Source organism: Micromonospora sp. NPDC049240 (assembly GCF_040647835.1).
Classification (GTDB): Bacteria; Actinomycetota; Actinomycetes; order Mycobacteriales; family Micromonosporaceae; genus Micromonospora.
Genome location: NZ_JBEZCX010000003.1, coordinates 1 through 225,455, shown reverse-complemented (window position 1 = coordinate 225,455; position 225,455 = coordinate 1). Strand labels below are relative to the sequence as shown.

Annotated in this window: 208 protein-coding genes, 1 tRNA gene and 1 riboswitch (1 of these 210 running past the window's edge); of the genes, 114 read left to right on the top strand and 95 right to left on the bottom strand. The window is 74.8% G+C overall.

Features of this window, described 5'->3' with window-relative positions; all coding sequences use genetic code 11:
* Positions 1-1,154, bottom strand: the 5' portion of a protein-coding gene (locus tag AB0B02_RS06325) for a sulfite oxidase (protein WP_357297329.1). Its footprint begins 118 nt before the window's first position; the window shows 1,154 of its 1,272 coding nt (coding positions 1-1,154); its start codon is at positions 1,152-1,154; its stop codon lies off the left edge, out of view.
* A gap of 216 nt (positions 1,155-1,370) precedes the next feature.
* Here AB0B02_RS06325 and AB0B02_RS06320 point away from each other — a divergent pair, with 216 nt between their 5' ends.
* Both AB0B02_RS06320 and AB0B02_RS06315 read left to right on the top strand, forming a co-directional pair.
* Entirely contained in the window at positions 1,371-2,186 is an 816-nt protein-coding gene (locus AB0B02_RS06320) for a helix-turn-helix transcriptional regulator (RefSeq protein ID WP_357297326.1), read from the top strand.
* A gap of 99 nt (positions 2,187-2,285) precedes the next feature.
* The gene (locus tag AB0B02_RS06315; RefSeq protein ID WP_357297323.1) at positions 2,286-3,290 is read left to right on the top strand and encodes a hypothetical protein; all 1,005 of its coding nucleotides are present in this window, start codon (positions 2,286-2,288) and stop codon (positions 3,288-3,290) included.
* A 108-nt stretch (positions 3,291-3,398) separates the two neighbouring features.
* On the opposite strand, the gene AB0B02_RS06310 is transcribed toward AB0B02_RS06315, so the two are convergent.
* Genes AB0B02_RS06310 through AB0B02_RS06290 form a run of 5 tightly spaced genes read right to left on the bottom strand, consistent with a single transcriptional unit; the run spans position 3,399 to position 7,956 of the window.
* Positions 3,399-4,037 carry a hypothetical protein gene (locus AB0B02_RS06310; RefSeq protein WP_281941926.1) on the bottom strand — a complete coding sequence of 213 codons (639 nt, stop codon included), beginning with the start codon at positions 4,035-4,037 and terminating at the stop codon, positions 3,399-3,401.
* A complete protein-coding gene (locus AB0B02_RS06305) occupies positions 4,034-5,440 on the bottom strand; it encodes a selenium-binding protein SBP56-related protein (RefSeq protein WP_281941924.1) in 1,407 nt (468 codons plus the stop codon). Before AB0B02_RS06305 ends, AB0B02_RS06310 begins: the two co-directional genes overlap by 4 nt.
* 16 nt (positions 5,441-5,456) lie before the next feature.
* Positions 5,457-6,182, bottom strand: coding sequence for an ABC transporter ATP-binding protein (locus AB0B02_RS06300; RefSeq protein WP_357297317.1), 726 nt, complete (start codon positions 6,180-6,182; stop codon positions 5,457-5,459).
* Positions 6,155-6,988, bottom strand: a complete 834-nt coding sequence (locus AB0B02_RS06295; protein WP_281941921.1) for an ABC transporter permease — start codon at positions 6,986-6,988, stop codon at positions 6,155-6,157. Before AB0B02_RS06295 ends, AB0B02_RS06300 begins: the two co-directional genes overlap by 28 nt.
* Positions 6,985-7,956: a sulfonate ABC transporter substrate-binding protein gene (locus AB0B02_RS06290; RefSeq protein ID WP_357297313.1), complete on the bottom strand. Its 972-nt coding sequence runs from the start codon at positions 7,954-7,956 to the stop codon at positions 6,985-6,987. Before AB0B02_RS06290 ends, AB0B02_RS06295 begins: the two co-directional genes overlap by 4 nt.
* 142 nt (positions 7,957-8,098) lie before the next feature.
* Between AB0B02_RS06290 and AB0B02_RS06285 the strand changes: the two genes are divergently transcribed.
* Positions 8,099-9,265, top strand: coding sequence for an LLM class flavin-dependent oxidoreductase (locus AB0B02_RS06285; RefSeq protein ID WP_281941918.1), 1,167 nt, complete (start codon positions 8,099-8,101; stop codon positions 9,263-9,265).
* Positions 9,266-9,278: 13 nt separating this feature from the next.
* On the opposite strand, the gene AB0B02_RS06280 is transcribed toward AB0B02_RS06285, so the two are convergent.
* From AB0B02_RS06280 to AB0B02_RS06260, 5 genes are all read right to left on the bottom strand, one after another.
* Positions 9,279-9,788 (bottom strand): NUDIX domain-containing protein, encoded by a 510-nt coding sequence (locus AB0B02_RS06280; RefSeq protein ID WP_281941916.1) that lies wholly within the window; start codon positions 9,786-9,788, stop codon positions 9,279-9,281.
* A gap of 94 nt (positions 9,789-9,882) precedes the next feature.
* Positions 9,883-10,440 carry an NADAR family protein gene (locus AB0B02_RS06275; protein WP_357297308.1) on the bottom strand — a complete coding sequence of 186 codons (558 nt, stop codon included), beginning with the start codon at positions 10,438-10,440 and terminating at the stop codon, positions 9,883-9,885.
* 174 nt (positions 10,441-10,614) lie between these two features.
* On the bottom strand, positions 10,615-11,289 hold the full coding sequence (locus AB0B02_RS06270; protein ID WP_357297305.1) for a peptidoglycan recognition family protein: 675 nt from the start codon (positions 11,287-11,289) through the stop codon (positions 10,615-10,617).
* 67 nt (positions 11,290-11,356) lie between these two features.
* Positions 11,357-12,103: a lysozyme gene (locus AB0B02_RS06265; RefSeq protein ID WP_281941912.1), complete on the bottom strand. Its 747-nt coding sequence runs from the start codon at positions 12,101-12,103 to the stop codon at positions 11,357-11,359.
* A 121-nt stretch (positions 12,104-12,224) separates the two neighbouring features.
* Positions 12,225-13,550, bottom strand: coding sequence for an FAD-dependent oxidoreductase (locus AB0B02_RS06260; protein ID WP_357297302.1), 1,326 nt, complete (start codon positions 13,548-13,550; stop codon positions 12,225-12,227).
* Positions 13,551-13,670: 120 nt separating this feature from the next.
* Between AB0B02_RS06260 and AB0B02_RS06255 the strand changes: the two genes are divergently transcribed.
* A complete protein-coding gene (locus AB0B02_RS06255) occupies positions 13,671-14,024 on the top strand; it encodes a YciI family protein (protein WP_357297298.1) in 354 nt (117 codons plus the stop codon).
* Positions 14,021-15,226: an RNA polymerase sigma factor gene (locus tag AB0B02_RS06250; RefSeq protein ID WP_357297295.1), complete on the top strand. Its 1,206-nt coding sequence runs from the start codon at positions 14,021-14,023 to the stop codon at positions 15,224-15,226. Before AB0B02_RS06255 ends, AB0B02_RS06250 begins: the two co-directional genes overlap by 4 nt.
* 30 nt (positions 15,227-15,256) lie before the next feature.
* Here the strand turns inward: AB0B02_RS06250 and AB0B02_RS06245 are convergent, their stop codons facing one another.
* On the bottom strand, positions 15,257-15,676 hold the full coding sequence (locus AB0B02_RS06245; protein ID WP_281941906.1) for a MarR family transcriptional regulator: 420 nt from the start codon (positions 15,674-15,676) through the stop codon (positions 15,257-15,259).
* Between the two features lie 119 nt (positions 15,677-15,795).
* Between AB0B02_RS06245 and AB0B02_RS06240 the strand changes: the two genes are divergently transcribed.
* Entirely contained in the window at positions 15,796-17,547 is a 1,752-nt protein-coding gene (locus AB0B02_RS06240; RefSeq protein ID WP_357297290.1) for an ABC transporter ATP-binding protein, read from the top strand.
* 177 nt (positions 17,548-17,724) lie between these two features.
* On the opposite strand, the gene AB0B02_RS06235 is transcribed toward AB0B02_RS06240, so the two are convergent.
* On the bottom strand, positions 17,725-18,621 hold the full coding sequence (locus AB0B02_RS06235) for a hypothetical protein (RefSeq protein ID WP_357297286.1): 897 nt from the start codon (positions 18,619-18,621) through the stop codon (positions 17,725-17,727).
* 472 nt (positions 18,622-19,093) lie between these two features.
* Here AB0B02_RS06235 and AB0B02_RS06230 point away from each other — a divergent pair, with 472 nt between their 5' ends.
* Entirely contained in the window at positions 19,094-19,642 is a 549-nt protein-coding gene (locus AB0B02_RS06230; RefSeq protein ID WP_281941899.1) for a hypothetical protein, read from the top strand.
* Positions 19,643-19,694: 52 nt separating this feature from the next.
* On the opposite strand, the gene AB0B02_RS06225 is transcribed toward AB0B02_RS06230, so the two are convergent.
* Positions 19,695-20,753: a cobalamin-independent methionine synthase II family protein gene (locus AB0B02_RS06225; RefSeq protein ID WP_357297281.1), complete on the bottom strand. Its 1,059-nt coding sequence runs from the start codon at positions 20,751-20,753 to the stop codon at positions 19,695-19,697.
* Positions 20,754-20,935: 182 nt separating this feature from the next.
* Between AB0B02_RS06225 and AB0B02_RS06220 the strand changes: the two genes are divergently transcribed.
* The 5 genes from AB0B02_RS06220 to AB0B02_RS06200 all read left to right on the top strand — a co-directional run bounded on the left by AB0B02_RS06220 (position 20,936) and on the right by AB0B02_RS06200 (position 26,447).
* Entirely contained in the window at positions 20,936-21,574 is a 639-nt protein-coding gene (locus AB0B02_RS06220) for a hypothetical protein (RefSeq protein WP_281941849.1), read from the top strand.
* A gap of 207 nt (positions 21,575-21,781) precedes the next feature.
* Positions 21,782-22,309 carry a hypothetical protein gene (locus AB0B02_RS06215; protein WP_357297276.1) on the top strand — a complete coding sequence of 176 codons (528 nt, stop codon included), beginning with the start codon at positions 21,782-21,784 and terminating at the stop codon, positions 22,307-22,309.
* A gap of 140 nt (positions 22,310-22,449) precedes the next feature.
* Complete coding sequence (locus AB0B02_RS06210; RefSeq protein WP_357297274.1) at positions 22,450-25,359, top strand: M36 family metallopeptidase; 2,910 nt, start codon at positions 22,450-22,452, stop codon at positions 25,357-25,359.
* A gap of 177 nt (positions 25,360-25,536) precedes the next feature.
* Complete coding sequence (locus tag AB0B02_RS06205) at positions 25,537-25,977, top strand: ribonuclease domain-containing protein (RefSeq protein ID WP_281941844.1); 441 nt, start codon at positions 25,537-25,539, stop codon at positions 25,975-25,977.
* 56 nt (positions 25,978-26,033) lie between these two features.
* Entirely contained in the window at positions 26,034-26,447 is a 414-nt protein-coding gene (locus AB0B02_RS06200) for a barstar family protein (protein WP_281941842.1), read from the top strand.
* Between the two features lie 87 nt (positions 26,448-26,534).
* Here AB0B02_RS06200 and AB0B02_RS06195 read toward each other — a convergent pair whose 3' ends face one another.
* The 8 genes from AB0B02_RS06195 to AB0B02_RS06160 form a co-directional block, all read right to left on the bottom strand.
* On the bottom strand, positions 26,535-27,260 hold the full coding sequence (locus tag AB0B02_RS06195) for an HD domain-containing protein (RefSeq protein ID WP_357297268.1): 726 nt from the start codon (positions 27,258-27,260) through the stop codon (positions 26,535-26,537).
* Between the two features lie 59 nt (positions 27,261-27,319).
* On the bottom strand, positions 27,320-27,730 hold the full coding sequence (locus AB0B02_RS06190) for an ATP-binding protein (protein ID WP_281941837.1): 411 nt from the start codon (positions 27,728-27,730) through the stop codon (positions 27,320-27,322).
* A 235-nt stretch (positions 27,731-27,965) separates the two neighbouring features.
* Entirely contained in the window at positions 27,966-29,345 is a 1,380-nt protein-coding gene (locus tag AB0B02_RS06185) for a polysaccharide lyase family 1 protein (protein ID WP_357297261.1), read from the bottom strand.
* Positions 29,338-30,543: a Gfo/Idh/MocA family oxidoreductase gene (locus AB0B02_RS06180; protein WP_357297256.1), complete on the bottom strand. Its 1,206-nt coding sequence runs from the start codon at positions 30,541-30,543 to the stop codon at positions 29,338-29,340. Before AB0B02_RS06180 ends, AB0B02_RS06185 begins: the two co-directional genes overlap by 8 nt.
* A complete protein-coding gene (locus AB0B02_RS06175; protein WP_357297252.1) occupies positions 30,540-32,030 on the bottom strand; it encodes a mannitol dehydrogenase family protein in 1,491 nt (496 codons plus the stop codon). Before AB0B02_RS06175 ends, AB0B02_RS06180 begins: the two co-directional genes overlap by 4 nt.
* Positions 32,021-33,322 carry an enolase C-terminal domain-like protein gene (locus tag AB0B02_RS06170; protein ID WP_357297249.1) on the bottom strand — a complete coding sequence of 434 codons (1,302 nt, stop codon included), beginning with the start codon at positions 33,320-33,322 and terminating at the stop codon, positions 32,021-32,023. Before AB0B02_RS06170 ends, AB0B02_RS06175 begins: the two co-directional genes overlap by 10 nt.
* Positions 33,319-34,752, bottom strand: coding sequence for a glucuronate isomerase (gene uxaC / locus AB0B02_RS06165; protein WP_281941830.1), 1,434 nt, complete (start codon positions 34,750-34,752; stop codon positions 33,319-33,321). Before uxaC ends, AB0B02_RS06170 begins: the two co-directional genes overlap by 4 nt.
* 17 nt (positions 34,753-34,769) lie before the next feature.
* Entirely contained in the window at positions 34,770-36,098 is a 1,329-nt protein-coding gene (locus AB0B02_RS06160; RefSeq protein ID WP_357297245.1) for a Gfo/Idh/MocA family oxidoreductase, read from the bottom strand.
* A 238-nt stretch (positions 36,099-36,336) separates the two neighbouring features.
* On the opposite strand from AB0B02_RS06160, the gene AB0B02_RS06155 reads away from it, so the two are divergent.
* From AB0B02_RS06155 to AB0B02_RS06120, 8 genes are all read left to right on the top strand, one after another.
* Complete coding sequence (locus AB0B02_RS06155) at positions 36,337-37,377, top strand: LacI family DNA-binding transcriptional regulator (protein ID WP_281941826.1); 1,041 nt, start codon at positions 36,337-36,339, stop codon at positions 37,375-37,377.
* 97 nt (positions 37,378-37,474) lie between these two features.
* Positions 37,475-38,818, top strand: a complete 1,344-nt coding sequence (locus tag AB0B02_RS06150) for an extracellular solute-binding protein (protein ID WP_281941824.1) — start codon at positions 37,475-37,477, stop codon at positions 38,816-38,818.
* Positions 38,819-38,844: 26 nt separating this feature from the next.
* Entirely contained in the window at positions 38,845-39,828 is a 984-nt protein-coding gene (locus tag AB0B02_RS06145; protein WP_281941823.1) for a sugar ABC transporter permease, read from the top strand.
* Complete coding sequence (locus tag AB0B02_RS06140) at positions 39,825-40,697, top strand: carbohydrate ABC transporter permease (RefSeq protein WP_357297237.1); 873 nt, start codon at positions 39,825-39,827, stop codon at positions 40,695-40,697. The genes AB0B02_RS06145 and AB0B02_RS06140 overlap by 4 nt, the downstream gene beginning before the upstream one ends.
* Positions 40,694-41,320 carry a hypothetical protein gene (locus tag AB0B02_RS06135; RefSeq protein WP_281941820.1) on the top strand — a complete coding sequence of 209 codons (627 nt, stop codon included), beginning with the start codon at positions 40,694-40,696 and terminating at the stop codon, positions 41,318-41,320. Before AB0B02_RS06140 ends, AB0B02_RS06135 begins: the two co-directional genes overlap by 4 nt.
* Positions 41,317-42,225: a PmoA family protein gene (locus AB0B02_RS06130; RefSeq protein ID WP_281941818.1), complete on the top strand. Its 909-nt coding sequence runs from the start codon at positions 41,317-41,319 to the stop codon at positions 42,223-42,225. Before AB0B02_RS06135 ends, AB0B02_RS06130 begins: the two co-directional genes overlap by 4 nt.
* The gene (locus AB0B02_RS06125) at positions 42,222-43,205 is read left to right on the top strand and encodes a sugar kinase (RefSeq protein WP_357297232.1); all 984 of its coding nucleotides are present in this window, start codon (positions 42,222-42,224) and stop codon (positions 43,203-43,205) included. The genes AB0B02_RS06130 and AB0B02_RS06125 overlap by 4 nt, the downstream gene beginning before the upstream one ends.
* The gene (locus AB0B02_RS06120) at positions 43,202-43,816 is read left to right on the top strand and encodes a bifunctional 4-hydroxy-2-oxoglutarate aldolase/2-dehydro-3-deoxy-phosphogluconate aldolase (protein WP_357297228.1); all 615 of its coding nucleotides are present in this window, start codon (positions 43,202-43,204) and stop codon (positions 43,814-43,816) included. The genes AB0B02_RS06125 and AB0B02_RS06120 overlap by 4 nt, the downstream gene beginning before the upstream one ends.
* Here AB0B02_RS06120 and AB0B02_RS06115 read toward each other — a convergent pair.
* From AB0B02_RS06115 to AB0B02_RS06045, 15 genes are all read right to left on the bottom strand, one after another.
* Positions 43,809-44,573 (bottom strand): hypothetical protein, encoded by a 765-nt coding sequence (locus tag AB0B02_RS06115; protein ID WP_281941812.1) that lies wholly within the window; start codon positions 44,571-44,573, stop codon positions 43,809-43,811. The two genes, AB0B02_RS06120 and AB0B02_RS06115, sit on opposite strands and share 8 nt — an antisense overlap.
* 27 nt (positions 44,574-44,600) lie before the next feature.
* Positions 44,601-45,077 carry a hypothetical protein gene (locus AB0B02_RS06110; RefSeq protein ID WP_357297225.1) on the bottom strand — a complete coding sequence of 159 codons (477 nt, stop codon included), beginning with the start codon at positions 45,075-45,077 and terminating at the stop codon, positions 44,601-44,603.
* Entirely contained in the window at positions 45,074-45,991 is a 918-nt protein-coding gene (locus AB0B02_RS06105) for a hypothetical protein (RefSeq protein WP_357297223.1), read from the bottom strand. Before AB0B02_RS06105 ends, AB0B02_RS06110 begins: the two co-directional genes overlap by 4 nt.
* On the bottom strand, positions 45,988-46,620 hold the full coding sequence (locus AB0B02_RS06100) for a phage tail protein (RefSeq protein WP_281941808.1): 633 nt from the start codon (positions 46,618-46,620) through the stop codon (positions 45,988-45,990). Before AB0B02_RS06100 ends, AB0B02_RS06105 begins: the two co-directional genes overlap by 4 nt.
* Positions 46,601-49,279: a putative baseplate assembly protein gene (locus AB0B02_RS06095; protein WP_357297221.1), complete on the bottom strand. Its 2,679-nt coding sequence runs from the start codon at positions 49,277-49,279 to the stop codon at positions 46,601-46,603. Before AB0B02_RS06095 ends, AB0B02_RS06100 begins: the two co-directional genes overlap by 20 nt.
* Positions 49,276-49,770 (bottom strand): GPW/gp25 family protein, encoded by a 495-nt coding sequence (locus tag AB0B02_RS06090; protein WP_281941804.1) that lies wholly within the window; start codon positions 49,768-49,770, stop codon positions 49,276-49,278. Before AB0B02_RS06090 ends, AB0B02_RS06095 begins: the two co-directional genes overlap by 4 nt.
* Positions 49,767-50,105: a hypothetical protein gene (locus tag AB0B02_RS06085; RefSeq protein ID WP_281941801.1), complete on the bottom strand. Its 339-nt coding sequence runs from the start codon at positions 50,103-50,105 to the stop codon at positions 49,767-49,769. The genes AB0B02_RS06090 and AB0B02_RS06085 overlap by 4 nt, the downstream gene beginning before the upstream one ends.
* Entirely contained in the window at positions 50,105-51,676 is a 1,572-nt protein-coding gene (locus AB0B02_RS06080; protein ID WP_357297219.1) for a phage baseplate assembly protein V, read from the bottom strand. Before AB0B02_RS06080 ends, AB0B02_RS06085 begins: the two co-directional genes overlap by 1 nt.
* 91 nt (positions 51,677-51,767) lie before the next feature.
* Complete coding sequence (locus AB0B02_RS06075; protein ID WP_357297217.1) at positions 51,768-52,529, bottom strand: hypothetical protein; 762 nt, start codon at positions 52,527-52,529, stop codon at positions 51,768-51,770.
* Between the two features lie 1,548 nt (positions 52,530-54,077).
* Complete coding sequence (locus AB0B02_RS06070; protein WP_281941795.1) at positions 54,078-54,560, bottom strand: phage tail protein; 483 nt, start codon at positions 54,558-54,560, stop codon at positions 54,078-54,080.
* Between the two features lies 1 nt (position 54,561).
* The gene (locus tag AB0B02_RS06065; RefSeq protein WP_107159804.1) at positions 54,562-55,788 is read right to left on the bottom strand and encodes a phage tail sheath subtilisin-like domain-containing protein; all 1,227 of its coding nucleotides are present in this window, start codon (positions 55,786-55,788) and stop codon (positions 54,562-54,564) included.
* Positions 55,789-55,805: 17 nt separating this feature from the next.
* Complete coding sequence (locus tag AB0B02_RS06060) at positions 55,806-56,489, bottom strand: carboxypeptidase-like regulatory domain-containing protein (RefSeq protein WP_281941790.1); 684 nt, start codon at positions 56,487-56,489, stop codon at positions 55,806-55,808.
* The gene (locus AB0B02_RS06055; RefSeq protein ID WP_357297214.1) at positions 56,486-57,094 is read right to left on the bottom strand and encodes a glycine zipper family protein; all 609 of its coding nucleotides are present in this window, start codon (positions 57,092-57,094) and stop codon (positions 56,486-56,488) included. Before AB0B02_RS06055 ends, AB0B02_RS06060 begins: the two co-directional genes overlap by 4 nt.
* Before the next feature lie 14 nt (positions 57,095-57,108).
* The gene (locus AB0B02_RS06050; protein ID WP_107159812.1) at positions 57,109-57,453 is read right to left on the bottom strand and encodes a hypothetical protein; all 345 of its coding nucleotides are present in this window, start codon (positions 57,451-57,453) and stop codon (positions 57,109-57,111) included.
* Between the two features lie 265 nt (positions 57,454-57,718).
* Complete coding sequence (locus AB0B02_RS06045) at positions 57,719-58,525, bottom strand: DUF3153 domain-containing protein (RefSeq protein WP_281941785.1); 807 nt, start codon at positions 58,523-58,525, stop codon at positions 57,719-57,721.
* Positions 58,526-59,054: 529 nt separating this feature from the next.
* Here AB0B02_RS06045 and AB0B02_RS06040 point away from each other — a divergent pair.
* Positions 59,055-60,203, top strand: a complete 1,149-nt coding sequence (locus AB0B02_RS06040) for an FUSC family protein (protein ID WP_281941783.1) — start codon at positions 59,055-59,057, stop codon at positions 60,201-60,203.
* Between the two features lie 58 nt (positions 60,204-60,261).
* Here the strand turns inward: AB0B02_RS06040 and AB0B02_RS06035 are convergent, their stop codons facing one another.
* Positions 60,262-61,251: a LacI family DNA-binding transcriptional regulator gene (locus AB0B02_RS06035; protein ID WP_357297211.1), complete on the bottom strand. Its 990-nt coding sequence runs from the start codon at positions 61,249-61,251 to the stop codon at positions 60,262-60,264.
* Between the two features lie 117 nt (positions 61,252-61,368).
* Between AB0B02_RS06035 and AB0B02_RS06030 the strand changes: the two genes are divergently transcribed.
* Together AB0B02_RS06030 and AB0B02_RS06025 are read left to right on the top strand one after the other, a co-directional pair.
* A complete protein-coding gene (locus AB0B02_RS06030; protein WP_281941779.1) occupies positions 61,369-62,604 on the top strand; it encodes an MFS transporter in 1,236 nt (411 codons plus the stop codon).
* Between the two features lie 88 nt (positions 62,605-62,692).
* Positions 62,693-63,025: a hypothetical protein gene (locus AB0B02_RS06025; RefSeq protein WP_281941778.1), complete on the top strand. Its 333-nt coding sequence runs from the start codon at positions 62,693-62,695 to the stop codon at positions 63,023-63,025.
* 169 nt (positions 63,026-63,194) lie between these two features.
* On the opposite strand, the gene AB0B02_RS06020 is transcribed toward AB0B02_RS06025, so the two are convergent.
* From AB0B02_RS06020 to AB0B02_RS06010, 3 genes are read right to left on the bottom strand one after another with little or no spacing between them, the layout of a single operon-like run.
* On the bottom strand, positions 63,195-63,899 hold the full coding sequence (locus tag AB0B02_RS06020; RefSeq protein ID WP_281941777.1) for an MBL fold metallo-hydrolase: 705 nt from the start codon (positions 63,897-63,899) through the stop codon (positions 63,195-63,197).
* A 40-nt stretch (positions 63,900-63,939) separates the two neighbouring features.
* On the bottom strand, positions 63,940-64,302 hold the full coding sequence (gene crcB / locus AB0B02_RS06015) for a fluoride efflux transporter CrcB (protein WP_281941776.1): 363 nt from the start codon (positions 64,300-64,302) through the stop codon (positions 63,940-63,942).
* The gene (locus AB0B02_RS06010; protein ID WP_281941775.1) at positions 64,299-64,802 is read right to left on the bottom strand and encodes a CrcB family protein; all 504 of its coding nucleotides are present in this window, start codon (positions 64,800-64,802) and stop codon (positions 64,299-64,301) included. The genes crcB and AB0B02_RS06010 overlap by 4 nt, the downstream gene beginning before the upstream one ends.
* Positions 64,803-65,099: 297 nt before the next feature.
* On the opposite strand from AB0B02_RS06010, the gene paaK reads away from it, so the two are divergent.
* A complete protein-coding gene (gene paaK, locus AB0B02_RS06005; RefSeq protein WP_281941774.1) occupies positions 65,100-66,407 on the top strand; it encodes a phenylacetate--CoA ligase PaaK in 1,308 nt (435 codons plus the stop codon).
* A 1-nt stretch (position 66,408) separates the two neighbouring features.
* Positions 66,409-66,816, top strand: a complete 408-nt coding sequence (gene paaI, locus AB0B02_RS06000) for a hydroxyphenylacetyl-CoA thioesterase PaaI (RefSeq protein WP_281941773.1) — start codon at positions 66,409-66,411, stop codon at positions 66,814-66,816.
* A 210-nt stretch (positions 66,817-67,026) separates the two neighbouring features.
* On the opposite strand, the gene AB0B02_RS05995 is transcribed toward paaI, so the two are convergent.
* Entirely contained in the window at positions 67,027-69,852 is a 2,826-nt protein-coding gene (locus tag AB0B02_RS05995) for an adenylate/guanylate cyclase domain-containing protein (protein WP_357297205.1), read from the bottom strand.
* A gap of 189 nt (positions 69,853-70,041) precedes the next feature.
* Here AB0B02_RS05995 and AB0B02_RS05990 point away from each other — a divergent pair, with 189 nt between their 5' ends.
* From AB0B02_RS05990 to AB0B02_RS05975, 4 genes are all read left to right on the top strand, one after another.
* Complete coding sequence (locus tag AB0B02_RS05990; RefSeq protein ID WP_357297203.1) at positions 70,042-72,972, top strand: AAA family ATPase; 2,931 nt, start codon at positions 70,042-70,044, stop codon at positions 72,970-72,972.
* 110 nt (positions 72,973-73,082) lie between these two features.
* Positions 73,083-73,853, top strand: coding sequence for a DUF5995 family protein (locus tag AB0B02_RS05985; RefSeq protein ID WP_107160365.1), 771 nt, complete (start codon positions 73,083-73,085; stop codon positions 73,851-73,853).
* A gap of 97 nt (positions 73,854-73,950) precedes the next feature.
* Positions 73,951-74,382, top strand: coding sequence for a hypothetical protein (locus tag AB0B02_RS05980; RefSeq protein WP_281941770.1), 432 nt, complete (start codon positions 73,951-73,953; stop codon positions 74,380-74,382).
* A gap of 63 nt (positions 74,383-74,445) precedes the next feature.
* Positions 74,446-76,542, top strand: coding sequence for an amino acid transporter (locus AB0B02_RS05975; protein WP_357297201.1), 2,097 nt, complete (start codon positions 74,446-74,448; stop codon positions 76,540-76,542).
* A gap of 187 nt (positions 76,543-76,729) precedes the next feature.
* Here the strand turns inward: AB0B02_RS05975 and AB0B02_RS05970 are convergent, their stop codons facing one another.
* The 5 genes from AB0B02_RS05970 to AB0B02_RS05950 all read right to left on the bottom strand — a co-directional run bounded on the left by AB0B02_RS05970 (position 76,730) and on the right by AB0B02_RS05950 (position 81,313).
* Positions 76,730-76,936 (bottom strand): hypothetical protein, encoded by a 207-nt coding sequence (locus AB0B02_RS05970; protein WP_091574126.1) that lies wholly within the window; start codon positions 76,934-76,936, stop codon positions 76,730-76,732.
* Positions 76,937-77,054: 118 nt separating this feature from the next.
* Positions 77,055-78,257, bottom strand: a complete 1,203-nt coding sequence (locus tag AB0B02_RS05965) for a low temperature requirement protein A (RefSeq protein WP_357297198.1) — start codon at positions 78,255-78,257, stop codon at positions 77,055-77,057.
* A 306-nt stretch (positions 78,258-78,563) separates the two neighbouring features.
* Positions 78,564-79,793 carry a hypothetical protein gene (locus AB0B02_RS05960; RefSeq protein WP_357297196.1) on the bottom strand — a complete coding sequence of 410 codons (1,230 nt, stop codon included), beginning with the start codon at positions 79,791-79,793 and terminating at the stop codon, positions 78,564-78,566.
* A gap of 218 nt (positions 79,794-80,011) precedes the next feature.
* Positions 80,012-80,359, bottom strand: a complete 348-nt coding sequence (locus AB0B02_RS05955; RefSeq protein ID WP_357297193.1) for a TcmI family type II polyketide cyclase — start codon at positions 80,357-80,359, stop codon at positions 80,012-80,014.
* Positions 80,360-80,455: 96 nt separating this feature from the next.
* Complete coding sequence (locus tag AB0B02_RS05950; protein WP_281941765.1) at positions 80,456-81,313, bottom strand: BTAD domain-containing putative transcriptional regulator; 858 nt, start codon at positions 81,311-81,313, stop codon at positions 80,456-80,458.
* Positions 81,314-81,729: 416 nt separating this feature from the next.
* Here AB0B02_RS05950 and AB0B02_RS05945 point away from each other — a divergent pair, with 416 nt between their 5' ends.
* The 21 genes from AB0B02_RS05945 to AB0B02_RS05845 all read left to right on the top strand — a co-directional run bounded on the left by AB0B02_RS05945 (position 81,730) and on the right by AB0B02_RS05845 (position 102,596).
* A complete protein-coding gene (locus tag AB0B02_RS05945) occupies positions 81,730-82,059 on the top strand; it encodes a TcmI family type II polyketide cyclase (RefSeq protein ID WP_107160353.1) in 330 nt (109 codons plus the stop codon).
* Positions 82,056-83,789 carry an acetyl-CoA carboxylase carboxyltransferase subunit alpha gene (locus AB0B02_RS05940; RefSeq protein WP_357297190.1) on the top strand — a complete coding sequence of 578 codons (1,734 nt, stop codon included), beginning with the start codon at positions 82,056-82,058 and terminating at the stop codon, positions 83,787-83,789. Before AB0B02_RS05945 ends, AB0B02_RS05940 begins: the two co-directional genes overlap by 4 nt.
* A complete protein-coding gene (gene accB, locus AB0B02_RS05935) occupies positions 83,789-84,268 on the top strand; it encodes an acetyl-CoA carboxylase biotin carboxyl carrier protein (RefSeq protein WP_281941761.1) in 480 nt (159 codons plus the stop codon). The genes AB0B02_RS05940 and accB overlap by 1 nt, the downstream gene beginning before the upstream one ends.
* Positions 84,268-85,749 carry an acetyl-CoA carboxylase biotin carboxylase subunit gene (locus AB0B02_RS05930; protein WP_281941759.1) on the top strand — a complete coding sequence of 494 codons (1,482 nt, stop codon included), beginning with the start codon at positions 84,268-84,270 and terminating at the stop codon, positions 85,747-85,749. Before accB ends, AB0B02_RS05930 begins: the two co-directional genes overlap by 1 nt.
* Complete coding sequence (locus AB0B02_RS05925; protein ID WP_357297188.1) at positions 85,746-86,453, top strand: SRPBCC family protein; 708 nt, start codon at positions 85,746-85,748, stop codon at positions 86,451-86,453. Before AB0B02_RS05930 ends, AB0B02_RS05925 begins: the two co-directional genes overlap by 4 nt.
* Entirely contained in the window at positions 86,450-86,860 is a 411-nt protein-coding gene (locus tag AB0B02_RS05920; protein ID WP_107160343.1) for a cupin domain-containing protein, read from the top strand. Before AB0B02_RS05925 ends, AB0B02_RS05920 begins: the two co-directional genes overlap by 4 nt.
* Complete coding sequence (locus AB0B02_RS05915; RefSeq protein ID WP_357297186.1) at positions 86,857-88,128, top strand: beta-ketoacyl-[acyl-carrier-protein] synthase family protein; 1,272 nt, start codon at positions 86,857-86,859, stop codon at positions 88,126-88,128. The genes AB0B02_RS05920 and AB0B02_RS05915 overlap by 4 nt, the downstream gene beginning before the upstream one ends.
* A 115-nt stretch (positions 88,129-88,243) precedes the next feature.
* Complete coding sequence (locus AB0B02_RS05910; RefSeq protein WP_357297184.1) at positions 88,244-89,491, top strand: beta-ketoacyl synthase N-terminal-like domain-containing protein; 1,248 nt, start codon at positions 88,244-88,246, stop codon at positions 89,489-89,491.
* 283 nt (positions 89,492-89,774) lie between these two features.
* Positions 89,775-91,121, top strand: coding sequence for an AMP-binding protein (locus AB0B02_RS05905; RefSeq protein ID WP_281941750.1), 1,347 nt, complete (start codon positions 89,775-89,777; stop codon positions 91,119-91,121).
* Between the two features lie 206 nt (positions 91,122-91,327).
* Positions 91,328-91,591 (top strand): acyl carrier protein, encoded by a 264-nt coding sequence (locus AB0B02_RS05900; RefSeq protein WP_107160335.1) that lies wholly within the window; start codon positions 91,328-91,330, stop codon positions 91,589-91,591.
* Positions 91,591-91,836, top strand: a complete 246-nt coding sequence (locus tag AB0B02_RS05895) for a hypothetical protein (protein WP_107160333.1) — start codon at positions 91,591-91,593, stop codon at positions 91,834-91,836. The genes AB0B02_RS05900 and AB0B02_RS05895 overlap by 1 nt, the downstream gene beginning before the upstream one ends.
* Positions 91,829-93,001, top strand: a complete 1,173-nt coding sequence (locus tag AB0B02_RS05890; RefSeq protein ID WP_357297180.1) for a beta-ketoacyl synthase N-terminal-like domain-containing protein — start codon at positions 91,829-91,831, stop codon at positions 92,999-93,001. Before AB0B02_RS05895 ends, AB0B02_RS05890 begins: the two co-directional genes overlap by 8 nt.
* Positions 92,998-93,516, top strand: coding sequence for a beta-ketoacyl synthase chain length factor (locus AB0B02_RS05885; RefSeq protein ID WP_357297178.1), 519 nt, complete (start codon positions 92,998-93,000; stop codon positions 93,514-93,516). Before AB0B02_RS05890 ends, AB0B02_RS05885 begins: the two co-directional genes overlap by 4 nt.
* Complete coding sequence (locus tag AB0B02_RS05880) at positions 93,513-95,132, top strand: class I adenylate-forming enzyme family protein (protein WP_357297175.1); 1,620 nt, start codon at positions 93,513-93,515, stop codon at positions 95,130-95,132. Before AB0B02_RS05885 ends, AB0B02_RS05880 begins: the two co-directional genes overlap by 4 nt.
* Positions 95,129-96,370, top strand: coding sequence for a beta-ketoacyl-[acyl-carrier-protein] synthase family protein (locus tag AB0B02_RS05875; RefSeq protein ID WP_357297173.1), 1,242 nt, complete (start codon positions 95,129-95,131; stop codon positions 96,368-96,370). The genes AB0B02_RS05880 and AB0B02_RS05875 overlap by 4 nt, the downstream gene beginning before the upstream one ends.
* A gap of 62 nt (positions 96,371-96,432) precedes the next feature.
* Positions 96,433-97,533 (top strand): 4-hydroxyphenylpyruvate dioxygenase, encoded by a 1,101-nt coding sequence (hppD, locus tag AB0B02_RS05870; RefSeq protein ID WP_357297171.1) that lies wholly within the window; start codon positions 96,433-96,435, stop codon positions 97,531-97,533.
* Between the two features lie 53 nt (positions 97,534-97,586).
* Positions 97,587-98,510, top strand: a complete 924-nt coding sequence (locus AB0B02_RS05865; RefSeq protein WP_357297634.1) for a phytanoyl-CoA dioxygenase family protein — start codon at positions 97,587-97,589, stop codon at positions 98,508-98,510.
* Between the two features lie 2 nt (positions 98,511-98,512).
* Positions 98,513-99,310, top strand: coding sequence for a DUF3050 domain-containing protein (locus tag AB0B02_RS05860; RefSeq protein WP_281941737.1), 798 nt, complete (start codon positions 98,513-98,515; stop codon positions 99,308-99,310).
* The gene (locus AB0B02_RS05855; RefSeq protein ID WP_357297168.1) at positions 99,307-100,278 is read left to right on the top strand and encodes a thiamine pyrophosphate-dependent dehydrogenase E1 component subunit alpha; all 972 of its coding nucleotides are present in this window, start codon (positions 99,307-99,309) and stop codon (positions 100,276-100,278) included. The genes AB0B02_RS05860 and AB0B02_RS05855 overlap by 4 nt, the downstream gene beginning before the upstream one ends.
* Positions 100,278-101,243: a transketolase C-terminal domain-containing protein gene (locus tag AB0B02_RS05850; protein WP_107160317.1), complete on the top strand. Its 966-nt coding sequence runs from the start codon at positions 100,278-100,280 to the stop codon at positions 101,241-101,243. The genes AB0B02_RS05855 and AB0B02_RS05850 overlap by 1 nt, the downstream gene beginning before the upstream one ends.
* A 3-nt stretch (positions 101,244-101,246) precedes the next feature.
* Positions 101,247-102,596 carry a hypothetical protein gene (locus AB0B02_RS05845; RefSeq protein WP_357297166.1) on the top strand — a complete coding sequence of 450 codons (1,350 nt, stop codon included), beginning with the start codon at positions 101,247-101,249 and terminating at the stop codon, positions 102,594-102,596.
* On the opposite strand, the gene AB0B02_RS05840 is transcribed toward AB0B02_RS05845, so the two are convergent.
* Positions 102,586-103,419, bottom strand: coding sequence for an alpha/beta fold hydrolase (locus AB0B02_RS05840; protein ID WP_357297163.1), 834 nt, complete (start codon positions 103,417-103,419; stop codon positions 102,586-102,588). The two genes, AB0B02_RS05845 and AB0B02_RS05840, sit on opposite strands and share 11 nt — an antisense overlap.
* A gap of 58 nt (positions 103,420-103,477) precedes the next feature.
* On the opposite strand from AB0B02_RS05840, the gene AB0B02_RS05835 reads away from it, so the two are divergent.
* A complete protein-coding gene (locus AB0B02_RS05835; protein WP_281941730.1) occupies positions 103,478-104,194 on the top strand; it encodes a TetR/AcrR family transcriptional regulator in 717 nt (238 codons plus the stop codon).
* A 343-nt stretch (positions 104,195-104,537) separates the two neighbouring features.
* Here the strand turns inward: AB0B02_RS05835 and AB0B02_RS05830 are convergent, their stop codons facing one another.
* The 4 genes from AB0B02_RS05830 to AB0B02_RS05815 all read right to left on the bottom strand — a co-directional run bounded on the left by AB0B02_RS05830 (position 104,538) and on the right by AB0B02_RS05815 (position 110,305).
* Entirely contained in the window at positions 104,538-105,221 is a 684-nt protein-coding gene (locus AB0B02_RS05830; RefSeq protein WP_281941728.1) for an SGNH/GDSL hydrolase family protein, read from the bottom strand.
* Positions 105,222-105,317: 96 nt separating this feature from the next.
* Complete coding sequence (locus tag AB0B02_RS05825) at positions 105,318-107,234, bottom strand: trypsin-like serine protease (RefSeq protein ID WP_357297161.1); 1,917 nt, start codon at positions 107,232-107,234, stop codon at positions 105,318-105,320.
* A 285-nt stretch (positions 107,235-107,519) separates the two neighbouring features.
* Positions 107,520-108,743 carry an MFS transporter gene (locus AB0B02_RS05820; protein ID WP_281941724.1) on the bottom strand — a complete coding sequence of 408 codons (1,224 nt, stop codon included), beginning with the start codon at positions 108,741-108,743 and terminating at the stop codon, positions 107,520-107,522.
* Positions 108,740-110,305, bottom strand: a complete 1,566-nt coding sequence (locus AB0B02_RS05815) for an AMP-binding protein (RefSeq protein WP_357297160.1) — start codon at positions 110,303-110,305, stop codon at positions 108,740-108,742. The genes AB0B02_RS05820 and AB0B02_RS05815 overlap by 4 nt, the downstream gene beginning before the upstream one ends.
* A 314-nt stretch (positions 110,306-110,619) precedes the next feature.
* Here AB0B02_RS05815 and AB0B02_RS05810 point away from each other — a divergent pair, with 314 nt between their 5' ends.
* From AB0B02_RS05810 to AB0B02_RS05785, 6 genes are all read left to right on the top strand, one after another.
* On the top strand, positions 110,620-111,903 hold the full coding sequence (locus tag AB0B02_RS05810; protein WP_281942690.1) for an SGNH/GDSL hydrolase family protein: 1,284 nt from the start codon (positions 110,620-110,622) through the stop codon (positions 111,901-111,903).
* Between the two features lie 67 nt (positions 111,904-111,970).
* Positions 111,971-113,194, top strand: coding sequence for a cytochrome P450 (locus AB0B02_RS05805; protein WP_357297158.1), 1,224 nt, complete (start codon positions 111,971-111,973; stop codon positions 113,192-113,194).
* The gene (locus tag AB0B02_RS05800) at positions 113,191-114,165 is read left to right on the top strand and encodes an alpha/beta hydrolase (protein WP_357297155.1); all 975 of its coding nucleotides are present in this window, start codon (positions 113,191-113,193) and stop codon (positions 114,163-114,165) included. The genes AB0B02_RS05805 and AB0B02_RS05800 overlap by 4 nt, the downstream gene beginning before the upstream one ends.
* The gene (locus AB0B02_RS05795) at positions 114,158-115,261 is read left to right on the top strand and encodes an alpha-hydroxy acid oxidase (RefSeq protein ID WP_357297153.1); all 1,104 of its coding nucleotides are present in this window, start codon (positions 114,158-114,160) and stop codon (positions 115,259-115,261) included. Before AB0B02_RS05800 ends, AB0B02_RS05795 begins: the two co-directional genes overlap by 8 nt.
* Position 115,262: 1 nt before the next feature.
* Entirely contained in the window at positions 115,263-116,576 is a 1,314-nt protein-coding gene (locus AB0B02_RS05790) for a PLP-dependent aminotransferase family protein (RefSeq protein ID WP_357297151.1), read from the top strand.
* A 69-nt stretch (positions 116,577-116,645) separates the two neighbouring features.
* The gene (locus AB0B02_RS05785; RefSeq protein WP_107160278.1) at positions 116,646-116,897 is read left to right on the top strand and encodes a hypothetical protein; all 252 of its coding nucleotides are present in this window, start codon (positions 116,646-116,648) and stop codon (positions 116,895-116,897) included.
* Positions 116,898-116,996: 99 nt separating this feature from the next.
* Here AB0B02_RS05785 and AB0B02_RS05780 read toward each other — a convergent pair whose 3' ends face one another.
* The 3 genes from AB0B02_RS05780 to AB0B02_RS05770 form a co-directional block, all read right to left on the bottom strand.
* Positions 116,997-118,433: a glycine hydroxymethyltransferase gene (locus tag AB0B02_RS05780; protein WP_357297150.1), complete on the bottom strand. Its 1,437-nt coding sequence runs from the start codon at positions 118,431-118,433 to the stop codon at positions 116,997-116,999.
* A gap of 18 nt (positions 118,434-118,451) precedes the next feature.
* A riboswitch (ZMP/ZTP riboswitch) is annotated at positions 118,452-118,542 on the bottom strand.
* A 111-nt stretch (positions 118,543-118,653) separates the two neighbouring features.
* Positions 118,654-118,977, bottom strand: a complete 324-nt coding sequence (locus tag AB0B02_RS05775; protein WP_357297147.1) for a hypothetical protein — start codon at positions 118,975-118,977, stop codon at positions 118,654-118,656.
* A gap of 98 nt (positions 118,978-119,075) precedes the next feature.
* Positions 119,076-120,560 carry a S8 family serine peptidase gene (locus AB0B02_RS05770; RefSeq protein WP_357297145.1) on the bottom strand — a complete coding sequence of 495 codons (1,485 nt, stop codon included), beginning with the start codon at positions 120,558-120,560 and terminating at the stop codon, positions 119,076-119,078.
* A 442-nt stretch (positions 120,561-121,002) separates the two neighbouring features.
* Between AB0B02_RS05770 and AB0B02_RS05765 the strand changes: the two genes are divergently transcribed.
* The gene (locus tag AB0B02_RS05765) at positions 121,003-121,332 is read left to right on the top strand and encodes a hypothetical protein (protein ID WP_281941712.1); all 330 of its coding nucleotides are present in this window, start codon (positions 121,003-121,005) and stop codon (positions 121,330-121,332) included.
* Positions 121,333-121,375: 43 nt separating this feature from the next.
* Positions 121,376-122,350 (top strand): DNA primase small subunit domain-containing protein, encoded by a 975-nt coding sequence (locus tag AB0B02_RS05760; RefSeq protein ID WP_357297143.1) that lies wholly within the window; start codon positions 121,376-121,378, stop codon positions 122,348-122,350.
* A gap of 4 nt (positions 122,351-122,354) precedes the next feature.
* On the opposite strand, the gene AB0B02_RS05755 is transcribed toward AB0B02_RS05760, so the two are convergent.
* The gene (locus AB0B02_RS05755) at positions 122,355-122,861 is read right to left on the bottom strand and encodes an Lrp/AsnC family transcriptional regulator (protein ID WP_281941708.1); all 507 of its coding nucleotides are present in this window, start codon (positions 122,859-122,861) and stop codon (positions 122,355-122,357) included.
* Positions 122,862-122,933: 72 nt separating this feature from the next.
* On the opposite strand from AB0B02_RS05755, the gene pdhA reads away from it, so the two are divergent.
* The 4 genes from pdhA (at position 122,934) to AB0B02_RS05735 (ending at position 128,140) form a co-directional block, all read left to right on the top strand.
* Positions 122,934-124,139 (top strand): pyruvate dehydrogenase (acetyl-transferring) E1 component subunit alpha, encoded by a 1,206-nt coding sequence (gene pdhA, locus AB0B02_RS05750; RefSeq protein WP_281942685.1) that lies wholly within the window; start codon positions 122,934-122,936, stop codon positions 124,137-124,139.
* Positions 124,139-125,143 carry an alpha-ketoacid dehydrogenase subunit beta gene (locus tag AB0B02_RS05745; protein WP_281941706.1) on the top strand — a complete coding sequence of 335 codons (1,005 nt, stop codon included), beginning with the start codon at positions 124,139-124,141 and terminating at the stop codon, positions 125,141-125,143. Before pdhA ends, AB0B02_RS05745 begins: the two co-directional genes overlap by 1 nt.
* Before the next feature lie 53 nt (positions 125,144-125,196).
* Entirely contained in the window at positions 125,197-126,648 is a 1,452-nt protein-coding gene (locus tag AB0B02_RS05740; RefSeq protein ID WP_281942683.1) for a dihydrolipoamide acetyltransferase family protein, read from the top strand.
* A gap of 220 nt (positions 126,649-126,868) precedes the next feature.
* The gene (locus AB0B02_RS05735; protein WP_357297139.1) at positions 126,869-128,140 is read left to right on the top strand and encodes an Ig-like domain-containing protein; all 1,272 of its coding nucleotides are present in this window, start codon (positions 126,869-126,871) and stop codon (positions 128,138-128,140) included.
* Positions 128,141-128,199: 59 nt separating this feature from the next.
* Here AB0B02_RS05735 and AB0B02_RS05730 read toward each other — a convergent pair whose 3' ends face one another.
* Complete coding sequence (locus tag AB0B02_RS05730) at positions 128,200-129,219, bottom strand: SMP-30/gluconolactonase/LRE family protein (protein WP_357297137.1); 1,020 nt, start codon at positions 129,217-129,219, stop codon at positions 128,200-128,202.
* Between the two features lie 224 nt (positions 129,220-129,443).
* On the opposite strand from AB0B02_RS05730, the gene AB0B02_RS05725 reads away from it, so the two are divergent.
* On the top strand, positions 129,444-129,797 hold the full coding sequence (locus tag AB0B02_RS05725; protein WP_357297135.1) for an anti-sigma factor antagonist: 354 nt from the start codon (positions 129,444-129,446) through the stop codon (positions 129,795-129,797).
* Positions 129,798-129,852: 55 nt separating this feature from the next.
* Here AB0B02_RS05725 and AB0B02_RS05720 read toward each other — a convergent pair whose 3' ends face one another.
* Entirely contained in the window at positions 129,853-130,221 is a 369-nt protein-coding gene (locus tag AB0B02_RS05720; RefSeq protein WP_107160247.1) for an FKBP-type peptidyl-prolyl cis-trans isomerase, read from the bottom strand.
* A gap of 167 nt (positions 130,222-130,388) precedes the next feature.
* The gene (locus AB0B02_RS05715; protein WP_357297132.1) at positions 130,389-130,946 is read right to left on the bottom strand and encodes a hypothetical protein; all 558 of its coding nucleotides are present in this window, start codon (positions 130,944-130,946) and stop codon (positions 130,389-130,391) included.
* Between the two features lie 215 nt (positions 130,947-131,161).
* On the opposite strand from AB0B02_RS05715, the gene AB0B02_RS05710 reads away from it, so the two are divergent.
* Positions 131,162-131,905, top strand: coding sequence for a CBS domain-containing protein (locus AB0B02_RS05710; RefSeq protein WP_357297130.1), 744 nt, complete (start codon positions 131,162-131,164; stop codon positions 131,903-131,905).
* Here the strand turns inward: AB0B02_RS05710 and AB0B02_RS05705 are convergent.
* Positions 131,873-132,589 carry a helical backbone metal receptor gene (locus AB0B02_RS05705; RefSeq protein ID WP_357297127.1) on the bottom strand — a complete coding sequence of 239 codons (717 nt, stop codon included), beginning with the start codon at positions 132,587-132,589 and terminating at the stop codon, positions 131,873-131,875. The two genes, AB0B02_RS05710 and AB0B02_RS05705, sit on opposite strands and share 33 nt — an antisense overlap.
* A 56-nt stretch (positions 132,590-132,645) precedes the next feature.
* Positions 132,646-133,728 (bottom strand): DICT sensory domain-containing protein, encoded by a 1,083-nt coding sequence (locus tag AB0B02_RS05700; RefSeq protein ID WP_357297125.1) that lies wholly within the window; start codon positions 133,726-133,728, stop codon positions 132,646-132,648.
* A gap of 135 nt (positions 133,729-133,863) precedes the next feature.
* On the opposite strand from AB0B02_RS05700, the gene AB0B02_RS05695 reads away from it, so the two are divergent.
* Together AB0B02_RS05695 and AB0B02_RS05690 are read left to right on the top strand one after the other, a co-directional pair.
* On the top strand, positions 133,864-134,727 hold the full coding sequence (locus AB0B02_RS05695) for a DUF2726 domain-containing protein (protein ID WP_281941688.1): 864 nt from the start codon (positions 133,864-133,866) through the stop codon (positions 134,725-134,727).
* A gap of 249 nt (positions 134,728-134,976) precedes the next feature.
* The gene (locus AB0B02_RS05690; protein ID WP_281941687.1) at positions 134,977-136,275 is read left to right on the top strand and encodes a hypothetical protein; all 1,299 of its coding nucleotides are present in this window, start codon (positions 134,977-134,979) and stop codon (positions 136,273-136,275) included.
* Positions 136,276-136,704: 429 nt separating this feature from the next.
* Here AB0B02_RS05690 and AB0B02_RS05685 read toward each other — a convergent pair whose 3' ends face one another.
* A complete protein-coding gene (locus AB0B02_RS05685) occupies positions 136,705-137,052 on the bottom strand; it encodes an Lsr2 family protein (protein WP_357297122.1) in 348 nt (115 codons plus the stop codon).
* Between the two features lie 222 nt (positions 137,053-137,274).
* Here AB0B02_RS05685 and lon point away from each other — a divergent pair, with 222 nt between their 5' ends.
* Positions 137,275-139,611: an endopeptidase La gene (gene lon / locus AB0B02_RS05680; protein WP_357297120.1), complete on the top strand. Its 2,337-nt coding sequence runs from the start codon at positions 137,275-137,277 to the stop codon at positions 139,609-139,611.
* Between the two features lie 123 nt (positions 139,612-139,734).
* Here the strand turns inward: lon and AB0B02_RS05675 are convergent, their stop codons facing one another.
* The 3 genes from AB0B02_RS05675 to AB0B02_RS05665 form a co-directional block, all read right to left on the bottom strand.
* Positions 139,735-141,501, bottom strand: a complete 1,767-nt coding sequence (locus tag AB0B02_RS05675; protein ID WP_357297118.1) for a DEAD/DEAH box helicase — start codon at positions 141,499-141,501, stop codon at positions 139,735-139,737.
* Positions 141,502-141,602: 101 nt separating this feature from the next.
* On the bottom strand, positions 141,603-141,989 hold the full coding sequence (locus AB0B02_RS05670; RefSeq protein ID WP_357297116.1) for a hypothetical protein: 387 nt from the start codon (positions 141,987-141,989) through the stop codon (positions 141,603-141,605).
* Between the two features lie 596 nt (positions 141,990-142,585).
* A complete protein-coding gene (locus AB0B02_RS05665) occupies positions 142,586-143,191 on the bottom strand; it encodes a hypothetical protein (RefSeq protein ID WP_357297115.1) in 606 nt (201 codons plus the stop codon).
* A gap of 373 nt (positions 143,192-143,564) precedes the next feature.
* Between AB0B02_RS05665 and AB0B02_RS05660 the strand changes: the two genes are divergently transcribed.
* Together AB0B02_RS05660 and AB0B02_RS05655 are read left to right on the top strand one after the other, a co-directional pair.
* Positions 143,565-143,933 carry a hypothetical protein gene (locus AB0B02_RS05660; protein ID WP_357297112.1) on the top strand — a complete coding sequence of 123 codons (369 nt, stop codon included), beginning with the start codon at positions 143,565-143,567 and terminating at the stop codon, positions 143,931-143,933.
* A 4-nt stretch (positions 143,934-143,937) separates the two neighbouring features.
* Complete coding sequence (locus AB0B02_RS05655; RefSeq protein WP_357297110.1) at positions 143,938-144,471, top strand: 2'-5' RNA ligase family protein; 534 nt, start codon at positions 143,938-143,940, stop codon at positions 144,469-144,471.
* Between the two features lie 39 nt (positions 144,472-144,510).
* Here AB0B02_RS05655 and AB0B02_RS05650 read toward each other — a convergent pair whose 3' ends face one another.
* On the bottom strand, positions 144,511-146,706 hold the full coding sequence (locus AB0B02_RS05650; protein WP_357297108.1) for a family 43 glycosylhydrolase: 2,196 nt from the start codon (positions 146,704-146,706) through the stop codon (positions 144,511-144,513).
* 182 nt (positions 146,707-146,888) lie between these two features.
* Here AB0B02_RS05650 and AB0B02_RS05645 point away from each other — a divergent pair, with 182 nt between their 5' ends.
* From AB0B02_RS05645 to AB0B02_RS05635, 3 genes are read left to right on the top strand one after another with little or no spacing between them, the layout of a single operon-like run.
* Complete coding sequence (locus tag AB0B02_RS05645) at positions 146,889-147,845, top strand: hypothetical protein (RefSeq protein WP_357297103.1); 957 nt, start codon at positions 146,889-146,891, stop codon at positions 147,843-147,845.
* 4 nt (positions 147,846-147,849) lie between these two features.
* Positions 147,850-149,463 (top strand): asparagine synthase-related protein, encoded by a 1,614-nt coding sequence (locus AB0B02_RS05640; RefSeq protein WP_357297101.1) that lies wholly within the window; start codon positions 147,850-147,852, stop codon positions 149,461-149,463.
* Between the two features lie 47 nt (positions 149,464-149,510).
* A complete protein-coding gene (locus tag AB0B02_RS05635; protein WP_281941668.1) occupies positions 149,511-150,503 on the top strand; it encodes a linear amide C-N hydrolase in 993 nt (330 codons plus the stop codon).
* Here AB0B02_RS05635 and AB0B02_RS05630 read toward each other — a convergent pair.
* Positions 150,500-151,114 carry an HDIG domain-containing metalloprotein gene (locus AB0B02_RS05630; protein ID WP_281941666.1) on the bottom strand — a complete coding sequence of 205 codons (615 nt, stop codon included), beginning with the start codon at positions 151,112-151,114 and terminating at the stop codon, positions 150,500-150,502. The two genes, AB0B02_RS05635 and AB0B02_RS05630, sit on opposite strands and share 4 nt — an antisense overlap.
* Before the next feature lie 74 nt (positions 151,115-151,188).
* Positions 151,189-152,640, bottom strand: a complete 1,452-nt coding sequence (locus tag AB0B02_RS05625; RefSeq protein ID WP_357297098.1) for a hypothetical protein — start codon at positions 152,638-152,640, stop codon at positions 151,189-151,191.
* A 139-nt stretch (positions 152,641-152,779) separates the two neighbouring features.
* Here AB0B02_RS05625 and AB0B02_RS05620 point away from each other — a divergent pair, with 139 nt between their 5' ends.
* The 5 genes from AB0B02_RS05620 (at position 152,780) to AB0B02_RS05600 (ending at position 158,787) form a co-directional block, all read left to right on the top strand.
* Positions 152,780-153,475, top strand: coding sequence for a DUF305 domain-containing protein (locus tag AB0B02_RS05620; RefSeq protein WP_281941662.1), 696 nt, complete (start codon positions 152,780-152,782; stop codon positions 153,473-153,475).
* A 40-nt stretch (positions 153,476-153,515) separates the two neighbouring features.
* Positions 153,516-154,727 carry a histidine kinase gene (locus tag AB0B02_RS05615; protein WP_281941660.1) on the top strand — a complete coding sequence of 404 codons (1,212 nt, stop codon included), beginning with the start codon at positions 153,516-153,518 and terminating at the stop codon, positions 154,725-154,727.
* Positions 154,724-155,389 carry a response regulator transcription factor gene (locus AB0B02_RS05610; RefSeq protein ID WP_281941658.1) on the top strand — a complete coding sequence of 222 codons (666 nt, stop codon included), beginning with the start codon at positions 154,724-154,726 and terminating at the stop codon, positions 155,387-155,389. Before AB0B02_RS05615 ends, AB0B02_RS05610 begins: the two co-directional genes overlap by 4 nt.
* Positions 155,390-155,536: 147 nt before the next feature.
* Positions 155,537-156,301 carry an ABC transporter ATP-binding protein gene (locus AB0B02_RS05605; protein WP_357297094.1) on the top strand — a complete coding sequence of 255 codons (765 nt, stop codon included), beginning with the start codon at positions 155,537-155,539 and terminating at the stop codon, positions 156,299-156,301.
* A gap of 5 nt (positions 156,302-156,306) precedes the next feature.
* On the top strand, positions 156,307-158,787 hold the full coding sequence (locus tag AB0B02_RS05600; protein ID WP_357297092.1) for an FtsX-like permease family protein: 2,481 nt from the start codon (positions 156,307-156,309) through the stop codon (positions 158,785-158,787).
* A gap of 63 nt (positions 158,788-158,850) precedes the next feature.
* On the opposite strand, the gene AB0B02_RS05595 is transcribed toward AB0B02_RS05600, so the two are convergent.
* The gene (locus AB0B02_RS05595) at positions 158,851-160,245 is read right to left on the bottom strand and encodes a serine/threonine-protein kinase (RefSeq protein ID WP_357297089.1); all 1,395 of its coding nucleotides are present in this window, start codon (positions 160,243-160,245) and stop codon (positions 158,851-158,853) included.
* Positions 160,246-160,745: 500 nt separating this feature from the next.
* On the opposite strand from AB0B02_RS05595, the gene AB0B02_RS05590 reads away from it, so the two are divergent.
* The 8 genes from AB0B02_RS05590 (at position 160,746) to AB0B02_RS05555 (ending at position 167,744) form a co-directional block, all read left to right on the top strand.
* A complete protein-coding gene (locus AB0B02_RS05590; RefSeq protein WP_281941650.1) occupies positions 160,746-161,363 on the top strand; it encodes an RNA polymerase sigma factor in 618 nt (205 codons plus the stop codon).
* A gap of 16 nt (positions 161,364-161,379) precedes the next feature.
* Positions 161,380-162,150, top strand: coding sequence for a hypothetical protein (locus AB0B02_RS05585; protein WP_357297086.1), 771 nt, complete (start codon positions 161,380-161,382; stop codon positions 162,148-162,150).
* 159 nt (positions 162,151-162,309) lie between these two features.
* A complete protein-coding gene (egtA, locus tag AB0B02_RS05580) occupies positions 162,310-163,545 on the top strand; it encodes an ergothioneine biosynthesis glutamate--cysteine ligase EgtA (RefSeq protein ID WP_281941646.1) in 1,236 nt (411 codons plus the stop codon).
* The gene (gene egtB, locus AB0B02_RS05575) at positions 163,542-164,870 is read left to right on the top strand and encodes an ergothioneine biosynthesis protein EgtB (RefSeq protein WP_281941644.1); all 1,329 of its coding nucleotides are present in this window, start codon (positions 163,542-163,544) and stop codon (positions 164,868-164,870) included. The genes egtA and egtB overlap by 4 nt, the downstream gene beginning before the upstream one ends.
* 9 nt (positions 164,871-164,879) lie before the next feature.
* Positions 164,880-165,662: an ergothioneine biosynthesis protein EgtC gene (egtC, locus tag AB0B02_RS05570; RefSeq protein WP_357297083.1), complete on the top strand. Its 783-nt coding sequence runs from the start codon at positions 164,880-164,882 to the stop codon at positions 165,660-165,662.
* A complete protein-coding gene (egtD, locus tag AB0B02_RS05565; RefSeq protein ID WP_357297081.1) occupies positions 165,662-166,627 on the top strand; it encodes an L-histidine N(alpha)-methyltransferase in 966 nt (321 codons plus the stop codon). Before egtC ends, egtD begins: the two co-directional genes overlap by 1 nt.
* Positions 166,628-166,855: 228 nt before the next feature.
* A complete protein-coding gene (locus AB0B02_RS05560) occupies positions 166,856-167,443 on the top strand; it encodes a TMEM165/GDT1 family protein (protein ID WP_107162705.1) in 588 nt (195 codons plus the stop codon).
* 100 nt (positions 167,444-167,543) lie between these two features.
* Positions 167,544-167,744, top strand: a complete 201-nt coding sequence (locus AB0B02_RS05555; RefSeq protein ID WP_357297078.1) for a hypothetical protein — start codon at positions 167,544-167,546, stop codon at positions 167,742-167,744.
* 57 nt (positions 167,745-167,801) lie between these two features.
* Here the strand turns inward: AB0B02_RS05555 and nhaA are convergent, their stop codons facing one another.
* Positions 167,802-169,100, bottom strand: a complete 1,299-nt coding sequence (gene nhaA / locus AB0B02_RS05550; RefSeq protein WP_281941634.1) for a Na+/H+ antiporter NhaA — start codon at positions 169,098-169,100, stop codon at positions 167,802-167,804.
* A gap of 141 nt (positions 169,101-169,241) precedes the next feature.
* Complete coding sequence (locus AB0B02_RS05545; protein WP_357297076.1) at positions 169,242-171,098, bottom strand: polysaccharide biosynthesis protein; 1,857 nt, start codon at positions 171,096-171,098, stop codon at positions 169,242-169,244.
* Positions 171,099-171,283: 185 nt separating this feature from the next.
* Here AB0B02_RS05545 and AB0B02_RS05540 point away from each other — a divergent pair, with 185 nt between their 5' ends.
* Positions 171,284-172,738, top strand: a complete 1,455-nt coding sequence (locus AB0B02_RS05540) for a polysaccharide biosynthesis tyrosine autokinase (protein ID WP_357297074.1) — start codon at positions 171,284-171,286, stop codon at positions 172,736-172,738.
* On the opposite strand, the gene AB0B02_RS05535 is transcribed toward AB0B02_RS05540, so the two are convergent.
* Complete coding sequence (locus tag AB0B02_RS05535; RefSeq protein WP_357297072.1) at positions 172,719-173,273, bottom strand: low molecular weight phosphatase family protein; 555 nt, start codon at positions 173,271-173,273, stop codon at positions 172,719-172,721. The two genes, AB0B02_RS05540 and AB0B02_RS05535, sit on opposite strands and share 20 nt — an antisense overlap.
* Positions 173,274-173,417: 144 nt before the next feature.
* On the opposite strand from AB0B02_RS05535, the gene AB0B02_RS05530 reads away from it, so the two are divergent.
* The 8 genes from AB0B02_RS05530 (at position 173,418) to AB0B02_RS05495 (ending at position 182,593) form a co-directional block, all read left to right on the top strand.
* Positions 173,418-174,653: a glycosyltransferase family 4 protein gene (locus AB0B02_RS05530; RefSeq protein ID WP_281941625.1), complete on the top strand. Its 1,236-nt coding sequence runs from the start codon at positions 173,418-173,420 to the stop codon at positions 174,651-174,653.
* Positions 174,654-174,737: 84 nt separating this feature from the next.
* The gene (locus AB0B02_RS05525) at positions 174,738-176,522 is read left to right on the top strand and encodes a DUF4012 domain-containing protein (RefSeq protein ID WP_357297069.1); all 1,785 of its coding nucleotides are present in this window, start codon (positions 174,738-174,740) and stop codon (positions 176,520-176,522) included.
* A gap of 13 nt (positions 176,523-176,535) precedes the next feature.
* The gene (locus AB0B02_RS05520) at positions 176,536-177,165 is read left to right on the top strand and encodes a hypothetical protein (RefSeq protein WP_281941621.1); all 630 of its coding nucleotides are present in this window, start codon (positions 176,536-176,538) and stop codon (positions 177,163-177,165) included.
* 100 nt (positions 177,166-177,265) lie between these two features.
* Positions 177,266-177,685, top strand: coding sequence for a protein-tyrosine phosphatase family protein (locus AB0B02_RS05515; RefSeq protein WP_281941619.1), 420 nt, complete (start codon positions 177,266-177,268; stop codon positions 177,683-177,685).
* A gap of 142 nt (positions 177,686-177,827) precedes the next feature.
* Positions 177,828-179,102: a serine hydrolase gene (locus AB0B02_RS05510; RefSeq protein ID WP_281941617.1), complete on the top strand. Its 1,275-nt coding sequence runs from the start codon at positions 177,828-177,830 to the stop codon at positions 179,100-179,102.
* 142 nt (positions 179,103-179,244) lie between these two features.
* Entirely contained in the window at positions 179,245-180,486 is a 1,242-nt protein-coding gene (locus AB0B02_RS05505) for a glycosyltransferase (protein ID WP_281941615.1), read from the top strand.
* Complete coding sequence (locus tag AB0B02_RS05500; RefSeq protein WP_281941613.1) at positions 180,483-181,199, top strand: polysaccharide deacetylase family protein; 717 nt, start codon at positions 180,483-180,485, stop codon at positions 181,197-181,199. The genes AB0B02_RS05505 and AB0B02_RS05500 overlap by 4 nt, the downstream gene beginning before the upstream one ends.
* A gap of 95 nt (positions 181,200-181,294) precedes the next feature.
* A complete protein-coding gene (locus AB0B02_RS05495; protein WP_281941611.1) occupies positions 181,295-182,593 on the top strand; it encodes a serine hydrolase in 1,299 nt (432 codons plus the stop codon).
* A gap of 13 nt (positions 182,594-182,606) precedes the next feature.
* On the opposite strand, the gene AB0B02_RS05490 is transcribed toward AB0B02_RS05495, so the two are convergent.
* Complete coding sequence (locus AB0B02_RS05490) at positions 182,607-183,632, bottom strand: substrate-binding domain-containing protein (protein ID WP_281941608.1); 1,026 nt, start codon at positions 183,630-183,632, stop codon at positions 182,607-182,609.
* Between the two features lie 191 nt (positions 183,633-183,823).
* On the opposite strand from AB0B02_RS05490, the gene AB0B02_RS05485 reads away from it, so the two are divergent.
* From AB0B02_RS05485 to AB0B02_RS05475, 3 genes are all read left to right on the top strand, one after another.
* Complete coding sequence (locus AB0B02_RS05485) at positions 183,824-184,786, top strand: acetylxylan esterase (RefSeq protein ID WP_281941606.1); 963 nt, start codon at positions 183,824-183,826, stop codon at positions 184,784-184,786.
* Between the two features lie 88 nt (positions 184,787-184,874).
* Complete coding sequence (locus tag AB0B02_RS05480; RefSeq protein ID WP_281942681.1) at positions 184,875-185,663, top strand: M15 family metallopeptidase; 789 nt, start codon at positions 184,875-184,877, stop codon at positions 185,661-185,663.
* 69 nt (positions 185,664-185,732) lie between these two features.
* A complete protein-coding gene (locus AB0B02_RS05475) occupies positions 185,733-186,239 on the top strand; it encodes a DinB family protein (protein ID WP_281941603.1) in 507 nt (168 codons plus the stop codon).
* Between the two features lie 9 nt (positions 186,240-186,248).
* Here AB0B02_RS05475 and AB0B02_RS05470 read toward each other — a convergent pair whose 3' ends face one another.
* Positions 186,249-187,022 (bottom strand): alpha/beta hydrolase family protein, encoded by a 774-nt coding sequence (locus AB0B02_RS05470; protein WP_357297062.1) that lies wholly within the window; start codon positions 187,020-187,022, stop codon positions 186,249-186,251.
* A 151-nt stretch (positions 187,023-187,173) separates the two neighbouring features.
* On the opposite strand from AB0B02_RS05470, the gene AB0B02_RS05465 reads away from it, so the two are divergent.
* Positions 187,174-187,566 (top strand): hypothetical protein, encoded by a 393-nt coding sequence (locus AB0B02_RS05465; RefSeq protein WP_281941598.1) that lies wholly within the window; start codon positions 187,174-187,176, stop codon positions 187,564-187,566.
* Between the two features lie 20 nt (positions 187,567-187,586).
* Here AB0B02_RS05465 and AB0B02_RS05460 read toward each other — a convergent pair whose 3' ends face one another.
* From AB0B02_RS05460 to AB0B02_RS05450, 3 genes are all read right to left on the bottom strand, one after another.
* Positions 187,587-188,780 carry a helix-turn-helix transcriptional regulator gene (locus AB0B02_RS05460; protein WP_357297059.1) on the bottom strand — a complete coding sequence of 398 codons (1,194 nt, stop codon included), beginning with the start codon at positions 188,778-188,780 and terminating at the stop codon, positions 187,587-187,589.
* On the bottom strand, positions 188,767-188,931 hold the full coding sequence (locus AB0B02_RS05455) for a hypothetical protein (protein WP_357297057.1): 165 nt from the start codon (positions 188,929-188,931) through the stop codon (positions 188,767-188,769). The genes AB0B02_RS05460 and AB0B02_RS05455 overlap by 14 nt, the downstream gene beginning before the upstream one ends.
* Positions 188,932-189,062: 131 nt before the next feature.
* A complete protein-coding gene (locus tag AB0B02_RS05450; RefSeq protein ID WP_357297055.1) occupies positions 189,063-190,301 on the bottom strand; it encodes a helix-turn-helix transcriptional regulator in 1,239 nt (412 codons plus the stop codon).
* 250 nt (positions 190,302-190,551) lie between these two features.
* Between AB0B02_RS05450 and AB0B02_RS05445 the strand changes: the two genes are divergently transcribed.
* The 4 genes from AB0B02_RS05445 (at position 190,552) to AB0B02_RS05430 (ending at position 194,801) form a co-directional block, all read left to right on the top strand.
* Entirely contained in the window at positions 190,552-191,577 is a 1,026-nt protein-coding gene (locus AB0B02_RS05445) for a LacI family DNA-binding transcriptional regulator (RefSeq protein ID WP_357297053.1), read from the top strand.
* 202 nt (positions 191,578-191,779) lie between these two features.
* Positions 191,780-193,150, top strand: a complete 1,371-nt coding sequence (locus tag AB0B02_RS05440; protein ID WP_357297051.1) for a cellulase family glycosylhydrolase — start codon at positions 191,780-191,782, stop codon at positions 193,148-193,150.
* Between the two features lie 353 nt (positions 193,151-193,503).
* Positions 193,504-193,577 (top strand) — tRNA-Glu (locus AB0B02_RS05435).
* 24 nt (positions 193,578-193,601) lie between these two features.
* Positions 193,602-194,801, top strand: coding sequence for an RtcB family protein (locus tag AB0B02_RS05430; RefSeq protein ID WP_281941586.1), 1,200 nt, complete (start codon positions 193,602-193,604; stop codon positions 194,799-194,801).
* Between the two features lie 32 nt (positions 194,802-194,833).
* Here AB0B02_RS05430 and AB0B02_RS05425 read toward each other — a convergent pair whose 3' ends face one another.
* The 4 genes from AB0B02_RS05425 to AB0B02_RS05410 form a co-directional block, all read right to left on the bottom strand.
* On the bottom strand, positions 194,834-194,998 hold the full coding sequence (locus tag AB0B02_RS05425) for a hypothetical protein (RefSeq protein ID WP_357297049.1): 165 nt from the start codon (positions 194,996-194,998) through the stop codon (positions 194,834-194,836).
* Positions 194,995-195,213 (bottom strand): helix-turn-helix transcriptional regulator, encoded by a 219-nt coding sequence (locus AB0B02_RS05420; protein WP_357297047.1) that lies wholly within the window; start codon positions 195,211-195,213, stop codon positions 194,995-194,997. Before AB0B02_RS05420 ends, AB0B02_RS05425 begins: the two co-directional genes overlap by 4 nt.
* Entirely contained in the window at positions 195,213-195,671 is a 459-nt protein-coding gene (locus AB0B02_RS05415; protein ID WP_357297045.1) for a DUF2975 domain-containing protein, read from the bottom strand. Before AB0B02_RS05415 ends, AB0B02_RS05420 begins: the two co-directional genes overlap by 1 nt.
* 67 nt (positions 195,672-195,738) lie before the next feature.
* Positions 195,739-196,332 carry an HD domain-containing protein gene (locus AB0B02_RS05410; RefSeq protein ID WP_281941581.1) on the bottom strand — a complete coding sequence of 198 codons (594 nt, stop codon included), beginning with the start codon at positions 196,330-196,332 and terminating at the stop codon, positions 195,739-195,741.
* 139 nt (positions 196,333-196,471) lie between these two features.
* Here AB0B02_RS05410 and AB0B02_RS05405 point away from each other — a divergent pair, with 139 nt between their 5' ends.
* The 5 genes from AB0B02_RS05405 to AB0B02_RS05385 all read left to right on the top strand — a co-directional run bounded on the left by AB0B02_RS05405 (position 196,472) and on the right by AB0B02_RS05385 (position 200,978).
* Positions 196,472-197,428 (top strand): hypothetical protein, encoded by a 957-nt coding sequence (locus AB0B02_RS05405; RefSeq protein ID WP_357297043.1) that lies wholly within the window; start codon positions 196,472-196,474, stop codon positions 197,426-197,428.
* Positions 197,429-197,567: 139 nt separating this feature from the next.
* Entirely contained in the window at positions 197,568-198,356 is a 789-nt protein-coding gene (locus AB0B02_RS05400; protein ID WP_281941577.1) for a class I SAM-dependent methyltransferase, read from the top strand.
* A 43-nt stretch (positions 198,357-198,399) separates the two neighbouring features.
* On the top strand, positions 198,400-199,410 hold the full coding sequence (locus AB0B02_RS05395) for a hypothetical protein (protein ID WP_281941575.1): 1,011 nt from the start codon (positions 198,400-198,402) through the stop codon (positions 199,408-199,410).
* Complete coding sequence (locus AB0B02_RS05390) at positions 199,407-200,060, top strand: hypothetical protein (protein WP_281941573.1); 654 nt, start codon at positions 199,407-199,409, stop codon at positions 200,058-200,060. The genes AB0B02_RS05395 and AB0B02_RS05390 overlap by 4 nt, the downstream gene beginning before the upstream one ends.
* 15 nt (positions 200,061-200,075) lie before the next feature.
* Positions 200,076-200,978 carry an inositol monophosphatase family protein gene (locus AB0B02_RS05385; RefSeq protein ID WP_281941571.1) on the top strand — a complete coding sequence of 301 codons (903 nt, stop codon included), beginning with the start codon at positions 200,076-200,078 and terminating at the stop codon, positions 200,976-200,978.
* Between the two features lie 85 nt (positions 200,979-201,063).
* Here AB0B02_RS05385 and AB0B02_RS05380 read toward each other — a convergent pair whose 3' ends face one another.
* The 3 genes from AB0B02_RS05380 to AB0B02_RS05370 are packed head-to-tail and all read right to left on the bottom strand — an operon-like array spanning position 201,064 to position 203,161.
* Positions 201,064-201,786 (bottom strand): methyltransferase domain-containing protein, encoded by a 723-nt coding sequence (locus AB0B02_RS05380; RefSeq protein WP_357297039.1) that lies wholly within the window; start codon positions 201,784-201,786, stop codon positions 201,064-201,066.
* Complete coding sequence (locus AB0B02_RS05375) at positions 201,783-202,490, bottom strand: DUF2064 domain-containing protein (protein WP_357297037.1); 708 nt, start codon at positions 202,488-202,490, stop codon at positions 201,783-201,785. Before AB0B02_RS05375 ends, AB0B02_RS05380 begins: the two co-directional genes overlap by 4 nt.
* The gene (locus tag AB0B02_RS05370) at positions 202,487-203,161 is read right to left on the bottom strand and encodes a glycosyltransferase family 2 protein (RefSeq protein ID WP_281941557.1); all 675 of its coding nucleotides are present in this window, start codon (positions 203,159-203,161) and stop codon (positions 202,487-202,489) included. The genes AB0B02_RS05375 and AB0B02_RS05370 overlap by 4 nt, the downstream gene beginning before the upstream one ends.
* A 145-nt stretch (positions 203,162-203,306) precedes the next feature.
* Here AB0B02_RS05370 and AB0B02_RS05365 point away from each other — a divergent pair, with 145 nt between their 5' ends.
* Positions 203,307-204,728 (top strand): hypothetical protein, encoded by a 1,422-nt coding sequence (locus AB0B02_RS05365; RefSeq protein WP_357297035.1) that lies wholly within the window; start codon positions 203,307-203,309, stop codon positions 204,726-204,728.
* A gap of 111 nt (positions 204,729-204,839) precedes the next feature.
* Here the strand turns inward: AB0B02_RS05365 and AB0B02_RS05360 are convergent, their stop codons facing one another.
* Positions 204,840-205,910 carry an NAD-dependent epimerase/dehydratase family protein gene (locus AB0B02_RS05360; RefSeq protein ID WP_357297032.1) on the bottom strand — a complete coding sequence of 357 codons (1,071 nt, stop codon included), beginning with the start codon at positions 205,908-205,910 and terminating at the stop codon, positions 204,840-204,842.
* A 194-nt stretch (positions 205,911-206,104) separates the two neighbouring features.
* Between AB0B02_RS05360 and AB0B02_RS05355 the strand changes: the two genes are divergently transcribed.
* Both AB0B02_RS05355 and AB0B02_RS05350 read left to right on the top strand, forming a co-directional pair.
* A complete protein-coding gene (locus tag AB0B02_RS05355) occupies positions 206,105-207,445 on the top strand; it encodes a molybdopterin-dependent oxidoreductase (RefSeq protein ID WP_357297030.1) in 1,341 nt (446 codons plus the stop codon).
* Positions 207,438-207,872 (top strand): hypothetical protein, encoded by a 435-nt coding sequence (locus AB0B02_RS05350; RefSeq protein ID WP_281941552.1) that lies wholly within the window; start codon positions 207,438-207,440, stop codon positions 207,870-207,872. Before AB0B02_RS05355 ends, AB0B02_RS05350 begins: the two co-directional genes overlap by 8 nt.
* A gap of 21 nt (positions 207,873-207,893) precedes the next feature.
* Here the strand turns inward: AB0B02_RS05350 and AB0B02_RS05345 are convergent, their stop codons facing one another.
* Positions 207,894-209,126, bottom strand: a complete 1,233-nt coding sequence (locus tag AB0B02_RS05345) for an SLC13 family permease (protein ID WP_281941550.1) — start codon at positions 209,124-209,126, stop codon at positions 207,894-207,896.
* Positions 209,127-209,235: 109 nt separating this feature from the next.
* Between AB0B02_RS05345 and AB0B02_RS05340 the strand changes: the two genes are divergently transcribed.
* Positions 209,236-215,016: a TIR domain-containing protein gene (locus AB0B02_RS05340; RefSeq protein ID WP_357297029.1), complete on the top strand. Its 5,781-nt coding sequence runs from the start codon at positions 209,236-209,238 to the stop codon at positions 215,014-215,016.
* On the opposite strand, the gene AB0B02_RS05335 is transcribed toward AB0B02_RS05340, so the two are convergent.
* The 6 genes from AB0B02_RS05335 to smpB form a co-directional block, all read right to left on the bottom strand.
* Positions 214,976-215,611 carry a GNAT family N-acetyltransferase gene (locus tag AB0B02_RS05335; RefSeq protein WP_357297027.1) on the bottom strand — a complete coding sequence of 212 codons (636 nt, stop codon included), beginning with the start codon at positions 215,609-215,611 and terminating at the stop codon, positions 214,976-214,978. The genes AB0B02_RS05340 and AB0B02_RS05335 overlap by 41 nt on opposite strands.
* 95 nt (positions 215,612-215,706) lie before the next feature.
* The gene (locus tag AB0B02_RS05330; protein WP_357297024.1) at positions 215,707-216,942 is read right to left on the bottom strand and encodes a family 16 glycosylhydrolase; all 1,236 of its coding nucleotides are present in this window, start codon (positions 216,940-216,942) and stop codon (positions 215,707-215,709) included.
* Positions 216,943-217,056: 114 nt separating this feature from the next.
* Complete coding sequence (locus AB0B02_RS05325) at positions 217,057-218,319, bottom strand: MFS transporter (RefSeq protein ID WP_281941543.1); 1,263 nt, start codon at positions 218,317-218,319, stop codon at positions 217,057-217,059.
* Positions 218,316-218,891: a helix-turn-helix domain-containing protein gene (locus AB0B02_RS05320; protein WP_281941542.1), complete on the bottom strand. Its 576-nt coding sequence runs from the start codon at positions 218,889-218,891 to the stop codon at positions 218,316-218,318. The genes AB0B02_RS05325 and AB0B02_RS05320 overlap by 4 nt, the downstream gene beginning before the upstream one ends.
* A 46-nt stretch (positions 218,892-218,937) precedes the next feature.
* A complete protein-coding gene (locus AB0B02_RS05315) occupies positions 218,938-219,375 on the bottom strand; it encodes a VOC family protein (RefSeq protein ID WP_281941541.1) in 438 nt (145 codons plus the stop codon).
* Positions 219,376-219,453: 78 nt separating this feature from the next.
* Complete coding sequence (gene smpB, locus AB0B02_RS05310) at positions 219,454-219,945, bottom strand: SsrA-binding protein SmpB (RefSeq protein ID WP_357297021.1); 492 nt, start codon at positions 219,943-219,945, stop codon at positions 219,454-219,456.
* A gap of 133 nt (positions 219,946-220,078) precedes the next feature.
* Here smpB and AB0B02_RS05305 point away from each other — a divergent pair, with 133 nt between their 5' ends.
* The gene (locus AB0B02_RS05305) at positions 220,079-220,951 is read left to right on the top strand and encodes an NAD(P)-dependent oxidoreductase (RefSeq protein WP_281941539.1); all 873 of its coding nucleotides are present in this window, start codon (positions 220,079-220,081) and stop codon (positions 220,949-220,951) included.
* 164 nt (positions 220,952-221,115) lie between these two features.
* Here the strand turns inward: AB0B02_RS05305 and AB0B02_RS05300 are convergent, their stop codons facing one another.
* The 3 genes from AB0B02_RS05300 to AB0B02_RS05290 are packed head-to-tail and all read right to left on the bottom strand — an operon-like array spanning position 221,116 to position 223,303.
* Positions 221,116-221,751, bottom strand: a complete 636-nt coding sequence (locus AB0B02_RS05300) for a lysoplasmalogenase (protein ID WP_281941538.1) — start codon at positions 221,749-221,751, stop codon at positions 221,116-221,118.
* Positions 221,748-222,575: a sterol desaturase family protein gene (locus AB0B02_RS05295; protein ID WP_357297018.1), complete on the bottom strand. Its 828-nt coding sequence runs from the start codon at positions 222,573-222,575 to the stop codon at positions 221,748-221,750. The genes AB0B02_RS05300 and AB0B02_RS05295 overlap by 4 nt, the downstream gene beginning before the upstream one ends.
* Positions 222,572-223,303, bottom strand: a complete 732-nt coding sequence (locus AB0B02_RS05290; RefSeq protein ID WP_357297016.1) for a GntR family transcriptional regulator — start codon at positions 223,301-223,303, stop codon at positions 222,572-222,574. Before AB0B02_RS05290 ends, AB0B02_RS05295 begins: the two co-directional genes overlap by 4 nt.
* 145 nt (positions 223,304-223,448) lie before the next feature.
* Between AB0B02_RS05290 and htpG the strand changes: the two genes are divergently transcribed.
* Positions 223,449-225,341, top strand: a complete 1,893-nt coding sequence (htpG, locus tag AB0B02_RS05285; protein WP_357297014.1) for a molecular chaperone HtpG — start codon at positions 223,449-223,451, stop codon at positions 225,339-225,341.
* Positions 225,342-225,455: the final 114 nt, after the last annotated feature.

Below are 225,455 nucleotides of genomic sequence, written 5' to 3'. Positions count from 1 at the left end.
TGCCGGCCGACGACCGGTGGGCGCCAGCGCGCGGTCCAGCGCTGCCAGGGGCCGCCCCGGTCGGCGGCCACCAGGTCGGCCGCGCGCCACCCGTCGCCGGTGTCCACCTCGACCCGTTCGATCGGGCCGTTGCCGGACCAGGACCGGCCGCGCAGCAGCAGTTCCTCGCCGGCCGGCACCCGGGCGTCCCAGGCCAGCTCGAACGCGCTCTTCACCGGCTGTGCGCCGAGCACCGCGCCGCCGTCCGGGTGACCGGGGCCGAACAGCCGGTAGAACCGGGTGTTCCAGGGTGAGAACAGCGGCGTGGTGGAGACCTCCACCGGCCCCACCCACTTGATCGAGGAGATGCCGATCCAGCCGGGCACCACCACCCGCACCGGGAAGCCGTGGTCGGCCGGCAACGGCGCGCCGTTCATCTCGTACGCCAGCAGCACGTCGTCGAGCGCCTTGGCGACCGGCAGCGGCCGGCGGACCCGGCCCAGGTCGATCCCGCCGGTGACGTAGTGCGGGTCCAGGCCCTCGGGCATCACGTCGACCGCGTCGTCGCGCAGGCCGGCCCGGCGCAGCACGGCGCCGAGCCGGACGCCGCGCCAGCGGGCCACGCCCACACCGCCCAGCCCCCAGGCCACGCCCGGGGCCGGCTCGCCCTGCTGCGCGGCGAAGAACCGCCGCCCGTTGCCGGCACACTCGACAAGCGCGGTGCTCTCCTCGGCCGGCAGCCGGCGCAGCTCGTCGAGGCTGAACTCCACCGGCGCGGTCCGGGTCGGCGCGCCGTGCAGCCCGTCGCCGAACAGCGACAGTCGCCAGGTTGCCGGGTCGAGTCGCGGGGTGACGGTGTGGTTGCGGACGAAGAAGCGGTCGGTCGGGACCACGTATCCCTGACCGGCCATCGCCGACCAGTGCATCTCGGCGTTGGTGTCCAGTCGACGCAGCAGCTCCGGCGGCAGCGGCTTGGCGATCGGCGGGTCGACGCCGACCGGGACGGCGGTCACCGCGACCGGCTCGCGTTCCGCGGCGGCGGCGGTGACCGCGGCCATGGCGGCGCCCAGCTCCCGCAACGCGTCACGGTCGACGCCGTCGCCGCGTGCCGCACCGGCGAGCCACTGCCGGCTCCGTTCGGCGTCGTGGGCGGCTTCGGTGGGGGACAGGCTCACGGGGACCTCCGGGCTCGGCGACACTGCCTTTCCTATTGAATCAGTAGGAGTTGACTGTCGTCGACGTGGGCCTGCCTCGCCCCGCGGTGCCTATCCCCGACAGGGAGTGGTTGGCGCAGGGCGGGGCTGGCGATACTTCGAGTCATGAACGCGAGAGGACAGCTCGGTGACTTCCTCCGGGCCCGGCGCTCCTAGCTACGGCCGGAAGACACCGGCGTGCCGACGTACGGGGAGCGGCGCCGGGTTCGCGGCCTGCGCCGCGAGGAACTCGCGCTGCTGGCCGGGGTGAGCGCGTCGTACTACTCCCGGTTGGAGCAGGGGCAGGCCGGGAACGCCTCACCCGAGGTGCTCGACGCGCTCGCCCGGGCACTGCGGCTCGACGACGCGGAACGCCGGCACCTGACCGAGTTGGCGGCCGGGACCCGTCGGCGGCCCGCCGTGCGCCGCCCGGCCCCGGAGCGGGTGAGCCCGGCGGTCCGCCAGCTCGTCGCGACGCTCGGCGACGTGCCGGTGGTGGTGCTCGGTCGTCGCGCCGACGTGCTGGCGTGGAACACCCCGGGGCATGCGCTGTTCGCCGGCCACCTGACTCCGGAGATCCCGGAACGGCCGGACCGGTCCCCGAACATGGCACGGCTGGTGTTCCTGGACGCGCACACCCGCGACCTGTACGCGGACTGGCCCACCAAGGCCCGCGCGGTGGTGGCGACGTTGCGGATGGCCTCCGGGCAGGATCCGGACGACCCGCTGATGGCCGCGTTGGTCGGCGAGTTGAGCCTGCGGAGCCCGGAGTTCGCCGCCATGTGGGCCGACCACCGGGTGAAGGCCGGCGGCGACACCGTTTACCGGATGCGTCACCCGCTGGTCGGTGCCATGGACGTGACGCAGCAGGTCCTGCGGACCGAGGGTGGTCAGACCGTCGTCGTCGCCACCACCGAGCCCGGCTCGGCATCGCACGCGGCGATGACGTTGCTCGTGCACAGCGTCACCACCGCCCGTGCCGACGCTGCGCGCCCGCCTGTCCGGCGCGAATAGCACCACCCCGATCGTGCGACGCGAGGTGCTCCGCGAGGAGCGCCGGACCCGTCGCGCCCGTTTCACGCCCACCAAGCAGACCGTCAGTAAGGAACAAGAATGCGTAAGAGAATGATGACCCTCGCCGTCGCGCTCGCCGCGGCGGGGATCGGCGTCGTGACCGCCGTGCCGCCGAACGCCGCACCGGCCGCCACCGCACGGGCCCTGACCGTCGGTTCGGACCGACCGTCCGACCCGTCGGTGACCTCGCGGATCGCGGTCCACTTCGACCTGACGAAGGGGCAGATGCCGGAGAACGTCGCGACCGGCCCGGACGGCACGGCCTACGTCACCTTCGCGGCCTCCCGACAGGTCGCCGCGGTCACCCCCGCCGGGGGGACGCGGATCCTGGCGACCCTGCCGGCCCCCGCCGACGGGGGCGTCCGCACGCCGGTGCTCTCGTTCGCGCTGACCACGGGCATCGTCCGAACGGCCGACGGCACGCTCTTCTTCCTGTACGCGAGTGGCGACGCCGCCTCGACCGGTCTGTACCGGCTACGCCCCGGCCAGGCCCCGCACCGCATCGCGGCCCTGCCGGCCGACGGACTGCCCAACGGCCTGGCGTTCGACGCGACGGCGAAGCGGTTCTACCTCACCGACTCGGTGCTCGGCACGATCTCGACAGTCGCTCTGGACGGCGGCCGGGTCGAGGTCTGGTCCTCGGCGCCCGAACTCGCCGCGACGGGTTTCCTCGGCGCCAACGGCATCAAGGTGCGCGCCGGCGCGGTGTGGGCGACCAACCTCGACCAGGGCACGCTCCTGCGCATTCCGGTGCGGCACGGTCGGCCCGGTCCGGTCCGGGTGGCGGCGGCCGGTCTGGTCGGCATCGACGACTTCGCGTTCGTCGGTGCCGGTGACCGGCAGGTCGTCGCCGCGTTGAACGGGCCGAACACGGTGGTGGGCATCGACGCGGCCGGCCGGTCACGAACGCTGCTGACCACCGCTGACGGGCTCCAGAACCCGACCTCGGTGGCCGTGCGGGGTCGCACCGTCGCGGTGCTCAGTGCCGCGTACACCACAGGCGTCGACCCGAACCTGGTGCTGGCCACCCTGCCGGGCCGCTGACCGGGTCGTACGCCGCGGCGCGGTGCGGGCCGCCGTCCCGCGATGCTGAACACCGGATCGCCCGCCACCGTCGGATGACGGCGACGGGCGGTCCGGCGCTGCCGGCCCTCAGGTGGCGCCGAGCAGGGTCACCACACCGGCGGCCACCAGCACGCCGGCCCACAGCCGGTCGACGTTGAACCAGGCCCGGCGCAGCACGCCGACGCCGAGCACCTCGTACACCAGCAGCGCGACCGTCAGCGCGACACCGAGCATGGCCCCGGTGTGCACGGCCGCCGCGGCGAGCCCGGTCAGCGCGCCGGCCGGCGCGGCGGCCAGGTGCCCGGCGTGCGGCCCGGCGCCGACCGCCGGCTCGGCGAGCAGCACCGGCAGCAGCATCAGCCCCGCGCCGTGCGCCGCCGACATCAGGAACGACCAGGCGGTGAGCTGGGCCGCCGACAGCCGCATCCCGGCCCAGCGGAAGTGCCGGTCGGACAGCAGCCGCCACAGCCCGAACCCGACCAGCAGCACCCCGCCGCCGACCGCGACCGCCGTGCCGGCCGTCACCGAGCGGGTGGCGCTGACCAGCGCGGCGACCACCGCCACCGACGCCAGGTGCCCGGCCGCGATCGGCGGCAGAGCGGCCAGCAGCGCGGCCCGACGGCGTTCCTGCAGGCCCCGGGCCACCGCGAACAGCCAGCCCATCGCCGGGTTCAGGCCGTGGAACGCGCCGAGGCCGACAAGCGCCGCCCAGGTCGCGCCGGTCACGGGAAGCAGTACGAGTCGGACGAGGCGTCGCCGCCCTGCAACCGGGTCTGGTGCACCCGCCGGCCGCGGAACTCGTCCCCGCGCGGGAAGAACCGCGGGTCCGGCACGAGGCCACCGTGCTCCTCGTCGACGTCCAGCTTCGCCACCCAGGCGCCCACGCCGTCGGGATAGAACTGGTCGTCCCAGGCCCCGTAGAGCGAGTTGCTGACGTAGACGCGGCGGCCGTCGCGGCTGATCTCCACCATCTGCGGGCCGCCGGCCAGCGGCTCGTCCGGAAACGCCGGGTGCGGGGTGCGGTCGACGATGCCACCGAGGCGCACCGAGCCGACCCGCACCGGGTGGAACGGGTCGCTGACGTCGTAGCGGATCAGCTCGCCGGTGCCCCAGCAGGAGACGTGCAGGAACCTGTCGTCCACCGACAGGTCGATGTCGGTGACCAGCGGCGGCACCGCCCCGAACGGTTTGAGCAGCTCGGGCAGGTCCGCCGCGTCGGCCGGCTCGGCCGGGATGTCGATCACCTTGGTCACCGCCCAGGCGTCGCCGTCGCGGTGCCACAGCCAGACCGAGGCGGACAGGTCCTCGACGCTGATCACCACGCCGACGAAGCCGTACGACTTCGTCGGGTCGTGCGCGGGGCGCAGCTCCAGCGCCATCTGGTACGCGTCGCCGAGGTCGACGCGTTGCACGTGCCGACGCTTCGCCAGGTCCCAGAAGTGCAGCGCGTGCCCGTAGCGGCGACCGAGCAGCAGCTCGCCGACGATGCCGTCCTCGATCATCGACGGGGTGCCCCACTCGCTGGTGACCAGCACGTCCTGCGTGTAGTGCCACCAGAAGTCGTACGCCAGGAACTGCGGTCCCCGGTCGGCCTCCCACGCGCCGCGTACCTCGAACGTGGTGTGGTCGAGCACCGCGATTCCGCCCGGCCCCTCCTCGCCGTCGGCGCCGCCGAGCGCGGAGACGTAGATGCCGTCCGGCCCGCAGTGCACGGTGTGCGGGCGGGAGTACCCGGCGCGCTCGCCCAGCTCCTTCGCCTCGATCACCTTCACCAGCTCGGGCCGGCGCGGGTCGGGCTTGGTGTCCAGCACGTGGATGCGGGACGAGCGCAGGCCGGGCACGATCAGGTAGCGGCGTTCCACGTGCGGGTGCGGCGCGGTCGGGCAGAGCGCGCTGCTGCACGCGTTCCAGCCGAAGTGGTGCAGCTCGTCGCCGGTGTGCGGCAGCTCGGTCCAGCCCACCACCCGGCCGTACGTGTCCGAGTCCGGGTCGGTGTCCAGCACCGCGATCGCGTCCGGTTGCCGCCCGGCGCGGTCGAACGCGGCCACGTACGCCAGCTTCTCGGCCGGCGCGGCGGCGGCCAGCGTGGGGGAGGGGTAGAACGTCGGGTCCGGGGTCCAGCGGGTCATCGGTGCTCCATCATGGTCACGAGGTGGGTACGCCGAGGCGGTCGAGCAGCCGACGGCGCAGCGCGCCGAGGGCCGGGTCGTCGGGGCTCGGGGCGGGGCCGAGGCCCACCGGGACCTCCTCGGCGATCACGCCCCTGTCGAGCAGCAGGACGCGGTCGGCGAGCAGCAGCGCCTCCTCCACGTCGTGGGTGACCAGCAGCGCCGCGAAGCCGTGCTGGGCGCGCAGCCGGCGCAGCAGCCCCTGCATGCGCAGCCGGGTCAGCGCGTCCAGCGCGCCGAACGGCTCGTCGAGCAGCAGCAGGTCCGGCTCCCGGACCAGCGCGCGCGCCACCGCGACGCGCTGCGCCTGCCCGCCGGACAGCTCGGCCGGCCAGGCCCGGCCCCGGTCGGCGAGCCCGACCTCGGCCAGCGCGCGGCCGACCCGGTCGCCCACGCCCGGCCCGGTGAGGCCGAGCGCCACGTTGTCGGCCACCCGCTTCCAGGGCAGCAGCCGGTGCTCCTGGAACACCACCGCGGCGGTGCCGTGCACCGCGTGCTCGCCGCCCGCGTCGTCGTCCAGCCCGGCCAGCACCCGCAGCAGCGTGCTCTTGCCGGAGCCGCTGCCGCCGAGCAGCGCCACCGTCTCCCCGGCGGCGACGGTGAGGTCGACCCCGGCCAGCACCACGGCGGGGCCGAAGGACCGGGTCACCGCGTGGGCGGTGAGCACCGGTGGCGTCAGGTCGCGCGCAGCCCGCGTCGCCACGTCAGCGTCCTCCGTTCCGCGTACCGGATGAGCAGGTCCGAGGCCAGGCCCAGCAACGCGTAGACGAGCAGGCCGAGCACCACCACGTCGGTCTGGCTGAACTCGCGGGCCTCCATCATCAGGAAACCGACGCCGGTCTGGGCGTTGACCTGCTCGCCGACGACCAGGCTCAGCCAGGCCGCGCCGATGGCCAGCCGCAGCCCGAGGAAGAGCGCGGGCAGCGCGCCGGGCAGCACCACGTGCCGCAGCCGCGCCGCCGCACCGAGTCCGCAGGTGCGGGCCGCCTCGACGAGCCGCTCGTCGATGTCGCGGATGCCGGCGTACAGGTTGAAGTAGATCGGGAAGAACGCGCCGAGCGCGACGAGCGTGACCTTCAGCGACTCGCCGATGCCGACCCAGATGATGAGCAGCGGGACCAGGCCCAGGTGCGGCAGCATCCGGGCCATCTGCACCGGCGGGTCGACCAGGTCGTCGCCGAGGCGCAGCAGCCCGGCCGCGGCGCCGAGCGCCACCGCCAGGCCGCCGCCGATGAGCAGGCCGAGCGCGGCGCGGGTGAGCGAGTCGAGCAGGTGCGTGCCGAGCGTGCCGTCGGCGGCCAGCCGCGCCCCGGTGGCCAGCACCGTGCTCGGCGCCGGCAGCTTCTCCGCGGAGAGCAGGCCGACCCGCGCGGCGGCCTCCCAGGCGACCACCAGCGCGACCGGGCTGACCAGCCGCCACCACCGCCGGCCGGTGCGGGCCCGCGGTCGTCGGGGCGCCGGCGACGGTACGGCCGGGGTGGGCGCCTCGGCCAGCGCCGGGCTGGTCACCGGAACGCCTCGGTGAACCGGTCGTCCACCCGGCCGGCGATGTCCACCGGTCCCGGCACCAGCTTCAGCGCCACGAAGCTGTCCGCGATGGCCTGCAACTCCCGGCCGATGTCCGGCGTGACCGGGGCGAGCGGCCGGGCGCTGCGGGCCAGTGCCCGGGTGGTCACGTCCAGCGGGATCTTCAGCTCCGGGGCGAGCACGGCGGCCCGTTCCGCCGGGTGGGCGATGCCCCAGTCGGTGGTCTCGCGGTAGGTGTCCAGGAAGGCCCGGACGTCGTCGGTGCGGTTCTTCACCGCGCCGGGCGCGGCCAGCACGTACTCCCGGTTGCCGGCCAGGCCGGTGGCGTCGGCGAGCACCCGTACGCCGGGCCGCTCGGCCAGCGCGAAGTAGGGGTCCCAGATGAGCCACGCGTCGACCTGCCCGTTGTCGAACGCGGGTCGTCCCTCGGCCGGCTTGAGGTACTTCACGTTGAGGTCGGCGAGCGTCATCCGGTTCGCCTCCAGCAGCTTCACCAGCAGCCAGTGCACGTTGGAGCCCTTGTTCAGCGCGACCGTCCGCCCGCGCAGGTCGGCGAAGCTCCGGTACGGGCTGTCCGCCCTGACCAGCACCGCCTCGCCCTGCGGGATGGGCTCGGACGTGCCGATCACGGAGAACGGGATCTTCCCGGCGGCGGCGAAGACCGGTGGGGCCTCGCCCACCTGTCCGATGTCGATGGAGCCGGCCTTGAGCGCCTCGGTGAGCGCGGGGCCGCTCTCGAACAGCGACCAGGTGACGTTCTTCGCGGTGCCGCGCGCCTTGACCAGGCTGAGCCCGCCGAAGCGTTGGTAGCCGATCCGCAGCGGTCCGCCGTCGCCGTCGCGGGCGTCGGCGGCCTCGCCGCCACAGCCGGTCAGCGTCGCGGCGGCGAGCAGCACGAGCGTGGTGAGCAGCGCGGTCACCCGGCGGCGGGGTCTCGACGGGGTACGCATGACGACTCCTCGGAAGGGGTGGGGCCCGGCACCTCGGCGGGCGTCAGCAACCTACCAACCCGATAGGTTTTATGGGTAGTCTGTCGGCGCGGTCGTCCCACCCCTCAGGAGGCGGCCCGCCCGACCCGCGCCGGAGGCCCCCATGTCGCTCACCTTCCACTGGTTCCTGCCGACGTACGGCGACAGCCGGGACATCGTGGGCGGCGGGCACGGTGTGCCGGTGGGCACCGCCGGGGGCGCCCGCCCGGCCGACGTGGCCTACCTCGGCCAGATCGCCCGCAGCGCCGAACAGCTCGGCTTCGTCGGCGCGCTGACCCCCACCGGCGCCTGGTGCGAGGACGCCTGGCTGACCACCGCCATGCTCACCCAGGTGACCGAGCGGCTGAGGTTCCTCGTGGCGTTCCGACCCGGCCTGCTCTCACCCACGCTCGCCGCGCAGATGGCGTCCACCTTCCAGCGGCTCTCCGGCGGCCGGCTGCTGCTCAACGTGGTCACCGGCGGTGAGTCCACCGAACAGCGGGCGTACGGCGACTACCTCGACAAGGACGCCCGGTACGCGCGTACCGACGAGTTCCTGCACGTGGTGCGTGCGCTGTGGCGCGGCGAGACGGTCGACCACGACGGCGCCCACCTGCGCGTCTCCGGCGCCCGGCTGGGCCGGCTGCCCGACCCGGTGCCGCCGGTCTACTTCGGCGGGTCGTCCGCCGCCGCCGGGCCGGTGGCCGCCCGGCACAGCGACGTCTACCTGACCTGGGGCGAGCCGCCCGCGCAGGTGGCCGACAAGCTGGACCGGATCCGTGGCTTGGCCACCGCCGCCGGCCGCGAGCTGCGCTACGGCATCCGGCTGCACGTGATCAGCCGGGACACCGCCGACGAGGCGTGGGCGCAGGCCCGCCGGCTGCTCGACGGCATCGCCGAGGACGACATCCGGGCCGTGCAGGAGGGGCTGCGGCGCAGCGAGTCCGAGGGTCAGCGGCGGATGCTGGACCTGCACGGCGGCTCCCGGGACGGGCTGGAGATCGCGCCCAACCTGTGGGCCGGGGTGGGGCTGGTCCGGGGCGGCGCGGGCACCGCGCTGGTCGGCAGCCACACCGAGGTCGCCGACCGGATCGCTGACTACCACGCGCTCGGCATCGACGAGTTCATCCTCTCCGGCCACCCGCACCTGGAGGAGGCGTACTGGTTCGGCGAGGGCGTGCTGCCGATCCTGCGCCGGCGTGGCCTGTGGCGGCACCCGGCCGGCGAGCCGGCCGTCGAGGCGTCGGTCGGGGTGCCGTTCGCACCCCGGCCGGTGCCGGCCCGGGGCTGAGCCGCCACCGTGGTCAGCGCGGGCGCCGGCCGGCCAGGAAGTCGGCGAGCACCCGGGTGTGCGTGGAAAACGCCAGCTCGACCGGCTCGGTGAGCACCAGCCACTCGGTGGCCTCCTCGGTCGGCGCGGACGGCGGCAGGTCGCCGACCGGCCGCTCGGGCAGCACGCCGAAGACCATCATGGTGCCGCCGGCCGGCGTGCCGTGCACCGCGAACAGCCGCGCCTCGCCGGCCTCGGCGAGCAGCCCGGTCTCCTCGCGCAGCTCCCGCACCAGCGCCTCTTCCCACTCCTCACCGAGCTCGATGTAGCCGCCGGGCAGCGCGAGCTGGCCGCGGGCCGGCTCGATGTCGCGGCGGACGACCACCACGCCGAGCCCGTCGGGCGTGCGGACCGGCAGCACCGCCACCGCCACCGGCAGCGGGTTGCGCCACACCGTCTCGCCGCAGGCCGGGCAGACGCGGGGCCACCCGGCGTCCGCCGGGTAGGCCGCGCCGCAGAAGGAACAGTGCGAGTACGCGGTCACGTCGCGCACGTTACCCGGCCCACCGGCCGCCAAGTTGCCCCGTCGGGTGGCGCACCCGGCGCGGAACCCGGTGCCGGAACCGGGCCGGCCGCCTTCACGCCCGGCCCGCCAACTGCTCGCGTGCCTCCATGAGGGCGAAACCGAGCAGGTTCTCGCCCCGCCACGTCGCCGGGTCGGCGGCACGCGGATCGTCGGCGGTCAGACCGATGCCCCAGACGCGGTCCGTCGGACTCGCCTCGACCAGCACCCGGTCACCGGTGCCGAGCAGGAACCGCCGCAACGGCTCGTGCTGGCCGAACTTGGCCACGCTGCCGGCCACGACGATCTCCCGGCGGCGGGCCACCCAGACGGCCTCGTCGAAGTCGCGCACCTGCCGGCCGAGCGCCTTGGCCCGGTGCGGGTGCGTGGCGGCGAGCACCCGCTCGGCGATCGCGTGGTCGTCGAAGAGGGTGGCCTTGTGCCACATCATCCAGTGCTCGGCGGTGGCGAACTCCCGACCGTCCACGGTGAACGCCGCCGGCCACCACTGGCTCAGGCAGCCGGCGCCGACGCTGCCGTCCCGTTGCGGCCGGTGCCCCCAGAAGTGCAGGTATCTCACCGACTGGCCGGCGTCGAGGGCGGCGGTCAGGTCGGCGACGGATCGGATCGGCATGCCCCGCATCCTGCCTGCCCCCACCGACGTTCCGCACGCCGCTTTCCGGGCGGGCCCGTCGAGTCGAGCGGGGGCCCTTCCTCTACCGAATACGTGAGGAAGGGGCCCCGCCTTACCTCAGGGGTGGGTGTGGAAGGCGGCGACCCGCTCGCCGGGGCGTCCCGCGGGGGACCGTCAGGCGCCGAGCCGGCCGGCGACGGTACGCCGCAGCTCGGGCAGCCGGTCGTGCAGCAGACCGGGACACTGCGTGGAGTTGAAGTCCTTGTGCCCGTAGATCTCGGTGGGCGCGATGCCGTACTGCTGGCAGGTGAACGCGCAGAACCAGACCAGGCTGTCCCAGAGCGCCTGCGGCGGCTGCACGTCGAGGTAGATGCCGTCGTTCTCGATGCCGATGGCCTGGCTGTTCTGCCCGACGCAGTGGGCGCCCTGCACCATGCTCTGCCCGTGCAGCAGCCCGTACAGGCTGCCGTGCCGGCCCTCGGTCAGGTAACCGCCCCGGCTGTTGGTGAAGTGCTGCCCGGAGTCGAGCCAGCCGTTGCTGTCCATGTGCAGGTTCTGGATGTCGCGGGAGTTCCGGTAGGCCTGGGCGAGGCTGTAGTCGGTGGTGTTCGGGAACGCGGTGTGATGAATGATGATCTTGTTGGGTCGGCTCTGCACCACGCTCACCGGCGACGACGGGGGACGGGCGCCCCAGGTCGCGCAGTTGGCGATGGTCGGCTGGTCGACCCGGGTGGCGGCGGCCCGGGCGTCGTGGCCGGCGCCGGCCTGGGTCAGCGCGCCGGCGCCGGCGGCGGCGCCGAGCAGGACCGCGCCGCGCAGCACGGCCCGCCGGGGGAGAGGAACGGACATCGGGGCCTCCTCGTCGGGTTCGGACACGGCGGCGGGGCGGGCCGCAGCGACCCGCCCCGCCGGTGGGTCAGCAGGTGCCGTTGCAGGCCAGCACGCGGAGCCGGTCCAGCGTGCCGTTCCAGACGTTCTGGTCACCCGGGAACACGCCGGAGGAGGACCACTGCCAGAACGAGTACGTGCCCCAGCCGGCCGGCAGCGTGCCGACGCTGCTGGAGTACCGCGCGATCCACAGCGGGTTGTTGGCCGCGAACTGCGACGTGTTGCCGGTGCAGGTGCTCCACCAGTCGGTGGTGGTGTAGATGGTGGCCCACCGGCCGGTGCGCGCGTAGTACTGGTTGACGAACGAGGCGATCCAGCTCCGCATCGACGCCTGGCTCAGCCCGTAGCAGGTGGCGCCGTACGGGTTGTACTCGATGTCGAGCGCGCCGGGCAGCGTCCGGCCGTCCCGCGACCAGCCGCCGCCGTGGTCGACGAAGTAGTTCGCCTGGGTCGCGCCGGTGGTGGTGTCCGGGCGGGCGAAGTGGTAGGCCCCGCGGATCATCCCGACGTTGTAGGAGCCGTTGTACTGCTGGGCGAAGTAGGCGTTGGTGTAGTACGTGCCCTCGGTCGCCTTGACGTACGCGAACCGGGCGCCGTTGGCCCAGGCGCCGGACCAGTTCACGTTGCCCTGGTAGCTGGAGACGTCCATGCCGGGCAGTCCGGCCGGGGCGGCCTGGGCGGGCGCGGCGCCGGCCAGGGCCGCGGCGGCGGCGGTGACGGTGGCGAGCAGGGCGGCGCCGGCCGCGCGCAGCGCCGATCGCAGGTGACGGTGCATCTTTCCTCCCTGGGGGTTGCCGCCTCGCGGCGGCGGGAGTACCGAAAGGAACTGTCAACATTAGGTCACAGGGTGGAGAAACTTTTCAAGAGACGCATCGAAGATTTTCTTTGAATTCGGGTCAGCCGAGGCTGCCGAGGGCCTCGGCGGCGGCGCGCTCGCCGGCGGTCACCGCGCCCTCCAGGTAGCCGCTCCACCGGGTCGCGGTCTCCGTCCCGGCCCAGTGCACCCGGCCCACCGGCGCGCGCAGCTCCGGGCCGTAGTCACACCAGGAGCCGGGCGACACCATGCCGCAGAAGCAGCCCCGGGTCCACGGGTCGGCCGACCAGTCGTACTCGACGAGGTCCACCGGGTCGGCGGCGGTCGGGCCGAACAGCGTGGCCAGCGCGTCCCGCAACGCGGCTCGGCGCGCCCCGTCCGACAGCCGGCGCAGCGCCCGCGCCTGCGCGCCGTAGCTGAACGCGGTGAGCACCCCGCCCGGCGAGCCGGGCAGCGAGTTGTCCACCGTCTCGGTGAGCGGCCCGGTGTCGGTGGTGGCCACCCCGGAGCGGCCGTCGGCCCGCCAGAACGGCTCCGGATAGCGCGCGTGCACCTTGACCGCCGCGCCCATCGGCATCCGCTGGGTCAGGCCGTCGCGCAGCGCCGGCAGCGGCGGGTCGTACCGGATCCGGCCGGCCAGCGCCGGGGCCACCGCGACCACCACCGCGTCGCCGTGGTGCGCCTGACCGCCGGCGAGGACCCGGACGCCGGTGGCGTCCTGGGCGATCGCGTCCACCGGCGTGTCGAGGCGCAGCCGATCCGGCGGCAGCGCGTCGGCCATCCGCTGCGCCAGCGCCGCCGGCCCGCCGACGATCCGGTCCTGCTGGGCGCCGCCGGCCATGCCGAGCAGCGACCCGACGCCGCCGCCGCTGCGCAGGTAGAACAGCATCTGCAACAGCGACACCTCGGCCGGCGAGGCGGCCAGCAGCCCACCGGCCAGCAGCCGGCCGGCGTAACGGGCGGTGACCGGGTCGGGCGCGGTGGCGGCGAGCCACCCGCCGAGCGTGGTCCGGTCCCACTCCGCCGCCCCGGCGGCCCGCCAGGGCGCGACCGGGTCGACCCCGGCCGCCAGCGCGTCCAGCGTGTCGAGCAGCCCGGCCAGCCCGGCCGGCGGCCCGGCCACCGGCGCACCGTCGAGCACCAGCGTCGGCGCGCCCCGGGCCGGCGACGGGAACGTCTCCAGGCCGTACGCGGCGACCAGCGCGTACATCCGGTCCTGGGTGGGGCCGATCCACTGCGCGCCGAGGTCGAGCCAGCCACCGCCGGGCAGCGGTCGGCTCAGCGTCCGGCCGCCCACCCGGTCCCGGGCCTCCAGCAGCAGCGACCGCGCGCCGGCCGCCTCGACCGCGAGCGCGCAGGCCAACCCGGAGAACCCCGCTCCCACCACGATCACCCGGCCGTCGCCCACGGCCGGGCATACCCGGATCCCGGCGGGAATCTCGCCCGCCCGGCGTGTCGAGACCGGCGTCCGCCGTTCGTGTGAAGGGTGGAGGGCGGCAGGGGTCGCCCGTGGTGCCGAGGAGGAACCGTGAAGCAGTACCTGATCAGCATGTACCAGCCGGCCGGCGCGCAGCGGCCGGACCCGGCGTTCCTGGCCGGGGTGATGCGCGAGGTGGAGGCCATCGGCCGGGAGCTGCGGGAGGCCGACTGCTGGGTGTTCGGCGACGGCCTGCACGCGCCGGAGACCGCGACCGTGCTGCGGGCGGCCGGCGACGACGACGTGCTGGTCACCGACGGGCCGTTCGCCGAGGGCAAGGAGTACCTGGGCGGCGTCACCATCATCCGCGCCCCCGACCTGGACGCGGCGCTGGACTGGGGCCGCCGCTACGCCCGCGCCACCACGCTGCCGATCGAGGTCCGGCCGTTCCAGGGCGAGGGATGACCGCTGTCGAACGCGTCTTCCGGGCCGAGTACGGCCGCGTGGTGGCGATCCTGGTCCGCCTGCTCGGCGACATCGACCTCGCCGAGGAGGCGGTCCAGGAGGCGTTCGCCGTCGCGGTGCGCCGCTGGGCCGTCGACGGGCCGCCGGCGAGCCCGGCCGGCTGGATCGTCACCACCGCACGCAACCGGGCGATCGACCGGCTGCGTCGCGAGTCCACCCGCGCCGCCCGGCACGCCCAGGCCGCCCTGCTGTACGCCGCCGACCCGCCCGCCGAGGAGGGGCCCGTGACCGACGACCGGCTGCGTCTGATCTTCACCTGCTGCCACCCGGCGCTCGGCCCGGCCGCCCGGGTGGCGTTGACGTTGCGCCTGCTCGGCGGCCTGAGCACCGCCGAGATCGCGCGGGCCTTCCTGGTGCCGGAGTCGACCATGGCGAGCCGCCTGGTCCGGGCCAAGGCCAAGATCCGGGACGCCGGGATCCCGTACCGGGTGCCCCGCGACGCCGACCTGCCGGACCGGCTGCGCGCGGTGCTGGCCGTGGTCTACCTGATCTTCAACGAGGGGCACACGGCCAGCGCGGGGGAGCGCCTGGGCCGCGTCGAGCTGGGCGCCGAGGCGATCCGGTTGGGCCGGCTGCTGGTGACCCTGATGCCGGACGAGCCGGAGGCGCTCGGACTGCTCGCGTTGATGCTGCTCACCGAGGCGCGGCGGGCCGCCCGGACCGGCCCGGACGGGGTGCCGGTGACGCTGCCGGAACAGGACCGCAGCCGCTGGGACCGGACGCTTGTGGTCGAGGGTCAGGACCTGGTGCGCCGCTGCCTGCGGCGGAACCGGCCCGGCCCGTACCAGATCCAGGCCGCGATCAACGCGGTGCACGCGGACGCGGCCACCGCCGCCGCCACCGACTGGGGTCAGATCCTCGCGCTCTACGACCGGCTGGCAGCCTGCGCGCCGGGGCCGGTGGTGGCGCTCAACCGGGCGGTCGCGCTGGCCGAGGTACGCGGACCGGCCGTCGCCCTGGCCGAGGTGGACCGGCTCGACCTGGCCCGGTACCACGTGTGGCACGTGGTCCGGGCCGACCTGCTGCGCCGCCTCGACCGGCCGGCCGAGGCGCGGGCCGCGTACGACGAGGCGATCGCCGGCACCGGCAACGAGGCGGAGCGGACGTTCCTGCGCCGCCGCCGGGACCGGTTGGCCGGGTAGCGCCACGGCCGGCCGGTTGGCCGGGTGGTGCTACTCGTCGCGCAGCCGGCGCAGGATCCGGGTCAGCTCCGCCCGGTCGCCCGGGTCGAGCGCGCCGAAGAAGCGTTCCGCCTCGGTGGCCCGGGCCGCCCGGATGGCGGCGCCGACCCGTTCGCCCTCGGCGGTGGGCGCGACGAGCGTGGCCCGCCGGTCGCCCGGGTCGGGCCGCCGCTCGACCAGGCCGCGCTCCTGGAGGCCGTCGACCACCTCGGTGGCCGAGCGGGGCGCGATGTGCAGGTGCTCGGCGAGCGCGCCGGGGCGTAACGCGCCGTGCCGCAGCAGGACGCCGAGTGCCCGCGCCTGCCCCGGGCTGACCTCCCACGGCTCCAGCGCGCGCTTCGTCTGGTGGCGCAGCCGTCGGGCCACCGCCCAGAACGTCTCGGCCGGGCTCTCCTCGTCGCTGCCGCTCACCCGGAATACGGTAGCAGCCGATCCTGTTGTTCCCTCATGATGAGGTAACCTCAGTATTGCCCCCGACGAAGGAGACCCCCTTGGATCGCATCCCCGACGGCCGCGGAGCCGGCCGAACCGTGTCCCCCACCGAGAAGGCCCAGGCCCGCGACGTGTCGCTTCGCCGCATCGGTGGCCTCTTCACCGCCCACCGCGGCCCGCTCGCCGCCGTGGTGGCGATCATCGTGGCGTCGTCGATCATCGCGATGGCCTCGCCGTTCCTGCTGCGTACCGTGATCGACCGGGCCCTGCCCGACCGCGACCTGACGCTGCTGGCCTGGCTGGTCGCGGCCATGATCGCGGTGGCCGCCGTCACCGCCGTGCTCGGCGTCGTCCAGACCTGGATCTCCACCCGCGTCGGCCAGGAGGTCATGCACCGGCTGCGCACCGACGTCTTCGCCCACCTCCAACGGCAGTCGATCGGCTTCTTCGTGCGCACCCGCACCGGCGAGGTGCAGTCACGCATCACCAACGACATCGGCGGCATGCAGTCGGTGGTCACCTCCACCGCCACCTCCATCGCCGCCAACCTCACCACGGTCGTCGCCACCACCGTCGCCATGGTGGCGCTGAGCTGGCGACTCACGCTCGTCTCGGTGATCGTGCTGCCGCCCGCGCTGTGGCTCACCCGCCGCGTCGCCCGGCTGCGCCGGGAGATCACCGCCCGGCGCCAGCGCGAGCTGGCCGACCTCACCGTCACCATCGAGGAGGGGCTGTCGGTCAGCGGCGTCCGGCTGGCCAAGACGCTCGGCACCGGCGCGGCGCTTGTCGACCGGTTCACCGCCTCCTCGGCCCGCCTGGTCGACCTGGAGCTGCGCTCCGAACTGGCCGGCCGCTGGCGGATGGCCGCCATGACCGTGGTCTTCGCCGCCATCCCCGCCGTGATCTACCTCGGCGCCGGCCTGCCCGGCACCGCCGGCACGCTCACCATCGGCACGCTGGTCGCGTTCACCGCGTTGCAGGGCAACCTGTTCCGCCCGCTGATGGGCCTGCTCAACGTCGGCGTCACGCTGACCGCCTCGCTCGCGTTGTTCGCCCGCATCTTCGAGTACCTCGACCTGCCGGTCGAGGTCGCCGAGCCGGCCCGCCCGACGCCGCTGGACCCGGCCACGGTCCGCGGCCACCTGCGCGTCGAGGACGTCACGTTCAGCTATCCGGGCAGCGACACCGCCGCGCTGGCCGGCGTCACCCTGGACGTGCCGGCCGGCACCAGCCTGGCCCTGGTCGGTGAGACCGGCTCCGGCAAGAGCACGCTCGCGGCCCTGATCAGCCGCCTGCACGACCCGGACGCCGGCCGGATCACCATCGACGGCGTCGACCTGCGCGACCTGCGCCTGGCCGACCTGGCCGCCGTCGTCGGCGTGGTCAGCCAGGAGACGTACCTGCTGCACGCCACGGTGCGCGACAACCTCCGGTGCGCCCGGCCGGACGCCACCGACGCCGAGATCGAGGCCGCCGCCCGCGCCGCCCGGATCCACGACCTGATCGCCGCGCTGCCCGACGGGTACGACACCATGGTCGGCTCCCGTGGCCACCGCTTCTCCGGCGGCGAACAGCAGCGCCTGGCCATCGCCCGGACGCTGCTGCGCGACCCGCGGATCCTGGTGCTCGACGAGGCGACCAGCGCGCTGGACACCGAGACCGAACGCGCCGTGCAGCGGGCCCTGGACGAGCTGGCCCGGGGCCGGACCGTGGTGACCATCGCGCACCGCCTCTCCACCGTGCGCGACGCCGACCGGATCGCCGTGCTCGACCACGGCCGCATCGTCGAGTCCGGCACCCACACCACCCTGCTCGACCACCAGGGCCGCTACGCCACCCTGGTCGGCTGACCCCCGCCCCGCCCCCCGCCGTACCCCGCGCGCCCCGCGCGTGCCCGGCGCGTCGATCTTGGAGTTGTGGCACCTCCGAATTCCCATAAAAAAAGAACATTCCATGGCACCACAAGTCCAAGATCGGCGGGCGCGGGCGCGGGCGCGGGCGCGGGCGCGGGAGTGGTGGGTGGTGGTTCAGGGGGTGGGCGGGTTCGGGTCGTTCGGTGAGGACGGATAGGGCCGCTGGTGGGGAGTTGGGCGTGGGGTTGGTGGAGGCAGCAGCGGCTCCAGCGGGGTGAACGCCTCCACCGGAGTGCCTGGGCGTGGTCCGCCCCGAGTCGCGGGACGACTCGCGTGTCTGGTCGGCCGCGTCGGGTCCGTCCGGTCCGCCGGATCCCTGGGTGGGCGGCTCGCGTCCGGGTGCGGCCCGGACGGGGTGGACGGCGGGTCGCGCCGGTGGCGTTCCTCGGCGTACTCGGCGCGTCGGCGGGCCAGGTCGCGTTCGCACTCCAGCGCGATGCGCTGCTCCCAGTACGGCTGGAGCAGCCGGCGGACCCGTTCGTCCAGGTGCACCGTCACGTCGGGCTCGCAGGTGAATGTCACGTCGCCCCGCGCGTACGCCCAGGGTGGTGGATCGTGCTCGGCGAGCGCCGCGGTCAGCGCGGCGAGCAGGTCGCGCGGACGGTGCGGCGGCACCTCCGCCGCGCAGCGGACCGCCAGCCGGTGCAGCCGCTGCGTCGCCTGCGGCTGAAAATAGTCGACGTACCAGCCGAACAGTTCCGGCCGGGCGGTCTCCGACGACCAGGTGTAGGTGGCCCGGACGCCGAACACGTAGACCTGGCCCTGGGCCGGCACCACCAACTGCTCCGGTTGTCGCCGGTCGACGGTGGTCACCGGCGTCGCCGGCTCCTCGGTCCACCACAGGCCTCGCAGCGTGGGCTGCGCGCCGGCCCAGAACCGCCGGGCGCGCCGGCGCGCCGCGTCACCGAGCGCCCGGGCCCGTCCGGCCCAGCGTCGCCGCCGGCCGTCGACAGGTGCGCCGGGGCCCGGTCGCCGGCCGGTCGGGCCGGGATCCGGTGGCATCGCCGTCATCGCACCCCTCTCCGCCGGACGGCAGCCGGCCGCCCGGCCGTCGTGGGGCGGCGGGTCGGTCGGGTGAGGGGTGTCCCGGAGTCAACCTAACAACCGGGTACGGCCGGGGTGGGCAGCCGCGCGGGCGGCCCGTCGCTCGCGTTCGGCCGATCGGACGACGTGTCGGGTAGTCCGATCGACGGGACTTGCCGCCGGGTCTGTTAACGTGCTCAGTGCGGTCGGTCCCGTCAACGGGACCGACCGTCCAGACCGGACCCTGATCTCAGGGTGATGTCTTGATTCCGCTACGTCGCGCTTCGTAGCGTGAGGCTTCCGCGAACCCCTCGGGTGGTGGGGCGCCACCGATGGCCGCGGTCGTTCCCGTGGGGGGCGAATGCTGATCGCCGGAGCCGTGCCGGTCACGACCGTCATGGCGTGGTTGCGTGCCGACAAGCCGACGTCCGCCGGGCCGGGCGCGGGAGGGACTGAACGCATGGGCGTGGAAGCTCGCCGGGCCGCCGGCCGGACCATCGAATTCCTCAGGTCGCTCGCGGAGCGGCAGTACGACCGGGTGTGGACCCCGGACTTCCTCACCCTCACCCCCGACGTGCAGGGTTTCGTGGTGTACCACCACGGTGGGCTGGTCCTGGTCTACGGCGCGGTGGTCCAGGGCGACCCGACCCGCTGGTTCTTCCAGATGGCGTGCGCGCCCGGCGCGGACGTCGCCGACATCTCCGGCGCGATGACCTGGGCGAACATCCGCAACCGGCTGGCCGACACCGGGCGCTACTACTGCGTGGTGAAGGCCGACCAGAGCGCCTGCCACGTGGTGTTCACGCTCGACGTGTGGAGTCCGCTGCTGGAGGACGTGACCGCGCCCGAGTCGCAGGCCGTACGCGACCTGCTCGACGGCGCGCTCGCGGTGTGCGTCCACAACGCGACCGCTGACTTCCGGGACCTGTCCGCCTACCTTCCGGGGGCCCGGCCACTCAACCCGACCGAGGTCGACGCCTGGACCCTGTTCGCCTGCACGCAGGACTGACCGGGAATCCGGGCCTCTTCGCGGACGTTTCGGTGCGGATCGTCGCGGACGGTCAGAGCCTTTCGGCGGCCAGGGCCGTACCCTCGATCCGGGCCCGTACCTTCGCGAATGCCGTCTCCCGAGACGTCGACACGTCATCGCCGAACGGCGCGAACCCGCAGTCGTCGCATGTGCCCAGCCGCTGGGGCCCGAGGTGCTCGGCGGCCAGGAGCACCCGGTCGCGCACCTGCGCGGGAGTCTCGACATGCGGATCGATCGGGTCCGTGACGCCGACGAAAACTCGTTGTCCGGGCCGGGCGTGCGCCGCGATCGCCGCCAGTACCCGCTTCGGGTCCGGCTCGCTCGCGAGCTGCACGGAGAACCGGCCCGCATTGAGCGCGAACAGGCTCGGCAGGAGTTCGGCATAGTCCACGTCGAGGCTGTGCGTCGAGTCGCGGTCACCACCCGGGCAGGTGTGTACCCCGATCCGCGCCCGCTGCGCGTCGGTGAACCGGTCCAGCACCCGGTTGTTGAGCGCCACGAACGACTCCAGTAACCCCTTGGACGGATCGAGCTTCACCGCCAGCCGGCCCTCGGTGAAGTCGAGCTGAACCGAGTCCGCGCCGGCGTCGAGCGCCTCACGGATGTCCGCCTCGGCCTCGTTGACGAGGTCGTCGAGGAACGCCTCCCGGTCGTACCCGGCGATGCCGCCCGCCGGGTACAGCAGGCTCAGCGCGGACGGCGCGATGACGGCCTGCTTGACCGGCACCGTCGCGTACCGCTGCGCGCCTCGCAGGTACTCCACCGACCGCACCGCGTACCGGAACGGCCCCTCGGTCAGCCTCGGCAGCTGCCGGGTGTGGCCGTCCGCGAACGGGATCACGACGCCGTCGGGCGCCATGTTGGTCAGCCCGGCGAGCGGGTACGTCGCGAAGCTGGGCTTGCGCTGCTCGCCGTCGGTCACCACCGGCGACCCGAGCGCCACCAGCCGCGTGATCGTGTCCCGCACCGCCTCGTCGTACCGCGTCCCGAGTTCGTCGGCGCCGATCCGGCCGGCCGCGTGGTCGGCGACGGCGGCCAGCAGCTCGGGCGAGCGGGGGATGCTGCCGATCGGTTCGGTCGGGATCATCATGCGGGCACGATAAGGGACGGTCGTTGCCGGTACGTTCTTCGGAATTGCGCTACGCGTTCCCGTTCAACGCCTCGACCCGGAGGCGTACGCCGCCGTCCGATCGGCTTCGCGTCCCGGTGATCGCACCCCGGGGAACCGGCGATAGCGTGGTCAGCCGGACGGGATTGGCGGGCGGGGGATCGATGAGCGTGCTGGGAAACCTCGGGACGCAACTACCGGCTCTGCTCGGCGTCCTGATCGGGACGGTGGGCACGATGTTCGCCACGGGCCTGAACGAGCGGACCCGGTGGCGCCGGAGCCAGACCGTCCGGTGGGACGAGCGGCGTCTCGACGCGTACGTGGAGCTGACGAAGGCGGTCAAGGAGATCCACGCCGTGGCGACCCAGATGCTCGGCGAGCACCGTCCCGGTGCGCGGCGGCCGGCGCTCGACCACACCGAGGGAGTGGCGCGACTGGCCGAGGCGGACGTCCGGCACACGTTGGCGTGGGAGTCGGTGCTGCTGCTCGGTGACGAGGCGACGGTCCGGGCCGCCGCCGAGTGGCGGCACGCGGTCCGGGACATCGAGTCGGCGGCCCGGGACCTGCCCCGGCCGCCGACGGACGTGCCCGGAATGGTCCATCGGGCCGACGTGGGACGTGACCGGTTCTACCGCGCCGCCCGGGAGAGCCTGGGGGTGCGAGGCGGTTCGGTGGAGCAGGTGAGACATCTGCTCCCGGGGACTGGCCGGTCGGGACCGGCGGCGCTGGCGCCCCGGAGCCCGCGGGATGGAACCCCCGGCCGGACGGCGGACCCGAACGACCGACCCCGTCCGACTGCCTGATGGTCGCGGGCGTCCGGACCGGGACCGGTTCCAAGTGAGGGCCGCCTGATCGGGCGGCCCGAGTCGCCGTCGAGGCCGGTCGATTCGGCCGATCAGGCGCGGTGGCCCGCGACCGCGCCGCTGATTGCGGCCCGGCAACCGATCCCGCCGACCGTCCCTCGTGGTCGGATCAAGGTCCGCTCCGCCGTCGAGGGAAGGGAAACACCCATGAGCCGGAACAGTCCCGCGCTCGGCTTCCTGCTGTGTCTGCTGATCGGGGGTGCTCCGCTCCTGCTCGGCGTCATGGCGGCCCGTCGCGGCAAGCGGAGACTGCGCACCGCCCCCACGGGTGGGGACGCCGCGCCGCTCGTGACGTTCGAGGGGTTCACCGCCGGCCTCGGCGCCCGTGCCGACGCCAGCCGGATCCACGCGGTGATGCGGGTCTTCGCCGACCACCTCGTCGTGACGCGCAGCCTGGTGGCCGGCGGACGGCTGGTGACCGACCGGCTCGCCGCCGGCGACATCCTGTCGGCGCGCGAGGACGAGTTCCACATGACGGGTCTCGCGGGAGCCGTCGCCGACCGCAACGTCCGGCATCCGGTGAGCCGCCTCCTGGGGGCGTCCAACATGCTCCCGGGTGTCCTGTTGCGCACCCGCCGGGGCGACCTCGTGTTCGTGGTCGAGCGGAAGGACCAGATCCGCCGTCGGGAGGTGTACCTGGCGGTCTGCGCCCTGATCGGCCAGCAGCCGCACTGACGGGCGTCCCGAGGCATCGACGCACTGTCATTAATGGATGTTCGGCGGGTGTCGGCCGGTCGATCATCCTGGTCGGATGGCGGCACGGACATCGCCGTTCGACGATGACAGGAGGGACCGTGCGCACACCATCCCGTGCGTTGACGGGGACCACCGCGCTGCTCATGGCAGCCGGCATGGTCCTGACCGCCGGAGCCGGCGGTCAGGCCGCACCCCGGGATCAGGCCCGCACCGGGGCCGTACCCGACCACCTGCCGGGGGACCGGCACGACACCCGGGCCAAGGACAACCGCAAGGGCCGCGTCGCCGCCAGCGCGCGGCAGCGGGACCGGGTCGCCGCGCTGGGCGCGCGGGTCCGCTGGACCGACTTCGGTACGCCGGCCACGCTCACCTCGACCGGGAAGCCGCTCGCCACCGGGCTGCCCGCCGACCCGGCCGCCGCCGCGCGCGCCTACGTGACGGCGAACTCCGACGTGCTCGGGCTGACCGCCGAGGGCGCCGCCGCGCTGGAACAGCTGACCGTGGCGCCGATGGGGCCGGGCGCGACAGTGCTGTTCCGGCAGCGCTTCGGGGACCTGCCGGCCGCCGTCGACGGCATGCTGGCGATCGGCGTACGCGACGGGGCGGTCTGGCACGTCAGCTCGTCACTGGCCCGCGACGCCGGCACGCCGGCGCCGGCCACGGTCGACGCCGCGCAGGCCCGCAAGGTCGCCGTCGCCGACGCCGGCCGCGCCGACGCGCAGGTCCTGCGTACCTCGCTGGTCGCGGTGCCCACCGCGGACCGCGGGCCGCGCGCGGCCTGGGAGGTGGTGCTGGGCGCGGACACCACCGGCGCGGACCCGGCCGCCTACTCCACCTACGTGGACGCCCGCGACGGCGGCGTGCTGGTCCGCGAGGACCTGATCGACCACGCGGAGGACAATCCGTCCTGGGACGTGTTCCCGAACTCGCCGCGCGTCGACAGGTCCTCGGCCGACACCCGGGTGCGCTGGTGCGCCGTGCCGGCGGCCGGCTGCCGCGAGGTGGTCGGCGTGCCGGGGCACCCGGCGTGGGACGTGGACCCGGCCACCGGGGTGTCCACCACCACCACGAAGGGCAACAACGCGGTCGCGGTGCAGAACTGGTTCAGCAACGACCCGTTCAGCGTCGGCACCGAGACCGCCACGCCGCGACCGGACCGCGGCTACGCGTACCCGTGGACCAACCAGTGGCAGGAGCGGCGCTGCGACCCGGAGGTGTTCACCTCGCCGCAGGCCAACGACATCGACGCGGCCCGCGCGAACCTGTTCGGGATGCACAACCGGATGCACGACTGGACCTACCACCTGGGCTTCACCGAGGAGACCTGGAACCTGCAACAGGACAACCTCGGCCGGGGCGGTCTCGGCGGCGACGCCGAGCAGGGCAACGCGCAGGCCGGCGGCGTCAGCGGCGGCCCGCCGACGTTCCCGGCCCGCAACAACGCCAACCAGATCACCCCGCCGGACGGCGTCGCGCCGACCACCAACATGTACCTGTGGCAGCCGGTCGCCGGCTCGTTCTACGCGCCCTGCGTGGACGGCGACTTCGACATGTCGGTGATCGCCCACGAGTACGGCCACGCGGTCACCAACCGCATGATCGCCGGCCCGAGCGCGGGCGTCAGCTCGCCGCAGGGCATGAGCGAGAGCTGGTCCGACCAGCTCGCCATGGAGTACCTGTTCGAGCACGGGTACGCCGCGCCCGGCCGGCGTGGCTTCACCATCGGCGAGTACACCACCCAGGACCCGAACGCGGGCATCCGCAACTACAACATGAGCGACAGTCCGCTCAACTACTCGTCGGTCGACTACGACGTGACAGGCCTCCAGGTGCACGCGTCCGGCGAGGTGTGGAGCGCCACCAACACCGACATCCGGGCGGCCATGATGCGCCGCTGGGGCGCCGGCACGCCGGCCGTGCAGAAGGCGTGCGCGACCGGGGCCCGCGACGTGACGGCCTGCCCGGGCAACCGGCGCTGGATCCAGCTCGTCGTCGACTCGTTCCTGCTGATGGCGGTCAGCCAGGTCAGCATGGTCGACGCCCGGGACGCGATGCTCGCCGCCGACCGGATCCGCTTCGGCGGGGCCAACCAGGACCTGCTCTGGAACGCGTTCGCCGCGCGGGGCCTCGGCGAGACCGCGGCCAGCGTCGGCAACGCCGACCCCGATCCGACGCCGGGCTTCACCTCCCCGTACGCGGAGGAGGGCTCGCTGCGGCTGCTGCCGCTCGGTGACCGCGGGCCGGTGGCCGGCGCGCAGCTGTTCGTCGGGCGCTACCAGGCGCGGGCGGTGCCGGTCGCGGACACCGACGCGGCCACCCCGCTCACCGACCGGGTGGACCTGGTGCCCGGCACGTACGAGTTCGTGGTCCGGGCGCCCGGGTACGGGCACACCCGGATCGGCCCGGTGACGGTGCGGGCCGGCCAGAGCCGGACGCTGCCGGTGGTGCTGCGGCCCAACCTGGCGTCGACGACGGCGGGCGCGACGGTCGCCGGCGACGGCATCAACCTGGCGTCGGTCGCGGACGACGACGAGGCCACCAACTGGGCCTCGCTCGGCGCGCCGGTGGCCGGGCGGCAGGTCACCGTCGACCTGGCCGGCGGCCCCCAGCAGGTACGCCGGGTGCAGGTCAGCGCGATGCTGCGCCCGCCGGTGACCGGGGACCCGGACGCCGGCACCCAGAGCCGGTACTCCGCGGTGCGGCAGTTCCGGGTCCTGGCGTGCACCGCCGGCGGCACGGTGAGCTGTGCCGACGCGGCCGACTTCCGGCCGGTGTTCACGAGCCGGCCGGACGCGTTCCCGGCGGTGGCGCCGCGCCCCCGGGCGCCGGAGCTGATCCTGCGCTCGTTCGACATCCCCCGCACCCGGGCCACCCACCTGCGCGTCGAGGTGCTGACCAACCAGTGCACCGGCGCGCCGGACTACGCCGGTGAGCAGGACGCCGACCCCCGGGCGGCGACCGACTGCGCGACGGCCAGCCCGCAGGCGCAGAACGTGCGGATCGCCGAGTTCCAGGCGTTCGCGCGCTGAGCACACGGCGGGTGCGGGCGGCTCGGTCCGTCCGCACCCGCCACCGCCTGTTCACCCGGGATTCGGGGCACGGTCGCCGGGTGAGGGCTGTACGCCGGGCAGGATCCTGGGCAGACTGAGCGCCGACCGGCCAACGATGTCGGTCGATGTTCTGTCGGCTCGCTCAAGGAGGATCCCTTGACCCCGTTCCGCGCCGTCGTCACCCGCGTACGCCGCGCCCTGGCCGCGTCCGCCCTGGTCACCGCCGTGGCCGCCGCCGCGCTGGTGGCCCCCGCCACGGTCTCCACCCGACTCGCCGAGCCCGCCGAGGCGGCCGTCTACAGCTCCTGCACGCTGTCGCGCTGCGCGGACGCCCGGACGGCCCGCTCCGGCTGGTCGGCGAAGAGCTTCCCGACCAGCCGGGGCTGGTACTCGTGGAGCGGCGGACAGTGCAACTTCGCCGGCGGCCAGTTCTACAACCGCGAGGGCCAACTGCCCACCAACGCCACCTACTACGAGTACGACGTCTACCCGCGCGCCTGCAACGCCGCCCGCGACGCGTACCGGATCGTGGTGAACAAGAGCACCGGGGCGACCTGGTTCTCACCCGACCACTACGCCAACTTCTACCGGCTCTGAGTTCTGTCGGCGCCGGCCTCCCCGGCCGGCGCCGACGGTCGGAAAGGACAGATCCCATGGGCGCAGCGTCCCCCCAGCCGCCGGCCTGGCTCACGCTCGACGCCGACTCGGCGCCCGAGCCGGCCGGCGTGCCGGTCCCCGGCCCGGCCACCCGCACCCGGGCGGCCCTGCACGAGACGCTGGCCGGGGCGCTGCCGCTGCCCGACTGGTACGGCCGCAACTGGGACGCGCTCGCCGACGTCCTCAACGACCGGATCTTGGAAGGGCCGCTCACCCTCGTCGTGCGCGACGCGGCGAACCTGCTCGCCGACGAGCCGCCCGCCCAGCTCGGCACGCTGCTCGACGTGCTCGGCGCGGCAGCCGCCGGCGGACACGCCACCCTGCGGGTGGTGCTGCGCGAGCACCCGGAGCGGCTGCCCGCGCTGCGCGCCAGAGTTGCCGCCGCCCTGGGCGCCCCCGACCCCGCCTGAACACCCGCCGCCCCTCCGTGCCCCACCCCTGGCCGCAGTTGCACGGAAAGCGGCCGCCTGGGGTGGAAAGGGTGGGGGTGGGGTGGGTCAGTTCGGAAGGTCGAGGATGGCGCTGAAGCGCTCCTCGGCGAGGTCGAGCTGGGCGAAGATGTGCTGCTTGACCGGTGCCGACAGGGGCGTGTCGGGGCGGGCGACCAGCTCGCGGAAGACCGGCACCAGCGGGCGGTACTTGGTGGCCGCGCGGGCCACCTTCGGGCCCACCGCGTGGATCACGCCGACGCCGTTGTCGGTGAAGTCGGACACCTTGATCACCCGCGCCCAGGGCTCCCGGTCCAGACTGCTCGCCACGTGCTCCCGGTACTGCGCGTCCCGGTCCCGACCCGGGTCGTACTCCGGGTTGGTGACCGCCGCGACCAGCCGCGCCACCCGCGGGCCGAACCGCGCGGCGAGCGTGGCCAGCGCCGCCGTCGTCACGTCCCCGTCCCCGTCGACCGTTGGTCCGGCCAGCTCGACCGGATGGTCCTCCACCGCGTCGTGCAGCAGCCCCGCCACGACCACGTCCACGTCCCGCACCTGGTAGTGGTGCATCAGCCGGATCGCCACCCGCAGCAGGTGGTTCAGGTACGGCTCCCGGACCCGCCGGTCGTCGCGGTGCAGCTCGGCGGCGAGGTCCAGCGCCTCGGTCAACCGGTCGCGGGCGGCGTCGTCGAACGCGGCGACCTCCAGCCGGAAACGGGCCAGCAGGCCGGGTTCACCATGGATCTCGGTGATCGCGTGCATCGGCATGGTGGCGAGGTGCGCGGGGAACTCCATACGTCCCTTATAGCTGATCTTCGCTCGCCGGGGACAGGCGACAGGCACCCCGGCTGGCGTCAGCCGGCCGGGGTGAGCCGCTTGACCAGGCGTACGCAGGTGCCCTCCGGCGTGCCGACGATGGTCGCCTCGTCCATCACCCGCGCCATGATCAGCCGCCCCCGGCCGCGGTCGCTCTCGTCGCCGCCGTCGGCCGGCCGCCAGGCGCCGTGGTCGCGTACCTCGATCTCCAGCCGGTCGTCGCGCAGTTCGACCCGGAGCGTGGTGATCCCGTCGGGGGCGAAGCGGTAGCCGTGCTCGATCGCGTTGGCGCAGGCCTCCCCGGTGGCGATCAGCACCGTCTCGACGTCCCACTCGCCGATGCCGTGCGCGTGCAGCCAGCCGCGCAGCCGCTCCCGGGTGGGCGCGAGCCGGCCGGGGTCGGCGGGCAGGTCGATGGTGAGGACCCGGCCGGATGTCCCACCCGTCACGTCCGGCCTCCGTCCCGTGCCCGTCTCCGGGCCTGGGCATCCACTCGCGCTGTCACCGCCCGGTTCTCACCCTCTTGTCCCCGGTGACCGCCGATTCATGCCACCGACGGCGGGTCCCGTCAAAGGTGATCATCGCGCATCGGGGCCGGCGTGTCAGCCGACACCCCGACGGGACGCCGCCGGGCCGGCGTCCGTCGGGTGCGGACGCCGGCCCGGAGCGCGGGTGGGTCAGCGGTCAGAGCGGGAGCCGGCCGGCTCCCGCCCAGGCGCCGACGACCAGCGGCACCAGCGGCGTCGGCAGCGGCGGCGCGGCGCGCAGCGTGGGCGTCCAGCCGGCGTCGCCGCCGAGGTCCGGGTCGTGCGCGGCGTTGTACGCGGCCAGCAGGTCCACCGGCCGGGCCCGGCCGTCGCCCTGCCGCACCCAGCTTCCGCGCTCGGTGAGCGCGGTGCCGCCCCAGTCGCGGATGAGGTCCGCCGGGTCGACGTCGTCGGCGAGCGTGAAGAAGTTGTGCTCCGCGACGATGGCGGACCGGACGCCGACGCCGAGCGCGTACTCGAAGCCGGGGCCGCCGAGCCGGTAGTGGTTCTCGTGCACGTCCACCTGGCCGAACCGCACCCGGGGCAGCCGCTGGAGGTCCCCGTCGAACAGGTTGTGGTGCACGCTGACCTTCAGCCGGTCGACATCCGGGCCGACCGTGTTGGAGGAGCCGATCAGCATCAGCTTGTCCCGCCCGACGAACCGGTTCCAGGACGCGGTGACCAGGCTGGCGGTGTGCGTGACGTCGAGCGAGCCGTCGTGCACCTGGTAGGGCCGGCCGAAGTAGCTCGGCTGCGCGCGGTCCGGGTTGTCGCCGTCGGTGAACGTGTTGTGGTCCACCCAGACGTGCTCGCTGCGCCGCACCGAGATCTGGTCGTACTGCGAGTTCCAGTTGCCGGCGTCGCCGTCGGTGGGGGACCAGGCCGGGAAGCAGTCCCGGGCATCGGCCAGTTCCAGGTTGCGCACGATCACGTTGGCGACCCGGTCGATCATCAGGGTCAGCCCGGTGAGCCGGGCGCCACGCAGCCCGACGATCGTGGTGTTGGAACCGACGTTGATCTGCGTCTGCCGGGTCTGGGCGGCCACCGACCGGACCCGGGCCGCCTCCAGCGGGCCGCTCGGGTCCACCCGGCCCCAGACCGCCGGATCGTACGCGGCCAGGTAGGCCGGCAGCGAGTACTCCGGGTCGGCCAGGTCGGCGCAGTCCAGCGGCGTGCCGTCGGGCCCCTCGAAGCCGTCGATCGGGCCGGCCACGTACACGATCTTGGGGGTGGCGTCGGCCGCGTTCGTGGCGTTGTCGCCGCCGAGCGCGGCGACCAGCTCGGCGCGGGTCCGCACCACGCGTACCCGGTCGACGGTGGCGGCCCCGCCGCCGGTGGTGCCGACGCCCTCGGCGGCCCAGCCGTCGTTCGCCGGCAGCGCCTGGCGGCCGAGCAGCTTCGTCGCCGGCTCCTGACGGGCGATCGGCTCAGCCGCGCGGGACGACCGCTGCCCGGTCGGCGCGGCTGACGCCGGGGCGGCGGTGGTGGCCGCGAGCGCGGCGGCGAGGATCGCGGCGGTGACCGTTCGTCTACGCATGATGTGTTCCGTCCTGTCTGTCGGGGATGTCGACGCCGAGGTCCACCAGGTACGGCCGGACCGCCCACGGCACGCCCGCCTCGGACGGCAGCACGCCGGTCTCCGCCGCGTCCCGCAGCACCGCGTTGACGCCCCGGAGCACCCGGACCCGCTCCGGTCCGTCGCCCACGGTGCGCACCAGGTCACCGTCGAGCAGCGTCGGCTCGGGCGCGTCCCGCAACGCGTCCAGCACCTCGGTGAACGGCCCGGTACGCGCCAGCGGCGCGATCAGCGGCACGCCGGCGGCGCGGTGGTCCAGCAGGTTCGCCAGCAGCCCGACCCGGCCGGGCACGGCGCGCGGGCGGGCGTCACCGGGCAGGCACAGCCGGTCGGTCGGGTACTCCAGCACCGCCCGTCCCCGTTCGCCGGTGACCAGCACGTCCCCGGCGACGTGCTCCTCGGCGGCCAGCGTGAGCGCGGCCAGCACCGGCGGCCCGACGTCCGGGGTCAGCCGCAGCACCGTGGTGTCGTCCACCTCGATCGGGCGGACCCGGTAGCGCTCCACCTCGATCCGGGCCGGTCGCACCGGCTCGCCGGCCACCGCCCCGGCCACCGCCAGGCACTGCATGAGCGCGTGCGCGAGCGGGTTGGCCAGCGCGCCGTCCAGCGCCGGCCGGCCGTCCATCGAGCGCCGGCCGGCCCACGGGGAACGGGCGTAGTAGGCGTCGGGACGCTGCCAGGCCGCGACGGTGGCGATGCCGGTGACCGGGCCGAGCCGCCCCGCGGCCAGCGCGGCGGTCAGCTCGGCCAGCGCCGTCGAGCCGAGCGCCTGGAAGTTGACCTGCACCGCCCGCCCGGCGGCGGTGGCGGCGCCGACAAGCGCCCGGTGCTCGGCCAGGTCGAGCACGGGCGGCTTCTCCAGCAGCAGGTCCGCGCCGGCGGCGAGCACGTCGCGCGCGATCGGCAGGTGGGTGTGCGGCGGCGTGCACACCACCACCACGTCCGGCCGGGCCGCGGCCAGCATCGCCCGGTGGTCGGTGAAGATCCCGGTTCCGGGCGGCGTCGGCGCGTCCGGTTCCTCCTCCGGGGGCCGCACGTCGACAAGCGCGACCAGCCGCAGCCGGCCGGCGCCGTGCAGCGCGGCGATCACCCGCCGGTGCCAGCGGCCGTGCCCGTTCGCGCCGACCAGCGCCACCCGCGGCGGCGCACCAACGGTCACCGGGTGCCGGCCAGGGTGGCCCGGACGCCGTGCCGGTCCAGTGCGGTCAGCCAGCCGGTCACGGTCGTCCGGAACTCCTCGTCGGCGGCCAGCTCGGCGGGGAAGACCTCGCGGACCGCGAACACCGCGTCGACCACGCCGGCCGGGGTGTGCCGGCCGTCGGCCAGCGCCGCGCGCAGCCGGTCGGCGAGCGGGTCGTCCAGCGGCAGCGGCCGGCCGTCGTCGGCGTGTCCGTGCAGGAACCGCAGCCAGGCGGCCACCACCAGCGCGCTCCACCGCGCGGACCGGCCGGCCGCCCGCAGGTCGACGGCCGTGTGCAGCACCCGCTGCGGCAGCTTCTGCGAGCCGTCCGAGGCGACCTGCGCGGTGCGGTAGCGGATCGCCGGGTTGGCGAAGCGGGCGAGCACCTGCTCCCCGTAGTCCGGCACGGAGACGCCGGGCGGCGGGGTGAAGCTCGGCGCGATCTCCTCGGCGACCAGCCGGCGCAGCACCGCGTCCAGGTGCGGCAGCGCCAGCGCGTCGAGCACCGTCTCCGCGCCGGCGAGGGCGCCGAGGTACGCGGTGGCGGAGTGCACGCCGTTGAGCGCGCGCAGCTTCAGCCGTTCCCACGGGCCGGCGTCGTCGGTGAGGACCGCGCCGGCCCGCTCCCAGGCGGGTCGGCCGCCCGGGAAGTCGTCCTCGATCACCCACTGCGACCACGGTTCGGCCGCGACCGCCGCCAGGTCGGTCACGCCGAGCGCGCGCCGCGCGGTCTCCCGGGTCTCGTCGGTGCTGGCCGGCACGATCCGGTCGACCATGGTGCCGGGGCAGGTGACCTGCGCCGTCACCCGGGCCAGCGTCGCGTCGGGCACCCGGGCCAGCGCCAGGCACTGGTCGACCAGGCTGCGCAGCCGGCGCCCGTTGGCCGGCAGGTTGTCGCAGCTCACCAGCGCCAGCGGCCCGGCGTCGGCGGCGGCCCGGGCGAGCAGCCCGCGGACCAGCAGCCCGGGTACGGTGCGCGGCGGCCGGTCGGTGGTCAGGTCGGCGGTCAGTTCCGCGTCGGCGGCCAGCGCGCCGGTCACCGGATCGAGCTGGTACGCCTTCTCGGTGACGGTCAGCGTGACCACCCGGATCGCCGGGTCGGCGAGCAGGCGCACCACCGCGTCCGGGTCGGCGGCGGCGTGCCGCACCCCGGCCAGCGCGCCGATGACCCGGGTCGACGCGCCGTCGGGGGCGAGCGTGGTGACGCTGAACAGCGCGTCCTGCGCAGCGAGGGCCTCGACCACGTCGGTGCTGCGCGGCGCGACGCCGACGATGCCCCAGTCGCCGCCGGCGGCGCCGACCGCCGCCTCGGTGTGCACGGCCTGGTGGGCGCGGTGGAACGCGCCGAGCCCGAGGTGGACGATGCCGGCCGGCACGGTGCCGGGGCGCACCAGCGGCCGGCTCTCCTCGGGCAGCCGGCGCAGCGTGGCCAGGCCGAGCCGGTCGGTGTCGACGGTCAGCGCCATGCCGGTCCCTCCGGGAAGCGGAACTCCGCGATCGATTCCGGCCGCATGGTGGCGCTGTAGCCGGGCGCGGTGGGCAGCAGGTAGCGCCCGCCGCGGGTGCGGACCGGGTCGACGAAGTGCTCGTGCAGGTGGTCCACGTACTCGACCATCCGGCCGTCCAGGCCGGTGCTCACCCGCAGGTGGTCGAAGACCGCGAGGTGCTGGACGTACTCACACAGCCCGACGCCGCCGGCGTGCGGGCAGACCGGCACCCCGAACTTCGCGGCCAGCAGCAGCTCGGCGAGCACCTCGTCGACGCCGCCGACCCGGCACGCGTCGACCTGCATCACGCCGATCGCCTCGGCCTGGAGCAACTGCTTGAAGATGACCCGGTTGGCCGCGACCTCGCCGGTGGCGACCCGGCACCGGCCGCCGGACAGCTCGGTCACCGCGCGGGCGATCCGGGCGTGCCCGAGCACGTCGTCGGCGTGGGTGGGCTCCTCGATCCAGTACGGGTCGACCTCGACCAGCACGCTCATCGCGGCGATCGCCTCGTCCACGTCCCAGACCTGGTTGGCGTCCATCATCAGCAACGCGTCCGGGCCGATCTCGGCCCGGATGATCCTTCCCCGGCGCAGGTCGTCGTCGAGCCGCCCGCCGACCTTCATCTTCATCGCCCGCCACCCCGCCGCGTACGCGTCGCGGGTCAGCGCGCGCACCTGCTCGTCCGGGTAGCCGAGCCAGCCCACCGACGTGGTGTACGAGGGGAAGCCGTCGCGTTCCAGCCCGGCCAGCCGCTCGCCGAGCCCGTCGCGTCCCTTGTCCAGGATGGCCGCCGCCTCGTCCGGGGTGAGCGCGTCGGTGATGTGGTGGAAGTCGACGGTCGCCACCAGCTCGTCGGTGGGCAGCTCGGCGAGGTACCGCCACATCGGCTTGCCGGCCAGCTTCGCGCGCAGGTCCCAGACCGCGTTGACAAGCGCGCCGGTGGCCATGTGGATCACTCCCTTCTCCGGCCCGAGCCAGCGCAGTTGCACGTCGGCGGTGAGCGACCGCCAGAACGCCACCGGCTCGGCGGCGATCTCGGCGACCGTGCGCCCCCGTACGTGGTGGGCGAGCGCGCGGACCGCCGCGCAGGTGATCTCGTTGCCCCGGCCGTTGGTGAACGTGAACCCGGTGCCGGTCGGCCCGCCGTCGGTGGTCAGCTCCACGTAGGTGGCCGAGTAGTCGCCCCGGTTGATCGCGTCGGAGCCGTCGCCGCTGGCGGCGGTGGGGAAGCGCACGTCGTGCACCTCGACGTCGACGATCCTGGTCATGAGCGCCCTCCGGAGAACTTGAAGACCTGCTTGGGCAGCCGGTACGCCAGGTCGACGATGGTCTCGGCGGCCTCGTCGGCGTCGAGGCGGTGCTCGGCGACCAGGCGGGCCAGGAAACCGGCGTCGACCCGGCGGGCCACGTCGTGGCGGACCGGGATGGAGCAGAACGCGCGGGTGTCGTCGACGAACCCGGCGGTGTTGTAGAAGCCGGCGGTCTCGGTGACCGCCTCCCGGAACCGGCGCAGCACCTCCGGCGAGTCGAGGAACCACCACGGCGCGCCGAGCCGCAGCGCCGCGTAGCCGCCCGCGAGCGGCGCCAGTTCCCGGGTGAAGGTGTCCTCGTCGAGCGTGTACAGCACCACGGTCAGCCGCGGGTCGTTGCCGTGCGCGTCCAGCAGCGGGGCCAGGCCGTGCACGTAGTCGGTGGCCTGCGGCACGTCGCCGCCGACGTCGCGGCCGTGCCGGGCGTGCAGCCAGCGGTTGTGGTTGCGCACCGCGCCCGGGTGCAGTTGCATCACCAGGCCGTCGTCGAGTGACATCCGGGCGAACTCCAGCAGCATGTGCGCCCGGAACGCCTCCGCGTCGCCCGGGTCGGCGAGGCCGCGCCGGCCCTTGTCGTACAGCGCCGCCGCCTGCGCCGGGTCGAGATCGAGGGTACGGGCGGTGGGGTGCCCGTGGTCGGTGGAGGTCGCGCCGGCCGCGACGAACGCCGCCCGGCGCTGCCGCAGCGCGGCCAGGTAGCCGGCGTACGTGCCGGTGTCCTCGCCGGACACGTCGGCGAGCCGGTCCACGTTGGCTGCCCAGCCGTCGAACTCCATGTCCACCACGTCGTCCGGGCGGAACGTGGTGACCACCCGCCCGCCCGGCCCGCCCCAGCCGTCGGCGGCGAGCTTGGCGTGCCGGCCCAGGTCGTCCAGGGGCGACTCGGTGGTGGCGAGCACCTCGATGCCGAAGCGGGTGAACAGCTCCCGGGGCCGGAACGCCGGCTCGGCGAGGCGGGCGGCGAGCGCGTCGTAGACCGTGTCGGCCGTGGCCGGGGAGAGCGGCGTGTGCACGTCGAACACGTTCCGGAACGTCTGCTCCAGCCACAGCCGCGACGGCGTGCCCCGGAACAGGTGCCAGTGCGCGGCGAAGCGCCGCCAGATGGTCCGCCCGTCCGTCTCGACCGGGCTGCCGTCGACGCTCGGCACGCCCAGGTCGGCCGGCGGCACGCCCTGGCTGAGCAGCATCCGGGTCAGGTAGTGGTCGGGCACGATCAGCAGCCGGGCCGGGTCGGGAAACGGGCGGTCCTCGGCCAGCAGCGCCGGGTCGACGTGCCCGTGCGGGGAGATGATCGGCTGCGTGGCCGCCAGGGCGTACAGCTCGCGGGCCAGCGCGCGTTGGCCGGGCTCGGCGGGCAGCAGCAGATCGCTGGGGGAGATGATCGGCACGGAAGCGGTCTCCTCGGTCAGGGCAGGGTGAGCAGGTCGGCGACCCGGACAGGCGCGCCGGTCTCCAGCGAGCGGTTGGCGGCCAGGCCGGTGAGCAGCGCGAGCGCGCCGTCGTACGCGGTGGCGGCGCGGCCGAGCGGGTCGGGTTCGCCGCCGAGCAGCACCCGGGTCATCCGGGCGTCCGCGCCGCCGTGCCCGCGCCGGGTCCAGCCCTCCACTGCGATCTCCACCGGCGGCGCCCAGAACGGGCGCAGCGTGAGCCGGGCCGCGCCGCGTTCCACCGCGGCCTCGTCGCCGTGCAGCGCGGCGCCCTTGAGCGCGGACGCGCCGCCGGGGCTGACGTGGTCGCTCTCGGTGACCTCCAGTTCGAGGCGGCCCCGGCTGCCGTTCACCATCACCCGGTAGCCCTCCCAGGGCGCGTACGCGGTGAGGTGGTAGGTCATGGTCGCGCCGGTGGAGTAGCGGGCCAGCACCGCGAGGTCGTCCTCGATGGTCACGCCGGGGGCGAACACGTTGCGGTCCCGGTGGTAGCCGTCCTCGGCCTCGGCGTCGAGGTACAGCTCGCGCAGCCGGGGGTGCTCGGCCAGTCGCAGCGCGAACGGGTCGTCGGCGGCGGCGGGGGCGCCGTGCGCCCGGTCGTAGTCGCGGGCGTAGCCGTGCCGGCGGCCGGTCTCGCCGTAGAAGAACAGCCGGCCGGCCGCGTACACCTCGACCGGTCGGGCGTCCAGCCACCAGTTGACCAGGTCGAAGTGGTGGCTGGCCTTGTGTACGAGCAGGCCGCCGGAGGTGGCCTTGTCCCGGTGCCAGCGGCGGAAGTAGTCGGCGCCGTGCCGCACGTCCAGCAGCCACTCGAAGTGCACCGAGCCGATCTCGCCCACCGCGCCGTCGGCGAGCAGCCGGCGGAGCTGCTCGTGCAGCGGGTTGTAGCGGTAGTTGAACGCGACGGTGACCTGCCGGCCGGTCTCCGCGACCGCGTCCAGGACGCGCCGGCAGCGGGGCGCGTCGACGGTCATCGGCTTCTCGGTGACCACGTCGCAGCCGGCCCGCAGCGCGGCGGTCACGTACTCGTCGTGGGTGACGTCGACGCTTGTCACCAGCACCACGTCGACCCGCTCCTGCGCCAGCATGGTGGCGAAGTCGGCGGCGGCGTAGGTGGGCACCGGCGGGTGGCCGAGGTCGGCGAGCCAGCGGTTGTGCGCGTCCATCCGGGCCTGGTTGACGTCGGCCAGGGCGACCAGCTCGGCGGTGTCGGCGTGGTCGAGCGCGAGCGCGCGGACGAACATCTCGGCGCGCGCCCCGGCGCCGACCAGGGCGTGGCGGACCCGTTTCCGGGCCGGTGGTGACATGACGTCGGCCTCCCGCGGTTCTGCAAAGGTTTGCAGCCGAAGAAACCACGTCGGCCGAGACGTCGTCAACGGTCGATGAACATCCCGCCCTATGAATCCATATTAGTACGTTTTTGTGCGCCCACCGGGAGCGGTACCGCAATCGAGACGTAACAATGGACCGTTGACACCGGCGCAACCGTTTGCATTAATTGGCGACACCCCGTGACCCCCACCACATCGGACGAGGGAGCCCGCCGTGCCAGCCACCATCCGGGACGTCGCCCGGGCCTCCGGCGTGCACATCTCCACCGTCTCCCGCACGTTCTCGGCCCCGCACCTGGTCAACCCGGAGACCCGGGTCCGGGTGCTGGCCTGTGCGGAGGACCTCGGCTACCGGCCCAACCGGGCCGCCCGGGCCCTGATCACCGGCCGGACCCACAACATCGGCCTGATCGTGGCCGACATCGCCAACCCGTTCTTCCCGCCGCTGATCAAGGCCGCGGAGGGACAGGCCCGGCACCGCGACTACCACGTGTTCGTGGCCGACACCAACGAGGACGTGGCCGCCGAGGAGGACCTGGTCCACGCGCTCGCCAAACAGGTCGACGGCGTGCTGCTGTGCAGCCCCCGGATGAGCAACAGCCTGATCGAGCAGGTCAGCCGCGAGGTCCCGGTGGTGGTGATAAACCGCCAGGTCGCCGGCCTGCCCTGCGTGATGATGGACGTCGGGCAGGGCGCCCGTTCCGCGATCGAGCACCTGCTCGGCCTCGGTCACCGGCGGATCGCGTTGCTCGGCGGCCCGCGCGGCTCCTGGACCGCCCGGGAGATGCGCCGGGCCGCCTCGGCGGCCGCCCGGGGCGGCGGCGCCGAGCTGACCCTGCTCGGGCCCAACCAACCCACCGAGACCGGCGGCGGCGCGCTCGCCGACCAGGTACGCCGCAGCGGCGTCACCGCCGTGCTCGCCTACAACGACCTGATGGCGATCGGCCTGATCGAAGGGCTGGACGCGCTGGGGCTGCGGGTGCCGCAGGACGTCAGCGTGGTCGGCGTCGACGACATCGCGCTGAGCCGGCTCACCCGCCCCAAGTTGACGACGGTGGCCACGCCGACCGCGGCCGCCGGCCGGACGGCCGTCGACATGCTGCTGCAACTCGACTCCGACGCGCCGCGTGGCGTGCGGGGCCGGGGCGCGTCGGCCGGCGACCGTCGCACCACCGCACAGGTAATGCTCCAGACCGTACTGGTCGTCCGCGACTCGACCGGGCCCGTTCCCGGTCGGGACGGCACCGGGGCCTGAGCAGGTGGCCCGGGCCCGCATAGCGGTGCGGACCCGGGCGACCCGTGGACGGCCGCCGGTGACGTCGTCGCCTCCCACAGCCGAGGAGTGAGCGCAGATGCACCCCGCAACGCCCCCCACCGCCGGCGCACCCGCCGGGCGGGATCACCGTACCCCCCTGTCCCGACGTCGATTCGTCCGCGGCCTGGCCGTCGTCGCGTTGGCCGCGCCGCTCGCGCTGGGCGCGGCCGGCTGCGGCGACGACGACGCCGCCGGCGACGGCGGCCCGGTCAAGCTCTCCGTCTTCTGGTGGGGCGGCGAGGCCCGGGCCAAGCTCACCGAGGACGCCCTGGCCCTCTACACGAAGAAGCACCCCGACGTGACGTTCGAGAAGACCTGGCAGGCCAACCAGGGCTACTTCGACAAGCTCGCCACGCTGACCGCCGGCGGCAACCCGCCCGACCTGTTCCAGATCGACGACAACTACCTGGCCGAGTACGCCGCCCGCAGCACCACGCTCGACCTGGGCAGCTACCGCGACTCCGGCAAGCTCGACGTGTCGAAGTTCCCGAAGAGCCTGCTGGAGTACGGCGTGGTCGACGGGAAGCTCGCCGGGGTGGCCGCCGGGGAGAACACCCAGGGCCTGGTCTACAACAAGACGCTGCTGACGAAGAACGGGCTGCCGGAGCCGACCACCGGGATGAGCTGGGAGGAGCACATCGCCTGGGCCGAGCAGGTGGCGAAGAAGACGAAGGTGCCCGGCACCCAGGACCCCAGCGCCGACTACAAGGCGCTCTGGGTCTGGCTGCGCCAGCAGGGCAAGGACCTGTACAAGGGCAAGGAACTCGGCTTCACGGTCGAGGACGTGACGAAGTGGTTCGAGCTGTGGAAGGGCGCCCGGGACTCCGGCGCCACCCCGACCGCGGACGTCATCCACCAGGGCAACGCCACCGACATCACCAAGCAGCTCGTGGTCACCGGCAAGGCGGCCACCTCCTGGGTCTGGGCCAACCAGATGCCGGATCTGAAGAAGAACACCAAGGACGAGCTGGGCGTGGTCGCGTACCCGGGTGACCCGAGCGCCCAGTGGGCCCGCGCCTCCATGTACTGGTCGGTGTTCAAGGGCAGCAAGCACCGCGACGTCGCGGTCGACGTGATCAACTTCCTGAACAACGACCCGGAGGCGGTCGCGCTGCTCGGCACCGACCGCGGCCTGCCCTCCAACATGGACCTGCGGGCCAAGGTCAGTGAGACCGCCACCGACCCGGCCATGAAGCAGTCCATCCAGGTCGAGTCCGAGCTGGCGCAGAAGTTCGGGCCGTCCCCGCAGGTCCCGATCAAGGGACACAGCAAGGTCAAGTCGGAGCTGACCAAGGCCGCCGAGAACGCCCAGTACGGCCGCGCCACCCCGGCCCAGGCGGCGGAGCAGTTCGTCACCGCCTGCAAAGCCGCGATCGCCTGACCCCTCGACGGAAAGGAACCGGACCCGTGGCCCTCACCACGGCGCCCGGCCGGAGCCCGCGAACCGGACCGGTCGGCCCCCGCCCCACGCGGCGCGGGGCCGGCCGGGCCCGGCTCGGCGAGGGCCTGGCAGGGTACGTCTTCCTCTCGCCCTGGCTCATCGGACTGATGGGCGTCACGGCGATCCCCATGCTGCTCTCGCTCTGGCTGAGCTTCACCGACTACGACATCCTCACCCCGCTGTCCGAGGTGCGCTGGGTCGGGCTGGCCAACTACGAGCGGATGTTCACCGCCGACCCGTCGTACTGGCACGCGGTGCGCGTCACGCTGACGTTCGCGCTGGTCGCCGTGCCGCTGAAGCTCGCCGCCGCGCTCGGCGTGGCGCTGCTGCTCAACCGCACCTGGCGCGGCGTCGGGCTGTTCCGCGGCCTGTTCTACCTGCCGTCGCTGCTCGGCGGCAGCGTCGCGCTGGCCATCGTCTGGGTCAACATGTTCAACCGGGACGGCGCGTTCAACTCGTTCCTCGCGCTCTTCGGCATCGAGGGGCTGCCCTGGGTCGCCGACCCGGACTGGGCGCTCCAGACGCTGATGGTGCTGGCGATCTGGCAGTTCGGCGCGCCCATGGTGATCTTCCTGGCCGGGCTCAAGCAGGTCCCGGTCGAACTGTACGAGGCGGCGGCTGTGGACGGCGCCGGCACCTGGCGACGGTTCCGCGCGGTCACCCTGCCCATGCTCTCCCCGGTGATCTTCTTCAACCTGGTGCTGGAGACCATCCACGGCTTCCAGGGCTTCACCGCCGCGTTCGTGCTCAGCAACGGCACCGGTGGCCCGGTCGACTCCACCCTGATGTACACGCTCAAGCTCTACATCTCCGGCTTCACCGACCTGGAGATGGGCTACGCCTCGGCGATGGCCTGGGTGTTCCTGCTGGCCATCGCGCTCATCACGGCCGTGTTCTTCAGCACCGGCCGGTTCTGGGTGCACTACTCGGACGGAGGGGACGACTCATGACCGCGGTGACCGCCGTCGCCGGCCGCCGCCGCCCGCGCAACCGGCAGGCGCTGCGCCTGGTGGTGCTCGTGGCGATCGTGGCGGTGGTGCTCTACCCGCTGATCTGGATGCTCGGCACCTCGGTCAAGTCGCCGGCCGAGATCGTCAACAACATCGGCCTGCTGCCGGCGGAGTTCACCCCCGGCAACTACGCCGAGGGCTGGACGAACTTCGACGTCAGCTTCGGCCGGTTCTTCCTCAACAGCGCCATGGTCAGCCTGCTCACCGTGGTCGGCAACGCGCTGTCCTGCCTGCTGGCCGCGTACGCCCTCGGGCGGTTGCGGTTCCGGTTCCGCAAGGCGTGGTTCACCGTCATGATCGGCACCCTGCTGCTGCCCGGGCACGTGCTGATCGTGCCGCAGTACATCCTGTTCCGCAGCCTCGACCTGGTCGGCGGCGACTGGCCGTACCTGCCACTGCTCATCCCGCACTTCCTGGCCACCGAGGCGTTCTTCGTCTTCCTCATGGTGCAGTTCATGCGCGGCATCCCCCGCGAACTGGACGAGGCCGCCAAGATCGACGGCGCGTCGCCGTACGGCGTCTTCCGGCACGTGATCCTGCCGCTGAGCCGCCCCGCGCTGGTCACCACCGCGATCTTCTCGTTCATCTGGACCTGGAACGACTTCTTCCGCCAACTGGTCTTCCTGTCCACGCTGGAGGACTACACCGTCCCGGTGGCGCTGACGCTGTTCATCGACTCGACCAGCCAGAGCGCGGTCGGCCCGATGTTCGCCATGTCGGTGCTGTCGCTGCTGCCGGTGTTCCTGTTCTTCCTCGCCTTCCAGCGGATGCTGGTCGAGGGCATCAACACCAGCGGGCTGAAGGGATGAGCGCCGAGGCCCCCCGCCGGGACTGGCGGGACACCGTGGCCGAGGCGGCCGACCTGGCGCTGCTCGGGCTCGCGGTGGCGGCGGCGTCGCTGCCGGTGCTCACGCTCGCCCCGGCCGTCGCCACCGCCTCCGCCGCGCTGCACGACCGGTCCGGCACCGGGAGCTGGCCGCCGGCCCGGACCAGCCTGACCCGGTTCGGCCGCGCCGTGCCCGCCGGCACGGCGGTCAGCGCCGTCGCGCTCGCGGTCGCCGCGCTGCTCACCGTCGACATGTGGGCGCTGGCCACCGGCCGGGTCCCCGGCGGGGGGCCCGCCCTGGCGGTCACCGCCGTCGTGGTCGCGGCCCTGCTCGGGTACGCCGGCCTGGTCGCCGTCGCGGTCGGGCGCACCGGAGGCCGGGGCTGGCGCCGCGCCGCCCGCGAGGTGGCCCGCGTCTGCACCCGACACCCCGGCGGCTGGGCCGCCGCGGCCGGGATCGGCGGGCTCGCCGCGCTGCTCGCCGCGCTCGTCACCCCGGTGGCGGTGCCGATCCTCGGCGGGTACGCCCTCGCCGCGCTGCACGCGGTCGACGCCCGACGCCGGGCGCGCGCCCACTCCGCCGCGCTCGGGCCGGAGGCGTCGTGACCGCCGGTCCCGGCGAGGAGCGGCTGGTCGTGGCCGGGGTCGAGGTGGCCCGCTACCTGGTCCGCCCCGACCTCGACCCGCGCCACGGCCCCCGGCCCTACCTGCATCCGGTGCGCACCCGCGCCGGCACCCCGGTCACCGACGCGCTCCCGGCCGACCACCTCTGGCACCTCGGCGCGTCCCTCACCGTGCCGGACGTGGCCGGCGCCAACTTCTGGGGCGGCCGGACGTACGTGCGCGGCACCGGCTACACCTGGCGGGACGACCACGGCGTCATCGCCCACACCGGCTGGCGGGAGCGGGCCGCCGACCGGCTCGACCACGACCTCGACTGGCGGGACGCCGACGGCCGGACGCTGCTGCGCGAGCACCGCCGGCTCACCGCCGCGCCGGCCGGGGACGACGCCTGGTGGCTCGACCTGTCCGCCACGTTCACGTCCGCCACCGGCGCCGACGTCCACCTGGGCAGCCCGGCCACCAACGGTCGCCCCGGCGGCGCCGGCTACGGCGGCTTCTTCTGGCGGGCGGTCGCCGGCCCGGAACCCCGGGTGTGCACCGTGGACGCGGTCGGCGAGGAGGCGGTCAACGGCTCGGCCGCGCCCTGGCTGGCGCTGTCCGGCACCGCGCCCGGCGGCGCCGCGTACACGCTGGTGTTCAGCGGGCTCGGGCCGGGCGACAGGTGGTTCGTCCGCACCGCGATGTACCCGGGCGTCTGCGTCGCGTACGCGTTCGACCGCCCGGCGGTGGTCGCCGCCGACCGGCCGCGCCGCAACCGGCACCGGGTCCTCGTCGTCGACGGCCACCTGGACCGGGCCGAGGTCGCGGAACGGATGGCGGCTCCCGTGAGCGCGAGGAGTGAGCCGGGGTTGCGAGCCCCGCAGTCGCGCACAAAGGACACACCTTGACCGGCCCGGAGGTCGCCTGCGTGGGGGAGACCATGGTGGTGCTCGCGCCCGACGACGGCGGGCCGCTGGAGCACGCCGACCGGCTGGCGGTCGGCGTCGGCGGCGCGGAGTCCAACGTGGCCATGGGCCTGGCCCGGCTCGGCCACCGCGCCGCCTGGGTCAGCCGGGTCGGCGACGACCCGTTCGGCCGCCGGGTGGTTGCCGAGATCGCCGCCGCCGGGGTGGACGTCCGCACGGTCACGGTCGACCCGGCCGCCCCGACCGGGGTCTACCTCAAGGACCCCGGCCCGGCCGGCACCCGCGTGCACTACCACCGCGCCGGGTCCGCGGCGAGCCGCCTCGGCGCGTCGGACCTGGCCGACCCGCGGCTGGCCGGGGTGCGGCTGCTGCACCTGTCCGGGATCACCGCCGCGCTCTCCGACTCCTGCCGGGAGTTGCTCGCGCACGCGCTGACCGGGCGGGCGCTGCCCGGGGCCCGGACCACGTTCGACGTGAACCACCGTCCGGCGCTCTGGCCCGCCGACCGGGCCGCGCCGGCGCTGCGCGACCTGGCCGACCGCGCCGACGTGGTCCTCGTCGGGCTGGACGAGGCGGCGACGCTGTGGGGCAGCGCCGACCCGGCCGCCGTCCGCGACCTGCTGCCCGGGCCGGAGCTGGTGGTGGTCAAGGACGGGCCGGTCGGCGCGACCGCGCTGCCGCGTAGCGGGCCGGCGGTCTTCGTGCCGACGCCCCCGGTCGACGTGGTGGAGCCGGTCGGCGCCGGGGACGCGTTCGCCGCCGGCTTCCTCGCCGGGCTGCTGCGCGACCTCGACCTGTGCGCCTGCCTGCGGATGGGGCATCTCACCGCCGCGCCTGTGCTGGCCACGCCGGGCGACACCGCGCCGCCGCCCGATGCGGCCGGGATCGCCCGGGCGCTGGCGCTGACGGACCGGGAATGGGCGGCGCCGGCGAGGCGCCGCGACGAAGGGAGCGGCACATGACCGAGCACGACTTCGCCCCGCTTTTCGGCGACGGGCGGGTCATGGTGATCCTGCGCGACCTGCCGCCGGAGGAGACGGTCCGGCTCGCGGAGCTGGCCTGGGATCTCGGCATCGGCGTGGTGGAGGTCCCGATCCGTACCCCCGCGGCGGTGCCCGCGCTGAGCGCCGCGGTCACCGCCGGACGGCGCCGGGACCGGCTCGTCGGCGCCGGCACGGTCCGCACCCCGGCGCAGGTCCGCCAGGCGATGAGCGCCGGCGCGGCGTTCACCGTCGCCCCCGGCCTGGACCTGGTCGTCGCGGACACGGCGCGCGGCTACGGCATCCCGCACCTGCCCGGCGTGGCGACCCCGACCGAGGCGCAGCGGGCGCTCGACCACGGCCTGGTCTGGCTCAAGGCGTTCCCGGCGGTCAGTCTCGGCCCGGCCTGGTTCCGGGCGGTCGCCGGGCCGTTGCCGGAGGCACGCTTCGTGGCCACCGGCGGCATCGACGCCGGCAACGCGGGCGACTTCCTGGCCGCCGGCGTACGCGTGGTGGCGGTCGGCTCGGCGCTCACCGACCCGGCGCAGCTCCCGCGCCTGGCGGCGCTCGCCACCGGCGACCCGGTCAGCTGACGGTGCGCCCGGACGTCGTCGCGGTGGTCCGCACCGCCTTGACGATCGCCGGGATCGAGCCGACCAGCAGCACCAGCGCCCAGATGACCGCCACCACCGCGAAGACCACCGCGCCCAGGTCGTCGACGACACTGACCAGGATCACCGGCACCAGGCCGTGCAGGAACTGCAACACCACGGTGCACAGCAGCGTGGTCGACGCCAGCAGCACCAGCCCCTTGTTGCGCAGGAAGCGCGGCTGCGCGGCCAGCAGCAGCCCGGCCCAGACCAGCTTGAGCAGCAGCGCCAGCCCGAGCAGCACGGCCGCGTCGCCGACCGGGAAGAACCCCCACACCGCGAGGTACGCCAGCGTGCCGAACGGGACCGCCAGGAACAGCGAGACCATCACCGTCAGCTCGACGAACGCGACGACCAGCAGCACCAGCGACACCACCAGCAGCACCACCGAGAAGACCAGCGTGGCCGCGCCCTGCACCCGGCCCTGGACCCGGTCGGGCAGCACCAGGCTCAGCGCGAACAGCCCGGTGGTCCAGAGCGCCACCACGTCGATCAGCGCCAGGTAGCCGGTGCCCCGACCGGACGGCTCGGCCACCGCGCCGACGTCGCCCAGCTCGACGCCGAGCCCGCCGGCGCTGTCCCGCAGCGCGGCGCCCGCGTCCCCGCCGCCGGTCAGCGCCGCCGCGCCCAGCTCCACGCCCACCACCAGCGCCACCGCCAGCAGCGCCAGCAGCAGGAACGGCTTCCGCAGCTCACCCATGTCGCGCCTCCCCGCAGTCGGGCCCGGTCAGGACCGGGCGAGCGTGACCGTGCACCCGCCACCTCCCGGGCACCGCAGGAGCACCTCGGTCTCCCGGTCCACCGCCACCTTCGCCACCGTCGCCCCGTCCGGGCCGGGCGTGACCTCGTCGGTGACCGTGACGTCCGCGTCGCCGGGCGCGCGGGCGGTCACCTCGAACGGCGTCGCGCCGCGCAGCACCAGCGTGCGCAGCGCACCCGGGTCGGCGACGCGCAGCCGGCAGGTGGCGCCGAACGCGACCACCACCCCGTCGGCGGTGGCGGTCGGGGCGGTGGCCGGCGGCACGCACGCCACGCCCACCGTCGCCGGGTCCACCGTGCCGACGCCGCGTCCCAGCCGGGCCAGTGGTCCCGGCCCGGCGGCCGGGTCACCCGGGCCGTCGTGCCGCCCGGCCACCGCCACCACGTAGAGCACCACCAGCAGCCCGGCCAGCGCGACCACCAGCAGCTTCTGCCGACCACTCATGGTTGGCCGACGGGGGTGAACCGGATCTGGTCGACGCCGGCGAAGTAGCGGTCGGTGCCCTGGGTCCGGCTCACCACCACCAGCGTCAGCCTGTGCGTGCCCCGGGTCAGCTCCAGCGTGCCCACCTCCACGTCGTCGGTGCGCACCACGGTCGGCGTGAAGCCGAGGAACGTGTCGCCCACCTGCCGGCCGTCGACCAGCCAGATGGTGTTCGCGTAGTCGAACGAGGTGGTGCGCACGGTGGAGAACCGCCAGGCGCCGTCCGCCGGCACGTCCACCGGCACGGTCACCCGGTCACCGACCGCCCGGCCCAGGAAGAACAGTTGCGCGTCGCCGGACCACGTCACGTCGCAGCAGTTGTCCTGCGCCACCACCTCGGCCTTCGCGGCCGTGGTGGACCGGACCTCGGCGGCGGCCACCAGCGTCTCCGCCTCCACGGTCACCGCCGCCGGCCGAGGCGGCGACGGCTGCTCCGGGCGGGTCACCAGCCAGACCGCCACGCCGGTCACCACCAGCAGCAGCACCGCCGCGGCGGCCAGCCACGGCCACGGCGTACGCTTCGGCGGCGCGACCGCCCGCACGTCGTACGTCACCCGGCCGCTGGACCGGGAACTCTCCTCCGGGGCGGTGTTCGCCGAGTACGCGAACCCGGTCATGTCGTACCGCCGGGGCGGGGTGCCGGCCGGCACGGCGAGGCGGACCAGCACCGACACCGAGCCCTGGCCGGGCACCACCCGCTGCGGCTCGGTGACCGTGAACCAGGCCCGCTGGCTGCCCTCGCCGGGCGCCACGTCGAACACCACGGTGTCCGGCGCCGGGCCCGGGTTGGACACGGTGAAGGTCAACTCCCCGGCGTTGCGGGCGTCCAGGGTGAACTGTTCGGCGGCGGCGACGACGGTCCATTCGGTGGTCATGACGACTCCTCCGGCGGCTCGTGGGGCAGGGGTGGGGGCACGGGCGCCCGGCCGACCGCGCGTACCGGCCCGGGCGGGGGCGGGTCGTCGGCCGGGCCGGCGGGTGGGTCGTGGGGCGGGCCGGCCGGGGCGGCGACCACCTCGACGGTGACCGCTGCCGGTTTCTCCGCCTCGACGATCCGGCCGATCAGCGCCAGCCGGTCCGCGGCGGCCGCCGGCACGCGCACCACCAGGTGGAACGGCCGGTCGGCCGGTTCGTCCAGCACGAACCCGGTCACCCCGGTGGCCAGCTCCAGCGCGGTGCGCATCCCGTACGGGGTGCCGCGCCAGCGGGCCAGCAGCGCGCCGTGCGCGACCAGGTCCCGCAGCCGGCCCAGCGGCAGCGGCGGCGGCGCGTCGGCGCGCGGCGCGGCGACCACGTGGTCCATCGCCACCCAGCGGGTCAGGTACGCCACGAACCCGTCCGGTGTCCGGTACGGCCCGAACAACGCGTCGACGTCGGCGAGCACCGCCTCGTCCGGTTCGTGCAGCGCCTCCATCACGTCCAGCAGCGCGCCCAGCACGCTGCCCGGGCCGGCGGCCCGCTGGTACGCGGCCGGCAGCAGCCGCTCAATCGCGGTTCGGCGCATCCTGCCGCACCACCTCGATGTCGTGCTCGCCGGAGCAGAGCAGCCAGGTGCCGGGGACGGTGACCACGTCGGCGGTGGCCTGGTTGGCGCTGGCCGTCCAGTCCTCGCCGTCACCGCTGCGGTACACGCCGCGCTCGCCGCCGGCCAGCACCAGCCGCCCGGCGCCGGACGGGTCGGCCGGCGCGGTGGCGGCGATGGCGTCGACAGGCGAGAACCGGGTCCGGTCCCGCAGCGGCAGCCCGCAGTTGACCATCACCGGCCGCCACTGCGGCTGCCCGGCCAGGGTGTCCAGCCGGACCACGCCGCCGCTCTGCGTGGCCGCCAGCGCCAGCGGCCCGCTGAACGCCAGGTCCCGGCAGGTGCCGCCGATCCAGCCGGCGGCCATCGACTGCCACTGCACGTCGGACTCGAACAGCCGGGTGCGGTGCGCGCCCTGGCCGGGTTTCTTCGGGTCCGGCTCGCCCGCGCCGCACCACAGCAGCGTGGCCGGGCCGTCGTACTGCACCGCGAGGACCCGGTTGTCCACGTTGGCCAGGCCGACGTGGCTGAACGTGCCGGGGCGGCCGGCCGCGACGGACAGGTAGACGCCGAAGCCGGCCTGCGCGGCGACCGCCACGCCGGGCGCGCCGCGCTCGGAGACGAACGACCGCACCGCGTAGAACCCGCGGTCGGCGTCGGCCGGGTCGACCAGGATCTGCAACGGCACCGCGCCGGGCAGCAGCGGCACCTCGTACAGGCCGGCGTCGGTGGCCAGCAGCAGCGCGCCGGTGCCGTCCCGGTCGATCCAGGCCAGGTCCCGCACGCCGGAGTCGAGGTCGGTGAGCAGCGTCCATGTCTCGCCCAGGTCGGTGCTCAGCCGCACCCGGGAGCCGCCGGCGTCGCGGGCGGTCACCACGGCCACCGAACCGGCCCGGGGCACCACGCCGGGGCGGGTCGGGGCGGGCGCGGGCGCCACCCGGACCACCGTCTCGTCGTCGAACCGGCCGGCCGGCTCCCAGCCCGCGCCCGCGTCGGTCGAGCGGAACAGCACCGGCCCGCGCCCGGCGTACCAGGTGTCCGGCTGGTACTGGTCCACCGCGACGGTCCGCACCTGCGCGTCCGGCGCCTCGTCGACCACGAACCGCACCGACTCGACGTACCGCACGCCCGGCTCGGCGTGCTCCAGCATCCGGTAGACGTTCGACGCGCGCAGCGGCTCGCCGAACGCCCAGCCGGTCGGGTTGAGCGTCGTGGGCAGCGGGCTGAGCGTCTGGTGCAGCCGGTCGTGGATGCGCCGGCGGACCGCGTCCACGTCCTCCTCGCGGCGCACCACCACCCGGGCCCGGACCGAGACCGCCTTGTAGCGGGCCCAGCCGGCCCGCACCGCCGTGCCCAGCGCGCGGCGGCGTTCCAGGTCGGCCTCGACCCGGCGGCGCGCCTCCTCGACCTCGTGCTCGCGCAGCACCGCCACCGGCAGCCGGCCGCCGGGGCGGGCCGCCTCCGGCACGTACGGCACCAGCACCACCTCCACCTCGCCCGGCCGGGCGAAGCTGTAGACGGCGGCCCGGGTGAACGCCCGCGCCCGCGCCACCGCGCCGGAGCCGGTGGCGAGGACCTCGAAGTCGCGGGCGGTGACCGCGCGCTGCTGGGCGAAGAACTCGTACGGCCCGCGGGCCAGCACCGACTCCAGCGACTCCAGTTCCCGGCCGCCGGTGGCCGGCAGCGGGTTCGCCACCCGCAACCCCGGCAGCGGGTCGCGCAGGCTGGTCAGCACGCCGGCGGCCACGTTCCCGGCCGGCCCGCCGCCGCACCGGTACCAGAGCCGCACCTGCCGCCCGGCCGGCGGCACCGCCGCCACCGTGGTCACCCCGGCTGTCCCCTCGTCGGCCGGGGCGCTCCCGGTGCCGCGCCCGGCGTCCGGCCCGCTCCCGGCGTCCTGCCCGCTCCCGGCGCCGGTGGCCGGGCGCAGGTCCAGCGCGGGCGCGAACGTGACCACCCCGGAGGCGCGGTCGACCAGGTAGACCCTGGCCTGCGGGCCGACGCCGGCGAAGCTGTCCACCGGCCGCCAGATCTCGTACGTGCGTCCCTCGTGCTCGCGGGCCGCGGCGCCCAGCTCCACCGAGCCGGCCGGCACCTCCACGCCGAGCAGTAGGTCCAGCGCCTCGGTGGTGCGGGTCAGCGGCGCGCGGGCGGCCCGGAACGTCTGGCCGGGCTGGCCGGTGCCGGTGCCCAGCAGCTCCGCGTCGACCGGCTCGCAGTGGTGCACGCGCACCGTCGTCTCGGTCTCGCCGGCGGGCAGCAGGGCCGGTTCGGTGGTCACGAAGACGACCGGCCGGGGGTCGGCGCCGCGGGCCGCGGCGATCCGGGTGCCGGCCGGCACCCGCACCGGGCCGCGGTCGGGGCCGGTGCGGGTCAGGCGCACGTCCGCCCAGGCCGCCGCCGGCGGGTGCCGGGTCGCGCCGAGCAGGTTCAGGAACGCCACGTACGCCTTCTCCGGCAACTGGTTCAGCCGGTAGATCATCACCTCGGTCAGGTAGGCGAACGCCTCCAGCAACGCCATCCCCGGGTCGTGCGCGGACAGGTCCGTCCAGTCCGGGCAGGAGCGGCGGATCCGTTCCCGGGCCTCGGTGACCAGGTCGAGGAAGGCGCGGTCGTCCAGGTGCGGCACCGGCAGCGTCATGGCGTGGCCTCCTCACCGGGCCGGCCGGCGGAGCTGCCGCCGGGCCGGTCGCCCGGGTCGTCGCCCGGGTCGTCGGGCTCGTCGTCGGGCGGCAGCAGGTCGACGGAGAAGACGAGCTGGCCGGGGGAGAGGCTGGCCCGCACCCGGTAGTCCAGCCGGATCACCAGGCGCCACGGGTCGTCCGGGTCCGGGCCGGCGTCCACGTCGAGCACCTCCACCCGCGGCTCCCAGCGCCGGATCGCCTGCCGCACATAGTGGATGGCCAGCCCGGCGGTGGTGTCGTCGTTCGGCGCGAAGACCAACCGGTGCAGCCGCGACCCGTACCCGGGACGCATCAACCGCTCGCCCGGCGTGGTGGACAGCAGCAGGCACAGCGCCTGGCGTACCGTCTCGTCGCCCTCGGTCATGGCGAGCCCGCCGGCCGCGGTCAACGCCAGGCCGCCGGCGCGGCCGGCGTCGAAGCCGGCGCCGACGAAGCGGAAGGCCCTCATCGGTCCGCCCCCAGGAACATCTGCCGCGGGTCGCGGACCTGGTGGTGCACGGTGCCCGGCGGCGTGCCGTCGGTGAGGCCGTCCAGGTGCGACAGCACCACCGGCTGCCGGTCCACCCGCACCCAGGCGCTGTAGCCGACCGTCACGGTCATCGTGTGCAGGCAGGGTTTGACCGTCGGGCCGTAGTTCGGGCAGGCGGTGACGTCACGTCCCACCGGGTCGGGCCGCACCAGCGCCGGCACGCCCCGCACGGTGACCCAGTGCTGCGACGGGCGGTTCGTCACCCGACCGTCGTGGCCGCAGGTGATCAACGAGTCGCGGTGGATCCAGCGCATCAGCCACCTCCGGAGGAACGGGCGAGCGTACGGGCCTGGGCGGCGGCGGTCTGCGCGTCCTCGGCCGCCGGGGCGTGCAGGAAGTCGACGGTCTTCGCGCGCACCACCATGGCCCGACCGGGCGCGGAGAGCACCAGGTCACCGGCGGCGTGCACGGTGGTCAGTTCGGGACGCAGCTCGACGAAGCTGCCCGCGTCGGTGGCCAGCCGCAGCGTGCGCCCGTCGTCGTCGATCACGATGGACTGGCCGGTGCCGGTCCGCATCGACCAGCGGCGGGACCGGCCGGAGACGATCCCCGCGTCGTACGGCTCGACGGCGCCGAACAGCGAGCCGAGCACCACGCCCGAGGTCGGCTCGCCGCCGGGCAACGCCACCAGCACGGTGTCCTCCGGGTCGGGCAGCGCGACGATCCCCTTGCCCCGGCCCGCCCCCGGACACAGCACGGCGAGCCAGCCGGCGTCCAGGTCCCCGTACGCCGGCAGCGTCACCCGGGCCCGGCCCAGCCCGTCCGGGTCGTCGACGGCGGTGACCGTGCCGAGCGTGACGGTCGCCGCCGGCGGCGCCGCGACCGGCGGCGGCTCGGGCGGGACGGTGGAGAACCGGGTCAGGTGGCCGTCCGCGTCCACCGTGTGCACCACCTCGGTCAGCACGTACACGCCGGCCACCGGCTCCGGGACGCCGGCCAGCGCGATCCGCCGGCCCGGTCGCAACGCCGGGTCGCCCTCGGCCGTGCCCTCGACCGTGACCAGCGCGGCGACCCGCGCGTCCAGCCCGGCCTGGGCCAGCGCGGCCAGCTCGTCGTCGCTGCGCCCCGGCTGGTCCACCGCGGTACGCACCCCGTCCGCGCCGACGTCGCCCGGCTCCGGGCGCAGCGGGATCCGCCGCCCGCTGCGCGCCTCGCCGGCCCGCTGCCCGAGCGGCTCGGCGCGCTGCGGGTGCCAGCCCAGCGCCGCGCACTCCGCCCCGGCCCGGTCCAGGTTCTCGACGATCCGCAGCGCGTGCACGGTCCCGCCGAGCGTCAACGGCACCGGCTCGCCGTGCCCGTCGAGGGTGAGCAGCCGCAGCCGGTCCCCGTCCACGCCCAGGTGCAGCCCGGCCCGGCCGGCCACCTCGCACAGCAGCTCCAGGTCGGTGTGCCGGTGCTGGAGCAGCCGGTCCAGGCGCGGCCCGTCGACCTCGGCGACCACCGTCAGCCCCAGCCCGGCGCACAGCTCCCCGGCCAGCTCGGCGGCCGTCACCGACTCGAACACCCGTAGCTCCTGCCGCTTGCGCAGCCGGTGCAGCGGGTCGTACGCCCGGATCCGCAGCAGCGCGGCGCCGTCGCCCGCGTACTCCACCTCGACGGCGGTCACCTCGCCGGTGAACAACGCGTCCGGGTGCCCGTCGAGGCGGACGTCGAGCGCCGCGCCGGGGCGTACCGGTGGGTCGAGGGCACCCGGGCCGGGCGCGGTGGCCAGCGCCAGCTCGCACTGCGTCGGCCGGTCCAGCCGGGCGGCGACCCGGACCCCGCGCAGCCGCGTCGGGTCGGCCAGCGGCCGGCCGTCCACGCGGACCGCCGCCGCCCGGTTCACCGCACGTCTCCGGTCGTCGCGTGGTGCGCCCCCGGCAGGCGGCCGGCGGGGTGGCCGCCGCGCGCCACCGGCGCGGGCGGGTCGGATGCGGTCACGGCGTACCTCCCGTCGTGGTGGTGGCGTCGAGCGGAGGCGTGGCGAGGACGGACGCCGGCACCGCCAGCGCGGTGCCGGCCGGAACCGTGAGCGGGTCGGCGATCCGGTTGTGTTCGGCGAGCAGCCGCCAGCGCAGCGGGGAACCCAACGCGTCGTGGGCGAGCAGGTCGAAGCGCACACCCGACCAGCCCGGCTCGGCCGCGCCGTCCGCGGCGGCCACCACCGCCGAGCCGGGCGTCACGGTCGGGGTGCTCGCCGCGGCCAGCTCCGCCTCGAAGCCGGCCTGGGCCGCCTCGGCGCTCTCCGCCACCCGGACCAGCCGTAGCCGCAGCCAGGAACGCCGGGGCGTGCCGGTGAGCGTGAACGCGTCGAAGCGTTCCGCGATCGCCGCGATCACGCCCGGCACGTTCCAGGTCTTGCCCCAGACCAGCCGGACCAGCGGCGGACGCGGCCAGCCGTGCTCGACGGCCGAGTTCTCGGCGAGCATCCACAGCGGACGGGTCAGCGCGCGGACATCGTCGGGGCGGGCCGGGGACTCCACGAAGTCGATGTCGAAGAGCAGGTCCAGCACCAGTTCGGTGCGCCCGCCGCCGGTGAAGACCAACGGGTCGTCGGCGAGGCCGGCGCCGGTGAGCGACCCGTCCGGTCCGCCGCGCGGGCGTATCCCGGCCAGCCGGGTGACCTGCACGGTCTCCGGATTGAGCAGGCAGTCGACCCGGGTGCCCGACTCGTCCACGAGGAAGGCGACGCGTTCCATCAGCCACCCGCCTGTTCCCGGTCCAGCAGGGCGTCCCGGAACCGGGCGCCCCGCGCGGCCGACGCCCGGGGCGACGGCTCGTCCGGCAGCGCCGGCCACGGGTCCCGGTGCGCCGTGCCCGGCTCGGTCGTCCCGTTCGCGCCCGTCGGTTGTCCCGCTCCGAACGGTCGCCCCGCGCCGCAGGCCCGACCCGTGCCGGTCTCATCGGGCAGGGCCGGCCACGGTTCGACCGGACGATGCCGGCCTCCGTCGTGCTCCGTCGACGCCGACGGGAGTGGTCGCCGCCACGACGGCGGCACCGCAAACCCGCCGCTTTGCACCCGGTCGGGTCCGTCGTGTCCGGCCCGTTCGGGCCCGGCCCGGTCAGGCCCGTCGACCGATCCCCGTGGCGCGGGTCCGAACGAGAGCGGAAGCACGGACTCCCGGACCGACCACCCGTCCGCCCCGGCGCGCGTCGGCCCGGCGGTGGCGTCGGCCCGGCGCCCGTCCCGGCCGCCACGACGGGAGTCGGCCGCCGCGTGTCGGCCCGGCGTCCCCGCCCGGTCCGGTCCGGCTCCACCGGGTACGTCCACCCGGTCCGCGCCCTGGTCGGGCCGTCGGGTGTCGCTCGGCGATCGGGTGTCGCCTGGCCGTCCGGTGTCGGCCGGCCACCCCGTGTCGGCCGGTTCCGCGGGATCGTTCCGCCTCGGTGTGCCGTGGTGCCTCGTGGCGCCGCCAGCGGATGCCGCGGAGACTCCGGAAGCCGCTGCGTCAGGCGCCGGTGATCCGGCAGCCGGTGATCCGGCGGTCGGTGATCCGGCGGTCGGTGATCCGGTAGAGCGGGAGCCGGCATTGGTCCGAGGGCCGGGGGACATCGCCCCGGATGCTGCCCCCGTCGGGTCGGCCCAGGCCGGCGGCATGCCCCGGCCTACCGGTGCCGTGCCGCCCGGATCCCATCCTGTCGGCACCCGGGTCGGTCCGGCACCCGCCTCCCTCGGACCCGGGCGCCACTCCGAGTCGATCCACGCCGCCCCGCCGTCCAGGTCGGAGCCGGTCACCGCCGCCGCATCCGGCCCGCCGGGCCGCCCCCCTCCACCGCCCTCCTCGCTACCACTGGACGGGACACTCGTCCCAACGCTCGGGCGCTGGTGAAGATCTTGGTAGGAAGCGGCCCCTTGGGGGGCCCTTTCGTACCAAGATCTCGGCGAGCCGAGCCGCCGGGCCACGCCGACGCCATCGGTCGGGTGCGCTCTCCACCCACGCCACAGCCGTCCCACCCGGCCCCGTCCCGCCCCGGCCCGCGCGGAACGCCCGGTGATCAAGGAGTTCGTGTCGGCGACGGGGTCAGAGCCGACGCCCACTCCTTGGTCATCGCCGACGGGCGCGGGGTGGGGGAGGTCCCGGAGGAGGCCGGGGGCGTGGGCGGCCACCAGGCGGAGCCAGTGTTCGGGAGGTTCGCCGGGGCGACGCGGCGGCAGGGCCGCCGACGGCACGCCGGGAGGCCGGTGGGCGTCGGGTGACGGGCCCGTCAGACGGTCGGCGGTGGCCCGCAACGCGCGGGCCAGCCGGTCACGCGGTCGCCGGGGCGGTCGCACTGCCGGACTCCAGCTCCAGCCCCTCGTACGCCAGGGTCAGCGCCTCGATGGCGATCTCCTGGGAGAGGGTGTTCAGGTGGGCGCCCCGCCACCGGGTCGGCCAGGCGTTGATCATGTTCCAGCGCAGCACCTCGGCGGTGCCGGCCGGGTCGAGCAGCACCACCGAGACGTTGCGCCGGTTGACCGTGCCCTTCGCCGCCGCGTTCACCCAGTCCCACAGCTCCCGGGCGTTGGTCAGGCCGAAGTGGAGCGTCACCGGCGCGTACTCGACCTGCCCGGGCACGGCACGGATGCGCTCGTTGCCGGCCTCCCGGTACGCCAGCGACGGTATCGCCACCTCGAAGCCGCTGACCTCGGTGAAGTGCCCGTTGGTGATGCCGTTGATGAGCAGCTTGAAGTGGTACGCCCGGTACGGGTCGACGGGCGCGCCCGGCTGCGGGGTGGCCGTGGTCGGCATGTCAGCCTCCGATCGTCTCGGTCTCGGTGCCGCCGGCCCACTGGCTCAGCTTGAACACCACGAACTCCGCGGGCTTGACCACCGCGATGCCGATGTGCGCCACCACCATCCCGGCGTCGCGCACGTCGGCCGGGTTGGTCTCCTCGTCGCACTTGACGAAGAACGCCTCCTCGGGCGTACGGCCGAGCAGCGCGCCGTCACGCCACACCCGGGTCAGGAACGCGCCGATGTCGCGCCGGATCGAGCGCCACAGCGTGAAGTCGTTCGGCTCGAACACCATCCACCGGGTGCCGTTGGCGATGGCCTGCTCGATGGAGATGGCGAGGCGCCGTACGTTGAGGTAGCGCCACTCGCTGGCCTCGGCGGCGAGCGTCCGGGCGCCCCAGAGCCGGATGCCCTCGCCGGCGAAGAACCGGATCACGTTGACGCCCTTGGGATTGAGCACGTCGTGCTCCGGCCGGGTGACCCGGTACGCCAGGTCGACCGCGCCGCGTACCGGCTCGTTGGCCGGCGCCTTGTGCACGCCTCGCAGCGCGTCGGTGCGGGCCCAGATGCCGGCCACGTGCCCGCTCGGCGGGGTGAGCACCAGGTCGCCGCCGAGCGGGTCGCGGACCCGGATCCAGGGGAAGTAGAAGGTGGCGAAGTCGGACTGCCGGGGCCGGTCGCCGCCGGTGCCGGGCGCGTCGTCGTCGCTGTCCTTCGGCGTACCCTCGGCGGGTTTGCCGGTGGTGGGCTTGCCGGGTGTGGCGACCCGGGTGAGCCGGGAGACGTCGGTGACCTCGGGCGGCGGGTCGCAGATCGCCACCATGGTGCGCAGCCGCTCGGCGGTGCTGATCAGCGCCTCGTGCGACACCGGGTCGTGGTAGCCGGGCGCGGCCAGGATGGCGATCTCGTCGATCGCCTCCAGCAGTTGCAGGCCCCCGCGCCGCCCACCGGTGCCGGTGAGTTGGCCGCCCTCGCCGACGTTGACCACCCAGCACCGGGTGCCGCCGTTGTCGAGGAAGCCGAAGACGGCCCGGGCCAGCGGGGTGCTCTCCAGGTGCTCGCCGTCGGCGTAGAGACGCAGGAACTCGGTCCAGCTGTTGACCGCCATCGGCCGGTCGACGTGGGCGGTGCGGTCCGGCGCGACCCCGACGAAGGCGGCCGTGCTGGTGCCGACCGGGCCGATGGGGCGGGCCCCGGAGGGCACCTCCTCGACGTAGATGCCGGGGGAGAAGTAGGTGGGCATCGGTCCTCCTCGGGAAGTCAGTCGGGGGCGGGCACGACGATCAGGTCGTCGGCGGCCGGGTCGAGCTCGGCGGTGTGCACGCGCCCCCGACCGACCAGCCGGATCCGTACCGGACGGTCCGGGGCGTCGGGGTCGTGCGGCACGCCGACCAGCCGGAACCGGCCGGTGGCGTCGGTCTCGGTGGCCTGCGCGGTGCCGACCAGCTCCACCCGCATCGCGGCGAGCGGCTGGTCCTGCGGCCCGACCACCCGGCCGTCGAGCGTGCGCATGCCGAGCTGCCGTAGCCGCAGCGGCTGGCGCACCGGCGGCGCGGTCGGCGCCGGCCGGTCGATCCGGGCCGGCACGTCGAGCAGCAGCGCCGGCCGGGGCGGCACGCCGAACGCCCGCCACAGCGCCGGGTCGCCGGCGGCCAGCACCAGCTCCGCCCGGCCGCCCCCGCTCGTGGCGGCGGCGAGCACCCGGTCCAGCGCCGGCACCGCCGCCGGCCCGCCGCCGCTGACCAGCAGCCGGACCACGAAGCGGTACGGCTCACGCGCCGCGCCACCGGCCGCGGTCTGCCGGGCCGGCCGCAGCTCCAGCGGCCAGACCGTGAGCCCGCCGGTCGGGTCGTCGCGGGGCGGGCCGACCGGGACGGGCTCACCCGCCGTCCCGGTCAGCCAGGCCGCGACGTCCGCGACGGCCGCCTCGATGGCGCCGGTCATCGCGGCGGCGTCCCCTGGATCCGGTACGCGATGGCCTCGTTCCAGACGTGCGGGTAGACGCCGATCTCGAAGTAGCGGGTGAACCTGTTGATCGGCGCGTTGGTGTGGTCGTGCCAGAGCAGCCACACCGGGGCGACGGTGAACAGCACGTAGTTGAGCGCGACCAGCGGCAGGTAGAACGGGCCGAGCAGCCGGGCCTGGAACACGTGCACGTCCTCGTGCCGTTGGATGCCGGGGCTGGACCCGGCGCAGACCGTGCCGATGGTGGTGGCGTACCGGGGTGAGACGCCCTCGACCACGTTGACCCGGCCGCTGCCGGCCGAGACGACCCGGTCGAGCTGGTGGCCGACGACCAGGTGCAGGGCCAGGTAGAGCGCGCCGGCGAACGTGTTGAGCAGGCTCCACGTGTGGTCGACCACGAAGCGGAGGATGCCCTTCGCGTCGGCGCCGTAGGTGCCGGCCGAGGCGGTCGCCCAGCCGAAGGGCGCGCCGACGAGCAGCCCGACGACGGCGCCGACCAGCAGGCCGACGGTGCCGGCGGCGGCCTGCCCGAGCACCGCGCCGAAGACGATCTGCGCGGCGGCGCTGAGAATGCCGAAGACCATGGCGGACACCTCCCTCAGACCCAGGAGCGGACGAAGCGGGGCTCGTGCCCCTGGGCGAGCTGGGTCGGCGACGCCTGCGTCGCCTGCCGGTTGCCCGGGGGCAACTGGTTGATGCCGAGCGCGGCGGAGAAGATGACCAGGCCGTTGAAGAACGCGATGATCCACTTCTCCGGACCGGCGTCGTCGGCGAACGCGGCGGTCAGGTACGACAGCAGGAGCGCGACGCCCAGCGCGATCCACTTGCGCGCCTTGTCGCCGCTCGGCCCGATCAGGCCGCCGATGACGTTGGTGGCGAGCAGGGTGGCGGCGCTGGCGCCGGTCAGGCTGCCCAGGGCGGCCCAGGTGAAGAGATCGTTCACGGCGATCCCCCTTTTCGACGGTGCGGTGGTGCGGTCGGGGTTCGGTGGTGCGGCGGCCCGGGGATGGCGTCCACGGGTTGCGCCCGGTGCGCGGTGGGGGACCGGCGGGTCGCCGCCGGTGCGGCGGGAAAGCCGGGGCCGGGGCCGGGGCCGGGGCGTCGGTGACCCAGGTCGGGGCAGAGGCCGGGTGGCCGGGGTCGAAGCGGGGCGTCGGTGGCCGGTGGCCTGGGGTCGGAAGGTCGATGGCCGGTGCGGTCGGTGGCACTCAGGTCGGCCGGTCGGCCGGGGGCGTCGGCGCGGGGGTCGCGGTGGGCGCGGGGGTCGTCGAGGACGCGGGCGGCGCCCCGGCCGGGCCGCCCCGGGAGCGGCGCCGCAGCAGGACGACCACCACCACCGCGGCGACCACCAGCAGCCCGACCGCTCCGCCGACGACCGGCAGCCAGGGGAAGGAGCCACCCCCGGTCACGGCGGCGACCGCGCTGGCGGATGGCGTCGGTGGGGCCTCGGCGACGGCCCGCAACTCGGCCGGCTTGGGCTGGTTGGCGACGACCTGCCAGCTCACCGAGCGCCCGTTGACCGTCCCGTTGCTGTCCAGCACCCGGCCGGGGAACGTCACGGAGATCTCGAACGCCATCAGGGTCATGAACGCCTGCTGATTCCGGGGATCTTGTTCGGCCACCTTTCCGCCGTATTTCTTCGGGTCCAGCGGAAGGGAGAAGCGATAGAGATCGCCATCCCGGACAAGATTCACACTCTCGCTGGTGAATTGTGACAGCGGTGTTTTTCGGTAGGCGATCTGAATGCCGTAGGAGGTGGCGTCCTCGTACCGGCTCTCGGTGCCGACGGGGAGTGTGGGAATGTTCTGCCGGAGTTCGGCGAAGGCCGCCGCGACGTCCGGGTTGCGCTGCTTGAGCACGGACTTCTGGGCGGTCAGCAGGAGCTGGCCGGAGACCGTGTCGTCGGGGTTCACGGTCAGCCCGAGGTTGAGCTGCATGCAGCCGCTCAGCGTCGCCACAAGGGCGAGACACACCGCGAGGCGGAATGCCCGGCTGCGGCGGAGTCTCGTATTCATGGTCCCAGTGTGCGCGGTCGCGCCGTGGCCGGCAGTCAGCGATCAGCCGCCGCTTTGTCGCCGATCTTACCGGCCACCTCTCCCATTCGGACGACCCCGGGAACGTGCGCGATCGATATCCTGAAAGGTTGTCACTCCGCCTTTCCCGGCGCCGGCTCCGCCGACGTGATCCGGAAGACCGGAATGCCGGCGGCCACCTCCAGCGTCACCCAGGTCCGGGGGGCCGAGCCCGGCGGCGTGCTGCCGGGCGGCGAGCCTGTTCCACACCCGGCCGCCCCGGTACATCCACCGCACGTGCCGTCGCCACAGTCCCGTACGCATGAGCTGTCCCCTTCCTCTCCGTCCATCTCCATTCCGGACCGGCGCGGACGGCGACGACCAGGGTCGATCGGCACCCGACGCGCCGATCTTGCGGTTCCTGCCCCGACAAAGCGGCTGAACCACCCGAAGCGCGGGCCGGAACCGCAAGATCGCGCGCGGGGTGCGGGCCGGTCCCGCAGGATAGGGCCGGGTGGAACGGGAGGCGGGGATGAGCGGGGTACGCGAGGGCCGGCGGCGGGTCGGCCCGGCGGTACGGACGGCGGCCGGGCGGCTGCGGCGGGGCTGGCTGCCGGTGGTCGAGGCGACGCTCGCCGCCACCGTCGCCTGGATGCTCGCCACCCGGCTGGTCGGGCACCCACAGCCGTTCTTCGCGCCCGCCGCCGCGCTGATCGTGCTCGGTCAGGCGCGGGGCCAGCGGATCCGCCGGGCGGTGGAGGTGGTGCTCGGCGTGGCCGCCGGCGTGCTCGTGGCCGACCTGGTGGTCCAGGCGCTGGGTCCGCGCACCACCTGGACCGTGTTCACCGTCATCCTGCTCACCGTCGCGCTGGCGGTGGCGGTCGGCGCCAGCTCGGTCACCGTGGTGCAGGCCGCGGTCTCCGCGCTCTACCTGGTGGTGGTCTCGCCCCCGACCGAGTCGCTGATCCCGTTCCGGTTCGTCGACGCGCTGATCGGCGGCGCGGTGGCGGTGGTCGCCAGTCAGCTCGTCGACGCCCGCCGGCCGCTCGCCCCGCTGGTGGCCGAGTTCCGGCACACGTTCACGGAGCTGGCCGGCGTGCTCGACGAGATCGCCGACGCGCTCGACCACGCCGACGACGAGGCCGCCCTGGCCGCGCTGGACCGGGCCCGGCACGCCGACGCCGGGGTGGAACGACTGCGGGACGCGGTCCAGGCCGCCGGCGAGGCGCTCCGGCTCAACGTCCGGCGTCGCCGGCACCTCGGCCGGCTGCGCTCCGTGACCGGTTCGATCCGGCAGATCGACTACGCGGTGCGCAACGTGCGCGTGCTGGCCCGGGCCGCGGTCACGGTCACCCGCGGCGACGCGCCCGTCCCGACCGACCTGGGCGCCGCCGTACGCACGCTGGCCGCCGCCGTCCGCGCGGCCGGCGACGCGCTCGCCGCCGACCTCAACGGTGCGGAGGAGACCGCCGACGGGCACGCCGCCCGGGCGGACGCGGCGGCGCTGGCGGCGGTACGGTCGGTCGGCCGGCTCTTCGCCGCCGGCCCGACGCTGCCGCTCGCGCTGGTCATCGGGCCGGTCCGGGCCACCGCCATCGACCTGCTGCGCGGCGTGGGCGTGGACGACGACGCGACGGTGCTCAGCCGGGTCGACGCGGCGGTCACCGGGCCGGAGCGCTGAGGGTGCCGCCGGCGGCGGGTGGCCCGGAACGGCGGGACCGGCCGCTGACCGTCGCCGCTCAGGCGCTCTCCCGGGTCACCAGCGTGGACGCGAAAGCGGTGCTCGGCGCGACCGGCGCCCGGGTCAGCACGGCGGTGGCCGCGGCGGTGGCGATCCGGTCGACCGGGTGGGTCGCGGTGGTCAGCGCCGGACTGCTCATCGCCGCGTACGGCAGGTCGTCGAAACCGCCGACCGCCACGTCGTGCGGCACCCCCAACCCGTGCCCACGCAACGCGGCGATCACCCCGAACGCGGTGGCGTCGCTGGCCGCGAAGACCGCGTCCAGGTCCGGCCACCGGCGTAGCGCCGCCAGCGCCGCCGCGCCGCCCCGCGCCGCGGTGAAGTCACCGGTCACCAGCCGCTCCGGCGACCCCGCCTCCCGCATCAGCTCCCGGTACGCGGTCACCGACCGCTCCGCGCAGGTCAACCAGCGCGGGCCGGTCACCATGGCGATGCGGCGGCGGCCGGTGGCGTACAGGTGGCCCAGCACCGCGCCGGCGCCGGCCGCGTTGTCCACGTCGAACGACGGCACGGTCGCCGAGCCCTGGCCGATCGAGACGACCCGGCCGCGCAGCCGGGCCGGCACCGCGTCCAGCGCCGCCCGCGTGGTGTTGACCAGGATCACCCCGCAGACGCCCCGGTCCGCGCCGAGCCGGCCCAGGCCGGACGGGTCGTCGAGCGGCAGCCACTCCAGCGCCACCCCGATCCCGTGCGGCGCGCACACCCGCGACGCGGCGCTCACCACCCGGTGCACGTACGGGTCGTCGAAGACCGCGTCGGTCCGGCCCACCACGGCCACCACCAGCCGGACGCCGGCGCCGCGCACCAGCGCCCGGGCGGTGACGTCCGGCACGTAGCCGAGCTGGTCGGCGGCGGCGCCCACCCGGGCCCGGGCCTGCGCCGAGGCGAACCCGTAGCCACCGAGCACCCGCGAGGCGGTGGCCCGGGACACCCCGGCGGCCCGGGCCACGTCGTCGAGCGTGGCGGGTCGTGCGGTCGGCGTACCCATGTGCGCATCATGCCCGGTCCGGACCGGGCATGGTAAGGGGTGGGAGCGCTTGTGGTGGTAGCGCTCTCAGGTGTGCGATGGTCGTCGGGAACCATTCGGGGAAGGGACTACCGCACCGTGAGCAACGCCCTCGACGCGCCGGCCGCGTCACGGCCACCGGCCTTCCGGCCGGTGCTGGCCGCCCGCAACGGCGTCGCCGTCGTCTTCGCCCTCAACGGGCTCGCGATGGCCAGCTGGTTCTCCCGGGTGCCGGCGGTCCGGGAGGCGCTCGGCCTCAGCCCGAGCCGGCTCGGCCTGCTGCTGCTCTGCATGTCGGTCGGCGCGCTGCTGGCCATGCCCGCCGCCGGTCTGGTCACCCAGCGGATCGGCCCGGCCCGCACGGTGGTCGTGGCGACCGTGCTGGTCGCGCTCGGCATGACGGTGGCCGGTCTCGCCACCGGCCTGGCCGGCTGGGCGGTCGGCGTCGGGCTCGGGATCGCCGCGTTCGGCTTCGGCTCCGGTCTGTGCGACGTGGCGATGAACGTCGAGGGCGCGGTCGTGGAGAGGCGGATCGGCCGGACGATCATGCCCCGCTTCCACGCCGCCTGGAGTCTCGGCTCGGTGGCCGGGGCCGGGCTCGGCGCGGGGGCGGCCCGGCTCGGCGTGCCGATCGAGGTGCATTTGCCGGTCCTGGCGGTGCTGATCCTGACCGGCACGCTGCTCGGGGCGCGGGCGTTCCTGTCCGCGCCGGCCGAGTCGACGGGCGCGGGTGAGCCGGCGGCCCGGCGGCGGGCGCTGCTGACCGCCTGGCGGGAGCCGCGCACCCTGCTGGTCGGCCTGCTGGTGCTGGTCATGGCGTTCACCGAGGGCAGCGCCAACGACTGGCTGGCGGTCGCGTTCGTCGACGGGTACGGCGTCGACGAGGCGGTCGGCGCCGCGGTGTTCGGCGTGTTCGTGGTCGGTATGACGCTGGGCCGGACCCTCGGCACGATCGCCATCGACCGTTGGGGACGGGTGCCGGTGCTGTTCGGCACCATCGGGCTCGCCGCCGTCGGCGCCGCCCTGGCCGTGCTGGCCGGCTCCGGTCCGCTGGCCGTGGTCGGCGTGGCGTTGTGGGGGATCGGCGCGTCGCTCGGCTTCCCGGTCGGGATGAGCGCCGCCGCCGACGACGAGGAGAAGGCCCCGGCCCGGGTCAGCGTGGTCGCGGTGATCGGCTACACCGCGTTCCTCGCCGGGCCGCCGCTGCTCGGCTTCCTCGGCGACCACCTCGGCGTGCTGAACGCGCTCGGCCTGGTGCCGCTGCTCCTGCTGCCCACGCTGGCGCTGGTGCCGGTGCTGCGTGCGCCGGCCGGAGCGGACCGGCCGGCCCGCTGAGCGGCTCAGCCGACTCCCACTGCGCTCCCAGGCCCCTGCCAGTCGCGCGTGCTGCACTGGACTCCGACGCCGAGGAGAGGAGGCGGGCATGGGCTGGTTCAGCCGACGGGCCGCCGAGCCGACAACGCCGACGAAGCTCGACCGCGAGGCGAACCGGGAGGATCTGGCGCAGCTGGAGGCGTTCGTGGCCAGCCGGCGCGGGGTCGAGTTCTATCTGGAACCGGAGACCACCGCCACCGACACCACGGTGGTCGCCATCGCCCACGACGGGGAGTGGATCCGCCGCCGCACCGGCTCGCCCCGGGTCGCCGGCAAGATCGCTCAACGGCACGCGGTGCCGCTCTACGAGGCGGCCCGCACCGGCTACCCGGAGCGGATGCGGGCCTGGAACCGGGCGCACCCGGAACGCCACGCACGCTGACCTGCGGGCCGGCCCGGCCCAGGCGGGAGGGGTCCGCGCCAGGGGCGGTGCGCTCCGGGCCGGTCCGCGCCGGACGGGTCCAGGCCAGGGGCGGTGCGCTCCGGGCCGGTCCCCGCCGGGTCATTGCGGTCGCCGGGTCATCGCGGTCGCGGGGTGTGCCGGCGGCCCCTCACTCGCCGAGCGCGGCGCGGGCCTGGTCCCGGCCCAGCGGCTCGTCGTGCGCGGAGACGTACCACTCGACGTGCTCGGAGAGCAGGCTCCGGGCCAGCGCCAGATCCGGCCCGTCGGTCGGGCCGCGCTCGTGCAGCGGCGGCGGGTACCAGCAGTCGCCGAGCAGCAGCACCCGGGAGTCCGGCACCAGCACCACCGTCGAGTCGGGGGCGTGCCGGCCACCGACGTGCCGCAGCACCACGCCGGTGGGCAGCATCAGCTCGTCGGTGAACGTGCGGGTCGGCGGCAGCACCGCGAAACCGTCCCAGTCGTCCACGGCGAGCGCCCGCGCCCGGTAGCTGGGCCCGAGCCGCGGCTCGGCGCGGACCCGCTCCCGCAGGTGACGGTGGCTCCACGGGCGGGCCGCCTCGGCGCGCAACGGCGCGACCCCTGCCTCGTGCCCGACGATCTCCACGCCCGGCCAGGCGCAGGCGCCCCAGACGTGGTCCCAGTGGTGATGGGTGTAGACCAGCCAGCGTGGCTCCGGCAGCCGGGCGGCGGCGATCCCGGCACGGATCTCCCGGGCGTGCGCGGGACTGTGGCCGGCGTCGACGAGCACGCTGCCGCGATCGTCGGCGACCACCGCCACGGTGGGCCGCACCGCGCCCGGGTCGGGGTCGCCGGGGAACAGCCAGACCCGGTCGGCCAGGTGGCGCAGCTCCATGGCGGGATGCTATCGCCGCCCGCCCCCACCGGCTGCCCCGTCAGCCGGTGAACGCGGCCGTCAACGCGTACCCGACGAAGGCCGCGCCGAGCCCGGCGACCACACTGACCAGCACATTCGCGTACGCGTGGAGACGCGCGCCGGTGCGGGCCAGCCGCAGCGTCTCGTAGCTGAGCGTGGACCAGGTGGTCAGCGCGCCGCAGAAGCCGGTGCCGACCAACGCGGTCACCGCGGGATCGGCCGGCACCGCCAGCACCGCGCCGAGCAGCAGCGAGCCGGCCACGTTGACGGTCAGCGTGCCCCACGGGAACGCGGAGTCGTGCCGGGCCTGCACCGCCCGGTCGGTGAGGTAGCGCAGCGGAGCGCCGAGCGCCGCGCCGAGCGCGATCCAGAGGACGGTCACCGGGCCTCCCCGTGCCGGTTGGCCAGCAGCCGGCCGGCCACCACGTCCCCGGCGGCGACCGCCAGCAGCGCGGCGAGCACGGTCATGGCCAGGTAGACCAGCGCCGTGCCCGGCGCGCCGGCGGTCACCAGACGTTGCGCGTCGACCGCGTACGCGGAGAACGTGGTGAACCCGCCGAGCACGCCGACGCCGAGGAACGGCCGGACCAGCGGCCCGGCCGGCCGGGCGGTGAGGACCGCCATCAGCACGCCGATCAGCAGGCAACCGGTGACGTTGACGCCGAACGTGGCCCAGGGGAGACCGGTGGGCGGGTGCGGCGCGGCGGCCTGCGCGCCGGCGCGGGCCAGTGCGCCGAGCACGCCGCCGGCGGCGATCACGCCGAGCACCGCCGCCGGGTGCGCGGTCAGCTCCGTCCGGTCGGCGGGTACGCAGAGATCGACGTCCGGATCGACGCGGGACTCGGGCGGTCGTCTCACGGTGCCTCCCACCAGGACGGGCATCACTGGCAGGGACCGTTGGCGTGGTCGCGGTTCTCCCGGCGCCTCCCGGGACGGCGGGCCCCACCGCCGACTCCCCGAGCATAACCCGCCCTGCCCCGCCCCACCCCGACCCCGCGCCTCCTCGTCGATCTTGCGGTACCGGCCCCGGCAAAGGGCGCGAACCGCCCGCGCGAAGGGCGGTAACCGCAAGATCGGCGAGGAGGTGGCGTTGACCTGGCAGGGTGGGCCGTACGGGCGTACGGTGAGCGGGTTCCCGCCCGGCGCGGCGGCGTCGGGCCCGTCGCGCAGGAGGCAACCGTGCAGGACCGCACCCCTCGTCCGGACGAGCTGGATCCCGCCGAGCGGATCGGCGTCGACGAGCTGCGGGCGCTCCAACTGGACCGGTTGCGCCACTCGCTGCGGCACGCGTACGCGCACGTGCCGCACTACCGGCGCGCGTTCGACGCCGCCGGCGCCCACCCCGACGACGTCCGCGACCTGGCCGACCTGGCCCGCTTCCCGTTCACCGCCAAGGCCGAGCTGCGGGAGAACTACCCGTTCGGCATGTTCGCCGTGCCCCGGGAGCGGATCGCCCGGCTGCACGCCTCCTCCGGCACCACCGGACGCCCCACCGTGGTCGGCTACACCCGCGCCGACCTGGACACGTGGGCCACCCTGATGGCGCGCTCGATCCGGGCCGCCGGCGGCCGGCGCGGCGACCGGGTGCACGTCGCGTACGGGTACGGCCTGTTCACCGGCGGCCTGGGCGCGCACTACGGCGCCGAGGAGTTGGGTTGCACGGTCATCCCGGTCTCCGGCGGCATGACCGAGCGGCAGGTCATGCTGATCCGTGACCTCGAACCGGAGGTCATCATGGTGACCCCCAGCTACATGCTGGCCATCGTGGACGAGATGGAACGCCAGGGCGTCGACCCGCGCGCCACCTCGCTGCGGGTGGGCGTCTTCGGGGCCGAGCCGTGGACCGAGGACATGCGCCGGGAGTTGGAGCAGCGGCTGGACCTGCACGCGCTGGACATCTACGGCCTGTCCGAGGTGATGGGCCCCGGCGTGGCGGTCGAGTGCGTGGAGACCAAGGACGGCCTGCACCTGTGGGAGGACCACTTCTACCCCGAGATCATCGACCCGGTCACCGGCGCGGTGCTGCCCGACGGCGAACGCGGCGAGCTGGTGCTGACGTCGCTGACCAAGGAGGCGATGCCGGTGGTCCGCTACCGCACCCGTGACCTCACCCGGCTGCTGCCCGGCACGGCCCGCCCCATGCGGCGGATCGAGAAGATCGCCGGACGCACCGACGACATGATGATCGTCCGGGGGGTGAACGTCTTCCCGACCCAGATCGAGGAGCTGATCCTGCGGGCGCCCGCGCTGTCGCCGCACTTCCAGTGCGTACTCGACCGGCAGGGACGGCTGGACACCCTCACCGTCCACGTCGAGCGCCGTGCCGGCGCCGCGGTGGCCGACGCGGAGCGGGCCGGGGCGGCCCTGGTCGAGCAGGTCAAGAACACCATCGGCGTCTCCGTGGCGGTCCGGGTGATCGAGCCGGACGGGGTGGAGCGCTCGATGGGCAAGATGCGCCGCATCGTCGACCAGCGGCGGGAGCGCTGAGATGACTGATGACGGCGGGCGTACCGCGGCCCACGACATGTTCGACGCCGATGTCGCCTCGACCGGGCTCGGCATCGAGCTCGTCTCGGCCGGCGACGGCGCGGCAGTGGCCCGGATGCGGGTCACCCCGGCGATGCTCAACGGGCATGCGATCGGCCACGGCGGTTTCGTGTTCCTGCTCGCCGACACCGCGTTCGCGCTGGCCTGCAACAGCCACGGCCCGGCCACCGTGGCCGCCGGGGGCGAGATCACCTTCCTGCGCCCGGTGCGCGCGGGCGACGTGCTGGACGCGTACGCCACCGAGCGGGTCCGGCACGGCCGCAGCGGCATCTACGACGTCACCGTGCGACGCGGCGACGAAGTGGTGGCCGAGTTCCGGGGACGCAGCCGGGTCATCGCCCGCGACTGAACCCCGCCCCCGCCCCCGCCCCGGCCACTTCGCCGATCTTGGACTAGTGGCGCCAAGGTATGTCGGTTCACTCCTGGTATCGGAAGTGCCACTACTCCAAGATCGATGGAACGGCGCGCGTGGCGCCACCGGACGCTTGCCGGGCGCGACTGCTTCGGCCGCTGCCCGGGCCGGAGTGGCCCCGTGCCCGCTCCGACCCGGACGCGACCGTCAGGCGGCCAGCCCGAGCGCGGCGTCGGGCGGCGTCGGTGTTCGCCGGCCCCGGTCCGCTCGTTCGGGCGGGCCGGTCACCCAGCCGACCCGTGCCGGGCCGCCCGGTATGACCCGCGCCGGGCCGTCAGGTGCGACCCGTGCCGGACCGACCGCTGCGACCTGCGCCGCACCGCCCGGCCTGTACGGGGCCGGGGAACCCGTTCCGGTCCGCCTGTCGCCGCTGACCGGAGCGTCCGGTCGCCCGATGCTGACGGCGCCGTTCCGTCGCCCGGCGCCGGTCGGAGTGTCCTGCTGCCCGAGGGCGGCCGGCGGGTTGCGCTGCCCGATCTCCCCCCGTGACGGGTCGGCCCGGGTGCCGGCCGCGTCGGCGTACCCCGATCGCTCCGTCGCCGACCGGAGTTTGCCGGCCCCGTCCGGTCCGGACGGCGGGACGGGTGCCGGTCGGGCCCCTCCACCCGACCGGCGCGCCCGCCCCACCCCGAGCGGGCAGGTCACCCGCTCCTCGGCGTCCCACCCGGGGACGCCGGCCTCCACCGGCGCCGGCAGGCGTGCGGCGGGAGCCTTGCCCGGCCGATCGGCCACCTGGCGCACCACGCCGACACCCGGACGGCCGCTGATCCCCCGGTCAGCGACGCCGGCCCCCGTGCCGATACCCGGACGGCCGCTGATCCCTCTGTCAGCGACGCCGGCCCCCGTGCCGACGCCGGCCCCCGTGCGAGCCCCCCGCCCGAGGCCGGTTCCCGTCCGGGTCCAGGCTCCCCACCCGACATCGGTTCCCGCCCCGATGCCGAACCCGGCGTCGACGCGCGCTTCGACGACCGCGCCGGAGCGCGCGACGGTCGCCGGCCCAGGGGTGGCCCCGGACCGGACGGCGACGGGTACGCCGATGCGGTCGGCGCGGATCGCCGGCACCGGCCCACCGCTGGTCAGCCGGCGGACGAAGTCCGCCCGCACCGCACGCGGCAACCGGTGCGCGGCCACCCGGGCCACCACCGGCTCGACGATCGTCCAGCCGCCCGAGCCGCCCGAGCCGCCCGAGCCGCCCGAGATGCGCGAGCCACCCGATGCGGCGGCGCTGCCCGAGCCGATACCGGTGCGCCGGACGCCCACGCCCGCTCCGGTGTCCGAACCAGCCCACTCGCGCGCACCGCCCGGCACGGTCCCGTCCGCGCCCGCGTTTCCGTCGCCTCCCGGTACGGCGCCGGCGCCGGTACGGCGGAGCAGGCCGGCCGCGGCCAGGGCGCGCAGCACCGGCCCGGCCTGGCCGGCCGGCCAGGCGAGCATCCGCTCGACGGTCGCCGTGGTGACCGGGCCGCCGACCACCGCGCCCGCCATCAGCGCCGCGCGCTGCGCGCCGTCCAGCCGGTCCAGCCGGGCGTCCACCAGCCGGCGGACCGGTGCGGGTACCCCGGCCGGCTCATCCTTCGCCGCGTCGGCCGCCGCGTACGCGTTCGCGACGGCCGGGTTGCCGCCGACCAGCGGCAGCAGCGCGGCGGCCAGCGCGGCGGGCCGGCCGGTCCGGTCCAGCAGGTGTCGCAGCAGGCGGCCGGTGTCCCGCGCGCCCAGCGGCGGCAGCCAGATCCGCAGCCGCCGGGCGACCGGCGCCGGCCGCGGGTCGGCGTGGCCGGCGCCGTGGGTGGCGACCACCGCGAGCGCCAGCCCGCGGTCGCCGGCCGCGGCGTACAGCTGGCCCAGGAAACGGTGCAGTGCCGGCGCGGCCCGGTCCAGGTCGTCCACCGCCACCACCACCGGGCTTCCGGCGGCCCGGTCGAGCAGCAGCTCGCGGGCGGCCACCGCGGCCCGGGCCGCCGCTGCGGCGTCGCGCGGCGCGGCGAGGAACGCGGCCAGCGCCGGGCTGGTCGCGGCCCATCCGGCCGCGCCCGGGGCCGAGCCGGGCAGCGGGCGTACGGTGGCCGGTCGGTCGGTCGCATCCGGGGTGACCAGCGCGCGGACCAGGTCGGCCAGCGGTGCCAGGTCCCCCTCCGGGTACGGCGGGCAGTGCGCCACGCACCAGCGCACCGCTGTGCCGTCCACGCGCGTCACGGCGCGGGTCAGCTCGTGCAGCAGTCGGCTGCGGCCACTGCCGGGCGGCCCGGTCACGGAGATCCACCGTGGCCGGCGTTCGCGCAGCGCCCGGGTCACCGCGTCGGCCGCGCCGGCCAGTTCACTCCGGCGGCCCACCAGCGGGCCACGGTGTCGGGCCGGCCGGTACGGGGACACCCCGGTCACCCGCCAGACGTCCAGCGGCAGCGTCTTGCCGGCCATCGTCGCGGTCGCGAGTGGACGCTGCTCCACGAGGCCGGCGACCGCCCTTCGGGTGACCGGGCAGACGACCACGCCGCCCGGCGGCGCGTACTCCTGGAGCCGGGCGGCGGTGGTGATCACCGCGCCGCTGGCCGCGCCGTGGCCGCCGTCGCGGGCGCCGGTCAGGTCCACCAGCACCTCGCCCGTCGCCACGCCGACCCGCACCCGCAGCCGGGCGTCGCCCGGCGACCGCCGGTCCAGCGCCGCCTGGATCTCCAGCCCGGCCCGCACCGCCCGGTACGCGTCGAAGCCGTCGCAGCCGGGCGCGCCGAACAGCGCCATCACGGCGTCGCCGACGTACTTCTCCACCACGCCCCGCCACCGGCGCAGCACGCCGGAGACGGTGCCGAAGTAGACCCGTTGCAGCGTCCGCACGTCCTCCGGGTCGAGCCGTTCCACCAGGCCGGTCGAGCCGACGATGTCGACGAAGAGCACCGTGACGGTGCGGCGTTCCTCCGGGACCGGCCAGAGCGCCGCGCGGGCGGCTTCCCGACTCGCCACGGGCGTGGTGATCACCATCGCACCCACCCTTTCCCTGGTCCGGTGCCCGACGACCTCCGGACACTTTCACCACCGGGCCCTCGGGGGATCGGTAGGACGACGTATGTCGGCCACGCGCAACCGTTAGTCGTGTTGTCGACGCGGGAGGTACCACAGGGCCCGCAACGCCGTAGAACAGTGCGGGGACCTGTGACTAGGCTGCCTCCCATGGCCAGCGACGTGGACTCCGCACCGCTCGTCGGCCGCGCCGGGGCCGTGGCGACGCTGCGCTCGGCGCTGCTCGACGACGTCGCCCCGGGGCACACCGCGGCGGTCTTCCTCACCGGCGAGAGCGGGGTGGGCAAGACCCGGCTGCTGAGCGAGGTCGGCGAGCAGGTGCGGCAGGCCGGCGCGCTGGTCCTCACCGGCACCTGCCTCGACATCGGCGACGCCTCGCCGCTGCACCCGGTGCGCCAGGCGCTGCGGCGGCTCGACGCCGATCTGGCCGAGGCGCGCACCACCTCGGCGGTCCGGGGCCTGTTGCAGGTGTTCGACGAGGAGACCCCCGGCCCGGACGGCGCGGGCGCACTGCTGGAACGGGTCGCCCAAGGGCTGCACCTGGTGGCCGGTGGCCGGCCGCTCGTGCTCGTGCTCGACGACCTCCAGTGGGTCGACCGGAGCACCCGTCAGCTCCTGCTCTATCTGCTCGCCGGCCTGGGCGACCTGCAACTGTCCGTGCTGGCCGCGATCCGCGCGGAGTCGCTGCGGGGCGCGCACCCGCTGCGCCGGGTGCTCGCCGAGCTGCGCCGGTTGCGTTCCGTCCAGGTGGTCGACCTGCTCCCGCTGGACCGGGCCGGCACGGACGAGCTGGCCGCCGCGATCGTCGGCGCGCCGCTGCCGCCGGAGGCCGCCGACCAGCTGTGGCAGCGCAGCGGCGGCAACCCGTTCGTGGTGGAGGAGCTGGCCCGCGACCGGCGGGACGGTCGCGACGGCCTCTCCGACACGCTGCGTGAGGTCTTCCTGGGCCGGGTCGACGCGTTGCCCCAGCCGGCGCACGCCGTGGTCCAGGCGGTCGCCGCCGGCGTCGAGCCGGTCGAGCACTGGCTGCTGGCGCAGGTGGTGCGGTTGCCCGAGGACGAGCTGCTCGACGCGGTGCGCGAGGCGGTGGCGCACCGCCTGCTGGTCGGCGCCGACGACGGCTACCGGCTACGGCACCGGCTGGTCGCCGAGATCCTGGCCGGCGAGCTGCTGCCCGCCGAGCGGGCCGCGCTGCACCGCCGCTACGCCGAGGCGCTCACCGCCGCCCCGGCCGAGCTGCACCAGGCCCGGCTGGCCCACCACTGGCGGCAGGCCGGCGAGCCGGCCCGGGCGCTGCCGGCGGCGATGGCCGCCGCCCGCGAGGCAGAACGGCTGCACGGGTACGCCGAGGCGCACCGCCACTGGTCGACCGCGTTGACGCTGGCGGCCACGCCGGCCGCGGTGCCGCCCGACGGCGGGCGGCCGGCACCCGTCGAGGTGGACCGCGCCGAGCTGCTCAGCCACGCCGCGGAGGCCGCGCACCACAGCGGCGAGCACGCCCGGGCGCTGACCCTGCTGGCGGAGCTGTCCGCCGACCCGGCCGGCCCGCCGCCCTGCGCGTTGCACATCCGACGGGCCCGCTACCTGGCCGCCGCCGGCCGGTCCGCGCCGGCCGAGGAGGAGTACCGGCGGGTGCTCTCCGCCGCCGACTGCTTGCCGCACGAGCGGTGCACCGCCGCCGCCCGCCGGGCCGAGCTGCTGCTGCACCTGGGGCGCTACGCCGAGGCCGGCGAGCAGGCCCGGGAGGCGCTCGACCTGGCCGCCGGCGTGCCCGGCTGCACCTCCGAGGTGGTGCTGGCCAGCTCCGCGCTCGGCTTCAGCGAGGCGTTCCTGGGCGACCCGGCGGACGGGCTGACGGTGATGCGCCGGGCGCTGGAGACCGCCGAGACCTCCGGCCGCCCGGAGGACGTGGCCTGCGCGTACCTGCACCTGGCGGAGCTGCTCACCGGGCCGCTCAACATCCTGGAGGAGGGCGTCGTGGTGGCCCGCCGCGGCGCCGAGCGCGTCGCCGAGCTGGGTCTGGGCCGCACCTGGGAGACCCGGCTGCTGGCGGTGGCGACGAACGGGCTGTTCCGGGTCGGGCAGTGGGCGGAGGCGGAGAAGGTCGTCGCCGCCGCGCTGCGGCACCGGCCGTCCGGCGCGGACGCGGTAGAGCTGCTGCTGGCCCGGTGCCGGCTCTCCGTCGGGTACGGCGACGTCGAGGCCTCCGACCGTGACCTGGAGGCGGTCGCCACGGTGCTGGCCGGGGGCGGCGCCCGGCACGTGCTGCCGATGCTCATCCTGCGCGCCGGGCTGGCCATGTGGCAGGGCCGGCACGACCTGGCCCGGCAGGCCGTCCAGCGGGGCCTGACCGAGAGCCGCTCCGACGACGTCATCGTGCTGGCCACGCTGGCCTGGCACGGGCTGCGGGCCGAGGCCGAGGCGGCGGCCAGCCGGACGGTGGAGGTGGACCCGAACGCGGTGCGCCGGCTGCGCGAGGTGGTCGACCGGGTGACCCGCAAGAGCGCCCGGGCGGGCGCCCCGGTGCGGTACGTCGCGGACGGTTTCCTGGCGCTCTGCGACGCCGAGCTGAGCCGGCTCGACGACGGTCGGGGCGACCCCGAGCTGTGGGGCCGCTCGGCCACCGAGTGGGACCGGCGGCACCACCCCTATCCCGCGGCGTACTCCCGCCTGCGGCAGGCCGAGGCGCTGCTGTCCCGCCGCAGCCGGATGGCGACCGCCGGTAAGCTGCTGCGCCAGGCGCACGCGACGGCACAGGCGCTCGGCGCGGTGCCGCTCAGCGCGGAGATCCGTACCCTGGCGGGTCGGGCCCGGGTGACCCTGGACGACGCGCCGACGCCGGCGCCCCGGCCACGCGCGGCACCCGCCGTGCCGGCGGTGGACGAGCTGGCGGTGCTGACCGCGCGCGAGCGGGAGGTGCTCGCCGCGGTCGCCGAGGGGCTCACGAACAAGGAGATCGGCCAGCGGCTGTTCATCAGCGAGCGGACCATCGGCGTGCACGTGTCGCACATCTTCGACAAGCTCCAGGTCCGGACCCGGGTGCAGGCCAGCGCCATCTTCCTGCGCAACCGTCCGGAATAGACGTACGCCGAATACGTCGTTCTACTGATCCGACCCACGCCCGGCGGCTGGCAGGCTGTCCGGCGGAGTCGGATGGCGTCGTGGGGGGCGCCGACCATCGTGGAGGAGAGATGACCGAACCGGTCTGGGGTCCCGTGCACCAGGACATCGTCGGGTTGCTCGCCGACCACCCCGCCGACGTGCCGGCGGTGGTCGACCACCTCACCAAGTTGCAGGACCTGCTGGTCCGGCTCCCGCCGCTGGAGGCGAGCTGCCCGCTCGCCGATTTCAACCGGCTCTACCTGGTCATCACCAGCACGGTGCTCGACGGTCTCTACGAGGACCGGTTCGTCGATCCGGCGTTCCTGGCCCGGCTCGACGTGGAGTTCGCCGCCCGCTACTTCGAGGCGCTGCGGTTCTGGACCGACTCCAGCCCGAGCACGCCGCGCGCCTGGTCGTGCCTGTTCAAGCGGATGCGTGGTCCGGACGCCCGGCCACTGCCGTCAGCCGCCGCCGGGGTCAACGCGCACATCAACTACGACCTGCCGTTCGCGCTGGTGACGACGCTGGAGAGCCTGGAGTCCGAGCCGGTCGACGGCAGCGACCAGCACCGCGACTACCTGGAGATCAACAAGATCTTCGCGGAGCGGATCCCGGAGCTGCGCCGGGGCTACCTGGACCACTGGCAGCTCATGATCGACATGGTGAACGGCGACATCGACGACTGGTACCAGGGCGAGCTGGTGGAGTACACCCGCAACGTGGCGTGGCGCAACGCGCAGAAGATCTGGCACTGCCGCCACGACCCGGACGCCCGTGAGTGTGAGCGGACGCGGCTGGACGACAACGCCGCGCTGCTCGGCCGGCTGCTGCTGTCGCCCCTCGGGGCGTTCCTGCAGTAGCCGGGACGGGGGGTCCCCGCGTCCCGCCGTCCGGGCGCGGGACGCGGGGACGCCGTCCGGTGGGTGTCGAGCCGGTCCGGCCGGGTACGACGGGGCCGTGTCATATCCCGAACCGACCGGCCCGCCGGGTCCGGTCCGTCACTTCCCGTTCCGCTTCGACCCCGCGTTCCGGCTGCCGCTGGCCCTGCTCGGGGTGCGGTCGGAGACCGCCACGGTGGAACTCGCCCCGGACGCGCTGGTCGTCCGGTTCGGCCCGTGGCGGCTGCGGACCACCCCGGCCAACGTCGTCGACGTCGAGCTGAGCGGACCGTACCGCTGGTGGCGGGCGGTCGGCCCGCACCTGTCGTTGGCCGACGGCGGCGTGACGTTCGGCAGCAGCGTCGCCGGCGGTCTCTGCCTCCGGTTCGACGAACCGGTGCCGGCGCTGGCGCCCGGCCCTTGGCCCCGACACCCGGCGGTCACCGTGACCGTCGCCGACCCGACGGCACTGCGCGACGCGCTGGCGCCCGGTTCTTCCGGTGGTGCTTGACCGGTTCCGCCGGGCCACGCCCCGGCCACCGCCTACCGTGATCAGGGGGCCGGAGGGGAGCAGATGGCGCAGGCACGGGACGGGGAGCAGCCCCGGCGTACGCGGGACCGCCGCCGCGAGGCGCACGCCGCCGCCGCGGCCCGGGCCGGCCGGCACGCCGAGCCCGGCGACCGGGCCACCCGCGCCCCGGGCACGCTGCCGGAGCGGGTGGCCGCGCCGGCCCGTCCGGCGGCCCCGGCCGACCGGCTGCACCGTTGGCTGTTCCAGCACCGGGTCGAGCCGGTCGGCCCGGAGGTCGGGGAGCACCAGGCACGGGCCCACCCCTGGTGGCAGGTGATGTGCCTGACCGGCGTCGACTACTTCTCCACGCTGTCCTACCTGCCCGGCATCGCCGCGGTCGCGGCCGGCGCGCTGAGCCCGCTGGCCACGCTGCTCATCGTGGCGCTGACGCTGCTGGGCATGCTGCCGATGTACCGGCGGGTGGCCCGGGAGAGCCCGCACGGGCAGGGCTCGGTGGCCATGCTGGAGCGGCTGCTGCCGTTCTGGCGCGGCAAGCTCTTCGTGCTGGTGCTGCTCGGCTTCGTGGCCACCTCCTGGATCATCACGATCACGCTCTCCGCCGCCGACGCCAGCGTGCACCTGCTGGAGAACCCGGTGCTGCCCGCGTCGTTCCCGCACGGCACCAGCGCCGCCGTGCTGGTGACGGTGGTACTGCTGCTGGTGCTCGGCGGCGTCTTCCTGCTCGGGTTCAGCGAGGCCGTGCAGGTCGCCATTCCGCTGGTGGCGGTCTTCTTGGCGTTGAACGCGGTGGTGGTGGTCGCCGGGCTGGCCCAGGTGGCCGCGGACCCCGGGCTGCTCACCGACTGGACCGCCCGGCTGACCCGGGTCGGCGGCGCCGGCGACGTGCTGGCCACCAGCGTGCTCGCGTTCCCGCTGCTGGTGCTGGGACTGTCCGGCTTCGAGACCGGGGTGAGCATGATGCCGCTGGTCCGCGGCGACGGCGGCGACCCGGAGCGCCGGCTCGCCGCCCGGATCCGCAGCACCCGTCGGCTGCTCACCACCGCCGCGCTGATCATGTCGGTCTACCTGGTCGCCACCACGTTCGTCACCACGGTGCTGATCCCGCCGGCGGCGTTCGCCCCGGGCGGGGCGGCGAACGGGCGGGCGCTGGCGTTCCTCGCCCACGAGCGCCTCGGCGAGGCGTTCGGCACCGTCTACGACATCAGCAGCGTGCTCATCCTCTGGTTCGCGGGCGCCTCGGCGATGGCCGGTCTGATCAACATCGTGCCCCGCTACCTGCCGTCGTACGGGATGGCGCCGGAGTGGGGCCGCGCGGTCCGCCCGGTGGTGCTGGTCTACACCGCGATCAGCATCGCCATCACGGTCGCCTTCTCCGCCGACGTCAACGCCCAGGCCGGCGCGTACGCCACCGGCATCCTGGCCATGATGGTCTCCGGCGCGATCGCGGTGACCATCTCGGCGGCGCGGGCCCGGCACCGGCTCGCCGCGGCCGGGTTCGCGCTGCTCACCACCGTGCTGCTGTACGCGCTCGCGGAGAACGTGGTGGCGAAGCCGGACGGCATCACCATCTCCGGCTTCTTCATCGCCGGCATCATCGCGGTCTCGTTGATCTCCCGGGTCACCCGGACCACCGAGCTGCGCGCCGAGCGCATCGAGTTCGACGAACCGGCCCGCCGCTTCGTCGACGAGTCCGTCGCCCGGGACGGGCGGCTGCACGTCATCGCCAACAAGCGGCAGAGCGGGTCGGTGAAGGAGTACCGGGTCAAGGAGCGGGCGCAGCGGTCGATGAACCCGGTTCCCGGCGCCGCCGACGTGCTCTTCCTGGAGATCGACGTCAGCGACCCGTCGCAGTTCAGCCACGTGTTGCGGGTGCACGGGGTGGAGATCGGCGGGTACCGGATCCTGCGGGCCCGCAGCCCGGCCGCGCCGAACGCCATCGCGGCGATCCTGCTCGCGCTGCGCGACGCCACCGGGGTCCGCCCGCACTGCCACTTCGAGTGGTCGGAGGGGAACCCGATCGCCCACCTGCTGCGCTACCTGATCCTGGGGCGCGGCGACACGCCGCCGGTGGTCCGCGAGATCATCCGCAAGTCCGAGCCCGACCCCACCCGCCGCCCCGGCATCCACGTCGGCGGTTGAGGTTGAAGGACGGGCCCCCTGTTAACGCCTCCGGTCGAGAGGGGAGCCCCTCTCACGCCCCGCGCCGAAAGCCCAGCCTCCTAGGATGGCTTAGCGGGAGTGACGAGCATCGCCCGGGACGCGGAACGGCCCGCGCTCGCTGGGCGGGCGCGGGCCGGGGCAGTGCGGGGTACGGCGGGCGGCGGACCTACTTGGACGGCTCCGGAAGCTTGCAGTCGATCTTCGGGTTGGCGCCGATGTAGTTCAGCGGGCCGGCGACGATGGTGACCAGGATCGTGCCTGCCTCCGCGCAGTTGGTGTCGTCGTTGCCGTAGTAGCCGCGCTGGCCGGCGGCGATCGCGCCGATGATGAGCCAGATGACGACCAGGACGCCGACTATCGAGGTGCCGCGCATCAGTTGCCTCCACGGGGTTGTGGTGAGTTCGAGGTGGAGGGCATGTACCCCGCGCGGGTGATCCGCCAAACGGCGTGTCGGCCCCGGTGCGGCCGATTCCGATTACCGGCCGGGGAACTCAGTACGGCGGCGCCGGCTCCTCCGGCGGGCGGCCCCGGCTGCGCCGGTGGTCGGCCGCGGCCACCCCGGCCAGCACCAGCATGGCGCCGACGGAGGCGTACACCGGTGCGAGGAACAGCAGCGCCGGCGCGATGCAGAGCAGCGCCAGGACACCACCGGGGCGGGACAGCGACACCCGGCTGAACACCTCGTACTCGAAGGCGGCCCGACCGGTCAGGAACAGCGCCGGCCCACCGAGGATGACCGCCAACCAGGCCGGCGGCGTGTGTCCGGTCGGCTCCAGGAGCACCAGGTCGAAGCCGGTCGCGGAGGTCACCACCCCGGCCACCATCAACAGGTGGGTGTACGGAGCGGTGATCAGGAACCGGCTCGGTTGGCTCGACCGGGCGATGGCGGCCGGCAGCAACTCACCGGACTTGTGCACGTAGACACGCCAGAGCAGCAGCGTGGTGGCGAACGCGGTGGTGAACGCCGCGATGTTCTCCACCTCGGAGTGGTGCAGGCTGAACACACTGCCGGTGACCAGCACCGCGTCACCCAGCGCGATGATGAAGAACTGCTGGTAGCGCTCGGAGAGGTGCTCGGCGGTCACGTTGCGTTGGGCGTCCGGCACGGCGCCCAGACCGGGCACCGGATAGGCCAGCCGGAAGCCGAGGTAGTCGACGGCCAGCGCCGAGGCCCAGAACCACGTCCGGGCCGTGCCGTGCGCCGCGACCGCCCCGATCAGCCAGGGCACCGCCGACACCGCGAACCAGGCGGAGATCCGGATGGCCCGGCGGCGGGTCTGCGGGTGCCGGCGGACCGCCGGCATGAGGAACAGGCCGCGTCCGAGATGGATCGCCACGTACGTGCCGGCGAAGACCAGCCCCCGTGCGCCGAACGCCTCCGGAATGGCGGTGGTCATCAGCAGCGCGCCGAACATCACGGCCACCACCAGCAGCTTGATCTCCGCGCGCTGCGGATCGTAGAGGTCGGTGACCAGGGTGGTGATCGCCCACGTCCACCAGATCGCCATCAACATGATCAGCGACTCGGCGGCCCGCTCCCAGCCGACCCCGCCGACCAGGTACCGCGAGATCAGCGCGAGCCCCACCACGTAGACCAGATCGAAGAAGAGCTCCAGCAGCGTCACCCGGCGGGGCGCCTCGGGATCGCGGACCGGCGGTGGCCGGCCGGCGGGCTCCGGCGTCCGGGTGGGCACGAGTTGCTCCTGCGGTGGCGGGCTCGGCGTCGGCCGTCCCGCCCCTGCACAGACCGTAGCGAGAGGCCGTCGCCGTTCGTCGGATTTCCGGCATTCCGCCAGGGCCCGCCCGCTCCGGCGAGCCCGTGCGCCCGCTCCGACGGCGTGCGTCGGCCCGGCGGGGAGGTGGCGGGTCGGGCCGCCGGTCCGAGGCGGTCGCCCTGGTCCGGCGGTGTCGGCGCGGGCCCCAGCCGCCGGCGCCGCGGTGGGCACACACGTCGGGCCGGTGGCGACGATCGGTCACCACCGGCCCGGAACGGGTACGGACTACTCGGCGCTGGCCGGCAGCACCTTGTCGGCCTCGGCGCGGGCACCGGCCAGCACCTTCGCCTGCTGGGGCCAGGTCGCCAGGCCAGGGGCGGCGCGCAGGCCGGCGGCCTTCACGGTCTCGCGCAGCGCGGCCTCGTCCAGCCCGGCCAGCTGACGGTAGGTGCGGATGCCGGCGTCCTGGAGGGCGGCGGCCAGCTTCGGCCCGATGCCCTGGATGCGGCGGAAGTCGTCCGGCGCCTCGGTGTCGGCCTGCGGCGGCGCGTCGTTCTCGACCGAGGTCCGGGGCGTCGGCACGACCGGCGTGACCGCCGGCTCGTCGGCCACGGGCGCCGGCTCGTTCGCGGGCTCCGGCTCGGCTGCGGCGGTGACGGGCTCGGCGGTGACGGGCTCGGCGGTGACGGGCTCGGCGGTGACGGGCTCGGCGGTGACGGGCTCGGCGGTGACGGCCTCGGTCTCGGTCTCGGGCGCGGTCACGGGCGTGCCCGTGGTGGCGACCGTCTCGGGCCCGGTCGCGCCGACGGGCCCCGGCGTGGCGGTGACGGGCTCGGGCGCGGGAGAAGCGGCTACGGGCTCCAGCTCCGGCCGGGTCGCGACGGTCGCGGCGGCGGGCTCGGGCTCGGCGACGGGCGCGGAAGGAGCGGCGGCGGGCTCGGGCTCGGCGGCAGGCGCGGGAGAAGCGGCTACGGGCTCCAGCTCCGGCCCGCTCGCGACAGTCTCGGTCTCGGTGGCGGCGGGCTCGGGCTCGGTCTCGATGGCGACTGGCGTCGGCTCGGTGAGTGCCGAAGCGGTTCCGGCCGGTTCCGGCGAGTCGGAGGTGACCGAGTCGGAGGTGACCGAGTCGGAGGTGACCGAGGCGGCGGGCGTCGAGGCGGTCACCGGCTCGTCGGCGGTACCGGCGGCGGTGACCACGACCGGCTCGGGCTCGCCGGTCGCGCCGTCGGCGGAGGCGTCGGCATCGGCGGCGTGGGTGGCGGGGGTGGCGGGGGCGTCCGTGTCGGCCGGGGCGGGCCGGTCGGTCACCGCGGCGGGGGCCGGCGTCTCGTCGACCACGGCGGCCGGCTGCGGTTCGTCGACGGTGGCGGTCACCGTGGCCGGGACGGCGGCACCGTCCACGGTGGGCGTGACGGCGCCGGCGCCGGCCCGGCGGCCGCTCACCACCCAACCGACGCCAAGTCCGATGAGCAGGGCCAGGATCACGAGCAGCCACTGCCCGAAGCTCGACGGCATGGCCAACCTCCTTGTATGTACGTGCACGACGGTCGCGAGAAAGCTCGGGGCAGCTTTGCACACGTGCGCGCGGCACGACAGGCAGGTCGGCGCTGGGGTGCCGACGGTGGGACCGATCCTGCCGGCCGGTGGCCGGAGGATGACCGTGGGTGCGGGAGGCACCCCGGGACCTGGTGCCGTGCGCGGTCCCGGGGTGCCTCGTCCGTGGCCCGGTCCGGTCAGCGGATCCGGTCGGGCATGGGGGCGTCGGCGGTGTCCCAGCTGTAGAAACAACCTGCCACGGCGTCGCGGGGCGAGTGCCAGGTCGGCAGGTACGGCGAGGTGTGCGCGGAGAGCCGTTCGTTGACGCGCTGGTAGAGCGGGTGTTCGCGCAGGTCGGCGGTCGGGTCCGGGGCGACGTCGACGGTCTCCATCAGATGGACGCACAGGTCGTGGAGGTAGTACAGCGACCGGTGCCGGATCCCGGTGAGCCGGGGCAGCTCGGTCGCGTCGGACTCGGCGAAGATCTGGGCCACCCGGCCCTGCGATCCGGGCACGATCCGGCTGACCACCAACAGTCGACTCATCGCAGACCCCTTCCGCCGCGCTGCTGCCGCGTCGACCACCGGCCGGACGGCGGCGGTCGTGGGTCCCACGATGCCGGGGCGGGTGTCACCTCGCCGTCACGGCGTACCCCTGGGCATTGATGGGGGTGGCGACGTCGCGCCGCGCGGGTGCGGCGCCGGGCCGCGCGGCGCGGCGTTGGCGGGCCGACCGGCAGGCCGCTGCGGCGGATCCGGCCGGCTGGCCCGGCGGATCGGGGCGAGCGTGTCGTCGAGCAGCGCGGTCATGGCCGGGGAGGGTTCCAGGCGCAGCTCGCGCAGGAGCAGGTCCCGGTAGACGTAGAACGCGTGCACGGCCTCGAACGCGTTGCCCTCGGCCAGGTGGATGCGGACGACCAGGCGGTGCGGGGTCTCGCGCAGCGGCTCGGCGGCCAGCGCCTCCAGCGCCGCCTCGAGCGCCTCGCCGTGCCGGCCGGCGGCGAGGTGGTTGCCGGCGAGTTCCTCCAGCATGTGCAGGCGTAGCTGGCGCAGCCGTTCGCGTTCCAGCAGCACCCAGTCGTCGTACCAGCCGGGGAGCAGGTCGTGCCGGCCGGTGCCGGCGGCGCCGCGGGGCGTCATGCCGTCGCGGACCCGGGCGGCGGCCTCGACCAGCTCGTCCACGTCGAGGTGGACGGTGGCGCCGAGGCGGACCGTGTCACCGTCGGTGCGCAGCGGGCAGCACGGGTCCTGGCGGAGGCGCCACAGCGCGGTACGCAGCGACGAGAGCGCCCGCTCCTCGGGGGTCTCGGGCCAGAGCAGTCCGGCGAGGTGGCTGCGGGTCGCGGCCGGACGCAGGCCGATCAGGGCGATGACCCGTTGCAGGCCGCGGGGCACCACCACCGGCACGTCGTCGTGCAGCAGTTGGAAACCGCCGAGCAGGTGCAGCGCCACGCGGGGGGCGGGATCCCCCGCCGTCGGCATCCTCGATCCACCGGACACGGCGCACCCCCCAGCACCGGAACCTGAGTCCCGACTGTCCTGTCTGCCCGGATCTTCTCGCCCGCGACGCCGTTGTCGGAACGCCTCCGCCGCGGTCGCCGGACGTGTGCCGTGGCCGGGTCGACCAGAACGGAGAATATCAACGTCTGTTACTCTGAGTCAACAGGCGGTGACTTCGTTGACCCTCCGTAACGTATTCGTAAGTGGCCCGTGATCTGCGAATAAGTGTCGTCAATGGACGAGTGTCGGTTGATCTTCGCATAGCTGACGCACAGGTTGCGTCAACGCAGCGTCACCATTTCTGCGGTCCGATCGAGCCCGGTTGACGCCCGGTTGACGGCCCGGGCGGCACCGTGGGCCAACCGTGCGGCGTGACCGGTCCGCCGCGCACCGGGACGCACCAGGGGAGGCCGCGCATGGACCGCTCGCTCATCGTCGCGAAGGTGGTGCCCACCGCCGAGGACCGGGTCGCCGAGATCTTCGCCGAGTCCGACGCGACCGAGCTGCCCGGCCTGGTCGGCGTGCGGCACCGGTCCCTCTACCGGCTGCACGACCTCTACGTGCACCTGCTGGAGACGGAGACGCCGGCGCACAGCGCGGTGGAGGACGCCCGGGGCCATCCCGAGTTCGTCCGGATCAGCGAGCGGCTGCGGCCGTACATCTCGCCGTACCTGCCGACCTGGCGTTCGCCCCGCGACGCCATGGCGCACTGCTTCTACCGGTACGACGCCGGGCGGCGGCCGTGACCACCACCGCGCCCCGCGACGAGCAGCTCTGGTCCCGCTGCGACGGCTGCGCCTCGCTGCTCTACCGCAAGCGGCTACGCCGCAACCTGGACGTCTGCCCGGAGTGTGGCACGCACACGCGGCTGGACGCCCCGGACCGGGTGGCGCAGCTCGTCGACCCGGACTCGTTCGTCCCGCTGCCGGACCGGGCGGTCCGGGTCGACCCGATCGACTTCGTCGACGCGCTGCCGTACCCGCACCGGCTCGGCGCGGCCCGCGCCGGCACCGGCCTGGACGAGGCCGTGCTCTGCGGCACCGCGCGGCTGGGCGGGCATCCGGTGGCGCTGGCCGTGATGGACTTCCGCTTCCTCGGCGGCAGCCTCGGCTGCGCGGTCGGTGAGCTGATCACCCGGACCGCCGAGCGGGCGCTGGCCGACAGTGTCCCGCTGGTGCTGGTCACCGCGTCCGGTGGGGCGCGGATGCAGGAGGGCGCGCTGTCGCTGATGCAGATGGCCACCGTCAGCCAGGCGGTGGCCGGGCTGCGCGAGGCGGGTCTGCTGACGGTCAGCGTGGTCACCGATCCCACGTACGGCGGGGTGGCCGCGTCGTTCGCCACCAACACCGACGTGGTGCTCGCGGAGAGCGGCGCCCGGCTGGGCTTCGCCGGCCCCCGGGTGATCCGCCAGGTCACCGGCGCCGCGCTGCCCGAGGGTTTCCAGACCGCGGAGTTCCTGCTCCGGCACGGACAGGTCGACATGGTGGTGCCCCGGCACGCGCTGCGGGGGCGGCTGGCCGCGTTGCTCGCCGCCGCCGGGGCCGCCCGCCGGCCCACCCCGCCGGCACCGCGACCGGCCGCCGCCGGGGCACCCGCCGTCGCCCGGCCGGCCCGCGACCCCTGGGAAACGGTACGCACCGCCCGGCACCCCGGCCGGCCGACCACGCTCGACTACCTGGAGACCGCGTTCGACGGCTTCGTCGAGCTGCACGGCGACCGGCTGGGCGCGGACTGTCCGGCGGTCGTCGGCGGCGTCGCCCGGCTCGACGGCCGGCCGGTGATGGTGATCGGCCACCAGAAGGGACACACCACCGCCGAGCTGGTGGCCCGGAACTTCGGCATGGCCAGCCCGGCCGGGCACCGCAAGGCGCTGCGGCTGATGCGCCTCGCGGCCCGGCTGCGGCTGCCCGTGGTGACGCTCGTGGACACGCCCGGCGCGGACCCGGGGGTGGCCGCCGAGCAGCAGGGCCAGGCCGCGGCGATCGCGGAGAACATCCTCGCGCTGAGCGTGCTGCCCACCCCGGTCGTCGCGGTGGTCACCGGTGAGGGCGGCAGCGGCGGCGCGCTGGCCCTCGCCGTCGCCGACCGGGTGCTCATGCTGGAGCACGCCGTCTACTCGGTGATCAGCCCCGAGGGCTGCGCCGCGATCCTCTGGCCGGACAGCGCCGCCGCCCCGCAGGCCGCCCGGGCGCTGCGGCTCACCGGCGCCGACCTGTGCCGGCTCGGCGTGGTCGACGAACTGGTGCCGGAGCCGTACCCGGCCGCGCACGGCGACCCGGCGGGCGCGGCCGAGCTGCTGCGCCGGGCGGTCGCGGCGAACCTGGCCCCGCTGCTCACGGTGCCGCCGGCCACGCTCGTGCGCCGCCGCCGGCAGCGGTTCCGCCGCTTCGGCGCGGCGCGATCCGTGGACCCGTCGGCCCGCGCCACGGCGCCGCCGCGTCGCACCGCCGTCGACGACCGGCCGGAGGTGGCGTGATGGCGGACGCCGGGGCCGAGCAGGTGCTGGACGGGCTGCGCCGGCAGGCCCGCAAACTCGTCGACGACCTGGCCGGGCCGGTCCGCCGGGTACGGCTGCGCAGCGGCGACGCGGCGCTGGAGGTGGAGTGGCACGACCCGGTGCCGCCGACGCCGCGTACCGGCGGGGAACCGGCCGGTGAGCCGGGGTCGCGGCCCGTCGCGCAGGTGACGCCCGACGCCGACCGGACGACCGTGCGGGCGCCCGTGGTGGGCACGTTCTACCGCGCCCCCGAGCCTGGCGCGGCGCCGTTCGTCGCGGTCGGTGACCTGGTCCGGCCGGGTCAGGTGATCGGCATCGTGGAGGCGATGAAGCTGATGAACGAGGTGACCGCCGGTCAGGCCGGCCGGGTGGTCGAGGTGCTCGTCCCCGACGGCAAGCCGGTCGAGTACGACCAGCCGCTGGTCGTCCTCGACCCCGACCCCGGTCAGGACGCCTGATGTTCGACAAGGTGCTGATCGCCAACCGGGGCGAGATCGCGCTACGGGTGCTGCGGGCCTGCCGGGAACTGGGCGTCCGTACGGTGGTGGCGCACTCCAGCGCGGACGCCGACTCGCTGCCGGTGCGGCTGGCCGACGAGGCGGTCCGGATCGGGCCGGCGGCCAGCCGTCGCAGCTACCTCAACGCCGCGGCGATCGTCGAGGCGGCCCGGCAGACCGGCGCGCAGGCCGTCCACCCCGGTTACGGTTTCCTCTCCGAGGACGCCGACTTCGCCGAGATCTGCGCGGAGAACGGGCTGGTCTTCGTCGGTCCGCCGCCGCAGGTGATGGCCGCGCTGGCGGACAAGTCCACCGCCCGCGCGCTGATGAGCCGGGCCGGCCTGCCGCTGCCGCCGGGCAGCGTGCGGACGCTGCCGACCGTCGCCGAGGCGCAGGCGGTGGCCGCCGAGGTCGGCTACCCGGTGATCGTGAAGGCCGCGGCCGGCGGCGGCGGACGCGGCATGACCGTGGTGCGCTCCGCCGCCGAGCTGCCCCGGGCGTACGCCCGCACCCGCGCCGCCGCGCAGGTCGCCTTCGGCGACGACCGGGTGTACGTCGAGCGCTACCTCGTCGACGCCCGCCACGTCGAGGTGCAGGTGCTCTGCGACAACCACGGCAACGGCGTGCACCTGGGCACCCGGGACTGCTCGGTGCAGCGCCGGCACCAGAAGCTCATCGAGGAGGCGCCGGCGCCCGCGCTGCGACCGGCCACCCTGGACACGCTCGCCGAGGTCGCGCTGCGCGGCGCGCTGTCGGTCGGCTTCACCGGCGCCGGCACCGTCGAGTTCCTGGTGGACGACGCGGAACGCGCGCACTTCCTGGAGATCAACTGCCGGATCCAGGTGGAGCACCCGGTCACCGAGATGGTCACCGGCGTCGACCTGGTGCAGGAACAGTTGCACGTGGCCGCCGGCACGCCGCTGCGGCTGCGGCAGTCCGACGTCCACCTGCGCGGGGTGTCGATCGAGTGTCGGGTCAACGTGGAGGACCCGGACCGTGACTTCGCGCCCGCCCCCGGCCGGCTGGAGCGGTTCCGGCCGCCCGGTGGCCCGTTCACCCGGGTCGACACGCACGGCTATGCCGGCTACCTGGTCGGCCCGCACTACGACTCGCTGCTGGCCAAGGTGGCGGTCTGGGCGCCGGACCGGGCCGCCGCGCTGGACCGGCTCGACCGCGCGCTGGCCGAGTTCGACGTGGCCGGACCCGGCGTGCGGACCACCATCCCGTTCGCCCGGCGGGTGCTGCGCGACCCGGCGTTCCGGGCCGCCCGGCACACCACCGCGCTGGTCGAGCGCCTGCTCACCCCGGGCGACGCCGGCACCGACACCAGCGACGCCGACCACGCCGCCGTGCCCGACCCGCGCGCCGGGGACGACCCGACCGGCCGTACCCCCGTTCCCGCCGTTCCCGCCACCGGCCCGACCACCTGGAGGAACCCATGACCGTTGCCCCCGACCGACCGCTCGCCAGCGAGATCACCGACATCCTGGTGACCCACTGCGGCCTGGACCCCGACGTCGCCGCCACCACCCCGGCGGCGAGCCTGGAGGAGCTGGGCATGGACTCGCTGGCGCTGCTCGAACTCGCCGCGGTGGTGGCCGACCGGTGGCGGGTGAAGATCCCCGAGCAGGCCGGCGAACTCAGCATCGCCGGCGTCGCCGACCTGGTGGCCCGCCGCGCGGACCCGCCGGGGCACACCGAGAACGCGGTGGACATCCGCGCGCCGCTGCCGCTGGTCTGGGACATCACCAACGACGTGGCCCGGTGGACCGAGCTGTTCACCGAGTACGCGGTGGCCGAGATCCTGCACCGCGACGGCGACACGGTCCGCTTCCGGCTCACCATGCACCCGGACGAGAACGGCGTGGCGTGGAGCTGGGTCAGCGAACGCACCGCCGACCCGGCCGCCCGCGAGGTGCACGCCCGGCGGGTGGAGACCGGTCCGTTCGAGTACATGCGCATCCACTGGCGCTACGAGGAGATCCCCGGCGGCACCCGGATGACCTGGACGCAGGACTTCGCCATGAAGCCCACCGCGCCGGTCGACAACGCCGGCATGACCGCGCGGATCAACACCAACAGCGCGATCCAGCTCGCTGTGATCAAGGACAGGATCGAGCGGGCGTACGCGGGAGGCGCGCGATGACCGACACCACCACCGCCCGGGTCTCCGTCCACGACGTCCCCGCCGACCGGCGGCGCGGCGGCGAGCTGCGGGTGCTGCTCGGCCCGAAGACCGTCGGCAGCACCTCCGGGTTCATGGGGGTGGCCGCGCTCGCGCCGGGGGAGCGGATCGCCGAGCACTACCACCCGTACAGCGAGGAGTTCCTCTACGTGGCGCGCGGCGCGATCACCGTCGACCTGGACGACCAGCCGGTCCCGGTGGCCGCCGGGGAGGCGCTGTACGTGCCGAAGGACGTCCGGCACCGGCTGCGCAACACCGGCGACGAGCCGGCCGAGGTGGTCTTCCACCTCGGTCCGCTCGCGCCCCGCCCGGAACTCGGGCACGTCGACACCGAGAGCGCCGCCCCACCGCCACGGGAGCCGTCGTGACCGGCCGGCGCACCGTGGTCACCGGCGTCGGCGTGGTGGCCCCCGGCGGCGCCACCCGGGACCGGTTCTGGAAGACCATCACCGAGGGGCGGACGGCCACCCGGCGGATCAGCTTCTTCGACCCGTCGCCGTTCCGCTCGCAGATCGCCGCCGAGTGCGACTTCGACCCCGACGCGGCCGGCATCACGCTCGCCGAGCGGCAACGCGCCGACCGGTACGTGCAGTTCGCGCTCGCCTGCTCCGCCGAGGCGCTCGCCGACAGTGGGCTGACGCTCACCGACGCCGAGCGGGAGCGGGTCGGCGTGGTGCTCGGCACCGCCGTCGGCGGGACCATGGCGCTGGAGCAGGAGTACGTCCGGGTCAGCGACTCCGGCCGGCACTGGCTCGTCGACCACGCGCTCGGCGGGCCGTACCTCTACCAGGCGCTGGTGCCCAGCAGCCTGGCCGCGGACGTGGCCTGCCGGCACGGCCTGCACGGCCCGGCCCAGGTGGTCTCCACCGGCTGCACCTCCGGCATCGACGCGATCGGGTACGCCCACCAGCTCGTCGCGGACGGTGAGGCCGACATCGTGCTGGCCGGCGCCGCCGACTCGCCGATCTCCCCGGTCACCGTCGCCTCGTTCGACGCGATCGGCGCGACCAGCCCGGACAACGACGACCCGGAGCACGCGTCCCGGCCGTTCGACGCCGACCGGCACGGCTTCGTGCTGGCCGAGGGCGCGGCCGTGCTGGTGCTGGAGGAGGCCGAACACGCCCGCCGCCGGGGCGCGCACGTCTACTGCGAGGTGGCCGGCTACGCCAGCCGCAGCAACGGCTTCCACATGACCGGCCTGCGCCCGGACGGCGCGGAGATGGCGGTCGCCATCACCGACGCGCTGCGCCAGGCCCGGCTCGCCCCGTCGGCCGTGTCGTACGTCAGCGCGCACGGCTCCGGCACCCGGCAGAACGACAGGCACGAGACCGCCGCGTTCAAGCGGGCGCTCGGCCCGGCCGCGTACCGGGTGCCGATCAGCTCGATCAAGTCGATGGTGGGGCACTCGCTCGGCGCGATCGGCTCGATCGAGATGGCCGCCTGCGCCATGGCCATCGAGTACGGGGTCGTCCCGCCCACCGCGAACTGGACCACCCGGGACCCGGAGTGCGACCTGGACTACGTGCCGAACGAGGCCCGCGAGGTGCCGGTGGACGTGGCGCTCTCGGTGGGCAGCGGCTTCGGCGGTTTCCAGTCCGCGATGGTGTTCCGCCGGCTCGCCGTGGCGGCATCGTGAGCGCGAGGAGTGAGCCGGTGTTGCGAGCCCCGCAGTCGCGAACAAGGACGGCATCCGTGAGCGCGAGGAGTGAGCCGGTGTTGCGAGCCCCGCAGTCGCGAACAAGGACAGCACCGTGACGGCCCGGGCGGTGGTGACCGGCATCGGCGTGGTCGCGCCCAGCGGGGTCGGCGCGGACGCGCACTGGGCCACCGTGCTCGCCGGCACCCGGCGCACCGGCCCGATCACGCTGTTCGACCCGGCCGGCTATCCGACCCGGGTGGCCGGCGAGGTGGCCGACTTCGACTCGGCCGGGTTCGTCGGGACCCGGGCGCGGGTGCAGACCGACAGGTGGACGCACCTCGGGTTCGCCGCCACCGGGCTGGCGCTGGCCGACGCCGGACTGCCGGAGGTCTCGCCCGACCCGTACCGCTGGGCGGTGACGCTGGCCAGCTCGTCCGGCGGCAACCTGTTCGGGCAGCGGGAGCTGCAACGGCTCTGGGGCGGGGCGACCCGCACCGTCGGGGCGTACCAGTCGATCGCCTGGTTCTACGCCGCCAGCGTGGGGCAACTGTCCATCCGCCACCAGTTCAAGGGGCCGTCCGGCGTCACCGTCTCCGAGTCGGCCGGTGGGCTGGACAGCCTGGCGCACGCGGTACGCACCGTCCGGCGCGGCACACCGGTGGTGATCGCCGGCGCGACCGAGTGCCCGCTGAGCCCGTACGCGCTGGCCTGCCAGCTCCGTTCCGGCCTGCTCAGCGACGTCGCCGACCCGGCGCGCGCGTACCGGCCGTTCGACGCCGCGGCGAGCGGGTACGTGCCGGCCGAGGGCGGCGCGGTGTTCGTGGTGGAGGAACTGGGGCACGCGCTGGACCGGGGCGCCCGGATCTACGGGGAGATCACCGGCTGGGCGGCCACCCACGACGCCACCCCCACCGACGTGGCGGCCGGCCCCGACCCGACCCACTACGCCCGTGCGCTGCGGCTGGCCCTGGAGCGGGCCGCGGTCCGGCCGCACGACGTGGACGTGATCTGGCCGGACGCGCTCGGGGTGCCGGCGTACGACCGGGCCGAGGCGAGCGCGCTGCGTGCCGTGTTCGGCGACCGGACCCCGCCGGTGACCACGCAGAAGCCGCTGACCGGCCGGGCCCACCAGGGCGGGTCGGCGTTGGACGCGGCCACCGCGCTGCTGGCGTTCTCCCGTGGCGTGCTGCCCGCCTCGGCCGGGCCGGACGAGCCCGCGCCCGGCTGCGAGCTGACGTACCTGCGGGAGCCGCGCCGGCCGCGCAGCCGGATCGCGCTGGTCGGGGCGCGCGGCTTCGACGGGTTCAACAGCGCGCTGGTGCTGCGTGGCGCCGCGCCGCCGCCCACCGTCGACCGCTGACCCGTCCTCCCCGGGGCACCGGCGGTCGCGCACGGCGACGCGGCCGGCGGGCCACTGTGCCGGCGTGCGCCCGATCCTGCCTGTCCGATCGAGCCTGAGCAATCCACCCAGCCGCTGTTTTGGATCTAGCCATTTGCATCTGGTGATGCCGAGAAGGCCCTCGTAGTGTTCCGGGCAGCGAACGCGAAGGGCATTCTTCTCGGGCGGGTTCCCCGCCCACTTTCAGGCTGGGCGGTGGCGGGTCGTGACCGGGGCGCAAGATGCCGTATCGACGGCGGGCTGGGTGGACGACATCCTGCTCGCCGGGCGCGACAGCGACGTCTGTCTCCGCCTGCCCGACCCGGTCGACCGGGGCACGTTGCGCCGGCTGGTCGGCGAGGCGCAGGCCCGGCTGACCGGGGCCGGGCTGCGCGCCGGCGGGGCGGCGGCGCTGCGCCTGCCCCCGTCGCTGGCGTACGTGGCGCACCTGCTGGCCACCTGGCGCACCGGCGCCCAGGCGGTGCTGCTCGACCACCGGCTCACCGACCACGAGGTCGACCGGGCGCTGCGTCGGCTCACCCCGCAGGTGGTGGTCGCGCCGGTCCGCTCCGGCGGCGGCGCGCTGCGCGTCTTCGTCGACGTCGACGCCGGCGTCACCGCGTACTCCGACCGTCCGGCCGGCAGCCCGCACGCGGTCATCCAGCTCAGCTCCGGCTCCACCGGCCCGTCCAAGGTGATCGGCCGCACCGCCGCCGACCTGGTCGCCGAGGTGCGTCGCTACACCGAGATCGACGGGGTGGCGCGGCCCGGCGAGCGCATCATCCTGCTGCCCAGCATGGTGCACGTGCTCGGCCTGGTCGGCGGCCTGCTCTACGGCCTGCACGCCGGCGTCGAGCTGTGCCCGCCGGAGCGGCTCAGCGGCGACGCCGTGCTCGCCGCGATCGCCGCCCAGGACACCCCGGCCACCGTGCTCGGCGTGCCGTTCCACATCGGGCTGCTCGCGTCCACCGTGCCCTCCGGCCCGCTGCCCCAGTTCGCGCGCATGACCACCGGCGGTGAGCTGGTGCCCGCCGCGGTGGCCCGGGCCTTCACCGACCGCTACGGCGTCCCGCTGGGCAACATGTACGGGATGACCGAGGTCGGCGTCATCGGCACCGACCTGTACGGGCGGAACCGTCCCGCCATCGCGCCGGCCCCGGGCATCCGGGTCCGGGAGCAGGACGGCGAGCTGTGGGTGAGCTGCCCGGCCAACCCGTACGTCGGGCTTTCCGACCCGACCCGCTGGGCCGACGGCTGGCTGCACACCCGCGACGCCGGCGTGGTCGACCCGGAGACCGGGCTGGTGACGATCCGGGGCCGGCTCGACTCGCAGGTGTCGGTGGGTGGCCTGAAGGTCGACCTGACCGAGGTGGAGGCCACCGTCGCCGGTCTGCCCGGGGTGACCGCCGCGGTGGTGGTCTGGGACGACGGGATCAGCGCCTACGTGCAGACCGACGGCGCGACGACCGAGGAGACGCTGGACCATCTGATCGCCGAGCGGCTGGCCGGCTTCAAACGGCCCCGCACGCTGCACCTGCTCGACCAGTTGCCCCGCACCACCACCGGCAAGCTGGTCCGCTCCGCCCCGGCGCTGCGGGACGCGGCCACGTGACCGGCCCGCCGCGCGAGCACCACCGGGCGTCCGCCGGCCGCCCGGCCCACCCCGATCCCCGCCCCGGACCGGCCGGCGCGCCACCCGTGCGCCGGAGCAGCCGCCGCGTCAGCTCCCGCTGGACGCCGGCGGCCCGGCCGGCCCATCCGGACACGGTGTCCCGACCGGGCACCGGAAACTGGTTACCCCGAAATGAGGTCCCACCCATGCGCGACGAGGTCCGCACCTTCGTCATCGACCAGCTCGCCGACATGAACTACGACGTCGAGGACCTCGACGACGGCACCACCCTCGGCCCTTCCGGCGTCGACCTGGAGTCGCTGGCGCTGGCCGACCTCGCCGTCCGGGTCGAGGACCGGTACGGTTTGAAGTTCGCCGACGACGAGTCGGAGAAGCTGGCCCTGATGACGGTCGGCGAGTTCACCACCATGGTCGCCGACCGGGCGGCTGCGAACAGCGACAACTCCTGATGTCCGGTCAGCCCGACCTGGGGCGAGCTGACCTGGTGCAGATGCTCGCCGAACTGACCGCGAAGCCCACCGACCAGGTCCCGGACCGGCTCGGCTCGATGGAACTGGCCTGGCTGGTGCACCTCGTCGAGCAGCGGTTCGACCGCCGGCTGGACCTGACCGACGACCAGGTCGCCGGCGTCCGCACCGTCGACGACGCGTTGACCGTGTTCCGCGCCTCGCTGACCGCTCCCGCAGATGGCTGAGCGGGGTCCCGTACGGATCATCGGCATGCACGCGGTCAGCGCCCTCGGCCGGGGCGCCGACGCGCTGCTGTCCGGGGTGCTCACCGGCGCCCCGGCGTTCCGCCCGGTGCGCCGATTCGACACCACCGGCCGACGCGTCACCGTGGCGGCCACGCTGCCGGAGGTCGGCACGCTCGCCGACGAGCTGGCCGACGCGATCGACCGCGCCGGCCGGGCCGCCGGGCTGGACCGGGCCGACCGGGCGGGCACGGCGCTGTTCCTGGCCACCCACGGCGGGCCGCACTCGCTGCCCGTACCCGAGTGGCCGGCGGAACCGTCGGACGTGCCGGGCGCGGCGGACGGCGGGCGGCTCGGGCCCCCGGTGCCGGCGCTCGCCGGTCACCTGGCCGACCGCTGCGGCCTCGGCGGACCCACCCGGGTCTACACCAGCGCCTGCGTCTCGGCGAGCACCGCGGTCGCCGACGCCGCCGCGCTGATCCGGCGCGGCGACCTGGAACGGGTCGTGGTCGCGGCCGGCTACCTGGTCGAACCCGACCAGTACGCGCTCTTCGACGCCGGCCGGGCGCTCGCCGCCGACGGGGCGGTACGCCCGTTCAGCGCCGGCCGGAAAGGACTGCTGCTCGGTGACGGGGTGGCCGCCGTGGTGCTGGAGTCGGCCGACGTCGCCGCCCGACGGGGCGCGCCGACGCTGGCCACGGTGGCCGGTTGGGGCCGCGCCGGGGACGCCTACCACGCCTGTCAGCCGCACCCGGGCGGGCTCGGGCTGGCCCGGGCGGTCGAGTCGGCGCTGCGCCGTGCCGGGCTGCCCCCGGCCGAGGTCGGCTACGTCAACGCCAACGCCACCGGCACCCCGTTCAGCGACGCCTCGGAGGCGGCGGCGCTGGTCCGGGTCTTCGGCGACCTGGCCGGGCGGCTGCCGGTCAGCGCCACCAAGTCGGTGCACGGGCACGCGTTGGAGGCGTCCGGGCTGCTCGAACTGGTGGTCACCGTGCTGGCGCTGGGGCGCGGCAAGCTGCCGCCCACCGCCGGCTGGCTGGCCCCGGACCCGGACTGCCCGCTCGACGTCATCCGCGACGCCCCCCGACCCGCTCCGACCCCGTACGCGCTGACCCTCAACGCCGCCTTCGGTGGCGCCAACACCGCCCTGCTGGTGGGTGCCCCGTGACCGCGGGGCAGTCGGCGTGGGCGGTGCTGGCCGAGGCACGCTGGCCGGAGGACGGGGACGGGGCGCCGCCGGGCGTGCCGGGGTTCGTGCACTCGCCCTTCCACCCGCTGGTGGTGGCCGTCGCCGAGCGGTGCCTCACCCGGCGGTACGGCGCCGGGCCGTTGCCGGCCGACAACCGGACGGCGGTGGTGCTGGTCAGCGCCGCCGGCGACACGGCCGGGGCGGCGCACGTCCGGCAGACGGTGGCCGCCGGCGGGCGGGTCGGCCCGCTGTTCTTCTTCCAGTCGGTGCCGAACAGCGTGGCCGGGCACGTGGCGGCGCGCTGGGGACTGGACGGGCCGGTGGTGTGCCTGAGCCCCACCGGGGACCCCCGGGCCGAGGGTGCGGCCGAGGTGGACCTGCTGTGCCACGACGGCGACGCCGCGCAGGCGTTGCTGATCCTGATCGAACCGGCACCGGACGGAGCGCCGGGCGAGGCGACCGCGGTGCTGCTGGGGGAGGAGACACGTCAATGAGGACGAAAGGTCTACGCGGCGCGCTTGCCGCCGACACCGAACTGGGCGCGGGCAACGTGCTGGCCCGGGTGCTGGCCCACGGCGCCGACCCGGACGGGCCGGGGCTCACCTTCGACACCGCTGTCGACGGCCGCCCGGCCGAGACCCCGCTGACCCTCGGCGAACTCGACCGGATGGTCACCGCCCGGGCGGCCTGGCTGCACGAACGTGGCGTGAAGCCGCGCGATCCGGTCGCGGTCTGGGCCGGCACCGCCGCCGACATGGTGCTGTCGTTCCTGGCGCTGACCCGCCTCGGCGCCATCCCGGCGCTGATGAACGGCCGGCTGCGCCCGGAGATCGCCGCCGAGTACATTCGCCGGCTGCGTGCCGCCGGCGTGCTCGCCGACGCCGACCACGCCGCCGCGCTGGCCGGGCACGACCTGGGCGCCCCGCTGCTCGGTGAGCCGGCGCACGCCGGTGCCGGCGATCCGGCCGCCGCGCCCGCGCACTACCGGCACCACCCCGACGACCCGATCGTCATCACGCACACGTCCGGCACCACCGGCGTGCCGAAGGCGGTGCTGCACTCGCACGCCAGCCTCTTCGCCGCCACCCGGCACCTGCTGTCCATGCCGCAGGCGCAGGGCACCACCCGGATCCTCAACGCGCTGCCCGCCCCGCACACCGCCACCGTGCTCATGGTCAACCAGGCGCTGGGCAACCGGGCCCAGATGTACCTGCTCTCCGAGCAGGGCGGCGAACGGGTGCTCGACGCGATCCAGCGGTGGCGGCCGGACGGCGTCTTCGGCTTCTCGATGACCTGGGCCGAGCTGGCCCGCTTCGACCTGTCCGGCTACGACCTGGACTCGGTGCGGCTGTGGTTCAACACCGGTGACTGCTCGCACGAGCCGCACGTGCGCCGGCTGGTCGCGGTCGGCTCGCGGGACGTGGTGACCCGCGCCGGGGTGACCCGGGTGCCCGGCTCGGTGTTCATCGACGGGCTCGGCTCCAGCGAGATGGGACACTCGATGTTCCACATCACGCACACCGTGGACACCGACCGCTACGGTCGCTGCGTCGGCCGCCCGTACCGGTTCGCGCGGGTGGCCGTGCTCGACGCCGACGGCAACGAGCTGCCCGCCGGGCAGGTCGGCTGGCTGGGCATCGACTCGCCGTCGCTGTTCCGGGGCTACTGGAACGACTCGGTCACCACCTACCGGTTCCGGCTGCGCGGCTGGTACCTCACCGGCGACCTGGTGTACGCCGACGACGACGGCCGCTACTACCACCTGGACCGGGCGGTCGACTCGGTCGAGGTGGCGGGCGGGAAACGGTTCTTCACCGCGCTGTCCGAGGAGCGGATCCTCGCCGCCTGCGCCGACGTCACCGACTGCACCGTGGTGATCGTCAAGGAGGCCGACGGGACGGTCACCACCGACGTGCTGCTGGAGCTGGCGGCCGGCGCCGACCCGGCCCAGGACCGCACCGCCGCGATCCGCGCGGCGCTCGGCCCGGACGTGGCCGCCACGCTGCGCCGGGTGGTGCCGGTACGCGCCGAGGACATCCCGGTCACCGTGACCGGCAAGGTCCGCAAGGTGGCGCTGCGCGAGCGCTACCTGACCGAGGCGCCGTCATGACCGCCGTGATCACCGGCATGGGGCTGTTCACGCCGGCCGGTCGCGGCGTCGCGGACACCTTTGACGCGCTGCTCACCGGCCGCTCCGGCCTGCGCCGGCCCCCCGAGGGCCACCCGGCGGCCGGCAGCCTGGAGGTGGCCGGGGTGCTGCCCGACATCGATCCGCGCAGCGTCGCCTCCGGACCGGACACGAAGGTGCTCGACCGGGTCGTGCTGCTCGCGCTGCTCACCGCCGCCGAGGCGCTCGCCGACGCCGGCATCGAGGTGGGGCGCGATGTCGACCCGGAGCGGATCGCGGTGATCGTCGGCGGTGTCGGCGGGATGGCCACGCTGGAACGTCAGGTCGTGGCCCGCGCCGAACGTGGCCGGGCGGCGGTCAGCCCGTACCTGCTCACCGGCATCCTGCCGAACATGCCGTCGGCCCGGATCGCCATCGCGCACGGCATCCGCGGCTACAGCTCGTCGGTGGGCACGGCCTGCGCCTCCGGCGCCCAGGCCGTCGCCGACGGGGTACGCCTGATCCGCGCCGACGAGGCCGACGTGGTGGTCTGCGGGGCGAGCGAGGCGCCGCTGTTCGGCACGTTCGCCGACACGTTCGGCAACGCCCGGGCACTGGCCCGCGGCTGGGACGAGCCCACCGAGGCGAGCCGGCCGTTCGACAAGCGGCGCAACGGCTTCGTGCTCGCCGAGGGCGCGGCGCTGCTGGTGCTGGAACGGGCCGGGCACGCCGCCGCCCGGGGCGTCACCGGCTACGCCGAGGTCGCCGGCTACGGCACCAACACCGACGCGTACCACCCGACCGCGCCGCGGCCGGACGGCGCCGGGGCGGCCGCGTGCATGCGCCGGGCGCTCGCCGCCGGCGGGATCGGGCCGGCGGACGTCGGCTACGTCAACGCGCACGGCACCGGCACCAAACTGGGCGACATCGCCGAGACGACCGCGCTGGCCGACGTGTTCGGCGTCGGCGGCGTGCCGGTCAGCTCCACCAAGGCGCTCACCGGGCACCTGCTCGGCGCGTCCGGCGTGCTGGAGGCCGCGGCCACCGCCCTGGCGCTGCGGCGCGGCCTGCTCCCGCCCACCTACCACCTGGACGACCCGGACCCGGAGTGCGAGGCGGACCACGTCCGCGCCGTGCCCCGGCCCACCCGGACCGACCACGCGCTGTCGAACTCGTTCGGGTTCGGCGGCCAGAACGTCAGCCTGCTGCTGCGCCGGGTCGCCACCCCGGCCGCGGCCTGACCCGACTCCATGCCCGGGCGACGAGCCCGGGTCGCCACCACGGGGGGAACAGGGGGAAGCCCATGCACATCAACGGCATAGACCATCTGGAGCTTTACGTGGGGGACGCCCGGCAGGCGGCCTTCTACTTCGACACCGCGGTCGGGTTCCGGCTGCACGGCCAGGGCGGACCGGAGACCGGGCTGGCCGGGCAGCGGTCCCTGCTGCTGGCCCAGGCCGGCATCCGGCTGCTGCTGACCACCGGCCTGTCCGCGGAACACCCGGCCGCCACCTACGTGCACCGGCACGGCGACGGCATCGCCGTGGTCGCGCTCGCCGTCGACGACGCCGCCGGGGCGTACGCGGAGCTGGTGGCCCGCGGCGCGACCGGGGTGACGCCGCCGCGCGCCTACACCGGCGCGGACGCCGAGGTGGTGATCGCCGAGGTCGGCGGCTTCGGCGACGTGCTGCACCGGCTCGTGGAGCGGCGCGGGGACCGGAGCGTGTTCCTGCCCGGCGCGATCGAGCCGGTCGCCGCGCCGGACGGCGACGCGCTGCTGGCCGAGGTCGACCACCTGGCGGTCTGCGTGCCGCCCGGGCAGCTCGACGAGACGGTGGCCCACTACGAGAAGGTGTTCGGCTTCGCGCACATCTTCACCGAGCACGTCGAGGTCGGCGGGCAGGCGATGAACTCCAAGGTGGTGCAGAGCCCGTCCGGGCAGGTCACCCTGGTGCTGCTGGAGCCGGACACGGGCGCCCGACCCGGGCAGATCGAGGACTTCCTGCGCTGGCACGCCGGCGCCGGTGTGCAGCACCTGGGGCTGCGCACCGACGACATCGTCGCCACCGTCGGCGCGCTCGCCGGCCGGGGGGTGCGCTTCGCCCGCACGCCCGGCGCCTACTACGACGACCTGGAACAGCGGGTCGGCCGGCTGGACGCGCCGGTGGACCGGCTGCGTGAGCTGAGCATCCTGGTCGACTCCGACCACGACGGCCAGCTCCTGCAGATCTTCACCGAGTCGATGCACGTGCGTCGCACGCTCTTCCTGGAGGTCATCGAGCGGCGCGGGGCGCGCACCTTCGGCAGCGGCAACATCAAGGCGCTCTACGAGGCGAAGGAACGTGAACTGGCCGCGGCGGGGGCGACCCCGGTCGTCGCGGCCGGAGGGGTTGGTACGGCATGAGTGAACGCACCGAGCGAAGCGAGGGCCGTGAGGCCATGCCCGGCCGGTACGGCATGACCACGATCGATCCCGGACTGACCGCCGAGGAGGAGGCGCTGCTGCCCTCCGACGACGACGTCCGGCACTACGTCGAGCACGGCTGGTACCTGTCGAAGAAGCTGCTCACCGACGACGAGGTGGACGAACTCGTGGCGGCGACCGACGGCTACTACGCCGGGGAACGTGACCGGCGGCTGCCGGTACGCCCGCCGAAGCTGGCCTACTGGGAGCCGTCGCGCGGTGACGTGCAGCGGCACAACGACTACGTCCACCACGAGCACGACGGGATCGCCCGCATCCTGCGCAAGCCGCTGATCGGGGCGGTCGCGGCCCGGCTGGCCCGGGCCGTCGAGATCCGGATCTTCCAGTCCACGCTGATCTGGAAGCCGCCGATCGCCGGCTTGCCGTCCAACATCGTGCCCTGGCACTTCGACAAGCACTACTGGGCGTCCTCGTCGTCGGAGGAGATGCTCACCGCGTTCATCCCGTTCCACGACTGCGGCGTGGAGATGGGCACCATCACCATGGTCGACGGCTCGCACCGGTGGCGGGAGATCGGCGCGGACGACACGGTGGTGCGGCACTTCGCCGACCGGGACCGCGACCAGCTCGAGGCGATGCTGGCCGAGAACGCGGCGTTCAACCACGCCGAGATCCGCAAGATCCCCATGGTGATCCCCAAGGGGCACATGAGCTTCCACCACTGCCGTACCTACCACGGCAGCGGTGCGAACGTCAGCGGGCGCCCCCGGCGGGCGATCTCGCTGCACCTGCAGGACGGTGAGAACGCCTGGCGGGAGTATCCGCTCTCCGACGGCACACTCGCCGCGTACAACCACGACGTGCTGGTCCGCCGCACCCACGAGGGCCGGCCGGACTACGCAGACCCCGATTACTGCCCGGTCATCTGGCGCGACCGCGCCCAGCAGGGAGGCTGACAATGTCACGGTACGACTGGGGAAAGACGCACCCGGGCATCGAGCGGCTGGAGCGGGCGGTGACCGAACGCCGCGACGTGGTGGTCAACCACCCGCTCTACGCCAACCTGGACACCCACGAGGCGTTGGTGACGTTCATGGAGCACCACGTCTTCGCGGTCTGGGACTTCATGTCCCTGCTGAAGTCGTTGCAGCGCCAGCTCACCTGCGTCACGGTCCCGTGGATCCCGACCGGCCCGACCGGCAGCCGCCGCCTGATCAACGACATCGTCATGGTCGAGGAGAGCGACGAGCTGGGTGAGGGCTACATCAGCCACTTCGAGCTCTACGTGCGCGGCATGACCGAGGCCGGCGCGGACACCACTCCCGTCGACAAACTGGTGGACCTGCTGCGCGCCGGTCGGCCGGTCACCGAGTCGTTCGGCGAGGCCGGGGTGCCGGCGCCGTCGGCGGCGTTCGCGGGCACCACCTGGCGGATCATCGAGACCACCCCGGTGCACTGCCAGGCGGCGGCGTTCGCGTTCGGCCGGGAGGACCTCATCCCGGAGATGTTCACCCAGGTCGTCGCCGTCAACGAGCGCAGCAACCGGCTGAACACGTTCGTCGACTACCTGGAGCGGCACATCGAGGTCGACGGCGAGCAGCACACCCCGATGGCCATGCAGATGCTCGCCGACCTGTGCGGCGACGACGACACCAAGTGGCAGGAGTGCGCGGACACGGTGAACGACGCGCTGGCCGCCCGCGCCCGCCTCTGGGACGACATCCTCGCCGCCATCAAGGAGGGCCGTCCGGCGTGACCGGCCCCGACCCGGCCGCGCTCTACCGGACGGTCCGGCTGATCCGCCGCTTCGAGGAGCGCGCGATCGAGCTGGTCGACGCCGGGGAGATCGTCGGCGGCATCCACCCGTACCTGGGTCAGGAGGGGATCGCCGCCGGGGTCTGCGCGGCGCTGTCCGCCGGTGACCTGGTGACCGGCACCCACCGCGGGCACGGACACGTGCTGGCCAAGGGCGCCGACCCGGCCCGGATGCTGGCCGAGCTGTGCGGCCGGGTCACCGGGCTCAACCGGGGCCGCGGCGGGTCGATGCACGCCGCCGACTTCGGCGTCGGCGTGCTCGGCGCCAACGCCATCGTCGGGGCCGCCGGCGCGATCCTCACCGGCGCGGTGTGGGAGCGCCGGCGGCGCGGCGCCGACCTGGTCGGCGCCACGTTCTTCGGCGACGGCGCGGTCAACGAGGGAATGCTGCTGGAGGCGTTCAACCTGGCCGCGCTCTGGCGGGTGCCGGTGTTGTTCGTCTGCGAGAACAACGGCTACGCCACCACCATGCCGGTCGCCGGCGCGGTGGCCGGCACGATCGCCGGGCGGGCCGAGGCGTTCGGCATGCCGGCGACCGCCGTCGACGGCCAGGACCCGGAGACGGTACGCGCGGCGGCAGCCGCCGCCGTCGCGCGGATGCGCGCCGGCGGCGGACCCGAGCTGATCGAGGCGCACACCTACCGGTTCGACGCCCACCACACCTTCGAACACCGGGTACGCCTCGACTACCGGCCGTCGCAGGAGGTGGCCGACGGCCGCTCCCGCGACCCGGTCGAGATCGCCGGTGCGCGGCTGGACCCGGCGACGCGGGCCGAGATCGACGCCTCCGTCGAGGCGGTGCTGGCCGCCGCCGTCGACTTCGCGCTGGCCGGCCCGCACCCGGACCCGGCAACCGCCCTGGACCACCTGTACGCCAGCGGGCTGACCGCCCGGACCGGAGGTGGCTGATGCCCCGGCTCTCCTACCGTAGGGCGCTCACCCGGGCGCTCGCCGACGAGATGACCCGCGACGAGTCGGTGGTGGTGCTCGGCGAGGACATCCGGGTGGCCGCCGCCAACGTCACCACCGGGCTGGTGAAGAAGTTCGGCCCGGAGCGGGTGCGCGACACGCCGCTGTCGGAGCAGGCGTTCACCAGCTTCGCCACCGGCGCGGCGCTGGCCGGGGCCCGGCCGGTGGTGGAGTTCCAGATCCCGTCGCTGCTGTTCCTGGTCTTCGAGCAGATCGTCAACCACGCGCACAAGTTCCCGCTGATGACCGGTGGCCAGTGCGCGGTGCCGGTCACCTACCTGGTGCCCGGCTCCGGCTCCCGGACCGGCTGGGCCGGGCAGCACTCCGACCACCCGTACGCGTTGTTCGCCCACGTCGGGGTGACCACCGTGGTGCCGGCCACCCCGGCCGACGCGTACGGGCTGCTGGTCTCCGCGATCCGCTGCGACGACCCGGTGGTGGTCTTCGCCCCGGCCGGCGCGCTGGACCTGCGGGAGGACGTGGCCGACCCGGCGCCGGTGCCGCTGGGTCGGGGCGTGGTCCGCCGGGCCGGCGACGACGTCACCGTGGTCGCGGTCGGGCACCTGGTGCACGAGGCGCTCGCGGTCGCCGAGGAGCTGGCCGGTCAGGCGTCGGTGGAGGTCTTCGACCCCCGCACGCTGTACCCGTTCGACTGGGACGGACTCGTCGACTCGGTGAGCCGCACCGGACGCCTCGTCGTGGTCGACGACGGCAACCGGTCCTGCGGCATCGCCGGGGAGATCATCGCGACCGTGGTGGAGCGGGTCCGGCTGGCCGCCCCGCCGCGGCGGGTCACCCGGCCCGACGGCGCGGTGCTGCCGTTCGCGCCAGCCCTGGACCGGGCCGTGCAGCCCGGCCGGGACCAGCTCACCGCCGCCATCCAACTGACCCTCAAGGACGGATGAACGATGGACCCGAACTACCCGTGGCCGCCGCTCGGCGCGGCGTGGACCGACCTGCCCGAGTCCACCCGGTCGGCCATGGTGACGGCCGGCGCCGGCGCCTGGGAGAAGATCTTCCACGGCCGGGCCACCTACAACACGCGGTGGCGGCTGGCCCGCCCGCCGGTGCTCACCGCGGACGCGTTCCGTGAGCTGAACGAGGTCTGCGACCGGATCGCCCAGCTCATCCTCCAGGCGTGCCAGCGGCGCGCCCGCACCGCCGGTGAGCTGCGCCGACTACTCGACGTGCCGGACGGGGAGACCCGGCTGCTCGACCCGGACGAGGAGCTGCACGACGGGCTGCTGGCCGCGTACCGGCCGGACGTGCTGTTCTCCGGCGACGTGCCGTGCATCGTGGAGTACAACATCGACAGCAGCCTCGGCGGCGGCTTCGACGCCGACACCGTGATCCAGCGGTACGCGGAGCTGTACCGCGACGCCGGCCTGCTGGACCGGGTGCGGCCCGCGCCGTCCCTGCTGGACCAGCGGTTCGCCGCCATCCGGGACACGCTCGGCCTGCCCGACGGCGCACGGGTGGCGCTGCTGATGGACTTCGAGGCGGAGTATCCGGGGCTGGACGACCCGGAGACGTTCATCCGGATCCTCTCGCCGCTCGTCGACCAGGCCCGGCCGTTCGGCATCGACCTGGTGATCGCGCCGGTCGCCACCGCCACCCTGGACGCCGGGCGTCGGCTGGTGGTCGGCGGCGCCCCGGTGGACGCGCTGTTCCGGCTGTTCGTGCCGAACCGGGTCACGCCCGGCGCCGGCCTGGACGCGGTGGCCGGCGCGCTGGCGGCCGGCACGCTGCCGATGTTCGTCAGCAGCGCCGCCTGGCTGCTCAGCAACAAGCTGAACTACGCCTGGCTCTGGGCCGACCTGGACCTGCTGTCGGAGCCCGACCGGGTGCTGGTCCGCCGGTACGTGCCGCACACCGTCGCGCTCACCGCCGACCAGCTCGACCGGGCGCTGGCCGAGCAGGCCGACCTGGTCGCCAAGCCGGCCGGCGGGTCGGCCGGGCACGGCGTGCTGATCGGGCCGGAGCTGAGCGCGGTGGCCTGGGAGGACGGGGTACGCGCCGCGATCGACGCGGGCGGACACATCCTCCAGCGCTACCACGAGGCGGACCGGGTGGCGATGGACTTCGTGCGGATCGAGACCGGCGAGACGGTCACCGCCGACGTCCCGTACAGCCTCGCGCCGTACCTGTTCGACCGCACCGCCTCCGGCGCGTTGGCGCGGGTCGGCTACCCGGGCTGCGAGGGCGTCCTCAACCTGGCCCGGGGCGTGCTGATGTCCGGCATCCTGCTCACCGACTGATCCCGCCCTGGGCCGGGGTGGTGAAGAAGGCGGTCAGGGGGGTGATCAGGGCGGGCGGCGCCACGGCGATGCCGTTGTGCGGGCTGCCGGGCACGCGCAGCGTGCGGGCGTGCGGGAGGACGGTGGCCAGCAGCTCGTTGGTCTCGGTGAAGAACGGCGCGGCCCGGGCGCCGCTGATCAGGAGCGTGTCGGCGGTGATGCCGGCGTACTGCTCGGCCGGCCCGTCGTGCACCATGATCTGCCGTGACTCGGCGAGCGTCATCCCGACCAGCGCGCCCATGGTGCGCCCGATCTCGGTGCGCAGGAAGAGCCGGGTGATCGCGGCCCGGACCGGCAGCGGCAGCCGCGAGGCTGGGTTCTGCGGGTCGACGGCGGCGCCCACGATCGCCAGGGCCCGGGCGTTCTGCCCGGCCCGGACGGCCGCCTCGGCCGGCTCGAGAAACGCCATAGGCATGCCGTGTCCGGCCAGCCGCAGCGGGGCGTCGTAGACCGCGATCCGCTCCAGCGGCAGTCGCAGCGCGGCCCGCAGCACCACGAACGCGCCGTAGCTGTGCCCGACCGCCCACCGGGCGCCGGTGTGCGCGAGCACCGCGCCGAGGTCGTCGATCTCCTGCTCCACCGTGTACGGCTCGCGGCGGGGAGGGGCGTCCGCCCGGCCCCGCCGGTTGTAGAGGTGCACGGTGAACCGCTCGGCGAGCCGTGCGGCCAGCCGGCGGTACTCCGCGATCGTCACCCCGCCGCCGTGCACCACCACCAGCCCCGGCCCGGTGCCTGTGGAGTGCAGGACGATGCCCGCGCCGTCCGTGGCCGTGATCCGTTGCATGACCGCTCCCTCCGACCCCATGAAACTGCGAACGCCGTTTGCAGTTTACAGTGGGATGGTGAGCGGCGCATCCACGAATCCGGCCGGCGGCGGATCTCCCGGCCCGTCGATCTGGAGCCGGCCGCCACGCGGCAGCCGCGGGCCGACCCCGACACACGGCCGGGACGAGATCGCCGCCGCCGCGGTCACGCTCGCCGACGCCGGCGGGCTGGACGCCGTGTCGATGCGGGCGGTGGCCGGCGCGCTGGACATGGCCGCCGGCTCGCTCTACCGGCACCTGTCGTCCCGCGACGACCTGCTCGACCTGATGGTCGACAGGTGCGTGGGGGAGCTGCGGCCCTACCCGAGCGACGACGGCGACTGGGTCGAGCAGTTCCTGCGGCTGGCCCGCCGCCAGCTCGCGCTGCACCGGCGGCACCCGTGGCTGGCCGACGCGCTCGGCCGGCGCGCGGCCCCCGGGCCGAACACGCTCGCCTACTTCGACGCCTGCCTGCGCATCCTGCAACCGGTGCCGGCCGGGGTCGCCGCCAAGTTCGAGGCGGTCGCCATGGTCACCGGCGTGGTCACGCTCTTCGCCCGCAGCGCGGCGGCCACCGGCGTGGTCACGTTCGACCACGTCGACCTGGCGGCGTACCCCCATCTGGCTGCCGCGTTCGCCGACGCCGCCACCCCGCCCGACGGCGACCTGTTCGCCCGCACCCTGCGTGCCCTGCTCACCGGCCTCCTGACCCCCGACCGCCCCGGACCGCCTCCGGACGCCCCCGCCGGGCGGTGACGTGATCGAAGAGTTCCCGTCCCGTATCGCGGTGGACCCGACGCCGACTCCTTGGTCAACGGGCGACGGCGGGAAGGAAGTCGGTTCGGGGTGCCTTTCGAGCTGATGGCAGAAACGACTCACCGAAGCCGGCCCGGCGTGGCGCGGGCGGCTGGCGAGGGTGCCGAGTCGTCTACGCCATCAGCTCGAAAGGCGCTCGTACGCCCGACCGTCGCCCGCGGCGAGGCCGTCCGGCGTCGGGGTCGGCCGGCCCACGGCACCCGCCGGTGTCACCGCGGCCGGGCCGGGCCGATCGGCCGACGGTGTTCGCGGAACCGGCCCGTCACCGGTGGCGGGCGTCGCCCTACCGATGACGGGTGTGGTGGGTGGCGAGGACCCGGAGCGTTTCCGCGGTGGCGACGGCGTCGCTGCGGGCGCTGCCGTGCCGGCCGTCGCCGCTGTAGAGCGAGGGGTCGGCGACCAGCGGATGGTCGGTGAGGTGCACGTGCAGCGTGCCGAGGCGCTCGGCCACCGCGCGGGTGTGCCGGGCCAGCCGGCGCATCCGCGCGCCCAGCCCGGCCCGCAGCGTGTCCCGCACCGCCGGGCTGTGCGAGACGTCGAACATGCCCACCGTGATCACGTCCGCCCCGGCGTCACGTAACGCGGTGATGATCGCGACCAGCTCCCCGTCGACCGCGTCGGGGTCGTAGCCGGGCCGGAACGCGTCGTTGCCACCGCACACCACGAGCGCCAGGTCCGGCCCGAACGCCAGCGCGTCGGCCAGTTGCGTGGCTCGCACCTCGTGCGCCCGCAGCCCGCGCCGCCCCAGGTTGAGGTACGCCAGCTCCGGGCGCACCGCCCGCAGCTCGGCCGCGACCCGGTCGGCCCACTGCACGTCGGGGTAGCCGTCGAGCGGCTCGCACAGGCCCTCCGCGACGCTGTCGCCGAGCACCGCGAACCGGTGCCACGGATGGTCGCGCAGCAGGTCGGCGGCCTCGCCGGGGCGCAGACACCAGGGATCCGTGGCCTCGGTCAACGTCGATGACATGACCGGGAGGCTAGCCGAGCGGTCGGGACGGGGAAAGCGGTCCGCCGCCCCGACCGATCGGACGGTCGGGGCGGCGGACACCGGTCGTACGGCCGCTCAGGCGGTCGGCGGCCTGTTGAACCAGCCGTGCAGCGTGACGATGACATGCGTCGTGCCACCGCTGACGTTCAGGATCCGGATGTTCCTGGTCGCGTAGCGCGGGCCGGCGTCGTTCACCCTGACCATCACCATCGTGGTGCGTGCGATCTGGCCGGCGGCGAAGTTCGCCACCGACTGGCTGGTCACCACCGGCCCGTCGGGAGTGGTCGCGAACGGGCCCGCGCCCGACTCGACGGTCAGGTAACCCGAGCCGGTCGGGCCCACCGTGGTCACCGAGAGCAGCGCGCCGCCCATCGCGTCCGGCGAGATGCCCACCGGGTCGGTCAGGTTGACGAACAGGGCACCCCGCGCCGTCATCGGCGTGCCGCCGTTGGCCCGGGTGTCGACCACCTGCAGGGCCGGGACCGGCCGCAGTTCGGCGCCACCCGACGCGGCGGCGGTCACGTAGCCCTGCACGGAGATCACCAGGTCGACCGCCGGGCCCTTGTTGAAGAAGGTGGCCCGACCGGCGGAGGAGAGCTTGACCGCGACGCCCTGCGAGGTGACCCCGCTGACGTAGTCGAGCACGCTTGTCGCGTCGGCCCCGCCCTCCGGGTAGGCCCGCAGGAAGCTGGCGCTCGTCGAACCGACCACGGCCACGTCCAGGAACACGCTTGTCGCGCCGCTCGGGACGACGCCGCCGGTGAACGTGAACGTCCGGGATCCGTTGGTCGGGATCTTGCCGACGGTGGTGCCGGTGCCGTCGCGGGTGTCGACCACCCGGGTGTGCGGCACGGCGACCAGCCCACCGCCCGCCCCGGCGGTGAAGTAGCCGTGCACCTCCACGACGACGTGGACGCTGCCGGCGGGGTTGTGGACCGAGACGCGGCCGTCCGGGCCCGGACGCACCACCTGGGTCGTCGAGATGATCTCACCAGCCGACGCGTTGAGCGACGACGTGGCCGGCCGGGTGGAGCCCGTCGGGAACACCGTCAGGAACGTGTTGGCGGTCGGGCTGACCGCGGTCACGTCGACCAGGACCGCGGAGACGCCCGACGCGGGGACCCCGCCGACGCCGAGGACCGGGAAGTCGGTGGTGCTGTTCGCGCCGCGGAGCCCGGCGGGGGCGCCGGTGCCGGTGCGGGTGTCCAGCAGGAGCCCGCCGGGGGAGAGCGCCACGTAGTTCTTGTTGCTGGTGCTCGCCGCGATCCACGGGGCCAGACCGTCCACCCGCACCTCGGTCGCGGCGCGCCGGGTGTCGGTCTCGCCGAGGCAGCCACCCTGCCAGGAGGTGTCGTGCAGGGCGACCAGCTGCGGCTGGCCGGCGCCGGTGCGCAGCAGCGGCCCACCGGCGTCGCCCCGGCACAGGCTGGCGGCCGAGGCGCTGCCGTCGACGGTGAGCGTGTCGGTGCTGACGCCGGTGACCGCGAACGTGCCGGCGTGCAGCTTGTCCGGCGCCCACTCGGTCGCGGTCCGGCCGAAGCCCGCGGCCAGCAGCTCCTCGCCCGGCGCGGCGGACGCGCCGACGGCGACCGGCGGCACCCCGTCCGCCGGCTTCTCCACCTGGGCGAGCGCGACGTTGCGGGTCGGGTGGGGGAGCACGGCCGTGACGGCGAGGACGTGCCCGGCAGTGGTGCTCAGATCCGTTCGGCCGACCGTGACGGTGGTGCGTCGGCTGGGCGGGCCGGCGACGAGCTGCTGGCCCGGTTCTGCCAGGCAGCTCGCGGTGGTCATCACCCAGCTCGGCGCGACCAGCACCGCGGAGCAGGCCCGCAGGTCGCTCTGAATCTTCGCGGTGAACGAGTAGCTCCCGGCCGGCACCGGGCTGACGCCGCTGACCGCCTGCGCGGCGCCGCCGCTGATCATGCTTGCCGCCACCACGACGACGGCCGACGCCGCGATCCTGCGGGCGCGGCGCGTTCGGATGAAGCTCATGCTCCTCTTTTCCGGTTGTACGAGCGTCGGCGACGCCGCCGGGCGAACCGGGAGAGAGGTCGAGCCGTGGACAGCATGCGCCCGCTGCGGCGACAGGTGTGCCGGACGCGCCGGGGCGCGTTCGTGCCGGTACACCATCGACGTTCCCCCGTGTGGCTACCGCAGGCATTGCCCGTGGATCAAGAGGGTAGCGAAAAGCCACCCGTCGTGCTGCCCCGTGCGTCGGCGCGGGACCTGCTCAGCTACCCGCCCGGAGGCGCTACGCCGAGCCACCGACACCACCGGTCAGGCCGGGGTGGGGGCGACCGGCTCCGGCGCCGGCCGGCCGGCGCCGGAGCGGAGGAACAGCAGCGGCGCCACGGTGAACACCAGGCAGGCCACCGACATCACCAGCAACGCCGGACCCAGATCGAACAGCGCCACCGACCAGCCGCCGAGCAGCGCGCCCACCGGCAGGCCGAGGAACGCCACCGAGCCGGAGATGCCCAGCACCCGGGTCTGCAACGCCGCCGGTACCCGTTGATAGAGCGCGGCGCCGAGCAGCGGGTTCACCGCCGCGATCCCGATCCCGGACAGGAACGTCACCACCAGCACCACCACCAGGTCGTCGCTGAGCGCCAGCGCCAGCAGCCGGGGCGCGCCGCTGAGCGCCAACCCGAGCGCGAACACCGCCTGGCCGGGCAGCCGCGCGCCGACCAGCGTGAACAGCAGGTTGCCCAGCAACGCGCCGGCCGAGAAGACGCCCAGCAGCAGCCCGAACCCGGCCGGGTCGCCGAGCACCTGGCTGACCCAGAGCGGGATCCAGACCGCGACGCTGGCGTTGGCGAACATGTTGGACGCGGAGACCACGATCAGCATGACCAGCAGCGTCCGGTCGGTACGCAGGTACGCGAAGCCGCCGCGCAGCGCCCGCAGGTACGGCTCCCGGGGCGCCGGCTGCGTCGGCGCGGGCGGCCGGACCAGCACCCCGATCAGCAGCGCGCAGACCGCGAACGTGGCCGCGTCGATCCAGATCGCCGGCGTCAGCCCCACCCAGTCGATGAGCAGCCCACCCAGCACCGCGCCGAACAGCGTCATGCCCCGCGCCAGCCCGTCGTAGGCGGAGGTGAGCCGGATCAGCGGCACCCCGGCCCGCTCGGCGGCCGGCTTGAACAGCACGTGCTTCACCCGGTCGCCGATGCCACGCAGCCCGCCGGCGATCGCCACCAGCACCAGCAGCGTGCCGAAGCCGAGCCAGGGCGCGAGCGCCACCACCGCCATCGCGACCGCGCTGGCCGAATCCACGAAGATCGAGGTACGGCGGACGCCGAACCGGTCCGCCCACGGCGTGGCCAGCGCGCTGGAGAGCATGTACGGCAGCGTCTCCGCGGCGGCCACCAGGCCCATCCGGGTCGGGCTGCCGGTGGTCTCCAGCACCAGCCAGGGAATGGCCACCACCGAGATCCGGGTGCCGAGGTTGGACAGCAGGTCGGCGCCGACCAGGGTGTACAACTCCCGGCGCGGGTTCACGCCGGACTGCCGATCGGGTCCGCGCCGGCCGGGTGCTCCTGTGCGTACCGGGCCCGCAGCGCCCGTTTGTCGACCTTCGCGGACCGGTTCAGCGGCAGCGCGTCGACGAACTCCACCGCGCCGGGCGCCCAGGTCTCGCTGAGTTCCCGGACGACCAGCGCGATCAGGTCGTCGCCGGTGACCGACGCGCCCGCCGCCGGCACCACGTACGCGTGCGGCAGCTCCCCGGCCACCGGGTCCGGCACCCCGATCACCGCGGCGGCCCTTACCTCGGGGTGGCCGGCGAGCACGTCCTCGATCGGGCGGGAGTAGATCGGCCAGCTCCGCTGCCGGGTGAGGATCCGGTCCTGCAACCGGTCGACCAGGTAGAGGAAACCGTCGTCGTCGAGGTGCCCGATGTCGCGGGTGCGCACCCAGCCGTCGACGAGCGTCTCGGCGGTCAGCTCCGGCTGGCCGTGGTAGCCGGCGAAGCTCAGCTTCGTCCGGGCCCACACCTCGCCGTCGACGCCGGCCGGCAGCACCCGCCCGTCGGCGTCGCGGATCTCGACGGTCACGTCCCCGTACGGCCGGCCGCAGGAGCGCAGCCGCTCCGGGTGCTCCGGATCGTCGGTGAGCCCGGGCAGCGCGCAGATCACCACCGCCTCGCTGAGCCCGTAGACGATGCGCAGGCACGGGCCGAACCGGGTGATCGCCTGGCGCAGCCGGGCCGGCGCGGCGGGCCCGGCGCCCACGTTGAACATGACCATCGCGGAGAAGTCGGCGCCCGGCAGGTCGGGATGGTCGAGCACCTCGTAGAGCATCGGCGGGGTGACGAACGTGGAGGTCAGCCGCTCGGCGTCCACGGTCGCGATGAACGCCGCCGGGTCCCACCGCTCGCGCAGGAACAGCACCCCGCCGGTGAACAGGTTGACAAGCGTGGTGATCTGGCCGCTGGCCAGCCACATCGGGGAGTGCGACAGGTGCCGCAGCAGCGGGATCCCGGCGGACCGGATGCCGGCGGCGAGCACCAGCACCTGCCGGTAGAAGCTCTCCCGGTGGTGCACCAGCTTCGGCGTGCCGGTGGTGCCGCTGGTCTGGAGGAACGACTCCGGCGCCGGCCCGGGGGCCGGCAGGTCGGTCGGGTCGTCGCCGTCGCCGCCCGCGGTGAGGTCGGGCCCGGCGCCGCCGGGGCCGAGACACAGCACCGGTACGCCGACCAGGCCGGCCGCGACCTGCCCGGACTCCGGATCGCGGGGATCGTGCACGAACACCTCCGGCGCGGCCAGCGCGACGAACTCGTCGATCTCGCGGCGGGAGGTGACCGGGGCGACCCACATGGCCCGGCAGCCGAGCAGGTGCAACGCGAGGTGCAGCAGTGGGCCCTCGACCGTGTTGCCGAGCATCACCAGCACCGCCGCGCCGGGGCGTACGCCGTGCCGGCGCAGCGCGGTGGCCAGGCCGCGCACCTCGGCGGCGACCTGCCGGTAGGTGAGCCGGCGGTCACCGCCGACCAGCGCCTCCCGGTCGCCGAACCCGGCGAACAGCTCCAGCGCCTCGTGCACGTAGTTCGGCCGGTCGGTCATCGGGCAGCCCCCATCGTTGTCCGCGAGCGGCGCCCGGCCCAGGTCAGGGCCGGTACTCGGACGGCGGGTGCCGGGTCGGCGACCGCACCGCCGCCGGTTCCGAGCCTAGGCAGCGGCGGTCCACGGCGGACAGAGCCGAACGTCGGGGCCCGGCATCCCGCGGGCATTTGATCATGTCGATCAGGTTGATTGACGCTCGTCACCAGCGGCGGCTAGTTTCCGGTCCATCGCCCGGGCAGGTGGCGCCGACCGCGCCGCGCCCGGGGTTGGGCGAACATGGAGGATCGATGCCGACCCCGAAGAGATGGCACGTCATAGCTTCTGCCGCAACGCTGCTGATCGCCGGCACCCCGGCGGTCACCGCGAGCGCCGGCCCCACCGACACCGACCGCGCCGGGCACGGGCGCGCCGAGTGGGCGGGAAGCTGGGCCGCCGCGGTGACCCGCGGGAACACCGTGGGGCTGACCAACACCGGCCTCAACGACCAGAGCATCCGGATGACGGTGCAGACCACGGTGGGCGGTCCGCGCCTGCGGGTCCGCCTCACCAACCTCTACGGCGAGCAGGCCGTCAAGGTCGGGCACGCCACGGTCGCCCGGCCGAACACCGCCACCGCCGACGACCTGTCCGACGTCGACCCGGCCAGCGTCCGGGAACTGACGTTCTCCGGCGGCACGTCGGCCACCATCAACAAGGGCGCCGAACTGCTCAGCGACCCGCTGGCCTACCCGGTGGCCGAGCAGGAGGACCTGGTGGTCACCCTGTACTTCCCGGTGCTCACCGGACCGGTCACGTTCCACGGCCAGTCCCGGGTCACCAACTTCATCGGCGCCACGGACCTGACCACCGCGGCCGGCGGCGCCGGCTTCACCATCAAGCCGAACTGCTGCTGGATGTTCCTCTCCGGCATCGACGTGGAGCGCAAGGTCGCGCCGGGCTCGGTGGTGGTGCTCGGCGACTCCATCGGCGACGGCAACGGCAGCACGGTCAACGCCGACAAGCGCTGGCCGGACCTGCTCGCCGCGCGGCTGATCGACGCCCGCCCGGAGGTCCGTACGCCGGGCGTGCTCAACCTCAGCCTGGCCGGCAACCGGCTCAACCACGAGGGCCCGGAGCCCGGTGCGGGCGGCTTCCCCGGCTACTACGAGCTGGGCCCGAACGCGCTGGCCCGACTGAACGAGGACGTGTTCCCGCAGACCGGTGTCCGGACCGTCATCACCCACCTGGGCATCAACGACATCTGGATGAACGGCGACAGCGCCGAGGCGATCATCGCCTCGCTGCGCCAGCTCAACCAGCAGGTCAAGGCGCGCGGGCTGACCAGCCTGGTCGGCACCATCACGCCGTACGAGGGCAACGGCGGGCCGGGCGTGTGGACCGAGGAGAAGGACGCCACCCGCAACGCCGTCAACGCCTGGCTGCGCGGGGCCGGCCGGGCCGAGTTCGACGGCGTGCTCGACTTCGACGCCGTGCTGCGCGACCCGGCGCAGCCCAGCCGGCTGCTGCCGGCGTACGACGCCGGGGACCACATCCACCCGAACGACGCGGGCGCGCAGGCGATGGCGAACGCCGTCCCGCTGCGGCTGCTCGGGCTGTGACACCGGGCGGGGGCGGCGTCGACACGGCGGCCGCCCCCGCCGCCTTTTCCTGGGGAGGAAGAACGCCGTGGACGTCAGCGAGATCCTGACCGGCCTGTACAGCGAGCAGGGCCGGCAGAACCCCTATCCCTACTACGCGGCCCTGCACGCGCACGGGCCGATCAACGCCGTTCCCACCCGCGCCGAGCACAGCACCGTCACCGCCGTCGCCGGCGGCTACGACGTGGTGGACCGGATCCTGCGCGATCCGGAGTGGTACAAGGGCTTCCCGCCCGGCTGGGAGGAACAGGAGATCCTGCGGACGTTCCTCACCTCGATGATGTTCGTCAACCCGCCGGACCACACCCGGATGCGCGCGGTGTTCGCCAAGACGTTCACCCCGCGCCGGCTGGGCGCGCTGGAGCCGGTGGTGGTGCGGATCGCCACCGAACGCCTGGACGCGATGGCCGAGGCCGGCGCGGACGGCACCGAGGTGGACTTCGTCGCCGACTTCGCGTACCCGGTCCCGGCGCTGGTGATGGCCGAGTTCATCGGCCTGCCCGCCGCCGATCTGGCCTGGTACCGGCAGCGGGTCGACTGGATCGACGAGTACATGGACGTCGCCGGCAAGACGCCGGAGCGGCTGACCCGGGCCAACCAGGCCGCCGAGGAGCTGCGGGCCTACTACCGGGACCTGATCGCCCACCGCCGCCGGGCCCCCGGCGAGGACCTGATCAGCGGGCTGGTCGAGGTGCTCGACGCGGGCGGTGTCGACCTCACCGAGGACGAGCTGATCAGCAACCTGATCGTGCTGTTCAACGCCAGCTTCGTCACCACCGTCTACATGTTCAGCAACGGCCTGCCGCTGCTGCTCGACCATCCGGAGGTGACCGCCGCGCTGCCCGGTGACGACGCGCTCGCCCGTGGCTGCGTGGACGAGGTGCTGCGGATGGAGAGCCCGGTGCACTTCCTGGCCCGTTCCGCGCCGGCCGACGCCGACCTGGACGGCGTGCCGGTGGCCCGCGACGACAACGTGCTGCTGCTGATCGCCGCCGCGAACCGGGACCCGGCCCGCTTCCCCGACCCGGACCGCTTCGACCCGCACCGGGACGGCCCACCGTCGCTGGCCTTCGGCCTCGGACTGCACTTCTGCCTGGGCTCGGCGGTGTCGAAACTGGAGGGCCGGATCGCGCTGCCCCGGTTGTTCGCCCGCTTCCCCCGACTCGCGGTCACCCAGCCGTACACCTACAGCGGCAGCCTCTTCCTGCGCGGCATCGACAAGCTCTTCGTCACCACCGGGGAGGCCGGATGACGCTCGATCCGCAGGTGGTCGCGTGGCGGGCCGCCCGGGCGACGGCGGGCGCCGTGCCGCTCTACACCCAGACCCTCGCCGAGGCCCGCGCCGCCGACCTCGCCGCGATCCGCGCCGGCGGCGGCGCGGTCGAGCCGGTCGCCGAGGTACGCGACAGCCAGGTGCCCGGCCCGGCCGGGCCGCTCCCGGTGCGGGTGCACCGGCCGGCCGGCGACGGTCCGCTGCCCACGCTGGTGTGGTTCTTCGGCGGTGGCTGGACGCTCGGCAGCGTGGACACCGCCGACGGGATCTGCCGGCGGCTGGTCAACCTCGTCGGCTGTCAGACCGTGACGGTCGGCTACCGGCTCGCCCCCGAGCATCCGTTCCCGGCCGCGGTCCAGGACTGCCACGCCGCGCTGCGCCACCTGGCCACGCACCCCGACGAGTTCCGGATCGACGCGGGCCGGCTGGCGGTCGGCGGGGACAGCGCCGGCGGCAACCTGGCCGCCGCGGTGACGCTGCTGGCCCGTGCCGACGGCGGGCCCCGGCTCGCCGCCCAGGTGCTGGTCTACCCGAACACCGACCAGCGCCCCGGCCGTCGCCCGGCCGACGACGAGGACCCGCTGCTGTTCAACCGGCACTCGGTGGACTGGTACCGCGGCCACTACCTCGCCGACCCGGCGGACGCGTCCCATCCGCTGGCCTCGCCGCTGCTCGCCGAGGACCTGTCCGGCCTGCCGCCGGCGCTCGTCGTCACCGCCGGGCACGATCCGCTGCGCGCCGAGGGCGAGCGGTACGCCGAGCGGCTGGGCGGGGCCGGCGTGCCGACCGAGACGGCCGACTACCCGGGCATGATCCACGGCTTCTTCGCCATGCCCGGCGTGTTCGACGCCGGCCGCGACGCCCAGGACCGGGTGGCCGCGTTCCTGCGGGCACACCTCGGCCTCGATCCGGCGTCGGCCGGGGCCTCGGTCGGGACCGACCGTGGCTGACCCCGCCTCGGCCTTCGTGCCGCCGGCCGGCCTGGCCGACTTCGCCGGGCTGGCCCGGGCGGTGCTCCCGGCCGACGTGTGGGACTTCGTCGACGGCGGCAGCGGCACGGAGACCGCGCTGGCCGCCAACCGGGCCGCGCTGGACCGGGTGGCCGTGCTGCCCCGGATGCTGGCCGGTGTGGACACCCCGAGCACCGAGGCGACGCTGCCCGGGGGCCGGGCCGCGCTGCCGGTGGCGGTCGCGCCGATGGCGTACCAGCGGTTGCTGCACGCCGACGGTGAGCCGGCGCTCGCGGCGGCGGCCGGCGCGGCGGGCGTGCCCTACGTGGCCAGCACACTGTCCAGCACGCCGATCGAGGAGATCGCCGCGGCCGGCGGAACGGTGTGGTTCCAGCTCTACTGGCTGCGCGACCGGGGCCTGGTGGCGGAGCTGCTGGACCGGGCGCTGGGCGCGGGCTGCGCGGCGGTGATGCTCACCGTGGACGTGCCGGTGCTCGGCCGGCGCCTGCGCGACGTGCGCAACGGCTTCACGCTGCCGGCGCACGTCACCGCCGCCAACCTGCCCGGCGGCCGGGACGACCTGGCCCACCAGGGCACGCCCGGCGTCTCGGCGGTGGCGGTGCACACCGGCGCGGTCTTCGCCCCGGCGGTGAGCTGGGCGGACCTGGCCTGGCTGCGCGCGCGTACCCCGGTGCCGTTGCTGGTCAAGGGCATCCTGGACGCGCGCGACGCGGTCCGCGCGGCGGACGCCGGCGTGGACGCGGTGGTGGTCTCCAACCACGGCGGCCGGCAGCTCGACGCCGCCCCGGCCAGCGTGAGCGTGCTGCCGGAGGTGGTCGACGCGGTGGCGGAGCGGTGCGCGGTGCTGCTGGACAGCGGCATCCGCGGCGGCGTCGACGTGCTGCGCGCGCTCGCGCTCGGCGCGGCCGGCGTGCTGGTCGGCCGGCCGCTGCTCTGGGCGCTCGCGGCCGGCGGCCGGGCCGGCGCCGAGGCCGCCCTGGCGCTGCTCGCCGCCGAGCTGCGGGACGCGCTCATCCTCAGCGGCTGCCCCGACCCGGCCTCGGCCCGGCGGCTGCGCACCCGGATCGGAGCCTGACGTGGAACCGGTGGACCTGACTGTCGAGGCGCTGCACGGCAGCGTCGGTGACCCGGCGTTGAACTCGATGAACTTCCTCAACGAGGTGGCACAGCACTATCCCGACGCGGTGTCGCTGGCCGCCGGTCGGCCGTACGAGGAGTTCTTCGACTCGGCGTTGCTGCCCGGCCACCTGGACCGGTTCCGGGCGCACCTCGCCGACGACCTGGGGCTGAGCCCGGCCCAGGTGGACCGGACGCTGTTGCAGTACGGCCGGACCAAGGGCATCGTGCACCACCTCATCGCCCGCCACCTCGCCGTCGACGAGGGGCTCACCGTCGACCCGGAGACGATCGTGGTGACGGTCGGCTGCCAGGAGGCGATGTTCCTGGTGCTGCGCGCGCTGCGGGCCGACCCGGCCGACGTGCTGTTCGCGGTGGCGCCCACGTACGTCGGGCTGACCGGCGCGGCCCGCCTGGTCGACCTGCCGGTGCGTCCGGTGGCCGGTGGCCCGGACGGCGTCGACCTGGCCGACCTGCGGGCCGGGGTGCGCCGGGCCCGCGCCGAGGGGTTGCGCCCGCGCGCCTGCTACGTGATGCCGGACTTCGCGAACCCGTCCGGGATCAGCATGGACACCGCCCAGCGCCGCCGGCTGCTCGACCTGGCCGCGGAGGAGGAGCTGCTGCTGATCGAGGACAACCCGTACGGCCTGTTCCCGGCCGCCGGCGTGGACCGTCGCCCCACGCTCAAGGCGCTGGACACCGCGCGTCGGGTGGTCTATCTCGGCTCGTTCGCCAAGACCGTGCTGCCCGGTGCGCGGGTCGGCTACGTGGTCGCCGACCAGCGGGTGGGCGGCGCGGACGGCACGGTCGGCCCGCTCGCCGACCAGCTCGCCAAGATCAAGAGCATGGTCACGGTGAACACGTCGCCGATCAGCCAGGCGGTGATCGGCGGCGCGCTGCTGGCGCACGACTGTTCACTTGTCGCCGCGAACGTCCGGGAGCGGGCCGCGTACGCCCGCAACCTGCGCCACCTGGTCGACGGCCTGGCCCGCCGTTTCCCGGCCGGCGGGCCGGTGGGCTGGACCGTGCCGGCCGGCGGTTTCTTCGTGGTGGTCACCGTGCCGTTCCCGGTCGACGACGCGCTGCTGCACCGCTCGGCCCGGGAGTACGGCGTGCTCTGGACCCCGATGGCGCACTTCTACGACGCCGGCACGCCGGTGAACGCGTTGCGGCTGTCGGTGAGCGCGGTCACCCCGGCGCAGATCGACGTGGGCCTGGACCGGCTCGCGGCGCTGGTCGCGGACACCACGGCCGCGGTGGGCGCGCCGGCCTGACGCCGCAGGGTCGTGGTTCCGGCACCACCCGTGTTCCCCGGCGACCCGGTGTCCGTTGATAATGGACGGATGGTTGCCTGGGAGTACGCGTTGCTGGTCCGCCGCTATCAGGGGCAGGGCCGGAATTTCCACGTCTCGTTCGTCTGGTACGGCCCGGACGGGTCCCGCACCGACGTGACCGCGTACGGCGACACCGCGGTCGCGCACCTCAACCGCGTCGGCCGGGAGGGCTGGGAGCTGGTCACCGCCGCCGAGGACGTGAACAACGTGCAGGGCAGCACCGAGGTCCACCGCTACCACCTCAAACGCCCCCTGCGCTGACCCACCCCCCACCCCCTCGTTGATCAAGGAGTTTGCGTCGGTTCCGGCGTGCCGGCTGACGCAAACTCCTTGATCGACTTCGCGGGCGGGCGGGCGGGCTCAGGTCAGGTTCACCTCGGGGTAGAGGGGGAACGGGGTGAGCAGGTCGGCGGCCTGCTTGCCGACCTGCTCGGCCACCGCCGGGTCCAGGACGTACTTCGCCTTGGACGGGGCGCCGTCGGGGCCGGTGCCGGGGCTGGTGCGGTCGAGCACGGTGTGCATCAGCTCGGCGGTCGCGTCCATCTCGGCGGCGCCGAGCCCCCGGGTGGTCAGCGCCGGCGTGCCGATCCGGATGCCTGAGGTGTACCACGCGCCGTTCGGGTCCTGCGGCACCGCGTTGCGGTTCGTCACGATGCCGGAGTCCAGCAGCGCCTGCTCGGCCTGCCGGCCGGTCAGGCCGTAGCCGGACACGTCGATGAGCACCAGGTGGTTGTCGGTGCCGCCGGTGACCAGCGTCGCGCCCCGGCGCAGCAACCCGTCGGCGAGCGCCTGCGCGTTGTCCACGATCCGCTGCGCGTAGTCGGCGAAGTCGGGGCGCCGCGCCTCGGCCAGCGCCACCGCCTTGGCGGCCATCACGTGCGGCAGCGGACCGCCGAGCACCATCGGGCAGCCCCGGTCGACCTGGTCGGCCAGCTCCGGGCCGCAGAGCACCATGCCGCCGCGCGGGCCGCGCAGCGACTTGTGCGTGGTGGTGGTGACGATGTGCGCGTGCGGCACCGGGTCGAAGTCGCCGGTGAAGACCTTGCCGGCGACCAGACCGGCGAAGTGCGCCATGTCGACCATGAACGTCGCGCCGACGGAGTCGGCGATCTCCCGCATGATCCGGAAGTTGACCTTCCGGGGATACGCGGAGTAGCCGGCGACCAGGATCAGCGGCCGGAACTCCCGGGCCGCCTCGGCCACCCTGTCGTAGTCGATCAGACCGGTGGCCGGGTCGGTGCCGTAGCTGCGCTGGTCGAACATCTTGCCGGAGATGTTCGGCCGGAACCCGTGGGTGAGGTGGCCGCCGGCATCGAGCGACATGCCGAGCATCCGCTGGTCGCCCAACTCCCGGCGCAGCGCGAACCAGTCCTCCTCGGTCAGGTCGTTGACGTGGCGCTTCTGCGCCTTCTTCAGCGCGGGGGACTCGACCCGGTCGGCCAGGATCGCCCAGAAGGCGACCAGGTTGGCGTCGATGCCGGAGTGCGGCTGCACGTACGCGTGGGTGGCCCCGAACAGCTCCCGGGCGTGCTCGGCGGCGAGCGCCTCGACGGTGTCGACGTTCTGGCAGCCGGCGTAGAAGCGACGACCGACGGTGCCCTCGGCGTACTTGTCGCTGAACCAGTTGCCCATCGCCAGCAGCGTCGCGGGGGAGGCGTAGTTCTCGCTGGCGATCAACTTCAGCGACTCGCGCTGGTCGGCCAACTCCGCCCCGATGGCGTCCGCCACCCGCGGCTCGACGGCGCGGATCACCTCCAGCGCGCTGCGGAAGGCGGTGGACTCGGCGTTGTGCGACATGCGACCTCCTGGTGACGTGCGGAAGGCCCAGGCGCTCGGCATGCGTCCTCATGACGAGGCCGCTCCCCCGATGGTGCTCCATCTCCACGCGCCAGTCACGGCCCGGGTCGATCCTAGCGGTCGACCCCGGACCGGACCTGCGGGCCCGGCCGGCCCGGGTCCAAGGACGGGCCCCTTCTTAACGCCTCGCGTCGAGAAGGGGCCCCTTCTCACCTGCGCGTCAGGCGTCCACGGCGTCGCGCGCCTTCTTCAGCGGCTTCGGGGCGGTCGGCGGCTTCGGCGCCGTCGGCCGCAGGTCCAGCATGCGCTGGCCGATCTCCTGGAGCTGGTTCCGGCCGAGCGCCTCGCGCACCTTCGGGAACCACTCCTGCTCCTCCTCCTCCTCGACGTGGTGCAGCACGTTCTCCATCAGCACCGTCGTCCTGGCCACGAACCGCTCGTCGTCGGCGTCCATGGCGTGCAGTTCGAGGCAGAGCACGTCCGCCATCACCTCGTTCTCCGGGTAGGTGTGCACCGTCAGCGCCTCGAGGATCTGCGTGACCACCTTCCCGCGCCGGCTCGCCGGCCCGTCCTCGGCGTCCGACCAGGACAAACAGACCGGGCCCGGCAATCACGCCGGGCCCGGTCCGTGGGTGCGGTCGGTTACTTCACCACGGTGTACGCGTCGACGACGCCGGCGCCGTAGAACCCGTTACGCGCCCCACCGGAGCAGGTCGCGTCGTACGCGTTCGGGCCCGTCGGGATCAGCGGGACCGGGTTGTAGACGCCCGCCGGGCAGGGCTTGGCGGTCGCCGTGCGCTCCAGGAACGACGACAGCTGGCCCGGGGTCATGCCCGGGTGCGCCGACAGCGCCAGCGCCGCGACACCGGTGGCGTGCGGGCCGGACATCGACGTGCCCTGCTTGTAGCCCCACCCGTTGGTGCGGGTGACGGTGTTGAAGGTGGTCGACAGGATGCCGTCGGTCGACGTGGAACGCGCGCCCTGGGTCCGGAACCGGGTGTCGCCGCCCGGCGCCGTCACGTCGATCACGCCCTGCCCGTACGAGGAGTAGTAGCTCTTCGCGCCGGTCGGGCCCACCGCGGCCACGGTCACCACGCCGGGCGCCTCGGCCGGCAGGTCGAGGCAGGCGTTGGTCAGGTTCTCGCGCTCCTCCGGCGTCCCGTTGTTCGGGCTGCCGGTGTCGGTGATCTTGTGGGCGAGGTCGTAGTTCGAGTTGCCGGCGGACGCCACGTTGAGCACGCCCTTGGACTGCGAGTAGCGGATCGCCCGCTGCACGGCCTGCCACACTGGGCGCTGCCGCGCGTCGTTACGGCAGTTCAGCTCCCACGGGTCGATGTAGTAGCTGTTGTTGGTCAGCCGCATCCCGTGGTCGGCGGCCCAGAGGAACCCGCACACCGCGGCCTCCGGGAGGATGTAGCCGTCGTCGTTGACCACCTTGACGGCGGCCACCTTGACCCCCGGCGCGACGCCGGTGACACCGACCCCGTTGATCGCCGCGGCGATGGTGCCGGCCACGTGGGTGCCGTGGTCGCTGTTGGTCGGGTTCCAGGCCGCCTCGGTGGTGTCGGTGACGCCGCCGACGCAGGACGTGCTCTTGTCCTTGGCGATCTGGGTCGCCAGGTCCGGGTGGGTGCTGGAGATGCCGCTGTCCAGGACGCCGACGACGACGTCCGGGCGGCCGGTGGTCACCGCGTGGGCCTGCGGGACGTGGATCATGTCCATGTCCCACTGCTGGCCGTAGAGCGGCTCCTTGGTGGGGTCGCCGGTGGCGTCGGCGGCCTGCGCCGCCGAGACCTCGACGGTCTCGCCCTCGTCGAGGGCGGTGCCCAGGCCGGCGGTGGAGGCGACCGACTCGACGCCCGCGCCGGCCACCCGGGCGGCGAAGTCCGGGTTGGTCGAGCGGGCGACGAGCACGCCGATCTGGTCGTAGGCGGCCACCACGGTGCCGTCGGCGGCGGCCACCCGGGCGGCGGCCTTGCCGGTGGTGGCGCCCTGCGGGGCGAGGACCAGGTACGACGTCTCCGGTCCGGCGGCTGCCGCCGGCGCCAGGCCGCCGGTGACGGCGAGGCCGGCGCCGAGCGTCACGGCGGACGCGGCGGCCAGTGTCTTGCGACGAAGGTTGTTCACACGTACTCCCAGGGGGCCGATCCGGTGGAGGACGCGCAGACTGCACGCCCTTCACCGGCTCAGCGCGCGAGCGTGGTGTGGTGTTACACACACCCTCGTCGTCGCGTGTCGGCCGTCAGACCGTGGCGAGCGGTCGATCAGTTCGGCGCCGGACGTCTCGGCCGCGGTGGCCGCGACGTTCGCGGTGCTCTCACCGTGCCGGACGATCCAGAGCGCTGCCAACTCCGCCATGCGGCTCCCCGTACCCGACGCCCGGCGCGGGTGACCGCGCCGGCGCTCCGTCGAGCGGAAGTGCCGGACGGTGCCCGGTGCCTGGCCCGTCGCCCAGTAGTCGGTGGACTGTGCCGCAGGCCGCCACCCGCCAGCCGGACGGGGCAGCGCGGTGCGTATCGATCCGGCAAGATGTCGGCCGGGTCGGGCGGCCCGGCCGGGGGAGGTGCGCATGTCGACGGTGGTTCAGGGGCTGCGGGAGGCCCTTGTGCTCTTCGTGGTCGCGGTGGTGGCGATCACGGTGGCGGTGGGCGTCTGGGTGGCGCTCAGCGGCGGCGACTTCGTGCACCGGGTCGGTGTGGCGTTCATGCTGGTCGGGGCCGTGATCGGGATGACCGGTGACCTGACGCTGAGCCGGATCGGCATGCTGCCGGCCCGGTCCACGTTCGGGCTGGCGCCGGAGCGGGAGGACGGCGGCGGCGGCCGGGTGCTCACCGGCGTCGGCATCTTCCTGTTCGTCTCGGTGCCGCTGATCGTGGTCGGAATCCTGCTGATCACCTGACGGATGCCCGCGCGCCGGCGGTCGGTGCCCTACGGTGGGTGGGATGGCGACCACGGCGGCCGAGGAGATCCGGGTGGGGGAGCGGCTGGTCCGCGTCTCCAGCCCGGACAAGCCCTACTTTCCCGAGCGCGGGCTGACCAAGCTGGACGTGGTGCGCTATTTCCTCTCCGTCGGCGACGGCGTCCTGCGCGCGCTGCGGGACCGGCCCACCATGCTGGAACGCTGGCCGCGCGGCGTGTTCGAGGGCGCGACGATCGCCACCCGGCAGACCAACCGGGGCGACGCGTTCTACCAGAAGCGGCTGCCGGCCGGGGCACCTGACTGGGTGCGCACCGCGCACATCACGTTCCCCAGCGGACGGACCGCCGACGAGGTGGCGCCCAGCGAACTGGCGGTGGTGATCTGGGCGGCGAACCTGGGCACGCTGCGGTTCCACCCGTGGCCGGTGTCGACGGCCGACGTGGAGCACCCCGACCAACTGCGCATCGACCTGGATCCGATGCCGGGCGTGGAGTTCGCCCAGGTGGTGCCGGTGGCCCACGAGGTGCGTGCGTTCCTCGCCGAGCTGGGCCTGGAGGGGTACCCGAAGACCACCGGCGGCCGGGGCCTGCACGTCTACCTGTCGATCGAGCCGCGGTGGAGCTTCGGCGAGTGCCGGCGGGCGGTGCTGGCGCTCGGCCGGGAGATGCAACGCCGGCGACCGGACCTGGTCACCACCACCTGGTGGCGGGACCAGCGTGACCGGCCGGTCTTCGTCGACTACAACCAGATGGCCCGCGACCACACCATGACGTCGGCGTATTCTATCCGGCCCACGCCCCGGGCGCTGGTGTCGGCGCCGCTGGACTGGGCCGAGCTGGACGACGCCCGGCCGGAGGACTTCGACGTGCTCAGCATGCCGGCCCGCTTCGCCGACCGCGGTGACCCGCACGCCGGCCTGGACGGTCGGCGACACTCGTTGGCGCCGCTGCTGGAGCTGGCCGACCGCGAGGGCCTGGAGTCGCCGCCGGAGCGGTGAGCCGTCAGGCCCAGGGGCTCAGTGTCCCGTCGAACTCCTCGAAGACCAGCCAGGTGCGGGTGGAGAGCACCCCGGCGATGCTCTGCACCCGGTCCAGCACCACGTCACGCAGCGTGGCGTTGTCCGGCGCGCGGACCAGCGCCAGCACGTCGTGCTCGCCGCTGAGCAGCGCCGCGTGCTCGATGTAGCGCACCTGGGCCAGCTCGGCGGAGACCTCCCGCCAGGTGTTCTGCTCGATCGTCAGCGCGATGTACGCCGAGGTGCCCAGCCCGGCCGGCTCCGGCGCGACCCGCGCGGTGAAGCCGGCCAGCACGCCGTCGCGCAGCAGCCGCTCCACCCGGGCGTAGGCGTTGGTGCGCGAGACGTGCACGCGGTCGGCAAGCGTCCGGATGGAGAGCCGGGCGTCCGCGACCAGTTCGCGCAGGATCCGCCGGTCGACCTCGTCGAGCGGGCCGGCCGAACGTCCCGTTCCGCCCGTCGCGCCCGCTGTGGTGCCGGTCTCCTGGCTCACTTCGCTCACCCTCCCGTGCCATTCGTCCCGCGTTCAGCGCGGATGTTGAGTCAATCATCCATGGGCAGGAGCATAGGTCCACCACACGTCCAGGAGGTCCCCGCCGTGACGACCACACCCCAGGCGGTCCGCAGGGCATCCCCGCGCACCCGCCGGCCGGCCACCCCGGCCGTCCCCGACCCGTCGGCCGGCCTGCTGCCGCAGCCCGAGCCGGTTCGGCTGCTCGACCCGGACGGCACCCCGCTGCCGCCCCGCGACGACTATCCGGAACCGCCGGTCGAGACGCTGCGCGAGATGTACCGGCGGATGGTCGTCGGCCGCCGCTTCGACACCCAGGCCACCGCGCTGACCAAGCAGGGGCGACTCGCCGTCTACCCGTCCGCCCGTGGCCAGGAGGCCTGCCAGGTCGGCGGCGTGCTCGCGCTGCGCGACTCAGACTGGGTCTTCCCCACCTACCGGGAGTCGATGGCGCTGACCGCGCGTGGCCTCGACCCGGTCGAGGTGCTCACCCTGCTGCGCGGCGACTGGCACTGCGGCTACGACCCGGCCGTCACCCGCACCGCGCCGCAGTGCACGCCGCTGGCCACCCAGTGCGTGCACGCCGCCGGCCTCGCCTACGGCGAGTCGTACCAGGGCCGGGACACCGTGGCGCTGACGTTCATCGGCGACGGCGCCACCAGCGAGGGCGACTTCCACGAGGGGATCAACTTCGCGGCCGTGTTCAAGGCCCCGGTCGTCTTCCTGGTGCAGAACAACAAGTACGCGATCAGCGTGCCGTTGTCCCGGCAGACCGCCGCGCCGAGCCTGGCGTACAAGGGAGTCGGCTACGGCGTGCCCAGCGAGCAGGTCGACGGCAACGACCCGGTGGCCGTGCTGGCGGTGCTGAACCGGGCCGTCGCGCACGCCCGCGCCGGCAGGGGCCCGTACCTGATCGAGGCGCACACCTACCGGATGGAGCCGCACACCAACGCCGACGACCAGACCCGCTACCGGGACGCCGACGAGGTCGAGGCGTGGCGCGACCGCGACCCGATCGCCCGGCTGGAGGCGTACCTGCGGGCCCGGGGCGTGCTCGACGACGCCGCGGTCGCGGCGGTCGCCGAGGAGGCCGAGGCGTACGCCGCCACGCTGCGCCGCCGGATGGACGAGCAGCCGACGGTGGACCCGCTCAGCCTCTTCGAGCACGTCTACGCCGAGCCCACGCCGCAGCTCGTCGAGCAGCGGGAACTGGTCCGGGCCGAGCTGGCCGCGGCCCGCGACGAGGAGGGGGACGCCTGATGGCCACCGTGACCATGGCGAAGGCGCTCAACGCCGCGCTCGCCGACGCGCTGCTCGACGACGAGCGGGTGCTCGTCTTCGGCGAGGACGTCGGCCAGCTCGGCGGCGTCTTCCGGATCACCGACGGGTTGCAGGCCCGCTTCGGCGACAAGCGGTGCTTCGACACCCCGCTCGCCGAGGCCGGCATCGTCGGTTTCGCGGTCGGCCTGGCCATGTCCGGGCTGCGGCCGGTGGTCGAGATGCAGTTCGACGCGTTCGCGTACCCGGCGTTCGAGCAGATCGCCTCGCACGTGGCGAAGCTGCGCAACCGCACCCGTGGCGCGCTCAGCGTGCCGATCGTCATCCGGGTCCCGTACGCCGGCGGCATCGGCGGCGTGGAGCACCACTGCGACTCGTCCGAGGCGTACTACGCGCACACCCCCGGCCTGAAGGTGGTCACCCCGGCCACCGTCGACGACGCGTACTCGCTGTTGCGCGCCGCGATCGACGATCCGGACCCGGTGGTGTTCCTGGAGCCGAAGAAGCTCTACTTCTCCAGCGGCGAGGCGGAGCTGCCGGCGCGTACCGCGCCGATCGGCACCGCCGTGGTGCGCCGGCCGGGCACCGACGCGACGCTCGTCGCGTACGGGCCGGCGGTGCCGGTGGCGCTGGCCGCCGCCGAGGCGGCCCGCGAGGAGGGCTGGGACCTGGAGGTGGTCGACGTGCGCAGCATCGTGCCGTTCGACGACGCCACGGTGACCGCGTCGGTGCGCCGTACCGGCCGCTGCGTGGTGATCCAGGAGGCGCAGGGCTTCGCCGGGGTGGGCGCCGAAATCGCCGCCCGGGTGCAGGAGCGCTGCTTCCACGCGTTGCACGCGCCGGTGCTGCGGGTGTCCGGGCTGGACATCCCCTACCCGGCGCCGATGCTGGAGCACACCCACCTGCCCTCGGTGGACCGGGTGCTGGACACCGTGGCCCGGTTGCAGTGGGACGACCAGCCCGACACCCGGTGGGCAGCCGCATGAGCGAACGCACCGAGCGGAGCGAGGGCCGTGAGGGCATGCCCGGCAAGCACGGCATGAGCGAACGCACCGCCGTGGGGACCCGTGACTTCCTCCTGCCCGACCTGGGTGAGGGGCTCAGCGAGGCGGAGATCGTCGAGTGGCGGGTCGCGGTCGGCGACGTGGTCACCGTGGACCAGAGCGTGGTCGAGGTGGAGACCGCCAAGGCCGTCGTCGACGTGCCCTGCCCGTACGCCGGCCGGGTCGTCGCGCTGCACGGCGTGGCGGGTGAGGTCCGCCCGGTCGGCCAGCCGCTGATCACCATCGCGCCGCTCGACGGCGGCGACGCCCCCGACCCGCACGCCACCTACCGCGAGGAGGAGCGGGCCGGCTCCGGCAACGTCCTGATCGGGTACGGCACCGGGCACGGCGGTGCGGGCCGGCGGCGTCGCCGACCCCGCCTGGCGCTGGCCCCCGAACCCGGCGCACCCGCCCCGGCGGAGCCCGGTCCCGCGCTCGCGGCCGGCTCGCCGGCAGGGACCGACCCGCTGACGGTGGCCGGCTCGTCGGTCCCGGCCGGCTCGACCGCGTCGCCGGACCGGACGCCCGATCCGGCGCGGACCGGTGACCCGGCGTCGGCGCCGCTTGTCATCTCGCCGATCGTGCGGCGGCTGGCCAGGGAGCAGGGGATCGATCTGGCGTCGGTGCGCGGCAGCGGGCCGGGCGGTGTGATCCGTCGGGCGGACGTGGAGACGGCGCTGGCCGCGCCGACCGCCCGGCTGGCGGCCGTGCCGGACGCGCCGGACGCGCACGTCGGGCTCGTTCCGGCCGGCGACGGCGACGTGGTCGTCCCGCTCACCGGCATCCGTAAGGCGATCGCCGACAAGCTCTCCCGCAGCCGCCGGGAGATCCCCGAGGTGACCATCTGGGTCGACGTGGACGCCACCGGGCTGCTGGAGACCCGGGCCGCGATCAACGCCGCCACCCCGGACGCGCCGGTGAGCATCCTGGCTCTGCTGGCCCGCGTCTGCCTGAGCGGCCTGCGGAGGTATCCGCAGCTCAACGCGCGCGTCGACACCGAGGGGCAGCGGATCGTGCAGTCCGCCGGCGTGCACCTGGGCATCGCCGCGCAGACCGACCGGGGCCTGGTCGTGCCGGTGCTGCGCGACGCCCAGCGGCTGACCACCGGCGAGCTGGCCGCCGCGCTGGCCGAGACCACGGCGGCGGCCCGCGCCGGCACGCTGCCCCCGGCCCGGCTGACCGGCGGGACGTTCACGCTCAACAACTACGGCGTGTTCGGGGTGGACGGCTCGACGCCGATCATCAACCATCCGGAGGCGGCGCTGCTCGGCGTCGGCCGGATCGTGGACAAGCCCTGGGTGGTCGACGGGCAGTTGGCGGTCCGGAAGGTGACCCAGCTCAGCCTCACCTTCGACCACCGGGTCTGCGACGGCGGCGTGGCCGGCGGGTTCCTGCGCCACGTGGCCGACTGTGTCGAACGCCCCGCCCTGCTGATCGCCAACGTCTGACCGCGACGGCCGCAGCCCTCTGACCGGGGGCTGCGGCCGTCCGCAGGGGAGCGCCACACCCGGGACGGGCGATACCGGTCGTCGGGCCCGCCGACTCCCGATCCGGCCGCCACCGACCCATTTCACGCAGCCGTTTCCGAGCAATTCCGCCGAAGGCGCCACACCGTGACGACGGGCCTACAGAATGTGGGCGAGGGGGTGCCGAAATGGGGGACGGAATATGTTTGTGAGGCGGCGACTGACGCTTTTCGCGATGACCGTCGCGGTCGCGCCACTCGCGGTCGGCGCGTGCACCGCCGGCCCGAAGTCGGTGGCGAAGCGGGCCGAGGCGGCCCCGCCGTCGGTCACGGTGACGCCGGCCGACCGGGCCCGCGACGTGCCGATCAGCGCGGAGGTGGGCACGAAGGCCAGCAACGGCAAGGTGACCGGCGTCAAGCTGACCGACGACAAGGGCCGCCCGGTGCCGGCCCAGGCGCGGGAGGACGGATCCGGTTGGGTGCCGGACCGCCCGCTGGCGAATTCCCGGACGTACACGGCCGAGGTGACCGTGAGCGGCGATTCCGGGAAGACCACGACGCGGAAGACGACGTTCACGACGATGGCCAAATCCACCAAACCGGCCGTCACCAGCGAATTGTATCTCCAGGACAAGCAGACGTACGGAACGGCGATGCCGGTCGTACTCGGTTTCGATCCGCCCATTCCGGAACAGGCGCGGGCGGACGTGCAGCGCCGGCTGTTCGTCAGGACGGACCCGCCGCAGCCGGGCACCTGGTCGTGGATGGCGGACGGCAAGCAGGCCGAGTACCGGGCGCCGGACCGCTGGAAGCCCGGCACCCGGATCAGCGTGCGCAGCGCGCTGGAGGGGTTGCCGATCGGGAAGGACGCGGTGGGTGACACCGACCGGGTGGCCACCGCCATGGTGGGCCGGCAGGTGTCGCTCGACATCGACAACACCACCAAGCAGATGACCGTCTACCAGGACGGCAAGGTGCTCAGGAAGTTGCCGGTCAGCCTCGGCAAGCCGAGCACGCCGAGTTCCAGCGGCACCATGGTGATCATGGAGAAACACGAGCACACCACGTTCGACACCCGCGGCGAGCCGGACGGCGGCTACGTGGTCGACGTGGACGACGCCCAGCGGCTGACCTGGGGCGGCGAGTTCATCCACTCGGCGCCGTGGTCGGAGGGGGAGCAGGGCTACAACAACACCTCGCACGGCTGCACCAACGTCTCCGCCGCCGGAGCGGACTGGCTGATGGGCGTCACGCAGGTCGGTGACCTGGTGACCGTCAAGGGCACCGAGGTGCAGCTCCAGCAGGGCAACGGCTTCACCGCCTGGAACGTGAGCTGGGACGAGTTCGCCAAGGGCAGCGCGCTGCCCGTACCGGCGGGGTTGAAGCCCACGCGGAGCCCGACGCCGCACCCGGGCGCGGTGGCCGGCGGGTCGTCGCCCGCGCCCACCCCGTCGGCGAGCAACAGCGGCGGCTGAACCGGGGGAGGAACGGCCACGGGCCGGCCCGCGTCCGCGCGGGCCGGCCCACGTCGACCTCAGTCCAGGTCGACGCGGGCCACGCCGGTCGCGGTCAGACTGCCCAGCCAGAGCTGCCGGCCGTGTTGCCGGACGCCGGTCACCATCGGGTACGCGCCGCCGGGGCCGTGCAGCGTCCGCAGCACCCGCCCGGCGCCGTCGACAAGCGCGACCAGCCCGTAACGGCGCGGCTGCGGCTGCACCGCCCCGGGCAGCAGCGCGACGAGCTGCCGGACCCGGGGGTGGGGCAGCAACCGTTCCATGATCGGCAGTCGGGGGCTGGGCAGCGCGATCCAGTACGTCCCGTCGCCGACGGCGGAGACATTGTCCGGGTACGCCGGCAGGTCGGTCAGCACGGTGGCCCGCCCGGTCGGCAACTCCACCCGCAGCAGCCGGTGGGTGGCGGTCTCGACCAGCATCAGCGCCGACTCGTCCGGGGTGAGCGCCAGCCCGTTGGGGAAGTAGAGCCCGTCGGCCACCACGTCGGTGCGCCCGGTGCGCCTGTCGTACGCCAGCACCCGCCCGTTGGGCCGGTGCTCCAGCAGGTCCCGCTTCCAGTGCGAGAGCGGGAAGCGGTCGGACGAGTCGGTGAAGAACACGGTGCCGTCCCGGGCGACCGCGGCATTGTCGGCCAGATGCACCGGCGGCGCGGTGCCGGTCAGCTCGTGCACCGTCCCGGTCGGGTCGACCCGCAGCAGCCCCCGGTACGCGTCACAGACCAGCAGCCCGCCGTCGACCGGGTCCAGCTCGATGCCGAGCGGCCGGCCACCGGTCTCGGCGAGCAGCGTCGGGCGGGTGCCGGCCGGCGCGTCGGCCGGCCACCACCAGAGCCGGCCGTCCTCGTCGCCGCTGACCGCCCGCCCCTCGGCGTCGATCACCACGTCCTCCGGGCCGTGCCCGCCCTCGGGCAGCGGCAGCAGGTCGGCCCGGTCCAGCCGGGTGTCGGTGGCGGCCCAGGCCCCGGCCAGCGGCGGCGGCACGGTGGCCGGCTCACGGACCGGGCGGATCAGCAGGGGGACGCGCGGGCGGGGAACGGCCATCGGCTCATTGTGGCCCGGCTGGCGCGGCGCGGGGGAGTCCGCCGCGGCGTGTCCTCGCCGGTCCGCCCCACGGTGGTCGGGGGCGCTCCCCGCGGGCCGCGCGGCCGGGCCGGCGAGCGGCTGCGGGATGACCCTGAGACGGCTCGGGGCCGGCACCCGGGCGCAACCCGGAACCCCGGGGCCGAGCAGCGGAAACTGTCGGTGGGGGAGGGTAGGTTTGGGGCATGACAGACGACCGCTTCGAGGTGGCGACGGAGGTGCTCGACCACGTGGTCGAGCTGCGTCCGGTCGGCGAGATCGACATCGCCACCGTGGCGGCGTTCCGGGCCGCGTTGTGGGCCGCGCCGGCGCGGCCGGTGGTGCGGGTCGACCTGTCCGGCGTGCGGCTGCTCTCCGCCGCCGGGGTGCGCACGCTGGCCGCCGCGCACCTGCGGGTCCGGGCGCGCGGTGGGGAGCTGGTGCTCGTCGATCCCGCGCCGGTGGTCGCCCGGGTGCTGCGGGTGACCGGCCTGCACCGGGTCGTGCCGGTGCGCGAGTCGGGCCCCGCGCGGGAGCTGCTGACCTGCGCCGCGGCCTGACCACGGGACCGGGCCGCCGGCATCGCGCCGACGGCCCGGCGGCCGGTGGAGGGGCTCAGCGCACGCCGAGCAGGTCCACCACGAAGACCAGCGTCTCGTTCGGCTTGATGACGCCGCCGGCGCCCCGGGCGCCGTAGCCCAGGTGCGGCGGGATGGTGAGCCGCCGCCGGCCGCCCACCTTCATGCCGATCACGCCCTGGTCCCAGCCGGCGATGACCTGGCCGCCGCCGAGCGGGAACTCGAACGTCTCGCCCCGGTTCCACGACGCGTCGAACTCGCGGCCGGTGGAGTGGGCCACGCCCACGTAGTGCACGCTGGCGAGCTGGCCGGCGTGCGCCTCCGGGCCGTCGCCGACCGTGATGTCCTCGACGACGAGATCGGCGGGCGGCGCGCCCTCGATCGGGCCAACCTCGGGCTTCTCCATGAGCGGGTCTCCTCGGTGCTGACGGTGTGGTCACCGTCGATCCTGCCGGATCGCGACCGGCCGATACGCGCCGGTCCCCCACCCGGGCCGCGTCGGCGGGGCCGAGCCGGGCGCACGACGGGGCGGGCGCCGCCTGCCGGCGACGCCCGCCCCGGGGCGACCTGCGCTCACCTCAGCCAGGGGAGGCGCTGGACCAGGGGGAGCTTCGCCCAGGCCCGGCCGAGGCCGAGGGTGTTGCCGGCGCCGACCAGGGCCAGGCCGGCGAGCAGGCCCGCGTAGATGAGGTGGTCGTCCATGACGGGGTTGTTCTCCGGGGGCAGCACCGCCGTCCACATCAGCACCAGGAGCAGCCCACCGGTGACGGCGGCGATCCGGATGCCGATGCCGAGCAGCAGGGCCACGCCGATGCCGAGCAGGCCGAGCATGAACAGCCAGTCCGCCCAGGCCGCGCCGGCGATGTCGTGGTAGACGCCCTCGAACGGGCCGGCCACGCCGAAGCCGAGGAAGCCCTTGGTCGGGCTGCCACCGTTGATCCAGGCGTTCTTCGCCGGGGTCTCGTGGCCCAGGCCGAACATCTTGTCCAGGAACGCCCAGAGGAAGATCCAGCCCAGGGCGATCCGCAGCCCGGCCCAGACGAACCGGGTGGCCTTCTGGCGGGGGGTCTCGACCGCCGGAGCGATGGTGTCGGCGGGGGTCCGCTCGATTGTCGCGGTCATGGTGTCCACGTCCCTTCTGTGCCTCGCACCGCGCTTTCCGGTGGCAGTTCCATTCCACTCCCGCGCGGTGATCCGGAGCAGGGCCGTCGGGGCCCTGGGGACCGGGTCCTTGGTCCCGTCCCGACCCGGTCCGGTCGACCCGTCCGCGACCGGTCCGCCGCCCCTGCCGCGCCGTCCCCCGGCCGCCTAGCGTCGCCGGTGAGGACGCGTGCGAGGAGGTCGTGATGAGGACATGGCAGGTGGCCGACGTGATGACCAGGGACGTCGCGACGGTGTACGCGGAGACGCCGTACCGGGACGTGGTGGACGTGCTGGTGCGGGAGCGGGTCAGCGGGGTGCCGGTGGTGGACTCGTTCCACCGGGTGCTCGGCGTGGTCTCCGAGGCGGATCTGCTGCACAAGGTGGAGTGGTCCGGCCGCATCGAGGAGCGCCGGGTGTTCGAGGGGCGGCGCCGGCGGGCCGCGCGGGAGAAGGCGGGCGCGCTGGTGGCCCGGGACCTGATGACCGCGCCGGCGGTCACCACCCACGAGCGGGCGTCACTGCCGGCCACGGCCCGGCTGATGGACCGGGAGGCGGTCAAGCGGCTGCCGGTCCTCGACGACCTCGGCCGGCTGGCCGGCATCGTGACCCGCGGCGACCTGCTCCGGGTGCACCTGCGCACCGACGCGGAGATCCGTGAGGACGTGGTCCAGGAGGTGCTGCGTCGGGTGCTCGCCGTCCGGGACGGACTGGTCACGGTCCAGGTCCGCGGCGGTGAGGTCGCCCTGGACGGACGGCTGGACCGACGCAGCGCCGTCGAACTCGCCGGCCGGCTGGCCGGTCAGGTCGCCGGCGTGGTCGCGGTGCACAACGCCGTCGGGTACGACGTGGACGACACCACGCTGAGGGAGCTGGACCCGGTGCACGCCACCCGATCGCCTGACCGGGTCGCCGCCTCAGACCGGCGTGGTGAGCTGCGCGGCGAGTAGTGCCGGCGCCTCGGCCAGCGACGGGCCGTACCAGGTGAGGTGCCGGCCGGACACCAGCGCCGCCGGCACCCCGGGGAACGCCTCCGGCCCGTCGTCGGCGGTGAACCGGTACGGCTCGTCCGGCAGCACCACCAGCTCCGGCGACCGGGCGCGCAGCGCGTCGAGCGCCGGGCGGGGATAGCGTTCGGGGTCGTCGGCCCAGGCGTTGGCCACGCCGAGCCGACGCAGCACGTCCCCGGCGAACGTGTCCCGGCCCAGCACCACCCACGGGCGGCGCCACACCGGCACCACGGCGGTCCGGACGTGCTCGGGGACGGGCGGCGCGGCCCAGGCCCGGCGGGCCGCCCGCAGCCAGGACGGTTCGACCGACACGCCGAGCGCCTCGACCAGCGCGCCGAGCTGGTCGAGCGCCTCCGGCACGGTACGCGGGAAGGTGACCCGCACCGGCACCCCGGCCGCGCGCAGCGCCTCCGCGTCGACCAGCCGGTTCTCCTCCTCGTTGAGCAGCACCAGATCGGGCGCGAGGGCGAGGACGCGATCCAGGTCGGGATACTTCGTCCCGCCGACGCGGGCGACGTCGAGCCCGGCCGGGTGCGTGCACCAGTCCGTGGCGCCGACCAGCGCCTCCGGCCGGGTCGCCGCGACCGCCTCGGTCAGCGACGGCACCAGCGACACCACCCGCACGACGTGCTCCCCTCGTTCCGGCGCCCGTGGCGTGACCGTGGTGGGCGGACGACCGGTCAGCGGGCGCCGGCCGGGGCGGGCTCCGGTGGCAGACCCGCCACCGGCACCCCCTCCCGCACCGCCCACTCCACGGCGGCCCGCAGGTCGTCCGTCGGCAGCGGCCGTCGGGTGGTCACCGCGACCGCGGCGTGCATCGTGTACGCGACGAACGGGTACGACCGCGCCAGCGCCGAGATCGCCTCGTGCAGCCGGCCCACCACGGCCAACGCCTCCGGTTCGGAGAGCGCCGGCAGGACGAGGTGGAACTCGTTGTCGGCGACGCGTATCGCCCGGTCCACCGGCCGCAGCACGCCGGTGACCGCGCCGAGCACGGCCTGGCCCTCCCGGGCGGTGCTGCGTCGGCCGAAGCGTTCCGGTGCGCCGGCCGGCTCGTCGACCCGCAGGCCGACCAGCGCCACCGGCAGCGTGCCGGAGGCGGTCACCCCGTCCGTGCCGGTCCACCGGCGCAGGGCGGGCTCGTCGAGCATCCCGTCCGTCGGCTCGGCCGGTCGCGCGTTCCGGTCGCCGCGCCGGGCCAGCAGCTGTAGCGCCGCCTCGGCCCGGGACTCGCCCGGCCCGGCCGGGATGTCCCGTACCCGGGCGACCGCCTCGTCCAGCGCGGTTCGGGCCGGGCCGGGCAGTCGCTCGGCGAGCTGTTCGCGCAGCCGGATGACCTCGTGCAGCGCCGCGTCGCGGCGGAACCCCCAGCGACCGTCGAAGAGCCGACCGGCCTCCAGCGTCGGCGCGGGCGCGACCTCGGCCCGGTCGTACGCCACCAGCGTGCCGCCGAAGCGTGGGGTCAGCGCCACCACGCTCCACTCCCGCGCCAGCTCCTCCGCCTCGTCCAACGCCACCCCGTACACCCGGTCGGGCAGGTCCGGCGGCGGGCCGCCGACCATGGCGACCACCGTCGCGGCGGCCCGGTCGGCGATCCGCCGGTAGATCTCCCGTTCCCGGGCGAAGTACGGCAGCCGCTGGAACAGCGCGAACACGACGAGCGGGCCGTCCTCCGCCTCGGCCAGCGCCGCTCGTTCGATGGCGTGGGATACGGCGACGAGGCTGCGTTTGGTGAATCGCTCCGGGGTCCGTCCGCTGTGCACCCGCCGAGCCTAGAGGGCCGACCCTGACGGCGCACCGCCCGACGGGTGCCCGGATTCCTCCGCACCGCCGAGGCGATCGCCATGATCGACGCCATACACTCGGACGTCGACCGAGCGACGGACGGATTGTGCGAGATGACCAGCACCGGCAGCGTGGCCGCCTCCTGGCTGCGGCCGATCCCGACCGCCACGCCGACGCGGCTGGCCCGCGCCGGCCACCTCGGGTACGCCGACCGGCGCCTCGGCGAGCTGGTCCAGGGCCGGCCGCCCGGTGTCACCGGCAGCCAGTGGAGCACCGCCGGCCGGGCCGGCCTCGACCTGGTGGTGTGCGCCGCCGACACCGGTCGGCCACGGTTCGCCGTACGGTTCGCCGCGCCCGTGCCGGACGGTTCGCCGGCCCGCCGGGCCGAGCGGCTGACCGACGCGGTCTGCGACGCCGTGGGCCTGCCGTTGCTGCGCGTCGAGTCACCGACGCTCGGCGGCGAGCAGGTTCGCCGGTTCGTCGAGTACGTGCTCGACGCCCGCGCCTACGCGGCCGGCACCGGGCCGGACGGCGGGGAGACGGTCGGGTTCCGCGACATCGTGGGCCGGTTGCCGGACGGCCGGCGCGGCCCGGTCAACGACCTCGGCGCGGTGGCCCGCGCCGCCGCGGTCCAGGCGTACGTGGCGGGCCGGCTGGCCGACCCGATCGTGCGCGGCCTGCACGTGCGGTGGACCGGTGGCCCGGCCGAGGGCTGGAGTTGGGTCGAGGTGCGGCCCGGTCGCTGCCGGGTGGAGCGGGTGCGACTGACGTCCCGCGGCTTCTCCTGCGGGGTGGATCCGGGTCGGCTCGCCGAGGACCTGGCCGTCACGGCGTTGGGGGAGAAGCTGCGTGACCCGGCCGCCGACGAGGCGTCCCTGATGGACCGGACCGAACTGCGCGAGCAGGTGCGGCGCCTCGCCGACCGGCGGGAGTCCTTCGACGGCGGCTTCGCCTTCGACCATCTCTGCGTCGACTGACCGGCCCGCTCCGGCCACCGGCCGGCCCGCCGATTTTTTTTCCGATCCCCGGTTGAACCTTCGCCGTCGGCCCTCCGTACCTAAGCGGGAATGGACGCAGATCTTCCGCCGCGCCCGGACGGCGCGGAGACGGTGCGGAAAGGGCACCGTCGGCCATTGACGCGCGGCTCCGACGTCGCAGTGATCTCACCCCGAAGAATTCCGCCGGGATCACCAGTCAACTACCGGATCGAGAAGGAGAACAATTCGATGCGCAGGTCCACACGGGCGCGCCGGTCATCCGGTAACGCGCGGAGCAAGCGGATGCTGGCCGTGGTCGGCACGCTCGCGGTCTTCGGCGGCATCGTCGCCGTCACCCAGATCTCGTCCGCCCAGGACCGGCGGACGACCACCCGCGCGGCCTCGGCGTCCTGCGTGGCCCCGAGTGCGGGCGCGACCGCGCCGGGCGGCCAGGGCAGCACCACCCGGACCTGGCAGAACGGTCGCTGGGTCCGGAACCACTGGGGTGACGGCCAGATGTCGGCGGCCGAGTGCCAGCAGACCAAGGGGGGCGGCGCCGGCGCCGGCACCCCGACCGTGACCTGCCCGGACGTGAAGAGCAAGCTGCCGCAGGTGCCCGCCCGGGCGCGCGCCGAGGTGGACCGCAACCTGGCCCTGCTGGACAACCAGATCGCCGAGGCGAACCGACGTCTCGCGGCGGACGGCCGCAACGGCGGCGACTTCATCAACAACGCGATCCTCCGGCCGCTCGCCGACAAGCGGACCGCGACGTTGAACCGGATCGCCACCGCCATCGGGCGGGGCGGCCAGCGTCCGCAGGGTCTGGACAAGCTCGCCCCGTGTGCCCTGGCCGACAACGCGCAGAACGGCGGCAACACCGGCGGGGCCAACAACGGCGGCCAGAACGGCGGCAACACCGGCGGTCAGAACGGTGGCAACAACAACGGTGGCCAGAACGGCGGGAACAACAACGGCGGCGGTCAGAACAACGGCGGCAACAACGGCCTGAACGTGCTGGCCAAGGACTGCGCCAACAGCAAGTTGGAGGCGCACAACGGCTTCCAGAACGGCAACCGTTGCGTGAGCACCGCGTTCGGTGAGGTCGGCGCCGCGGCGAACAACCCGTCGCTGCTCATCACGCAGTTCCCGAACCAGGTGCAGCGCAACCAGCCGTTCACGCTCCGGGTCACCACGAGGAACCTGGTGCGGGACCGGTTCCTCGCCGCCGGGCAGGGCGGCTACTACCTGGAGAGCTCGCTGCTCAACGACCAGGGCCTGGTCCGCGGTCACTTCCACACCGCGTGCCGGATGCTCGGCAGCACCCGGCAGCCCCCGAACCCGCAGGACGTGCCGGCCTTCTTCGTCGCCACCGAGGACGGCCGGGGCGGGTCCCAGCCGGACGACGTGCTGATCCAGATTCCGGGTCTGCCGGACTCGGGCCTGGCCCAGTGCTCGGTCTGGGCCGGCGACGGCTCGCACCGGATCCCGATGATGGAGCGGGCGAACCAGACCCCCGCCATCGACGTGGTGCGCATCCAGGTCAACTGACCCGCACGCCGACGGCCGGAGCCGTCCGGGTACGCCCGGGCGGCTCCGGCCGCTTCGCGGGTCGGTCCGGTCGCGGCGGGGTCGCCGGTGGGTCTTGCGGGCTGAGTCGTCGGTGCCGTCGCTCCGGTGTGCGGCCGGTGGCTCGCCGCCCGTCGCGGAAGCACGCGGCTGCGCTGTCCGTCCGACCGTCCGGCGGCCCCCGGGTGCCGGCGACGGGACCCGGGGGGGCGGCCCGTGCACCGGCCGCGTCGTCGCTGCGGTCAGCGCGGAAGGCTGGGTGCGGCAGGCTCGCGCACCGCGCGGTGCGCCCGCCGAGAAAGTTGCTGCCGAGTCGATCGAGCCGGATGAAAATTGTCGACCAAAAAAGCCGGCCGGGGCCCCGCTGATTCCCAGCGTGACCCCGTGGCGCCCGACCGTGAACCGGGAGCCTCAGCGGCTCTTGTACGCCTCCACCACGGAGACCGGGATGCGCCCGCGCTCGGAAATCTCGTAGCCGTTCTTGGCGGCCCATTCGCGGATGGCGCGGTTCTGCTCGCGGTCCATTCCCGAGGTGCTCGGCCGGGTGGCGCGCCGCGCCGCGCGGCCGGCGTCGACTGGTCCGCGGCCGATGCGCCGGCCAGCGTTGATGTACGGGTCCAGCGCTTTACGCAGGACGCCCGCGTTCTCGTCGGAGACGTCGATCGTGTAGGCCACGCCGTCCAGGCTGAACTCGACGGTCCGATCGGCCTTTCCGCCGTCGAGGTCGTCCGTCAGAACGGTGATTACTTTCCTTGCCATCGCCATTACTCCCTGTGTCGGGCGGGGTGTGGCTAAGAGTTTGACCTACCTGGCGGTAATTCCGCAACAATACCCGACACTTTCCATTCGGCGGGTCGGGGTAAACGATGGACCGCCAATAGGGCCGGAGGGGGTGGACGTGGCCTGGGTCACAAGCCGGAACAAGGTGCACGGTTTGTTACTTGAGTCAGACACGCTCAACCAACTGATGGCAGGTGTTCGATGGCAACTCTTCCGGTACTTCCCCTGACCGACGCCGTCCTGCTGCCCGGGATGGTCGTCCCGGTGACCCTCGACCCGACCACCCAGGCCGCTGTCGACGCGGCCCGCGCCACCGGCGACAAGACGCTGCTGGCGGTGCCCCGCATCGACGGCGAGTACGGCTCGGTCGGCGTGGTCGCCACCCTCGAGAAGGTGGGCCGACTGCCCAGCGGCGAACCGGCGGCCGTGGTGCGCGGCATCGCCCGCGCCCGCATCGGCTCCGGTGTGCCCGGCCCGGGCGCGGCGCTCTGGGTCGAGGCGACGACCCTCGACGAACCCGCGCCGGCCGGCCGGGCCAGGGAACTGGCCCGCGAGTACCGCGCGCTGATGACCTCGGTGCTCCAGCAGCGCGGCGCCTGGCAGGTCATCGACGCCATGGAGCGGATGACCGACCTCTCCGAGCTGGCCGACTCGGCCGGCTACGCGCCCTGGCTCAGCCTGGCGCAGAAGACCGAGCTGCTCGCCGCGCCGGACGTCACCGCCCGGCTGGAGCTGCTGGTCGGCTGGGTGAAGGAGCACCTGGCCGAGCAGGAGGTCACCGAGCAGATCAACACCGATGTCCGGGAAGGGCTGGAGAAGTCCCAGCGGGAGTTCCTGCTCCGGCAGCAGCTCGCCGCGATCCGCAAGGAACTCGGCGAGGACGAGCCGGACGGCTCCGCCGACTACCGGGCCCGGGTCGAGTCCGCCGACCTGCCGGACAAGGTCCGCGAGGCGGCCCTGCGCGAGGTCGGCAAGCTGGAGCGGGCCAGCGACGCCTCGCCCGAGGCGGGCTGGATCCGCACCTGGCTGGACACGGTCCTGGAGATGCCGTGGAGCACGCGTACCGAGGACAACACCGACCTGGCCGCGGCCCGGGCGGTGCTCGACGCGGACCACGCCGGCCTGGCCGACGTGAAGGACCGCATCCTGGAGTACCTCGCGGTGCGCAACCGCCGCGCGGAGCGCAACCTCGGCGTGGTCGGCGGACGCGGCTCCGGCGCGGTGCTCGCCCTGGCCGGCCCGCCCGGCGTCGGCAAGACCAGCCTGGGCGAGTCGGTGGCCCGGGCGCTGGGTCGCACCTTCGTCCGGGTCTCGCTCGGCGGGGTGCGGGACGAGGCCGAGATCCGGGGCCACCGGCGCACCTACGTCGGCGCGCTGCCCGGCCGCATCGTGCGGGCGCTGCGTGAGGCCGGCTCGATGAACCCGGTCGTGCTGCTCGACGAGGTCGACAAGCTGGCCGTCGGCTACTCCGGCGACCCGGCGGCAGCCCTGCTGGAGGTGCTCGACCCGGCGCAGAACCACACCTTCCGTGACCACTACCTCGAGGTCGACCTCGACCTGTCCGACGTGCTCTTCCTGGCCACCGCCAACGTGGTGGAGAACATCCCCGGCCCGCTGCTGGACCGGATGGAGCTGGTCACGCTGGACGGCTACACCGAGGACGAGAAGGTGGCCATCGCCCGGGACCACCTGCTGCCCCGGCAGCAGGAGCGGGCCGGGCTGACCGCCGACGAGGTGACCGTCGCCGACGAGGCGCTGGCGCTGATCGCCGGGGAGTACACCCGGGAGGCCGGCGTCCGGCAGCTCGAACGGGCCCTGGCGAAGATCCTGCGCAAGGTGACCGTGGCGTTGGCGTCCGACCCGGCGCCGGTCCGCGTCGACACCGCCAACCTGGCCCGCTACCTGGGGCGGCCCAAGTTCACCCCGGAGTCCGCCGAACGTACGGCGGTGCCCGGCGTGGCCACCGGCCTGGCCGTCACCGGCGCCGGCGGGGACGTGCTCTTCATCGAGGCGACCAGCATGGAGGGCGAGCCGGGCCTGACCCTCACCGGTCAGCTCGGGGACGTGATGAAGGAGTCGGCGCACATCGCGCTGTCCTACCTGCGCTCCAACGGACGACGCCTCGGCATCGACCCGAACGCCCTCGCCGGGCGGCGGATCCACGTGCACTTCCCGGCGGGCGCGGTGCCGAAGGACGGTCCCAGCGCCGGCATCACCATGGTCACCGCGCTGGCGTCCCTGGTCACCGGCCGGCCGGTGCGGCCCGAGTTCGGGATGACCGGCGAGGTGACGCTCTCCGGCCGGGTGCTGCCCATCGGTGGCGTGAAGCAGAAGCTGCTCGCCGCGCACCGGGCCGGCCTCACCGAGGTGATCATCCCGAAGCGCAACGAGCCGGACCTGGACGACCTACCGGTCGAGGTGCGCGAGGCGCTGACCGTGCACACCCTCGCCGACGTGGCGGACGTGCTCGCGCTGGCGCTGCGTCCGGCCGAGGTGGACGCCCAGAGCCTCGGCGGCCAGCCGCTCACCGCGGCCTGACCGGCCCCGTCGAACCCCCGTCGCCCGCCGGGCGGCGGGGGTTCGTGGCCCGGAACGCGAGACGGGGGGCACGCCACCGTGCCGGACCGACCATCTTCGGGCCGAGCCGGCGCGGTGGGCCGGCTACCGGCGGTCGCGCCGGTCCCGGGGGTCGAAGCGACGCTCACCGCCACCGTCGCCCTCACCGTCCCGGTCCCGGTCCCGCCGGACGGTGGCCTTGCGACCCTTGATGGTGCTGCCCCGCAGGCCCTGGATCACCTCGTCGGCCATGCCCTGCGGCACCTCCACCAGGGAGAACCGGTCGGCGATCTCGATCGAGCCGATGTCCCGCCCGCTCACCCCGGTCTCCCCGGTGATCGCGCCGACCAGGTCCTGCGGTCGTACCCCGGCCCGACGGCCCAACCCGATGAAGACCTGGGTCGTGCCGGCGGCGCGGGACCGGCCGCCACCGCGCCGGTCCCGACCCTCGGAGCCGGGCCGGCCCTCCCGGTTCGGGCGGACCGAGACCTGGGGGATCTCCTCCTCGTCGGCGGTGCCGGGCAGCGTGGCCTCGTGCGCCAACCGCACCGCGGCGAGCGCGACCTCCATCAGGTCGAACTCGTCGGTCAGCGACTCGACGACCGCCCGGAACGGCTCCAGGTCGTCCTCGAGCACCGACTCGCGCACCGCGGCCTGGGTCAGCTCGAACCGCCGGGTCCGCAGGTCGGCCACCGTCGGGATCTTGTCCACGGTGATCCGCTGGCCGGTCACCCGCTCGATCGTCTTCAGCATCCGGTGCTCGCGCGGCTCGGCGAGCGTGATCGCCACGCCCTCCCGGCCGGCCCGGCCCACCCGGCCGATCCGGTGCACGTACGACTCCGGCGCGGACGGGACGTCGTAGTTCACCACGTGGGTGAGCTGCTCGACGTCCAGCCCGCGGGCCGCCACGTCGGTGGCGACCAGCAGGTCCGCGGTGCCGGAGCGCAGCCGGCCCATCACCCGGTCCCGCTGCTCCTGGCTCATCCCGCCGTGCAACGCCTCGGCCCGGTAGCCCCGACCGTTCATCGTCTCGGTGAGCCGGTCCACCTCCTCCCGGCTGCGGCAGAACACGATCGCCGCGGTGGGCGACTCGACGTCCAGCACCCGGCCCAGCGCGGCCGGCTTGTGCGCCCGCGCCACGATGTAGGCGCTCTGCCGTACCCGCGGCGCCTCGCCGGCCACCTGGCGTTCGCGTTCGATCCGGATCCGCACCGGGTCGGTCAGGTGCTGCCGGGCCAGCCCGTCGATGCGGGCCGGCATGGTGGCCGAGAAGAGCACCGTCTGCCGGCCCTCGGGGGCGTGCTCCAGGATCGCCTCGATGTCCTCGGCGAAGCCCATGTCGAGCATCTCGTCCGCCTCGTCGAGCACCACGGTGGTCAGCGAGCCGAGCCGCAGCGTGCCGCGGGCGATGTGGTCGAGCGCGCGCCCGGGCGTGGCGACCACCACGTCCACCCCGTGGTCGAGCGCGCGGAGCTGCCGGCCGATCGGCTGGCCGCCGTAGATCGGCAGCACCCGGGCGCCCAGATCCTTGCCGTAGCGGTGGAACGCCTCGGAGACCTGCACCGCCAGCTCCCGCGTCGGCACCAGCACCAGCGACACCGGGTCGCCGTCCGGGCGCGGCGTGGGCATCCGCTGCAGCAGCGGCAGCGCGAACGCGGCGGTCTTGCCGGTGCCGGTCGCCGCCTGCCCGAGCAGGTCCCGGCCGGCCAGCAGCGGCGGGATGGCCTCGCTCTGGATCGGCGTGGGCTCCTCGTAGCCGAGGGCGGACAGCGCGCCCAGCAGTTCGGCGCGCAGCCCGAGATCCGCGAAGGCGGCGGTGTCCTCGGCGACGGCGGGGGTGGTGGGCTCGGTCGGGGTCGGTGCGGCGCTCATGCGGCAAGCCTTTCATCACCGCCGGGCGCGGGTCGCGGCGACCGGCGCAAACGTTCGCCGCACCACGCGCGACCCCGTCCGGGGCCGCTGCTCCGGCCGGCTCACCCCGACGCGACGGCCAGCAGGGTGGTCACCCCCACCACCACGTCGAGCGCCCCGCACCACTCCGCGTACCCGCGTGGCACCACCCGCTCGGCGCGGTGGTGCCAGAGGTCCCAGCCGGCGTGTCCGAGCCAGCCCAGGCCGACAAGCGCGCCGGAGACGTGGGCCGGCGCGGCCAGCGCCACGGCCGCCAGGCCGCCCCAGACGGCCAGCCCGACGAGTTGGACCGTGAGCTGCCACCGGTCGCCGAGGTGCCGTCGCCACGCGCCGATGGCCAGGTAGCTGGCCGGCAGCACGAGCAGCGACCACGGCGACACCACGCCCGGGGCGAACCACATGTCGGCGGTCATCAGCAGCGCCAGGCCGACCGGCCAGCGACGCGCCAACGCCGCCACCACCGGGTGCCGGCGGCGCGGTCGCCGGGTGCCGGTGCCGCAGCGCCACCAGCGCCATCGCCGGCAGCATCAGCAGGTGACCGCCGAGCAGCAGCACGTCGTCCCCGACCCACCCCACCCACCAGGCCGGGAGGAGGAGCAGGAACGGCACGTACATGGCCGCGCTCATCTCCCCGGCGGCGGGCCACCCGTCGCCCCGGTACCACATCCAGGCGACCATGCCCGCTGCCATGTTCGTGGCCATCAGCAGCGCGTCCACGTCCGGCCGGGCGAGCACGCCCGCGCCGCCCAGCAGTTCCCCGCCGATCCGCCACAGCGGGCCGAGCACCACCATGCCGGCCACCATCGCCGCGACCATCCCGGCCAGGTGCCGGGTCCGCGCCCAGCCGGCCCACCGCCGGGGTACGCCCACCGTCATCTCCGTCATGCCCCGACCCTGCCGGCGCGGGACGCACCGGGCCAGGCGCGTCCGTCATCGGAAAACCGTGTGGAACGCACGGGTCACTCGTGACCTGAGGCATGGACGCGGCCGTGCGGCGACGCTCCCGACCGGTGCGGAGGGAGCGTCGCCGTACGGGCTGTTCGGATCAGTAGTTGAGGGAGCAGAACTCCGGGTGGCCGACCGCGGTGCCGGTGCACTCGACCCGGGCGTCGGTCGGGTACACCTTGACCGTCATGGTCGAGGTGAAGTTCGCCGGTGTGAACGTCAGCGATCCGCCGACGCCGAACGGCTGTCCGCTGACGGTGCCGGAGAAGTTGCGCCCCCAGGTGGCCGCCGTGCCGAGGGTGTACGGCCCGCCGACGGCGGTGGGCGGCGTGCCCGACTTGGTGTAGCTCTTCCGCTCGAGGTTGGTGGTGACGCCACCGCTGGTCCGGTCCGCGTTGCTGGACACGATCTTGGCGTAGGTGACCGCGCTGCCGTTCGAGCACCACTCGACGTTCATGGTCATGAAGGCGGTGGTGGCGCTGACCGTGCCGGTGCTGCCGTTGGCGTAGACGACCGGCACGTTGAGCTCGTTCACCGGGATCTTCATCTGGAGCCGGTAGGCGCTGCCCGAGGCCTGCGCGCAGGTGCCCTGAAGGTATCCGGTGAACGTCGCGGCGCTGGCCGGCGGCGCGGCCACCGCGACCAGGCCGGCCGCGCATCCGGCGGCGAATAGCGAACGAATCATGTTGCGGGTGACTCGCGACATTTCCTCTTCCTCTTTCTCGTCCCACGCGAGGTGGAACACCGGCAATTGTTCCTGCGTCGGGGCGCAGGGTGGGGTGGAAGCGTCCGGCGTTCGCCCGGCTCGCATCAGCGCTGGTCAAGCCGCTTCCCGGTGGTGGATCGCCGGGCCGGCGGTGTGCCGAGCGGCCGAGCAACGCGAATTCCGTTCCCCGCTTCCATTCGTATCATCCGATCCCGGGAAATGCACCTGGAGAAAGGTGAATTGATTTTGCTGCCACAACAGTTGACCCGGAAACTGTCTTAGCATTTTCCTTTCCGCGTCACTGAGCTGGCACGGGCCCGCGGTGCCGATCGCCGGGTCGGGTGCCGGCGTGCCACCCCTAGGATCGGCGGGCATGACTGTCGATCCGGCGGACCACCGGCTGCGCCGGGCCCGGCGCATCACCCTGCTCTCGCTGGGCACGAACGGGTGGACCACGGTGCTGCTGCCCGCGGTCGGCCTGCTCCGCGAGCCGGACCCGGTGCGGGCGGTACTCGGCGTGGTGGGGTTGCTCGGCTTCACGGCGGCCCAGGTGGCGGTGCTGCACGCGGCGGTCACGCCCTGGCTCGCCGCCCCGGCCCGGCGCCGCCGCCTGCGTGCAGAAACTCGGCGCCGCCGACCGGGCCGAGGCGGTCCGGCGGGCCCGCGAGGCCGGTTGGCTCTGACCCGTGTGGTCCGCAACCGGGTACCGGACGTCCCCGCTGTCCGCCGGGGACTAGCCTGATCCCGTGCGGACGGTGGAACTGCTCTGCTCACCCGAGCTGGACGCCACGGTGCGGGCAGCCTGGAGCCGGCTCGCCGCGGCCGGCCTGCCCAGCCTCGCCCGCAACACGCACCCGACCAACCGGCCGCACCTGACGCTCGCGTCGGTCGACGATTTCCCGCCCGGCGTCGAGCAGCGCCTCGCCGACCTCTGCGACGCCGCGTTGCCGCTGCCCGTCCGGCTCGACCGGCTGGCGGTCCTCGACGGCAGCGCGCCGCTGGTCTGGCTGGTCCGTCCGACGCCGCAGCTCGTCGCGCTGCACGGCGCGGTCTGGGACGTGCTCGCCGAGGCGTCCGGCCCGCACCCGTGGCACCTGCCCGGTCGCTGGGTGCCGCACCTGAGCCTGGCGTTGCGTTTCCGGGGGGCGGACCGCCGCCGCGCCCGGGCGGTCGCCGGCGCGGACCGCTCGGGCGGGGAGTTCGTGGCCGCCCGCAGCTACGACGGCGACACCCGCACCGTCACCGAGCTGACCGCCACCTGCCCGCGCCCCGGCGGCTGAGCCGGGGCCGCCCCGGCGGTGGGGCGGCCCCGGACGCGGTCAGCGGTGGAAGCGGAGGTAGTCGAACTCCGCCGTCACCGCCGGCGTCGCGCCGCCGTGGGCGACCAGGCCGATCCGCGGCGTGGTGTCGGCCGGGAAGGTCCACACCGCGCCCCACGTCCAGTGCGTCCCGTCCCGGCTGGAGCCGGCGCGGAACTCGTGCTCGCCGGTGACCCGGTCGACGTGGTGGGCCAGCCGCAGCCAGGTCGTGGTCCCCGGGGTGCCGACGATGCTGCCGCCGTAGACCGGCTGGCCGGCGAAGGGCAGCTCGTAGCCGAACTCGACCTGCCGGGTGTTCCAGATGGCCACCTGGCTCAGCCGGGCGAACCGGTCGTCGTCGACGTACGCGACGAGGCCGGCCTGCTGGTAGTTGCGGACCGTCTCCTCGCCCAGGTCGAGCGTCACCTTGGTCTCCGCGACGTAGTCACCGGCCGGCGCGTCGCGCAGCAGCACCCCGGCGGTGTTGCCGGTGCCGGAGAGGTCGGCGTCCTGGACCGGCCAGCGCAGCGCGCCGCCGGACACGCTCGCGGCCGGGTCCTGGCGCACCCACCGCCAGGCCGGGTCGAGGCCGCCCGAGAACTCGTCGGAGTAGTCGCGTAGCACCGGGCCGACCCGGGGCGGGGCGACCTCGTGCCGCACCGGGCGGTACAGGCGGGCGGCGCTGACGTTGTCGAACTCGGCCGGTCCGCCCTCGGCGCGCAGCGCCAGTGGGCCGTTCGCCGGCCGGGGGAGCCGCACCGACACCCGGGCGACCGGGTCGCCGAGGCGGGACGGGCTGAGCGTGGCGACGAGCTGCCGGCCGCGGACCTCCACGGCGAGGTTGTGCCGGTCGCGCGGGTCGGCGCCGGCGGGCAGCGGCACGCTGGCGGTCCCGGCGGCCAGCCGGCCGCCGCCGACCCGGACGTCCACCGTGCCGAGCCGCAGCCCGGCCGCGGTCGCGCCGGTCAGCCGCAGGTCGGTCTCGACCCGCAGGTCGCCGCCGAGGCCGGTACGCGAGGTGAGCGTCCCGGTGCCGGTCAGCACGCCGCCGGCGGCCCGCCACGAGCCGGACCCGGTCCGCCAGCCGCGCAGGTCGGCGGTGTCGAAGCGGGCGTCGACGCGACCGCTGGTGACCGGCGCGGGACGGGTGCCGTCGGAGGGGCCGGCGCCGGCGTTGACGGTGGGCCATCCGTCGATCCAGTCGAGGCGGTCCAGCAGCATCGGCCGCTCGTTGACGCCGAACGGCTCGTCCAGGTAGGGGTCGGCCCGGTCGATCGCGTGGTAGGCGATCCAGTCCTGCCCGGACAGGTCGGTGAGCACCGCGTTGTGGCCGGTGCCGATCCACCGGTTGCCGTTCTGGGTCAGCACCGGCGTGCCGCCGGCCCGGGAGACGTCGAGGCGCTGGCCCTCGCGGTCGACGAACGGGCCGCGCGGGTCACGGGCGCGGCCGACCTGGACGGAGTAGCCGGTGGCCGGGCCGGCGCAGCAGTTCGCGGTGGAGGCGAAGAGGTAGTACCAGCCGTCGCGGCGCAGCGCGTAGGCGCCCTCGAACTTGTTGTCCACCGCGACCGCTGTCGACGTGCCGACCGCGCGCAGCCCGTCGGGGGTCAGCTCGGTGACCGAGATGCCGCCGTAGTAGCTGCCGTAGTAGAGGTAGGAGCGGCCGTCGGCGCCGGTGAGCTGGCTCGGGTCGATGGTCCACAGGTAGCCGCCGCCGGCGCCGGGGCGCGGGGCGACCACCGGCGTGTCGACGAACGTCCAGGGGCCGGCCGGGCTCGGCGCGGTGGCCACGCCGACGGCGGTGTCGAACGTGTCGTCGGAGACGGTGGTGTCGGTGACGGTCAGGTACATCACCCAGCGCCCGCCGATCCGGCGCACGTCGGGCGCCCAGAACGCGGAGCCGGGCGCGGCGTAGGCGGGCCGCTGGTCGGCGCTGAACGCGTCGCCCACGTAGCTCCAGTCGACCAGGTCGGTGGAGCGGGCGATGGGCACCCGGTGGGCCCGGCCCTCACCCTCGCGTAGCGGGTCGGAGGTGCCGAAGGCGTACCAGACGCCGTCGTCGCCACGGACCACGACCGGGTCGGCGAAGGTGTCGGCGAACCCGGCGGAGACCGGGTTGCGGTAGCGGTCGGGCCCGGCGGCGGGCGCGGGCGCCGCCCCGGCGAGCGTCAGGGTGAGTACGGCGGCGAGCACGCCGCCGCGGTGGAGGTGTCGCATCGGGCCTGCCTCGGAGTAGACGGAGGTCACTGCGGTGCACACGTTTGTACAGCGTTGGATACAACGTTGTAAAGAACCGTTCGAAGGAGAGTGGGCGCATTGCCCCCGGCGCTCCCGTCCCGGGTGGTTACGTGAGGTGCAGACCCAGTTGCACCGTGTCCCGACGAGAGGGGACGGAGACCATGCGAGTGCCCAGCCGTAGCCCCGGTCGCCAGCCCGGCCCCACCGCCACGTCCACCGCTCCCGCCCGCCGGCTGCCGGCCGTCGACCGGCCCGCCGCCGGGCCCGACCTGGCCGCCTACCGGGCGGCGGTGGCGGACCTGCTGGTCGAGGTGGGCGCGTTGGCGGACGCGCCCTCGACCACCGCCCGACAGGTGCTGCTCGACCAGCGGCTGCGCGAGCCGGCCATCGCCGCGGTCCTGGACGCCACCCCGCAGGGACTGGTCGGCGCGCGGGAGACGCTGCTGCTGGAAATGGCGCGCTACCAGCCCAACGCGCGCAGCTCGGCGCACGACCTGACCGCGCTGGTCCGGATCTTCCTGCTCTCCCGCGTCGACGTGCTGTGGTGGCGGGACAGCCCGACCTTCCGCACCGACGGCCAGGTGCGCACCAGCACCGAACTCGTCGACCTGGAGTGGCTGCGCCGCCGCGGGCTGCTGGAGTTCCGCTACCGCGAGCAGCCCGCCACGGTGCTGGGACGCGGGCTGCACGCGGTCCGGCGCCGGGTCCGCCCGGGTGCCAGCCCGCGTACGGCGGGTCTGCTGTTCCGCCGGGCCCGTCGCGAGATGATCGCTCTCCTCAACGACCTGGCCCGGGAGTTCGCCACGGTCACCCGCGCCGGCACGCCGCCGCTCTGGGTGACCAGCCTGGCCCGCAGCGCCGAGCACCAGTACCGGCTGCGCCGGCTGGGGTACGCCGCCATGGTGCCCAGCGGGCACTGCCTGGGCTGGGCGGCCGACGTCGAGCTGGACTGGTACGAGCGGTTCGGCGCGCGCACCGCCCTGGCCGGGTTGCTGCTTTGCCGGCAGGAGGCCGGCGAGATCAACGTGGTCGACGAGGGACAGGCCTGGCACCTCTGCCTCGCGCCCTCGGCCCGTCGCCGGTACCGGCGGGCGTACGAGGCCGAGATGGGGTGCTGAACCGATGTGCGGGATCGCGCTGAGCACCGGCCCGGAGGCCGACCCGGCCACCTTCCGGCGGATGCTGGCCGCGCTGGCCCCACGCGGCGAGGTGACCGAGACCCGGCAGGAGAACGGCCTGCTGGCCGGCGTACGCCGGTTGCGGATCGTGGACCGGGACCGGTCCGTGCAGCCCTGGGTCTCACCCGACGAGCGGCACCTGCTCTGCTTCAACGGCGAGGTCTTCAACCACCACGAGCTGCGCGCCGAGCTGACCCGGCTCGGCCACGTCTTCCGCACCACCGGCGACACCGAGGTGGTGCTCGCCGCGTTCCGCCAGTGGGGCGAGGGCGCGGTGCGCCGGCTGCGCGGCGAGTACGCCTTCGTGGTGGCCGAACGTGCCGGCGGTCGGGCGTACCTGGCCCGGGACCCGCTCGGGGTGAAGCCGCTCTACTGGTCCCGCGGCCCGGGTTGCCTGCACCTCGCCTCCGAGGTCAAGGCGCTGGTCGGGCACGGCGCGCCGATCAACGAGGTGCCGCCGGGTCACCACGGCTGGGCCGGGCCCGACGATCCGGTCCGGTTGCGCCCGCACGTGGACCTGCTCACGCTCGGCGCCGGACTGCCGGTGATCGACGACCCGGACGAGGCCGCCCTGCTCGTCCGCGCCGCGCTCACCGACGCCATGCGGATCCGGTTGGACACCGACCTCACCGTGGGTGTGGTGCTCTCCGGCGGCCTGGACAGCTCGCTGGCGTTGCTGCACGCCCGGGAGCTGCATCCGGACTGCGTGGCGGTGACCGTCGGCGCCCCGGACAGCCCCGACGTGGCGTACGCGCGGCGGCTCGCCGCCGACCTCGGCGTGCCGCACGAGGTGATCGAGCTGCGTCCGCGCGACATCCGCCGCGCCGACGTGCGCGAGGCCATCCGGATCTCGGAGCTGACCGAGTACGGCGACATCATCAACGCGGTGGTCTCGGTGCCGATCTTCCGGCGCCTGCGCGAGATGGGCGTGAAGGTGGTGCTCACCGGCGACGGTTCGGACGAGCTGTTCGGCGGCTATCCCATGTACCACCAGGTCGGGCCGGAGCGGTCCCGCCGGCTGTTTCTGCACAAGATCCGCAACCTGTGCCGGACCGAGTTGCAGCGGGTGGACCGGGCCAGCATGGGGCACGGCGTGGAGGCGCGGGTGCCGTTCCTCGACCTCAGCGTCGTCGAGCTGGCCATGCGGCTGCCGCTGGGCCTCAAGCTGCGCGACGGGCAGGAGAAGTGGATCGTCCGCCGGGCCTTCGCCGACGTGCTGCCCGACTACGTCCGGCGCCGGCCGAAGAACCCGATGTCCTACTCGTCCGGCCTGCACGAGCGGGCCAGGCTCTACAAGCCGCTCTTCGCCCGGCTGCACCGCTCCTTCGGCTACGACCTGCTGGAGCCGGTCCGGCGCGACTTCGACAGCGTGCTCACCCGGTGCGGCAACGACCTCGACCGGGCCATCGCCGACGGCGTGGCCCGGCCCGACTACACCGTGCTGGAACACGCCCGGGACCTGGTCGGGGCGGCCCGGTGGAACGCCGCGCCGATGGTGCGCCGGCTGGTCAACCCGCGGCGTACCCGCGGCGGCGACGAGGCGTCCCTGCCGGGGTGAGCCGTCCGCGATGGACATCCGGGCGTGTCTCTTCTAGCGTCGCGGGCATGCGGAGGACGCTCATCGCCACCGGTCTCGCACTGCTGCTGCTCGGCACCGGCTGCGGGGAGAGCCGCCCGTCGGCCGGCCCGGCCGGCGTCGGCACGCCGACCGCGTCCCGGCAGGACCCGGGTCAGGCCGAGCGCACGCTGGCCAGCCTGCGCAAGGTCGACGACCTGCCGCTGTACGAGATGACCTACGTCGGCGACTACGACCCGACGGCCGGGGTGGCCGACAGCACGCCGCCGAGCCCGTTCGGCTGCTCGCTGTTCGCCGCGCTCGCCGACCGGGACCGGCCGCTGTTCGCCCGCAACTTCGACTGGCAGCCGAACCCGGCGCTGGTGTTGCGCACCGACCCGCCGGACGGGTACGCCTCGATCTCGCTCGTGGACATCTCGTACCTGGGGGTTCCCGCCGACCCGGCCGGTGACCGACGGCTGCTCGACGCGCCGCTGCTGCCCTTCGACGGAATGAACGAGCGCGGGCTCGCCGTGGGGCTCGCGGCCGACGACGGCGCGCGGGCCGAACCGGTGGCCGGGCGGCCCACCGTCGGCTCGGTGCGCATCCTGCGCCTGGTGCTCGACGCGGCGGCCACGGTGGACGAGGCGGTCGCCGTGTTCGAGCGGTACAACCTGGACTTCGACGGCGGCCCGCCGCTGCACTACCTGCTCGCGGACGCCACCGGGGCGTCCGCCGTGGTCGAGTTCGTCGACGGAAAACTGCGCGTCGACAAGCGTCGGGGCCCCTGGCAGGCGCTGACCAACGTGCCCGCCGTCGGCGTGCCGGACCGGGAGCTGCGCCAGGACCACCGGTACGGCGTGCTGGCCCGGGAGCTGGACCGGTCCGGCGGGACGGTCGACGCCGCCGGCGCGCTGCGCCTGCTCGACGCGGTCCGCCAGTCGCACACCCGCTGGTCGGTGACGTACGGGCTGCGCAGCGGCGAGGTGCGGCTGGTGACCGCCGGTGGCGGCGCCCGCGACTACCGGCTGCCGATGCGTTAGCCGACCGGGTGCCCGTGCCGGCGGGCGAGCACCGCCAGGTCCGGCTCGCCGAACCGCTCGACGAGCGCCGCGAACCGGGCGACCTTGTCCGCGCCGAAGCGCCGCACGGCCGCCGAGTACGAGGCGGCGGAGACGAACGTCGGCGGCGTCGTCTTGCTGTGGAACTTGTCCGCGTACATCACCAGCACCTCCTCGTCGGTGCCCGGGGTCCAGTCCGCGACCGGGAGCGGGAGCCGCTGCCGGAGCACGTCCTCGCGGGTGAGGCCCACCCCGGTGTGCCGGGAGCAGAACCGGCCGAGCGTCTCGGGCAGGCCCGCCTGGAGTAGCAGCGCGTGGCCCAGCACGCCGTGCCGGACGTAGTTCGCCCGGTCGAACCGGCCGGCGGCGTCGTGCAGGCGGTAGACGCCGATGTCGTGCAGCAGACTGCCGGCCCGCACCAGGGCGACGTCCAGGCCCGCGCCGTGTCGCTCCAGCAGTTGCTCCGCCACCTCGCACACGATCCGGCAGTGCGTCCAGACGAGGTGGAACGCCGCCTCCGTCGGCGCGTGCCGCTCGTGCAGCGCCCGGATCTGCGCGTCCGTCGGCATCGCGGTCCGCTGCTCGATCGTCATGTTCCCGGGGTCCCCTCGCATGGGCCGGGCCCGGCCCCCCTCGGGGTGCCGGGCCCGGTGCAGCCGTCGTCAGGTCACCAGCTCAGGTAACCCGCCTGGGTCTGCGCGTTCAACTCGGGCACCAGCAGGAACTGCGCCAGCCAGGTGCGCGGGTCGCGCAGCTCCAGCACGTCCAGTCCCTTCTGGATGTCGCTGGAGTAGATGTGGCCGTTGTACCAGTAGGCCGACCAGGAGCCGCCGGTGCGCAGCTGGGTGGCGTCCAGCGGGCCGCGCTCCCAGTAGGCGATCTCCTTGGGCGTGCGGGAGTCGGTGAAGTCCCACACCGAGATGCCGCCCTGGTACCACGCCTGGACCATGATGTCGCGGCCGGGCACCGGGATCAGCGAGCCGTTGTGCGCCACGCAGTTCTCGGTGTCCGCGTTCACCCGGGGGATCTTGTAGTAGCTGCGGAACGCCAGCTTGCGGGCGTCGCCGCGCCCGGTGATGTCGTAGATGGCGTCCGCGCCCCGGTCCGGCCCGACCACCTCGTTGCAGGTGGCCGCGCCGCCGCCGCCCAGCTCGTCGGTGAAGACGACCTTGGTGCCGGCGTTGTTGAACGTGGCCGAGTGCCAGAACGCGAAGTTCTCGGTGTCGGTGACCCGCTCGATGACCCGCGGCGCCTCCCGGTCCTTGATGTCCAGCAGGATGCCGTCGCCCATGCAGGCGCCGGCGGCCAGGTCCTTCGACGGGTACGCGGTGATGTCGTGGCATCCGGTGGTGGCGGACTTCTCACCCGGGATGCCCGGGTAGCCGCCGTCCGGGAAGAGGTTCGGGGTGGCCACCACCGAGGCCGAGGTGGGGTTCTTCACCGGCACCTTGACGATGGAGATGGAGTCGTGCGGCGGCTGGCAGTCGGGGAACTCGGCGCGCGGGCTGTACGACGAGACGTACAGGTAGACGTCGCGCCGGTCCTTGCCCGGCACCAGCGTGTGGGTGTGCGAGCCGCACGCGGTCTCCACCGACTTGATGTAGCGCGGGTTGCGCTTGTCGCGGATGTCGAAGATCTTGATGCCCTCCCAGGACTCCTTGACGGAGGCCGGCTGGGCGGTGCTGGCGCACGAGTCGTCGGTGCGGGACGAGTCGGTGGACAGGAACAGCAGGTCGCCGCTGACCGAGATGTCGTTCTGCGAGCCGGGGCAGAGCACCTGCGCCACGATCGACGGCCGGCTCGGCCGCGACACGTCGTAGATGACGAAGCCGTCGTAGTTGCCGACGAACGCGTACCGGCCCTGGAAGGCGATGTCGGTGCCCAGGGCGGCCGTGGTGTCGAACGGGGCCTGCTTCGGCAGGTTGGCCACCTGGCGCAGGTTGGGGCTGCTGGAGATCTCGTCGACCCCGGGGACGGCGTTGTCCGCGGTGGCCGGCGCCGCCTGGGCGCGGGGGAGTTCCTGGGCGCTGCTCGGCGGCGCGGCGACCACGCCGGCGAGCAGCAGGCCGGCGGCGGCGAGGCTGACGGTCCGGGTACGGGACATGCGGATGTTGATCATCGGCAACACCCTTCGAAAGGGGGATGATGATTCGCCACACCTTACCGATCGGCGACCGTCATCAATGTGACGCCGGTCACATCGAGGAACTTTACGCTCTGGATAGGATCGCTGTCACCTCGACCGGAGGGAGAGTCGTATGACCGGCCGGCAGGCACGCGTGTGGCTTCCCGTCACAGCGCTGGTGGCGCTCCTGGTGCTCGGCGGCCTGGCGCTGGCCGGGCGCGGCGACAGCCGTCCGGCGGCGGCGCGGCTCAGCCCGGCCGCCACCGCCCCGACCACGCCGGCCGCGACCGGCTCGGCGCCGCCGGTGCTGGTGCCGGGACGCCCGGGGGAGCCGGCCGCCACCCGCGACGGCGGGCAGGTCCGCAACGCGGCGCCGCGCTTCAACAGCCTCGACGTCTGGTACGTCCGGATGATGATCCCGCACCACGAGCAGGCGCTGGAGATGGCGACGCTCGCCCCCGACCGGGCCGCCGACCCCCGGATCCGCGCCGTCGCCGACCGGATCCGGGCCGCCCAGGGGCCGGAGGTCGGTGTGCTGCGGGCCTGGCTCAGCACCCGCGACCTGCCCGCCGAGGTCGCCGGACACGATCACGCCACCATGCGCGGGATGCAGTCCACCGAGGCGGTGCGGCAGCTCGCCGCCGCCCGGGGCGCGGCGTTCGACCGCCTCTTCGTGCAGATGATGACCGCCCACCACCAGGGCGCGGTGGTGATGTCCACCGACCTGCTCAAGGTCGGCGCGGACCAGGCCATGCAGGAGTTCGCCAACGCGGTGGCCGTCGAGCAGTCCGCCGAGATCACCCGCATGCGGGCCCTCCTCACCCGCTGACCGGGCCCGGGCAGCACGCCCGGCCCGCCCCGTACGCTGGGTGACCGTGGACCGCCTGATCCTCGGCCGCCCGGTGCGCGGCGTCGCGTTCGACGCCGCCGTCTCCGGGCTGGTCGTCGTGTTCGCCGTGCTCGGCCTCCTGGCCGAGCAGGGCGGCCTGCCGGCGTTCGCGGTCGGCGTGGCGATGGCGGCGGCGTTGTTCTTCCGACGCACCCACCCGTCCGCGGTCGCCGTCGTGGTGGCCGCGCTCGCGCTGGCCCAGGTGATCGTCGGCTGGGGGCCGCTGGGCTACGACATCGGCGTGCTGATCGCGCTCTACAGCGTGGTCAAGTACGCCGACCGGTCCGCCGACGGCATCCTGGCCGGGATCGGCGCCGCGATCGGCGTGCTGCTCTCCGCGCTCTCCTGGCCCGGACCGTCGCCCTGGTGGGCGGGCGCGCTCTACTACGGCCTGGTCACCGGCGCGGTCTGGCTGGTCGGGCTGAACGTCCGCACCCGGCGGCTCTACGTGCTCAGCCTGGAGGAGCGCGCCGCGACGGCCGAACGCGAGCGGGAGGCCGAGTCACGGGCCGCGGTGGCCGAGGAACGCACCCGGATCGCCCGCGAGCTGCACGACGTGGTCGCGCACAGCATGGCCGTCATGATCGTGCAGGCGGACGGCGTGCGGTTCACGCTGGACCGGGACCCGGCGACCGCGCGCGAGGCGGCCAAGGTGGTGGCGGACACCGGCCGGCAGGCGCTGGAGGAGATGCGGCGGCTGGTCGGCGTACTCCGGGAACCCAGCCGGCCGGAGCCGGCCGCGATGGCCGACGAGCCGGCGCACCGGCGTCCCGCGCTCGTCGAGCTGCCCGCGTTGCTCGACCGGTTCCGCGCCGCCGGGCTGCGGATCGACCGCGGCGGCGCCGGCACGCCGGTGGCGTTGCCGCCCGGCCTGGAGCTGACCGTCTACCGGGTGGTGCAGGAGAGCCTGACCAACGCGCTCAAGCACGCCGGCGTGGGCGCGTCGGTCGAGCTGACGCTCGACTGGGCCGCCGACGCCGTCGCGGTCCGGGCCGTCGACGACGGGCGCGGTCGCCCGGTGGTCCGGCCGGCGCCGTCCGGCGGGCACGGCCTGGTCGGCATGCGGGAACGGGTCGGGGTGTACGACGGCAGCCTCGCCGCCGGCCCCACGCTGGCCGGCGGATGGCGGGTGGAGGTCCGGCTGCCGCTGCCCGCGGCGACCGGCGCCGAGGAAGGGAGCGCGGCGGCATGACCGTGCGGGTGATGATCGTCGACGACCAGGCGCTGGTGCGCGCCGGCTTCCGGATGGTGCTCGACTCGCAACCGGACCTGGCGGTGGTCGGCGAGGCCATCGACGGCGCGGACGCGCTGCGGGTGCTGGACCGGGTCGAGGTCGACGTGGTGGTGATGGACCTGCGCATGCCCACCATGGACGGGGTGGAGGCGACCCGACGGATCTGCGCCCGGTCGGCCGCACGCCGGCCGCGCGTGCTGGCGCTCACCACGTTCGACACCGAGGCGGACGCGTTCGCCGCGCTGCGCGCCGGGGCGAGCGGCTTCCTGCTCAAGAACGTGCCCCCGGAGGAGCTGCTGGCCGCGATCCGGGTGGTCGCCGAGGGCGACTCGGTGGTGGCGCCGTCGATCACCCGGCGGCTGCTCGACCGGTTCGCCGGGCAGCTCGGCGCGGCCCCGGCCGAGGACCCGCGGCTGGCCCAGCTCACCGAGCGGGAACGGGAGGTGCTGCTGCTCGTGGCGCAGGGGCTGTCCAACGCCGAGATCGCCGCCCGGGTGCACGTCGCGGAGGCGACCGTGAAGACCCATGTGGGCCGCATCCTGGCCAAGCTCCAGCTCCGCGACCGGGTGCAGGCCGTCGTGCTGGCGTACGAGAGCGGGCTGGTCACGCCCGGCGGTTGACCCGGCGTACGCCTCGGGGCGTACCGGCGCGACCGGGCGGCGCGACCGGAGGCGTACGCGGGTCGAGCGCGCCGGTGGAGATCACCGCCGGGGTGCCGGCCATAGCGTCGGAAGGGTCACCAGACCGCGTCCGACAGGAGCACCGCGTTGCCCGCAACCCCGACCACAGGCGTCGCGCTCGCCGCCCGTGACCTGCGCAAGGAGTACGGCGTCGGGCAGTCTCGCGTCGTCGCGCTGGACGGCGTCGACCTCGACCTGGCCGCCGCCCGGTTCACCGCCGTGATGGGTCCCTCCGGCTCCGGCAAGTCCACGCTGCTGCACTGCCTCGCCGGCCTGGACCGGCCGTCGAGCGGCACGGTCCGCATCGGCGAGGCGGAGCTGTCCCGGCTCGACGACCGTCGGCTCACCCGGCTGCGCCGGGACCGGATCGGCTTCGTCTTCCAGCGGTTCAACCTGCTGCCCACGCTGACCGCCGGGGAGAACGTCGTGCTGCCGCTGGCCATCGCCGGCCGGCGGCCCGACCCGGCCTGGCTGCGGCAGGTGGTGGCCGCGGTCGGACTGGCCGACCGCCTCGGTCACCGGCCGGCCGAGCTGAGCGGCGGCCAGCAGCAGCGGGTCGCGGTGGCCCGGGCGCTGATCACCCGCCCCTGGGTGATCTTCGCCGACGAGCCGACCGGGAACCTCGACTCGCGCGCCGGCGCCGAGGTGCTGCGGCTGCTGCGCGAGGCGGTGGACACGCTCGGCCGGACCGTCGTCATGGTCACCCACGACCCGGCCGCCGCGGCGTACGCCGACCGGGTGGTCTTCCTGGCCGACGGCCGGCTCGTCGACGAACTGCACCGGCCGACCACCGGCCAGGTCCGCGACGTGCTCAACCGGCTAGACCGGGCCGTGACCCCGGTGGGGCGGTGAGCGGGATGCTGCGCCTGACCCTGCGCCAGGTACGCGCCGAGGGCCTGCGCCTGCTGCTCTCCTCGCTGGCCATCGTGCTCGGCGTCGCGTTCGTCGCCGGCACGCTCATGCTCACCGACGGCATGCGGACCGGCGCGTACGAGCGGGCCGGCGCGTTCGACAGGCACACCGACCTGGCCGCGTACGCCGGCTCCCGGCCGCTGTCACCGGCCCTGGTCGACCGGGTCCGCGCGGTCGACGGGGTGGCCGCCGCCGCGGGGGAGCTGACCGGCACCGCCGGCGTGGTCGGCGCGGACGGCCGGCCCGTGCTCGGGTACGCGGTCCTCGCCGCGATCCCCACCGAACCGGCCCTCCAGTCGTACGACGTGGTCGCCGGGCGGTTGCCGCAGCGCGCGGGCGAGCTGGTGCTCGACGAGCGGACCGTCGCCCGGCAGCGGTTCGTGCTCGGCGCACCGGTCTCGGTCGGCGGCGCGGGCGGCGCGGCCCGCCCGTACACGCTCGTCGGCGCCGTCGACGTGGCCGGCACCAACCGCGACGTCGGCGGCCCGTTCATCGGCCTGACCGGCGCGGACGCCCTCGCGGTCGACGGCGGGCGCGGATACGGGCGGATCATGGTGGCCGCCCGGCCCGGGGTGGACCCGGCGGCGCTCGCCGACCGGGTCCGGGCGGTGGTGGGGCCGGGCGTGCCGGTCCGGGACCACGCGGCCGTGCTCGACGCGGCGGTCGCCGACGCGGTGCGCGACCTGCGGCAGTTCGAGCTGCTGCTGGGCACGTTCGCGGCGGTGGCGGTGGTGGTGGCCGGCTTCGTGATCGCCAACACCTTCGCCATCGTGCTCGCCCAACGCTCCCGGCGGACCGCGCTGCTCCGGCTGGTCGGCGCGACCCGGGGGCAGGTCTATCGGGCCACGCTGGCCGAGGCGGCGCTGACCGGGCTGTTCGCCTCCGTGCTCGGCGTGCTGGCCGGCACGGCGCTGTCCGCCGGGTTGGGCGCGTTGCTGGGCGGCACCGGGGCGCCGGTGGCCGACGGGATCACCGTGACGGCCCGTACGGTGCTGCTCTCGCTCGGGTCGGGCGTGCTGCTCACCGTGCTGGCCGCGGCGCTGCCGGCCTGGCAGGGCACCCGGGTCGCGCCGGTGGCCGCGTTGACCGACGCGGCGACCCGGCCGGCCCGCCCGGCCGGCCGGGTCCGCCTCGCGGTCGGGGCGCTGGTTCTCGCCGCCGGTGTCGCGGCGCTGCTCGGCGCCGGGACCACCGGGCAGGTGCCGCTGGTGGCGGCCGGTGGACTGCTGGCCTTCGGCGGCATCGTGGCGTTCGGTCCGGTCCTGGTGCCGGCGCTGGTCCGGGTGCTGGGCGTGCCGCTGGGCGCGCTGTTCGGCGTCCCGGCGACGCTGGCCGTGGCGAACGCGGTGCGCAACCCGCGCCGGGTGGCGGCCACCGCCACGGCCATGGTGATCGGGATCGGGCTGGTCTCGTCGTTCGTGGTCGGCGCCGGCAGCGTCAAGGCCGGCATCGAACGCGCGGTGGACGCCCGGGTCGGGGTGGACTTCCTGGTCACCGGCATCGGTGGGGAGCTGCCGGCCCGGCTCGTCGACGAGCTGGCCGCCCGGCCGGAGCTGGGCGTGGTGCACGAGCAGCGCAGCCGGGTGACCGACGGCGTCGAGGTGCGGGCCGCGCACCCGGCGCTGGTCCGCCGGACGCTGTCCGCCGTGGACGCCGGCGACCCGGGCGCGTTCGGGCCGGGTTCGGTGCTGGTGCACCGCGAGCTGGCCGCCGCCCGGGGCTGGACGGTCGGCGCGACGGTCACCGTCGCCGGCCGGCCGTTCCGGGTCGCCGCCGTGGTGGCGGACGACCGGCCGGCGACGGCCGGCGGCCGGGTGCCGACGGGGTACGCGGTGGAGCTGGTGGACGCCGACTTCGGCCGCCTCTTCCCCGCCGAACGCGGCTACCTCGCCGAGATCGACCCGGCGGACGGGGTGAGCCCGGACGTCGCCCGGTCCGCCGTCGAGTCGGTGGTCACCCGCTACCCGACGGTCAACGTGCTGGACCAGGCCGCCTACAAGCGGATGCTCAGCGGCACCGTCGACCTGGTGCTGGGCTTCGTCACGGTGCTGCTCGGCCTGGCGGTGGTCATCTCGCTGGTGGGGGTCGCCAACACGCTGAGCCTGTCGGTGGTGGAGCGGACCCGGGAGACCGCCGTGCTGCGCGCGGTCGGCCTGAGCCGCGCCGGGATGCGGGCGGCGCTCGCGGTCGAGGCGGTGCTCACCGCGCTGGTCGGCACCGTGCTCGGCGTCGCGCTGGGCATCGCCGTCGCGGCGGGCGCGATGGCGGTGGTGGCCCGCGTCGGTGGCGACTTCACCGTGGTGCTGCCGTGGGGGCGGCTCGGAATGATCGTGGCGGTGGCGGTGCTGGCCGCGCTGCTCGCCTCCGTCCTGCCGGCCCGGCGCGCGCTGGCCCGGCCGGTGGTGGCGGCGCTCGGCGCGGACTGACCCGGCGCCCGGCGAGCCGGTCGGCCGTCAGCGGCGGGACCGGCTCGCCGGAACGGTGGTGGCTCAGCGGCCGGCGACCGGCTGACCGCCCGCGTCACCGCCGCCGTCGCCGCCGGCCGGGGCGGTCGTGGTGGTGGTGGTCTCGGTCGGCGGGGTGGTCTCGACCGGGGGTGCGCTGGTGGTCGGCGCGGTGCTCGGCGCGGTCGGCGCCGTCGACGGCACGCGCGACGGGCTCGGCTCGACCGACGCGCTGGGCGAGGCGCTCGGCGTCGCCGAGGCCGAGGCCGAGGGCCGCTCGTTCGGACCGACCGGGCGGTAGGTGTAGTCCTCGTCGTCCGCCGAGGGCCCCCCGGTGACCGCGGTGTCCGCGACCGAGTTGCTCGGCGCGACCGCCGGGCGGGTGGAGTCGATCCGGGTGGCCGGCGCGTCCGCTTCCCGGGCGGCGGCCAGCAGCGCGCCGAGGGCGGTCACCGCCACCAGCACCGCGCCCGCCGCACCGACCAGCGCACCGCGCCGGCCGGGGCGGCGCGGCGGCGCGACCACGGCCGCCGGCCGGGCCACCGGCTGCTCGTCGCGGGTGTGCCCGGGCCCGGCCGCGCCGCGCAGCGCCGTCACGGTCGCGGTGGGCGAGTCGGTACGCGCCGCCCGGGCCGCGTCGGCCATCGCCGCGGCGCTCGGGTAGCGGTCGGCGGGGTCCTTCGCCAGGGCCCGGGCCACCAGCTCGCGGACCGGTGCCGGGATCTCCGCCGGCAGCTCCGGCGGCTCGTCGTCGAGGTGGCGCACGGCGACCTGGAGCGGGTTGTCGCCGGTGAACGGCGGGCTGCCGGTCAGGCAGCAGTACGCCACCGCGCCGAGCGCGTAGACGTCCGTGGCGCCGGTGACCGGCCGGCCGGCGGCCTGCTCGGGCGCCATGTAGAGGGCGGTGCCGGGCACCGCGTTGGTGCTGGTGATGCTGGTGACGTTGGTGGACCGGGCCACGCCGAAGTCGACCAGGACCACGGTGCCGTCGTCCTGCACGAGCAGGTTGCTCGGCTTGACGTCGCGGTGGACGATGCCCCGCCCGTGCGCCCCGTGCAGCGCCTGCGCCGTCTGGGCCACGATCGACATCGTCTCGGCGACCTCGAGGTGGCCGGCATCCTCGATCCGCCGGGACAGCGGCTCGCCGGCGACGAACTCCATGACCAGGTAGTCGGCCCGGCTGCCGTCGGGCAGCTCGTCCTCGCCGCAGTCGAAGACCTGCACCACGCCGGGGTGGCGCAGCGACGCCATGATCCGCGCCTCGGAGCGGAACCGGGCGATGAAGTCCGGGTCGCGGACCAGGGCGGGAAGCAGCACCTTGACCGCCACCTGGCGGCCGAGCACCAGGTCCTTGGCCCGCCAGACGTCGCCCATGCCGCCGGTGGCGACACGGTCTTCCAGGCGGTACCGACCGCTGAGTACGACGTCGGAGGAGAGCATCCCCATACCGTACCCACAGCGGCCGCGGAGTATTTCCGGCGATCTCTCCTGCTGCCGACGGCGAGCGGCTGCGCCCCGGTCGGCCGAACGGTCGAGGGCACGACGGCGGTGGGCTGACCGTGACCGGCCGGGTACGATCGGCCAGAAAATGCCGGTCTCCCGGCGGCTGTCCGCTTCCCGCGCGGGAGCAGCGACTCGACGGTGGCCTTCGTTACACCGACACGCCGTACTCGCCGGTAGACATTTCTCTCGGTTTTTCAGCCGTCCGGGCCATGCCACCCGCCCGGTCGCGCTCCCGACGTCGGCCCGGCTCCCGGTCGCCCCGCGACGCCGGTACGGTATGTCCCGCCGCCGGGCGTGCCGGGCGGCGTTGTCAAGCGTGCGTCCCGGGCTCGGCCCGGCGTCGATCAGTTCAGCGGGGGGCCGGGGGTGCGGATGGCGGTGTGGTCTCCCGCGTCGACGGACGCCCGACCCGCGATCGCGGGGTCCGGGCGGCGACCGTGACCAGAGAGCTGAACGAGGCGGTCACCGCGGCCCAGGCCGGTGACGAGGAGGCGTTCCGCTTCCTCTACCGCAGCCTGCAACCGGCCCTGCTGCGGTACCTGACCACGCTGGTGGGGGGCGACGCCGAGGACGTCGCCTCGGAGACCTGGCTGCAGATCTCCCGGGACCTGCCCTCGTTCACCGGCGGCGAGTTCCGCGCCTGGTCGGTCACCATCGCCCGGAACCGGGCCATGGACCACCTGCGGCGGCAACGGCGTCGGCCGGTGGTCCCGGTGCCCGTGCAGGCCCTCAACGACCTGGCCGGGGACGCCGACACCGCCGACCGGGCCGGCGAGGCCCTCGGCACCGAGAGCGCGCTGGCGCTGATCCGCACGCTGCCACCGGCCGAGGCCGAGGCGGTGATGCTGCGGGCTGTCATCGGGCTCGACGCGGAGACCGCCGGGCGGGTGCTGGGCCGGCGGGCCGGCGCGGTGCGCACGGCGGCGCACCGCGGGCTGCGCCGGCTGGCCGCGCTGCTGGAGCGCGCCGCGCCGGAGGACGTGCCGGGCGCGGTCCGGCCCCGTACCGACAGCCAGGCGCCGCACGCGTCCGAGGCCGAGCCGGCGGAGGGCTGACGTGAGGGGAGACGGCATGGGACCTCACCGGTCCGACGGGCCCGCCGATCGGGCGGAGTCCGACCGGCTGCTCGACGCCGCGCACGCCGTGCCGCCGGCCGACGCCGACCCGCTGACCCGGCTGCTCGCCGCCGCGGCGGCCCCGGCCACCGCGGGGGAACTCGACGGCGAGGAACGGGCGCTCGCCGCCTTCCGGGCCGCCCGGGCCGCGCCGGCGGTCGCCGCGCCGGTTCCGGCGTCCCGTCCGCGTCGTCGGCTCCGCGTCGCCGCCGCGCTGTCCGGGCTCGCCGCCACCGCGGTCGCCGGGGTGGCGTTCGCCGCCGTGCGGCTGGACCGGAGCCCGCAACCGGTGGTTCCGCCGGCCCCGACCACGGCGGGCCCCGCCCCGACCGCCGCCGGTCCGTCGCGGTCGACCCCCGCCGGTCCGTCCGGTGCGGCCTCCGGTGCGGCCTCGTCGCCCGGGACGCCGTCCGGGAGCCGGCCCGCCGTGCCGCCGTCGGTCGGCGGCGCGCTCGTCGGTCACTGCCGCGCCTACCTCGCCAAGTCGGAGCCGCAGCGCGCCCGGGCCCTCACCACGCCGGGCTTCGCCGACCTGGTGGCCGCCGCCGGCGGGCCCGACCGGGTGGAGAGCTACTGCCGGACCCTGGTGCCGGCGGCGTCCCCGAAGACGCCGGCGGGGAAGTCGTCCCCGAAGGCCCCGAAGACGCCGGCCGATCCGTCGTCGAAGAAGCTGGCGGACGACGCGCGGAAGCCCGGGCCGGGCGGCCAGGACGACGACGAGGACTGAGCCGGCCGGCGCAATCAGATTCCGGACAAAAATTCATCTCTCCGGGCGCGCGAATTCCGTCTGCTAGACAGAGGATGGGGAAGGCGCGGGCCCCGTGCCGGACCGGCCGGGCCCAGGGCGACGGTGTGTCGCCCGTCCCCGGGGAGAGGAGCCGCCTCAATGGTGATGTCGCCGGAGCTGGATCGTGCCACCGTCCTGGGGGACGAGGCCGCGGCGCGCGGGCACCTGGCCCGGATCTGCTTCAAGACCGGCCCACCCACACTCACCGGCGTCGAACTGGAATGGACCGTGCACGACGCCGCGGACCCGACCCGACCGGTCGACCGTGAGCGACTGCGCGCAGCGTTGGGACGGCACAGCCCCGTCACCCTCGACCCCACCAGCCCGACCGACGAGCTCCGGCGCGGCGGCACCGTGACCGTGGAGCCCGGCGGGCAGGTGGAGATCTCCACCCCGCCGCGACCGTCGGTCGCCGCGCTCGTCTCGGCCACCGAGGCCGACATCACGCAGCTACGCACCCGGCTGGACGCCGCCGGCCTCGTGCTGGGCCGTACCGGCATGGACCCGTGGCGTCCGCCCCGACCGGCCGTGGAGACCGCCCGCTACCGCGCCATGCGGGACGTCTTCGACAGGCGTGGCCCGGCCGGGCGGGCGATGATGTACAGCACGGCCGGGCTCCAGGTCTGCCTGGACGCCGGTGAGCCCGACCAGGTCGCCCAGCGCTGGGCCGCCGCGCACGCCGTCGGGCCGCCGCTGCTGGCCGCGTTCGCCACCGCCGACCGGCACGCCGGCCGGCCCACCGGTTGGGCGTCCGCGCGGATGGCCGCCTGGCTGGCGATCGATCCGGCGCGCACCCGTCCGGTCTGGTCGCCGGCCGATGCCGACCGCGACCCGGTGGCGGCCTGGACCGACTACGCGCTCGCCGCGCCGCTGCTGTGCGTCCGCGGCGACGGACCGGACTGGACCCCGCCGGCGGACGTGACCTTCACCGACTGGCTGGCCGGCGCGCTGCCCCGCCCACCCACCACCGACGACCTGGAATACCACGTCAGCACGCTCTTCCCGCCGGTACGCCCACGCGGCTACCTGGAACTGCGCTACCTGGACGCCCAGCCGGGCCGGGCCTGGACGGTGCCGCTGGCGGTGCTGGCGGCGCTGTTCGCCGACCGGACGACCACGGGCGACGCGCTCGCCGCGGCCGGTCCGGTCGCCGACCGGTGGCACGACGCGGCCCGGCACGGGCTGGCCGACCCCGCGCTGGCCACCGCCGCGGCGGCCCTGTTCGACCTGGCCCTGGCCGCCCTGCCGGCGCTGGACCTGCCGGCCGGCCTGTACGACGAGACGCACCGAGCGATCCGGCGGCGGCGCGCCGCCGCGGAGAGGGGACAGCGGTGACCACGACCGAGCGACCGGGCACGGACGCCGAGCGGCTGCGCGACCGGATCGCGGCCGAGCTGGAGCGCACCCGGGCCCGCACCGCGCTGCTGACCGACGCGGTGGACGACGACGACCTGGTCCGGCAGCACTCCACCCTGATGTCGCCGCTGGTCTGGGACCTGGCGCACGTCGGCAACCAGGAGGAGTTGTGGCTGGTCCGCGACGTCGGCGGGCGCGAGCCGGTGCGCCGCGACATCGACGACCTCTACGACGCGTTCAAGCAGCCCCGCAAGGACCGGCCGGCGCTGCCGCTGCTGCCCCCGGCCGAGGCCCGCGCGTACGTGCGGACGGTCCGGGACAAGGTGTACGACCTGCTGGACGGCATCCGGTTCACCGACCGCCGGCTGGTCGAGGACGGCTTCGCGTTCGGCATGATCGTGCAACACGAGCAGCAGCACGACGAGACGATGCTCGCCACCCACCAACTGCGCGCCGGCGCCCCGGTGCTGGACGCGCCACCGCCGCCGGAACCCCGGGTCGACGTCGGCGGCGAGGTGCTGGTGCCGGCCGGGCCGTTCACCATGGGCACCTCCACCGACCCGTGGGCGCTCGACAACGAGCGTCCGGCGCACACCGTCGACCTGCCCGCGTACCGCATCGACGCGACGCCGGTGACCAACGGGCAGTACCGCGCGTTCATCGCCGACGGCGGGTACGACCAGCCGCGCTGGTGGAGCGGGGCCGGCTGGCAACACCGGGTCGAGGCCGGGCTGAGCGCGCCGCTGCACTGGCGGCGCGACGGCGACGGCTGGGCGTACCGCCGGTTCGGCCGCTGGTCCGCGGTGCGCGACGACGAGCCGGTGGTGCACGTCTGCTGGTACGAGGCGCAGGCGTACGCGGCGTGGGCCGGCAAGCGGCTGCCCACCGAGGCGGAGTGGGAGAAGGCGGCCCGGTGGGACCCGGCGACCGGCCGTTCCCGCCGCTACCCGTGGGGCGACGAGGACCCGGGCACCGCGCACGCCAACCTGGGCCAGCGGCACCTGTGGCCGGCGCCGGTGGGCGCCTACCCGGACGGCGCGTCGCCGCTGGGCGTGCACCAGCTCGTCGGCGACGTCTGGGAGTGGACCGCCAGCACGTTCCGGGGGCACCCCGGCTTCACCGCGTTCCCGTACCGGGAGTACTCGGAGGTCTTCTTCGGCGACGACCACCGGGTGCTGCGCGGCGGCTCGTTCGGCACCGACCGGTCGGCGTGCCGGGGCACGTTCCGCAACTGGGACTACCCGATCCGGCGGCAGATCTTCAGCGGGTTCCGCTGCGCCCGCGACGCCGGCGACGGGGAGTGAACCGGCCGGATGTGCCGTCACCTCGCGTACCTCGGCCCACCGGTCACCCTGCGGAGCCTGCTGTTCGACCCGCCGTACGGGCTGCTGCGGCAGTCCTGGGCGCCGCGTGACATGCGCGGCGGCGGCACCATCAACGCCGACGGCTTCGGCGTCGGCTGGTACCCGGACGGCGCCGATCCGGTCCGCTACCGGCGGGCCCAGCCGATGTGGAGTGACACGACGCTGCCGGAGCTGGCGGCCGTGACGTCCGCCGGGGCGGTGCTGGCCGCCGTCCGCTCGGCCACGGTCGGCATGCCGCTGCACGAGACCGCCGCCGCGCCGTTCGTCGAGGGGCGCTGGCTGTTCAGCCACAACGGCGTGGTCCGGGGCTGGCCGGACAGTCTCGTCCCGCTCGCCGCCGGGCTGCCGGTGCGGGACCTGCTCACGCTGGACGTGCCGACTGACTCGGCGGTGCTCTGGGCGCTGGTCCGGCATCGGCTGCGGGCCGGCGCGGCGCTCGGCGACGCGGTGGCCGACACCGTCGCCGCGGTGGCCGCCGCGGCGCCCGGCTCGCGGCTGAACCTGTTGCTCACCGACGGCGTCACGGTCGCGGCGACGGTGGCCGGGCACGCGCTGTCGGTGCGGCGCGGCCCGGGTTCGGTGCTGCTGGCCTCCGAACCGTTCGACGACGATCCCGGCTGGCAGGCGGTGCCGGACGGGCGGCTGGTGCTGGCCACCGCGGCCGGGCTGGACATCCGCGAGCTGGCCCCGCCCGGGGCCGGCTCATCCACCGATGGCAGAGAGGACACCTGATGGGCGCGGAGCCACTGGAGATCCACCTGGAGGAGCAGGACCTCGACCGGGCGCTGCGGGAGGACGTCCGGGTCGGGTTGACCGCGTCGCCGAAGTGGCTGCCGCCGAAGTGGTTCTACGACGCCCGGGGCAGCGAGCTGTTCGAGGAGATCACCCGCCTGCCGGAGTACTACCCGACCCGGGCCGAGCGGGCGGTGCTGGCCGCGCACGCGGCCGACGTCGCGGCGCTGACCGGCGCGAAGACGCTGATCGAGCTGGGTTCCGGCTCGTCGGAGAAGACCCGGCTGCTGCTGGACGCGTTCACCCGGCACGGCGACCTGGGCACGTTCGTGCCGCTGGACGTCTCGGTCAGCGCGTTGCGCGGGTCCACCGAGCAGATCGCCGCCGCGTACCCGGGGCTGCGGGTGCGGGGCATCGTCGGCGACTTCACCCGGCACCTGGACCGGCTGCCCACCGGAGGCCGACGCCTGGTCGCGTTCCTCGGCGGCACGATCGGCAACCTGCTGCCGGGGGAGCGGGCCGGGTTCCTCACCGCCATGCGCGCCGCGCTGGAGGTCGGGGACTGGCTGCTGATCGGCACCGACCTGGTCAAGGACCCGGGCGTCATCGTCCCGGCCTACGACGACGCCGCCGGCGTGACCGCCGAGTTCAACCGCAACGTGCTGCGGGTGATCAACCGGGAGTTGGGCGCGGACTTCGACGTCGCCGCGTTCCGCCACGTGGCGGTCTGGGACCCGGACCGGGAGTGGATCGAGATGCGGCTGCGCGCCGAGCGTCCGACCCGGGTGCGGGTGCTGGATCTCGACCTCACGTTCGCCGCCGGGGAGGAGCTGCGCACCGAGGTCTCGGCCAAGTTCCGGCCGGCGGGCGTCGCCGCCGAGCTGGACCGCGCCGGGTTCGCGCGGCAGGCGTTCTGGACCGACCCGGACGGGTTGTTCGGGGTGAGCCTGGCCCGGGCCGAGTGACGGCCGGCGCGACCCCGGTCACACCCGACGACCGGGGTCGACGGTGATCGGCTAGGCTGGTCGGCGCGAAGGGGAGTAGCCCCCAATGTCGTGGTCGACACACTGGTGCGTTCCGCATCCGGCCACGCGGCCCCGGTCCCCGGGGCGGGCGAGACCTTCGACTCAGGCTGTCGCAGCCGGGTCGAGGGCGTCCCTGTCTCTCCTCCCGGCTTGATCGGGAAGGTTCACATGGAGGGTTTCCTCGTCGCGCTGGTGGTCAGCTTCGGCGTCATCTTCGTCGCCGAGCTGGGCGACAAGTCCCAGCTCATGGCGCTGACGTTCGCCACGCGCTTCCGACCGCTGCCGGTGCTCATCGGCATCACCATCGCCACCGCGATCGTCCACCTGGCCTCGGTGGCCATCGGCGTCGGCCTCAACAGCGTGCTGCCCACGGGCTGGATCTCACTCATCGCCGGTCTGGCGTTCCTCGGCTTCGGCGCCTGGACGCTGCGCGGCGACAAGCTCACCGAGGAGGAGAAGCGGAAGGCCGAACGCAGCACCAAGTCGGCGATCATCGCGGTCGGCGTGGCGTTCTTCCTGGCCGAGCTGGGCGACAAGACGATGCTCGCGACCATCACGCTGGCCACCAAGTACGGCTGGTTCGGCACCTGGCTCGGCTCCACGCTCGGCATGGTCGCGGCGGACGCGCTGGCGATCCTGGTGGGCCGGATGCTCGGCCGGCACCTGCCGGAACGGACCATCCGGTACGGCGCGGCCGTGCTGTTCGCCATCTGCGGTCTCTGGCTCGTCTTCGAGGCGGTCCGGGAGCTGACCTGAGCGGCGCTCGGATGATCAGGAACCGGCGCGGTGGGTAAGTGTCCTGGCGGTGGTGTCACAGCACCGCCGCCAGGATTCGGACGACCGGGAGGTTCCGCGCATGAGCAGGCACGATGAGCCCAACGAGTACGGCTTCGCCGGGGGCGCCACGGCGCCGGAACCACCTTCCGGTGGTCGCGCGGACGAGCAGGACCGCGCCGAGCGGGTCGCGGTGCCGGGTGACGACCTCACCGAACCGTTCGCCGACGCGCTGGAGGAGACCGAGGAGGGCGCCGACCGTCGCGCCGAGCGCCACCGCTGAGCCCCGTCCCGCGCCGGCCGTCGCCCCGACCGGGGGCGGCGGCCGGCGCGTTCCGGCTCAGGCCGGCCGTTCCTGGTAGACGTCCGGGATGCCGTCGCCGTCGTCGTCCCGGCTCTCCCGTTCGCTGATCCGGCGGTGGACCCGGTTGCGCCGCAGCAGCACCCCGGCGGCCAGGCCGGCGGAGATCAGCGAACCGGCCAGCACCGCGGCCTTCACCCGCTCGTCCTCGGGGCTGCCCGGGCCGAACGCCAGTTCCCCGATGAGCAGGGAGACGGTGAAGCCGATGCCGGCCAGCAACGCCAGCCCGACCAGGTCCGCCCAGGTGATCTCCTCGTCCAGCTCGGCGCGGGTGAACCGGGCGAGCAGGAACGTGGAGCCGAACACGCCGATCACCTTGCCCAGCACCAGGCCGCCGGCCACGCCGAGCACGACCGGGTCCCGGACGACCGCGCCCAGGTCCACGTCGACGAGCGAGACCCCGGCGGCGAAGAACGCGAAGACCGGCACGGCGAGGCCGGCGGAGATCGGCCGCCAGCGGTGTTCCAGCCGTTCGGCGAGCCCGGGCTCACCGCCCCGCCCGGTCAGCACCGGCACGGTGAAGCCGAGCAGCACGCCGGCCACGGTGGCGTGCACCCCGGAGGCGTGCACCAGCACCCAGGCGGTCACCGCCAGCGGGATCAGCGCCCACCACCAGGTGCGCCGCCGCTGCACCAGCAGCCCGAACACGGCGATCGGCAGCAGCGCGCCGAGCAGCGGCAGCGGGTGGAAGTCGGCGGTGTAGAACACCGCGATGATGGTGATGGCCAGCAGGTCGTCGACCACCGCGAGGGTGAGCAGGAAGGCCCGCAGCCCCTGCGGCAGGTGCGAGCCGATCACGGCCAGCACGGCGAGCGCGAAGGCGATGTCGGTGGCGGTGGGGATCGCCCAGCCGCGCAGCCCCGCGCCGCCGGCGCTCGCGGTCACCGCCAGGTAGATCAGCGCCGGCGCCGCCATGCCGCCGACGGCGGCGACCACCGGCAACGCGGCCCGCCGGGGGTCCCGCAGGTCCCCGGCGACGAACTCACGCTTGAGTTCCAGGCCGACCACGAAGAAGAAGATCGCCAGCAGCCCGTCGGCGGCCCAGGTGGCGAGCCCGAGGTCGAGGTGCAGCGCCGCGCCGCCGGGCCAGGGCACCCAGTCGCCCAGCGCGGCGTAGGCGGCGCGCCACGGCGAGTTCGCCCAGACCAGGGCGAGGACCGCGCCGAGCAGCAGCAGGCCGCCGCCGACCGTCTCGGTGCGCAGCACGTCCGCCAGGAAGCGGGCCTCCGGCCAGGAGCGCCGAGCCAGCAGGCGGGAGGGCGGGGTGTGATGGGGCATACGGCGTCCGTCCGGGAGCAGGGGTCGGTGGATCCATCGCCGACCAGGCTTCCCGGCACACCGCCGCCAACCCTACCGGTCCGCCGGACCGGCGGCGAGCGCAGCCGCGGCGGGTGCCGCCGCACCCGCCGTCGGCGGCGGTCAGCGCTGGCCGGGCAGCGCCGGCAGCACCGCGCCGATCGTCTCGCAGAACGCCGCCATCCGTTTCACCAGCTCCTCCGGGTCGGCGTACGGGTCCAGCGCGCGCACCTCGTCCGGGTCCAGCGGGGGCACCGGGACGTGGGAGATCAACGGGTGCAGCGGCCGGCTGTCCGCCTCGTCCGCGCCGAAGAGGTGCTCGTGCAGCTTCTCGCCCGGCCGGAGCCCGGTGTAGACGATGTCCACCGGGTGGTCCGCCTCGGCGGACAGCCGCCGCGCCACGTCCGCGATCCGGACCGGCTCGCCCATGTCGAGGACCAGCGCCTCGCCGCCGCGGCCGATGGTCGCGGCCTGGAGCACCAGGTGCACGGCTTCCTGCACGGTCATGAAGTAGCGGGTCACGTCCGGGTGCGTGACGGTGATCGGCACGCCGGCCCGGATCTGCGCCTGGAACGCGGTCAGCACCGAGCCCCGGCTGCTGAGCACGTTGCCGAACCGGACGCTGAGGTAGGTGCCGCCGAGCTGCGCGGCCCGGTGGGCGGTGAGCCGTTCGGTGATCCGCTTGGAGTAGCCGAGGACGCTCGTCGGGTTGGCCGCCTTGTCGGTGGAGATGTTGACGAACTCGGCGACGTCCCGGCACGCCTCCAGCACGTTCAGGGTGCCCCAGATGTTGGTCTTGATCGCCTCGCCGGGGTGCCGCTGGAGCAGTGTCAGGTGCTTCAGCGCCGCCGCGTGGAACACCACGTCGGGCTGCCGGTCGGCGATCACCCGGGCGATGCCGTCGGCGTCCCGGATGTCGGCCAGGATCAGTTCGGGGCCGTCCAGCAGCGCCCGGCCGTGCAGGGACATCTGGAGCGCGTGCAGCGCCGACTCGTCCCGGTCGAGCATCATCAGCTCGTCCGGCTCGCAGCGGGCGATCTGCCGGCACAGCTCCGAGCCGATCGAGCCGCCGGCGCCGGTGACCAGCACCCGCCGGCCGGCCAGCCCGCCGCGTTCGACGGCGAGCTCGGCCACCCGGTGGGCGCGGCCGAGCAGGTCGGTGAGCTGGAGGTCGCGGACGTCGGTGGCGTGGACCGGGCGGTCGAGCACCTCGCGGACCGGGGGCAGGACCTTGAACGTGGCCCCGGCCTCCAGCGTGCGGGTGCGCACGTCGCGCAGCAGCCGCGGGTCGCCGCCGGTCATCGAGAAGATGACGGTACGCGCCTGGGTGGCCCGGACCACGGCGCCGACCTGCTCCCGCCCGCCGAGCACGCGCAGCCCTTCCAGCCGGAGCCCGCGGCTCTCCGGGGCGTCGTCGAGCAGACCCACCGGACGGTAGCTGCTGTCCGGGTCGCGCAGCAGCACGCGGACCAGCCGTTCGCTGGCCGCGTCCACGCCGTAGACCAGGCACCGCTCGGCGTGTCGCGCCGCCGGGCGGTGCCGGTCGGCGTGCAACCGCCACAGTCCGCGGCCGGCCGCCATCAGCACCAACGCGACGGTGCCGCCGACCAGCGGGGTGGTCGCGGGGACCGGTCGTTCGGCCCAGGGCAGCACGCCGGCGAGCGTGATCGCGGCGGCGATCGCCGCGGTGCCGGCCAGCCCGCGGGCGTCCCCGGCGCTGCCGATCGGATAGCGGCCGTAGAGCCGGGAGCGCAGCAGCGTGAGCAGCGCGTAGAGCGCGGCGCAGGCGAGCGCGACGGTGAGCACGCGGCCGGTCGCGGCGGCGGTCAGGTCGAACTCGTAGCGGGTCCAGGCGGCGCCGAGAAATCCTCCGCACCACGCGGCCGTGTCCAGCGTTAACAGGGAGAGAGTGGCGGCGCGGTGGGTGGTGTGACTGCGTGTCCGCAGCGCCTCGTCTGCGGCGGTGGCTTCACGATCCATGGTTGCCCTCTACGTGTTCATCCGGAATGAGCGGATTTACGTCGTCCGTGCTTTCCGGTCGTTTACATTCGTCTGGTCACCTAACGGGGTGAATAGGCGATTCGATCCTGGCACGGCTACTGGGGCTTTTAGGGGGCTTTTGTGCAACTTCTTCGGCAGGTCGGCGTGTCGCGAGGAGGAGCGGGATGAGCATCCTCGGCTACCTGCGCCTGGTCCGACGCCACTGGTGGATCGTGCTGGTCACGGTCATGCTCACGCTGGGTGTGGCCGCCCTGGTGACGGTCCGCTCCGTGCCTCGGTACCAGGCCTCCGTGACGTTCTTCGTCACCACGGCCAGTCCGGGTGTGATGGACGCCTACCAGGGCAGCCTGTTCCTGCAACAGCGGGTGAAGTCCTACGCTGACCTGCTCACCAGCGACCGGCTGGCGCAGAGCGTGGTCGCCGACGCGCCGCTCGGACTCACCGCCGACCAGGTGCGCGGCAAGATCTCCACGGACGTGCTGCCCGACAAGGTGCTGCTCAAGGCCTCGGTCACCGACACCAACCAGACCCGGGCGCTGAAGCTCACCGAGACCCTGGCGACCGAGTTCACCGAGCTGGTGCGGAAGGTGGAGACCCCGGCGGACGGCAAGGCCCCACCGATCAAGATCGAGGTGGTGAGCGGCCCGCGGGTCACCTCCAGCCCGGTCTCGCCGCGACCGGCGCGCAACCTGGCCCTGGGCGGGCTGCTCGGCCTGCTGGCCGGCGCCGCGCTGGCCGTGCTGCGCGGCATGGCCGACGTACGGATGCGCGACGCCGTGGCGTTGCAGCGGGTGACCGGCAGCCCGCTGCTGGGCGAGATCCCGTTCGAGGCCGGCGCGAAGGCCGCCCCGCTGATCGTCGGTGACGCGGCCACCTCGGTCCGCGCCGAGGCGGTCCGCAAGCTGCGCACCAACCTGCGCTTCGTGGACGTGCACGAGCCGGCCCGGGTCATCGCGGTCACCAGCGCCCTGCAGGGCGAGGGGAAGACCACCATGGCCTGCAACATCGCCATCGCGCTGGCCGAGGCGGGCTGGCGGGTGCTGCTCATCGACGCCGACCTGCGCCGCCCCAAGGCCGCCGACTACCTCGGTCTCGACGGCGGGGTCGGGCTCACCGACGTGCTCGTCGGCGACGTGCAGGTCGGTGACGTGGTGCAGCGGTGGGGCGAGAAGTCGCTGCTGGTCCTGCCCAGCGGCGCCACCCCGCCGAACCCGAGCGAGCTGCTCGGCTCCAAGGCGATGGCGGACCTGCTGGTGGCGCTGCGCGAGTCGGCGGACATCGTGATCATCGACACCGCGCCGCTGCTGGCGGTCACCGACGGCGTGGTGGTGGCCGTGCAGGCCGACGGCGCGCTCCTGGTCACCCAGCAGGGGCGGACCTCGCGCGGCCAGGTGGCCGCCGCGGCGCGGGCGCTCAGCTCGGTGTCGGTGCGGCTGCTCGGCTGCGTGCTCAACATGGCCAAGGTCGGCAAGGCGGACGCCTACCAGTACGAGACGTACAAGGTGGTCGTGCCGCCGGCCGCGCCGACCGTGCCCACCGGCCGGGTCGGGGCGACCCAGCGGGGTGCGCAGAACGCCGTGGGTGACCGGACTCAGGAACTCACCCGGCTGTCGCGATGAGCGCGCGCAGGGGCCGGATCGACCGCTCGATCTCCTCGGCGCACCGGCGGAAGTCGGCCGGGGAGCCGCCGATCGGGTCCCGCAGGTCGTCCGTGCCGCCGGGGGCGGGTTGCAGCCGCCCCCGGGCACGGACGGCCGCCACCACGGCCGCCCGCAGCGGGGTGGTCCCGGGCGCGCCGTCCGGCCGGGCCGCGGCGGCCAGGCGGGCGAACTGGTGCAGCGTGAACATCCGGCCCAACGCGGCCGGGGCCAGCGCCGCGCAGGCCGAACGCTGGCGACGGGTCGCGGTCAGCACCAGCGCCGCCGAGGTGAGGTGCTCCGGGCGCAGCCGGCGGGTGCGGAAGGCGGTCACGTCCGCGCCGTCCCCGGCGGCCACCTCGACGGCGTACGGGTGCATGCCCGCCCCGTCGATCGCGTCGGTGCCGGCGCTGGCCACCGTCACCGGGAGCCCGGCCAGCAACCGGCGGGCGATGAACTCGGCCATCGGTGACCGGCACATGTTCGCGTGGCAGACGAAGAGCACCCCGTCGGGCATCTGGACCCCTCTGGTCGGCGCGGTCGCGCGGGGCGGCGCCGCGACGGTGGGCTGCCGGCGGTCGCGGCCGGACGGCGAGGGGATGCCGGCATCGTACGCGCCACGGTGGACCGGGGTCCGGCAGGCCGCGCCGGGAGCGCGGCCATGAGGATCGGCATCCTGTCGTACCACTTCCCGCCGGAACCGGCGTTCATCCCGGGCAGCCTGGCCGAGGAGCTGGCCGCCCGGGGCCACGAGGTACGCGTGCTCACCGGGTTCCCGGACCACCCGGGTGGCCAGCTCTATCCGGGCTGGCGGCAACGGTGGGGGCACCAGACGCGCAGCGAGCGGCTGACCGTCCGCCGGGTGCCCCGGTACGCCGGCGGGGCGGGCTCCGCCCGCGCGCGGGCGGCCGGCTGGCTCTCCTTCGCCGGCAGCGCGACGCTCGCCGGCCGGCGCTACCTGCGGGGCCTCGACGCGCTGTACGTCCTCCAGCTCCCCGCGGTGACCTTCGCCGCGGCCGGCCTGCTGCGGATGCTGGGCGGGGTGCCGACGGTGCTGCACGTGCAGGACGTCTGGGCGGAGGAGGAGCCGGCCCGGCCGGGGGCGGCAGGTGGCTGGTCGGGGCGGCTGGACGCCGGCCTGCGCCGGCTGTACCGGGAGGCGGACGCGATCGCGGTCAGCGCACCGTCCATGCGCGAGCTGGTGCTCGCCGGCGGGGCCGAACCGGATCGGGTGCGCACGGTGCTCAACTGGACCGACGAGCGACTGTTCCGCCCGGCGCGGCCCGGTCCCGCCGCACGTCGGCTGATCCGCCGGGACGACCGCTGCGTGGTGATGCACGCCGGCACGATCGGCGTACGGCAGGGTCTGGAGACCGCGGTCCGGGCGGCGGCGGCGCTGCGGGACCGGATGGACCTGGTCCTGGTCGGCTCGGGCGCGGAGGAGCGGCGGGTGCGGGACCTCGCCGCCGAACTCCGCGCGGACAACGTCCGGTTCGTCGAGCGGCGCTCGCCGGCGGACATGCCCCAGCTCTACGCGGCCGCCGACTACCAGCTCGTCATGCTGCGCGACCGGCCGGAGCTGCGCGGCACCGTGCCCGGCACCCTGCCGGCCGCGCTCTCCTGCGCCGCGCCGGTGGTCGCCTCGGCCGGCGGCGACACCGCGGAGCTGGTGGAGCGGGCCCGTGCCGGGCTGTCCTGCCCGCCCGAGGACTGGGCGGCCCTGGCCGACCGGTTCTGGCTGGCCGCGGCGATTCCCGCGGCCGCCCGGGCCGACATGGGCCGCCGGGGGCGGGACGCCTACCTGCGGCAGATGTCGCTGCGGGCCGGCGTCGACCGGATCGAGGCGCTGCTGCGCGACGTGGCCACGGTTCGCATGAAAAACACAAAAACCGACTAGAGGCATAGTTCATCCGATACATACTCTTATCCGACACGAGCACCGAATGGTGATCGCAGGCCGGTCGACCCCGAGGAGAGTGGCGTGACGGAACACGCGGCGTCGCACCGCCGACGCCGACGCTCACGGCGACGCCGCCGGGCCCGCGTCCGTCGTGTCCTGCTGGTCGGGCTGGTCGTCGTCTCGGTGCTGGCCACCGCCGGCGGTTGGGTCACGTTCCGGGGCTGGCAGGCCCGGGCCCACCTGGTGAACGCCGCCGGTTTGGCCAAGGACCTCAGCGTCCAGGTGCTCGACGGTGACGTGGCCCGGGCCCAGCGGACCCTGGCCGCGCTCCAGGAACAGGCCGGCGCCGCGCGCGGCGCGACCGGCGACCCGGTCTGGTGGCTCGGCCAGGGCGTCCCGTACGCCGGGGACAACCTGACGGCGGTACGGCAGATCTCGGTGGCGGTGGACGACCTGGCCCGGCTCGCCTTCCCCACCCTGCTCCGGGTCGACCTCGCCTCGCTGGTGCCGAAACAGGGCCGGCTCGACGTGGGCCGGCTGCGCGCGGTCGCGGCCGAGGTGTCGGCCGCCGACCAGGCGGTCCGCCGGACGGCGGACCGGCTACGCGCGGTGCCGACCCGCGGCCTGGTGGCCCAGGTACGTGACGCGGTCACCGCGTTGCGGGAGGAGTTGGACCGGTTGGGCGGGCTCACCTCCGCCGCCGACCGCGGCGTCCGCCTGTTGCCGCCACTGCTCGGCGCGGACGGCCCGCGCAGCTACCTGCTCGTCTCGCAGAACCCGGCCGAGCTGCGGGCCACCGGCGGCATGTTCGGCGCGTACGCCGTGCTGCGCGCGGACTCCGGCCGGATCCGGTTGGCGGGGCAGGGCAACGCCACGGATCTGCAGTACTTCGATCCACCGCTCAAGGTGGACCCGGAGATGCGCCGGCTCTGGTCCGAGCTGCCGGGGATGTATCCGGCGGACGTCAATCTGAGCCCGAGCTTCCCGACCGCCGCCGCGCTCTACCGCGAGATGGTGCGCCGGCGCACCGGGATCACGGTGGACGGTGTGCTGGCGGTCGACCCGGTGATGCTGTCGTACCTGCTCAACGTCATCGGCCCGGTGAAGGTGCCGGACGGTCCGGCGCTGGCCGGCGGCACCGCCGTGCGGACGCTGCTCAGCGACTCGTACCGGGACCTGGACGTGAAGGCGCAGGACGCGTTCTACGCGCGGGCCGCGTCGGGGGTGTTCGACGCGCTGTTCACCAGGACGGTTGACCCGCGAGCGCTTTTAACCGTTATTAGCCGCTCGATACAGGAACGTCGGATATTGTTCTGGAGTGTCCGTTCTGACGAGCAACGCGCGGTGGCCGGGACCCGGCTGGCCGGGCAGCTCCCGGAGCGGGACACCGTGCCGACGGTCGGCGTGTTCCTCAACGACGGCAGCGGCGCGAAGCTCGGCTACTACCTCAGGTTCTCGGCCACCCTGACGGTCGGCGCGTGCCAGCCGGACGGACGCCGCGAACTGCGGCTGCGGGTCACGGTGCACTCCACCGCCCCGCGGTCGGGTCTGACGGAGTCGGTCACGGGCATGGCCCTGTCCGGCGACAAGTACACCGCCCGCACGTTCGTCTCGGTGCACACCCCCAGCGGCGGCGCGGTCCTCGCCGGCCGGCTGGACGGCCGCGACACCGCGATGGGCAGCGGGCTCGACCGTCGGCGTCAGGTCGCGGTGGCGAACGTGGAGGTCGGCCCCGGGCAGACCCGGACGCTCGACGTCACGCTGCTCACCGGCCAGAACGGCGCCGGCACGGCCGATCTGGTGCTCACTCCCACCGTCACCCCGTGGACCACCCAGATAACCACCGCACCCAGATGTGAACAGTAGGAGGGAAACCATCATGCGGCTATCCCGCATCATCATGGCGCTCTCGGTGGGCCTGGCCGTCGTGGCCGCGCCGACCGCGGCCGGAGCGGCGCAGCCGCAGCCACCGGTCTACCCGCCCGGACAACCACCGGCGACCCTGACCGTGACCCCATCCACCATCACCCTCGGTGAGACCTTCACCCTTCAGGGCCAGGGCTTCGGTTCGAACGAGCTGGTGGACATCGACGTCACCATCTCCGACCTTCCGTTCGCCGCGCCAGCCGAGGGAACGGCGCGGCGCAGCGACGGCAGCACGGTGGCGATGGCGTCGGTGGCACACACGTCGAACCTCGCCGCGCCGCAGTCGCCGCCGACGCACTTCACCGTGCGCGCCGACGGGAGCGGCAACTTCACCGTCAACTACCGTCCGACCCGCGTCGGTCGCTACACGTTCACCGCCACCGGTCAGACGACCGGCCGGACCGCCAGCACGACTGGCACGGTACTCCCGGTGCGGCCGACGCGTCCGCCACACCACGGCGGGCACCTGCCCGTCACGGGTGGCAGCATCGGCACGCCGCTGAAGCTCGGCGGTGGCCTGGCCGCTGCCGGCGCGGTGCTGCTGCTGGCGTCCCTGGCCTGGCGCCGCCGTCGCCTCGGCTGACGCCAGGCGCGCCGGGGGAGACCCCGGGCCGATCGCGAGTGCCCGCCGGAGAAGCTCCGGCGGGCACCCGCGTGTCCGGGGTACGCCGCACAATGGGCCGGTGCACCCGACGCCACCGTGGACGGATCCCGCCGGTCTTCTCACGCTGCCCGGCGGCGCCACCGTACGGGGACGCCGGGTCGCCGCCCCGGCCTCCCCGGCCGACTTCGCCCTGTTGCTGGCGCGCGGGCCGGAACCGGCCTGGCCGGTCCGGCGGATCCGCTGGCCCGACTTCTGGCTCCCGCTGGACCGCGCCGACGCCCTGGACGCACTGCGCGAGGCGCGGCGACGCGCGTACGCCGGTCAACGGGTCGAGGTCGCCTGCCACGGCGGCGTGGGCCGCACCGGCACCGCGCTCGCCGCCCTGGCGGTGCTGGACGGGCTGGACCCCGGGCGGGCGGTCGCCTGGGTGCGCGCGCACTACCATCCGCGTGCGGTGGAGACGCCGTGGCAGCGACGGTGGCTGCGCGGCGTCCACTGACCGACCCGCCGGTCCCGGCGGGCCGCTCGGGACAGCCCGGCTCCGCGACTCGACCACGGCGCGGGGCCGGACGATCGGCGCACCGTCACCGGCCCGGTGAGCCGCGCCGCCGGCGGAGCCGCGCTGGGTAAGGTGCCTCTTCATGAGAGCCCGGGTCCTGGCCGCCGTCACCGCCGTCACCCTGCTCGCGGCCGGTGCGCCCGCCCCGGCGCGGGGCGCTCCCGCGCCGGCTCCCGCTCCCGGCGCCGTGGCGCCCTGCCCACGGCTGCCCGCGCCGAAGGTGTCCCGGCCGCCGCGTCCCGTCCCGCCGGCGTCGGTGCCCGAACAGCAGGTGGTGGGCGGCGAGACGCTGGCCGGTCCGGGCCTCGTCACACCGCCCGGCAGTCCCGCGCCGCCGGCGGTCACCGCCACCACCTGGCTGGTCGCCGACCTGGACAGCGGCGCCGTGCTGGGCGCCTGCGGACCGCACGCGTACGGCACCCCCGCCAGCACCCAGAAGCTGCTGCTGGCCGCCACCATGCTCAACCGCCTCGACCCGAAGCAGGTGGCCGTCGCCACCGCCGCCGACCTGGACATCGAGCCGGGCAGCTCGGCGGTGGGCCTGCTGGTCGGCGGGCGCTACCCGGTGGAGACACTGTGGCTGGGCCTGCTGCTCCAGTCGGGCAACGACGCGGCGAACATGCTGGCCCGGCTGGGCGCCGGCAGTGCCCGGGCCGGGGTCGACCAGATGAACGCCGAGGCACGCCGGCTCGGCGCGCTCCAGACCCACGCCGTCACGCCGTCCGGCCTGGACGGCCCCGGGCAGTTCACCAGCGCGTACGACCTGGCGCTGATCGCCCGCGCCTGCTTCGCCGACCCCCGCTTCGGCCGGTACGCGGTGACCGAGCGGGCCCAGATCCCGGCCCAGCCCGCGCTGAAGAAGGGCGGGTTCCAGATCCAGAACGAGAACCAGCTCATCTACCGCTATCCCGGGGCGCTGGGCGGCAAGACCGGCTTCACCGAGCTGGCCCGGCACAGCTATGTCGGCGCCGCCCAGCGCGGCGGGCGCCGGCTGGTGGTGACGCTGCTCGGCGCCGAGGCCCGCCCGGTACGCGGCTGGCAGCAGGGCGCGCAACTGCTCGACTGGGGCTTCGCGCTGCCCCGGGACGCGTCGGTCGGCCGGCTGGTCGACCCGGGTGAGCTGGACCAGCCGGCCGCGCCGGCGGCGACCCGGGAACCCGCGGCCGACGCGCCGGCGACGCCGACGCCGCGGCCGTGGCGAGGGCCGGCCGGCACCGCGCTGCACCGGATGGCCGACGGTGACTGGACGCTCATCGTGCCGGCCGCCGGCCTACTGGCGCTCGCCGTCGGCGGGACCGTGGCGGTGCTCGTCGCCCGGCGGGGCCGGCTCCGGCGGCCCGCTCGCCGCCGCGCCTGACCGCCGCGCCGACCCCGCTCGGACCCCGCCGCCGGGCCGCGTTGACCGGGCTCGGTGCCCGCTCGGACCGCCCGGCCGGGCCTGACCGGTCCCGGTCCCGGTCGCGCCGCGTGGACGCCGTCCGGGTGGGTATGCGCCGCCCATGGCGCACCCGGGACGGATCGTGGTGGTCTCCGCGGACATCGGCGCCGGACACGACCGGGCCGCCGACGAGTTGGCGGAGCGCCTGCGCGGTCGGGGTTTCCAGGTGGACCGGTTGAACCTCCTCCACCTGCTGCCGGGACCGGTGCACCGGGCGGTGCGGGAGACGTACCGGGGGGTGTTGCACCGGCTGCCCCGGGGCTACCACCTGCTGTTCCGGCTGACCAGCCGGTCGCGGGTGTCCGTTCGCGCCATCCGTGCGCTGCTGCGCCCGTTCCGGGCCCGGATCCGCCGCCGCATTCCACCGGACACGAGGGCGGTGGTGACCACCTACCCGTTCGCCAACCAGCTTCTCGGCCCGCTGCGGCGCGGCGGCCGGCTCCGTGTTCCGATTTTCACCTACGTGACCGATTTCGTGGTGCACCCCACCTGGCTCGCGCCGGGCGTGGACGTCTACTGCACGATGCGGCACGCCGAGCTGCAACGGGACGCCGACGCCGACGTCGCGGTGGTCGAGCCGCTGGTCTCCCGGGCGTTCGCCGGCGGCGCCGGCCTCGACCGGCAGTGGGCCCGGGAGCGGTTCGGCCTGCCGCACGACGGCGTGCTCGCTCTCGTGGTGGCCGGGTCCTGGGGCGTCGGCGAGGTGGCGGCCACGGTGGCGGAGGTCGGCGCGACCGGGGCCCGACCGGTGGTGGTGTGCGGACGCAACCGCGCGCTGCGCCGGCGACTGAGCGGTCCCGGCCGGCACGTGCTGGGCTGGGTGGACGACATGCCGACGCTGATGCGGGCCGTGGACGTGGTGGTGGAGAACGCCGGCGGGCTGACCTGTCAGGAGGCGCTCGCGGCCGGGGTGCCGGTGGTCACCTACCGTCCCCTGCCGGGGCACGGGCGGGCGAACGCCGACGTCCTGGCCCGGTCCGGCCTCACCCGGTGGGCGGGCACCCCGGAACAGCTCGGCCCGGTGCTCGCGGCGGTGCTCGACGCCGGCCCGCCGGCCCCGCCGCCGCACCGCGCCCCGCCGCCGGGGACCGCCGTGCCGCGCCCCGATCCCGGGCCCGAGGACCCGGCCGGGGCGCGCGCCGGCCCGGTGTCGGAGGACCCGGTCGGACTGGTCGCCGAGGCCGCGCGCCGGGCTGCCCCGGCCGGTCCGGCCGACCCGGGGCGTCGGCCGCTGCTGGATCCGGTCGGTGACGCGGTGGCCGTCGTCGCCGCGCTGCTCCAGTCCACCGGCGGACTGCGGTGAGGACGGCCGCCCTGGCCGCGGCGGTGGCGCTGCCGCTGGCCCACGCGGCGCCGGCGGTCACCACGCTCCCGGCCCTCCGGCAGCGCCTGCTGCCCGGCCTGCACGGCCTCGGGGCACCCGACCGGGTCGCGCTGACCTTCGACGACGGCCCGGACCCGGAGTCGACGCCCCACTTCCTGGACGTGCTGGCCGCGCACCGGGTCCGGGCCACGTTCTTCGTGCTCGGCGTGATGCTGCGGCGCCGACCGGACCTGGGCCGCCGGCTGGTGGCGGCCGGGCACGAGGTGGCGCTGCACGGCTGGGCACACGACAACCTGTTGCTGCGCGGGCCGGCCGGCACCGTCCGCGACCTGACCCGGGCGTACGACCTGGTGGTGGACGTGACCGGCCGGCCGCCGGCGTTCCTGCGCCCGCCGTACGGGGTGCTCACCGGCGCGGCCCTGGTCGCCGCCCGGCGACTGCGTCTGCGGCCGGTGCTGTGGAGCTGCTGGGGGCGGGACTGGACCACGTCGGCGACCGGGGACGGTGTCCGCCGCCGCGTCCTGGCCGGGTTGCGCGGCGGCGGCACGGTCCTGCTGCACGACTCCTCCTGCGCCGCCGCGCCGGGCGCCTGGCGGGCCGGGCTCGCCGCGCTGCCCGGACTGCTCGCGGAGTGCCGTCACCGGGGGTGGAAGGTCGGCCCGCTCGGCGGCCACGGGCTCGCGGCGCGCTGACCGCAGAGCCGGGACCCTACGCCACCACAACGCCGCCGGGGCGCGAATCCCGGAGCCGGCGACCCGTTCGGGTCGGCGTGGCTAGCGTCCGGGGCATGGGGACCTGGCGACCGTCCGTGGCGCTGGCCGCCGTCCTGCTCCTGCCGCTGTCGACGCCGGTGACACCCGCCGTGGCGGCGACCCGGACCGGCGGGCCGGCCCGCCGGCTGCCCGGTGGGGCGCCGCCCTGCCCGAACGTGCCGGCCCCGGCGACCCGTCCGCCGCAGGCCCCGCCGCCGCCCGACCCGGCCGCGCGGTCCGTCGGCGGCGCGGCGCTGGACACCGCCGGACTCGTCGTGCCGCCCGCGGCGACCGCGACGCCGCCGCCGGTGACCGCGACCTCGTGGCTGGTCGCCGACCTGGACACCGGCGCGGTACTCGGCGGCTGCGGCCCGCACGAGTACGGCGTCCCGGCCAGCGTGCAGAAGCTGCTGCTGGCCGCCACCATGCTGCCCCGGCTGGACCCGGACCGGGAGGTCACCATGACCGCCGGTGACCTGGCGATCGAGCCGGGCAGCTCGGCGGTGGGGCTGGCCGAGGGCGGGCGCTACCGGATCGAGACGATCTGGCTGGGCCTGCTGCTGAAGTCGGGCAACGAGGCGGCCAACGCGCTGGCCCGGCTCGGCGGCGGCCCGGACGGGCTGGCCGGCGGCGTCCGCGCGATGAACGACGAGGCGCATCGGCTCGGCGCCCGGCAGACGCACGCGGTCACGCCGTCCGGGCTGGACGGCCCGGGGCAGTTCACCAGCGCGTACGACCTGGCGTTGATCGCCCGGGCGTGCTTCCGCGAGCCGGCCTTCCGGCGCTACACCGCCACCCGCACCGCGCAGGTGCCCGCCCAGCCGGCGCTGCCCGAGAAGGCGTTCCAGATCCAGAACGACAACATGCTGCTGGACCACTATCCGGGCGCGCTCGGTGGCAAGACCGGCTTCACCGATCTGGCCCGGCACACGTACGTCGGCGCGGCCGAGCGTGGCGGGCGCCGCCTGGTGGTGACGCTGCTCGGCGCGGAGATCCCCACCCAGCGCGGCTGGCAGCAGGGCGCGGCGCTGCTGGACTGGGGATTCGGGCTGCCCCGGGACGCGGCGGTCGGCCGCCTGGTGGAGCCGGGCGAGCTGGACCGCTCGCCGACGCCCGCCACCGGGGCCGCGTCGGCGCTGGCCGGGCACGCCGACCTGGGCGGCGGCGCGGCGCGGCCCGGCACCGGGTCGGGCGTCGGCGTGCCGCTGACGGTGGGCGCGGTGGTGGTGGCCGGGGGAGCGGTGCTGCTGGCCCGTCGCCGTCGGCACGCCGCGGCGGTGGCACTGTCGGCCGCGCCCGGGCTGCGGAAGCCGGAAATTCCGGAAGGCGACTGAGAAGTCCGACTGGTCAGCGGCCGGCGGGGGCCGCGGTGCTGTCCCGCACCACCAGTTCGGTGGCCAGTTCGATCCGGGGCGACTCGATCTCCTCACCCTGGGCCAGGCGCAGCACGGTGCGGGCCGCGAGGCGGCCCATCTCCACCAGCGGCTGGCGCACGGTGGTCAGCGGCGGTGAGGCCCACCGCGCCTCGGGCAGGTCGTCGAAGCCGACCACGGAGACGTCGTCGGCGACCCGCAGGCCGCGGCGGCGCACCGCCTCGTAGACGCCGAAGGCCATCTGGTCGCTGGCCGCGAAGATCGCGGTGGGCGGGTCGTCGAGGTCGAGCAGCGCGCCGCCGGCCGTGTAGCCGGCGGCGTGGTAGAAGTCGCCCGGGTGCACCAGCCGGTCGTCGGCCGGCACGCCGGCGGCGGCCAGCGCGGCCCGGTAGCCGTCCAGCCGGGCCCGGCTGCACAGCAGGTGCGGCGGGCCGGCGACGAACCCGATCCGCTGGTGGCCCAGGCTCAACAGGTGCTCGGTGGCGGACAGGCCGCCGGTCCAGTTGGTGGCGCCGATCGCCGGCACGTCGGTCCCGGCCACGCCGGCGTCCGGGTCGACCACCACCACCGGCACGTTGAGCCGGCGCAGTTGCGCGTGCACCGCCGGGCTCAGGTGCGAGGTCACCACGATCACCCCGTCGGAGGCGCGGGCTCGCAGGTTGTGCAGCCACTGCCGGGTGGAGCTGGACTCGCGGTGCACGGCCGAGACGACGATGCCCACCCCGGCGGCGTGGCCGACGTCCTCCACCCCGCGGATGATCTCCACGGCCCAGGGGCTGTCCAGGTCGTTGAAGACCAGGTCGACCAGGTCCGCCCGGCGTACCGTGCGGCTGTTGCGGCGGCGGTAACCGTGGTGGCGCAGCAGCTCCTCGACCCGCTCCCGGGTGTCCGGCGCGACGTCGGAACGCCCGTTGAGCACCCGCGACACGGTGGGCACGGAGACACCGGCCTCCCGTGCGATCGCGGTGATGGTCACCCTGCGCTCGTCGTCCGCGCTCACCCGTGTTCCCTTCGCCGGCTGCCGGACCGACCGGAAAACCGTTCCGCCCCACGGACATCTTGCCGTACGCCGAGGGCTTGACGACAGATCGACCCGGCCCTAGCGTTCGGACAACTTGCGGAAACCTTCCGGAAACGCGTCGGCGACCGTGCCGCGACGTGCCCATGCCGACCCGACGAGGAAGCCCAGGCGTGTTCACCGACCTGACCGAGGCCGAGCTCCGCCAGCACCGCAGCGACCTGCGCGAACCCTCCGACTTCGACGCCTTCTGGGCCGAGACGCTGGCCGAGGCCCGCTCCTGCGGCGACCCGGTGACCGCGACCCCGGTGCCGACCCCGCTGGCGGCCGTGGACGTCTTCGACGTGACCTTTCCCGGGTTCGCCGGGCAGCCGGTCCGGGCCTGGCTGCGGGTGCCCCGCGGCGCGCCCACGCCGCTGCCGACCGTGGTGCAGTACGTCGGCTACGGCGGCGGCCGCGGTCACCCGCTGGAGAACCTGCTCTGGTCCGCCGCCGGCTTCGCCCACCTCCAGATGGACACCCGCGGCCAGGGCTCGGGGTGGAGCCGCGGCGACACCCCGGACGTCGCGGCGGCCGGGCCGCAGGCGCCCGGCATGGCCACCCGGGGCGTGGAGGAGCCCCGCCGCTACTACTACCGGCGCTTCCTCACCGACGCGGTCCGGGCCGTCGACGCGGCCCGCGAGCTGCCGGGCGTCGACCCGACCCGGATCGCCGTGCTGGGCCACAGCCAGGGCGGGGCCGCCGCGCTGGCCGCCGCCGCGCTGGCCCCGGGGGTGCGCGCGGCGGTGGCGCACGTGCCGTTCCTCTGCGACATCCCCCGCGCCGTGGGGCTCACCGACTCGGCGCCGTTCCGCGAGATCCGGGACTACCTGGCCGTGCACCGGGACCGGGCGGAACAGGTGTTCCACACGCTCGGCTACGTCGACGGGGTCGCGTTCGCCAGGCGCGCCGAGGTGCCGGCCCGCTTCTCCGTCGCGCTGATGGACGAGATCGTCCCGCCGTCGACGGTCTACGCCGCGTACCACGACTACCGGGGCGAGAAGGAGCTGACGGTCTGGCGCTTCAACGGCCACGAGGCGGGCGGCATCGACGACGACGCCGCCGCGGTCGACTTCCTCCACGCGACGCTGGTGTAAGGAGGGGCCCCTTGTTAACAGACGTCTGTTAACAAGGGGCCGCTCCTTACACCGTGGTAGACACGGCAGCGTGCGCAGACGTACGGCAATGGTCCTGGTCGTGGTGGTCACGGCCCTCGCCGCCGGCTGCCAGCGACCCGCGCCGCGCCCGACGCCGTCGGCCACCCCGACCGGCCCCCGTGCCCCGGCCGACATCGTCGACCTGGCCACCGTCGACGCGGGCGTGCGCACCGACATCCGGTACGCGGGCGCGCACAACTTCGTCGGCCGGCCGATCGACGGCTATGCCGAGCCGCTCTGCCTGCTCACCCGCCGGGCCGCGGAGGCGCTGAGCCGGGTGCAGGCCGCCGCGCTCGGCCGCGGCCGAAGCCTGAAGGTGTACGACTGCTACCGCCCGCAGCGGGCCGTGAACGAGTTCGTCGCCTGGGCGAAGCGCCCGCAGGAGCAACAGACGAAGGCGGAGTTCTACCCCGACGTGCCGAAGGACCGGCTCTTCGCCGACGGCTACCTCGGCGCGCCCACCGCGCACAGCCGGGGCAGCACGCTCGACCTGACCCTGGTCCCGGTGCCCACCCCCACGCAGCCCGGCTACGCGCCGGGCCAACCGCTGCTGCCCTGCACCGCGCCCGCCGGCCGGCGCTTCGCCGACGACTCGGTCGACATGGGCACCGGGTTCGACTGCTTCGACCCGCGCGCCCACACCGCCGCCCCGGGGCTCACCGACACCGCCCGCCGGAACCGGGCGTTGCTCAAGGAGTTGATGACGGCGCAGGGCTTCGAGAACTATCCACGTGAGTGGTGGCACTACCGGTACGTGGACGAGCCGTACCCGGACACCTGGTTCGACTTTCCGGTGGCCCGCTCCTCGCTGCGGTAACCCGGTTGCCTCATGATCCACGACGGTTAGGCTCCGGGGGACCGACCCCGCCCCGGAAGGACGTCCCCGGTGACCATCGAACGGATCGGCCCGCCGCTGCGGGCCGGCGAGCGGGAGACGCTGCGCGCCTTCCTCGACTTCCACCGTGCCACCCTGGCCCGCAAGTGCGAGGGGCTGACCGACGAGCAGCTGCGCCGGCAGTCCTCGCCGCCGTCCACGCTGTCCCTGCTCGGCCTGGTCCGGCACATGGCCGAGGTGGAACGCGCCTGGTTCCGTCGCGTCATCGCCGCCGAGGACGTGCCGCTGGTCTGGTCGGAGACCGACGACTACCAGGCGGCGTACGACGCGCGCGACGCCGACCGCGCGGAGGCGTTCGAGGCGTGGCAGCGGGAGGTCGCGCACGCCCGCCGGATCGAGCTCGCGGCCGAGTCGCTCGACGTGACCGGCCACCAGGCCCGTTGGGGCGAGGACGTCTCGCTGCGCCTGGTGATGCTGCACATGATCCACGAGTACGCCCGGCACAACGGCCACGCCGACCTGCTCCGGGAGGCCGTCGACGGCACCGTCGGCGTGTGAGTGTGCCGGTCAGCGACCGCGCAACGGCAGCCAGGTGAGCACGTTGGCGATCTGGGCGTCCCAGTAGGGCCAGTCGTGGTCGCCGGGGGCGAAGTCGACGGTGAGCGGCAGGCCGCGCCGCCGGGCGGTGTCGACGAACCGGACGTTGTCCTCGTACAGGAAGTCCTCGGTGCCGCAGGCGACGTAGAGCGCGGGCAGGTCGTCGCCGGCCCGCTCCAGCAGCGCCACCGTGTCGTCCTCGTCCGGCGCCGGGCCGTCGCCCCAGACGGTGTGCCACACCGCCGGGTCGAGTGGGCTGGTCGGGTGGTGCCGCCGGTGCACCACGTCGAGCGCGCCGGAGAGGCTGGCCGCCGCCGCGAACCGGTCCGGGTGGCGCAGCGCCCACTTCACCGCGCCGTAGCCGCCCATCGACAGGCCGGCCACGAACGTGTCCTCGCGGCGGGTGGAGAGCCGGAAGAACGAGCGGCACACCTCGGGCAGTTCCTCGCTGAGGAACGACCAGTACCGGTTGCCGTGCGCCTCGTCGCAGTAGAAGCTGCGCTGCGCCTGCGGCATCACCACGGCCAGCCCCAGCGGTGCGGCGTACCGTTCGATCGACGACCGCCGGGTCCACGCCGTGTCGTCGTCGCTCAGGCCGTGCAGCAGGTACAGCACCGGCGGATCACCGTCGCCGGCCGCGCCGGCCAGGCCGATCCCGGCCGCGCCCCGGTCGGGCAGCAGCACCGTCATCGAGGTGCCCACGCCGAGCGTCTCGGAGAAGAAGTCACACCGTATCCGCGCCATGAGCCGGCAGCGTACCGGTGGCCCGATGGGGGCGGATTGACCGTTCCTATTGCCGCGGGCCTCCGCGCGGGACAGGATGGGCATGCGTGCCGGAAACGTGTTCGTAACCTGCGCGTTGCTGGTCTCTGTCACGAGGAAGTGGGAGTCAGTCATGAGCGACGTCTCGGCGGCACTGGGTGTGCGCCTCTACCCGGATCTGGTCGAGCCCGGCGGTCTGGCTCCCGCGCTCACGCAGACCGCGACCGCCCACCAGCTCGACGTCGGGCGGGTCAGCGCTCCCGAGCAGGGCCGCAGCCGGTTCACCTGCGCCGAGCTGACCTCCGACCGGGGCGTGGTCTGCGTCAGCCTCGGCGCCCAGGCCCGCTACTTCATGATCGACCTGCGGGTCGACGGCGAGGTGCAGGCCCGGGGGGACGCCACCGACCTGCTCCAGGTCGCCCAGGTGGCCGCCGCCTGGCGGTCCGGCACCACGCTCGCCGACCTCACCGCCCGTTTCCCCTTCATGGAGGAGATGAAGCGCCACCCGGTGGCCCAGGCCGGCTAGGGCCGGCGGTCCGGTCCGCGTCAGCGGGTGAGGCCGACCGCCGTCGCCAGGTGCGTCACGCCGGCCGGCGCGGGTCCGCCGCGCGCCACCTCGGCGAGCACGGTACGCGCCGCCGGCCGCATCCGGACCTCGGCCGGCGCGAGCCGGTCGGCCTCGGTCAGGGCCCGGCCCGCCCGCAGCAGGTCACCGATCTGGAGGTACGCCCGCGCGGCGTCGACCAGGTGCGCGGCGCGGTGCTCGACGGGCAACCACCGCCAGCCCTCCGACCGGATGGCCGTCTCGTGCCGGCTGACCGCCTCGCCGCCGTCGCCGAGTTCGACAGCCACCGCCACGTGTGCCACCTGCACGGCCGCCGGCCCGAATCCGTCGAGGTGGGGGTCGAGCCGGGGGTCGGCCCGCCCGGCGATCCCGGCGGCCACCCCCAGCCACTCCGCCGCGCTGCGCGCGTCGCCGCAGGACGCCGCCGCGAGCGCCGCCTCGACCCACAGCGTCCCGGACAGCGCCGGTTCGACGGGCGGTCCGGGGCGCGCCGCCACCCCGATCCGGTGCGCGGCGGCGACGGTCACCGTCGTCGCCAGCCGCCCGCGTCCGGCGGCGCGCAGCGCCTGACCGAGCGGCACCGCCGCGACCGCCGTCCACCTGGGACAATCGGCGGCCACCGTCACCGCCCGGTCGGCCGCCAGCCACGCCAGGTCCGGTTCACCGAGCTTCACCAGCACCGACGCCGTGATCCGGTACGCCCGCACCAGCAGCCCGTCCGTACCGTCCCGGCCACCGGCGGCGTACGCGTGACGGGTCGCGTCGAGCAGCTCGGGCACCAGGTGCAGCACCTGCGGATAGCGCGCGTGCCGGTACGCCGAGCAGGCATGATCCACCCGTCGGCCCAGCTCGTCCGTGGCCGTCGACGACCGGCGGTCCGGGCCGGCCGGGCACAGGTCGTAGCGGGCCAGCGCCGTGCGTACCCCGTCCACCCCCTCGTCGGCGCGGGCCGGCGGTGGCTTCTCCCCGCCGAGCAACGCCGCCGGTTCCACCCGCAGCACCCGGGCGACATCCTGGATGACGGAGAACCGGTCCAGGGCGCGCACGCCGCGTTCCACCTTGTCGACCCAGCTCTTGGACTTGCCCAACCGGTCGGCCAGCATCTGCTGGGTCATCCGACGCCGGACGCGCCACTGCGCGACGCGGCGGCCGACCGGCACCTCACCGCCGGTCATGCCGCCGGTCCGGCACCGCCCGCGTGGTCTCCTCCACCGGTATCCGGTCCGCCTCGGCCTGCGCGAGCAGCCGCTGCCGCGCCGCCTCCCGCTCGGCGGCCTGAATCTGCTCGCCCCGGTCCACTGCCGGCTTGTCCTCACGCTTCGGCATCGCCACCTCCATCGGCGGAGACGCGTCGGCGCGCCTCACCATCACAGGCTGAGGTGACTCAGGGTGAACAGAAAGGTGCGGATGGTGCGATCCGATGATCGTGAATCATCGACTCGGACGCGGTGCACCAGTCACCGCGCACAGCCCATCAGCTCGGCCAACGCGGCCAGCTCGTCCGTCATCGCTCGGCGGCGTCCGGTGGTGATGGTGTCCACGATGTCCCGCGCGTACCGCTGCTGCCGCAGCCAGGTTGGTGCCGTGTCGCGCAACTGCGTCAGCACCGCTGTCGCCTTCCCGTAACGCCGCAGATCCGCGTACGCCCACGCCAGGTCCAGCCGATGCCGTCGCCACGCCGATGTGCTGATGGTGGGCACCGGCGGCACCGACGCGGACAGTTCCAACACCCGGCCCGCGTCCCCGGCCACGGCCGCCGCCTCCGCCCGCTGCATCTGCACCTTGGCGGTGTCGAAGCCACCCACCAGCATCAACTGCTCCGCTGCCGGCATCCGCTCACCGATCCGTACCGCAGCGGCAGCGGCGACGCCGATCAGGTCGGCCACCTCGTCCGGCCGGTTGTCCCGGGCTCGTGCGGCTGCGGCGCTCAGCAGCAACCACCCCCATGCGGCCAGGTCGGCCGGCGTTGCCCGCGATAGCCGCGGCTCCACCTCGTCCGCGGTGACCACCGCCAGCTCGGCCGCCTCGCTGATCCGACCCTGGCGCATCAGCAGCCAGCACATCGTCCGGATGACGGTGGCCGCCACCACCTGGTCTCCGGACCGCTGGGCGGCGTCGAGGGCACCCGAGAGCGCGGTCTGCGCCAGGTCGTCGGCCCGAAGTTGGATCAGCAGGCCGCCGGCCAGGTGATACGTGCGAGCCAGCAGGTCGCAAGCCTCGGCCTGCCGCTCATCGCTGGTGAGGCCGACCGCAGCGCGCACGTTGACCAGCAACGGCGGCACCACCCGTAGCGCCACGGCGTAGTCGCCGGCGTTGTAGACCCGATCGGCGGCGTACAGGTTCCCGCGCAACGTGTGAAGGCCGGGTGGCTCACTCTGCGGCACCACGAACGGAGTACCGTCGATCCCTCGAAGCGGGGCGATGACCCGGCGGATCTCCGCCAGTGACAGCGGCCGGTGCTCCGGCTCGCTGCGCGCGGCTGCCTGCGACGCGTCACCGAGCAACGCGGACGTCGACACACGCAGGGCGCGAGCGAGCGCGTGCAGCGTGTCGAGGCGAGCCGCACCCCGGCTGCCCTGCTCCAGCTTCCGGATCACCTCGACGCTGACCCCGGACTGTTCGGCGAGCTGCTCCTGCGTCAGCCGCGATTCACGACGAATCGCGGCGAGACGGTCCCCGACGGTGGGATCAGCCATGCCATCTCCCGATGTCGCAATGAGCGGTCGCCCCAGGTCAACTACGGTTGGCTGTCACTTCGGACGGTACACCTGAATAGGAAGCACGGAGTGCCCCGACGCCTACCGAGCGCTGGAGACGGCATCTGATGCGTTGTTCGGGCAACGCGATGGTGGCGGTAGATTCGTCAGGTGGTCGTCCTCGACGTTTCCGGGTCCCGGAATGGAGCGGGCCGCCGTGCCGGGCCGCGCTTCTGAGGGTCGGGGCGGCATGCGGGAGGTGGCCCGGGTCGCGGGTGTCTCGGTCTCCACCGTCGCGAACGTGTTGAGCCGGCCGTCGATCGTGGCCGCCGAGACCCTGGCCCGGGTGCAGGCCGCGATCGAGGCGGTGGGCTACGTGCCGCACGGGCCGGCTCGGCAGCTACGTGGCTTGCCGAGCCCGGTCGTCGGGAGCGTCACGCTGGATCTGGCCAACCCCTTCTACGCGGAGTTGAACCGGGGTATCGAGGACGGGTTGGCCGAGGCGGGCTGCGTCATTCTCGCCTGCAGCACGGACCTTCGGCGCACACGTGAGCGGCGACTGCTCACGCTGCTGCACGCCCAGGCGGTGCGGGGCATCATCATCTCGCCGATCGACGACGACCCGGAGCCGCTGCTGCGGCTGAGCCGCGACGGGATACCCGTCGTCCTGGTCGACCACCCGCGCGGCCGGCTGGACCTGTGTGCGGTGACCGTGGACGACCTACTGGGCGGGCGGTTGGCGGGGGAGCACCTGATCGCGCTCGGCCATCGCCGCATCGCCTTTCTCGGCGCCACCGTCGATCCTGGTCCGGTGCTGGCGCGACGGGAGGGCGTGCGGCAGGCGGTGGCGGCGGCCGGCCTGGACCCGGCGGTGTCGTTCGTGGACGTCCGTCTGCGGTTGCACCCGCCTCCGCTGCTGGACGCCGCCGCGCAGGCGGCGAGGCGACTGGTGGATCGGGCGGCGCCACCGACGGCGGTGGTGTGTGTGAACGACACCGCCGCGCTCGGCCTGCTGGACGGACTGCACGCGTTGGGACTACGCGTTCCGCAGGACATCTCCGTGGTCGGCTACGACGACCTGCCGTTCGCGCGGCGGCTGGCGCCCGCGCTGACCACCGTCCACCAGCCGCCGTACCGGCTCGGCCGGGCCGCCGCGGAGTTGTTGCTGGACGAGTCCCGACCGGGCCACACCCACCGGGAGACGCTGTTCCAACCGTCGCTGGTGGTTCGTTCCTCGACCGGGCCGCCTGGCACGGAGGCGGCTGGCGACCGCTGACCGCCCGTCAGATATAGACGGACACCTATTGCCCTGTCGGATGCGGACGGATAGGGTGGGGAAACCGTCCGAGCGCCCGAGCCGGCCTCGTCGCAGCATCCTCTTACAAACGTCACAATCGCGTCGCGTACGGCCGTCGAGCGGTACGTCAGGGCAGGCGCGTCACACCCCGGCACCTGCCGGGCTCAACGCGAGGTAGATCATGAAGAGAAGACTCATCGCGGTCGGCGCTGCCCTGCTCGCCGTCGCCGCGTCGGTCCTGATGTTCGTTCGGCCCGCGGACGCCGCGGTCGGACTGCACGTCAGTGGCCGTGCCATCGTCGAGGCCAACGGAGCGCCGTTCGTGATGCGCGGGGTGAACCACCCGCACGTCTGGTACACCGGCCGGACGAGAGCGTTCGCCGACGTCAAGGCGCTCGGCGCCAACACCGTGCGGGTGGTGCTGGGCAGTGGGAAGCGGTGGGGACCGTCCAGCGACGTCCCCGAGGTGATCGCGCTGTGCAAACAGAACCGGCTCATCTGCGTCCTGGAGGTGCACGACACCACCGGCTACGGCGAGGAGGGGGCCGCCGCCTCACTGGACGAGGCGGTCGACTACTGGATCGGTCAGAAGAGCGCGCTGGTCGGGCAGGAGAGGTACGTCGTCATCAACATCGGCAACGAGCCGATCGGCAACGTCAACGCCGCCCAGTGGACCGACGCCACCGCCGCGGCGGTGCGCAAGATGCGCGCGAACGGGTTCGAGCACCTGCTCATGGTGGACGGACCGAACTGGGGCCAGGACTGGCAACACGTCATGCGCGACAACGCCCAGACGATCCTGGACGCGGACAGCCGGCACAACACGGTGTTGTCGATCCACATGTACTCGGTCTTCAACAACGCCGCCGCCATCACCGACTACCTCGACCTCTTCGAGTCCCGCGGCTGGCCGCTGGTGATCGGCGAGTTCGGCTGGCAGTTCGCACCCGGCGAGGTGGACCACGAGACGATCCTCGCCCAGGCACAGGCCCGGGGCCTGGGCTACCTGGCCTGGTCGTGGAGCGGCAACAGCGATCCGATCCTCGACATGGCGACCGACTTCGACCCCGCCCGGCTCACCACCTGGGGTCAACGGATCTTCAACGGCGTCAACGGCATCAAGGCCACCGCGAAGGAAGCCACCGTCTTCGGAGGTGGGGGCCCCACCTCGACTCCGTCGCCCACCGGCACCGCCACTCCCGGCCCGACCCCGACCCCGACCGCGACCCCGACCCCGCCGCCGACCGGCGGCCGGAGCTGCACGGCCACCTACCGGGTCGCCGGTCAGTGGCAGGGCGGCTTCCAGGCCGAGGTCCAGGTCAAGGCCGGTGGCGCCGCGATCAGTGGCTGGACCGTCACCTGGACGTTCGCCAACGGTCAGGCCGTCACCCAGGCGTGGAACGCGACGGTCGGCAGCAGCGGGGCCGCCGTGACCGCGCGTAACGTCGGCTACAACGGCAGCCTGGGCGCCGGGGCGAGCGCCACCTTCGGCTTCCTCGGCTCGTGGAACGGCACGAACGGCGTACCGACGCCGTCCTGCTCCGCGACCTGAGACCGACCGGGTGCGGGCCGCCTCCACAGGTGGCCCGCACCGGGGCTCTCGTCAATATCGCGTTGCCGGGCCGGACTCCGTGGTCGTACCGTGAACGGGCAACGTCAACCGGTTCCAGTCCTCAGGAGCACACCGTGTCGCAGCAGAATCGCACCCGAGCCGAGCGGCCCGTGCCGCGCGCCGGTGCCCTGCTGCCCGAACCGGGCCGCGGTGGCCGCCGGGAACAGCGGCGGCAACCGGGGTGGTGGCGCGTCTAGCGCCGACGCGACGATCCGCGCGAACCGCCCGCCCCAGACCGGAGCCGGGCGGTTCTCCGTGTCCGGGGCGAATTCCCGGGACGTCCGTCCCGGCACGGGCCGTTGGAGCAAATGGGCAGCTCACCCGGTTCTCGCCCGGGAGGCTACGGGTTCGAGTCCCGTACGGCCTACATCCCACGAGCAAGGAGACGATCATGGGTTTCACCCCGCTGGCCGGTACCCGGGCGCCGGTCCGGGTCTGGACCGACCCGTACGCGATCGAGGCGCAGGCGGCCCGGCAACTGCGCAACATCGGCGCGCTGCCCTGGGTGCAGGGCGTCGCGGTGATGCCGGACGTGCACTTCGGCAAGGGCGCGACGGTCGGCTCGGTCATCGCCATGCGGCAGGCCGTCTCGCCGGCCGCGGTCGGCGTGGACATCGGCTGCGGCATGTCCGCGGTGCGCACCTCGCTCACCGCCGCCGACCTGCCCGACGACCTCGGGCCGCTGCGGTCGGCGATCGAGGCGGCGATCCCGGTCGGGTTCGCGATGCGCGACGACGCGGTCGACCCGCGTCGGGTCCGGGGTCTGGAGCAGGCCGGCTGGGTCGACTTCTGGCGTCGGTTCGGCACGCTCGACCGGAAGGTGGCGCAGCTCGAGACGCGGGCGCAGCGGCAGCTCGGCACGCTCGGCGGCGGCAACCACTTCATCGAGGTCTGCCTGGAGCAGGGCGGCCCGGACGACGGTCGGGTCTGGCTGATGCTGCACTCCGGTTCCCGCAACATCGGCAAGGAGTTGGCCGAGCGGCACATGGCGGTGGCGCGCGGGCTGCCGCACAACACCGACCTGCCCGACCGTGACCTGGCGGTGTTCCTGTCCGGCACGCCGGAGATGGACGCCTACCGCCGGGACCTGTGGTGGGCGCAGGAGTACGCGCGGCGCAACCGGGCGGTCATGCTGGCGCTGCTCTGCCAGGTGGTCCGGGACGCGTTCCCGCGGGTCGGCTACGACGAGCCGATCTCCTGCCACCACAACTACGTGGCGGAGGAGCGGTACGACGGCGTGGAGGTGCTGGTGACGCGGAAGGGGGCGATCCGGGCCGGCGACGGCGACCTGGGCATCATCCCCGGCTCGATGGGCACCGGCTCGTACGTCGTGCGCGGCAAGGGCAACCTCGACGCGTACTGCTCGGCGTCGCACGGCGCGGGGCGGCGGATGTCGCGGGGGCAGGCGAAGCGGACGTTCAGCACGGCCGACCTGGCCGCGCAGACCGCCGGCGTGGAGTGCCGCAAGGACGCCGGGGTGGTCGACGAGATCCCGGCCGCCTACAAGGACATCACCGAGGTGATGGCCCAGCAGGAGGACCTGGTCGAGGTGGTCGCCCACCTCAAGCAGGTCGTCTGCGTGAAGGGTTGACCGGCGGGGCCGGCGTCGAGGGGGCGCCGGCCCTACCGGGTACGCCGGGCGACGCGCACGGCGACGGCGACCGCGCCGATGACGAGCAGCGCGGACAGGAGCTGGAGGCCGGGGGAGTCGTCGATCTCCCCGTACCCGAAGCCGGCGACGCCGAGCGCGACGGCGAGGGCGGCCAGGGCGGTGAGCGCGTATCTCATGCCTCCTCCCCGCCGGCGACCCATTCGAGCAGGTCGCCGGGTTGGCAGTCGAGGACCCGGCACATGGCCTCCAGGGTGCTGAAGCGGACGGCCTTGGCGCGACCGTTCTTGAGCACCGCGACGTTGGCCGGGGTGAGCCCGACCCGCTCGGCGAACTCGCCGACGCTCATCTTGCGTTTGGCCAGCTCGACGTCGATGCGGACGACGATGGGCATCAGATCACCGCTTCCATGTCGGTGCGCAGCGTGGTGGCCTGCCGCAGCAGCGCACGCATCACCACCATCAGCAGCCCGAGCACGCTGACGCCGGTGGTGAGCAGGAACAGCAGCAGCGGCAGTCCCGGGTCGTTCGCGTGGAACCCGACGTAGAGGAAGACGGCGACCAGGCTCGCCCAGGCGGCGGCGACGGCCCAGACGATCCCGTCGACCCAGGCCAGGGACGCCTCGGTGAAGATGCGGTCGGTGCGGACCAGGGTGAGCAACTGCCAGGTGCACACGATCACCACCTGCACGCAGAGCACCCAGAACACGGTCACGGCGGTGGCCGGCCAGCGCAGGTACGCCATCTCCGGGTCCTCCCGGGCCAGGTGCGCGAACTGGCCCGGCAACGACATGGTCTGGAACAGCAGCAGAATGCCGAACAGTAGGACGAGGAAGGCATGCAGTGCGGTCACCGCACGCTCGGTAGTCACCATGCATCGACTATCACTCGGAAGCTATCGAAAGTCAATCGGTTCAGAATCAGTCGTGCACCGGATGCTCGGCCTGGAAGGCGAGCCGGTGGTCCGCGCCGGCGGCCAGGTCGGCGAGCACGTCGTCGAGGTCCAGGAACGTCTGCCAGGGCTCCTGCCCGGTGATGTCGGCGAGCCGGTCCACCACGAGCTGCTCCAGGTCGGTGACCCGGCGGCCCTTCCACACCTTGTCGGCGAGGCTGACCAGCAGATCCTCCAACTGCACGCCGGGGGAGTGCCAGGCGGCGTGGGTGACCGCGAAGCGGGCCCGCTCCTCGGGCACGCCGAAGCGCAGCAGCAACTGGTAGCCCGCCTCCTCGTGCGCGGAGCCGGGACCGGTCAGCTCGGCCGGGTGCTCGACCTTGCCGAGGTCGTGCACCGCGGCGCCGAAGAGCACCGCCTGCCGGTCGAACGGCACCGCGGCGAAACGCTCGGCGAACGCGGCGGTGAGGTGCCAGGCGACGTCGTGCACCAGCCGCAGGTGCGCGCCGAGCCGAGGCGGCGCGGACAGGGCGGCCAGCAGTTCGACCGCCACCCCGGGCAGCGGGAGCAGCGGCGGGTCACCCGGTTCGGTCAGGGCGCGGCGCAACGCGTCGGAGGTCACCGGGGCGAGGGTACCGGGCGTCGACGCCGCTCACCCCGCGTCCTGGCCGAGTGGCCGACGGTGAACGGTCCGCTCGCCCGATCCCGGCGTCTCCGTCCTGTCAGGAGGGTGGAGCGATGTCTACCACGGGGGATTTCGCATGATCGAGTTGAACCGTCGTCATCTGCTGCGCGCCGCCGCCTTGACCGGTGTGGCCGCCACGACCGGACTGGCCGGCGGGACGGCCGCCGCGACACCGGCCGCCGCCGCCGAGACCGTCAACGGGCCGTGGCTGGTCAGCGTCGGCTGGGGCGTGCGCCAGGTCGACCCCGGCCGCACCACCCCGCGCTGGCTGCTGGAGGACGGCGACAACGCCAAGACCTCACCCGACGGCCGGTACGTGGCCTGGGAGAACACCGCCTGGTCGGGCGACGGCACGCTGCTGCCGTACGTGGCGGTCCACGACCGGGTCACCGGCCAGAAGCGCACGCTCCTCGCCGACCCGCCCGGTGTCCACTACGGCGCCCCGACCTGGTCGCCGGACGGCCGGGAGATCGCCCTGGTCACCGGCGCGCAGGACGACACGCTGATCGCGGTCGACGTGGCGACCGGCGCCACCCGGGTGCTGGCCCAGGGGCACGTCATGCGGGACCCGGACTGGTCCCGGGACGGCTCCATGATCGTCCTGCACTGGCTCAGCCGCTCCGAGGGCTGGCAGTTGCGGGTGCTGGAGCTGGCGACCGGCACCGTCCGGCGGCTCTACGCGCCGCAGGCGGGAGAACGGGTCAGCGGGCCGGTGTTCACGCCCGACTCCGAGCGCGTGGTGTTCTGCACCACCCGCTGGTATCCCGACCGGGACACGTACAACCAGTCCCTGGCGTCGGTGCGGCTCGGCGGCACCGGGTTGAAGAAGCTCACCGACCAACCGCGGTTCTACCTGTCGCCGGTGTTCTCCCCGGACGGCCGGTACTGCGCGGCGCTGTCCATCCCGCCGGAGAACACCGAGCCCGACGGCGGCAACATCATCGTCTCCACCAGCGGCTTCGGTGAGCCGTGGTGGATCCCCGGCGACGAGTACGACGACTCCTCCCGGCTGGACTGGGCGCGGGCCATCTGACCCACCCGGACGACGCGGCGGCCGGACCACGGCCGCCGCGTCGGCGTATCCGGGGTGGAGATCCCCGCAACCGGGCGCGCGCGGTGCGAGGCTTGGGTGGACGCCGCCGACGGGGCCGGCGACCGCTGTGGAGGGTGCGATGGCCGAGCCGCCGACCGGGACTTCGGCGCACCGCGCGCAGGCGCACGGCCGGCACGCCAACCACCACAGCTACCACGACGGCGCGCAGGTCGACGGGTACGTCGACGACCCGTACCACCGGGTGCGCCGCGCCGTCGCGGCCCGGCTGATGGCCGACGGGGTGACCGGCGACGGACCGGTGCTGGAGTTGGGCTGCGGGTCGCGCGGCATGCTCGACCCGGCCGCGCTGCCCGGCCCGCTCGTGCTGGCCGACATGGCCGAGACCGCGCTGGGCACCGCCCGGCGGGCCGCCGGCGGGCCGGCGCTGCCGGTCTGCCTGGACGCCACCCGGGGCCTGCCGTTCCGGGCGGGCAGCTTCGCCGGGCTGCTCGCCGGCGAGCTGATCGAACACGTCTACGATCCGCTGGCGCTGCTGCGGGAGTGCCACCGCGTGCTGGCCCCGGACGGCCTGCTGGTGCTCACCACCCCCAACCTGGCCCCGGTGCAGGACCGGCTGGCCTTCCTCGCCGGCCGGGCGCCGCGCCAGGTCGACCCGCTGCACCCCTACCTCTGGCTGCACATCCGCCCGTTCACCGCGTCGCTGCTGCGGCGCACGCTGCGCCGCGCCGGGTTCCTCCCGCTGGCGATGCGCTCCAACGAGGTCGGATGGCGGCTGCCGGGCGGTCGCTGGGTCACCTCGCGGTGGCTGGCCCGGGCCGCGCCGGGTCTCGGCGGGTCGCTGATCTGCGCCGCCCGGCGACGCGGCACACCGCCGCCACCGGCGAAACGGGGCGTGATCGCGCATTGACAAAGGGCTATCATGGAGGCTCCGTCGTCGACCGGGGGATGTCATGGCGCGCCTGCTCGGCTGGGTCGTCAGCAATCTCGACGCGTTCATCGGTCTGCTGCTGGCCGTCACGGTCGCCGTCCTCGGCCTGACCAACACCGTCAGCCAGGACGTGGTCAACAGCGCCATCCTGCTGGTCCTCGGCCTGCTCGCTCAGGCGGTGCTGCGCGACCGGCTGCGCCGCCGGACCGCCGAGCAGGAGGTCCGGCAGGTCATGGTGGACGTCCGCGCGCGGCTCACCGACCTGGTCCCGCCGATGGCCGCGCTCACCGGCCCGGAGGGCGCGCTGACCCGCTCCCGGGAGGCGATCCAGAGCGCCTCCATGGTCCGGGTGCTGCACGGCAGCGAGGTCGGCCAGGCGCTCGACGAGGCGCGGCAGCACACCGACCAGTGGCACTTCAAGGGCGGCACCGGCACCTACCTGCGCGCCGTCACGCTGCCCGAGTGCCTGAAACACGCCCGCCGCCGCAACGCCACGCTCAGCCTCGCCATCGAGATCATCGACCCGACCGACGAGGAGGTCTGCGAGCGGTACGCGTGGTTCCGGCGCAGCCTGGAAGCCGACGAGCCGACCGAACCGAAGGAACCGTGGACGGTCGACCGCACCCGCAAGGAGTCGTACGCGACGGTGCTCGCCGCCTGCTGGCACATGCAACGCTCCGGCCTGCTCACCGTCGACATCCGGCTCTCCGCGCAGATGACCACGTTCCGCTACGACCTCTCCTCCTCCTGTGTGGTCATCACCCAGGAGAACCCGCAGACGCCGGCGCTGCGCATCGACCGCGGCGAGGTCTACTACAACCGGTTCAACATCGAACTCGACTACAGCCGCCGGCAGAGCCGCCGGGTGCCGATCGAGTCCGCCGGCCAGGTCCGCCTCGACGACGAGCCGTCCGTCGAACAGGTCCGTCGGCTGTTCGCCGCGCTCGGGCTGACGCTGCCCCGGTCCTTCGGCGACCGGGAGGTCGGCGAGATCGTGCGCAAGGCCCTCCAGGCGAGGAACCCGTACGCATGACCAGCTACGCCGACCTGGCCCGCGAGATCGACCGGGGCACCCGGCCGGAGCTGCTGCGCGACTGGGTGCTGCACGTGCTCGCCGACGTCGCCGACGGGCGGCGACCACTGCGGGCGGTCCGGCACCCGCTCGGCTTCACCTGCCTGCCGGTGGAGCGTGACGGCCCCGACGGGATCTGCGTGCACGCCTGGCCGGCCGACCCGCCGCCGGTGCGCCCCACCACCTCGGCCATGCACTCGCACAGCTGGGACCTGCTCAGCCACGTGCTGTACGGTACCGTCCGCAACGAGCTGATCGACGTCACCGACGCCCCCGCCGACCCCTCCTGGCGGATCTACGAGGTGCACAGCCTCGGCGAGGTCGACGAGGTGGCCGCCACCGACCGTCTGGTCACCGCGATGACCGCCACCGTGGAGACGCACACCGCCGGCGACTCGTACGCGCTGCGCGCCGGTGGCTTCCACACCTCGGAGGTCGCCGCCGGCACGCCCGCGGTGACCGTGGCGCTCGGCCGGACCACACCCGGCGCGTGCGACCTGAGCCTCGGCGCGGTGGACGGGCGCAGCCACCGGGTCCGCCGGGACCGCTGCGACGCGGCGGAGACCGCGCGGATGGCGCGGGAGATCGCGCGACTGGTGGCACGGGGCTGACTGGCTGGAGGAGCCATGGACGTGGAGCCGAACAGGGGCAGGCCCGACCTGCGCGACGCGCACCGGTTCGCGGTGGGCGCCGCCCGGGCGGCCGGCCGACTGCTGCGCCGGGGCATCCGGGGCGAGGTGCACGCCCGGGCCAAGGACGACTCCGGTGACCTGGTCACCGACCTCGACCTGGCCGCCGAGCGGTTGATCGTCGACCGGATCCGGGCCCGCTGGCCGGAGCACGGGGTGATCGCCGAGGAGGGCGGCGAGTACGCCCCGGACACCACCTGGGCCTGGCTGGTCGACCCGCTCGACGGCACCAACAACGTGGCGATCGGCCTGCCGGCGTACGTGGTGGGCATCGCGTTGTGTGAACGCGGCTCACCGGTGCTCGGCGTGGTGCACGACCCGGTCGCCGGCCGGACCTGGTCCGCCCTGCGCGGCCACGGCGCGTTCGTGCACGGTGCGGACCCGGCCGGCCGGCCGCTGCGCACCGCACACCGGCCGGTGCCGGCCGCGCCGGTGCTGGCCTGGACCCAGGGCCACGGCGTACGCCGCGACGACAGCACCGCCCGGGCGCTGAAGGTCGTGCTCGACACCACCGCCCGCCGGGTGCTGCAACTGTGGGCGCCGCTGCTGTCCTGGGTGATGCTGGCCCGGGGCGACATCGACGGCATCGTCGGCTACCGCCCGGAGGCGGTCGACCTGCCGGCCGGGCTGCTGCTGGCCGCCGAGGCCGGCATGGTGGTACGCGCGCTCGACGGTGGCCCGTTCGACGACCGCTACGGTTGCCCGGCCGACCGACGCAGTTTCGTCGCCGGCCCACCGGAGACGATCGACCGGCTGGTCAAACTGGTCACCGCGGCGCAGTGGATCGAGCCGCAGGTCCGCCAGCTCACCCCGATCAGCCTCGGCACGGTCGGCTGGTGAGACATCCGCTGTTCCAGCCGCCGGCCGCTCAGGTCTGACCGGCGCCGGTCCGCAGCCGCCCGGGCACGATCCGTGGAGTTGGCGGTCAGGCCACGGCCAGCTCCGCGAACCACCGGCCGCCCGCCGAACGCAGGTCCCGCACGGACAGCCCGGCGGCCGTGGCCGGACCGTGCACCGCCCGGGTGTCCAGCCGCGCCCAGCCGAAGCTGGGCCCCCGCCGCCGGCCGGAGACCACGTGCGCCCGGCCCTGCCAGGCGCCGCTGCCGGGTGTGTCCAGCTCGACCAGCACGGTGCCGTCCGGGTGCAGCAGCTCCCGGCACCGCCGCAGCAGCCGCGCCGGGTCCCCGCCGATGCCGATGTTGCCGTCCAACAGCACCACGTGCCGCCACCGGCCCTCGGCCGGCAGCGGGTCGAACAGGTCGGCGCGCACCGCGACCGCGCCGCGCGCCCGGGTCGACGCCACCGCCCGCGGGCAGACGTCGACGCCGAGCGCGGCCAGGCCGGCCCGGGTGAGCGCCGCGGTGAGCCGGCCCGGCCCGCACCCCAGGTCCAACGCCGGGCCGTGGCAGCGGGCCACCACCGTGGCGGTCGCCGCCTCCGCCGGGCCGTGCCACCGTTCCACCGGCAGCCGCCGGCGAACCCCGTCGGCCTGCACCAGCCAGTGACTGCCGGTGCGCTCGCGCAGCGCGATGTCGAAGGCGTCCACACCGGCCGGCACACCGGTCGCGCCCGCCGGGCCGGTCCGGGTCGGCGACTGGCGGGCCCGCAGGCCCGGCTCGCTGGTCGCGTTCGCGGGGCCGGCGCTCATCGAACCGCCTTCGGTCGACGATCGGGCGATATCGCCACCAGGGCGGGTCGCAGCGCGGCGACCTCGCGGGCGAACCGGCCGCCGGGCACACCCCGGGCCACCGCGCGGGCGTCGGCCCAGTCGTCCACGTCGCGCAGCGTGGGCAGGGCACCCACCCGCAGTCCCGCGTCGAACAACGCCGCGTAGGTGAGCCGCCCGGTCTCGGCGGTGGACATCGGCACCGCGCGCAACGCCGCCGCGCGGCGCGGGTCGCGTAACCCCAGTGCCCACCAGCCGCCGTCCGCCGCCGGGCCGAGCACCGCGTCGACGCCGGGTGCGGCCAACCGGCGTACGCCGTCGGCGAGCAGCGCCGGCGTCACCTGCGGGGTGTCCATGCCGATCTGGAGCACCGGCCGCCCCGGGTACGCGTGCGCCACGTCGGCGTGCGCGTGGGCCAGCCGCTCGGCGAGGCCGTCGCCCCACTGCGGCAGCACCGGCCAGCCGGCGACCGTGGCGGCGAGGTCCGCGCCGTCCTCGGCGTCGGCCAGACGCCCGGCCAGCGCCAGCACCGGCGTCACACCGCCGGTGGCGGTGACCGCGTCCAGCGTGTCGCGCAGCGCGGCGGCGGCGATCCGGGCCGCCTGCGCCGGGGTGGCCGGCGGGCACAGCCGCGTCTTCACCGCCCCCGGCACCGGGGCCTTCGCCACCACCAGCAGGACGGTCACCGCCGGCCGTCCACACTGCGCAGCACGGTGAGGAAGTCCCGGGTGGCCCGGACCGTGCCGCGTACCGAGCCGGACACCTTTGACTTCGTGCCGGCGGCGCGCGGGGCGTAGCGGACGTCGTGCTCGTGGATCCGCCAACCGGCCGCCGCCGCCCGGATCATCAACTCCAACGGATAGCCGAACGCCCGGTCGGTGACGCCGAGCGCCAGCAACGCCTCGCGGCGGGCCACCCGGATCGGGCTGAGGTCACGCAGCGGCACCCCACGCTGCCGGAGCAACGCGGCGACCAGCGCGGTGCCGGCCCGCGCGTGCCACGGCCAGGCGCCGGCCGACACCGGTCGACGGCGCCCCACCGCCAGGTCGGCCGTGCCGGCCGCGACCGGGGCGACGAGCGCCGGCAGCTCCGCCGGGTCGAACGAGCCGTCCGCGTCCAGTACGCAGACCAGCTCCGTCCCGGCGGCCTCCAGCCCGGTGTGCACGGCCGCGCCGTAACCGCGACGTGGTTCGCGTACCACCCGGGCGCCGTGCCGGGCCGCCACCTCGGGCGAGCCGTCCCGGGAGCCGTTGTCCACCACGATCGCCCGGTAACCCGGCGGTAACGCGTTCAGCACGCCGGGCAGGGCGGCGGCCTCGTCCAGGCACGGCAGCACCACGTCGATCTGTGTCCGCATGCCGCCGACGCTAGGCCGACCGCCACCCGACCGAGCCCTCGATCGTGCTTACGGAACCGTTACGAGCAGGCATTTCTTACCATCCCGTGACGGGCCGGCGGTTGCGGCCCCGTCCCGCGCCGGCCCCCCGTACCGTGCGGTCGTCATGAGATCCGCACCCACCCTGCGTCGCGCCCCCGCCGCGGACCGGACCGGCTCCCCGCACCGGGGCGACCTGGTCGTGGTCGCGGTCGAGGCGGCGCTGCTCGCCGCCGCCGTCGTGGTCGGCCTGGTGCTCAACCGGCGTGGCGTGGGCCTGCACGCCGACGCGGCGCCGCTCTACGCCACCTGGCGTCCGCACGCCGGTTGGGGTACGCCGCTCGCGGCGCTCGTCGCGCTCGCCGTGCTCGGCCCGGGACTGCGCTGGGCCCGGACCGCCCGATGGGGCCCGCTGCTGGCCGTCGGCTGGCTGGCCGCGGTGGCGTGGACGCTGGCGCTGGCCCTGGTGGACGGCTGGACGGCCGGGTTGACGCGACGGTTGACGCCGCAGGCGGAGTACCTGCACGAGGTGCCCGGGGTGACCGACATTCCCCGCATGCTGGCCGGCTTCACCGACCGCATCCTGGACTTCCAGCCCGACTCCTGGTCCACCCACACCGCCGGGCACCCGCCGGGCGCGCTGCTGGTCTTCGTCTGGCTGGACCGGGTCGGGCTGGGCGGGGGCGCCGCCGCCGCGCTGTGCTGCGTGCTGGTCGGCGCGACCGTGGTGGTCTCCGTGCCGGTCACGCTGCGCGCGCTGGGCGCCGCCGACGCGGCCCGGGCGGTGCTGCCGTTCCTGGTGCTGCTGCCCGGCGCGGTGTGGCTGGGCGCCTCCGGCGACGCGGTGTTCACCGGCGTGGTCGCCGCCGGGCTCGCGCTGCTGGCGGTACGCGGACCGCTCGCCGCGCTGGCCGGCGGCCTGTTGCTCGGCTTCGCGCTGCACCTGTCGTACGGGTTCGTGCTGGTCGGCGCGCTGGCGGTGACCGTGTCGGCGTTGCGGCCCGACCGCCGCCGGGCCACCCTGGTCGCCGCCACCGCCGGTGTCTCGGCCGTCACGGCGCTGTTCGTGCTCTCCGGTTTCCGGTGGTGGGAGGGGTACGACCGGGTCGTCGAGCGCTACTACCAGGGCTGGGCGGCCGACCGCCCGTACACGTACTGGGTGTGGGCGAACCTGGCCGCGCTGCTGCTCTCCGCCGGGCCGGTGCTCGGGCCGGCGCTGCGCCGTACCGCCGTCGCGGCGCGCGCCGCCTGGTCGGCTGCCCGCCCGGTCGGCACTCGCCGCTCCGGGTGGACCGGCTGGACCGGGTGGACCGGACGGTTGGTCGGGCTCGGGCCGACGGTGCTGCTGCCGGCCGCCGCCGCGCTGGTGGTGGCCGCCGCCGACCTGTCCGGGATGAGCAGGGCCGAGGTGGAGCGGATCTGGCTGCCGTTCGTGGTCTGGCTGCTCGTCGCCGCCGCGCACCTGCCTCCGTCGACACACCGCCGCTGGCTCGCCGCCCAGGCTGTGACCGCCCTCCTCGTCAACCACCTCCTCCGCACCGTCTCCTGAACCCGCCCTCGCCCCTACCGGCAAGGCCGCACAGTTTCCCCGAAAGAGTGGCTGTCGCGGGCGGAACGGCCACTCTTTCCGGGAAATCGCGGCCCGCGGAGGGGCGGAGGGTCAGGCGGGTTGGGGGGAGAGGGTGGCGGGGGAGCGGAGGGGGTCGGTGGCGAAGGCTTTGACGCCCATGGTGAACGTGACCCGCGCGGTGTAGCCGAGCAGGTCGCGGGCGCGGGTCGGGTCGGCCACCACGTGCCGGACGTCGGCCGCCCGCGCGCCGCCGGCGATCTCCGGCGCCGGACCGCCCATGGCCTCGGCCAGCGCGGTGGCCAGGTCGCCCACCGTGTGCGGTTCGCCGGAGCAGACGTTCACCGGCACCAGGCCGTCCGGCGGCGGCGCGGTCAACGCCAGCAGGTTCGCCCGCGCCACGTCCGTGACGTGCACGAAGTCCCGCCGCTGCCGGCCGTCCTCCAGCACGACCGGGGCGCGACCGGCGGCCAGCGCCGAGCGGAACAGCGAGGCCACCCCGGCGTACGGGGTGTCCCGGGGCATCCGGGGACCGTAGACGTTGTGGTAACGCAGCGCCCACACGCCGCCGCCGGTCTGCCGGGCCCACGCCGCGGCGTAGTGCTCCTGGGCGAGTTTGCTGGCCGCGTACGTGCTGCGGGGCTCCAGCGGCGCGTCCTCGGGCACCAGCGCCGGGGTGAGCGGGTCGCCGCAGCCGGGGCAGGTCGGGTCGTAGCGACCGGCGGCCAGGTCGGCGGCGCGACGCGCGGCGGGCCGCACCACGCCGTGCCGGGCGCAGGTGTAGCGCCCCTCGCCGTAGACCACCATCGAGCTGGCCAGCACCAGCCGGCGTACCCCGGCGCGGTGCATGGCGGCCAGCAGCACCGCCGTGCCGAGATCGTTGTGCCCGGCGTAGTCCGGCGCGTCGGACGGGTCGAGCCCGTGCCCGACCATGGCCGCCTGGTGGCAGACCGCGTCCACGCCGGCCAGCAGCCGGTCCAGCAGCCCGGCGTCGCGGACGTCGCCGACGGTCGGGTCGTGCCGCCGGGACCATTCCGGCAGCGCGCCGCCGTGCGCCTGCGGCAGCAGGGCGTCCAGGCAGACCGGCTCGTGGCCCTCGGCCGCCAGCAGGTCGGCGATCTGCGATCCGATGAAGCCGGCCGCGCCGGTGAGCAGTACCCGCATACCGGCCCACGCTAAAGCACCCGGGTCGGGTCGGCGGCCGGTTCACGTCCGACGTCAGCGGTCCGTAAGGGACGACGGCGGTAAGGCTTCGGTAATGCGGCAAACGCCGTCGCGGGCGACCGGCGGCGTCTAGCGTCCCATCCCGGAAGCACCGGCCGGCCGGTCGGTCGGCCCCGTCGCCGGAGGAGGTGCCCGTGCCCACCGACGTCCCACCACCGGACGCCCCCGCGCCCGCCGCGACCGAGCCGCGGTACGCCGCGCCGGCCCGGCTCTGGCGTGCCCTGGACCGCCACCCTCCCCCGGGCGTCGACGCGGTCGACCGCGCCTGGCGCAGCCCGGTACGCGGACCGTGGCTGACCTCCGTGCTGGGCGCCGTGCTGCTGGCCACCCTGCCGCTGGTGATCGTCACCGGGCTGCTCGACTGGATCGCCTACGGCCCCCGCTTCGACCAGGCGTTCCCCCGGGACGTGGGGTGGCTGCACCCGCCGGTGTTCGACTGGCCGACCCGACCGGCGTGGCTGTTCCGGGTCACCCAGGGGCTGCACGTGACGCTCGGGATCGTGCTGGTGCCGGTGGTGCTGGCCAAGCTCTGGTCGGTGGTGCCGAAGCTGTTCGCCTGGCCACCCGCCCGTTCCGTCGCGCAGGTGCTGGAGCGGCTGTCGTTGCTGCTGCTGGTCGGCGGCATCCTGTTCCAGAGCGCCACCGGCCTGCTCAACGTGCAGTACGCGTACCTGTTCGGCTTCGACTTCTACACCGCGCACTGGTACGGCGCCTGGATCTTCACGGTGGCGCTGGTGGTGCACGTGGCGGTCAAGCTGCCCCGGCTGGTGACCGCGCTGCGCGGGCCGGGCTTCGCGCGTACCCCGCTGGCCCGGACCCGACCGGAGCCGGCGGACCCGGACGGCCTGGTGGCCCGTCGCCCCGGCCCGGCGACGATGAGCCGGCGCGGCGTGCTGGCGCTGGCCGGCGGCGGCGCGTTGCTGCTGGCCGCGCTGACCGTGGGGCAGGGCGTGGACGCGCTACGCGGCACCGCGCTGCTGCTGCCGCGCGGCCGGCGGATCGGCGACGGGCCGACCGGTTTCCCGGTCAACCGCACCGCCGCCGCGGCCGGCGTCACGCCGGACCGGACCGGGCCGGGCTGGTCGCTGACGGTGCGCGCCGGCGACCGGGCCGAGACGCTCGACCGCGACCGGCTGCTCGCGCTGCCGCAGCACACCGCCACGCTGCCGATCGCCTGCGTGGAGGGCTGGTCGACGTCGCAGACCTGGACCGGGGTACGCCTGCGGGACCTCGCCGCGCTGGTCGGCGCCGCGGAGCCGGCCACGGCACGGGTCCGTTCGCTGGAACGCGGCGGGCTGTTCAGCCGGGCCACCCTGCACGGCGGCCAGGTCAGCGACCCGGACGCGCTGCTCGCGTTGCGGGTCAACGGCGTCGACCTGAGCCCCGACCACGGCTTCCCGGCCCGGATCATCGTGCCGGCGCTGCCCGGCGTGCACTGCACCAAGTGGGTCGAGGAGATCGAGTTCGATGGCTGAGCTCCGGCGGGCGTACGGCGCGGCGTGGTGGCACCTGGCGCTCCTGGTCGGTTGCTTCACGGTGACCGGCTGGATCGCGCTGCGGCTGGCCGGCGAGCCGACCGCGGGGCGGATGCTGCTCTGGTTCGTCGGCGCGGTGGTCGCCCACGACCTGGTGCTCTTCCCCGCGTACGCGACCCTCGACCGGCTGCTGCGGCGCGTCGGCCCGGCGGTGCGCAACCACGTGCGGGTCCCGGCGCTCGGCTCGGGGCTTCTGCTGCTTGTCTATCTGCCCGGCGTGCTCGGGCTCGGTGACGGCACGTACTCGGCGGCCACCGGGCTGACGCCCGAACCACTGCTGCGACGCTGGCTGGCGGTGAGCGCCGTGCTGTTCGCCGGAAGCGCGCTGCTTTACACGGTCCGCCGGTTTCGCCACCGCGAGCGTTGACCTCCCGACGCGCGGGACGGGTCAGGCGCCGGGGCCGATCAGCAGCGCGGCCACCGTACCCGCCGTGGCGAGGGCGGCCAGTGCGGCGCTGGTCGCCACGAACCGGCCCAGCGGCACCGCCACGCCGGCGGCCCGGCAACGCTCGTACCAGATCAGCGTGGCCAGGGACGCCCATGGTGTGGCCAGCGGACCCACGTTCGTGCCGATCAGCAGCGCCAGCAGTTGGGTGTGCCGGTCGGCGGCGATCACCGCCTCGCCGGCCACGTACGCCGGCAGGTTGTTGACCACGTTGCTGAACAGCGCGCCGACCGCGCCCGCCCGCAGCGCCCCCTCCGCACCCGGATCGGCGCCGATCAGCGCGCCCATCACGCCGTCCAGGCCGTGCCGGCCGATGGTTTGCACCACCAGGAACAGGCCGGTGACGAACACCAGCAGCCGCCACGGCACCAGCGCCGGCCGCAGCCGGTGCCGGGCGCGTGCCGCGAAGCCGGCCACCACGATCGCGGCGGCCACCCCGGAGGCGACGCCGATCTCCACCCCGGCCAGGACGCCGCCGACGAAGAGCAGGCAGGCGGCCAGCGCGGTGCGGTAGAGCAACCGGTCCGGCGCCACGTACGGCGGCGGCGGGACGAACGGGTCGGCCCCGGCGCGGGCCGGTCGCCAGTACCACCACCACAGCAGCAGCATGGTGATCGCGATGGCGACGAGCTGCGGCCACCACATCCGGGCCGCCCACGGCACCGGGTCCAGGCCGATCCGGTCGCTGGCCAGGATGTTTGTCAGGTTGGACACCGGCAGCAGCAGGCTCGCCGTGTTGGCCAGCCAGACCGTGGTCATGGCCAGCGGCGTCGGCGGCACGTTCAGCGTCCGGGCCAGCGCGATCATCACCGGCGTCAGCAGCACCGCGGTGGTGTCCAGGTTGAGCGCGATGGTGGTGACCGAGGCGAAACCGACGCAGAGCCAGAACAGCGCCCGGAAGCTGCCCCGCGCGGTGATCGCCACCCGGGCGGCGAGCGCGTCGAACACACCGGCCACCGCGGTCAGCTCGGCCAGCACCACCACCGTGCCGAGAAAGATCAGAATGGGCACGATCCGGCGTACGGTGGCCTCGGCGTCGGCGCGGGGGAGCAGCCCGGTGAGCACGCAGAACACGCCGACCACGGCCAGCCCGATCGCGATCCAGTCGAGCACGTGCAGCCGGCTCCGACGGGATCGGTCCGGCGCGGCGGACGGCGGATCGCCGACGGTCTCCACGAACGACGATCCTCGCACATCCGCCCCGACCGGTCCGGACCGACGTGGGACGGCATGCCGAGCTGCCGAGGGTGTCGATCTGTTGACCGTCGGTGGTCATAATGACCACGTGGCTGTAGGCGCGCACCCCACCCGGTCCGACCGCCCCATCGACTTCTTCATCAGCTATTCGCCGGCCGACGAACGCTGGGCGACGTGGCTGGCGTGGGAGTTCGAGACCGCCGGCTACCGCACGATGATCCAGGCGTGGGACTTCGTGGCCGGCACCAACTTCATCGACTTCATGGACCGCGGGGTCCGTGAGGCCGAGGTGGTGGTGGCGGTGCTGTCCGAACGCTACCTGCACTCCACGTACGGCAAGCTGGAGTGGCAGGCGGCGTTGCGCGCCGACCCGGACGGCACCGGCAACAAGCTGGTCACCGTGCGGGTCGAGGACTGCCCGATCGACGGTCTGCTCGCCACCATCACCTACGTCGACCTGGTCGGCGTGGACGACCCGGCGCAGGCGCGCGCCCGGGTGCTGGACCGGATCCGGGAGGCGCTCGACGGTCGGGCCAAGCCGATGCGGCAACCGGCGTTCCCGCACCACCCGGACGATCCGGCCGGCCTGCTCGCCGCGCCCGCCGCCGGTACGCCCGCGCAGCGTCGCCCCCGGCGTACCCCGATCAACCCGCCGCCGTTTCCGCCGGCCGCGGTGGCGCCGCCCACGGCGCGCGACACCGTCACGGTGCTCCAGGTGGCCGGGCCCCGGTTCGGCCGCGGCGTGCTCGACCCGGGCGCCCCGGTCACCCCCGGCGAGGTGCAGGAGCACCTGATGGGTGACCTGACGCTGCTGATGAACGACGGGGTGCCCCGACCCGACCTGCTGGTGGTGGCCGGCAACCTGACCGAGTCCGGCAGTCCGCGCGAGTTCTCCGACGCGTTGAGCTTCCTCACCGGGCTGCGGGTGCTGCTCGGCCTGGAACCGCACCGCCTCGTGGTGGTGCCCGGCCCGCGGGACGTGACGATGGCCGCCTGCCGGGCGTACTTCGCCACCTGCGAGGCCGACGACGTCGACCCGCAGCCGCCCTACTGGCCCAAGTGGCGGCACTACGCGCGGCTCTTCGACGACCTCTACCAGGGGCTCGACGACCGGCTCTTCGACAGCGAACAGCCCTGGACGCTGTTCGGAATCCCCGACCTGCGGGTGGTGGTGGCCGGGCTGAACTCCACCATCGCCATCACCCATCGTGAGGAGGACCGCTACGGTTTCCTCGGCGAGGCCCAGTCGAGCTGGTTCGCCCAGCGGCTGCGCCACTACCAGCAGTCCGGCTGGCTGCGGCTGGGCGCGATGGCGCACGCCCCCGGCCCGCGCAGCCCGTACGCCGACGAGGCCCCGCCGGACCGGGTGTCGCTGCGCGACCGTGGCTCGGTCAACCGGCTGGTCGGCCCGATGCTCAACCTGCTGATCTCCGACGCGGCGCCGGCCGGCCGGGTCGACCCGGTGGTGCCGCTGGCCGCCGCGCCGCGCGACGGCCGGGCGCAGGTGCTGCGGCTCGGCGCGGACGGGATGACCCGCTGGGTGCTGGGCCGCGACGACCGCCTGGACGTCGGCGAGTCGACGGCGGTGAGCTGGCCGCGCGCCGGGGCCACGTTCGGCGCGGCCGGCCCGGCCCAGGTGCCCGACCCCAGGCGACCGGCCCTGGTGGAGGGCGCCACCCAGGGCGGGGCGCCGGCCGCGGCGGCGACGCCGGCGGCGCCGGTGGAGCGGCTGCTGGACCGGCTCGCCGAGGTGTGCGAGGCCCGCTACGACCGGGTGGTGGTGCGGCGTGTCGACGGCGACCCGCCGCACCTGTACGTCAGCTACCGCTCCGACGGGGTGGTCCGGCAGCAGCGGGTCGGCGCGCACGTGGGCACGCCGGGGCCGGACGACGTGGACCGGTTCGCCCGTCGGGTGCACGCCACCGACCCGGACATCGGGTCCGAGCTGGTCTACGACGGCGACCGCGTGCCGCGCGGGCTGGCCGAGGAGGCGCAGCGGCGCGGCGTGCGCGTGCTGCACCTGACCGAGTTCCAGGGCCTGCTGGACCTGCGCGACTACGTGGCCGCGCAGACCGCCCGGCTCCAGGCCGACCGGCTCTACCCGCCCGGGCAGTACGTCCCCCAGCGCTACCGCCACCTGGTCGGCGCGGACCAGCGGGTCCGCGAGGACGTGGTGGACGAACTGCTGGAGACCGTCTCCGCCCCGGACGGCCGGTTCGTGCTGGTGCTCGGTGACTTCGGCCGGGGCAAGACGTTCGCGCTGCGGGAGGTGGCCCGCCGGCTGCCCACCGCCGCACCGGACCTGATCCCGATCCTGGTCGAGCTGCGCGCGCTGGACAAGGCGCACTCGGTGGACGGCCTGGTCGCCGCGCACCTGGCCAACCACGGTGAGCAGGTGATCGACCTCAAGGCGTTCCGGTACATGCTGCGGCAGGGCCGGATCGTGCTGCTCTTCGACGGGTTCGACGAGCTGGTGGCCCGGGTGACCTACGACCGGGCGGCCGACCACCTGGAGACGCTGCTCCAGGCCGCCGAGGGCGCGGCGAAGATCGTGGTGAGCAGCCGGACCCAGCACTTCAAGACCAACTCGCAGGTGCTGACCGCGTTGGGCGAGCGGGTCGGCCTTCTGCCGCACCGCCGGGTGCTGGCGGTGGAGGACTTCACCCCCGGCCAGATCGAGGCGTTCCTGCGGCACCGCTACGACGGCGACGAGGCCGCCGCCCGCGAGCGGATGAGTCTGCTGGCCGGCGTCAAGGATCTGCTCGGCCTGTCCCGTAACCCGCGCATGCTCGGGTTCATCGCCAACCTGGACGAGGGCCGGCTGGCCGCGGTGGCCGGCGCCGGCGGCACGTTCAGCGCCGCCGCGCTCTACCGGGAGATCCTGGAGTCCTGGCTGGACTTCGAGGAACGGCGCACCCAGGGCATCCCGGGGGCCCCGGTCAGCCTGCGCCGGCCGGAGCTGTGGCAGGCGGTGAGCCGGCTGGCGTTCCAGCTCTGGGAGAGCGGCGAGTCCTACCTGCGGCTCGCCGAGCTGACCGAGTCCACCGGCCAGCTCGCCGGGCGGGCCGAGTCGAGGCTGTCCGGGCCGCAGGCCGCGCACGCGGTCGGCGCGGGCAGCCTGCTGGTCCGCACCGACGACGGGCTGTTCGGCTTCATCCACACCTCGGTGATGGAGTGGCTGGTCGCCGACGGCGTCGCCGAGCAGCTCAACCGGGGCGAGGAGCCGACCGCGCTGGCGGTCCGGTCGCTGTCCGCGCTGGCCGTGGAGTTCCTCGGCGACCTCGCCGACCCGGCCCGCTGCACCGCGTGGACGGCCCGGGTGCTCGGCGACGAGTCGGCCGGCGAGACGCTGCGCGCGAACGCCCTGCGGCTGTCCGCCCGGCTGCGCCTGCCCGACCGGGCCGACCTGCGCGGCGCGGTGCTGCGCGGCGAGGACCTGTCGCACCGGGAACTGGCCGGCGCGGACCTGACCGGCGCGGACCTCACCGACACCCGGCTGGTGGCGACCAACCTGACCGAGGCGCGGCTGGAACACGCCCGGCTGCGCGGCGCGCGCCTGGACCAGGCGCGGCTCGCCGGGGCGGACCTGCGCGGCGCGGAGCTGGCCGGCGCCCGGCTGTTCCGGGCCGACCTGCGCGGCGCGCGGATCGCCGGCAGCAGCTGGCACCGCACCGCGCTGATCGACGTGAGCGCCGACCCGGCGTTGCTGCGCGCGCCGGAGCTGCGCGGCGCGGTCGTCGCGCCGGGCCGGCCGGTCGCGCCCGGGCTGGCGCCGCCCGCGGTGGGCGTCGGGTACGGCTTCGAGGTGGGCCGGCTGCCGGTGCCGGTGGCGTACAGCCCGGACGGCGCAGTGCTGGCGGTGGGCAGCGACGACGGCGGCGTGCTGCTCTGCGACACGGCCACCGGACTGCCGGTGCGCACGCTCCAGGGGCACCGCTCCCGGGTCTACGCGGTCCGCTACGACGCCGCCTCGCACCAGCTCGTCACCGGCGCGGCCGACCTGACCGTACGGCTGTGGGACGCCGACCACGGCGACGTGCGGCACGTCATCGAGGACGTCTTCGCGGGCTGGGTGTGGCCGCTGCTCACCGACGAGCGCCGGGGCCGGCTGGTGGTCGGCGACGCGGCCGGCGTGGTCCGGCTCTTCGACACCCGCACCGCGCGGCTGCGCCACGAGTGGCCGGGGCACGACGCGCCGATCTGGGGCACCTCGTTCAGTCCGGACGGCCGGCGGGTGGTGGTGGTGGACAGCGCCGGCGCGGTCCGCGGCTGGGACATCCACACCGGCCGGCTCGCGTTCGAGGTGCGGGAGCCGGAGGTGGTCTACCGGGTGGTGCACTCGCCGGACGGCCGGCTGCTGGCCGCCGTCGGGCAGCACGGCCGGGTCTGGGTCCGCCGGGCCTCCGACGGCGAGTTGCTGCGGCAGCCGCGCGGCCACGAGGCCGACGTGTACGCGCTGGACATCAGCCCCGACGGCACGCTGATGGCCACCGGCGACACGCACGGCGCGCTGCGGCTGTGGGAGACCGAGACCGGCCGGCCGGTCCGGGTGCTCGGCCGGCAGCGCGGCGCGATCTACAGCGTCCGGTTCAACGGCGACGGCAGCCTGCTCGCCACCGCCGCCAGCGACGGCGCGATCCAGCTCTGGGACACCGCCGACGGCCAGGTGCGGCACGAGTTGACCCGGCACCGCGGCTCGGTCTGGCCGGTGGTCTGGCGGCCGGACCAGAACCAGGTGGCGACCAGTAGCAACGACGGCACCACCCGGCTGTGGGACGTGCGCAGCGGGCAGCTCCAGCACACGCTGCGCGGGCACGGCCGGCGGGTCACCGCGCTCTCCTTCCGCGACGACGGGGAGGTGCTGGCCGCCTGCGGCAACGACGGCGTGGTCCGGCTCTGGGAGCCGCGCACCGGTCGCCTGCTGCGGCAGCTCGCCACCCCCGCCGACCGCCTGCTCTCGGTGGTCTTCTGCCCGGACGAGGCGCTGGTCGCCACGCCCAGCGGCGACGGCGCCGTGCACCTGTGGAACACCGACACCGGCGCGGACGAGCGGGAACTCAACGTGGACACCGACCACGTCTGGGCGGTCGCGTTCAGCCCCGACGGCGACGCCCTGGCCACCGCGAACGACGACGACACGGTCCGCCTCTGGTACCGCCGCACCGGCCGGCACTTCGCCACGCTCACCCCGCACCGGGGTCGGGTCCGCACGGTGGCGTTCAGCCCGGACGGCGAGACCATCGCCACCGGCTGCGACGACCAGATGGTCCGGCTGTGGGACGCGGCCACCGCCACCTGCCGGCTGACCCTGGAGCACCACACCGAACGGGTCTACTCGATCGGCTTCAACAGCGAGGGAACGCTGCTGGCCAGCGCCGGCAACGACGGCACCGCGGTGGTGTGGGACGTGGCCACCGGGGAGGCGCGCACGGTGCTCACCGAGCACACCGGCCGGCTCTGGTCGTGCGCGTTCAGCCCGGACGGCAACCTGCTCGCCACCGCCGGCGACGACCTGGTGATCCGGCTCTGGGACCCGGGCACCGGGCGGCTGCACGGCACCCTCGCCGCGCACACCCGGCGGGTCTGGTCGGTGCACTTCAGCCCGGACAGCAGCCTGCTGGCCAGCGCCGGCGACGACGGCACGGTCCGGCTGTGGGACGTGGCCGACCCGGAGCACGCCCAGTTGCGGACCACGCTGATCGGTCTGCCGGACGGCTGGGCGGCGGTCAGCCCGGACGGCCGCTACAAGCTGGACGGCGACCCGGGCGGCCAGTTCTGGCACGTCATCGGCACCTGCCGCTTCGAGGTCGGCGAACTGGACCCCTACCTCACCCAGGTCCGCCGTCTGGCCGTCGACGCCCCCTTCTGACCGCCCCCGCCGGGCCCGTCCAGCGGACCTCGCCGTCGTGCCACACGTCCGTCCGGGCCAGACCGCAGGCGGTGGCCACCGCCGCCGACGCGCGGTGGTCGGGATGGATGTGGGCCACGAGGGTACGCACACCGCGCCGCCCGAGCCAGCCGGTCATTCCCCGGGCGGCCTCGGTGGCGATCCCGCGTCCCTGCCAGGGCGTGCCCACCACCCAGGCGATCTCCGCGACCGGCCCGCCGCCGACCGGCTCCGTGTCGTCGCGGTGCCGGTGCCCGACCGCCCGGGCGCCCGCCGTGGCCGGGTGCCGGGGCGGGCCCACGGGCGCGGTGACGGTGGCCTGGACGAACCCGGCCAGCGGGCCGTCGTCGCGGAGCTGGATGACCCAGTTGCACCACGACTCCGCCGGGTCGGGGGAGCCGGCGACCAGCCGCTCGTAGCGGGCGCGCAGCCCCGCCGGGTCGGCGGGGCTGCCGCCGATGAAGGTGTGCAGCGCCGGGTCGGCGAGCACGGCGGACATCTCCTCGGCGTGCGCGACGGCCAGCGGCAGCAGGAGCAGCCGGTCGGTGGGGACGACTCCGGTGGTGAACCCGCTCATGGCGTCGCCGTCTCGGGAGAGGGGTGGGGATGGCGCCGCGTCATCGTACCGGCGGGGCGGGCGGTGGGCGCCGCCCGCCCCGGCTCACCGGCCGGTCAGCGCCGCCACTTCTGGTTGGCGCCGCCGGTGCAGTCCCAGATCTGCAACCTGGTGCCGTCGGCCGAGCTGTTGCCGGTGGCGTCCAGGCACTTGTTGGCCTGCGGGTTCACGATGTCGCCGGCCGCGCTGAACACCCACTTCTGCGCGCCGGAGCCGTTGCAGTCGTAGAGCTGCACCTTGGCGCCGCTGGCGGTCGAACCGGAGGCCACGTCGAGGCACTTGCCGAGCGCGCGCACCGAGCCGTCGGCGTTCCAGGTCCAGCGCTGGGCGGCGGTGCCGTTGCAGGTCCAGAGCTGCACGGCGGTGCCGTTGGCGGTGTTCGCGCTCGCCACGTCGACGCACTTGTTGCCGAACCCGACGATCGGCCCGCCGGTGCCCCCGCCGCCGGTGTCCCAGGCCTGCACGCGGACGTAGTCGACGGTCATGGTCTGCGGGAACGTGGTGGAGCCGTCCGGTGAGCCGGGCCAGTTGCCGCCGACCGCCACGTTCATGATCATGAAGAACGGGTGGTCGAAGACCCAGCGGTTGCCGCCCGCGTCGGCCGGCGTCTTGCGCGAGTAGGCTACGCCGTCGAGATACCAGGTGATCGAGTCGGGGGCCCAGTCGACGGCGAAGGTGTGGAACGCGTCGGCGAGCGCCTGGCCGTTCGGCAGCGAGGTGGACGCGCCGATGCCGTTGGCCCCGGAGTAGCCCGGGCCGTGCAGCGTGCCCCACACCGTGGAGGGGGCGTAGCCGACGTTCTCCATGATGTCGATCTCGCCGCTGTTGGGCCACGGGTTGCTGCCGATGTCGTTGCCGAGCATCCAGAACGCCGGCCACAGCCCCTGCCCGCGCGGGATCTTGATGCGTGCCTCGAACCGGCCGTACGCCTGGGCGAACGTGCCGTTGGTGAGCAGCCGGGCCGAGGTGTACTGGCAGCTTCCGTACCAGCAGCCGTAGCCGGCCGGGTTCTCCTTGCGGGCGGTGATGACCAGGTTGCCGTTGCCGTCGAGCGCGGCGTTGCGGGTGCTGTTGGTGTAGTACTGCAACTCGTTGTTGCCCCAACCGCCGCCGCCGATGTCGTAACGCCACTTGCTCGCGTCGGGGGCGGCGCCGGCCGGGCCGGTGAAGTCGTCGGACCAGGTGACCGCGCCGGGGGCGGCCATCGCCGGGGTGCTCGGGACGGTGGTGAGGGCGGCCGTGAGGCCGACCGCCGCCATCGCCAGGGCGGCGACGGTACGGATACTGCGCACGGGGTGCCTCCTGCGGTGGTGGGTCCGCCTACCGTCCGGGCGGCCGGCCCCGCAGAACGGTAAACAAACTATAAAGATAACCTTCGATGAAGGTATGAACGAAGTCACCCGTTGTCAAGAGAGCGCTTCCTCCGGCACGGCGCGCCGTGGCGCCGGCACCGGTCGGCGCATCCCGCGCCACGGGCCGCCGAGCAGCGGGGTCAGCACCACCAGCAGGTAGCAGGCGCCGATGGTGAGCAGCGTGGGCGTGGTGCCGAACCGGTCGGCGGCCAGCCCGGCGCCCAACGCGCCCAACGGCATCGCCGCCCAGGCGCCGGCGCCGATCACCCCGTACACCCGGGCCCGCATGGCCGCCGGCACCCGCTCCAGCTCCACCGCGCCCATCAGCGGATTGAGCGCGCCGGCGGCCAGCCCGGCCACCGCGACGACCGCGACCACCACCGGCAACGGCGGCGCGGCGGCGAGCGCCCACAGCGGCGGTGCGCCGCAGATCGCGTACGCGGTGACGAACGTGGCCCGGCGGGGCAGCCGGTGCCCGATCGCGCTGAACACCAACGAGCCGACCAGCGCGCCGCCGCCCATGACGCCGACCAGCAGGCCGAACGCGGCCGGCCCGCCCAGCTCGCGGTCGGCCACCACCGGCAGCAGCACGTTGCTCTTGGCCGCGTCGAACAGGTTCGTGACCAGCACCAGCAGCACCATGGCGCGCAGCAGCGGCTCCCGGGCCAGGAAGCGCAGCCCGGCGGCGAACTGTCGCCAGTAGCCGCCGGTCTCCGGCTCGGCCTCCTCGGTGGACGGACGCAGGCCGCGCGGCACCAGCAGCGTCACGACCAGCGCCGAGACGGCGAACGTGGCCGCGTCCACGGCCAGCACCGGCAGCGCGCCCAGCACGCCGACCAGCAGACCGGCCACCGGGGCGCCGATCATGCGCGCGCCCCGCGACGTCGCCTCGTGCCAGCCGATCGCCCGCTCGATCGGCACTCCGGCCGCGCTCGCCGCCTCCGGCAGCAACGCGGTGCGGGCGGTCTGGCCCGGCGTGTCCAGCAGCCCGCTGACGAAGACCAGCGCCAGCAGCGCCGGGAACGGCAGGCCGACGGTGGCGTGCAGCAGCGGCACGGCGGCGACCGTCACGCCGGAGACCACGTCGGCCAGCACGCTGGACCGGCGGTAACCGATCCGGTCGACCAGCACGCCGCCGAACGCGCCGCCGAGCACCACCGGCGCGGTGGCGAACGCGCCGGCCAGCCCGGTGGCCGCCGGTGAGCCGGTCTCGGCGAGCACGTAGAGCGGCAGCGCGATGAGCGTCAGCACGTTGCCGGTCAGCGAGACGGCATGCCCGATCAGCAGCCCGGCCAGCGGCCGGCGGTCCCGGGTCACTGTGGCCCCCGGTAGGCCTGCCAGATCAGCGTGACCATCTCCGCGCCCGGCCGGCCGGACGCGCCGCGCGCCTGCCAGCGTCGGCCCAGCTCGGACAGCTCGTCGCGCAGCTCGCCCAGCTCGTCGGGGGTCAGGTGCAGCACCGTGTCGCTGCTGGTGGTGCCGCGCACCCAGGCCAGATCGAGGCTCGCCTCCGACTCCAGGTAGGCCTGGTAGCGGGCCACGTACCGCTCCATGGCGGCGCGGCGCAGCAGGTCGCCGGCGAGCCGGCGTTCCGGGTCGTCGAGCAGCTCGACCGGGTCCCAGTCGGTGGTGGCGTGCGCCGCCCGCCACCACCGTTCGCGGCGGTCGCGGGCCAGGTCGGGAGCCTCGGTCACGAAGCCGTGCTCGGCCAGCTTGCCGACGTGGTAGCTGACCGAGCCGACCGCCTCGCCGGTGCGCTCGCTCAACATGCCCACGGTCTGCGGGCCGCGCAGGCGCAGCTCGCCCAGCAGCCGCAGCCGCGTGGGGTGGGCCAGCGCCCGCATGGCCCGTGGGTCGGTCAGGTGCACGTGGTTCGGCCGGTCCGCCATGCCGCCACGCTAGACCGACAAGAGATGAAGTACAAGATGTCTTGTATTAGTCGAGGCAGAACTCGTTGCCCTCCGGATCGGCCAGCACCAGGTGCCCGGCGCCGAGCGGCGGAGCGGGCTCGTGCCGGGCCACCCGGGTCGCCCCGAGCCCCACCAGCCGGTCGGCCGCCGCCTCCAGCGCCGCCATCCGGGCCGCGCCGGTCAGCCCGGGTGCGGCCCGGACGTCGAGGTGCACCCGGTTCTTGCCCCGTTTCGGCTCCGGCACCCGCTGGAAGAACAGCCGTGGTCCGGTGCCCTCGGGGTCGACCACGGCCGAGGCGTCGCCGTGCCGCTCCGGCGGCACGCCGAACGCGGTCAGCGCCTGCTCCCACGAGTCGAAGCCGTCCGGCGGCCCCTGCACCCGGTAATCGAGCGCCTCGGCCCAGAACGCGGCCAGTGCGGCCGGGTCGGCGCAGTCGAAGGTGAATTGCACGTCGAGGCCCATTGCGGCTCTCCTCTTCCTCGGGTCCCGGCCAGCCTTCCCGACGTAGCGGTCAGGAACTGACCGCGACCCGCGGGAGCGTCACGTCCGGCGCGTCGCCGCCCGGCCCTTGAGCCGGCGCCCCATCTCCCGGGCGATCTCCCGCTTGGCGTCCCGCTCGGCGAGCGCCTGACGCTTGTCGTACGACCGGCGTCCCCGGGCCAGGCCCAGCTCGACCTTGGCCCAGCCGTCCGCGAAATACATCGACAGCGGCACCAGCGTGACCCCGTCGTCGCGCAGCTTCTCCAGGATCCGGGCGATCTCCACCCGGTGCAGCAGCAACTTGCGGGTGCGCCGGGGCGCGTGGTTCGTCCAGGTGCCGAAGCCGTACTCGGCGATGTGCAGCCCGTAGAGCCAGAGTTCGCCGTCGCGCTCCTGGGCGAACGCGTCGACGAGCGACACCCGCCCCTCGCGCAGCGACTTCACCTCGGTGCCGGCCAGCACGATGCCCGCCTCGTAGGTCTTGAGGATGTCGTAGTCGTGCCGCGCCTTCTTGTTCGAGGCGATCGCCTTGCGCCCGTTCTCCCTGGCCACGCCGGCAGGATACCCGTCGGAGCGGGCCACGAGCGTCCCCGCGTGCCGGCCGTCCGGCCGCGGTCGGCGTTCGGAGTGCCCCCGCCCGGGCCGGCACCTAGGCTGGCCCGGACGGCGACGAGGGGAGCGGCGGATGACACGCGTGGCGGTGCTCGGGCTCGGCGGCATGGGTACGCCGATGGCGGCGAACCTGATCGGCGCCGGGCTGGACACGGTGGTCTGGAATCGGCACCCCGAGCCGGCCCACGCCCTCGCCGGGCGGGGCGCCGAGGTGGCCGCCGACCCGGCCGGGGCGGTCCGCCGGGCCGACGTGGCGGTGACCATGGTGACCGACGCGGACGCGGTGCACGCGATCGCGGTCGACCAGGGCATGCTCGCCGCCCTGCCGGCGGGTGCGGTGTGGGCGCAGATGAGCACCATCGGCGTGGCCGCGACCGAACGCCTCGCCGACCTGGTCGCCGCCGAACGGCCCGACGTCAGCCTGGTGGACGCGCCGGTGGCCGGCAGCCGCGGTCCCGCCGAGCAGGGCCGCCTCACCGTGCTCGCCTCCGGCCCGGAACAGGCCCGCGAGCGGGTCGCCCCGGTGTTCGACGCGATCGGGCAGCGGACGCTCTGGCTGGGCCCGACCGGCGCCGGCTCGCGACTCAAACTCGTCAACAACCTGCTGCTGGCGTTCGTCAACGAGGGGGTCGCCGCCGCGGTGGCGCTCGGCGACACGCTCGGCCTGGACCGCGACACGGTCCGGCAGGCGCTGGACGGCAGCCCGCTGGTCTCGCCCTGGGCGGCGGAGAAGCTGGCGCGGGTCGTCCGCGACGAGCACGGCGCCCAGTACTCGCTCGCGCTGGCGCTCAAGGACGTCGAGCTGGCGCTGGGCGAAGCGCCGCCGGGCAGCTTCCCGGCCGCCGAGGCGCTGGCCGCCGAGTGGCGGCACGCGGCGGAGCTCGGCCTCGGCGGCGACGACCTGACCGTGGTGACCCGCGCGCTCGGCGGGGGCGCGAACCGCTGATCCTCAACCGGAACCAGAGCTTCTCTTGGCCCGGCCCTACAGCGACAACCTGGCCGGCACCGCGACGCGCTCCCGGCGGACAACGAACTGCTCTCCGTGCCGGTCCGGGTCCGCTGAGGCGCGGGTGGCGGTGGGCGACTCCCGCGCACCGCCACCCACCCCGGTCAGACGGGCGCCACCTCCGGCTCACGGGCGGCCTCGACGCGGGCGGCCACCCAGCCGGTGGTGATCAGCAGCAGCGCGGCGCAGTAGGTGCCCATCACCAGCAGGCCCGCGCCGGGCAGCTCGGTGCCGGCCGCGCCCACGCCGATGAGCAGGTCGGAGACGAGGAAGAACGCGCCGCCGACCGCGACCCGCGCGGACACCCCGGTCGCGGCGGCGGCCATCAGGCAGAGCGCCAGGCTGTAGCCGAGCACCGGCAGCCGCAGCGGTCCCAAGGCGCCCCACAGCAGCGCGTTCCCGGCCGCCCAGGCGGCCAGGTAGCCGGCCCAGGCCAGCACCGGCGGCCGACCGCGACGCAGGAAACCGGTGAGGAACGCGAGCTGCGCGACCAGGAAGCACCCCATGCCGACCAGGAACGCGGCCGGTCCGGGCACGAGCAGCGCCACGTCCCCGGCGGTGGCGGCGACCAGCCCGGTCGCCACCGCGTCCCACCGGCGTCGGCGCTGAAGGAGGTACGCCAGCAGCACCGGCGCCAGCAGCGGCTTGGCCAGCCACTGGAGCACCGTCGAGTCGAGCGCCACCCCGACCAGCTCGACGGCGGCGACGAGCCCGAACAGGGGCAGCCAGGAACGCCTCACCGGGCCGGCTGCCAGCCGGGACGGCCCAGCAGGTAGCCGAGCCGGTGCCGCCAGCAGGAGGCCCGGCGTACGTCGGACCAGATCGCCGCGAACTCGTGCGTCGCCACCCGCAGCGGGTTGTAGGTGCCGATGTTCGTCGTCAGCCCGTAGCGCACCGCGGCCCGCTCCGGCTCGAAGCTGCCGAACAGTCGGTCCCAGACGATCAGGATGCCGCCGTAGTTGCGGTCCAGGTACTCGGTGTTGGAGCCGTGGTGCACCCGGTGGTGCGACGGGGTGTTGAAGACCCACTCGATCGGCCGGGGCAGCTTGCCGACCCGCTCGGTGTGCAGGAAGAACTGGTAGAGCAGGCTGATCGACTGCTGCAGGAAGATCATCCAGGGCGGGATGCCGAGCAGCGCCAGCGGCAGCCAGAACGGCAGCGAGGTCATCGGCGTCCAGCTCTGCCGCAGCGCGGTGGAGAGGTTGTAGTGGACGCTGGAGTGGTGGACCACGTGGCTGGCCCAGAGCACCCGCACCTCGTGGTGGGACCGGTGGAACCAGTAGTAGGCCAGGTCGTCGGCGAAGAAGAGGATCGCCCAGGTCCACCAGTCGCCGGGGGAGAGGTGCATCGGCGCGACCGTCCACAGGGCCGCGTAGAGGCCGACGGTGAGCAGCTTCCACGGGAAGCCGATGAGCTGGCTGCCCAGTCCCATCGACAGGCTGGTGGTGGTGTCGCGCAGCTCGTAGCCGCGCTCGTCGTCGTCGGGCAGGAATCGGTAGGAGACCGCCTCGATCACGATCAGCAGCAGGAACGCCGGGACGGCGTACAGCACGGCGGGGATCATGCGCGCGCTTCCCTTCCGGTGGTGGTGGGGGTGGTGGGGGTGGTGACCGGGGCGGTCAGCAGTGCCCGGGCGTGCCGGGCCGCCGCCGCGCCCTGACCGGACGCCACGGCGGCGGCGAGCCGGCGGTGACCGGCCACGTCGAGCAGTTCGGCGGCGCGGGCGTCCGGGGGGACGTCGCCGACCGCGAACGTGCCGGCCACCAGGCTGTTGAAGGCGAGCTGGTAGGCGGTGTTGCCGCTGCCCCGCACGACGAGTCGCCAGATGCGGATGTTCGCCTCGGCCATCCGGTCCAGGTCCGGCGCGAGCGCGCCGTACTCCTCGGCGGCCCGGACCAGCGCGGCGACCACCGCCTCGTCGCCGCGTTCGGCGCAGAGCCGGGCCGCGTCGACGCCGACGCACGCCCGCATCTCCAGCATGTCGCGGACCAGCGTCTCCACCGGGAGTACGTCGCCGGAGCGGGCCAGCGACAGCGCCAGGTCGAGCCCGGCGTGCACCCGCCAGTCGAGCACCCGGGTCGCGCCGCCCTGGCTGACCCGGACCAGGCCGAGCTGTTGCAGCCGGCGTAGCGCCTCCCGGACCGCGTGCCGGTTCACCGCGAACGCGGCGGCCAGCTCCCGCTCGCCGGGCAGCGTCTCGTCCGGGCGGTGCCGGCCGGCCACGATCGCGTCGCGGAGCTGGCCGAAGACGTGGTCGGAGACGGAGGCGCGCGGCGCGGGGGTGAAGGCCATGGCCAGCAGTGTGGCCCCGGACACATCAACTCGTCAACTGGTTGGACCAGTTTGATTTGCGGGGCCGGCCCGGCCGGTGGGTACCGTCGCGGTCACGCCTCGTATCCTTTTCCGCGGTAGGACCGCCACGGTGAAGGGAGTCGGTGTGAGCGACCGGGTCGAGACGTTGGAGTTCCAGGCCGAGGCGCGTCAGCTGTTGCAGCTGATGGTGCACTCGATCTACTCGAACAAGGACGTCTTCCTGCGTGAACTCATCTCGAACGCGTCCGACGCGCTGGACAAGCTGCGGCTGGAGTCGCTTGTCGACAAGGAGCTGTCGGCCGACACGTCCGACCTGCACATCGAGATCGAGACCGACGCCGAGGCCCGCACGCTGACCGTGCGGGACAACGGCATCGGCATGTCCCGCGACGAGGTGGTGGCGCTGATCGGCACCATCGCCAAGTCCGGCACCGCCGAGATGCTGCGCAAGCTGCGCGAGTCCAAGGACGCCGCCGCCTCGCAGGAGCTGATCGGCCAGTTCGGCGTCGGCTTCTACGCCACCTTCATGGTCGCCGACCGGGTGACGCTGCTGACCCGCCGGGCCGGGCAGACCGGTGGCACCCGTTGGGAGTCCACCGGCGAGGGCACCTACTCGGTGGAGGCGGTCGAGGAAGCGCCGCAGGGCACCTCCGTCACGCTGCACCTCAAGCCCGTCGACGCCGAGGACAACCTGCACGACTACGCCGCCGAGCGGACCATCCGGGAGATCGTCAAGCGCTACTCCGACTTCATCGCCTGGCCGATCCGGATGACCGTCGACAAGCCCGGCGAGGACGGCGAAACCACCCGCGAGGAGCAGACGCTCAACTCGATGAAGGCGCTCTGGGCGCGGTCCCGGGACGAGGTCGACGAGGCGGAGTACAAGGAGTTCTACCGGCACGTCGCGCACGACTGGGCGGACCCGCTGGAAACCATCCACATGCGCGGCGAGGGCACCTTCGAGTACGAGGCGCTGCTCTTCCTGCCCTCGCACGCCCCGGTCGACCTGTTCTCCCCGCAGGGCCGGCGCGGCGTGCAGCTCTACGTCAAGCGCGTGTTCATCATGGACGACTGCGAGGCGCTGATCCCGAACTACCTGCGCTTCGTCAAGGGCGTGGTGGACGCGCACGACCTGTCGCTGAACATCTCCCGCGAGATCCTCCAGCAGGACCGGCAGATCAGCGCCGTGCGTCGGCGGCTGGTCAAGAAGGTGCTCGCCACGCTCAAGGGCCTGCCGGCCGAGTCGTACCACACGTTCTGGACCGAGTTCGGGCCGGTGGTCAAGGAGGGCCTGCTGGAGGACGCGGACAACACCGACGCGTTGCTCGACCTGGTTCGCGCCGCCTCCACCCACGACCCGGCCGAGTTGACCACGCTGCGCGAATACGTGGAGCGGATGAAGGACGGCCAGACCGAGATCTACTACGCCACCGGCGACAACCGGGCCACCATCGAGAACTCCCCGCACCTGGAGGCGTTCCGGGCCAAGGGCTACGAGGTGCTGATCCTCACCGATCCGGTGGACGAGGTGTGGGTCGAGCGGGTCGGCGCGTACGACGGGAAGACGCTGCGGTCGGTGGCCAAGGGGCAGGTCGACCTGGAGACCGAGGAGGAGAAGGAGAAGGCCGAGGCGGAACGGCAGGAGTACGCCGAGCTGCTCACCTTCCTCGGCGGCGCGCTCGCCGACAGCGTCAAGGAGGTGCGCCTGTCCACCCGGCTGACCACGTCACCGGCCTGCGTGGTGGGCGACGCGTACGACATGACGCCGACGCTGGAGAAGATGTACCGGGCGATGGGCCAGGAGGTGCCCCAGGTCAAGCGCATCCTGGAGCTGAACCCGACCCACCCGCTGGTCACCGGGCTGCGCAAGGCGCACGGCGAGGGCGGCGACAGTGCCGCGCTGACCGAGACCGCCGAGCTGCTGTACGGCATGGCGCTGCTCGCCGAGGGCGGCGACCTCGCCGACCCGGCGCGCTTCACCCGGATCCTCGCCGACCGCCTCGCCCGCGGCCTCTAGAGGTGAAAGGAGGGGCGGGGGGGGGGGGGCGGGGGCGCGGCGGGGGGGGGGGCGGGGTGGTGGGCTGCGGGCAGCCGCGGCCGGGGATCGCGGGCTTCACCGAGCGGTGGCGGG

Bases quoted from the DNA above. Each gene is read 5' to 3' on its own strand.
- AB0B02_RS06315 (WP_357297323.1), top strand. From the start codon at position 2,286: ATGCGTAAGAGAATGATGACCCTCGCCGTCGCGCTCGCCGCGGCGGGG.
- AB0B02_RS06305 (WP_281941924.1), bottom strand. From the start codon at position 5,440: ATGACCCGCTGGACCCCGGACCCGACGTTCTACCCCTCCCCCACGCTG.
- AB0B02_RS06290 (WP_357297313.1), bottom strand. From the start codon at position 7,956: ATGCGTACCCCGTCGAGACCCCGCCGCCGGGTGACCGCGCTGCTCACC.
- AB0B02_RS06285 (WP_281941918.1), top strand. From the start codon at position 8,099: ATGTCGCTCACCTTCCACTGGTTCCTGCCGACGTACGGCGACAGCCGG.
- AB0B02_RS06275 (WP_357297308.1), bottom strand. From the start codon at position 10,440: ATGCCGATCCGATCCGTCGCCGACCTGACCGCCGCCCTCGACGCCGGC.
- AB0B02_RS06270 (WP_357297305.1), bottom strand. From the start codon at position 11,289: ATGTCCGTTCCTCTCCCCCGGCGGGCCGTGCTGCGCGGCGCGGTCCTG.
- AB0B02_RS06265 (WP_281941912.1), bottom strand. From the start codon at position 12,103: ATGCACCGTCACCTGCGATCGGCGCTGCGCGCGGCCGGCGCCGCCCTG.
- AB0B02_RS06250 (WP_357297295.1), top strand. From the start codon at position 14,021: ATGACCGCTGTCGAACGCGTCTTCCGGGCCGAGTACGGCCGCGTGGTG.
- AB0B02_RS06235 (WP_357297286.1), bottom strand. From the start codon at position 18,621: ATGACGGCGATGCCACCGGATCCCGGCCCGACCGGCCGGCGACCGGGC.
- AB0B02_RS06230 (WP_281941899.1), top strand. From the start codon at position 19,094: ATGGGCGTGGAAGCTCGCCGGGCCGCCGGCCGGACCATCGAATTCCTC.
- AB0B02_RS06225 (WP_357297281.1), bottom strand. From the start codon at position 20,753: ATGATGATCCCGACCGAACCGATCGGCAGCATCCCCCGCTCGCCCGAG.
- AB0B02_RS06220 (WP_281941849.1), top strand. From the start codon at position 20,936: ATGAGCGTGCTGGGAAACCTCGGGACGCAACTACCGGCTCTGCTCGGC.
- AB0B02_RS06215 (WP_357297276.1), top strand. From the start codon at position 21,782: ATGAGCCGGAACAGTCCCGCGCTCGGCTTCCTGCTGTGTCTGCTGATC.
- AB0B02_RS06200 (WP_281941842.1), top strand. From the start codon at position 26,034: ATGGGCGCAGCGTCCCCCCAGCCGCCGGCCTGGCTCACGCTCGACGCC.
- AB0B02_RS06195 (WP_357297268.1), bottom strand. From the start codon at position 27,260: ATGGAGTTCCCCGCGCACCTCGCCACCATGCCGATGCACGCGATCACC.
- AB0B02_RS06185 (WP_357297261.1), bottom strand. From the start codon at position 29,345: ATGCGTAGACGAACGGTCACCGCCGCGATCCTCGCCGCCGCGCTCGCG.
- AB0B02_RS06175 (WP_357297252.1), bottom strand. From the start codon at position 32,030: ATGGCGCTGACCGTCGACACCGACCGGCTCGGCCTGGCCACGCTGCGC.
- AB0B02_RS06170 (WP_357297249.1), bottom strand. From the start codon at position 33,322: ATGACCAGGATCGTCGACGTCGAGGTGCACGACGTGCGCTTCCCCACC.
- AB0B02_RS06160 (WP_357297245.1), bottom strand. From the start codon at position 36,098: ATGTCACCACCGGCCCGGAAACGGGTCCGCCACGCCCTGGTCGGCGCC.
- AB0B02_RS06150 (WP_281941824.1), top strand. From the start codon at position 37,475: ATGCACCCCGCAACGCCCCCCACCGCCGGCGCACCCGCCGGGCGGGAT.
- AB0B02_RS06140 (WP_357297237.1), top strand. From the start codon at position 39,825: ATGACCGCGGTGACCGCCGTCGCCGGCCGCCGCCGCCCGCGCAACCGG.
- AB0B02_RS06135 (WP_281941820.1), top strand. From the start codon at position 40,694: ATGAGCGCCGAGGCCCCCCGCCGGGACTGGCGGGACACCGTGGCCGAG.
- AB0B02_RS06120 (WP_357297228.1), top strand. From the start codon at position 43,202: ATGACCGAGCACGACTTCGCCCCGCTTTTCGGCGACGGGCGGGTCATG.
- AB0B02_RS06115 (WP_281941812.1), bottom strand. From the start codon at position 44,573: ATGGGTGAGCTGCGGAAGCCGTTCCTGCTGCTGGCGCTGCTGGCGGTG.
- AB0B02_RS06110 (WP_357297225.1), bottom strand. From the start codon at position 45,077: ATGAGTGGTCGGCAGAAGCTGCTGGTGGTCGCGCTGGCCGGGCTGCTG.
- AB0B02_RS06105 (WP_357297223.1), bottom strand. From the start codon at position 45,991: ATGACCACCGAATGGACCGTCGTCGCCGCCGCCGAACAGTTCACCCTG.
- AB0B02_RS06100 (WP_281941808.1), bottom strand. From the start codon at position 46,620: ATGCGCCGAACCGCGATTGAGCGGCTGCTGCCGGCCGCGTACCAGCGG.
- AB0B02_RS06095 (WP_357297221.1), bottom strand. From the start codon at position 49,279: ATGACGCTGCCGGTGCCGCACCTGGACGACCGCGCCTTCCTCGACCTG.
- AB0B02_RS06090 (WP_281941804.1), bottom strand. From the start codon at position 49,770: ATGAGGGCCTTCCGCTTCGTCGGCGCCGGCTTCGACGCCGGCCGCGCC.
- AB0B02_RS06085 (WP_281941801.1), bottom strand. From the start codon at position 50,105: ATGCGCTGGATCCACCGCGACTCGTTGATCACCTGCGGCCACGACGGT.
- AB0B02_RS06075 (WP_357297217.1), bottom strand. From the start codon at position 52,529: ATGGAACGCGTCGCCTTCCTCGTGGACGAGTCGGGCACCCGGGTCGAC.
- AB0B02_RS06070 (WP_281941795.1), bottom strand. From the start codon at position 54,560: ATGCCGACCACGGCCACCCCGCAGCCGGGCGCGCCCGTCGACCCGTAC.
- AB0B02_RS06065 (WP_107159804.1), bottom strand. From the start codon at position 55,788: ATGCCCACCTACTTCTCCCCCGGCATCTACGTCGAGGAGGTGCCCTCC.
- AB0B02_RS06060 (WP_281941790.1), bottom strand. From the start codon at position 56,489: ATGACCGGCGCCATCGAGGCGGCCGTCGCGGACGTCGCGGCCTGGCTG.
- AB0B02_RS06055 (WP_357297214.1), bottom strand. From the start codon at position 57,094: ATGGTCTTCGGCATTCTCAGCGCCGCCGCGCAGATCGTCTTCGGCGCG.
- AB0B02_RS06045 (WP_281941785.1), bottom strand. From the start codon at position 58,525: ATGAATACGAGACTCCGCCGCAGCCGGGCATTCCGCCTCGCGGTGTGT.
- AB0B02_RS06040 (WP_281941783.1), top strand. From the start codon at position 59,055: ATGAGCGGGGTACGCGAGGGCCGGCGGCGGGTCGGCCCGGCGGTACGG.
- AB0B02_RS06035 (WP_357297211.1), bottom strand. From the start codon at position 61,251: ATGGGTACGCCGACCGCACGACCCGCCACGCTCGACGACGTGGCCCGG.
- AB0B02_RS06025 (WP_281941778.1), top strand. From the start codon at position 62,693: ATGGGCTGGTTCAGCCGACGGGCCGCCGAGCCGACAACGCCGACGAAG.
- AB0B02_RS06020 (WP_281941777.1), bottom strand. From the start codon at position 63,899: ATGGAGCTGCGCCACCTGGCCGACCGGGTCTGGCTGTTCCCCGGCGAC.
- AB0B02_RS06010 (WP_281941775.1), bottom strand. From the start codon at position 64,802: ATGCCCGTCCTGGTGGGAGGCACCGTGAGACGACCGCCCGAGTCCCGC.
- paaI (WP_281941773.1), top strand. From the start codon at position 66,409: ATGACTGATGACGGCGGGCGTACCGCGGCCCACGACATGTTCGACGCC.
- AB0B02_RS05995 (WP_357297205.1), bottom strand. From the start codon at position 69,852: ATGGTGATCACCACGCCCGTGGCGAGTCGGGAAGCCGCCCGCGCGGCG.
- AB0B02_RS05990 (WP_357297203.1), top strand. From the start codon at position 70,042: ATGGCCAGCGACGTGGACTCCGCACCGCTCGTCGGCCGCGCCGGGGCC.
- AB0B02_RS05985 (WP_107160365.1), top strand. From the start codon at position 73,083: ATGACCGAACCGGTCTGGGGTCCCGTGCACCAGGACATCGTCGGGTTG.
- AB0B02_RS05975 (WP_357297201.1), top strand. From the start codon at position 74,446: ATGGCGCAGGCACGGGACGGGGAGCAGCCCCGGCGTACGCGGGACCGC.
- AB0B02_RS05970 (WP_091574126.1), bottom strand. From the start codon at position 76,936: ATGCGCGGCACCTCGATAGTCGGCGTCCTGGTCGTCATCTGGCTCATC.
- AB0B02_RS05960 (WP_357297196.1), bottom strand. From the start codon at position 79,793: ATGCCGTCGAGCTTCGGGCAGTGGCTGCTCGTGATCCTGGCCCTGCTC.
- AB0B02_RS05955 (WP_357297193.1), bottom strand. From the start codon at position 80,359: ATGAGTCGACTGTTGGTGGTCAGCCGGATCGTGCCCGGATCGCAGGGC.
- AB0B02_RS05945 (WP_107160353.1), top strand. From the start codon at position 81,730: ATGGACCGCTCGCTCATCGTCGCGAAGGTGGTGCCCACCGCCGAGGAC.
- accB (WP_281941761.1), top strand. From the start codon at position 83,789: ATGGCGGACGCCGGGGCCGAGCAGGTGCTGGACGGGCTGCGCCGGCAG.
- AB0B02_RS05930 (WP_281941759.1), top strand. From the start codon at position 84,268: ATGTTCGACAAGGTGCTGATCGCCAACCGGGGCGAGATCGCGCTACGG.
- AB0B02_RS05925 (WP_357297188.1), top strand. From the start codon at position 85,746: ATGACCGTTGCCCCCGACCGACCGCTCGCCAGCGAGATCACCGACATC.
- AB0B02_RS05920 (WP_107160343.1), top strand. From the start codon at position 86,450: ATGACCGACACCACCACCGCCCGGGTCTCCGTCCACGACGTCCCCGCC.
- AB0B02_RS05900 (WP_107160335.1), top strand. From the start codon at position 91,328: ATGCGCGACGAGGTCCGCACCTTCGTCATCGACCAGCTCGCCGACATG.
- AB0B02_RS05895 (WP_107160333.1), top strand. From the start codon at position 91,591: ATGTCCGGTCAGCCCGACCTGGGGCGAGCTGACCTGGTGCAGATGCTC.
- AB0B02_RS05890 (WP_357297180.1), top strand. From the start codon at position 91,829: ATGGCTGAGCGGGGTCCCGTACGGATCATCGGCATGCACGCGGTCAGC.
- AB0B02_RS05880 (WP_357297175.1), top strand. From the start codon at position 93,513: ATGAGGACGAAAGGTCTACGCGGCGCGCTTGCCGCCGACACCGAACTG.
- AB0B02_RS05875 (WP_357297173.1), top strand. From the start codon at position 95,129: ATGACCGCCGTGATCACCGGCATGGGGCTGTTCACGCCGGCCGGTCGC.
- hppD (WP_357297171.1), top strand. From the start codon at position 96,433: ATGCACATCAACGGCATAGACCATCTGGAGCTTTACGTGGGGGACGCC.
- AB0B02_RS05865 (WP_357297634.1), top strand. From the start codon at position 97,587: ATGACCACGATCGATCCCGGACTGACCGCCGAGGAGGAGGCGCTGCTG.
- AB0B02_RS05860 (WP_281941737.1), top strand. From the start codon at position 98,513: ATGTCACGGTACGACTGGGGAAAGACGCACCCGGGCATCGAGCGGCTG.
- AB0B02_RS05850 (WP_107160317.1), top strand. From the start codon at position 100,278: ATGCCCCGGCTCTCCTACCGTAGGGCGCTCACCCGGGCGCTCGCCGAC.
- AB0B02_RS05845 (WP_357297166.1), top strand. From the start codon at position 101,247: ATGGACCCGAACTACCCGTGGCCGCCGCTCGGCGCGGCGTGGACCGAC.
- AB0B02_RS05840 (WP_357297163.1), bottom strand. From the start codon at position 103,419: ATGCAACGGATCACGGCCACGGACGGCGCGGGCATCGTCCTGCACTCC.
- AB0B02_RS05830 (WP_281941728.1), bottom strand. From the start codon at position 105,221: ATGTCATCGACGTTGACCGAGGCCACGGATCCCTGGTGTCTGCGCCCC.
- AB0B02_RS05825 (WP_357297161.1), bottom strand. From the start codon at position 107,234: ATGAGCTTCATCCGAACGCGCCGCGCCCGCAGGATCGCGGCGTCGGCC.
- AB0B02_RS05815 (WP_357297160.1), bottom strand. From the start codon at position 110,305: ATGACCGACCGGCCGAACTACGTGCACGAGGCGCTGGAGCTGTTCGCC.
- AB0B02_RS05800 (WP_357297155.1), top strand. From the start codon at position 113,191: ATGACGCTCGATCCGCAGGTGGTCGCGTGGCGGGCCGCCCGGGCGACG.
- AB0B02_RS05785 (WP_107160278.1), top strand. From the start codon at position 116,646: ATGGTTGCCTGGGAGTACGCGTTGCTGGTCCGCCGCTATCAGGGGCAG.
- AB0B02_RS05780 (WP_357297150.1), bottom strand. From the start codon at position 118,433: ATGTCGCACAACGCCGAGTCCACCGCCTTCCGCAGCGCGCTGGAGGTG.
- AB0B02_RS05765 (WP_281941712.1), top strand. From the start codon at position 121,003: ATGTCGACGGTGGTTCAGGGGCTGCGGGAGGCCCTTGTGCTCTTCGTG.
- AB0B02_RS05760 (WP_357297143.1), top strand. From the start codon at position 121,376: ATGGCGACCACGGCGGCCGAGGAGATCCGGGTGGGGGAGCGGCTGGTC.
- AB0B02_RS05745 (WP_281941706.1), top strand. From the start codon at position 124,139: ATGGCCACCGTGACCATGGCGAAGGCGCTCAACGCCGCGCTCGCCGAC.
- AB0B02_RS05740 (WP_281942683.1), top strand. From the start codon at position 125,197: ATGAGCGAACGCACCGCCGTGGGGACCCGTGACTTCCTCCTGCCCGAC.
- AB0B02_RS05735 (WP_357297139.1), top strand. From the start codon at position 126,869: ATGTTTGTGAGGCGGCGACTGACGCTTTTCGCGATGACCGTCGCGGTC.
- AB0B02_RS05730 (WP_357297137.1), bottom strand. From the start codon at position 129,219: ATGGCCGTTCCCCGCCCGCGCGTCCCCCTGCTGATCCGCCCGGTCCGT.
- AB0B02_RS05725 (WP_357297135.1), top strand. From the start codon at position 129,444: ATGACAGACGACCGCTTCGAGGTGGCGACGGAGGTGCTCGACCACGTG.
- AB0B02_RS05720 (WP_107160247.1), bottom strand. From the start codon at position 130,221: ATGGAGAAGCCCGAGGTTGGCCCGATCGAGGGCGCGCCGCCCGCCGAT.
- AB0B02_RS05710 (WP_357297130.1), top strand. From the start codon at position 131,162: ATGAGGACATGGCAGGTGGCCGACGTGATGACCAGGGACGTCGCGACG.
- AB0B02_RS05695 (WP_281941688.1), top strand. From the start codon at position 133,864: ATGACCAGCACCGGCAGCGTGGCCGCCTCCTGGCTGCGGCCGATCCCG.
- AB0B02_RS05690 (WP_281941687.1), top strand. From the start codon at position 134,977: ATGCGCAGGTCCACACGGGCGCGCCGGTCATCCGGTAACGCGCGGAGC.
- AB0B02_RS05685 (WP_357297122.1), bottom strand. From the start codon at position 137,052: ATGGCAAGGAAAGTAATCACCGTTCTGACGGACGACCTCGACGGCGGA.
- lon (WP_357297120.1), top strand. From the start codon at position 137,275: ATGGCAACTCTTCCGGTACTTCCCCTGACCGACGCCGTCCTGCTGCCC.
- AB0B02_RS05675 (WP_357297118.1), bottom strand. From the start codon at position 141,501: ATGAGCGCCGCACCGACCCCGACCGAGCCCACCACCCCCGCCGTCGCC.
- AB0B02_RS05665 (WP_357297115.1), bottom strand. From the start codon at position 143,191: ATGTCGCGAGTCACCCGCAACATGATTCGTTCGCTATTCGCCGCCGGA.
- AB0B02_RS05660 (WP_357297112.1), top strand. From the start codon at position 143,565: ATGACTGTCGATCCGGCGGACCACCGGCTGCGCCGGGCCCGGCGCATC.
- AB0B02_RS05650 (WP_357297108.1), bottom strand. From the start codon at position 146,706: ATGCGACACCTCCACCGCGGCGGCGTGCTCGCCGCCGTACTCACCCTG.
- AB0B02_RS05645 (WP_357297103.1), top strand. From the start codon at position 146,889: ATGCGAGTGCCCAGCCGTAGCCCCGGTCGCCAGCCCGGCCCCACCGCC.
- AB0B02_RS05640 (WP_357297101.1), top strand. From the start codon at position 147,850: ATGTGCGGGATCGCGCTGAGCACCGGCCCGGAGGCCGACCCGGCCACC.
- AB0B02_RS05635 (WP_281941668.1), top strand. From the start codon at position 149,511: ATGCGGAGGACGCTCATCGCCACCGGTCTCGCACTGCTGCTGCTCGGC.
- AB0B02_RS05630 (WP_281941666.1), bottom strand. From the start codon at position 151,114: ATGACGATCGAGCAGCGGACCGCGATGCCGACGGACGCGCAGATCCGG.
- AB0B02_RS05625 (WP_357297098.1), bottom strand. From the start codon at position 152,640: ATGATCAACATCCGCATGTCCCGTACCCGGACCGTCAGCCTCGCCGCC.
- AB0B02_RS05620 (WP_281941662.1), top strand. From the start codon at position 152,780: ATGACCGGCCGGCAGGCACGCGTGTGGCTTCCCGTCACAGCGCTGGTG.
- AB0B02_RS05610 (WP_281941658.1), top strand. From the start codon at position 154,724: ATGACCGTGCGGGTGATGATCGTCGACGACCAGGCGCTGGTGCGCGCC.
- AB0B02_RS05600 (WP_357297092.1), top strand. From the start codon at position 156,307: ATGCTGCGCCTGACCCTGCGCCAGGTACGCGCCGAGGGCCTGCGCCTG.
- AB0B02_RS05595 (WP_357297089.1), bottom strand. From the start codon at position 160,245: ATGCTCTCCTCCGACGTCGTACTCAGCGGTCGGTACCGCCTGGAAGAC.
- AB0B02_RS05585 (WP_357297086.1), top strand. From the start codon at position 161,380: ATGGGACCTCACCGGTCCGACGGGCCCGCCGATCGGGCGGAGTCCGAC.
- egtA (WP_281941646.1), top strand. From the start codon at position 162,310: ATGGTGATGTCGCCGGAGCTGGATCGTGCCACCGTCCTGGGGGACGAG.
- egtC (WP_357297083.1), top strand. From the start codon at position 164,880: ATGTGCCGTCACCTCGCGTACCTCGGCCCACCGGTCACCCTGCGGAGC.
- egtD (WP_357297081.1), top strand. From the start codon at position 165,662: ATGGGCGCGGAGCCACTGGAGATCCACCTGGAGGAGCAGGACCTCGAC.
- AB0B02_RS05560 (WP_107162705.1), top strand. From the start codon at position 166,856: ATGGAGGGTTTCCTCGTCGCGCTGGTGGTCAGCTTCGGCGTCATCTTC.
- AB0B02_RS05555 (WP_357297078.1), top strand. From the start codon at position 167,544: ATGAGCAGGCACGATGAGCCCAACGAGTACGGCTTCGCCGGGGGCGCC.
- nhaA (WP_281941634.1), bottom strand. From the start codon at position 169,100: ATGCCCCATCACACCCCGCCCTCCCGCCTGCTGGCTCGGCGCTCCTGG.
- AB0B02_RS05545 (WP_357297076.1), bottom strand. From the start codon at position 171,098: ATGGATCGTGAAGCCACCGCCGCAGACGAGGCGCTGCGGACACGCAGT.
- AB0B02_RS05540 (WP_357297074.1), top strand. From the start codon at position 171,284: ATGAGCATCCTCGGCTACCTGCGCCTGGTCCGACGCCACTGGTGGATC.
- AB0B02_RS05535 (WP_357297072.1), bottom strand. From the start codon at position 173,273: ATGCCCGACGGGGTGCTCTTCGTCTGCCACGCGAACATGTGCCGGTCA.
- AB0B02_RS05530 (WP_281941625.1), top strand. From the start codon at position 173,418: ATGAGGATCGGCATCCTGTCGTACCACTTCCCGCCGGAACCGGCGTTC.
- AB0B02_RS05520 (WP_281941621.1), top strand. From the start codon at position 176,536: ATGCGGCTATCCCGCATCATCATGGCGCTCTCGGTGGGCCTGGCCGTC.
- AB0B02_RS05510 (WP_281941617.1), top strand. From the start codon at position 177,828: ATGAGAGCCCGGGTCCTGGCCGCCGTCACCGCCGTCACCCTGCTCGCG.
- AB0B02_RS05505 (WP_281941615.1), top strand. From the start codon at position 179,245: ATGGCGCACCCGGGACGGATCGTGGTGGTCTCCGCGGACATCGGCGCC.
- AB0B02_RS05495 (WP_281941611.1), top strand. From the start codon at position 181,295: ATGGGGACCTGGCGACCGTCCGTGGCGCTGGCCGCCGTCCTGCTCCTG.
- AB0B02_RS05480 (WP_281942681.1), top strand. From the start codon at position 184,875: ATGGTCCTGGTCGTGGTGGTCACGGCCCTCGCCGCCGGCTGCCAGCGA.
- AB0B02_RS05470 (WP_357297062.1), bottom strand. From the start codon at position 187,022: ATGGCGCGGATACGGTGTGACTTCTTCTCCGAGACGCTCGGCGTGGGC.
- AB0B02_RS05465 (WP_281941598.1), top strand. From the start codon at position 187,174: ATGAGCGACGTCTCGGCGGCACTGGGTGTGCGCCTCTACCCGGATCTG.
- AB0B02_RS05460 (WP_357297059.1), bottom strand. From the start codon at position 188,780: ATGACCGGCGGTGAGGTGCCGGTCGGCCGCCGCGTCGCGCAGTGGCGC.
- AB0B02_RS05455 (WP_357297057.1), bottom strand. From the start codon at position 188,931: ATGCCGAAGCGTGAGGACAAGCCGGCAGTGGACCGGGGCGAGCAGATT.
- AB0B02_RS05450 (WP_357297055.1), bottom strand. From the start codon at position 190,301: ATGGCTGATCCCACCGTCGGGGACCGTCTCGCCGCGATTCGTCGTGAA.
- AB0B02_RS05445 (WP_357297053.1), top strand. From the start codon at position 190,552: ATGCGGGAGGTGGCCCGGGTCGCGGGTGTCTCGGTCTCCACCGTCGCG.
- AB0B02_RS05440 (WP_357297051.1), top strand. From the start codon at position 191,780: ATGAAGAGAAGACTCATCGCGGTCGGCGCTGCCCTGCTCGCCGTCGCC.
- AB0B02_RS05430 (WP_281941586.1), top strand. From the start codon at position 193,602: ATGGGTTTCACCCCGCTGGCCGGTACCCGGGCGCCGGTCCGGGTCTGG.
- AB0B02_RS05425 (WP_357297049.1), bottom strand. From the start codon at position 194,998: ATGAGATACGCGCTCACCGCCCTGGCCGCCCTCGCCGTCGCGCTCGGC.
- AB0B02_RS05420 (WP_357297047.1), bottom strand. From the start codon at position 195,213: ATGCCCATCGTCGTCCGCATCGACGTCGAGCTGGCCAAACGCAAGATG.
- AB0B02_RS05405 (WP_357297043.1), top strand. From the start codon at position 196,472: ATGATCGAGTTGAACCGTCGTCATCTGCTGCGCGCCGCCGCCTTGACC.
- AB0B02_RS05400 (WP_281941577.1), top strand. From the start codon at position 197,568: ATGGCCGAGCCGCCGACCGGGACTTCGGCGCACCGCGCGCAGGCGCAC.
- AB0B02_RS05395 (WP_281941575.1), top strand. From the start codon at position 198,400: ATGGCGCGCCTGCTCGGCTGGGTCGTCAGCAATCTCGACGCGTTCATC.
- AB0B02_RS05390 (WP_281941573.1), top strand. From the start codon at position 199,407: ATGACCAGCTACGCCGACCTGGCCCGCGAGATCGACCGGGGCACCCGG.
- AB0B02_RS05385 (WP_281941571.1), top strand. From the start codon at position 200,076: ATGGACGTGGAGCCGAACAGGGGCAGGCCCGACCTGCGCGACGCGCAC.
- AB0B02_RS05380 (WP_357297039.1), bottom strand. From the start codon at position 201,786: ATGAGCGCCGGCCCCGCGAACGCGACCAGCGAGCCGGGCCTGCGGGCC.
- AB0B02_RS05370 (WP_281941557.1), bottom strand. From the start codon at position 203,161: ATGCGGACACAGATCGACGTGGTGCTGCCGTGCCTGGACGAGGCCGCC.
- AB0B02_RS05365 (WP_357297035.1), top strand. From the start codon at position 203,307: ATGAGATCCGCACCCACCCTGCGTCGCGCCCCCGCCGCGGACCGGACC.
- AB0B02_RS05360 (WP_357297032.1), bottom strand. From the start codon at position 205,910: ATGCGGGTACTGCTCACCGGCGCGGCCGGCTTCATCGGATCGCAGATC.
- AB0B02_RS05350 (WP_281941552.1), top strand. From the start codon at position 207,438: ATGGCTGAGCTCCGGCGGGCGTACGGCGCGGCGTGGTGGCACCTGGCG.
- AB0B02_RS05335 (WP_357297027.1), bottom strand. From the start codon at position 215,611: ATGAGCGGGTTCACCACCGGAGTCGTCCCCACCGACCGGCTGCTCCTG.
- AB0B02_RS05320 (WP_281941542.1), bottom strand. From the start codon at position 218,891: ATGGCGGACCGGCCGAACCACGTGCACCTGACCGACCCACGGGCCATG.
- AB0B02_RS05315 (WP_281941541.1), bottom strand. From the start codon at position 219,375: ATGGGCCTCGACGTGCAATTCACCTTCGACTGCGCCGACCCGGCCGCA.
- AB0B02_RS05305 (WP_281941539.1), top strand. From the start codon at position 220,079: ATGACACGCGTGGCGGTGCTCGGGCTCGGCGGCATGGGTACGCCGATG.
- AB0B02_RS05295 (WP_357297018.1), bottom strand. From the start codon at position 222,575: ATGATCCCCGCCGTGCTGTACGCCGTCCCGGCGTTCCTGCTGCTGATC.
- AB0B02_RS05290 (WP_357297016.1), bottom strand. From the start codon at position 223,303: ATGGCCTTCACCCCCGCGCCGCGCGCCTCCGTCTCCGACCACGTCTTC.